This is a genomic window from Vibrio sp. KUL78 (genome assembly GCF_059725505.1).
Window position 1 is genome coordinate 1,785,401 of sequence record NZ_AP045838.1, and the last position, 227,890, is coordinate 2,013,290.

Annotated in this window: 214 protein-coding genes, 1 tRNA gene and 7 pseudogenes (2 of these 222 cut by a window edge); 124 read left to right on the forward strand and 98 right to left on the reverse strand. The window is 46.1% G+C overall.

Annotated features, from left to right (window positions below; translation table 11 throughout):
• A protein-coding gene (locus tag AC6I8Y_RS24335; RefSeq protein WP_498022077.1) for a class I mannose-6-phosphate isomerase crosses the window boundary here: on the reverse strand, positions 1-593 show its start. Its footprint begins 1,168 nt before the window's first position; only the first 593 of its 1,761 coding nucleotides appear in the window; it begins with the start codon at positions 591-593; the stop codon falls past the left edge of the window.
• Between the two features lie 242 nt (positions 594-835).
• On the opposite strand from AC6I8Y_RS24335, the gene AC6I8Y_RS24340 reads away from it, so the two are divergent.
• The gene (locus tag AC6I8Y_RS24340) at positions 836-1,837 is read left to right on the forward strand and encodes a LacI family DNA-binding transcriptional regulator (RefSeq protein ID WP_498022079.1); all 1,002 of its coding nucleotides are present in this window, start codon (positions 836-838) and stop codon (positions 1,835-1,837) included.
• 330 nt (positions 1,838-2,167) lie between these two features.
• Here the strand turns inward: AC6I8Y_RS24340 and recQ are convergent, their stop codons facing one another.
• From recQ to ohr, 3 genes are all read right to left on the reverse strand, one after another.
• Positions 2,168-4,339 carry a DNA helicase RecQ gene (recQ, locus tag AC6I8Y_RS24345; RefSeq protein ID WP_498022081.1) on the reverse strand — a complete coding sequence of 724 codons (2,172 nt, stop codon included), beginning with the start codon at positions 4,337-4,339 and terminating at the stop codon, positions 2,168-2,170.
• A 322-nt stretch (positions 4,340-4,661) separates the two neighbouring features.
• Positions 4,662-5,462, reverse strand: coding sequence for a glucosamine-6-phosphate deaminase (gene nagB, locus AC6I8Y_RS24350; RefSeq protein WP_498022083.1), 801 nt, complete (start codon positions 5,460-5,462; stop codon positions 4,662-4,664).
• A gap of 259 nt (positions 5,463-5,721) precedes the next feature.
• Positions 5,722-6,144, reverse strand: coding sequence for an organic hydroperoxide reductase Ohr (gene ohr / locus AC6I8Y_RS24355; RefSeq protein ID WP_498022085.1), 423 nt, complete (start codon positions 6,142-6,144; stop codon positions 5,722-5,724).
• A 118-nt stretch (positions 6,145-6,262) separates the two neighbouring features.
• Here ohr and ohrR point away from each other — a divergent pair, with 118 nt between their 5' ends.
• The 3 genes from ohrR to AC6I8Y_RS24370 all read left to right on the forward strand — a co-directional run bounded on the left by ohrR (position 6,263) and on the right by AC6I8Y_RS24370 (position 8,742).
• Complete coding sequence (gene ohrR, locus AC6I8Y_RS24360) at positions 6,263-6,703, forward strand: transcriptional regulator OhrR (protein ID WP_252016370.1); 441 nt, start codon at positions 6,263-6,265, stop codon at positions 6,701-6,703.
• A gap of 3 nt (positions 6,704-6,706) precedes the next feature.
• Positions 6,707-7,630 (forward strand): LysR family transcriptional regulator, encoded by a 924-nt coding sequence (locus AC6I8Y_RS24365; RefSeq protein WP_252016372.1) that lies wholly within the window; start codon positions 6,707-6,709, stop codon positions 7,628-7,630.
• A gap of 194 nt (positions 7,631-7,824) precedes the next feature.
• Positions 7,825-8,742, forward strand: coding sequence for a DMT family transporter (locus AC6I8Y_RS24370; protein ID WP_394150066.1), 918 nt, complete (start codon positions 7,825-7,827; stop codon positions 8,740-8,742).
• Between the two features lie 46 nt (positions 8,743-8,788).
• Here AC6I8Y_RS24370 and AC6I8Y_RS24375 read toward each other — a convergent pair whose 3' ends face one another.
• On the reverse strand, positions 8,789-9,928 hold the full coding sequence (locus AC6I8Y_RS24375; protein WP_498022087.1) for a BamA/TamA family outer membrane protein: 1,140 nt from the start codon (positions 9,926-9,928) through the stop codon (positions 8,789-8,791).
• Positions 9,929-10,293: 365 nt separating this feature from the next.
• Here AC6I8Y_RS24375 and rarD point away from each other — a divergent pair, with 365 nt between their 5' ends.
• Positions 10,294-11,217, forward strand: coding sequence for an EamA family transporter RarD (gene rarD, locus AC6I8Y_RS24380; RefSeq protein WP_498022089.1), 924 nt, complete (start codon positions 10,294-10,296; stop codon positions 11,215-11,217).
• A 40-nt stretch (positions 11,218-11,257) separates the two neighbouring features.
• On the forward strand, positions 11,258-11,797 hold the full coding sequence (gene sigZ, locus AC6I8Y_RS24385; protein ID WP_498022091.1) for an RNA polymerase sigma factor SigZ: 540 nt from the start codon (positions 11,258-11,260) through the stop codon (positions 11,795-11,797).
• A gap of 58 nt (positions 11,798-11,855) precedes the next feature.
• Here sigZ and AC6I8Y_RS24390 read toward each other — a convergent pair whose 3' ends face one another.
• The 3 genes from AC6I8Y_RS24390 to AC6I8Y_RS24400 form a co-directional block, all read right to left on the reverse strand.
• Positions 11,856-12,164 (reverse strand): DUF6482 family protein, encoded by a 309-nt coding sequence (locus tag AC6I8Y_RS24390; RefSeq protein ID WP_498022092.1) that lies wholly within the window; start codon positions 12,162-12,164, stop codon positions 11,856-11,858.
• A 153-nt stretch (positions 12,165-12,317) separates the two neighbouring features.
• Positions 12,318-12,656, reverse strand: a complete 339-nt coding sequence (locus AC6I8Y_RS24395; RefSeq protein WP_394150071.1) for a hypothetical protein — start codon at positions 12,654-12,656, stop codon at positions 12,318-12,320.
• A gap of 92 nt (positions 12,657-12,748) precedes the next feature.
• Complete coding sequence (locus AC6I8Y_RS24400) at positions 12,749-13,288, reverse strand: NUDIX domain-containing protein (protein WP_498018584.1); 540 nt, start codon at positions 13,286-13,288, stop codon at positions 12,749-12,751.
• Positions 13,289-13,491: 203 nt separating this feature from the next.
• On the opposite strand from AC6I8Y_RS24400, the gene AC6I8Y_RS24405 reads away from it, so the two are divergent.
• Positions 13,492-14,349, forward strand: a complete 858-nt coding sequence (locus AC6I8Y_RS24405) for an SMP-30/gluconolactonase/LRE family protein (protein ID WP_394150073.1) — start codon at positions 13,492-13,494, stop codon at positions 14,347-14,349.
• 32 nt (positions 14,350-14,381) lie between these two features.
• Here the strand turns inward: AC6I8Y_RS24405 and AC6I8Y_RS24410 are convergent, their stop codons facing one another.
• A complete protein-coding gene (locus AC6I8Y_RS24410; protein ID WP_042470728.1) occupies positions 14,382-14,627 on the reverse strand; it encodes a hypothetical protein in 246 nt (81 codons plus the stop codon).
• A 322-nt stretch (positions 14,628-14,949) separates the two neighbouring features.
• Positions 14,950-15,681, reverse strand: a complete 732-nt coding sequence (locus tag AC6I8Y_RS24415; protein ID WP_394150075.1) for a carbonic anhydrase — start codon at positions 15,679-15,681, stop codon at positions 14,950-14,952.
• A gap of 297 nt (positions 15,682-15,978) precedes the next feature.
• Here AC6I8Y_RS24415 and AC6I8Y_RS24420 point away from each other — a divergent pair.
• The 3 genes and pseudogenes from AC6I8Y_RS24420 to fhuB all read left to right on the forward strand — a co-directional run bounded on the left by AC6I8Y_RS24420 (position 15,979) and on the right by fhuB (position 19,699).
• Positions 15,979-16,747, forward strand: a pseudogene (locus AC6I8Y_RS24420) (ABC transporter ATP-binding protein).
• Positions 16,748-16,767: 20 nt separating this feature from the next.
• The gene (locus AC6I8Y_RS24425) at positions 16,768-17,697 is read left to right on the forward strand and encodes an ABC transporter substrate-binding protein (protein ID WP_498022095.1); all 930 of its coding nucleotides are present in this window, start codon (positions 16,768-16,770) and stop codon (positions 17,695-17,697) included.
• A gap of 7 nt (positions 17,698-17,704) precedes the next feature.
• Positions 17,705-19,699, forward strand: coding sequence for a Fe(3+)-hydroxamate ABC transporter permease FhuB (fhuB, locus tag AC6I8Y_RS24430; protein WP_498022097.1), 1,995 nt, complete (start codon positions 17,705-17,707; stop codon positions 19,697-19,699).
• Positions 19,700-19,750: 51 nt separating this feature from the next.
• Here fhuB and AC6I8Y_RS24435 read toward each other — a convergent pair whose 3' ends face one another.
• The 3 genes from AC6I8Y_RS24435 to AC6I8Y_RS24445 all read right to left on the reverse strand — a co-directional run bounded on the left by AC6I8Y_RS24435 (position 19,751) and on the right by AC6I8Y_RS24445 (position 22,211).
• Positions 19,751-19,996, reverse strand: coding sequence for a hypothetical protein (locus AC6I8Y_RS24435; protein ID WP_234497327.1), 246 nt, complete (start codon positions 19,994-19,996; stop codon positions 19,751-19,753).
• Positions 19,997-20,621: 625 nt separating this feature from the next.
• Entirely contained in the window at positions 20,622-21,119 is a 498-nt protein-coding gene (locus AC6I8Y_RS24440) for a GNAT family N-acetyltransferase (protein WP_128650569.1), read from the reverse strand.
• A gap of 105 nt (positions 21,120-21,224) precedes the next feature.
• Positions 21,225-22,211, reverse strand: coding sequence for an endonuclease/exonuclease/phosphatase family protein (locus AC6I8Y_RS24445; RefSeq protein WP_498022098.1), 987 nt, complete (start codon positions 22,209-22,211; stop codon positions 21,225-21,227).
• A gap of 89 nt (positions 22,212-22,300) precedes the next feature.
• Here AC6I8Y_RS24445 and AC6I8Y_RS24450 point away from each other — a divergent pair, with 89 nt between their 5' ends.
• Complete coding sequence (locus tag AC6I8Y_RS24450; RefSeq protein ID WP_234497324.1) at positions 22,301-23,488, forward strand: MFS transporter; 1,188 nt, start codon at positions 22,301-22,303, stop codon at positions 23,486-23,488.
• Positions 23,489-23,708: 220 nt separating this feature from the next.
• Here AC6I8Y_RS24450 and katG read toward each other — a convergent pair whose 3' ends face one another.
• From katG to AC6I8Y_RS24465, 3 genes are all read right to left on the reverse strand, one after another.
• Positions 23,709-25,898, reverse strand: a complete 2,190-nt coding sequence (katG, locus tag AC6I8Y_RS24455) for a catalase/peroxidase HPI (RefSeq protein ID WP_498022099.1) — start codon at positions 25,896-25,898, stop codon at positions 23,709-23,711.
• Positions 25,899-26,223: 325 nt separating this feature from the next.
• Entirely contained in the window at positions 26,224-27,699 is a 1,476-nt protein-coding gene (locus tag AC6I8Y_RS24460) for a Na+/H+ antiporter NhaC family protein (protein WP_234497322.1), read from the reverse strand.
• 16 nt (positions 27,700-27,715) lie between these two features.
• Positions 27,716-29,062, reverse strand: coding sequence for a glutamine synthetase family protein (locus AC6I8Y_RS24465; protein WP_394150084.1), 1,347 nt, complete (start codon positions 29,060-29,062; stop codon positions 27,716-27,718).
• Between the two features lie 347 nt (positions 29,063-29,409).
• Between AC6I8Y_RS24465 and AC6I8Y_RS24470 the strand changes: the two genes are divergently transcribed.
• The 10 genes from AC6I8Y_RS24470 to AC6I8Y_RS24515 all read left to right on the forward strand — a co-directional run bounded on the left by AC6I8Y_RS24470 (position 29,410) and on the right by AC6I8Y_RS24515 (position 40,602).
• Positions 29,410-30,156, forward strand: a complete 747-nt coding sequence (locus AC6I8Y_RS24470) for a gamma-glutamyl-gamma-aminobutyrate hydrolase family protein (protein WP_498022100.1) — start codon at positions 29,410-29,412, stop codon at positions 30,154-30,156.
• 16 nt (positions 30,157-30,172) lie between these two features.
• Positions 30,173-30,730: an HTH-type transcriptional regulator PuuR gene (gene puuR, locus AC6I8Y_RS24475; protein ID WP_042470741.1), complete on the forward strand. Its 558-nt coding sequence runs from the start codon at positions 30,173-30,175 to the stop codon at positions 30,728-30,730.
• A gap of 26 nt (positions 30,731-30,756) precedes the next feature.
• Positions 30,757-32,241, forward strand: coding sequence for an aldehyde dehydrogenase (locus tag AC6I8Y_RS24480; RefSeq protein ID WP_498022101.1), 1,485 nt, complete (start codon positions 30,757-30,759; stop codon positions 32,239-32,241).
• 31 nt (positions 32,242-32,272) lie between these two features.
• Complete coding sequence (locus AC6I8Y_RS24485; RefSeq protein WP_234497319.1) at positions 32,273-33,550, forward strand: NAD(P)/FAD-dependent oxidoreductase; 1,278 nt, start codon at positions 32,273-32,275, stop codon at positions 33,548-33,550.
• A gap of 97 nt (positions 33,551-33,647) precedes the next feature.
• Positions 33,648-34,514, forward strand: a complete 867-nt coding sequence (gene aguB, locus AC6I8Y_RS24490; protein WP_234497318.1) for an N-carbamoylputrescine amidase — start codon at positions 33,648-33,650, stop codon at positions 34,512-34,514.
• Between the two features lie 11 nt (positions 34,515-34,525).
• The gene (gene aguA, locus AC6I8Y_RS24495; protein WP_498022102.1) at positions 34,526-35,608 is read left to right on the forward strand and encodes an agmatine deiminase; all 1,083 of its coding nucleotides are present in this window, start codon (positions 34,526-34,528) and stop codon (positions 35,606-35,608) included.
• Between the two features lie 81 nt (positions 35,609-35,689).
• On the forward strand, positions 35,690-37,117 hold the full coding sequence (locus tag AC6I8Y_RS24500; RefSeq protein ID WP_498022104.1) for an NAD-dependent succinate-semialdehyde dehydrogenase: 1,428 nt from the start codon (positions 35,690-35,692) through the stop codon (positions 37,115-37,117).
• A 25-nt stretch (positions 37,118-37,142) separates the two neighbouring features.
• The gene (gene gabT / locus AC6I8Y_RS24505) at positions 37,143-38,417 is read left to right on the forward strand and encodes a 4-aminobutyrate--2-oxoglutarate transaminase (protein ID WP_234497315.1); all 1,275 of its coding nucleotides are present in this window, start codon (positions 37,143-37,145) and stop codon (positions 38,415-38,417) included.
• 278 nt (positions 38,418-38,695) lie between these two features.
• Positions 38,696-39,886 carry a mannose-6-phosphate isomerase, class I gene (manA, locus tag AC6I8Y_RS24510; RefSeq protein WP_498023113.1) on the forward strand — a complete coding sequence of 397 codons (1,191 nt, stop codon included), beginning with the start codon at positions 38,696-38,698 and terminating at the stop codon, positions 39,884-39,886.
• 176 nt (positions 39,887-40,062) lie between these two features.
• Entirely contained in the window at positions 40,063-40,602 is a 540-nt protein-coding gene (locus AC6I8Y_RS24515) for a GNAT family N-acetyltransferase (RefSeq protein ID WP_498022106.1), read from the forward strand.
• A 57-nt stretch (positions 40,603-40,659) separates the two neighbouring features.
• Here AC6I8Y_RS24515 and AC6I8Y_RS24520 read toward each other — a convergent pair whose 3' ends face one another.
• Both AC6I8Y_RS24520 and AC6I8Y_RS24525 read right to left on the reverse strand, forming a co-directional pair.
• Positions 40,660-42,456: a choice-of-anchor I family protein gene (locus AC6I8Y_RS24520; RefSeq protein ID WP_498022107.1), complete on the reverse strand. Its 1,797-nt coding sequence runs from the start codon at positions 42,454-42,456 to the stop codon at positions 40,660-40,662.
• Positions 42,457-42,618: 162 nt separating this feature from the next.
• A complete protein-coding gene (locus tag AC6I8Y_RS24525) occupies positions 42,619-44,430 on the reverse strand; it encodes a trans-sulfuration enzyme family protein (protein WP_498022108.1) in 1,812 nt (603 codons plus the stop codon).
• 132 nt (positions 44,431-44,562) lie between these two features.
• Here AC6I8Y_RS24525 and AC6I8Y_RS24530 point away from each other — a divergent pair, with 132 nt between their 5' ends.
• Positions 44,563-45,018 carry an Lrp/AsnC family transcriptional regulator gene (locus AC6I8Y_RS24530; protein ID WP_498022109.1) on the forward strand — a complete coding sequence of 152 codons (456 nt, stop codon included), beginning with the start codon at positions 44,563-44,565 and terminating at the stop codon, positions 45,016-45,018.
• A gap of 133 nt (positions 45,019-45,151) precedes the next feature.
• Positions 45,152-45,676 carry a cytochrome b gene (locus AC6I8Y_RS24535; RefSeq protein ID WP_498022111.1) on the forward strand — a complete coding sequence of 175 codons (525 nt, stop codon included), beginning with the start codon at positions 45,152-45,154 and terminating at the stop codon, positions 45,674-45,676.
• A 186-nt stretch (positions 45,677-45,862) separates the two neighbouring features.
• Here the strand turns inward: AC6I8Y_RS24535 and manA (AC6I8Y_RS24540) are convergent, their stop codons facing one another.
• The 3 genes and pseudogenes from manA (AC6I8Y_RS24540) to AC6I8Y_RS24550 form a co-directional block, all read right to left on the reverse strand.
• The gene (gene manA / locus AC6I8Y_RS24540) at positions 45,863-47,050 is read right to left on the reverse strand and encodes a mannose-6-phosphate isomerase, class I (protein ID WP_498022113.1); all 1,188 of its coding nucleotides are present in this window, start codon (positions 47,048-47,050) and stop codon (positions 45,863-45,865) included.
• A gap of 57 nt (positions 47,051-47,107) precedes the next feature.
• Positions 47,108-49,747, reverse strand: a complete 2,640-nt coding sequence (gene mngB, locus AC6I8Y_RS24545) for a mannosylglycerate hydrolase (protein ID WP_498022114.1) — start codon at positions 49,745-49,747, stop codon at positions 47,108-47,110.
• Between the two features lie 178 nt (positions 49,748-49,925).
• A pseudogene (locus AC6I8Y_RS24550) lies at positions 49,926-50,369 on the reverse strand (fructose PTS transporter subunit IIA); the annotation flags it as partial.
• Positions 50,370-50,756: 387 nt separating this feature from the next.
• Here AC6I8Y_RS24550 and AC6I8Y_RS24555 point away from each other — a divergent pair.
• The 6 genes from AC6I8Y_RS24555 (at position 50,757) to AC6I8Y_RS24580 (ending at position 57,510) form a co-directional block, all read left to right on the forward strand.
• Positions 50,757-52,373, forward strand: coding sequence for a PTS fructose transporter subunit IIC (locus tag AC6I8Y_RS24555; RefSeq protein WP_498022116.1), 1,617 nt, complete (start codon positions 50,757-50,759; stop codon positions 52,371-52,373).
• Positions 52,374-52,646: 273 nt separating this feature from the next.
• Complete coding sequence (locus tag AC6I8Y_RS24560) at positions 52,647-53,360, forward strand: GntR family transcriptional regulator (protein ID WP_234497302.1); 714 nt, start codon at positions 52,647-52,649, stop codon at positions 53,358-53,360.
• A gap of 192 nt (positions 53,361-53,552) precedes the next feature.
• On the forward strand, positions 53,553-54,122 hold the full coding sequence (locus AC6I8Y_RS24565; protein ID WP_394150486.1) for a DUF2959 domain-containing protein: 570 nt from the start codon (positions 53,553-53,555) through the stop codon (positions 54,120-54,122).
• 190 nt (positions 54,123-54,312) lie between these two features.
• Positions 54,313-55,647: an aspartate aminotransferase family protein gene (locus AC6I8Y_RS24570; RefSeq protein WP_498022118.1), complete on the forward strand. Its 1,335-nt coding sequence runs from the start codon at positions 54,313-54,315 to the stop codon at positions 55,645-55,647.
• 2 nt (positions 55,648-55,649) lie between these two features.
• Positions 55,650-56,492, forward strand: coding sequence for a beta-keto acid cleavage family enzyme (locus tag AC6I8Y_RS24575; RefSeq protein ID WP_498022120.1), 843 nt, complete (start codon positions 55,650-55,652; stop codon positions 56,490-56,492).
• Between the two features lie 43 nt (positions 56,493-56,535).
• The gene (locus AC6I8Y_RS24580; protein ID WP_394150106.1) at positions 56,536-57,510 is read left to right on the forward strand and encodes a TAXI family TRAP transporter solute-binding subunit; all 975 of its coding nucleotides are present in this window, start codon (positions 56,536-56,538) and stop codon (positions 57,508-57,510) included.
• A 79-nt stretch (positions 57,511-57,589) separates the two neighbouring features.
• Here the strand turns inward: AC6I8Y_RS24580 and AC6I8Y_RS24585 are convergent, their stop codons facing one another.
• Complete coding sequence (locus AC6I8Y_RS24585; protein WP_394150107.1) at positions 57,590-57,862, reverse strand: hypothetical protein; 273 nt, start codon at positions 57,860-57,862, stop codon at positions 57,590-57,592.
• A gap of 315 nt (positions 57,863-58,177) precedes the next feature.
• Between AC6I8Y_RS24585 and AC6I8Y_RS24590 the strand changes: the two genes are divergently transcribed.
• Positions 58,178-58,576, forward strand: coding sequence for a hypothetical protein (locus AC6I8Y_RS24590; RefSeq protein WP_234497295.1), 399 nt, complete (start codon positions 58,178-58,180; stop codon positions 58,574-58,576).
• A gap of 190 nt (positions 58,577-58,766) precedes the next feature.
• On the opposite strand, the gene AC6I8Y_RS24595 is transcribed toward AC6I8Y_RS24590, so the two are convergent.
• Both AC6I8Y_RS24595 and AC6I8Y_RS24600 read right to left on the reverse strand, forming a co-directional pair.
• Positions 58,767-59,243, reverse strand: coding sequence for a DM13 domain-containing protein (locus tag AC6I8Y_RS24595; protein ID WP_498022122.1), 477 nt, complete (start codon positions 59,241-59,243; stop codon positions 58,767-58,769).
• A gap of 99 nt (positions 59,244-59,342) precedes the next feature.
• Entirely contained in the window at positions 59,343-60,188 is an 846-nt protein-coding gene (locus AC6I8Y_RS24600; RefSeq protein WP_128649843.1) for a LysR family transcriptional regulator, read from the reverse strand.
• Positions 60,189-60,413: 225 nt separating this feature from the next.
• On the opposite strand from AC6I8Y_RS24600, the gene AC6I8Y_RS24605 reads away from it, so the two are divergent.
• The 6 genes from AC6I8Y_RS24605 (at position 60,414) to AC6I8Y_RS24630 (ending at position 65,390) form a co-directional block, all read left to right on the forward strand.
• A complete protein-coding gene (locus AC6I8Y_RS24605; RefSeq protein WP_394150109.1) occupies positions 60,414-60,932 on the forward strand; it encodes an outer membrane beta-barrel protein in 519 nt (172 codons plus the stop codon).
• Between the two features lie 90 nt (positions 60,933-61,022).
• On the forward strand, positions 61,023-62,645 hold the full coding sequence (gene gntH / locus AC6I8Y_RS24610; RefSeq protein WP_498022125.1) for a guanitoxin biosynthesis MBL fold metallo-hydrolase GntH: 1,623 nt from the start codon (positions 61,023-61,025) through the stop codon (positions 62,643-62,645).
• A gap of 65 nt (positions 62,646-62,710) precedes the next feature.
• Positions 62,711-63,088 carry a hypothetical protein gene (locus tag AC6I8Y_RS24615; RefSeq protein WP_394150111.1) on the forward strand — a complete coding sequence of 126 codons (378 nt, stop codon included), beginning with the start codon at positions 62,711-62,713 and terminating at the stop codon, positions 63,086-63,088.
• Entirely contained in the window at positions 63,085-63,534 is a 450-nt protein-coding gene (locus AC6I8Y_RS24620) for a hypothetical protein (protein ID WP_498022127.1), read from the forward strand. The genes AC6I8Y_RS24615 and AC6I8Y_RS24620 overlap by 4 nt, the downstream gene beginning before the upstream one ends.
• 76 nt (positions 63,535-63,610) lie before the next feature.
• On the forward strand, positions 63,611-64,369 hold the full coding sequence (locus AC6I8Y_RS24625) for a hypothetical protein (protein ID WP_498022129.1): 759 nt from the start codon (positions 63,611-63,613) through the stop codon (positions 64,367-64,369).
• A 136-nt stretch (positions 64,370-64,505) separates the two neighbouring features.
• Positions 64,506-65,390, forward strand: coding sequence for a DMT family transporter (locus AC6I8Y_RS24630; RefSeq protein ID WP_252016464.1), 885 nt, complete (start codon positions 64,506-64,508; stop codon positions 65,388-65,390).
• 40 nt (positions 65,391-65,430) lie between these two features.
• Here AC6I8Y_RS24630 and AC6I8Y_RS24635 read toward each other — a convergent pair whose 3' ends face one another.
• The 3 genes from AC6I8Y_RS24635 to AC6I8Y_RS24645 form a co-directional block, all read right to left on the reverse strand.
• Positions 65,431-65,577, reverse strand: a complete 147-nt coding sequence (locus AC6I8Y_RS24635; RefSeq protein WP_234497283.1) for a hypothetical protein — start codon at positions 65,575-65,577, stop codon at positions 65,431-65,433.
• Between the two features lie 10 nt (positions 65,578-65,587).
• Positions 65,588-65,740 carry a hypothetical protein gene (locus AC6I8Y_RS24640; RefSeq protein WP_234497282.1) on the reverse strand — a complete coding sequence of 51 codons (153 nt, stop codon included), beginning with the start codon at positions 65,738-65,740 and terminating at the stop codon, positions 65,588-65,590.
• Positions 65,741-65,897: 157 nt separating this feature from the next.
• Positions 65,898-68,957 carry an efflux RND transporter permease subunit gene (locus AC6I8Y_RS24645; RefSeq protein ID WP_498022131.1) on the reverse strand — a complete coding sequence of 1,020 codons (3,060 nt, stop codon included), beginning with the start codon at positions 68,955-68,957 and terminating at the stop codon, positions 65,898-65,900.
• Positions 68,958-69,233: 276 nt separating this feature from the next.
• On the opposite strand from AC6I8Y_RS24645, the gene AC6I8Y_RS24650 reads away from it, so the two are divergent.
• Entirely contained in the window at positions 69,234-69,608 is a 375-nt protein-coding gene (locus tag AC6I8Y_RS24650; RefSeq protein ID WP_394150121.1) for a YMGG-like glycine zipper-containing protein, read from the forward strand.
• A gap of 335 nt (positions 69,609-69,943) precedes the next feature.
• Positions 69,944-70,759: a hypothetical protein gene (locus AC6I8Y_RS24655; RefSeq protein WP_394150122.1), complete on the forward strand. Its 816-nt coding sequence runs from the start codon at positions 69,944-69,946 to the stop codon at positions 70,757-70,759.
• A gap of 117 nt (positions 70,760-70,876) precedes the next feature.
• Here the strand turns inward: AC6I8Y_RS24655 and AC6I8Y_RS24660 are convergent, their stop codons facing one another.
• Positions 70,877-71,557, reverse strand: coding sequence for a hypothetical protein (locus AC6I8Y_RS24660; protein WP_252016476.1), 681 nt, complete (start codon positions 71,555-71,557; stop codon positions 70,877-70,879).
• A gap of 442 nt (positions 71,558-71,999) precedes the next feature.
• Between AC6I8Y_RS24660 and AC6I8Y_RS24665 the strand changes: the two genes are divergently transcribed.
• Positions 72,000-72,293: a hypothetical protein gene (locus tag AC6I8Y_RS24665; protein WP_394150125.1), complete on the forward strand. Its 294-nt coding sequence runs from the start codon at positions 72,000-72,002 to the stop codon at positions 72,291-72,293.
• A gap of 117 nt (positions 72,294-72,410) precedes the next feature.
• Here AC6I8Y_RS24665 and AC6I8Y_RS24670 read toward each other — a convergent pair whose 3' ends face one another.
• Both AC6I8Y_RS24670 and AC6I8Y_RS24675 read right to left on the reverse strand, forming a co-directional pair.
• Positions 72,411-73,442, reverse strand: coding sequence for an HlyD family secretion protein (locus AC6I8Y_RS24670; RefSeq protein ID WP_042470807.1), 1,032 nt, complete (start codon positions 73,440-73,442; stop codon positions 72,411-72,413).
• Positions 73,442-73,900 (reverse strand): hypothetical protein, encoded by a 459-nt coding sequence (locus AC6I8Y_RS24675; RefSeq protein WP_042470810.1) that lies wholly within the window; start codon positions 73,898-73,900, stop codon positions 73,442-73,444. The genes AC6I8Y_RS24670 and AC6I8Y_RS24675 overlap by 1 nt, the downstream gene beginning before the upstream one ends.
• A gap of 380 nt (positions 73,901-74,280) precedes the next feature.
• On the opposite strand from AC6I8Y_RS24675, the gene AC6I8Y_RS24680 reads away from it, so the two are divergent.
• Positions 74,281-74,364 (forward strand) — tRNA-Leu (locus AC6I8Y_RS24680).
• 63 nt (positions 74,365-74,427) lie between these two features.
• Complete coding sequence (locus AC6I8Y_RS24685; RefSeq protein ID WP_234497272.1) at positions 74,428-75,027, forward strand: DUF2913 family protein; 600 nt, start codon at positions 74,428-74,430, stop codon at positions 75,025-75,027.
• A 53-nt stretch (positions 75,028-75,080) separates the two neighbouring features.
• Here the strand turns inward: AC6I8Y_RS24685 and AC6I8Y_RS24690 are convergent, their stop codons facing one another.
• Positions 75,081-75,506 carry a universal stress protein gene (locus AC6I8Y_RS24690; RefSeq protein ID WP_042470815.1) on the reverse strand — a complete coding sequence of 142 codons (426 nt, stop codon included), beginning with the start codon at positions 75,504-75,506 and terminating at the stop codon, positions 75,081-75,083.
• Positions 75,507-75,817: 311 nt separating this feature from the next.
• Here AC6I8Y_RS24690 and AC6I8Y_RS24695 point away from each other — a divergent pair, with 311 nt between their 5' ends.
• Positions 75,818-76,477 (forward strand): NAD(P)H-dependent oxidoreductase, encoded by a 660-nt coding sequence (locus tag AC6I8Y_RS24695; RefSeq protein WP_234497271.1) that lies wholly within the window; start codon positions 75,818-75,820, stop codon positions 76,475-76,477.
• A gap of 48 nt (positions 76,478-76,525) precedes the next feature.
• Here AC6I8Y_RS24695 and AC6I8Y_RS24700 read toward each other — a convergent pair whose 3' ends face one another.
• From AC6I8Y_RS24700 to yghU, 4 genes are all read right to left on the reverse strand, one after another.
• Positions 76,526-77,116, reverse strand: coding sequence for a LysE family translocator (locus tag AC6I8Y_RS24700; RefSeq protein WP_394150130.1), 591 nt, complete (start codon positions 77,114-77,116; stop codon positions 76,526-76,528).
• Between the two features lies 1 nt (position 77,117).
• Positions 77,118-77,891: a class I SAM-dependent methyltransferase gene (locus tag AC6I8Y_RS24705; protein WP_394150131.1), complete on the reverse strand. Its 774-nt coding sequence runs from the start codon at positions 77,889-77,891 to the stop codon at positions 77,118-77,120.
• Positions 77,892-77,977: 86 nt separating this feature from the next.
• Positions 77,978-78,805 carry an AraC family transcriptional regulator gene (locus AC6I8Y_RS24710; RefSeq protein WP_394150132.1) on the reverse strand — a complete coding sequence of 276 codons (828 nt, stop codon included), beginning with the start codon at positions 78,803-78,805 and terminating at the stop codon, positions 77,978-77,980.
• 150 nt (positions 78,806-78,955) lie between these two features.
• A complete protein-coding gene (yghU, locus tag AC6I8Y_RS24715) occupies positions 78,956-79,816 on the reverse strand; it encodes a glutathione-dependent disulfide-bond oxidoreductase (protein WP_394150134.1) in 861 nt (286 codons plus the stop codon).
• A 594-nt stretch (positions 79,817-80,410) separates the two neighbouring features.
• Between yghU and AC6I8Y_RS24720 the strand changes: the two genes are divergently transcribed.
• Entirely contained in the window at positions 80,411-80,779 is a 369-nt protein-coding gene (locus AC6I8Y_RS24720) for a winged helix DNA-binding protein (RefSeq protein WP_498022132.1), read from the forward strand.
• 65 nt (positions 80,780-80,844) lie between these two features.
• Here the strand turns inward: AC6I8Y_RS24720 and glgC are convergent, their stop codons facing one another.
• Complete coding sequence (glgC, locus tag AC6I8Y_RS24725) at positions 80,845-82,149, reverse strand: glucose-1-phosphate adenylyltransferase (RefSeq protein ID WP_394150137.1); 1,305 nt, start codon at positions 82,147-82,149, stop codon at positions 80,845-80,847.
• 349 nt (positions 82,150-82,498) lie between these two features.
• Between glgC and AC6I8Y_RS24730 the strand changes: the two genes are divergently transcribed.
• The 6 genes and pseudogenes from AC6I8Y_RS24730 (at position 82,499) to AC6I8Y_RS24755 (ending at position 90,920) form a co-directional block, all read left to right on the forward strand.
• A complete protein-coding gene (locus tag AC6I8Y_RS24730; protein WP_498022133.1) occupies positions 82,499-85,252 on the forward strand; it encodes a M16 family metallopeptidase in 2,754 nt (917 codons plus the stop codon).
• A gap of 401 nt (positions 85,253-85,653) precedes the next feature.
• Positions 85,654-86,073, forward strand: a complete 420-nt coding sequence (locus AC6I8Y_RS24735) for an Hsp20 family protein (protein ID WP_498022134.1) — start codon at positions 85,654-85,656, stop codon at positions 86,071-86,073.
• A 209-nt stretch (positions 86,074-86,282) separates the two neighbouring features.
• Positions 86,283-88,177 (forward strand): annotated as a pseudogene (dnaK, locus tag AC6I8Y_RS24740) (molecular chaperone DnaK).
• 143 nt (positions 88,178-88,320) lie between these two features.
• Positions 88,321-89,238 carry a DnaJ C-terminal domain-containing protein gene (locus tag AC6I8Y_RS24745; protein WP_498018630.1) on the forward strand — a complete coding sequence of 306 codons (918 nt, stop codon included), beginning with the start codon at positions 88,321-88,323 and terminating at the stop codon, positions 89,236-89,238.
• A 163-nt stretch (positions 89,239-89,401) separates the two neighbouring features.
• Entirely contained in the window at positions 89,402-89,950 is a 549-nt protein-coding gene (locus AC6I8Y_RS24750) for a glutathione peroxidase (RefSeq protein ID WP_128649026.1), read from the forward strand.
• 76 nt (positions 89,951-90,026) lie between these two features.
• Positions 90,027-90,920, forward strand: coding sequence for a LysR family transcriptional regulator (locus tag AC6I8Y_RS24755; protein ID WP_498022135.1), 894 nt, complete (start codon positions 90,027-90,029; stop codon positions 90,918-90,920).
• 75 nt (positions 90,921-90,995) lie between these two features.
• Here the strand turns inward: AC6I8Y_RS24755 and AC6I8Y_RS24760 are convergent, their stop codons facing one another.
• Together AC6I8Y_RS24760 and AC6I8Y_RS24765 are read right to left on the reverse strand one after the other, a co-directional pair.
• Positions 90,996-92,126 (reverse strand): HlyD family secretion protein, encoded by a 1,131-nt coding sequence (locus AC6I8Y_RS24760; protein ID WP_498022136.1) that lies wholly within the window; start codon positions 92,124-92,126, stop codon positions 90,996-90,998.
• Positions 92,127-92,129: 3 nt separating this feature from the next.
• Positions 92,130-92,522, reverse strand: coding sequence for a DUF3302 domain-containing protein (locus AC6I8Y_RS24765; protein ID WP_498022138.1), 393 nt, complete (start codon positions 92,520-92,522; stop codon positions 92,130-92,132).
• A 113-nt stretch (positions 92,523-92,635) separates the two neighbouring features.
• Here AC6I8Y_RS24765 and AC6I8Y_RS24770 point away from each other — a divergent pair, with 113 nt between their 5' ends.
• Positions 92,636-93,526, forward strand: a complete 891-nt coding sequence (locus AC6I8Y_RS24770; protein WP_498022140.1) for a DMT family transporter — start codon at positions 92,636-92,638, stop codon at positions 93,524-93,526.
• A 13-nt stretch (positions 93,527-93,539) separates the two neighbouring features.
• On the opposite strand, the pseudogene AC6I8Y_RS24775 reads toward AC6I8Y_RS24770, so the two are convergent.
• Together AC6I8Y_RS24775 and deoD are read right to left on the reverse strand one after the other, a co-directional pair.
• Positions 93,540-95,025, reverse strand: a pseudogene (locus AC6I8Y_RS24775) (transposase).
• Positions 95,026-95,149: 124 nt separating this feature from the next.
• Positions 95,150-95,860, reverse strand: a complete 711-nt coding sequence (gene deoD / locus AC6I8Y_RS24780) for a purine-nucleoside phosphorylase (protein ID WP_128649023.1) — start codon at positions 95,858-95,860, stop codon at positions 95,150-95,152.
• 351 nt (positions 95,861-96,211) lie between these two features.
• Between deoD and AC6I8Y_RS24785 the strand changes: the two genes are divergently transcribed.
• Genes AC6I8Y_RS24785 through AC6I8Y_RS24800 form a run of 4 tightly spaced genes read left to right on the forward strand, consistent with a single transcriptional unit; the run spans position 96,212 to position 100,272 of the window.
• Positions 96,212-97,162: a YbgA family protein gene (locus tag AC6I8Y_RS24785; RefSeq protein WP_498022142.1), complete on the forward strand. Its 951-nt coding sequence runs from the start codon at positions 96,212-96,214 to the stop codon at positions 97,160-97,162.
• Entirely contained in the window at positions 97,152-97,958 is an 807-nt protein-coding gene (locus tag AC6I8Y_RS24790) for a MerR family transcriptional regulator (RefSeq protein WP_498022144.1), read from the forward strand. The genes AC6I8Y_RS24785 and AC6I8Y_RS24790 overlap by 11 nt, the downstream gene beginning before the upstream one ends.
• Positions 97,955-99,361 carry a deoxyribodipyrimidine photo-lyase gene (phrB, locus tag AC6I8Y_RS24795; RefSeq protein WP_498022146.1) on the forward strand — a complete coding sequence of 469 codons (1,407 nt, stop codon included), beginning with the start codon at positions 97,955-97,957 and terminating at the stop codon, positions 99,359-99,361. Before AC6I8Y_RS24790 ends, phrB begins: the two co-directional genes overlap by 4 nt.
• Positions 99,361-100,272: a L,D-transpeptidase family protein gene (locus AC6I8Y_RS24800; protein WP_234497247.1), complete on the forward strand. Its 912-nt coding sequence runs from the start codon at positions 99,361-99,363 to the stop codon at positions 100,270-100,272. Before phrB ends, AC6I8Y_RS24800 begins: the two co-directional genes overlap by 1 nt.
• Positions 100,273-100,340: 68 nt before the next feature.
• Here the strand turns inward: AC6I8Y_RS24800 and AC6I8Y_RS24805 are convergent, their stop codons facing one another.
• Positions 100,341-100,589 carry an Lpp/OprI family alanine-zipper lipoprotein gene (locus tag AC6I8Y_RS24805; protein WP_394150154.1) on the reverse strand — a complete coding sequence of 83 codons (249 nt, stop codon included), beginning with the start codon at positions 100,587-100,589 and terminating at the stop codon, positions 100,341-100,343.
• Between the two features lie 412 nt (positions 100,590-101,001).
• Here AC6I8Y_RS24805 and AC6I8Y_RS24810 point away from each other — a divergent pair, with 412 nt between their 5' ends.
• From AC6I8Y_RS24810 to pstB, 5 genes are all read left to right on the forward strand, one after another.
• Positions 101,002-102,330, forward strand: a complete 1,329-nt coding sequence (locus tag AC6I8Y_RS24810; protein ID WP_498022148.1) for a DEAD/DEAH box helicase — start codon at positions 101,002-101,004, stop codon at positions 102,328-102,330.
• A gap of 297 nt (positions 102,331-102,627) precedes the next feature.
• Positions 102,628-103,449 (forward strand): phosphate ABC transporter substrate-binding protein, encoded by an 822-nt coding sequence (locus tag AC6I8Y_RS24815; protein ID WP_394150156.1) that lies wholly within the window; start codon positions 102,628-102,630, stop codon positions 103,447-103,449.
• Between the two features lie 93 nt (positions 103,450-103,542).
• Positions 103,543-104,475 (forward strand): phosphate ABC transporter permease subunit PstC, encoded by a 933-nt coding sequence (pstC, locus tag AC6I8Y_RS24820; protein WP_042470876.1) that lies wholly within the window; start codon positions 103,543-103,545, stop codon positions 104,473-104,475.
• A gap of 5 nt (positions 104,476-104,480) precedes the next feature.
• Positions 104,481-105,344, forward strand: coding sequence for a phosphate ABC transporter permease PstA (gene pstA, locus AC6I8Y_RS24825; RefSeq protein ID WP_042470879.1), 864 nt, complete (start codon positions 104,481-104,483; stop codon positions 105,342-105,344).
• Between the two features lie 98 nt (positions 105,345-105,442).
• Complete coding sequence (pstB, locus tag AC6I8Y_RS24830; protein WP_128649019.1) at positions 105,443-106,192, forward strand: phosphate ABC transporter ATP-binding protein PstB; 750 nt, start codon at positions 105,443-105,445, stop codon at positions 106,190-106,192.
• A gap of 197 nt (positions 106,193-106,389) precedes the next feature.
• Here the strand turns inward: pstB and AC6I8Y_RS24835 are convergent, their stop codons facing one another.
• The 3 genes from AC6I8Y_RS24835 to AC6I8Y_RS24845 form a co-directional block, all read right to left on the reverse strand.
• The gene (locus tag AC6I8Y_RS24835) at positions 106,390-106,695 is read right to left on the reverse strand and encodes a hypothetical protein (RefSeq protein ID WP_394150158.1); all 306 of its coding nucleotides are present in this window, start codon (positions 106,693-106,695) and stop codon (positions 106,390-106,392) included.
• Positions 106,696-106,865: 170 nt separating this feature from the next.
• Positions 106,866-108,074, reverse strand: coding sequence for an MFS transporter (locus AC6I8Y_RS24840; RefSeq protein WP_394150160.1), 1,209 nt, complete (start codon positions 108,072-108,074; stop codon positions 106,866-106,868).
• Positions 108,075-108,086: 12 nt separating this feature from the next.
• Entirely contained in the window at positions 108,087-108,275 is a 189-nt protein-coding gene (locus AC6I8Y_RS24845; protein ID WP_128649017.1) for a hypothetical protein, read from the reverse strand.
• A gap of 184 nt (positions 108,276-108,459) precedes the next feature.
• Between AC6I8Y_RS24845 and yjjG the strand changes: the two genes are divergently transcribed.
• The 6 genes and pseudogenes from yjjG to AC6I8Y_RS24875 all read left to right on the forward strand — a co-directional run bounded on the left by yjjG (position 108,460) and on the right by AC6I8Y_RS24875 (position 116,129).
• Positions 108,460-109,134 (forward strand): pyrimidine 5'-nucleotidase, encoded by a 675-nt coding sequence (gene yjjG / locus AC6I8Y_RS24850; RefSeq protein ID WP_394150161.1) that lies wholly within the window; start codon positions 108,460-108,462, stop codon positions 109,132-109,134.
• Positions 109,135-109,327: 193 nt separating this feature from the next.
• Positions 109,328-111,370, forward strand: coding sequence for a putative bifunctional diguanylate cyclase/phosphodiesterase (locus AC6I8Y_RS24855; RefSeq protein WP_394150162.1), 2,043 nt, complete (start codon positions 109,328-109,330; stop codon positions 111,368-111,370).
• Positions 111,371-111,597: 227 nt separating this feature from the next.
• Complete coding sequence (locus AC6I8Y_RS24860; protein WP_234497238.1) at positions 111,598-111,942, forward strand: c-type cytochrome; 345 nt, start codon at positions 111,598-111,600, stop codon at positions 111,940-111,942.
• 10 nt (positions 111,943-111,952) lie between these two features.
• The gene (gene ccoN / locus AC6I8Y_RS24865; protein ID WP_498022151.1) at positions 111,953-113,362 is read left to right on the forward strand and encodes a cytochrome-c oxidase, cbb3-type subunit I; all 1,410 of its coding nucleotides are present in this window, start codon (positions 111,953-111,955) and stop codon (positions 113,360-113,362) included.
• Position 113,363: 1 nt separating this feature from the next.
• Positions 113,364-113,972 (forward strand): cbb3-type cytochrome c oxidase subunit II, encoded by a 609-nt coding sequence (locus tag AC6I8Y_RS24870; protein WP_042470888.1) that lies wholly within the window; start codon positions 113,364-113,366, stop codon positions 113,970-113,972.
• Positions 113,972-116,129 (forward strand): annotated as a pseudogene (locus tag AC6I8Y_RS24875) (c-type cytochrome). Before AC6I8Y_RS24870 ends, AC6I8Y_RS24875 begins: the two are co-directional and overlap by 1 nt.
• A 63-nt stretch (positions 116,130-116,192) precedes the next feature.
• Here AC6I8Y_RS24875 and AC6I8Y_RS24880 read toward each other — a convergent pair.
• The 5 genes from AC6I8Y_RS24880 to AC6I8Y_RS24900 all read right to left on the reverse strand — a co-directional run bounded on the left by AC6I8Y_RS24880 (position 116,193) and on the right by AC6I8Y_RS24900 (position 123,945).
• Positions 116,193-117,671 (reverse strand): peptide MFS transporter, encoded by a 1,479-nt coding sequence (locus tag AC6I8Y_RS24880; protein ID WP_394150166.1) that lies wholly within the window; start codon positions 117,669-117,671, stop codon positions 116,193-116,195.
• A gap of 324 nt (positions 117,672-117,995) precedes the next feature.
• On the reverse strand, positions 117,996-121,073 hold the full coding sequence (locus AC6I8Y_RS24885) for an efflux RND transporter permease subunit (RefSeq protein WP_498022153.1): 3,078 nt from the start codon (positions 121,071-121,073) through the stop codon (positions 117,996-117,998).
• 9 nt (positions 121,074-121,082) lie between these two features.
• The gene (locus AC6I8Y_RS24890; RefSeq protein ID WP_498023116.1) at positions 121,083-122,159 is read right to left on the reverse strand and encodes an efflux RND transporter periplasmic adaptor subunit; all 1,077 of its coding nucleotides are present in this window, start codon (positions 122,157-122,159) and stop codon (positions 121,083-121,085) included.
• 202 nt (positions 122,160-122,361) lie between these two features.
• Positions 122,362-123,324 carry a LysR family transcriptional regulator gene (locus AC6I8Y_RS24895; RefSeq protein ID WP_394150169.1) on the reverse strand — a complete coding sequence of 321 codons (963 nt, stop codon included), beginning with the start codon at positions 123,322-123,324 and terminating at the stop codon, positions 122,362-122,364.
• A gap of 102 nt (positions 123,325-123,426) precedes the next feature.
• Complete coding sequence (locus tag AC6I8Y_RS24900) at positions 123,427-123,945, reverse strand: porin family protein (protein WP_498022154.1); 519 nt, start codon at positions 123,943-123,945, stop codon at positions 123,427-123,429.
• A 387-nt stretch (positions 123,946-124,332) separates the two neighbouring features.
• Between AC6I8Y_RS24900 and AC6I8Y_RS24905 the strand changes: the two genes are divergently transcribed.
• Positions 124,333-124,503, forward strand: coding sequence for a hypothetical protein (locus AC6I8Y_RS24905; protein ID WP_156110922.1), 171 nt, complete (start codon positions 124,333-124,335; stop codon positions 124,501-124,503).
• Positions 124,504-124,556: 53 nt separating this feature from the next.
• Here the strand turns inward: AC6I8Y_RS24905 and AC6I8Y_RS24910 are convergent, their stop codons facing one another.
• Positions 124,557-125,429, reverse strand: coding sequence for a B12-binding domain-containing radical SAM protein (locus tag AC6I8Y_RS24910; RefSeq protein ID WP_498022155.1), 873 nt, complete (start codon positions 125,427-125,429; stop codon positions 124,557-124,559).
• Positions 125,430-125,829: 400 nt separating this feature from the next.
• Between AC6I8Y_RS24910 and AC6I8Y_RS24915 the strand changes: the two genes are divergently transcribed.
• Both AC6I8Y_RS24915 and AC6I8Y_RS24920 read left to right on the forward strand, forming a co-directional pair.
• Entirely contained in the window at positions 125,830-126,363 is a 534-nt protein-coding gene (locus tag AC6I8Y_RS24915) for a LysR family transcriptional regulator (protein WP_498022156.1), read from the forward strand.
• Positions 126,300-126,767, forward strand: a complete 468-nt coding sequence (locus tag AC6I8Y_RS24920; RefSeq protein ID WP_498022157.1) for a LysR substrate-binding domain-containing protein — start codon at positions 126,300-126,302, stop codon at positions 126,765-126,767. The genes AC6I8Y_RS24915 and AC6I8Y_RS24920 overlap by 64 nt, the downstream gene beginning before the upstream one ends.
• Before the next feature lie 42 nt (positions 126,768-126,809).
• Here the strand turns inward: AC6I8Y_RS24920 and AC6I8Y_RS24925 are convergent, their stop codons facing one another.
• The 3 genes from AC6I8Y_RS24925 to AC6I8Y_RS24935 all read right to left on the reverse strand — a co-directional run bounded on the left by AC6I8Y_RS24925 (position 126,810) and on the right by AC6I8Y_RS24935 (position 128,474).
• Positions 126,810-127,100, reverse strand: coding sequence for a putative quinol monooxygenase (locus AC6I8Y_RS24925; protein ID WP_498022158.1), 291 nt, complete (start codon positions 127,098-127,100; stop codon positions 126,810-126,812).
• A 278-nt stretch (positions 127,101-127,378) separates the two neighbouring features.
• Entirely contained in the window at positions 127,379-127,807 is a 429-nt protein-coding gene (locus AC6I8Y_RS24930; protein WP_498022159.1) for a MarR family winged helix-turn-helix transcriptional regulator, read from the reverse strand.
• A 37-nt stretch (positions 127,808-127,844) separates the two neighbouring features.
• On the reverse strand, positions 127,845-128,474 hold the full coding sequence (locus AC6I8Y_RS24935) for a cytochrome b/b6 domain-containing protein (protein WP_498023118.1): 630 nt from the start codon (positions 128,472-128,474) through the stop codon (positions 127,845-127,847).
• Positions 128,475-128,620: 146 nt separating this feature from the next.
• Between AC6I8Y_RS24935 and AC6I8Y_RS24940 the strand changes: the two genes are divergently transcribed.
• A complete protein-coding gene (locus AC6I8Y_RS24940; RefSeq protein WP_498022161.1) occupies positions 128,621-129,097 on the forward strand; it encodes a c-type cytochrome in 477 nt (158 codons plus the stop codon).
• A 49-nt stretch (positions 129,098-129,146) separates the two neighbouring features.
• Here the strand turns inward: AC6I8Y_RS24940 and AC6I8Y_RS24945 are convergent, their stop codons facing one another.
• From AC6I8Y_RS24945 to AC6I8Y_RS24955, 3 genes are read right to left on the reverse strand one after another with little or no spacing between them, the layout of a single operon-like run.
• On the reverse strand, positions 129,147-129,821 hold the full coding sequence (locus tag AC6I8Y_RS24945; RefSeq protein ID WP_498022162.1) for an endonuclease III domain-containing protein: 675 nt from the start codon (positions 129,819-129,821) through the stop codon (positions 129,147-129,149).
• Positions 129,822-129,830: 9 nt separating this feature from the next.
• Entirely contained in the window at positions 129,831-130,826 is a 996-nt protein-coding gene (locus tag AC6I8Y_RS24950; RefSeq protein WP_498022163.1) for an AraC family transcriptional regulator, read from the reverse strand.
• Between the two features lie 51 nt (positions 130,827-130,877).
• The gene (locus tag AC6I8Y_RS24955; RefSeq protein WP_394150181.1) at positions 130,878-131,660 is read right to left on the reverse strand and encodes an SDR family NAD(P)-dependent oxidoreductase; all 783 of its coding nucleotides are present in this window, start codon (positions 131,658-131,660) and stop codon (positions 130,878-130,880) included.
• Between the two features lie 281 nt (positions 131,661-131,941).
• Between AC6I8Y_RS24955 and AC6I8Y_RS24960 the strand changes: the two genes are divergently transcribed.
• On the forward strand, positions 131,942-133,210 hold the full coding sequence (locus AC6I8Y_RS24960; protein ID WP_498022164.1) for a glycosyltransferase: 1,269 nt from the start codon (positions 131,942-131,944) through the stop codon (positions 133,208-133,210).
• On the opposite strand, the gene AC6I8Y_RS24965 is transcribed toward AC6I8Y_RS24960, so the two are convergent.
• Positions 133,200-134,078, reverse strand: coding sequence for a LysR substrate-binding domain-containing protein (locus AC6I8Y_RS24965; protein WP_498022165.1), 879 nt, complete (start codon positions 134,076-134,078; stop codon positions 133,200-133,202). The genes AC6I8Y_RS24960 and AC6I8Y_RS24965 overlap by 11 nt on opposite strands.
• A 171-nt stretch (positions 134,079-134,249) precedes the next feature.
• Between AC6I8Y_RS24965 and hisC the strand changes: the two genes are divergently transcribed.
• Positions 134,250-135,335, forward strand: a complete 1,086-nt coding sequence (gene hisC / locus AC6I8Y_RS24970) for a histidinol-phosphate transaminase (protein ID WP_498022166.1) — start codon at positions 134,250-134,252, stop codon at positions 135,333-135,335.
• 13 nt (positions 135,336-135,348) lie between these two features.
• A complete protein-coding gene (locus tag AC6I8Y_RS24975) occupies positions 135,349-136,119 on the forward strand; it encodes an ABC transporter substrate-binding protein (protein ID WP_498022167.1) in 771 nt (256 codons plus the stop codon).
• A 69-nt stretch (positions 136,120-136,188) separates the two neighbouring features.
• On the opposite strand, the gene phnX is transcribed toward AC6I8Y_RS24975, so the two are convergent.
• Genes phnX through phnW form a run of 3 tightly spaced genes read right to left on the reverse strand, consistent with a single transcriptional unit; the run spans position 136,189 to position 139,499 of the window.
• Entirely contained in the window at positions 136,189-137,007 is an 819-nt protein-coding gene (gene phnX / locus AC6I8Y_RS24980) for a phosphonoacetaldehyde hydrolase (protein WP_394150188.1), read from the reverse strand.
• A 30-nt stretch (positions 137,008-137,037) separates the two neighbouring features.
• A complete protein-coding gene (locus tag AC6I8Y_RS24985; RefSeq protein ID WP_498022168.1) occupies positions 137,038-138,396 on the reverse strand; it encodes an aspartate aminotransferase family protein in 1,359 nt (452 codons plus the stop codon).
• Positions 138,396-139,499, reverse strand: coding sequence for a 2-aminoethylphosphonate--pyruvate transaminase (gene phnW, locus AC6I8Y_RS24990; RefSeq protein ID WP_498022169.1), 1,104 nt, complete (start codon positions 139,497-139,499; stop codon positions 138,396-138,398). Before phnW ends, AC6I8Y_RS24985 begins: the two co-directional genes overlap by 1 nt.
• Positions 139,500-139,744: 245 nt before the next feature.
• Here phnW and AC6I8Y_RS24995 point away from each other — a divergent pair, with 245 nt between their 5' ends.
• The 6 genes from AC6I8Y_RS24995 (at position 139,745) to AC6I8Y_RS25020 (ending at position 145,971) form a co-directional block, all read left to right on the forward strand.
• The gene (locus AC6I8Y_RS24995; RefSeq protein WP_498022170.1) at positions 139,745-140,752 is read left to right on the forward strand and encodes a putative 2-aminoethylphosphonate ABC transporter substrate-binding protein; all 1,008 of its coding nucleotides are present in this window, start codon (positions 139,745-139,747) and stop codon (positions 140,750-140,752) included.
• Positions 140,753-140,964: 212 nt separating this feature from the next.
• A complete protein-coding gene (locus tag AC6I8Y_RS25000) occupies positions 140,965-142,071 on the forward strand; it encodes a putative 2-aminoethylphosphonate ABC transporter ATP-binding protein (protein WP_498023120.1) in 1,107 nt (368 codons plus the stop codon).
• A 46-nt stretch (positions 142,072-142,117) separates the two neighbouring features.
• On the forward strand, positions 142,118-143,821 hold the full coding sequence (locus AC6I8Y_RS25005) for a putative 2-aminoethylphosphonate ABC transporter permease subunit (protein ID WP_498023121.1): 1,704 nt from the start codon (positions 142,118-142,120) through the stop codon (positions 143,819-143,821).
• A 58-nt stretch (positions 143,822-143,879) separates the two neighbouring features.
• Complete coding sequence (phnR, locus tag AC6I8Y_RS25010; RefSeq protein WP_394150195.1) at positions 143,880-144,587, forward strand: phosphonate utilization transcriptional regulator PhnR; 708 nt, start codon at positions 143,880-143,882, stop codon at positions 144,585-144,587.
• A gap of 80 nt (positions 144,588-144,667) precedes the next feature.
• Positions 144,668-145,570: an EamA family transporter gene (locus AC6I8Y_RS25015; RefSeq protein ID WP_394150197.1), complete on the forward strand. Its 903-nt coding sequence runs from the start codon at positions 144,668-144,670 to the stop codon at positions 145,568-145,570.
• Positions 145,571-145,671: 101 nt separating this feature from the next.
• Complete coding sequence (locus AC6I8Y_RS25020) at positions 145,672-145,971, forward strand: hypothetical protein (RefSeq protein WP_498022171.1); 300 nt, start codon at positions 145,672-145,674, stop codon at positions 145,969-145,971.
• A gap of 66 nt (positions 145,972-146,037) precedes the next feature.
• On the opposite strand, the gene AC6I8Y_RS25025 is transcribed toward AC6I8Y_RS25020, so the two are convergent.
• From AC6I8Y_RS25025 to AC6I8Y_RS25055, 7 genes are all read right to left on the reverse strand, one after another.
• Positions 146,038-146,487, reverse strand: coding sequence for a PTS sugar transporter subunit IIA (locus tag AC6I8Y_RS25025; RefSeq protein ID WP_498022172.1), 450 nt, complete (start codon positions 146,485-146,487; stop codon positions 146,038-146,040).
• Positions 146,484-147,740 (reverse strand): PTS ascorbate transporter subunit IIC, encoded by a 1,257-nt coding sequence (gene ulaA, locus AC6I8Y_RS25030; RefSeq protein WP_128648996.1) that lies wholly within the window; start codon positions 147,738-147,740, stop codon positions 146,484-146,486. The genes AC6I8Y_RS25025 and ulaA overlap by 4 nt, the downstream gene beginning before the upstream one ends.
• Positions 147,741-147,752: 12 nt before the next feature.
• Positions 147,753-148,022 carry a PTS sugar transporter subunit IIB gene (locus AC6I8Y_RS25035; protein WP_128648995.1) on the reverse strand — a complete coding sequence of 90 codons (270 nt, stop codon included), beginning with the start codon at positions 148,020-148,022 and terminating at the stop codon, positions 147,753-147,755.
• A 291-nt stretch (positions 148,023-148,313) separates the two neighbouring features.
• A complete protein-coding gene (locus tag AC6I8Y_RS25040) occupies positions 148,314-148,799 on the reverse strand; it encodes a hypothetical protein (protein WP_498022174.1) in 486 nt (161 codons plus the stop codon).
• Positions 148,800-148,919: 120 nt separating this feature from the next.
• Positions 148,920-149,897, reverse strand: coding sequence for a helix-turn-helix transcriptional regulator (locus AC6I8Y_RS25045; RefSeq protein ID WP_394150202.1), 978 nt, complete (start codon positions 149,895-149,897; stop codon positions 148,920-148,922).
• A gap of 167 nt (positions 149,898-150,064) precedes the next feature.
• Positions 150,065-151,093, reverse strand: coding sequence for a DUF1254 domain-containing protein (locus tag AC6I8Y_RS25050; RefSeq protein WP_394150203.1), 1,029 nt, complete (start codon positions 151,091-151,093; stop codon positions 150,065-150,067).
• Between the two features lie 145 nt (positions 151,094-151,238).
• A complete protein-coding gene (locus AC6I8Y_RS25055; protein ID WP_498022177.1) occupies positions 151,239-152,186 on the reverse strand; it encodes a LysR family transcriptional regulator in 948 nt (315 codons plus the stop codon).
• Positions 152,187-152,355: 169 nt separating this feature from the next.
• On the opposite strand from AC6I8Y_RS25055, the gene AC6I8Y_RS25060 reads away from it, so the two are divergent.
• Positions 152,356-152,988, forward strand: coding sequence for a flavin reductase family protein (locus AC6I8Y_RS25060; protein ID WP_498022178.1), 633 nt, complete (start codon positions 152,356-152,358; stop codon positions 152,986-152,988).
• Here the strand turns inward: AC6I8Y_RS25060 and AC6I8Y_RS25065 are convergent.
• From AC6I8Y_RS25065 to AC6I8Y_RS25075, 3 genes are all read right to left on the reverse strand, one after another.
• Entirely contained in the window at positions 152,985-153,725 is a 741-nt protein-coding gene (locus AC6I8Y_RS25065; protein ID WP_498022179.1) for a DeoR family transcriptional regulator, read from the reverse strand. The two genes, AC6I8Y_RS25060 and AC6I8Y_RS25065, sit on opposite strands and share 4 nt — an antisense overlap.
• Before the next feature lie 278 nt (positions 153,726-154,003).
• On the reverse strand, positions 154,004-156,427 hold the full coding sequence (locus AC6I8Y_RS25070; protein WP_498022180.1) for a formate C-acetyltransferase/glycerol dehydratase family glycyl radical enzyme: 2,424 nt from the start codon (positions 156,425-156,427) through the stop codon (positions 154,004-154,006).
• Positions 156,428-156,432: 5 nt separating this feature from the next.
• Entirely contained in the window at positions 156,433-157,332 is a 900-nt protein-coding gene (locus AC6I8Y_RS25075; protein WP_498022182.1) for a glycyl-radical enzyme activating protein, read from the reverse strand.
• Positions 157,333-157,521: 189 nt separating this feature from the next.
• Here AC6I8Y_RS25075 and AC6I8Y_RS25080 point away from each other — a divergent pair, with 189 nt between their 5' ends.
• The gene (locus AC6I8Y_RS25080; RefSeq protein ID WP_394150214.1) at positions 157,522-158,196 is read left to right on the forward strand and encodes a fructose-6-phosphate aldolase; all 675 of its coding nucleotides are present in this window, start codon (positions 157,522-157,524) and stop codon (positions 158,194-158,196) included.
• 789 nt (positions 158,197-158,985) lie between these two features.
• Here the strand turns inward: AC6I8Y_RS25080 and AC6I8Y_RS25085 are convergent.
• Both AC6I8Y_RS25085 and AC6I8Y_RS25090 read right to left on the reverse strand, forming a co-directional pair.
• Entirely contained in the window at positions 158,986-159,354 is a 369-nt protein-coding gene (locus AC6I8Y_RS25085; RefSeq protein WP_394150216.1) for an endonuclease domain-containing protein, read from the reverse strand.
• A 186-nt stretch (positions 159,355-159,540) separates the two neighbouring features.
• Positions 159,541-160,071 (reverse strand): dihydrofolate reductase family protein, encoded by a 531-nt coding sequence (locus tag AC6I8Y_RS25090; RefSeq protein WP_498022184.1) that lies wholly within the window; start codon positions 160,069-160,071, stop codon positions 159,541-159,543.
• A gap of 100 nt (positions 160,072-160,171) precedes the next feature.
• On the opposite strand from AC6I8Y_RS25090, the gene AC6I8Y_RS25095 reads away from it, so the two are divergent.
• The 8 genes from AC6I8Y_RS25095 (at position 160,172) to AC6I8Y_RS25130 (ending at position 167,193) form a co-directional block, all read left to right on the forward strand.
• A complete protein-coding gene (locus tag AC6I8Y_RS25095; RefSeq protein ID WP_498022186.1) occupies positions 160,172-160,756 on the forward strand; it encodes a TetR/AcrR family transcriptional regulator in 585 nt (194 codons plus the stop codon).
• A gap of 34 nt (positions 160,757-160,790) precedes the next feature.
• Positions 160,791-162,005, forward strand: a complete 1,215-nt coding sequence (gene lhgD, locus AC6I8Y_RS25100; protein ID WP_498022188.1) for an L-2-hydroxyglutarate dehydrogenase — start codon at positions 160,791-160,793, stop codon at positions 162,003-162,005.
• Positions 162,006-162,083: 78 nt separating this feature from the next.
• Positions 162,084-162,554, forward strand: coding sequence for a GNAT family N-acetyltransferase (locus AC6I8Y_RS25105; protein ID WP_394150223.1), 471 nt, complete (start codon positions 162,084-162,086; stop codon positions 162,552-162,554).
• Positions 162,555-162,559: 5 nt separating this feature from the next.
• Positions 162,560-162,979, forward strand: coding sequence for an N-acetyltransferase (locus AC6I8Y_RS25110; protein WP_128648688.1), 420 nt, complete (start codon positions 162,560-162,562; stop codon positions 162,977-162,979).
• A 67-nt stretch (positions 162,980-163,046) separates the two neighbouring features.
• Positions 163,047-164,216 carry a MalY/PatB family protein gene (locus AC6I8Y_RS25115; protein WP_498022189.1) on the forward strand — a complete coding sequence of 390 codons (1,170 nt, stop codon included), beginning with the start codon at positions 163,047-163,049 and terminating at the stop codon, positions 164,214-164,216.
• A gap of 12 nt (positions 164,217-164,228) precedes the next feature.
• A complete protein-coding gene (locus AC6I8Y_RS25120; protein ID WP_498022191.1) occupies positions 164,229-164,912 on the forward strand; it encodes a DNA alkylation repair protein in 684 nt (227 codons plus the stop codon).
• Positions 164,913-164,990: 78 nt separating this feature from the next.
• Positions 164,991-166,031: a metal-dependent hydrolase gene (locus tag AC6I8Y_RS25125; RefSeq protein ID WP_498022193.1), complete on the forward strand. Its 1,041-nt coding sequence runs from the start codon at positions 164,991-164,993 to the stop codon at positions 166,029-166,031.
• A 190-nt stretch (positions 166,032-166,221) separates the two neighbouring features.
• Entirely contained in the window at positions 166,222-167,193 is a 972-nt protein-coding gene (locus AC6I8Y_RS25130) for a calcium/sodium antiporter (RefSeq protein ID WP_252016682.1), read from the forward strand.
• Positions 167,194-167,284: 91 nt separating this feature from the next.
• Here the strand turns inward: AC6I8Y_RS25130 and AC6I8Y_RS25135 are convergent, their stop codons facing one another.
• The 5 genes from AC6I8Y_RS25135 to AC6I8Y_RS25155 all read right to left on the reverse strand — a co-directional run bounded on the left by AC6I8Y_RS25135 (position 167,285) and on the right by AC6I8Y_RS25155 (position 172,409).
• A complete protein-coding gene (locus AC6I8Y_RS25135) occupies positions 167,285-167,548 on the reverse strand; it encodes a hypothetical protein (protein WP_128648690.1) in 264 nt (87 codons plus the stop codon).
• Between the two features lie 114 nt (positions 167,549-167,662).
• The gene (locus AC6I8Y_RS25140; RefSeq protein WP_498022195.1) at positions 167,663-167,833 is read right to left on the reverse strand and encodes a hypothetical protein; all 171 of its coding nucleotides are present in this window, start codon (positions 167,831-167,833) and stop codon (positions 167,663-167,665) included.
• A gap of 238 nt (positions 167,834-168,071) precedes the next feature.
• On the reverse strand, positions 168,072-169,397 hold the full coding sequence (locus tag AC6I8Y_RS25145) for an LssY C-terminal domain-containing protein (protein WP_498022197.1): 1,326 nt from the start codon (positions 169,395-169,397) through the stop codon (positions 168,072-168,074).
• A gap of 44 nt (positions 169,398-169,441) precedes the next feature.
• Positions 169,442-170,170: a glycosyltransferase family 2 protein gene (locus tag AC6I8Y_RS25150; RefSeq protein WP_498023123.1), complete on the reverse strand. Its 729-nt coding sequence runs from the start codon at positions 170,168-170,170 to the stop codon at positions 169,442-169,444.
• A gap of 220 nt (positions 170,171-170,390) precedes the next feature.
• Positions 170,391-172,409, reverse strand: coding sequence for an acetoacetate--CoA ligase (locus AC6I8Y_RS25155; RefSeq protein ID WP_498022199.1), 2,019 nt, complete (start codon positions 172,407-172,409; stop codon positions 170,391-170,393).
• A gap of 222 nt (positions 172,410-172,631) precedes the next feature.
• Between AC6I8Y_RS25155 and phhA the strand changes: the two genes are divergently transcribed.
• From phhA to AC6I8Y_RS25185, 6 genes and pseudogenes are all read left to right on the forward strand, one after another.
• Entirely contained in the window at positions 172,632-173,423 is a 792-nt protein-coding gene (gene phhA, locus AC6I8Y_RS25160; RefSeq protein ID WP_498022201.1) for a phenylalanine 4-monooxygenase, read from the forward strand.
• Positions 173,416-173,752, forward strand: a pseudogene (locus AC6I8Y_RS25165) (4a-hydroxytetrahydrobiopterin dehydratase). The gene phhA and the pseudogene AC6I8Y_RS25165 overlap by 8 nt, the downstream one beginning before the upstream one ends.
• A gap of 233 nt (positions 173,753-173,985) precedes the next feature.
• On the forward strand, positions 173,986-175,155 hold the full coding sequence (locus AC6I8Y_RS25170) for an efflux RND transporter periplasmic adaptor subunit (protein ID WP_498023125.1): 1,170 nt from the start codon (positions 173,986-173,988) through the stop codon (positions 175,153-175,155).
• Positions 175,148-178,282 carry an efflux RND transporter permease subunit gene (locus tag AC6I8Y_RS25175; RefSeq protein ID WP_498022203.1) on the forward strand — a complete coding sequence of 1,045 codons (3,135 nt, stop codon included), beginning with the start codon at positions 175,148-175,150 and terminating at the stop codon, positions 178,280-178,282. The genes AC6I8Y_RS25170 and AC6I8Y_RS25175 overlap by 8 nt, the downstream gene beginning before the upstream one ends.
• A gap of 246 nt (positions 178,283-178,528) precedes the next feature.
• Positions 178,529-179,209: a hypothetical protein gene (locus AC6I8Y_RS25180; protein WP_498022205.1), complete on the forward strand. Its 681-nt coding sequence runs from the start codon at positions 178,529-178,531 to the stop codon at positions 179,207-179,209.
• Between the two features lie 12 nt (positions 179,210-179,221).
• Positions 179,222-179,401 (forward strand): hypothetical protein, encoded by a 180-nt coding sequence (locus AC6I8Y_RS25185; protein ID WP_498022207.1) that lies wholly within the window; start codon positions 179,222-179,224, stop codon positions 179,399-179,401.
• A 31-nt stretch (positions 179,402-179,432) separates the two neighbouring features.
• Here the strand turns inward: AC6I8Y_RS25185 and AC6I8Y_RS25190 are convergent, their stop codons facing one another.
• From AC6I8Y_RS25190 to AC6I8Y_RS25225, 8 genes are all read right to left on the reverse strand, one after another.
• Positions 179,433-180,203 carry a hypothetical protein gene (locus AC6I8Y_RS25190; RefSeq protein WP_498022209.1) on the reverse strand — a complete coding sequence of 257 codons (771 nt, stop codon included), beginning with the start codon at positions 180,201-180,203 and terminating at the stop codon, positions 179,433-179,435.
• A gap of 12 nt (positions 180,204-180,215) precedes the next feature.
• The gene (locus AC6I8Y_RS25195; protein WP_498022211.1) at positions 180,216-184,745 is read right to left on the reverse strand and encodes a phosphodiester glycosidase family protein; all 4,530 of its coding nucleotides are present in this window, start codon (positions 184,743-184,745) and stop codon (positions 180,216-180,218) included.
• Positions 184,746-185,062: 317 nt separating this feature from the next.
• Entirely contained in the window at positions 185,063-185,920 is an 858-nt protein-coding gene (locus AC6I8Y_RS25200; RefSeq protein ID WP_498022213.1) for a helix-turn-helix domain-containing protein, read from the reverse strand.
• A gap of 170 nt (positions 185,921-186,090) precedes the next feature.
• Positions 186,091-187,239: an L-threonine dehydrogenase gene (gene yiaY / locus AC6I8Y_RS25205; RefSeq protein ID WP_394150241.1), complete on the reverse strand. Its 1,149-nt coding sequence runs from the start codon at positions 187,237-187,239 to the stop codon at positions 186,091-186,093.
• A 239-nt stretch (positions 187,240-187,478) separates the two neighbouring features.
• Positions 187,479-188,798: a BamA/TamA family outer membrane protein gene (locus AC6I8Y_RS25210; protein ID WP_498022215.1), complete on the reverse strand. Its 1,320-nt coding sequence runs from the start codon at positions 188,796-188,798 to the stop codon at positions 187,479-187,481.
• Between the two features lie 195 nt (positions 188,799-188,993).
• Positions 188,994-189,914, reverse strand: a complete 921-nt coding sequence (locus AC6I8Y_RS25215) for a M14 family metallopeptidase (protein WP_498023127.1) — start codon at positions 189,912-189,914, stop codon at positions 188,994-188,996.
• Between the two features lie 128 nt (positions 189,915-190,042).
• Positions 190,043-190,477, reverse strand: coding sequence for an acyl-CoA thioesterase (locus AC6I8Y_RS25220; RefSeq protein WP_394150243.1), 435 nt, complete (start codon positions 190,475-190,477; stop codon positions 190,043-190,045).
• Positions 190,478-190,556: 79 nt separating this feature from the next.
• The gene (locus tag AC6I8Y_RS25225) at positions 190,557-190,865 is read right to left on the reverse strand and encodes a DUF1289 domain-containing protein (RefSeq protein ID WP_498023129.1); all 309 of its coding nucleotides are present in this window, start codon (positions 190,863-190,865) and stop codon (positions 190,557-190,559) included.
• Between the two features lie 97 nt (positions 190,866-190,962).
• Between AC6I8Y_RS25225 and AC6I8Y_RS25230 the strand changes: the two genes are divergently transcribed.
• On the forward strand, positions 190,963-191,226 hold the full coding sequence (locus AC6I8Y_RS25230) for a hypothetical protein (protein WP_394150245.1): 264 nt from the start codon (positions 190,963-190,965) through the stop codon (positions 191,224-191,226).
• Positions 191,227-191,313: 87 nt separating this feature from the next.
• On the opposite strand, the pseudogene pyrC reads toward AC6I8Y_RS25230, so the two are convergent.
• Positions 191,314-192,341: pseudogene (pyrC, locus tag AC6I8Y_RS25235) on the reverse strand (dihydroorotase).
• A 197-nt stretch (positions 192,342-192,538) separates the two neighbouring features.
• On the opposite strand from pyrC, the gene AC6I8Y_RS25240 reads away from it, so the two are divergent.
• The gene (locus AC6I8Y_RS25240; RefSeq protein WP_394150247.1) at positions 192,539-194,359 is read left to right on the forward strand and encodes an MOSC N-terminal beta barrel domain-containing protein; all 1,821 of its coding nucleotides are present in this window, start codon (positions 192,539-192,541) and stop codon (positions 194,357-194,359) included.
• Positions 194,360-194,411: 52 nt separating this feature from the next.
• Here the strand turns inward: AC6I8Y_RS25240 and AC6I8Y_RS25245 are convergent, their stop codons facing one another.
• Positions 194,412-194,657, reverse strand: coding sequence for an HP1242/YdcH family protein (locus tag AC6I8Y_RS25245; RefSeq protein ID WP_042471022.1), 246 nt, complete (start codon positions 194,655-194,657; stop codon positions 194,412-194,414).
• Positions 194,658-194,879: 222 nt separating this feature from the next.
• Positions 194,880-195,710 (reverse strand): NAD(+) synthase, encoded by an 831-nt coding sequence (gene nadE / locus AC6I8Y_RS25250; protein WP_498022217.1) that lies wholly within the window; start codon positions 195,708-195,710, stop codon positions 194,880-194,882.
• Positions 195,711-195,827: 117 nt separating this feature from the next.
• Here nadE and AC6I8Y_RS25255 point away from each other — a divergent pair, with 117 nt between their 5' ends.
• Positions 195,828-196,340: a nicotinate-nicotinamide nucleotide adenylyltransferase gene (locus tag AC6I8Y_RS25255; RefSeq protein ID WP_128648701.1), complete on the forward strand. Its 513-nt coding sequence runs from the start codon at positions 195,828-195,830 to the stop codon at positions 196,338-196,340.
• Between the two features lie 32 nt (positions 196,341-196,372).
• A complete protein-coding gene (locus AC6I8Y_RS25260) occupies positions 196,373-196,867 on the forward strand; it encodes a hypothetical protein (RefSeq protein WP_394150250.1) in 495 nt (164 codons plus the stop codon).
• A gap of 81 nt (positions 196,868-196,948) precedes the next feature.
• Here the strand turns inward: AC6I8Y_RS25260 and AC6I8Y_RS25265 are convergent, their stop codons facing one another.
• Both AC6I8Y_RS25265 and AC6I8Y_RS25270 read right to left on the reverse strand, forming a co-directional pair.
• Positions 196,949-197,194: a hypothetical protein gene (locus tag AC6I8Y_RS25265; RefSeq protein WP_498022220.1), complete on the reverse strand. Its 246-nt coding sequence runs from the start codon at positions 197,192-197,194 to the stop codon at positions 196,949-196,951.
• Positions 197,194-197,553, reverse strand: coding sequence for an AraC family ligand binding domain-containing protein (locus tag AC6I8Y_RS25270; RefSeq protein ID WP_498022222.1), 360 nt, complete (start codon positions 197,551-197,553; stop codon positions 197,194-197,196). Before AC6I8Y_RS25270 ends, AC6I8Y_RS25265 begins: the two co-directional genes overlap by 1 nt.
• 200 nt (positions 197,554-197,753) lie before the next feature.
• Between AC6I8Y_RS25270 and AC6I8Y_RS25275 the strand changes: the two genes are divergently transcribed.
• The 5 genes from AC6I8Y_RS25275 (at position 197,754) to AC6I8Y_RS25295 (ending at position 201,693) form a co-directional block, all read left to right on the forward strand.
• Positions 197,754-198,884 carry a lysophospholipid acyltransferase family protein gene (locus AC6I8Y_RS25275; protein WP_498022223.1) on the forward strand — a complete coding sequence of 377 codons (1,131 nt, stop codon included), beginning with the start codon at positions 197,754-197,756 and terminating at the stop codon, positions 198,882-198,884.
• Between the two features lie 167 nt (positions 198,885-199,051).
• Positions 199,052-199,177: a hypothetical protein gene (locus AC6I8Y_RS25280; RefSeq protein WP_498022225.1), complete on the forward strand. Its 126-nt coding sequence runs from the start codon at positions 199,052-199,054 to the stop codon at positions 199,175-199,177.
• Positions 199,167-199,802, forward strand: a complete 636-nt coding sequence (locus tag AC6I8Y_RS25285; protein WP_498022227.1) for an MBL fold metallo-hydrolase — start codon at positions 199,167-199,169, stop codon at positions 199,800-199,802. Before AC6I8Y_RS25280 ends, AC6I8Y_RS25285 begins: the two co-directional genes overlap by 11 nt.
• 97 nt (positions 199,803-199,899) lie before the next feature.
• Positions 199,900-201,363 (forward strand): lipid-binding SYLF domain-containing protein, encoded by a 1,464-nt coding sequence (locus AC6I8Y_RS25290; RefSeq protein ID WP_498022229.1) that lies wholly within the window; start codon positions 199,900-199,902, stop codon positions 201,361-201,363.
• A 156-nt stretch (positions 201,364-201,519) separates the two neighbouring features.
• Entirely contained in the window at positions 201,520-201,693 is a 174-nt protein-coding gene (locus AC6I8Y_RS25295; protein ID WP_498022230.1) for a hypothetical protein, read from the forward strand.
• Between the two features lie 80 nt (positions 201,694-201,773).
• Here AC6I8Y_RS25295 and AC6I8Y_RS25300 read toward each other — a convergent pair whose 3' ends face one another.
• Complete coding sequence (locus AC6I8Y_RS25300; RefSeq protein ID WP_394150259.1) at positions 201,774-202,184, reverse strand: DUF6515 family protein; 411 nt, start codon at positions 202,182-202,184, stop codon at positions 201,774-201,776.
• Between the two features lie 253 nt (positions 202,185-202,437).
• Here AC6I8Y_RS25300 and AC6I8Y_RS25305 point away from each other — a divergent pair, with 253 nt between their 5' ends.
• Positions 202,438-203,283, forward strand: coding sequence for a GNAT family N-acetyltransferase (locus tag AC6I8Y_RS25305; protein ID WP_498022233.1), 846 nt, complete (start codon positions 202,438-202,440; stop codon positions 203,281-203,283).
• 15 nt (positions 203,284-203,298) lie between these two features.
• Here the strand turns inward: AC6I8Y_RS25305 and AC6I8Y_RS25310 are convergent, their stop codons facing one another.
• Positions 203,299-204,675: an MATE family efflux transporter gene (locus AC6I8Y_RS25310; RefSeq protein WP_498022234.1), complete on the reverse strand. Its 1,377-nt coding sequence runs from the start codon at positions 204,673-204,675 to the stop codon at positions 203,299-203,301.
• 387 nt (positions 204,676-205,062) lie between these two features.
• On the opposite strand from AC6I8Y_RS25310, the gene urtA reads away from it, so the two are divergent.
• From urtA to AC6I8Y_RS25380, 14 genes are all read left to right on the forward strand, one after another.
• Positions 205,063-206,352, forward strand: coding sequence for an urea ABC transporter substrate-binding protein (gene urtA / locus AC6I8Y_RS25315; protein WP_128648709.1), 1,290 nt, complete (start codon positions 205,063-205,065; stop codon positions 206,350-206,352).
• Between the two features lie 110 nt (positions 206,353-206,462).
• Positions 206,463-208,088, forward strand: coding sequence for an urea ABC transporter permease subunit UrtB (gene urtB, locus AC6I8Y_RS25320; protein WP_498022236.1), 1,626 nt, complete (start codon positions 206,463-206,465; stop codon positions 208,086-208,088).
• Between the two features lie 9 nt (positions 208,089-208,097).
• The gene (gene urtC, locus AC6I8Y_RS25325; RefSeq protein ID WP_252016741.1) at positions 208,098-209,285 is read left to right on the forward strand and encodes an urea ABC transporter permease subunit UrtC; all 1,188 of its coding nucleotides are present in this window, start codon (positions 208,098-208,100) and stop codon (positions 209,283-209,285) included.
• Entirely contained in the window at positions 209,282-210,130 is an 849-nt protein-coding gene (urtD, locus tag AC6I8Y_RS25330; RefSeq protein ID WP_498022237.1) for an urea ABC transporter ATP-binding protein UrtD, read from the forward strand. Before urtC ends, urtD begins: the two co-directional genes overlap by 4 nt.
• Position 210,131: 1 nt before the next feature.
• On the forward strand, positions 210,132-210,827 hold the full coding sequence (urtE, locus tag AC6I8Y_RS25335; protein WP_128648711.1) for an urea ABC transporter ATP-binding subunit UrtE: 696 nt from the start codon (positions 210,132-210,134) through the stop codon (positions 210,825-210,827).
• A complete protein-coding gene (locus AC6I8Y_RS25340; protein ID WP_252016743.1) occupies positions 210,824-211,723 on the forward strand; it encodes an urease accessory protein UreD in 900 nt (299 codons plus the stop codon). The genes urtE and AC6I8Y_RS25340 overlap by 4 nt, the downstream gene beginning before the upstream one ends.
• Before the next feature lie 33 nt (positions 211,724-211,756).
• Positions 211,757-212,059: an urease subunit gamma gene (ureA, locus tag AC6I8Y_RS25345; protein ID WP_042471054.1), complete on the forward strand. Its 303-nt coding sequence runs from the start codon at positions 211,757-211,759 to the stop codon at positions 212,057-212,059.
• Between the two features lie 44 nt (positions 212,060-212,103).
• Positions 212,104-212,439: an urease subunit beta gene (locus AC6I8Y_RS25350; RefSeq protein ID WP_128648713.1), complete on the forward strand. Its 336-nt coding sequence runs from the start codon at positions 212,104-212,106 to the stop codon at positions 212,437-212,439.
• Between the two features lie 86 nt (positions 212,440-212,525).
• Positions 212,526-214,229, forward strand: coding sequence for an urease subunit alpha (gene ureC, locus AC6I8Y_RS25355; protein WP_252016745.1), 1,704 nt, complete (start codon positions 212,526-212,528; stop codon positions 214,227-214,229).
• A gap of 35 nt (positions 214,230-214,264) precedes the next feature.
• Positions 214,265-214,717: an urease accessory protein UreE gene (gene ureE, locus AC6I8Y_RS25360; protein WP_252016747.1), complete on the forward strand. Its 453-nt coding sequence runs from the start codon at positions 214,265-214,267 to the stop codon at positions 214,715-214,717.
• Between the two features lie 55 nt (positions 214,718-214,772).
• Positions 214,773-215,351: a HupE/UreJ family protein gene (locus tag AC6I8Y_RS25365; RefSeq protein WP_419153466.1), complete on the forward strand. Its 579-nt coding sequence runs from the start codon at positions 214,773-214,775 to the stop codon at positions 215,349-215,351.
• Positions 215,352-215,360: 9 nt separating this feature from the next.
• Positions 215,361-216,095: an urease accessory protein UreF gene (locus tag AC6I8Y_RS25370; RefSeq protein ID WP_498023131.1), complete on the forward strand. Its 735-nt coding sequence runs from the start codon at positions 215,361-215,363 to the stop codon at positions 216,093-216,095.
• A gap of 61 nt (positions 216,096-216,156) precedes the next feature.
• On the forward strand, positions 216,157-216,792 hold the full coding sequence (ureG, locus tag AC6I8Y_RS25375) for an urease accessory protein UreG (RefSeq protein WP_252016749.1): 636 nt from the start codon (positions 216,157-216,159) through the stop codon (positions 216,790-216,792).
• A gap of 97 nt (positions 216,793-216,889) precedes the next feature.
• Positions 216,890-217,291, forward strand: coding sequence for a DUF4345 family protein (locus tag AC6I8Y_RS25380; protein ID WP_042471064.1), 402 nt, complete (start codon positions 216,890-216,892; stop codon positions 217,289-217,291).
• Positions 217,292-217,376: 85 nt separating this feature from the next.
• Here the strand turns inward: AC6I8Y_RS25380 and AC6I8Y_RS25385 are convergent, their stop codons facing one another.
• Both AC6I8Y_RS25385 and AC6I8Y_RS25390 read right to left on the reverse strand, forming a co-directional pair.
• Positions 217,377-218,993: a methyl-accepting chemotaxis protein gene (locus AC6I8Y_RS25385; RefSeq protein WP_498022239.1), complete on the reverse strand. Its 1,617-nt coding sequence runs from the start codon at positions 218,991-218,993 to the stop codon at positions 217,377-217,379.
• Positions 218,994-219,210: 217 nt separating this feature from the next.
• On the reverse strand, positions 219,211-219,339 hold the full coding sequence (locus AC6I8Y_RS25390) for a DUF3012 domain-containing protein (RefSeq protein WP_081935844.1): 129 nt from the start codon (positions 219,337-219,339) through the stop codon (positions 219,211-219,213).
• Between the two features lie 191 nt (positions 219,340-219,530).
• Between AC6I8Y_RS25390 and AC6I8Y_RS25395 the strand changes: the two genes are divergently transcribed.
• The 3 genes from AC6I8Y_RS25395 to AC6I8Y_RS25405 all read left to right on the forward strand — a co-directional run bounded on the left by AC6I8Y_RS25395 (position 219,531) and on the right by AC6I8Y_RS25405 (position 222,180).
• Positions 219,531-220,115 carry a TetR/AcrR family transcriptional regulator gene (locus tag AC6I8Y_RS25395; RefSeq protein ID WP_128648715.1) on the forward strand — a complete coding sequence of 195 codons (585 nt, stop codon included), beginning with the start codon at positions 219,531-219,533 and terminating at the stop codon, positions 220,113-220,115.
• An 87-nt stretch (positions 220,116-220,202) separates the two neighbouring features.
• On the forward strand, positions 220,203-221,231 hold the full coding sequence (gene curA / locus AC6I8Y_RS25400; RefSeq protein ID WP_394150273.1) for an NADPH-dependent curcumin/dihydrocurcumin reductase: 1,029 nt from the start codon (positions 220,203-220,205) through the stop codon (positions 221,229-221,231).
• A gap of 115 nt (positions 221,232-221,346) precedes the next feature.
• On the forward strand, positions 221,347-222,180 hold the full coding sequence (locus tag AC6I8Y_RS25405; protein ID WP_498022241.1) for a MaoC family dehydratase: 834 nt from the start codon (positions 221,347-221,349) through the stop codon (positions 222,178-222,180).
• A gap of 14 nt (positions 222,181-222,194) precedes the next feature.
• Here AC6I8Y_RS25405 and AC6I8Y_RS25410 read toward each other — a convergent pair whose 3' ends face one another.
• Positions 222,195-222,533, reverse strand: coding sequence for a DUF5329 family protein (locus tag AC6I8Y_RS25410; RefSeq protein ID WP_394150280.1), 339 nt, complete (start codon positions 222,531-222,533; stop codon positions 222,195-222,197).
• The gene (locus tag AC6I8Y_RS25415) at positions 222,530-223,585 is read right to left on the reverse strand and encodes an MBL fold metallo-hydrolase (protein WP_498022243.1); all 1,056 of its coding nucleotides are present in this window, start codon (positions 223,583-223,585) and stop codon (positions 222,530-222,532) included. The genes AC6I8Y_RS25410 and AC6I8Y_RS25415 overlap by 4 nt, the downstream gene beginning before the upstream one ends.
• A 141-nt stretch (positions 223,586-223,726) precedes the next feature.
• Between AC6I8Y_RS25415 and AC6I8Y_RS25420 the strand changes: the two genes are divergently transcribed.
• Positions 223,727-224,338 carry a TetR/AcrR family transcriptional regulator gene (locus tag AC6I8Y_RS25420; protein WP_498022245.1) on the forward strand — a complete coding sequence of 204 codons (612 nt, stop codon included), beginning with the start codon at positions 223,727-223,729 and terminating at the stop codon, positions 224,336-224,338.
• A 78-nt stretch (positions 224,339-224,416) separates the two neighbouring features.
• On the opposite strand, the gene AC6I8Y_RS25425 is transcribed toward AC6I8Y_RS25420, so the two are convergent.
• Positions 224,417-225,310, reverse strand: coding sequence for a LysR family transcriptional regulator (locus AC6I8Y_RS25425; RefSeq protein ID WP_498022247.1), 894 nt, complete (start codon positions 225,308-225,310; stop codon positions 224,417-224,419).
• Positions 225,311-225,432: 122 nt separating this feature from the next.
• Between AC6I8Y_RS25425 and AC6I8Y_RS25430 the strand changes: the two genes are divergently transcribed.
• Both AC6I8Y_RS25430 and AC6I8Y_RS25435 read left to right on the forward strand, forming a co-directional pair.
• Positions 225,433-226,575: an arginine deiminase-related protein gene (locus AC6I8Y_RS25430; protein ID WP_498022249.1), complete on the forward strand. Its 1,143-nt coding sequence runs from the start codon at positions 225,433-225,435 to the stop codon at positions 226,573-226,575.
• Positions 226,576-226,742: 167 nt separating this feature from the next.
• The gene (locus AC6I8Y_RS25435; protein WP_498022251.1) at positions 226,743-227,660 is read left to right on the forward strand and encodes a transporter family protein; all 918 of its coding nucleotides are present in this window, start codon (positions 226,743-226,745) and stop codon (positions 227,658-227,660) included.
• A 73-nt stretch (positions 227,661-227,733) separates the two neighbouring features.
• On the opposite strand, the gene AC6I8Y_RS25440 is transcribed toward AC6I8Y_RS25435, so the two are convergent.
• Positions 227,734-227,890, reverse strand: the final stretch of a protein-coding gene (locus AC6I8Y_RS25440) for a type 2 periplasmic-binding domain-containing protein (protein ID WP_498022253.1). It continues 224 nt past the right edge of the window; only the last 157 of its 381 coding nucleotides appear in the window; its start codon lies off the right edge, out of view — the gene reads right to left on this strand; it ends in the stop codon at positions 227,734-227,736.

Sequence of the window (227,890 nt, forward strand, 5' to 3'; positions counted from 1 at the left end):
TAGCGATCGAAGACACGCCATTCAATAAAGAATGAACGCTTGTATTTACGTAGGACGTCTTCGCTGTAGTTTTCTGCGCCCCAGTTGCCAAGCTCGCCACGGCGGAAGCGTTGCTGAATTTCCCAACGAGCTAAATCAGCGTAAACAAAGGTATCGCCATCGGCGACCAGTCGAGCGCCATGGCCAATAACAACGATCAAACCAGAGCTCGCATCGCGAACGGTTTGTTTTAATCCTTCTAGCTTCTCGCTATCAAAAAACTCGTCCAGCTTGTGTGGTGCAATGACGCCAAATACTCGGTCATCTGTAATGTTGCGTTCTAGCATGGCGAAGATGTGTTCTTCGGAGTATTTCGCATCGTCCATTGACACCACAAGAGCGGGGGAGAGCGGTGCGACAAGCTGGTCGAGGATTTCATTGTGATTGACACCATGATAGGTGTCGATCACCAAAATATGTTTATCTTGGCCCTGAATGCGTTGTTCAATTGTGTCAACGATACTGTCCCAACCGCGAACGGCAGCTTGGTCAAAGCCCTTCACTTCTACCTTTGGAAACTTGTCATAATTGGATTGACCAGATAGGTACTTCATACATCACCTTGAGTTAATCATTTGACTACAGTCTAATCACTCAGTTAATCAACTAACAAACTGGTTAACACGTTTAACCACTCATTTAGCAGTCGTTAACCAATAATTAGCAGGGCAATTTTGTAGTTAATCACATAATCATGACGATAAATGGCTATCGATTAGGTTAATCGATTAACCGTGTTTTAATCAGAAAAGAAAGTCGCTATAACTGGTGCTAATTTCATTTACTGGAGCTCAACATGGCCAAAGCAACCATTGCGGACGTAGCTAAGCATTGCGGTGTTTCCACCGCGACTGTGTCCATGGTATTGACTAACAAAGGGCGAATCTCTGCGGCCACGCGTGAGCGGGTATTAGAGGCGGTTAAGGAGCTTGGTTATGTTTACAATCAAGCGGCGGCAAACTTGCGTCATAAACGCAGTAATCTAGTTGGGCTCGTCACACCTGATATTACCAACCCCTTTTTCTCTGAAATGATCGCGGGGCTTAGCCATTATCTTGAAGAGCAGGATTCGCTATTGTTTCTCGCTAATGCTGAAGAGAGCGTTGAGCGTCAAAGCAAGTTCATCGATTCGTTGTTGAGTCAGAACGCTGGTGGTGTAGTTATGTGCCCTGCGATGGAAACAAATTTGGACTTTTTGGAGACAGTACAAAGTCGTGGTTTTCCGATCGTGTTGGCTGTTCGACCTATTGGAGAAGACCAATTTGATTTTGTCGGCACTAATAATTTTATGGGCCTGCAGTTGGCAACCGAGCACCTTATCAAAAAAGGCCACAAGCATATTGCGTTCGTTGGTGGACTGGAGATCTCTAAGACGCGCTCCCATCGTCTTGGGGGGTATATGTCGAAGTTGATGGAACATGGGATCCCGTTCAATGAACGATACATTCGAAGCTGCTCAGCGAGCCGTTCCGAGGGCGCTAAGGTAACAAGGGAATTACTGGATCAGCACCCTGAAATTACCGCTATTATTGGCTACCAAGATATCGTTGCTTTTGGTGTCATGCGGGCCATTAAAGATCTCGGTAAAACCGTAGGCAAAGACATTGCGGTTGTGGGTTTTGATGATGTGGCAGAATCCGCGGATACCAATCCAGCGCTGACTTCCATTTCTGTTTCAGCGCGAGAAATTGGCCGAGCGGCGGGAGAGATTATTTTGTCTCGTATGGAGGGCGACAAACAGCCGTACAAAAGCGTGGTGTTCCCACCCAAACTTGTGGTGAGAAGTTCATGTGGTTGATTTCGAATTTGCGACAGAATTAGTTTTTAGTTGCGCGTGAGGATTTGGCTCACAGTATCTCCGCTTACTCACTTTTGACGGTTGCTATTGAGCGGCCAAGCACCGATACCATTTTTTGGGTAAAAAAACGCCAAGACAATAGGTCTTGGCGTCAAAAAAGATAGTAATAGTAAACTCGGGAGGGCTGAGTCTCCCAACACAAAAATCTTAAGGATCGTTGGCTACACATGTAGGGCAACGAAAGTGATCTTATATTCACACCGCTGATAACAACATTAGACTAAAGGGGTAAAGCGAACGTCATAGATGAAATCTGATTTTGCACTTTTATTAAGCAACTGCATTTGAATTTGCGAGCATCTTTGCTACCACGCATTTCAATGTTCCGTAGTCGTAGCGTTGTTCGAAGTGTTCATAGAGAGGCTTGAGGGCTCCGTCCTCAATAGTGTTCAAATCGATGATTTTTTGATTAATGCCGTCTATTTCTTCGCCAGATAAAGCAACGACATTTGATAGTTCACAAACATTCAGTTCAATCGCACTCGCTAAGTGGGTTTGGACCGTGGTTGTTTTTAGCCCACGAGCATTAGCGATATCTTGAACGGTAAGGCCTTGGTTCAATAGTGATAGCGATTCTAACTCAGTCTCAGAGAGAGTTCTCTCTGCCAATGATTTCGGTTCAATCACTGCAATGAATGCTTCACCATATTTTTCAATCTTTGCTTCACCCAATCCCGGTATGGTTGCCAGTTGGTCCAAGTGGGTAGGACGCTCGGTGGCGAGTGCTTCTAGCGTGACGTCTTGACAGATTACGTAAGCTGGAACCGATTGTTGTTTGGCAAGCTCAGATCGAACTTCACGAAGTCGCTCGAATTGAGGCATATCCGAGGTCAATAGTGAGCCCTTGCTTCTCTTTTTAGCGCCTTTAGTTGTTGACTGCTTCGAAACACGAATCTTTCTTAGTTCAATTGGGTGCTGCCCTTTAAGATAAGGCCGGCAAGTCTCAGTAAGTTGCAGGCTGCCATGTTCGCCGTGCGCTTCAAGCAAGTTCATCGCCAGCAATTGCCTGAATACACCTTGCCATTCTTTGGCGGATAACTCAGTGCCAATACCAAATGTCGATAGGGTATGGTGTTGGTTTTGCGTGATGCGCGCGTCAGTTTTACCTAGCAGTATGTTCACCAAATAACTCACGCCAAATCGTTGTCCCGTTCGATAGACAGTGGATAGGGCTTTTTGTGTTGCTTGTAAGCCATCCCAAGTTTCTGGAGGGTTGAGACAGTTGTCGCAATTGCCGCAAGGCTCTGCAAGCGTCTCTCCAAAATAAGCGAGTAGAGATTGGCGTCTGCAGGTGGCGAGGTCGCAGTAGCCTAAGAGGCGGTTGAGTTTCTGAAGTGATACACGCTTATATTGTTCGGCGGCATCTGAGTTTTGAACCATTTGTCTTTGCAGCACCATGTCTTGCATACCAAAGGTCATCCATGCGTTGGCTGGCATTCCATCACGCCCTGCACGGCCCGTTTCTTGATAATACGCCTCAATGCTTTTAGGTAAACTGAGATGCGCGACAAATCGAACGTCAGGTTTATCTATACCCATACCAAACGCGATAGTGGCAACTACAATGATGCCATCCTCGCTCAAAAAGCGGCGCTGGTGGCTAGCTCTTTGCTCACTTGATAGGCCAGCATGGTAGGGTAGCGCGACTTTACCCATATCAGTAAGCCATTGAGCGGTTTCTTCGACCTTTTTACGAGATAGACAATAGACAATCCCTGCATCATCGGGATGGTGAGTGCTAATAAAGCTCCAAAGCTCTTTTTTTGCGTTACCTGAATCGGACACATGATACTGAATATTTGGTCTGTCGAAGCTATGAACATAAACGTCAGCTTGCTCAAGTGCTAGCTGCGCGATGATCTCTTCTCGAGTCTTAAGATCAGCTGTTGCCGTCAGCGCAATTCTTGGTACGGATGGAAATCGTTGCTTAAGAACGCTGAGCTTTTGATACTCCGGGCGAAAATCATGACCCCATTGGCTCACACAGTGCGCTTCATCAATCGCAAAAAGAGATAAATTGGACTGCTCGAGTAAGCGCAGCGTTCGCTCCAATAAAAGACGCTCTGGAGCCACATACAAGATTTGTACTTCACCGGTGAGTACCTGTTGCTCGACCACTTGCTGATCATAAGAGCTGAGTGTTGAATTTAAGTACGCGGCGTTTACGCCAACTTGATGCAGGGCTTCAACTTGATCTTGCATTAAAGCAATAAGCGGAGACACCACCACACCAACACCCTGACGAAGGATTGCTGGGATCTGGTAACAAATTGACTTACCACCACCTGTTGGCATCAAGGTTAATACATCTTTGCCAGCTATAAGAGAATCGATGATGTCGGATTGCTGGTGTCGAAAATCATCATAGCCAAATAAGGACTTGAGCAGTTCGTTAGGGGTCATAAGTAAATTGAAGTCGGTATCAGGTCGAGAATGAACCATGAGTCTGTCAGGAGGTGCTTTGCTTTTCAAGAGGGTGGTTGAGGTTTGTGCTTGTACTCGCAGTGGAAACGCTTATCTGTGCAAACGGAGTTGTACGACTTGCGAGAGAGGGGTTAGAACAAAAGGGGAAGTCGGGCTTAGCTTGGCATATAAGCCCGACTTATACGGAGCTTTGGATAATTTTGCATTTTCCATCGCCTTTGTTACCACAGTAAAACCAGGTAACAATTTTTTAGACACAAGGCAGTGAAAAAGTTCCACTGCCTTACTCTAAACGTGTACACATCATCAAAAGACTAGTTGATGTGAGAGAGAACAGGGCTTATAGGCCTTTGATGTTCTCAACTTCAAGTTCGTTGAAGTAACGAACCGTTTTAACTTTAAGCTCTTGTTGAGCTGCATCGTCAGCAACAATGATTGCTTTAGGGTGCATTTGTAGCGCTGTTACTGTCCACATATGGTTTACGCAGCCTTCTACGGCCATTTGCAGAGCTTGAGCTTTGTTGTGACCCATAGTAAGGATCATCACTTCTTCAGCGTCTAGAAGAGTTGCAACACCAATAGTCAGGGCATACTTAGGCACTTGGTTGATGTCGTTGTCGAAGAAGCGAGAGTTTGCAATGCGAGTCTCAGTCGTCAGCGTTTTGATACGGGTACGAGAGTTTAGAGATGAACCTGGCTCGTTGAATGCGATGTGACCGTCGATACCAATACCACCCATGAACAGGTTGATTTTGCCGTATGAACGGATTTTTTCTTCGTAAGCTGCACAATGAGCATCGATATCATCTGCTAAACCATCAAGAAGGTTGATGTTCACTTCTTGCACATCAACGTGGTTGAAGAAGTTATCGTACATGAAAGAGCGGTATGATTCTGGGTGCTCAGGGTCAATACCAACGTACTCGTCCATGTTGAACGTAACAACGTGCTTAAAGCTAACTTCACCAGCCTTGTGCATTTCAATCAGCGCTTTGTACGTTGATAGGGGTGTTCCACCAGTAGGCAGACCCAACACAAATGGTTTTTCCGCTGTTGGTTGGAAAGCATTGATACGCTCAACGATATGGCGTGCAGCCCACTTACCTACTTGTTCTGCGTTCTGTAATGGAATAAGTCTCATGTTGATCCCCTAATAAAAGAATTTAGTTTGTTCTGAAACATTAATTCGCATTATAAAAAAAGTTTTTCGACACGGCTATTACTTTTCTGTGAATTTTGCGATTTTTCTTGATCACGATCGCCTTTTAGTGGATTTGCTGCGGAAATGTAAACGAAATAGACTTCTTTAATCGTCAAAATTTTGAAGGTGAATAAAGTGACTTTGTTGATAGAAGCTAGAGAGGACAAGGGCAGGAGAGGTGCTGCCCTTGTAGTATGACTTAGATTGCTTGCCCATTCGCTGTGACTGCGACATCAACATTGCCGCGAAGCGCATTTGAGTATGGGCATACTTGGTGAGCAACACGGACGAGTTCAACTGCTGCGCTGTCTTCTAGATCAAGAGTCACATCCAGTGCTACATCCAATACGAACCCACCTTCTTGATTGGGCTTCAGAGCTACCGTCGCTTTTGTAGGAGCCTGTTTCACGGTAATTTTTTGTTGTTGAGCAACGTGCAAGATCGCATTAGAAAAACACGCTGAATATCCAGCTGCGAATAATTGTTCTGGGTTAGTTGCAGCGCCAGTCCCGCCCAGCTCTTTTGGATAAGAGAGAGCAAGATCAAGTAGACCATCGTCGGTAGAAACCTGACCGTTACGACCCGCAAGAGCGGTGGCAGAAGTAGTATAGAGTGCTGACATGATGTATTCCTTTCTCAAACTTTTAGTTGTGTAAAATTAGGTTGTGCGCAAACTATATTGTCAAAACGAACGGATTGCAAGTATATTGTGCACAACTTAATTGAAAAGATGACTGGTTATGGATCTAGAAAGCCCTGAAGCACTCGATTTGGATAAGCAAGTCTGTTTTGCTCTTTACAGTGCGAGTAATGCGCTGACACGTGCCTACCGCCCAATTCTGGAACGAGTTGATCTTACTTATCTACAATATATGACGATGCTCGTGCTTTGGAAAAAAGCACCGATGAACGTTAAAGACATTGGCGCAGAGTTGAAGTTAGACTCTGGTACGCTAACCCCTTTGCTAAAACGTTTGGAGCAAAAAGGGTTGGTGGAAAGAAAACGTAGCGAAACCGACGAACGCGCTCGAATGATCTTTGTTACCGAAGAGGGCAACGCGGTTCGTGAAAAAGCGATGTCGATTCCTGGAGCCATAGCATGCAAGGCGAAACTATCAGAGGAAGAAGCCACAATGCTAAAGCGTATTTGTGAGCGCTTGACCAATAATTTAATGGATTAAAAAATGGATATCGAAGGACTTACACGGGTTGGGTTTAAGCATCTGCTAGCACTCCACGTGATGTTGGATACATGCAATGTAACTAAAGCAGCCGAACAGTTATCTGTGACTCCCTCAAGTGTGAGTAAAACTATTACTCAGCTTCGTGAAATTCTAGATGATGAGCTATTTTTCCGCGATGGTACGTCATTAACCCCGACACCTTATGCCGTAGAGATAGCGCCGCTTATCCATTCGATGCTGGCCAGCATGAATGGATTACTTAACCAAGCTCGCTTTGAGCCTAGTGCGTTTGAGGGGCGTTTTAGTTTATCAATGCGCGAAAGTACGTTCGAACTATTCGCACACTCGCTCGCGAAACTCTCTACCAATTACATCCCGAAAGCCAAGCTCAACATTATGACCAAGGCAAAGTTTGGCTTTGGTGCCCTGCACAGTGGTCAGGTCGATTTCATTATATTGCCGCATGATGTTAGCCAGCCACCAACCAATACCAAGGAGTTGGTTTGGGAGGTTGTACTGCAGGATGAGCTCGTTTGTCTAATGTCTCCGGAACACCCTTTGGCTGATGTAGAACTGACCGTCGAGCATTACCTTAATAGTCAGCATATCGGTATTGCGGAATCTGAGCTGAGTCGCCCTTATTTTGAGCAGACACTAAGACAGCAACATGGCACACGTGAAGTGAAAATAGTCGTGCCTGATTTTGGTGCCGCGGCGGTAATGTGCCATCAGTCAGAATTGCTTTTTACTTGCTCTAAGCATTGGGCAGATGTTGCTCGTCAAGCGAAAGGACTGACCGTTAAAACGTTACCTTTTGAGTATGGTAAAGTCGCGTATAGCGTTGTTTGGAACCGAGCAAGTATTAATGACCCTGCGGTTCAATGGCTCTGTACATACCTTCGTGAGCTTGAGGTTTCTCCATAGTGGTTGCATATGGGACTAAGTTCTTGTAGCCTGAAATTTCATCACAAAGGATTTTCAATGCACTTTTCACACTCCTACCTCTGGCTCTCTCTTATTATGCCTCTAGCTCGGTAGGATTATTTGCGCCTGGCTACGAGTTGATTGTAGCCACCTCATACATTCATTCTCGTCGCCACTATTAAAAGGGAACAAGAATGAATCAAGCGACATCAGTAGAACCAAAATCCAACAGACAGAAGCAAGTGCAAGGGCTTATCTATGCTCTGATCGGAACGGCGCTTTTTTCGATTAAACCTATTTTCGTCAAGGTTGCTTATCAATATGGTGGTGATGCAACGGCGATCATGTCGCTTCGTGCATTAAGCTCCCTCCCATTTTATGCCCTGATTCTTCTTATGTTGTGCAAAAAGCCGGAACGTCGAACTCAGGTTACGCAGTTTGGTTGGCAAGCGGCTTTGGTAGGAGTGATGGGATACTATGTGGCGAGCTATCTTGATATTGCGGCGCTTGAGTACATAAGCGCTCAGCTAGAGCGTCTATTGATTTTTCTTTTCCCAAGCATTGTTGTGATATTAAGCTGGATGTTTCTAGGGCAGAAGCCAACTGGGAATGTGCTGCGCGCCGTCGGCCTTGGCTATTTGGGTATCGCGGCAATACTGTTTCATGATGTTCAATCTCTGGGTGAGGAAATTTGGAAAGGAAGTGCCTTGGCGGTGGGCTCAGCGTTTGTCTTTGCAGTCTACTTGATGCTGAGCAAAAGTATTATCAGCAAGATGGGTAGTGACCTGTTCACGAGTATTGGAATGGGAAGCGCTGGCATTGCGATTATTACCCACTTGTCCCTTTCTTCGGCTGAGATGAGTCAATGGTCTTTTGAGCTTATTGTACTGGGCGTATTGCTAGGCGTTTTTTGTACCGTTCTTCCTTCTTATTTTGTCGCTGCTGCAATGGCGAGGTTGTCGCCAACAGAATTGAGTATTACGTCAAATATCGGACCTGGTGTGACCGCAGTCATGGCAGTAGCGATACTCTCAGAAGCCTTTACTTTGTACCATTTCATTGGGCTGTGTCTGGTGACTTTTTCTGTGTACAGCATGAAAAAATCGTCATAGCGCCTTCTGAAGATGCCGCTTTTCTGCGGCATTTTTCACTCATCATTTAGCGCCAAGCACTACCAAACTGGATATAGGTCGTCCATTCTTCCGGACCTTTAGCAACATCAACACCGACACGAAGCCCTAACTGCCTCGCGATAAGATAACGGAAACCGCCGCCCCGGGTGTAATGTACCTGACTTTTGGCAATGCTCTCGTCATGATTAAAGGCGGTGCCCGCACCAACAAAACCAAGTACTGTCCATCGGTCATCAATGTCGTAGCTGAGTTCGACTTCGCCAAGGGCAGTATTCTCGGCACGATAACGCATCGCCGCGATGCCTCTCATTTCAATAAAAGGTGTCGCGTAGACCGATGCTCTTGGATCGACGTTCTCAGAGATAGACTTGAAATCAGCACGCAAACCTAGCCCCCACTTATCGGATAAGCGAGAGTAGTTCTGCATGTAGGCGTTATACTTCTGGTAGTTAAACTGACCACCAAATGCTTTGTTGTGATAGTCCACTTTTATACCTGCTTTCGTGCCTTCGCGCGGTGAGAACTGGTTGTTGCGACTGTCGTACATAAAACGCCAACCCAGTTTTCCATCTTTCGGCGCCCAATCTGCGTGACTAAAGCCATCAAGTGTTGGTTTTGATGACATATAGCTGTATGAACCACCAACAAAAAAGTTGGAATCACCGAGTCTTACGTCTAATTCTTGAAAGAAGTATAAGCCCTCTAAACTCAGGTCCATTGGCGCTGATTCTGTCACAGGATAGAACTTGAGATTGAATTTGGCACCGAATAGGCCGCCGAGATAGCGAATGCGATCATTCATCCAGTTTCCTGAATGGAAGCCACCGTATAAATGACTGCCGTTATTGGTGCCTAACGCCATTAAACCAGATGTGCTTGCAGGAATATCTTTAACTTCCTCCCCAGCTAATCGCTTCTGCTTGCGCTCTTCAGATTCGTGGAAAAATAACAATGCCGCGCCGCCACCAACACCAACAGCTGGGTCAGTAACCGTCAATGGAACAGGGAGAAAACCAACGGCGTTGTCGAGAATGAACTGACTACCGTCGAGCCGCCCATCTTGTGGATCGATGAAATTATCCATCATGCCTGCATGAGAAAAGGAGCCGCCGACTAAAGCACTGGTTATTAGAGATAGCCGTATCGATCTATTATTTAAGTTCATAGTTTAATGCGTCGCTTAAGGTGTGTTTATAGGTGCTCCATGCAATTTGTCCAATTATATCGGCATTTTAACGACGTTAATGTCATTTTTCGAGCGGCTAACTGTACTTGTTTTGAAAGTAGCGGCTTCATCCAATTGCCTATCGAATAGGTTCTATTTGATTATTAGGTTTTTTGCTCTAGTGGGGGCGAGAGTTTTTTGACAGCCGTGCTCAATTAAAACGCAATTTCTATGATGAATAGTGGTTAGTTTTATACACTAGAGAAGGGCTAACGTTTTGTTCGATAGATTTGCGAACAAAACAGTATTTTATTGGGATTAAATGCGGTAATGTCCGCACACTCTATTATGGTTGTGTGTTAGCTATGGTTCGCAGATTTCAAGATTTGTCAGAAACGTCGAAAGGTGTCGTTGCTTCTATAATTGCCTCCTGTTTATTTGGTCTATTGCCGTTGTATGTTCAATTTCAACCCGATGTCGGAACCTTCCGTTCAGGCGGCGGTGCTGGTAATTGGATTGCGGCACAGCGAATCATCTGGAGCGTTTTGATTGTGATCGTGTTCTTAACTGTGAGTGGGCGCATTCAGCGCTTGTGGTCAGAGTTGAGAAAAACGCGCCGATGGCATCGATATCTGTTTTCTGCTTTGCTTGTCGGTCCCCAATATTGGATTTTCGTTTGGGCGCCGTTGTATGGCGAGACGCTGTCTGTTGCTCTGGGTTATTTTACGCTTCCCTTGGTACTCGTGGTGGTTGGCAAATTTGTTTACGGTGACAAGTTGTCTCCGCTTCAACTGATCGCGTGTTTAGTTGCTGCCATTGGGGTTATCTACGCTTATGTGATGGCAGAGGGACTGTCTTGGATTGTTTTGCTGATTGCTCTTGGCTATCCAATCTATTTCATTCACCGCAAGACTCTTAATGTGCCGAGTGATGTGGGTTTCGCTTTGGACAACACGTTTTTATTGCCAATCGCGTTTGGTGCTCTGTTTTATCTGCTTCCTTTAGAACAAATTCAGCAAATAGAGCTAACCAGTTGGGTATATTATCTCGGATTAGCTATTGCAGGCTCTGTACCTATGCTGCTGTTCCTCTATGCATCTCAAGCGCTACCTATGTCAATCTTTGGGTTGCTTGGTTATGTTGAACCAGTATTGGTGTTTGGAGTTGGGTTACTGCTTGGTGAGCGAGTTGACGCCGCGGACATGCCTACCTATATAATGGTCATGATCGCTCTGTTAATCTTGGCTTTAGATGGCGTTAAAAGAGCAAAATCACACGGTGCTGTATGAAGCTAATCGTCAATCATCATTCTACTAATAGGAGTCAGCAATGTTAGAAGCGGTATGGTCGGAATATCAAAACGGGCTGCGTCGTTTCTTGCGTAGCAAGATCGCAAACGAAGCCGATGTTGATGATGTGCTTCAAGAGGTGTTGATTAAAACCTATAAGAACATAGACAAGCTCGAGAGTCCCGAGAGCGTCAAGTCTTGGCTGTTCCAAATCGCCAACCGAAGTGTGATAGACCATTACCGCAAAGATAACGCGACGGAGGATGTCGATTTAGACACATTTTGGACGGAGGAAGAGGAGGAACAAGTGAGTCGTGAGCTCGCTGAATGTCTGCTCCCAATGATGGAATCGCTTCCAGAGAGCGCCACTGCCTTAATTAAGTCGATTGATATAGACGGTCGCTCTCAGAAAGAGGTCGCTGAAGAGCTTGGTATAAGCTATTCAACACTTAAATCAAGAGTCCAACAAAGTCGCCACGAGCTACGCGGCGTCTACGAGAAGTGTTGTCAGTTCTCGTTCGATACACAGGGTAACGTGATGGACTATGACCCCAATTCGAAGAAGTGCAATAACTGCTAGTCAGCTACTGGTGTGATATCATGAACAGTGAGTTCGACGTTTCATTTTAGCTTGCCAATCAGATGACAGAATCGAATCTTCCAAGCTGTACCTCGAGCGTATTTTCTCCTGCTCGAATAGGGCTACCAACCATTTCGTCGTAAGCACTATCCTGTCTCAATACAGTTTCCGTCGCGGTTAAATTTTGACACAACCTTCTCATATCGACGACGTTGTGCGTACGAAGCAGAGACCCGTTATCATGAGTGACGTAGTGTTCTTCTCCGTCCAGTATTACCGACGCTTGGTACAGCGACATTTCTAACGAATGAATGACTAGTTTGTCGAATCTCGCGAACTGTTCAAGCGTGCTGAGTTTTGTATTCATGTCGCATTTCCTCCAATGTGTAACCGAGTTGTACGGCGACAAAAGGAAAACAACTTAAATTGTGAGGGAATGGTTCTCGGCCGAGATAAAGATGAATGTATTATTTACAATGTAAAATATAGGCAGCACAGTATCTCAGCTGCCCAAGTGTTATTACAAAGCGTGCATTTCACCCATTGTGAGCTTTGAAAGCTCAGAGTTCACTCGCAAGGATTCGTTGATGATGATTCTTGGGTCATCAATGTCGATGCCTTGCTCGAGAGAATGTTTTGTTTGCGATGACAAGGTATTCAACATCTCAATTGAAGCTGAAATATCGTCAATGGAGCCTTTCAATGAGCTAAGCGATTGCAAACTAAACAGTTGTTCCGTGAGCTTGCTGACCGCGAGCTCTAGGTCATAAGCTTCTTCGCTTAATCGAATGTTGGGTTTGTAGACCTCTAGTTGCCTTATCGTAGAAATTAACGTTTCTTGAAGGGTAAGTTGGTCCATGCTGCCTCCTTGCGCATCGGTTCTGAGCGTATGATGGGACAGCATCTTGTTAAGTCGAGCTAAAAAGAGAAAAATGAGATCAAGATCGCTCGTTACTTGATTAGCCCTTTAAGTTTTGCAAGCCCCCATGCAGCCGTTGTCACCACGTCCGGTATATCTCCAGCAATCAGCATCTGTTCGAATTCAGTAATTGGAAACGATTGAGTGATAAGATCTTCTTCCTCAGTATCAAGGTTGCGATCTTGCAAGGTGAGTTGCGTTGCGAGGTAGATATGACAGGTTTGGTTTAAAAAGCCATAGGCAATGAACTGTTTGCCAACGTACGTCATCTTATCAGCGATAAGACCGGTTTCTTCCTGCAACTCGCCTCGAGCCAGCTCTAGATGATCAGCATCAGGGTTCGATTCCCAGGCTCCTTGTGGCAATTCCCAGTAGCTTTCGGAAACGGTATAACGATACTGATTTACTAAATGAACTCGCTCATCTTCGATCGCGATGATAACCGCACAATCAGGCTTATCGACCACGCCATAAATGCCTTTGGCACCGCTTTCCCGCTGAATATCATCCTCTCGAACGGTCATCCATGGGTTTTGATAAACGACTTTTGAGCTTAGGGTTTTGATCGTCATGACTTCTTTACCTTAACAAAATCAGAAATCTAGCTTATCGAACTTTTTATGTTGGCGCTATTTAGAGATAGATTTTGATAACAAATAACCCTAGCACCGACGCCTCTATTTTGTTAAAACAGGGCACAAACCTGCCTGCTGGAATCATTGACTGAGGGTAGCAGGTAAACAAACAATAGTAATGAATAAAAAAGGACATCAACGTGGCACAGTCTCTACAGTTTGAAAAGTTCGTCGACCTTGATTTTGATTTAGCGGAATGCCCACGTTGGGATTGGCGTACTGACTCATGGATGTGGGTCAACATCAATGACGGTGAGCTTTGGCGTCATAAAGATGGCGTAAATGAGAAGCGTAAGTTTGATGATATGCTCGGCTGTTTTGCTATGCATGGCGACCAAGGCTTTATGCTAGGTATGAAAACGGGTATGTATTATCTCAGCGACTGGAATGCGGAATTAACGTCGCTAGTCCCTCTTGTTTCTGAGTTCCCGCGTATGCGCTACAACGACGGACGTTGTGCTCCAGGAGGACGTTTCGTTGCCGGCACACGTAACGGTGCGAAAGAAGGAGACCAAGGACAATTCTGGCAACTGCACCTAGATGGCACGATTGAGGCGTTACCTATGTTCGCATGGACATGTAATGGTTTAGCATTCTCACCGGATGGTCAGTGGTTATACTGGTCAGATACAGGCTCAAGCAAAGTGTACAAGCACGCATACAATGCTGAGACTGGTGAGTACGGCGAGCAGGAACTTCACTGCGACTTGACTGATTATAACGGTCGTCCTGATGGCGCGAGTGTTGATGTAGATGGCAACTATTGGGTTGCGATGTACGCAGGTCAATCTGTGGTTAAGATCGCGCCAAATGGCGAAGTACTCGCTGTGATTGACGTACCTTCGGAAAACCCAACAATGGTCGGTTTTGGCGGTAAAGATATGCGTGATGTGATTGTCACATCAGCTGCTGGCAGCAACGAAAAAGGCAAGCTTGTCATTGCTAAAGACGTTGTAGAGGGGCTAAAAGAGCCGTTATCCAGCGTTAAGATCGCTTAATGAATGCCTAGCGGAGCCAAAGAGCTCCGCTTTTAACAGGTCATTGAAAAAGGTAGGCTGGTCGCGCGATTCATATCACTAAGGTCATCTTCAGTGATGTATTTTTTGGCGACGACATTACCGGCAACTACCAGATGTGAGATGTAGTCACGGCACGACGTAGTAGGCATATTGCTCCACATGAAGTCGGCTTTGGTTGCGTCTGAAAACTCGATATTCAGAACAATTGCTTGCTCTTCATAGCGCATATCATAAACATTTATTTCATACTGCTGCATACCACTGTCCCCCAAAACTTTCATTAACTGTTATTCAAGGCTAACCACACGTTTGAGTGCAGGGAACGCAGATGAATAGCATGTTATTCAAAATCTCATCATTGCAACATAATCTTGTTTTTGTGTAACAGTTAAATTACACGTTGTTCGTACGGTAAACTTTGAAGCAGTTCAAATAGTCTAATTTGTATGACGTTCAAACCAAATTTATGGAATGTTGATCGCATAAAGCGGAACACAAATGGCGGGTTTTGCTAAGTTTTTTGAAATTATGGATAGATGTGAGCCCATATTCAAGACTGGTGGCATGGGCTCAGTATGATTAGTTCAAGATAAGTCGTGCGTTGAGTTCTTGAGTTGGTCTTGCATTATCACCCATGGTGTTTGATAGGCGCTTTAGCTGATTCTTTGGAATAAACTGAGGCTCTTGGAGTACGATCCATCTTACGCCTTCACTGCAAGGTGGCGTTGTAAGCGAGCCATTGTAGCGATAATAGTCTTTTACTCTTGGGAGTAGTTGCTCAAGCCCGATATCGGATTCCGCATTTATCTTCTCTCCAGCGGCAGGCAAGGTTTTCAGGATACCGGCCAGCTCATCACTTTCACGTTCTCCGTCTTTATACATCACTGCAACAACGGCTAACTGTCCCTTCTGGTTAGCATGAACAAAATGTGCCTCTAGAGGGGCTGATTTGCCATTGATAGTGTTTTCTGATGGTGTGTGGAAGTGGAACTGTTTGAGTTCAAAATCTTGACCGTCGAGATGTAGAGAATTACTACCCGTGACATTTACTTGGACTGTGTGACCATTATTAATAATCTGATCTACACGTCCATTGTAGTCAAAGCTCAGTGGTGCCTTTTTCGCCTGAGTGAGTTGGTTGGTTTGAATATCAATTGGACTCTGGTTTTGTCCTTTGTCGCAAGTGGCGCTTAGCTTCCCCCATGTCGCAGGGCCATCGCCCTCACCATATCCCCATTCCGCTGAATAAGCCGGTGCAGTGATAGAGACTGCTGTGCCGATGACCAATGCAAGCTTCATTGCTGTTTTCATAATTATCCTTAGTTTACTGACGTTTGCGAAAGCGGACGCTTTCGGCGACTAGATTAGGGCAAAACCATTTGAACCAATCAGTTGCATACTTAGTTTGCGATTTTACGCGAGAAGAAAGTTTCGAATTTTCATTGAGGTGACATAGCTGCGGTAGGAGTATCACGCCCTATGAGAGCGTTGGTTCACGTTTTTGAAGCTCGTAATGACATGAGTTAATAAAATCAATACAATGCGTATACAAATATTTCTCATTTGCAGTTAGATTTAGCTGCGTCAACTATAAGATGATGAGTAGTTATGTTTTCACTTAAGCAGGCGAGCTTCCATATTGGCTCGCTTGAGATTCTATCGCCATTTGACTTGGAGTTTGTTCCGGGACAAGTCACCGCTTTGCTTGGGCATAATGGCAGTGGTAAATCGAGCCTAATCAAACTTCTTAGCCGTCAGAATCAAGTCTCTTCTGGGAGTGTTTTGTTGGATGAAAGGCCACTTGATAGTTACGTAGAAAAAGAGTACGCCAAAAAAAGTTGCCTACCTGCCTCAGCATCCGCCTATCACAGATGGGGTTACTGTTCGCGAACTGGTTATGTTCGGTCGTTACCCTTGGAAAGGCGTGTTGGGGCGATATACCCGAGAAGATTACAAACTAGTGGATGAAGCGATCGAAAGGGTTGGGCTAACCGCATTTACACAGCGGTTTGTTAGCACCTTGTCAGGAGGGGAGCGTCAAAGAGCATGGGTAGCAATGCTCTTAGCGCAGCAAAGTGAATGTATCTTGCTAGATGAACCGACGTCAGCCCTAGATGTCGCTCACCAATATGAGCTGCTCAAGTTAATACGAGAGCTTAATCAAAGCCTCAACCTAACGGTAATCATGGTCATCCATGACGTTAATATGGCTGCCAGATTCAGCGACAGGTTGGTTGCTCTTAAAGGCGGGAAAATTATCGCTGACGGCACACCAGAACGTGTGATGAACGAAGCCTCGCTGACCGAAATCTATGGTATGCCGCTGTCCACTTTCACAGACCCTAGCACTCAGCATGTCATCAGCTACGTTAGATAATCGATAAAAGGATCATTATTGTGTTTAACAGATTTAAAACCACGCACTTCACTGTTGTATTAGTCAGTCTATTAGTGTGTTTACCATCATTCGCTGCATCAGCAAAAACGTACCAACACGAGTTAGGAACTGTTGAGATAAACGAAGCGCCGAAGCGTGTGGTTGTGTTGGATTGGGCTCTTGCAGAGTCAGTGCTTGCACTCGGTGTGACTCCTATCGCTTCCGCTGATGTAAAAGGCTATCAGGATTGGGTTGGGTCACCAACAATGCCAAGTGAGGTGACCGATGTCGGATCACGTCGCGAGCCAAACCTAGAGTTGATAGCAAGCTTGAAGCCCGATTTGATTTTGATGAGCGGACACTTGGCTCCGGCATATGAAAAGCTGAATGCAATCGCACCGACATTGGTGATGAGTATATACAATGGCAAGAAACAGCCTTATCAAAATGCAAAAACTCTCGTGATAACCCTCGGAGATGTGTTCGAGCGACCTGAGCAAGCACAGCAGCTTGTCGATGAGACTAATCAGAAGCTGGCTCAAAATGGTGAACAGGTAGCAAAGATGAACAATGGTAAGCCATTTATTATGGTGCGTTTTATTGGAGATAAGCACATCCGTGTTCACAGTACGGGCTCTCTAATGAATGACACTATTTCTGCCATGTCTCTGGAAAACAGCTGGGAAGGACCAACCAACAGCTGGGGATTCTCTTCAGCAAGCGTTGAGCAGCTCGCCCAGTATCAAGACAGTAATGTGCTTATTTTTGGTCCGCTATCGGATGCCGAGCAAGCACAGCTTAATGGCTCGCCTTTATGGGCCGCGATGGCGTTTTCGCGTGAAAACAGAGTCAAGATCGTACCTAAAGTATGGACATTCGGTAGCTTGGTCGCGATGCAGCGTTTGAGTGATGAAGTCGTCACACAGATTTCAACATTGGGTCAGCAGTAGGTTCTTCATGCAGTTAACAGCCCACCGCGGTGCAGCGCCATTTGGTAAAATGGCGCTGTTTGTTTTTGTTAGTGCGCTCGTACTCGTCTGGCTTTTCCAAAATGCGGTGCCCTATCACCTGTCATTCTCTGAATGGCAAACGTACTTTTTAAGTCGAGATGACAGTGATTATCGTCAGCTCATTTTGCACTTTACCTTTTTTCCACGCCTCAGTATGGCGCTGCTTTGTGGTGCTGCGCTGGCGATTGCTGGTTGTATGATGCAGCATTTGCTGCAAAACCCACTTGCCTCACCAACGACGCTCGGCGTTGCAGCCGGTGCCGAACTCGGCATGACAGCCAGTCTGCTTGCAGGTGTCGTTGGGGGAAGCTTGATTCAATATGCTTACGCGTTTGGCGGAGGCATGCTTGCAGCAAGTCTGGTCTTCTTGCTTACTGCTAAACGAGGGTTCGCACCGCTGCAGATGGTTTTAGCGGGTATGGTTGTCACCCTGTTCTTAGGGGCGACCAACATGATGTTAGTCATGCTAAACGAGCAGCAGCTTACAAGTTTGTTTGTATGGGGAGCTGGGGCTCTCGCTCAGCAAGGTTGGGAAAACGCTCATTTGCTTTTTTGGGTGCTGGCTGTTGTGCTCGGCTTGGTCATGGTGATGCTACGACCATTGTCAGCACTGGAGTTAGGTAGCGAGGTCGCAGAGTCGGCTGGTGTCAATGTTGCTAGAGTTCGTGCTGTTGGACTAGGGTTTTCGGTTGTTATTACTTCTGTCGTCGTCGCGACAGTTGGTGTTATAGGTTTTGTCGGTCTCGTTGCACCAACCATTGCTAAAATGTTGGGCGCAAGGAAATTTGTTCAACGTGTATTGCTGAGTGGCGTGGTAGGCGCGCTGCTTCTATTGACCGCTGACTTGATAATTCAGCCATTTTCCGGTGTATCTAGCGAACTGTTACCTACGGGAGCAATGACTGCCTTGTTTGGCGCGCCTTGCTTGCTCTGGTTGTTAACCAAACAAAAGTTTGCCTCTAGCTTTAAAGCGGAAGAAGTCGCTAACAAAGTCTATCACCCTAAATCTTTTGCCTTAGTGTCGCTCATCTTAGCTCTGTTACTCTTCGTCGTAACGGCACTGGCAGTTCTTTTGGGGCGTACACAAGTTGGTTGGGGCTTTAGCGGCGACCTGAGTATTCTAGATCTGCGTATGCCTCGTGTACTCGGTGCGATCTTCGCAGGCTGCGGACTGGCGCTTGCTGGTACCATGGTGCAGCGAATTACTGTTAACCCAATGGCAAGCCCAGAGGTGATGGGTATCAGCTCTGGTGCAGCACTCGCACTTGTATTGTGTGCTTGGTTTGGCTTCACACCAACTCGAACCGAACAGATTGTTTACGGTGGGGTCGGTGCCGCTTTGGTCATGATAGTCATTCTGCAGTTTAGTAAGCGCTCAAACTATGCACCGTCGCAATTATTGCTTACTGGAATTGCGGTAAGTGCTGTGCTCGATGCCATACTTCGAATTGCGTTATCATCAGGGCAAGATAACGTGCAAGCGTTGCTAACTTGGCTGTCTGGCTCTACTTACTTGGCAAGCTACAATGATGTATTCGCTCTAGGGCTAGGTATTGTCGTGTTTGGTGGGGCGACATACGCTGCTAGCCGATGGTTAGATATCTTGAATCTGGGGCAGGTATCCGCTGCTTCAGTTGGCGTGAATACCAAGCAAACGCGTCTTTTCTTACTTGTGATGGCATCTTTGCTGACAGCTCTCTCTACGCTTGTGATTGGACCGCTTAGCTTTGTGGGTCTTTTGGCCCCGCATATTGCAAGAGCGCTCGGGCAATACAAAGCAAAAAACCAGCTGGTCGTTGCCTGCTTGGTTGGTTCCATTTTGATGGTGAGTGCAGACTGGTTAGGAAGGACGATTTGGTTTCCGTGGCAGTTTCCTGCGGGACTAATGGCTTCCGTTATTGGTGGCGCCTATTTCCTTATCCTGCTTAGGAAGGGGAGCTAAAATTAAAACAAGAATGGCGCTGATTAGCGCCATTCTCTATTTCATTGAGATCTAATTGCGTTTAGGTCCATTGCGAACCAGGTCTTTACCATTTTCATAGACGTCTTGAGATACCCAGCGTCCCAGAATAAGTTCATGGTTGTCACTCAGAACGGCAACAAACGGACGACCGTCAGAGTTAGACGTTGCCAACGCAACACCGGCGACCCCTTGTAAACCTAAAGCACCACTTTCCAAAAGAATCAGAAATTGCTCGAGTTCCTCAAGGGTTTCAATTACTTCGTTATCAATGTTCATCGTTATCTATCACTTGAGTGGTATATTTGGTGGCGTACTCTACCTAAGTTAAACAGAGAAACCAACAATAGGTCTAGAAACTCATGAAAAAAGTGCTAGTTACTGATTGTGAAGTTCGATGACATGGCGACTGTTATTAGAATTGCCGCACAGATGAGTTTGGTCCATGCCAACGATATTAAGTATGGGTCAGGTCAGATTTGCTAGGGTTAAGGTCCGGCTGTGTGAACAATACGTTGGTGAGCCATTTGAGAGGCCTGAACTCGGATCCAATGACAATTTGGTGTCCGCAGTTGGCACACACATAGAACTCTTTGACCAACAGCAATCTCATCATTAGCGTGCGTCGTTGGCGTTGAAGTCTTGCTCCGTGTTCACACATTCCTTTTCTCTCCCTTTCCATTTCTCAATTAAAGTGTGATCTTGGTCCAAATACTAGCACGGTATATTGCCGTACCCTATATCGAATTAATGCAACTGCATGCACTTTAATATCACGTTAATGATGTTTTACATTTTTTATGAGCCAAGTTGCTATTCGCATATGGAAGCGACAAGAAGTTCACTAGATAGTGCAGCGTGATGCACTATTTGAGGAGAAATGCGCTAGTAGCGAGAGTAGGAGTTATTGTTGGTCCTTCAATCGCGCCATATAGTAAGTAGAGATGTACTCACCGTCTCTAAAAGCAGAGCACAAAGCTTCACCTTCAATTTCAAATCCATACTTTGAATACAGTGCAATCGCCGCTTTATTGTCGGTGTTCACTTCAATCTGAATCCGCATTAGGTTAAGCCAGTTGTCGGCTAAATCGATAACCGTTTCGATCAGTTGGCTACCAATACCCATATCATGATAGTTATCGTGAACCGCAATCCCAAAGGTTGCTGTATGCATAGTGCGAGGACGCTGAGAGTGAGTCAGTGCTATATTGCCAACGATTTTTCCGTCGAGCTCAGCAACAAAGGTATAGACACCAGTGGGAATATTGCTCAATCGCTCTTGCCACATCTTTAGCGATGAGTGAGGCAGATGCAGAGTTTCCCTCTGAGCCTTAGGTTGTGAAAATAGTTCGCATAAACCTGCGGCATCTTTTTCTTCCGTTGGTCGAATATTGACGTTCATTGAAGTCTCCGTTATGACAAGTTATTGCGTCAAAAAAGTAAATTATCTTGCTATATAACTAATTGAATTAGCGAGTGTTAGCAAGGCTATTCTATTCGTTCCATGCTAGTGTCTTGATTCAAAAGTAATAGAAACGAGCGCGTGGTCTGAGGCGACGTCATCAATACCAAACCTCGGGTCAACAATATGCTTGTCAGTGATGGTATATTCGGTTAGCTCATAGAGCGAATGATCATATTCTGGTGCAAACTCACTGGATACTAGAATGTGGTCAATTCGATTCCCTTTCTCTCCATAATAATGGGTAACGGGCGCTTTGATTTGGTCTTGAGGGCGGATGGGCGCACCATGTCGCACAAGCTTCCAGGTATCATAAAAATGGTAAGGGGAAATAAAGTACCGAGACTCTTTACGTCGTAGTCGATGCCTAGAATGAAAAGGGTCAAACTCACTGGCACTCAATACGTTGTTAAAATCACCCAATAGAATGACGGGATGTTGACTGCTGCGTTTTATCCCTACGATTGCTCTATGAAGAGAGAGTGCTTCCTGTTGTCTCAATTGTTGGGATAGGGCTACACCGTGTAATTCATCTAACCAAAGTGTCACCTCATCATCGTTTTCATCCTGTTCTCCAAGAATGGCTCTTTTAGATTTAAGGTGAACATTGACAAGGTCGATCTCCCCAAGACCTTCCGCCATTAATGTCACGTGGAGTGGCGGACGGCTATAGTCGCCTGAGAATAACTCAGACATAATTAAGTTGGGATGTCTTTTTAACGGGTGTTTAGACGCGAACGCTAACGCCGGATTGGAATAGATGTAATCTGCTTCGATAGTGGGTTGTTGGTTATACTCAAAATATGGGTAACCTAGAGCTAAGGTGAGCGAACGCAGCGCTTCAATAGAAAATACTTCTTGGAACGCGACAACGTCACTGTCGAGCGATGTTAAGGTTTTTGAGAGCCAGCTTGTTTTTTGAGCCCATTGCTTCGCATCATAGATGTTATCCATCTCATAAAACGCAAATGGTGGCTCTGCAAAATTGCACAGGTTGCACGTAGTGACTTTCAATTTATTTATTTGTGTCAAAGTATTAGACTCCATGACAGCTTATGTCTAACCCAAGTCGCTGTGGTTAAGGGTGAGCATATAAAAATAACGCATTCAAAGGAATAACAATGTCTCAACAGCAAACCGAACCTGCTTGGCGAACGCCCAAAAATTTCCTCATCATCATCTCGATTATAGTGCCCATCGCTTTTTCAAGTTGGATGGCACTACTCAATAACTTTGTCATAGAGAAAGCCAATTTCGACGGTTCGGATATTGGTTTATTACAAAGTGTGCGTGAGATACCTGGCTTCTTGGCGTTTACTACGGTGTTTGTGCTTTTGTTCATTCGAGAACAAAAATTTATGATCGTATCTTTGCTTTTGCTTACCGCGGGCACGGCGATTACCGGTTTGTTTCCTTCGGTTGCGGGACTACTGATTACGACGCTTATTATGTCGACCGGTTTTCACTATTTTGAAACCTTGAAACAGTCGTTGTCACTGCAATGGTTGACTAAAGAAGAAGCGCCAGAGGTATTGGGCAAGCTCATATCCGTTGGAGCCTTGGCATCACTGCTGACGTACGCTGGGCTTTGGGTCATGGTCGAAATATTTAAGCTTGATTACGCATGGGTTTACGGTATTTCTGGTGGTATTGGATTTATTCTGGTTCTGTTTATTGCCTTCGCTTTTCCTCAGTTTAAGACAGACACTCCGCAAACTAAAAAGTTGGTGCTTAAGAAGCGTTATTGGCTGTATTACGCGCTGACCTTTATGAGTGGTGCTAGACGTCAGATTTTTACCGTTTTTGCTGGCTTTTTGATGGTAGAAAAGTTTGGGTACAGCGTATCCGATATCACGCTATTATTTTTGATTAACTACCTATTTAACTTCTTGTTTGCGAAGAAGATTGGTCGATTCATTGGCGTCGTGGGTGAGCGTAAAGCTCTGATTGTAGAGTACGTTGGACTGATTTTCGTGTTTGTCGGATACGGTTTGGTGCAAACAGCGGAATGGGCTGCTGCGCTGTATGTCATCGATCATCTTTTCTTTGCACTAGCACTGGCAATCAAAACCTATTTCCAGAAGATTGCTGACCCTGCGGATATGGCTTCAACGGCAGGCGTGTCATTTACGATTAACCATATTGCCGCGGTAGTGATTCCAGTGACGTTTGGCTTTATTTGGTTGATTTCACCTTCTAGCGTGTTTTATATCGGTGCGGCGATGGCGGCAGTGTCATTGTTATTGTCGTTGAATATTCCGAAGAAGCCGGAAGAGGGGAATGAGGTTAGGGTGTTGAAGTGGAGTTGAGGATTTTTTTGCCAATCACTGGTTGATAGTTCAGCGCATCGTACCCCCTCTAGCTCCCCCTATTTTTAGGGGGAGAACTGAAGGCTAGCTGCTAGCGCAGCATCGCCTGTTGTTTGTTGGCGATGCACCGCGAGCACTATGCTCCTCCCCTAGTTAGGGGAGGCTGGGAGGGGTAAATGCGCGAGACTAACAGCAAACGCCCATCTCCCCCAATTACCCTTTAAACATCAAACCTATCCGCATTCATCACCTTGACCCAAGCAGAGACAAAGTCACAAACAAACTTCTCATTGGCATCATCACACGCATACACTTCAGCCAGTGCGCGAAGCTGTGAGTTAGAGCCGAACACAAGGTCAGCACGTTTCGCCTTCCATTTCTGACTGCCCGATGCGCGGTCAAAGCCACCAAACTCAGTCGCGTCCTCGTTGGTCGGACGCCATTCAGTGCCCATATCAGTTAAGTTAACGAAGAAGTCGTTGGTTAGCTGGCCTTTGCGGTCAGTAAGCACACCAAAGTCACTGTCACCATAGTTTGCGCCTAGTACGCGCAGGCCACCGATCAACACGGTCATTTCTGGCGCAGTTAGCGTTAGTAGTTGAGCTTTATCTAGCAGTAGCTCTTCTTCAGACACACTAAATGCTTTCTGACTGTAGTTTCTAAAGCCATCAACAAGTGGCTCAAGTACAGCAAATGATTCAGCGTCAGTCTGAGATTCAAGCGCATCGGTACGGCCTGCTGCAAATGGGACGTCTACGGATACACCTGCGTCTTTCGCTGCTTTTTCGATGGCCGCATTACCACCAAGAACGATAAGGTCAGCAATTGACACTGGCTTATCAAACTCAGTTTGAATGCGTTCATAGACATCGAGTACTCGACCTAGCTGTTCTGGTTGGTTCACTTCCCAGTTGCGTTGAGGGGCGAGACGAATACGCGCACCGTTTGCGCCGCCGCGATAGTCAGAACCGCGGAATGTCGAGGCCGATGACCAAGCCGTGTAGACCAGTTCAGAAACCGTGAGTCCAGAGGCCAAAATGCTTGCTTTCAGTGTCGCTGCATCTTCTGAGCTGATAGGCGCAGATGTAGCGGCTGGAACTGGATCTTGCCAGATCAAATCTTCACTAGGGACTTCTTCACCTAGGTAGCGCGCTTTTGGACCCATGTCGCGGTGAGTGAGCTTGAACCAAGCTCGTGCAAAGGCATCAGCAAACTCATCCGGGTTTTGGTGGAAGCGTTTAGAGATCTCTCCGTAGATCGGATCCATGCGCATCGCCATATCAGCGGTTGTCATGATGGTCGTGACACGTTGAGAAGGATCATGTGCTTTTGGAGCCATATGCTCCTCAGGAACACCGACAGGTACCCATTGCCATGCACCTGCTGGACTCTTCACCAAGTCCCAATCGTAGCCAAATAGCATGTCGAAGTAGCCGTTATCCCATTGGATAGGGTTTGGTGTCCATGCACCTTCGATGCCGCTGGTGGTCGTATCGTCGCCTTTACCGCTACCAAAACCATTGCGCCAACCAAAGCCCATCTCTTCGATAGGAGCCGCTTCCGGCTCTGGACCCATTAGCTCAGGGTCACCCGCACCGTGTGTTTTACCAAAAGTATGACCGCCAGCGACCAGAGCTACGGTTTCTTCGTCATTCATCCCCATACGAGCGAAGGTTTCACGAATGTCGCGACCTGATGCAAGTACGCTTGGATCGCCGTTAGGACCCTCTGGGTTTACATAGATAAGACCCATTTGTACCGCAGCAAGTGGGCTTTCTAGCTCACGGTCACCAGAGTAACGCTTGTCACCCAGCCATTCGCTTTCCATGCCCCAATAGACATCTTCTTCTGGTTCCCAAATATCTTCACGACCGCCGCCGAAACCAAAGGTTTTTAGGCCCATAGATTCGATAGAAACGTTACCAGTAAGAATAAACAAATCTGCCCAAGAGAGGCTTTGACCGTATTTTTTCTTCACTGGCCAAAGTAGGCGGCGGGCTTTGTCTAGGTTGCCGTTATCAGGCCAACTGTTTAGTGGAGCAAAACGTTGGTTACCAGAGTTGCCTCCCCCGCGACCATCGGCAGTACGATAGGTACCAGCTGCGTGCCATGCCATACGAATCATGAATGGACCATAATGACCGTAGTCTGCTGGCCACCAATCTTTAGAATCGGTCAGCACATTCTCAATGTCTTGTTTAACTTGTTTTAGGTCTAGCTGTTTGAACGCTTCCTTGTAGTTGAAGCTCTCATGGTAAGGGTTACCTTTGCGATCGTTTTGGTGAAGGATCTTGATGTTTAGTTGGTTTGGCCACCAATCTAAATTTTGAGTACCACGACCACCAACACGAGTATTACCACCATGCATAACAGGACATTTGCCTTGCGGTGCATTTTTATCACTTTGCATATACGCCTCCGATTTGCGACCAACGCTAAGAATTTCCGTTAAATATAGTCCCAAAGCTGGATTTGGGATCGTCAAATTCACTTCATATTGTATGAATTAACTACTAATTAATATGGTTTTACAGAAGTGGGTATTGATGTGGATCAAAAGTTAAATGAGTACACCTCTCATTTACATTAATTTACAAAGGGTGGCGATTTAGGTGAGAAAAAGACTACAAAACAGTGGGTTAGATTCTGAGTGAAAGTGATGAAAAACAGATATAAAAAGGGATGCCTGCTGAGTGGCATCCCTTTTGGATTCTCATTGAACTTGTTAACGAGTGTTAAGCAACCACAATGAAGAATAGGGTTGTAGCAACAATACCGATAAGCGCGTACGGGAACTGCGTCGTTGCGTGTTGCATTGACGTACAACCAGAGCCCTGAGCGGATAGCACAGTCGAATCACTAAAGAAACATGAGTGGCTACCTGCCGCCGATGCAGAAAGCATTGCTGCAATCGTAAGGTGTAGCGGTACACCAATCTGCTCTGCAAGTGGCAGGATGATTGGCATGGCAACCGCAAACGTACCCCATGAAGATGCTGATGCGAAAACTAGACCACCTGTGACCAAGAAGATCAGAGCAGGGAAGTACTGAGCAGATAGGTACGGGCTGACCGTCTCGATAACGTACTGCGTTAGACCTAGTGAGTCGTTCACGCTTTTCAGCATAAAGCCGCCAATAACTGTTGCGAGTGGAAGCAACATGACCTTGATGCCGTCATAAACCGCATCAAATAGCTCATTCATGGTTACGAGCTTTTGGAAGCCGTAGAAACAGATGGTGAAGATGATTGCAACAAACACACCTGCAAGTAGATCGATACCAAAGTACCAAGATGCACCGACTAGTACGACCATCGGCAGTAGGAAGTTGATAAGCCCCATTGTTGGATTCGAGTGCGCTTTGATGTCTGAACCAAAATCGATGTCTACAGCACCATCTGGCTTCACTTGACCATTACGTGCACGCTCTTCCGCTTTTTTCATCGCACCTAGGTCTGGCATTTTGCCAATTGCGACTAGGAATACAATACCAAGCGTGACCCAGCCGTAAGCCATATAAGGGATAGCTTGGATGTACGCTGCAATACCTTGACCTGGTTCTGCTACTTCATTGGCTTCTAGAAGGGAGCTGAAAAAGATAGCCCAAGTAGAGATAGGAACTAGGATACAAATCGGAGCCGCTGTTGAGTCTACTAGGTACGCGAGCTTTTCACGTGACACCTTATAGCCATCAGTGATCTTCTTCATTGACGATGAGATCGCAATCGCATTGAGGTAATCATCGATAAAGATCAGGATACCCAAGAAGAAGGTCATAAGCAGCGACTGATTACGGCTCTTAACCTTGTTTACCAGCATGTCACTGAAACTTAGGATACTGCCGCCTTTCTCAAGGATTGCGATCAGGCCGCCCATTAGGCCACACACCAAGATGATCCAAGCGATGGTCTCGTTCATCATAACATCCATCGAGATGCCAACGATTTGCTCAACCGCGCTCGTTGGGTCTAGCAACAGCACCCCAGCAATGGTACCGCTGAACAGCGCTTCGACAGTTCGGTGAGTGGTGAGTGCGAACACAAGAACGAGTGATGTTGGCAGCAGTGCGAGCCAACCATAGCTTTCACCTTCGACATGGTTCAATCCAATTGAAGTAAAGGTAATAAACAGGAAGACAATAGTCAGGCTGACCGCCAAATGTTTACTGCTTATTTTGAGCGGCGCCTCCAGCGCCTTTGTCTGCGTAGTCATAAACTAATTCCTTTCGTTATGCAGAGTGAAGCATCCAGTCGATTTCAAGCGGCGTAATAATGCGCTCAAATTCTGCCAGTTCACTTCGTTTGCAAGCGAGATACATATCAATAAAGTCCTGGGAGAAATACGTGCCTAACTCACTGTTATCGAGTTGAGTCAGGGCATCGGACATGCGTGTTGGCAGGTCGATGGCATTTTCACTTAGGGCTGGTGGACACTGTTCTTGGGTATAGTTATCACTCGCTAATACTGCGGATAGTACTACTGCAGCGAGAATGTAAGGGTTAACATCCGCACCAGCGATGCGGTGTTCAATACGACGGTTTTTACCATCGCTAATCGGTACGCGTAGCGCTACTCCTCGGTGGTTCTCACCCCAATCGGCACGTGTTGGTACATAAGCACCTGGTACAAATCGACGGTAAGAGTTCACGTTCGGGCAGAGAAGTGCCATCGCGTCCGGAATTTGGGACAACATCGCTGCCATTGTTTGGAAGAACAATGGACTTGCTGAGTCATCCTCATTATTAGTAAATAGGTTTTCGCCTTGCTCGTTGATGAGGCTGATGTGCATGTGCTGACCGTTTCCTGCTTCTTCGAGGAAAGGTTTCGCCATAAAGGTGGCGTCAAAACCATGCTTGTGAGCGATCTGTTTGATTAGGCGTTTTGAGAAGACGATTTCATCGCAAACACGTAGTACGTCTTTGGAGTGATTGAAGTTGATTTCGAACTGACCTGGCGCGGATTCAGCAAGTGCACCTGCTGTGTTTAAACCTTGGTCGGCGGCTGCGGCGTTCAGTTCTGATAAGAAGTCGGCATAGTCATCGAGGCCATCGACATCATAAACCTCGGTGTCACGTTCTCTTTTATTCTTAGTTGGGTTAATGGCGGTTTGCAGTTCACCATTCTCACCGCGCTCTTTATCGATAAGATAAAATTCAAGCTCGAGCGCCACGACAGGGAACTGATTTCTAGCGTGTAGGGTATCCACCATACGTTCAACAATATTGCGGATAAATAGACGATGTGGCGTTTTGCCGTCATCTTCCATCATAGAAAGCAATACCTGACCCGTACCTGCTTTCGCCGTCGGTAGCAGTGTTCCAGAAACAGGGAAACAGAGGTTATCTGGTTCACCGAGGTCTTCACCCAATCCAGCCGATTCAACAACAGCGCCTTTGGTATCTAGAGTAATAGTAGAGAGAGGGAGGGCGACACCTTTAGCGAGCTTCTCAAGCGCGTCTACTGGGATGCGTTTGCCGCGAGGCGTGGCGTTAAGATCGGTAAATATGACGTCTACATACTTAATCTCTGGCCAGTTTTGTCGAAAATTTTTAACTTCCTGTAAATAGGTATCCATCTTAACTACTCCTAGTTACCCTGTCTGACTGACGCTAACGTTGTTGGTGTTTAACAAATTGAACACAATAACCATTAGCAAATGAGGGTTTTTGGCTGAATTATAAGTTTAAATTATTGTTTTAATTGTATTTTGTTTAATTTGGCGATTATTTCAACCGTGTTAAACGTTAACTAATTTGTAACAGTTGATCGGCTTTTGCTCAATATATCGAGCGAAATAAGTGTTTTTTTTGACCAAAATAGAGATCGAAATCACGATTTGGCATCTATTTTGAACACCAGTGTTGATAATTATGTACGTGGGTTGTACGGTTTTTGTTAAATAAATCGAACGTGAGTGTGACAATGTCTGAGATAAGAAAACCAATAATAGGACTCGTAAGCTGTAAGAAAGAGCTCGCTGGCTATCAAATACAGGCATTGAATGAGTTCTACCTACAAGCGGTGAAAGATTTCGGTGGTACACCAATCATCTTGCCATCGGCTATAGAAACAGATGAGTTAGACAGAGTGCTGGCTGTCTGTAACGGGCTACTGTTTCCAGGAAGCCACTCTAATGTAGCACCACACCGTTATAACGGCAGTCATGAAGAGAAGAAGAAAGATGAAGCGCGTGACGAGCTATCTATTCAATTGATTCGTCGAGCTATAGACATGAATATTCCGTGTTTAGGGATCTGCCGCGGTTTCCAAGAGATGAACGTGGCGCTGGGTGGTAGCTTAGATCCGGCGGTACATGAGTCAGGTTATCAAGATCATCGTGAAAATGAGTCGAAAGACTTTACTGAGAAATACGCACCGGCTCACCCTGTATACGTTGAAGGTGACGGTGTATTTAAAGAGTGGCTGGTGAATGCCAAATGGGAAGATACCAGCAAGTTTGAGGTCAATACCCTTCATAACCAAGGGGTTAAAAAGCTCGGTTCAGTACTAAAAGTGGAAGCAAAAGCACCGGATGGTCTTATTGAAGCATTTAGCTTACCGGGGCAAAAATACTTTGTTGGCGTGCAGTGGCACCCAGAATGGGAAGCAAAAAACAATCATTTCTCACAAATTTTGTTTAAAGAATTTATTATGTCAGCTTCCCAGTAATTTAGAGGCTGAATGCATGGACAATCACCAGATTGGTAAAAATATTGCTCAACTACGAAAAGAGCGCGGACTTTCACAACGAGAACTGGCAGAGCGAGCAGGCATTACACATAGTGCTATCTCATCCATTGAAAATGCCAAAGTGAGTCCTTCGGTGAGTTCTCTGCAAAAAATAGTGAACGTTTTTTCCTTGTCACTTTCTGAGTTTTTTACTCTGGAGCAGCAAGAAAACAAAGAAGTAAAAGTTGTGATTAAGCCGGAAGACTTGATTGAAATCGGCAGTGAAACGGTATCAATGAAACTGGTCAACAACGGCAGCAACAAACAAGAAATTGGATTTTTGATAGAGGAATACGCTCCAAAAAGCACAACAGGAGCGTCCAATATTAAGCATGACGGAGAGGAAGTCGGCACCGTATTGAGCGGTGAAGTCGAACTAGAGTACAACGGTGAAACCTATCTAATCAAAGAAGGCGAATCCTATGTAATCGACACGACCATCCCACACAAATTTACTAATTACTCCGATAAGGCTTGCAGAATGATAAGTGCTCATACACCAAAAGCATTCTAGCGCCTTGAGGTAACCAAGGAGAGCGTATGAAAACGCAACAACAATGGATTGAACAACGAGAGGCGCAGGTAATTGAACAGCGCGCTTTTCTTAACGGCGAATACACTACCGCTGTTGATGAGACGACACTTGAAGTGGTCAACCCTGCCACGGATGAGATCATCGCCAACATCGCTCGCTGTAAATCTGCCGACGTCGATCTTGCCGTTGAATACGCGAAAAGAGCCTTTAAAAAGGGCGAATGGAGCCAAAGCTCTCCAGCACACAGAAAATCTATCCTGATCAAGTTTGCTGATCTTATCGACGAAAACGTTGAAGCGTTGGCATTACTTGAAACCCTTGATACGGGTAAACCTATTTCTCATAGTGTCTCAACAGACATCCCGGGCGCTGCTAAGTCCATCCGGTGGTATGCAGAGGCTATCGATAAAGTTTACGGCGAAGTCGCTCCAACCGAGAAAGACGTGCACGCGTTCGTGTCTCACCAAGCCATAGGTGTGGTTGCGGCTGTGGTTCCTTGGAATTTCCCATTGTGGATCGGCTGTTGGAAGCTAGGTCCGGCATTGGCCGCGGGGAACAGCGTTATCCTTAAACCGTCTGAAAAGTCTTCGTTGACGGCCATTTTCCTCGGCAAACTCGCCAATGAAGCAGGGATCCCTGCTGGCGTATTCCAAGTGATTACGGGCTTTGGCCATGAAGCAGGTGAAGCGCTCGCTCGTCACGAAGGGGTAGACTGTATTGCGTTTACCGGTTCAACACGTGTTGCGGGCCATCTGATGATCGCATCGGGTGAAACTAACCTGAAACGAGTGTGGGCGGAAGCCGGCGGTAAAAATGCCAATATCGTATTTGAAGATTACGCTGACCTAGACAGAGCCGCAGCAGAAACGGCAGCAGGATGCTTCTACAACCAAGGTGAAGTCTGCGTTGCCGCTACCCGATTGCTAGTACACGAAAGCATTAAAGAAGTGTTCATCGATAAAGTCATCAGTGCCGCTCAAGGCTTTATGCCAAAAGACCCGATGGACCCAACGTCTTCCATGGGCGCGTTAATCGACCGCGAGCATAAAGCGAAAGTACTCGACTATGTAAAACTGGGCCAAGAAGCAGGTGCTGTGGTTCGTTGCGGCGGTGATGTCGAAGGTCAGGGCGCATTTGTTGAGCCTGTGATCCTAGACAACGTCGATAACAGCATGCGTGTTGCCCAAGAAGAGATATTCGGACCTGTTCTTTGTGTCATTCCATTTAAAACAGAAGAAGAAGCCATTGCCATTGCCAACGACTCTCCGTACGGGCTAGGTGCGGCTTTATGGAGTGACAACATCAATCGCGTACACCGCGTAGCTAAGCAATTAGAGGCGGGATCGGTGTGGGTGAACAACTACAACGAGGGCGATATGACCGTCCCATTTGGTGGATTCAAAATGAGTGGTAACGGACGTGATAAGTCTATCCATGCCATTGAAAAATTTACCGAAACCAAAACGACGTGGATTCGTCTCCAACCTTAAGCCCGAAGCTGTAACAACAAGGAATAGAACTATGAATAAACATACAGATTCATACTACGCTCACTCGATTCAGAACGTAAGTGAGTACCCACAACTGCAAGATAATATCGAGTGTGATGTTTGCGTGGTTGGTGCAGGTTTCTCGGGACTATCGTCAGCGCTGCATCTTTCTGAAAAGGGCTTTAAAGTCGTGGTGCTTGAGAATGCTAAGGTTGGCTTCGGCGCTACCGGTCGCAATGGCGGCCAGATTGTAAATAGTTACAGCCGCGATGTGGATGTGATTGAAAGCCGCTACGGTGAGAAACAAGCAAAAGCTCTATGTGACATGATTTTCGAAGGTGGCGACATCATTCGCGGTCTTATCGACAAGCACAACATCGACTGTGACTTCAAACAGGGCGGTATGTTCACTGCACTAAACAACAAGCAGATGAAAGGCTTGGAAGAGCATAAGAAACACTGGGAACGCTACGGTAACGATAAGCTAAGCCTACTGGATGCTAGTGAAGTTGAAGCTACGGTCGGTACGACAGCTTATAAAGGCGCGCTACTTGACATGAATGGTGGTCACATTCACCCACTAAAACTTGCGCTTGGAGAAGCTGCAGCTATCACAGCTCTTGGTGGTCAAATCTTTGAGCAATCGGGCGTAACGCGCGTGGAAAAAGGCGTGAACCCTGTCGCTCACACAGAAAAAGGCAGTGTAAAAGCGAAGTACATTGTCCTAGCAGGAAATGCGTACTTGGGCGGTTTGGCACCAAACATCAGTAACAAAGCGATCCCTTGTGGTACTCAAGTTGTGGCTACCGAGCCGCTATCAGAAGCAATGTTGAAAGATATCTTGCCATCAGATTACTGTGTTGAAGACTGTAACTATCTGTTGGACTACTTCCGCTTAAGTGCCGACAAACGCCTGCTGTTTGGTGGTGGCGTAGTATACGGCGCACGTGACCCAGAGAACATTGAAGCCTTGATTCGTCCGAAGATGGAGAAGATCTTCCCGCAGCTTAAAGGCATCGGTATTGATTACAAGTGGACGGGCAACTTCTTACTAACTTACTCCCGTATGCCGCAGTTTGGCTCTTTTGCTGACAACATCTACTACCTGCAAGGCTACAGCGGCCATGGTGTGACTTGTACGCACCTTGCAGGAAAACTGCTTGCTGAAGCGCTATCTGGTCACGCTGAACGCTTTGATGCCTTCGCCGACCTTACGCACGTAACGTTCCCTGGCGGTCGCCATTTCGCGATTCCTTTCACGGCGATGGGTGCGGCGTACTACAACTTGCGCGACAAACTCGCAATCTAATCCCAAGAAAATATAAAGACACCACTAGACAAAAAGAAGTGCCTGCAATGACAGGCACTCAGTCAGCCCTAATTGAGAAGAGATAAAGGAAGATCCTATGAGTAAAGTAATCAAATTTGCTGCCCTTCAGTTGACGAAAACTTGGGACCTAGAAGCAAACCTAGAGAAAATTAAAGGTGCGATCCGTGAAGCAGCATCAAATGGTGCCAATGTCATCGTGCCACAGGAGCTCATGGCTGCCCCTTATTTCTGTAAAAAACAAGAATCTAAGTACTTTGAGCTAGCAGAAGAGACAGATAACTGTCGCCTAATCAAAGAACTCAGCGCCCTTGCAAAAGAGCTCGATGTAGTGATTCCAGTGAGCTACTTTGAGAAAGCAGGCAACACTTTCTTCAACTCCCTTGTGATGATTGATGCAGATGGTTCGGTACTAGAGAACTATCGCAAGTCTCACATTCCAGATGGCCCTGGTTACAGCGAGAAGTACTACTTTAGCCCTGGCGACACCGGCTTTAAGGTGTGGAAGACCAAATACGGTACGTTTGGCGCAGGTATTTGTTGGGATCAATGGTTCCCAGAGTTAGCTCGCAGTCTTGTATTGAATGGGGCAGAAGCGATCTTCTATCCAACGGCAATTGGCTCTGAGCCACAAGACCTGACACTTGATTCTCGCGATCACTGGCAGCGCACAATGCAAGGTCATTCAGCAGCAAACCTAGTCCCTGTGATTGCGTCGAACCGTGTTGGTGTTGAAGTTGATGACGGCATTGAGACAACCTTTTATGGCTCTTCATTTATCACCGATCACACAGGTGGCAAGCTAGCAGAAGCACCACGTGAAGGCGAAGCGATCATCTACGCAGAGATTGATCTTAAAGAGACGACAAAAGCACGTCACGCATGGGGATTGTTCCGTGACCGTCGCCCAGATCTTTATCAAGATGTTCTAAGCCTAGCGAAGTAATGAGGTGACCGATGAAACTCACCACAACACCAAGACAAGATGGGTTCGTATTTCCCGCAGAGTTCGAGCCAATCAGAGAAGTATGGCTAGCTTGGCCTGAGCGCCGCGATAACTGGCGCAACAAAGCCAAGCCTGCTCAGCAAACCTTTGCCGCTGTCGCCAATGCGATTTCTGAGGTCGTGACGGTCTCTATTGCTGTGAGCTCCGCGCAATATGAAACTGCTCGAGCCATGCTGAACAGCTCAGTCAAACTGGTTGAGATGTCGTTTAACGACTCATGGATGCGAGATATCGGTCCAACGGTGGTTGTTAACTCGGCTGGAGAAAGACGCGGTGTGAGCTGGCAGTTCAATGCTTGGGGTGGTGAGTACAACGGTCTTTACGAGGATTGGAGTGATGACGACAAGGTCGCCGAAGCTGTGTGCGATGTCATGGGCATTGACCATTACCGTGCGCCGTTTGTACTAGAGGGCGGAGCGATCCATACCGATGGCGAAGGTACTTTGTATACGACGGAAGAGTGCTTATTGAGTCCGGGTCGAAACCCGAGTCTGTCTAAATCACAAATTGAAGCGCAACTGCGCGAGTATTTGGGTATCGATAAGGTGGTTTGGCTACCAAAAGGCTTATTTAACGATGAGACTGATGGTCACGTAGACAACCTTATCCATGTGGTCGCGCCGGCGAAAGTGGTGCTGAGCTGGACTGATGATCCATTCGATCCTCAATATTCTCTTTCAAGAGAAGCGTTCGCGGCACTAGCCTCACAAACAGACGCAAAAGGTCGCCCGATTCAAGTCATCAAGGTGCCACTACCTGGACCTTTGTTCTACTCTCATGAAGAAGCGAATGGGATTGAATCGAGCGATGGCATGAATCGCCAAGAAGGGGAACGTTTAAGCGCATCGTATGCCAACTTCCTCATGGTGAATGGGCATATTTTCCTGCCATTACTAGATAGCGACTTTGACGACATCGCCAAAGAAATACTCGCAAAAGCATTACCAGATTACCAAATTGTCGGTATTCCGACGCGTGAAGTCCTCCTTGGAGGGGGTAATATTCACTGTATCACGCAGCAGATACCGGCATAGCTTGTCTGCTTATTCAATGAAAACCAGCTAAAAGATTAGCGCCCAGCCCCTCGCTGGGTTGATGAAACATAAGGAATCACCATGCAGCAAATTGATAACAAGAGCCTATTGTCCTTTATGGTGACGGCAGCGGATGACGCTGTTGAAGTAACAAATCCTGCAACGGCAGAGATCGTTGGCTACGCGCCTCGCTCAAGCGAAGCAGAACTGATGGATGCCATTGAGCGCTCACACATGGCTCAAAAAGAGTGGGCAAAAGTGCCAGCTAAAACACGAGCTGGTCTGCTGAACCGTTGGTTCCAACTTATTTTAGAAAACAAAGATGACCTTGCTCGAATCATGACGATGGAGCAGGGAAAGCCGTTGGCAGAAGCAGCGGGTGAAGTGCTTTATGGGGCGAGCTTTATTGAATGGTTCGCAGAGGAAGCTAAGCGCACTTATGGCGATACGATTCCGGGTCCAACAGCGGATAAACGTGTAGTCACCATCAAGCAGCCAATTGGTGTGGCTGTTGCTATTACTCCTTGGAACTTTCCAATTGCGATGATCACACGTAAAGCAGGTCCAGCACTGGCTGCGGGTTGTAGCTTTGTGGTGAAACCATCGGATTCTACACCGCTATCGGCATTTGCCGTGGCTGAGCTTGCGTATCAAGCGGGTATCCCAAGAGACGCATTGCAAGTCGTGTTGGGTGAAAGCTCTCGTAAGATTGGCGCAATCTTTACCTCGCATCCATTGATCAGAAAGCTCTCGTTTACTGGTTCTACTCAGGTAGGCAGCGTATTGATGGCGCAATCGGCGAAAGATGTAAAACGTACTTCTATGGAGCTTGGCGGTAATGCACCGTTCATCGTGTTCGATGATGCTGACATTGATGCCGCGGTACAAGGCGCCATGGCGTCTAAGTTCCGTAACGCTGGACAAACCTGTGTGTGTGCAAACCGCTTTTACGTCCATAGCAATGTCTATGATGAGTTCGTTGCTAAGTTTGATGCTGCGGTACAACAGCTCAAGATTGGTAACGGTCTAGATGAAGGTGTGAACATCGGTCCGGTTATTAACGAAAGTGCAAAAGAAGGTATCCAAGCACTGATCGACCGTGCGGTTGAGCAAGGTGCGACACCGGTAACTCCGCTGAAAACCCTAGACGGTCTTTTCATGCAGCCAGTCGTGCTCAAAGATGTTGAGCACAGCATGGATATCGTTCAAGAAGAGATCTTTGGTCCGGTTGCGCCTGTGATTCGCTTCGAGACAGACGAAGAGCTTATCGAGATGGCCAACGACACTATCTATGGTCTAGCGAGCTATTTTTACAGCCAAAACATCCACCGTGTATGGAAAGTGGCAGAAGCACTGGAATACGGCATGGTTGGAATTAACGAAGGCATTATTTCTACTGAGGTTGCACCATTTGGTGGTGTTAAGCAGTCAGGCATTGGACGTGAAGGCGCGAAGCAAGGTATCGACGAGTATATGGACGTGAAATACCTATGTTTTGGTGGCAACTAAGCGATAACTTATCAAGGATTAAACAATGAAAAATCAACAACTACACGAAAGAAGAAGCAAGGTTATCGCTCAGGGCATGGGCGCACTGTATCCACTGTACGTTGAAAAAGCAGAAAACGCTCATGTCTGGGATGTCGATGGCAACAAATACATCGATTTCGCGGCGGGCATCGCTGTAACCAACACAGGTCACTCTCATCCGCGTATTACAGAAGCGGTGAAAGCGCAGATTGAGAATTTCTCACACACTTGTGCAATGGTTACGCCATACGAGTCATTCGTTGAGCTAGCAGAAAAGCTCACTGAGCTTGCTCCTGGTGATACTGAGAAGAAGGCGATCTTCTTAACCACGGGTGCAGAAGCAGTAGAGAATGCGGTCAAAGTAGCGCGAGCGCACACGGGACGTAGCGGTGTTATCGCATTTAAAGGTGGTTTCCACGGTCGTACCAACATGACCATGGGTTTGACAGGCAAAATCGCCCCTTACAAGGCGGGCTTTGGCCCTTTCCCAAATGAGATCTTCCACGCGCCATACCCAAATGCGTTCCACGGCATTAGCACTCAAGATAGCTTACAAGCGCTAGAGGATCTGTTTGCTTGTGATATCGAACCAAGTCGCGTCGCGGCGATCATCTTTGAACCTGTTCAAGGTGAGGGTGGTTTCTATCAAGCGCCTCAAGATTTTGCCGAAGCGGTACGTGCACTGTGTGACAAGCACGGCATCTTGTTGATTGCTGATGAGATCCAAACGGGTTTTGCTCGCACAGGTAAAATGTTTGCCACTGAGCACGTTGGTATCGAACCCGATTTGATGACCATGGCAAAAGGGATTGCGGGTGGTTTCCCAATCTCAGCGGTTGTGGGTAAAGCACACGTAATGGACTCAGCACTTCCGGGTGGTCTTGGCGGAACGTATGCGGGCTCTCCACTTGGCTGTATTGCTGGCTTAGAAGTTCTGAAGATCATCGAAGAAGAGCAGCTGTGCGCGAAAGCTCAAGGTATTGGTGAAGTCGTCAATGCTCGCATGACAGCGCTGCAAAAAACGGTTCCTGCCATTGGTGAGATTCGAACAATTGGTGCAATGATGGCTATTGAGTTCACCGATCCAGAGACACAAAAGCCTTTGCAAGATGTCACTAAGGCGGTGATCGCTAAAGCCCAAGAAAATGGTCTTATCTTGCTATCGTGTGGTGTGAAAGCAAACGTCATTCGCTTGCTTCCACCATTGACGATTGAATCAGATGTGCTGGCAGAGGGCTTAGACAAGCTAGAAGCCATCATTCTGGATGTAGCGAAGTAACCCCCAAACCTCCACTTTCGCTCCGATAACACAAGCCCCCTCGATTCGAGCCCGAGGGGGCTTTTTTGATCTTCCAACCTTTTTTCTCCTGTGATTTTTTTCAAAGTTTGATCTAGTGCTTATTTATATATTCTTCTACATTTAAAACTATATAGTTATAAATGTAGTTCTGTTAAATTATCTAGACTCCTCACAGGATCCCAGTGACTTATTCGGATCTTGATAGCGATTTGGCGCAGATGGCTATCAAGATCCCTTTGAAATTTGGTTGGAATACAATGACACAGCAGCACTTTTTACCGATGAGTAACGTGATTCAAACGTATGCGTGGGGCAGCGATACGTCGTTCTCGGCACTTCTCGGTATCGACAACCCAGAAAACACACCACAAGCCGAACTCTGGATGGGGGCCCATCCAAACGGTTGCTCTCATGTCACGCTAAACAACGAGCAAGTTCGTCTTGATCAGTTGATAGCGGCGAATCCAGAGGCAGTGTTAAGTGCGTCAATCGAACAAGAGTACGGTGAGCTGCCTTATTTGTTTAAAGTCCTTGCGGCGAAAAGTGCGCTGTCGATTCAAGTTCACCCGAGTAAAAGCCAGGCTGAACAAGGCTTTGCAAAAGAAGACCGTGAAGGGATTCCGAGAAGCAGTGACACTCGTAACTACCGTGACCCAAACCACAAGCCTGAGTTGGTCTACGCTCTAACGCGCTATCAAGCGATGAACGGTTTTCGACCTCATCAAGAGATACTGAGCTACTTTGAAGCGTTAGATATCGCAGAGCTGTCGGAAATGGTAGAAGGCTATCAAGCCAATCAAAACGCTGAGGGGCTTGAACGCTTCTTCGTAGGAATGCTGAATTTAGAGGGGCACAAGAAGGAAGCCGCGTTAGATAAGCTTCTGACTTATGCCCAAAGCCAATCGGGGAATGAAACCTTTGAGCTCATTGTGTGGCTTGAACAGCGATACCCAGGTGATATTGGACTGTTTGCTCCGTTGATGCTTCACGTATTGACACTTGAGCCGGGAGAAGCCATGTTCCTCCATGCTTGTACTCCGCACGCTTATTGTCAGGGCACAGGGCTTGAGATCATGGCCAATTCAGACAATGTGTTAAGAGCGGGGTTAACGCCAAAGCACATAGACGTCGCAGAGCTTGCGTCCTGCACCATCTTTGAGCCAAAGGCTCGCGATGAACTGCTAACCGCACCAAGCTTTGATAATGGCGCAGAGCATTATCCCGTACCTGTTGGTGACTTCAAGTTTAGTGTCTACGTCAATCAAGTTAACCGAGAGGTAACGGTGTCTACTCCTGAAATCCTTCTTGCTTTAGATGCGCCAGTCGAGTTAACCCATACAGATGGTGAGACTCTAACTATTGAGCGTGGGCAATCGGTATTTATCCCTGCATCAGCGAAAGGTTATAAGGTGAGCTGCTCAGGTAAGTTTGCTCGAGCGTATTGCTGATGTAGTCAGCTGTTAAAAACAAGCCGTTATCCAGTCAATTTTAGGGAGATCGCGATAGATCTCCCTTTTTTACGGTCAAATGAACAGAAGATAATCAGCATGGATTGCAATTTAGTTACAGATAACTAGTATGTAATTTAAGGATATGTAAAAACTAAAGCACTAGGTACTGTAAAATGGAATTTAGAGTAGCAGAATATGCTGACTTTCAGGGTGTTGCGCAACTTCATGCAGAAAGTTGGCAAACCGCCTATAAGGGCATCATGCGTCAGTCTTATCTTGATGAAACCGTACTCGAAGATAAACAACTGATTTGGCAAACAAGATTGCTCAATCCACCTTTTAGCCAACACGTATTGGTTGCGGAAGAAGAAGGGAAGCTATTGGGCTTTATCTGTCTTTTTGGTAATCACAATGTGGATTACGGCACTATCATCGATAATCTACACGTTACTCCCGAAGTGCAGCGTCGTGGTATCGCCAAGCAACTGATCATTCAAGCGGTGGAGTGGGCAGAGAAGTTCTATCCCGACAACGGCGTATTTCTTGAAGTATTAGCAGATAACGCTAACGCGATTAAGTTCTATGAATCTTTGGGTGGAAAACGAGAGCTCAAGCAGCGTATGGAATCGCCGTGTGGCAAGTATCTCGACGAGTACCTCTATACTTGGAAGCGACCTGCAGAACTCAGTGAAGGCTGCAGTGTATTAGCATAATCGCTAAATCGGATGGCAATAAAAACGGCGCCTCAAGTGAAGCGCCGTTTTTTATGTTTAGAAATCGATACGGAATACCGATGTCGTGCCACTCACTTCGTTGCCCTCGGCAATAAAGTGCTGACCTTGCCTGGTGAAGTATTTAATAGACTCTGGACCGAGGTCGCCTGCTTTTGGATTGTAGGTGTCGTTGTCACAATCGCCATCATCCACTTTGGTACAAACAGGTTGGATAAAGTCACGGTTATTGACGTAGCTTACGAACAGTGCTTGAGTTGGTGTGGTAATGTCGTAAACCATGATGCCACCATGACGCTCTAACCCAATAAAGGCGTAGTGACGACCATTGATCGATGCAACTTCAATGGCTTCTGGCTCAACGCCTTTATCATCGCTGCGATCATCCGCAGAGTCGTTGTTGTCATTCGTGCTGTTGAAGTTGGCTTTGTCATTCATCAGAACAATGTTGGCAAACTCGTCACCGCTGTCATACACCCTTTCGCCCTTGTCATTCCAAATAGAGAATGAACGAGCACCAAATGCTTGTACTTTCTGATCGGCAGCAAGTTCACCTTCAGGTTTAATCACCTTTAAGCGGGCGAGTTGCTTATTGTCTTTGAGTGCGGCAGCAAGCGGATGGTCGTCAGAAACCTTTAGCTTTTTACCACGGACTTCGTCGATATAGGCGATACAAAAATCTTGTTTCGACTGATAATCCGTTTTCGACTGGTCTTCGTCGCCATCCCACTTGTAACCTAACTCATCGCATTTTTGTTGTGTGGTATCAAAGCCATACTCTCTACCGTCGCCTTCATTTGCGGTGAGGATATAAGTCTGTCCGTCAACCGTGTAGCTGGCGATGCTGTCAGGCATGTATAGCCCTTCTAGCATTGGGTAACTTTGAAGATTGCCAACCATCTTGTCTTTGTTTGACGCATCGAGTTTAGCGTCTTGCCAAGATTTACCACCCAGTCCATAGATGCCTGTGACTCGCTTTGCACTGACATCAATCGAAGCCAGAGCATTGTTTTCTTGCAGTGCAACAAACAACTGACCATTGTCATCAAAGGCTAGATATTCAGGCTCCAGGTCTTGCGCTACGGTTGCGTTTGGATGAGAGATACGAACATCCGCAGACAGTTCGCTATGACGGGCGCTGCCCTCATTGAACTCACGGAAATCAATCTGAGTGACAACCGCATCGAGTGGTCCACTTTTCAGGTCGATTAAGGTAACAGACCCTTCAGGATCGATGGAGTAATCGGCGTTAGGTTCACCCTCGTTAGCTACCGCGATGTATTGACCATCTTTTGAAAAACTGACCATATCTGGCAGTGCACCTGCTGGATAGGTGGTGATCAGCTCAAGAGAGTCTGAGCGGTACAGTGCGATGATGCCTGGTTCTTGCTTGTTTTCGTTTTCAATGGCGACCGCAACCAGACCTTGGTGCGCGGACACGCTGTTTGCTGCGCCGATCGCAACGCCAGACTGAGTCGCTGCTGAGGTTAGATCGATTTGACCTTGCGCACTTGGCTCGCCACTTTCTGAAAGCGATAGAACGTCAACCTTCTTTCCCTGCGCGTTGACGACGTATAGCTTGTCGGTACAGGTGTCATAGCTAACGATCTCGGCTGCTGATGTGCCAAATGGCGCGTCTGCTATTGAAGTGCCGACCAAAGTTAGGCCGCTTACCGACATTTCGCTCGGCTGAGGTTCGATGCGAGTTGTACACTGGATGTTGTATGACTTAACCGCTGAAAAGCTGGTGGCACTGGATGTTGACGAGTTAGAAGAACATCCTATTAAGGCTGATGTTGCTAGAGCTAATGCAGATAGTGCGAGTGTGTGTTTCATGTTTCCTCCTTGAATGTAGACTCGCCGACTGTAGAGAAGTGGTATGACAGTTTTATGTCGATATTATAACCATCTGATTAAATGACATATTTGACAGCAAACAAGGGAATAAAACAAAGCGAGAGCCTGGGCTCTCGCTTCTCTCGTCTCTGATAGTCGGAGCTATCGCCTTAATGTATTGAAACTCGGTTGATTGCGAACGATTTTGTCATGAACCTGCGTGTAGGTTTGCAGGTAGATGTCGTCAATCTGCTCAGCACACGGAAAACTTTGTGAAAACTCCGGATGCTTATTATCAATAGACAGAGTTGCTGCTTCTATGATGTGGGCGATAAACATACGCGGATCTTCAAGACCAATAGAAAGCCTCATCGTGGTGGGCTTTATACCTGCCTCGGACAGCGCTGAATCACTAAGCTCTGAGTGAGTCGTCAGAGCAGGGCACAGCGCGACCGTGTTGGTTTGTCCAAGGCTGACTTGCATGCCAATCGCAGGCTCAAGCATGTCAAAGAACTGCTTGAACACTTCTCGATTGATAGGTGCTCGATTGCCATTTCCCTCCATGTCGATGGTAAACAGCGCTGCTGGTAAACCGAGATACATGTTCTTCTGACAGTGAAGGTAGTTATCGCTATCAGGCAGAGCAGGGCAAGAGACATTAATATCGGGATGCGCATCGAAGATTTTGGCTAGCGTTAGCGTATTAATCGTTTTTTGCACCACACGCATCTCATAGGTTTTCATGCCGTTGAGCACTTCAAACGCCTTGTCCGCATCAAGGAAAGCCCCCTTGATGTAGTAAACGTTCCAAAACAGCGAGTTATTCCACTCTATAGTGATCTCATCACCGTTGGGTTTAGTGAATGGAACACTCTCACCTTTGGGGATAAACATGTTTTCGTTTCGACCTATGACCACGCCCGCAGTCGTCGTCCCTGAGCCAGCGAGCTCTTTAGTGTACGAATGGATGACATAGTCGGGGCGCTCCATAACGTCGTCGCGCTTAAGTACAGGATGTAGCATTGGCGTGCCAACCGTTGAGTCGACAATCACATCCCAACCGCGAGTGTGTGCGGCGTGGCTAATAGCAGCAACATCAAGAACGTATCCGTGAGGGTTGCACGGTGATTCAAGGTAGATATAGATGCGTTTGCCATTTTCTATTCGGTCAGCGTATTTCTCAGCTACTTCATCCAAGCGTTTGGCGAAGTCATCACCGGAATAACCATCTACCCATTCAACCGCGACATTGAGATTTGAAGGTTTAGCGAACCAGTCTTCTAGCAATTGATATGAACCGCCATAGATGTTTCGTGACGCCAGTACGATATCTTCATAGCCCAACAGATGACTCAGTAGACCATCTATTGCTGCCATCCCAGAGTTGAAGTTCCACGCGAGATATTGGTTGGCTCTTTCCCCCGCTTCCAAATCGACCATATGATTCGCGAGAGCGATAGACGTTGGATTAAGAAGCCTTGAGTAGATGTCATGCAACGGCTCTTTGCCGTTAAATGCATCTTCAATCCACTCAGTGCACGCGAAAAGATAGGTTGCTGTGCGAGTGATAACCGGGCTCGCTGAGAAAATAGCCGCCACATTGTCAAAAATAGGGTAGGCCCCCTTGGACGCGAAGTTACCATTGTTGGTTGCAATCGACTGATAGGTAGCGCGCATCGGATTTTGCAGATTGTCGAGGATCTTGGCGATCTGGAACGACAAAAATCGTTTGGCATTAAACCAGGCGATACGATCGCTTTTATCAAGATCCGATAGGCCCTCGACCGTGATTGCCCATAGGTCATGAGTCTTGTTGTTCGCTTTGTATAACGTGGTCGCGAGTTCTACAAGCGACATGCCGTATTCGCTGTTTGGATCGATACCAAAGTGTTTGGCTTGCTCGATAGCCAATGCCTCTGCTTGTTCGTGTTTGGTTGTTTTTCGTAGAGGGCTGAGTTGAGTCGAGGTATTCATATTTCCATCCTTTGTTTTACCTCTTAAAAGTTTAGTGTTATAAAAATGTTAATGATTGCGATGTGCCAACTATTTTAGGGTATTTGAGCAATAAAATTGCGCGTAGATACAAATTATTGAAGGAACCTGCCAATGGATGAGATTGATAAGAGGATATTGAAAGAGCTTCAAAGCAATGCCCGGCTGAGTAATCAGGAGCTTGCTGATCGTATTGCTCTCTCACCTTCCCCATGCCTGCGTAGAGTCCGAGCATTGGAGAAACAAGGTGTTATCCGCGGCTACCACGCGAGCGTCGATCAAGAAGCGTGTGGTCTACCGATCAACGTGTTTGTGCTGGTTAAATTGGACAAACCAACCGAGGATAATATGCGTGACTTTGAGCGTCATATCGACAGCATGGACGAGGTATTGGAGTGCTTTTTGATGACAGGCAATCACGACTACTTGCTGCATGTGGTGAGCGAATCACTAAAAACCTACGAGCAGTTTATTCGTCGTCAGCTCACGCCGCTTACTAACATCGCTTCTATTGAATCCAGCTTTGCATTCGGGCAAGTTAAGCGAAAAACCAAACTTCCGATTAGCTAGATTTGGCTTAATCGACCCGTCGAACCGTCGAACCGTCGAAACACGAATGTTTACACAGCTTTACATTCCTGACTATCGCCTAACAATTGTAAATTCTTGATAATGTCCTTAGCTTTTTTAAGGAAACATAATCATGTCAAAAAAATTATCAAAACCGACAATTGCTCTTCACTGGTTAACAGGATTAACCTTTATCGGGATCTTCCTACTCGGTAAAGTCTTTGAATCGATGGAGCGTAGTCCAGAAAAATTCGAACTGCTTGGTATCCACAAATCACTAGGTGTGATTTTACTTGTGATCGCCACCACTCGCCTGATCTGGCGATTTAAAGAGGGGGCTATCGAAAGCGTTGCACCTATGCCAAGACTGCAAGAAATCGCTGCGAAATCTATTCATCACTTACTTCTGTTGGGCACATTACTCATGCCAACGTCTGGCATCATGATGAGCATCGGCGGAGGAAGAGGCATCGATGTGTTTGGTTGGGTTCTATATGACAAGGGTGACAAGATTGAGTGGCTTGGCTCGCTCGGCAGTAACTTACATGGCATTGGCGCGACGGTATTGATGGTTGCTGTTGCACTACATGTGCTGGGTGCTATCAAACACCAAGTTATAGACAAAGATGGCACGCTAAGCCGAATGTTGGGTCGTTAATGATTCTATTGGTTGTCCAACTTTAGAGCTCAGAGAAACACAAGAAAAGACCCCGCCTAGCAGCGGGGTTGGTCAAAGCGGTTGTTACGATTTACGTAAAAAGACCATAAGTTACCAATAGTGAGCCTGTGAAGTCTCAATTAAACAGGCTCTAGGTGTTTTGAATGCGTTCACGGTAACCGGGGGTTAGTTAAACGCACGAGCAAGAACACCATTCCCTTGATATTGGTAATGAGCAGAATCATTGCTGATGAATACCGATTCGCCAGGTTTTAATACAACTTGGTTGTCTGATGACGATACGGTTACTTCACCTTCTACGCAGAACAGTATCTCTGCACTGCGCAAGTATTGACGTTGGACTTCTTGGTTAGACTGAATAATGTCAAAACCAAAGTCGTCCACTGGAATAGGGTAACTAAGCCTGCCTGACTTGTTTACAGGATTAAGCCTGATATCTTCTGGCTTGATAGGCTGGAACTTAACGTTGTCGATAAGCTCGGATACGTCAATGTACTTTGGTGTTAAACCTGCGCGCAGAACATTGTCTGAACTCGCCATGATCTCTAGACCTGTTCCCTCTACATAAGCATGAGGGGTTTCGGCATGCAAAAACATCGCTTCACCGGGTGCGAGTTCAACGGTGTTTAGCATCAGTGGTGCAAACAGACCAATGTCATCGGCGTAGTGTTGAGAGAAACTCTGGCTATAAGACAAGGCTTCCCTAACCACGACGCTTTTCGCGGGTTTTTGGTAGGCAGCGTAAAGCTCTTGCAATGCTTGCTGCTTAATGTCCCCACTAAGAGACATGATCTCGGTAAAAAAGCGTTTGAGACCATCACTGGTTTGGTTGCTTGCCAAAGCAGTCACCTGAGGCTCAAGTGAGTCAATACTAATGGATTCAAACAAGCGAACGATGTCTTCGATTGGTCGAAAGCCATTCATCGCCTTGTAGAAAGTGAGCGCATAAACTAGTTCAGGCTTGTGGTTCGGATCCTTGTAATTGCGGTTTGCGGCATCAAGTGGGATACCTTGGGCATTCTCTCGCTCAAAGCCGAGCTCGGACTTATGCTTGTTAGGGTGCACCTGAATCGATAATGGCGTTTCTGCAGCAAGCACCTTAAACAAGTACGGAAGCTCTCCAAATCGATTGGTTGTGTAGTCACCAAGGGCTTTTTGCTTGTCACTGGCAATATAGTCTGCGAGTGAAGAGCCAGAGTCTTCAAGGACTGAACTACCATTGGCATGGGCACCCATCCAGATTTCAGCCTGTGGTTCATTCTTTGGGTTTTCAATGCCAAATAGCTCAGTGATGGAGGTTTTGCTTCCCCACGCATAGTGCTTGATATCATTGCTAAGTTTTACTAGAGACATGTGTTTTTCTACCAATCAGCGATGGGTTGCTCCCCCAATTGAGGGAGCTGGTGGATGTTAGAACTTGATTTGGAAGCTTCGAGCTTGGCAAGGCTTCAGCTCACCGAACGATTGCATTGCTACATTTGTCTCGCGCACACGTTCATCTAGGCTAACCTCTCGCCATGACGTCACTGGCTGAGCGAAGTCAATGTGGTCTTCGATACTGCCCGTCTCTGCTGGGTTGTAGACACGTAGAATCAATGCATTGTCATCTTCAGCTTTTTTGAGGACACTCAGAACCGCGCCTTTTTTGCCCTTGTTGAGTAGCGAGTACGTCAGCGGTTTATCTTGTTCACCTACGTTAAGCTTCATGGCGTTGTATGGGATCTTGTTGTAACACTGGATTGGCGTCACATTGTCACGAGCCTCGGCCATTAGGTTGGCGTCGATGTGATTACCGGCAAAGCCAAATAGTGCGAACTCACATACAATCTTGCCGCGTGTTTGTGAGTCTGGTGTTGGGATCTTAATACCAGACGGGCGACCCGGGCGAAGCAGCAGGTTTTCTTTACCAAGCACACCTACGCCGCGGAGTAGAGTGAGTGCGAGGGTGTCGCGTTCTTCATTACCTTTGCTTGAAATCACTTCGAACTCACGCAGACCATTGGTCATCAGTGCCATACCGCCAGTTTGGTTTTCTACCGCTGCAAAATTCATAAGCTGGTACACCGGCACCGGTGCTTCTTTCCAGCCTTCTTGCTCCCACACGTCCATTGCTGGGTCGTTGGTTGGACGAGTAATCAAACCAAATTGGTTGTCCGCTACCACTGTCTCAGAAACAAACGGTGTCGGTACCAGCACGCGAACACGGTGATCATCAGCTTGGTTGTCCATTTCCATGCGAACTTCGATCCGGCGTGAACCTTGTTTGAGCACCACCTGGCAGTTCATATCGACGAAGCCATTTTGCCCCGAACGCGCTTCGCGTTCCGCAAGGTTTGCTGGCACGTTCATGCGTGTTTTGATTATCGCAACAGACTGGAAGCCTTCGTGTTTGATGCTGGTATCAACATCAAACTCATCGGAATACAGCAACCACTCTTTGCGAGATGGTGAGTAGTCGTACTCATCACCATCGTCTGAGCCGTCTTCCACGCGCAGCACTTGGTCGAAAGTCATTTGCGTTTCTTTGTCCAGTACGCTTAGGGTACCGTTGCTGTTTACTGAGATTTGGTAGAACTCATTCTCAAGGTATTCAGACGTCGACTTCACAGCTTTTTGTGCGCCGTCTTGGCTACCTTGGATATGCAGCGTGGTAAAGCCCATCGCAGGCACTGTGTATTTGATCTGGATGTCGTACTCAATGAATGGGTCGTAATTACCGTAGTGAACGATTTGACGGTCAATTTTACCAGGGTCAATCACGCGCTGGTCTTGAATGAAGTATTCAACTGGGTTGCCTTCATCATCAAACAGGTTGAATTTATCAGCGCGGATAGTGATGGTAGTGTTGATCACTTCTTCACGCTCGTATGGCGATAGGTTAAAGAACGCTAGCTTGTCACAACCTTCGCGCGCTGGCATATGGTCAACGATCTTACGCTTGTAGAAAGTGATCAGGTTGGTTGCCATATCGTCGGCAAGTATGTAGCGGTTCAGGATCTCAGCATGAACTTTGTCTGAGCAGCAGCAACCAATAGAATCGTGGGCATGGTTCTTCATGCTCTCTTTCCACATCTTCTCGATAAGACCGTGGTGGTACTCAAAACCCAGTGTCCAAGCGATCGCAGCGAGCGGCTCTAGGATATTAACGATCTTGTTTTCTACCTCTGCGTGGATCAGTTTGATGTCCATGCGAGTCGAAGAAATTGTGCGGTGAACACGCATGTACTTACCGTCGTTAAATTCACCTTTGATGGTGTCTAGGTTGTCACGCTCTTGGCGGATACGGTCGAAGACCTCTTCAAAGCGGCTCATGACGAACTCACGATCTGGGTAGATTTCGCGTAGTTTGTCCATCACCTCAAAGATATCTTTTTGAATTGGCATCTGGTCGTGACCGTTTGGCAGTAGGATGTCTTTGGTCACAGAAGGCTTTTCAAGCACAGGGAAGTATTTATCTAGACGTGCACGCAGACCTTCTTCGTCTTGTGGTAGGTATTTACCAATCGCGTAGCCAAGAGGCAGTACCTGAGCCATGACCTCAGAGCCGTCGTTTGATTGCCACAAGAATTCCGTTTTGTCGGTACCGTGACGTTCAGAGCAGCCACGCCAGAACATAGCAGTGTCGATATCAAAACCGTTGTAGATCATTGGTAGCTGCGAGCTCATTGAGAATGAGTCTGGCAGGTAGCCGATCTTCATTGGTTCACCCAGCGCAAGACAGTCACGCATTCCGTAAAGCATGTTGCGAACAATGGACTCGCCAGAGACTTGCATGGTGTCAGTTTGTGAGTACCAAGGACCAACAATCAGTTTGCCAGCCTCAACCAGTGCTTTCACTCGCTGTTTATTCTCAGGTTTGATGGCAAAGTAATCTTCAAGAACCGCAGTCTGACCGTCGAGTACGTAGTATTTGTACTCAGGGTCATTTTCCAGACGCTGCATGATTTCTTCCATATTGTTCACAAGTAGAATGCGAGATTCTTCTGTTGTGAAATACCATTCACGATCCCAGTGCATGTGAGGAGTGATATGAACGCGAGATGTAGTCATTGTGAGACCCTTTTTAATGCTGTTGAGTTAGGTGCTTTGGTATAGGTAACTCTTAAGAGCGTCCAAACAGTTTCGATACAAATCCAGAGAATCCCGTTGGTTCTTCCTTCTTTTGTGGCTGCGAAGCCGGCTTTGCAGCAGCCGTTGGTTCGACAACTGGCGCAGGTTCTTCGTCACGAAGAAGAGTCATGATCTCATCAACGGTTGTTGCCTTCAGGACGGCTTCGCGCACTTCATCATCGACCAACGTACCGGTAAGTTCAGTTAGTAATTGCATATGAGTCGAACCTGCTTCGGCATTTGGGATGGCGATTAAGAAGATGAGGTTTACGTCTTCCTCTTCATCAATGCCTTGCCACTTGAGATCCTGCTTTAGCGTGGCGACGGCGAATGCGGCTTCTTTTACTGCGTCCGTCTTACCGTGTGGAACCGCAAGCCCCTCTCCGAGAGCGGTGGCTCCATGAGTCTCGCGTTCATAAACCGCTTTCAGATACTCTTCTTTGTCGTGGAGCTTGCCTTGTTGATCAAGTTGAGCTGCTAATGATTGGATCGCTTCATCGCGACTCGCAAATGTGGTCTGTAGGTTAATAAGAGATGGGTTCGTTAATGTCGTTAAGTTCATAATCTTGCTTCCGTAATCCAATGCCTGGGTTATGTCTGATTGGTTAATACAACAATAATACCACTACAATACAAATAAAGGGTGATCAATGTCTCATTAAATGCAAAAACCGCATTTGCCTAGAGAGGGAGTAAAGATCCTGTAACGTAACTAATTGTTTTGTTACTTTAAGTGATTGATTCTTATTGGCTCAAGTTGTTGTTTTTATAATGCCTTTCGTGATCATCTTCAGACAAATACACCTCATAACAATACAACAAAGATACCTATTTAATACATATGTGAAGAGGGTCACAGATGAGAATCTAAAGCTAGGCAATAATTGACGCATTGAGCAAATCCAATATTGCTTCAATAATTGTAGAAGCGTGAAGAAAGGGACTAAAGATGAAAATCTTAGCGATTACAGCATGTACTGCCGGTGTAGCTCACACCTACATGGCAGCAAAGAATTTAGAGAATAAAGCGGCTGCCCGAGGGTGGCAGATTAAGGTCGAGAAGCAAGGTGCTAACGGCCTTGATGGTCGCATCACTGAGCAAGATGTGGCTGAAGCGGACGGCATTATTTTTGCCACAGATGTGGGCGTTGCCGAAGTAGAGCGCTTCGAAGGGCTTCCGTCTGTTCAAGGCAAAGTGAAAGATGGCATAAAAAAAGCGGATGAGATGCTTGATGCTTTAGAGCAAAAAGTGAAAGCGGGTGGTGCGGCTCCCAAAGCCAATGTTGCCTCTTTCTCAGAGTCAGAGGAGCAAAGTAATGACAACATCGTCGTTAAGTTCCTAAAAGATTGGTATAAAGGCGCACTTTCAGGTGTTTCTCACATCATCCCTCTTGTCATAATCGGCGGCCTCTGTGTTGGTTTGTTGAACCTATTCTTCGGCTACGATTATACCCACCTTTATGATGAAGCTATCCTGATTGAATATACCGGTAAAACCTATGCTGATCTTGGGATCGTAAGCGCGGCCGAAGGCCTTGCTAGCAGTGATATCAGTGCGATTAAGAACGAGGTATATGCCGCAATAGCCCAGCCTGAAGCGAAAGCTCAGTTTGAGTCTTCATTGCAAGGCATTGTCCATTTCCTGTATTACAGCACACTGAAAGCATTCAACCCGCTATTGGTTTGTGTTCTCGCTGCCTTTACCGCCTATGGCATGGTTGGTAAGCCAGGTTTAGCACCGGGGTTTGTTGGTGGTTATGTCGCCATGGGTGGTGGATTCGGTAAGATCTCCATCATGACGGGCGGCTTCCTAGGTGGTTTAGTCGCAGGTGCGGCGGCGGCGCTGTTTGTGATGTTGATTCGTCAGATAAAAGTACCCGCGGTGCTTGAGTCCGTTAAGATGATCATTATTACTCCGCTACTGGCCGGTATTTGTACGCTGCTGTTTATGTACGTTGGCCCAGGTAAGTTCTTTGCTCAGTTAAACTCTGGCCTTGTTGAATGGCTGACGTCGATGGGTACAAACAACCTATTGATCCTCGGTTTCATCCTAGGTGCGATGGCGTGCTTTGATATGGGTGGTCCGGTAAACAAAGCGGCTTATATGTTCTGTATCGGTGTCGGTACCAGTGGTGACTTCGCTGGCGACGCTTCGATTTTCTATGCGGCGTTTACGGCTGCAAAATGTATCCCTGGTATGTCTCTTGGCATCATGTCAGTACTATTTAAGCGCTACTTCGACAAAGAGGACAGACTGGCAGGGCCGTCTACAGCTATCTTGGGCTTCTGCGGAATCACTGAAGGTGCAATCCCTTACGCTGTAAAAGATCCAATGCGTATCATTCCGGCACATATGATTGGCGGTGGTGTTGCTGCGGGACTTATTCTCTCGTCGAAGATTACTATCGGTACTGTCGCAGGTGGTGCGGTATTCATGCTACCGGTTATCGGCGACCCAACGGCTTGGCTACTTTATTTCTTAATTGGTATCGCGGTTTCTATCGCATTGACGATTGCCCTGAAAGCTTTTGGCCCAAGTAAAAAAGCGGTAGTCGAAACAGCATAGTGGGTAAGCATTTTGCTCCTTTTTTCAGGCTCTAGGTTTTCCTAGGGCCTGATTTGTATTATTTGGTGAAAAGTCACCATCGAGGTACTCGTCACTACGTGAGTCGGTCTCTTTTAGCTGACAAATTTGAATGCGGTCAGAAGATTACCAGATTGTATTTGTATTATAATTTTATAATTTGTATTATATGCTCTATCTAATTGGTCTATAAGGCAAGTTCACTAACATCGCTCACTCATTTGTTAGTCGATAGGTCTAAGTGTTGAGGTATCTATGGCTAGATTGCCAATGTATCGTAAAATCGCTGATGAAATTCGTAGTAAAATCAGCACTGGAGAGTATCGCGTTGGTCATGCTCTTCCGACAGAAGCTCAACTGCGCGAAGAGTTCTCTGTGAGTCGTGTGACGGTCAGGCAAGCACTGAAATTACTCATAGAAAACGAGGAGCTTGAGAGCGTGCAAGGCAGTGGTACTTATGTGAAAGAGAACAAAGTTAACTACGATATCTACCGCCAAACCAGCTTTGCTGAGAAATGGGCTCACCTTGAAGGCGTCACTCACAGCGATGTACTTGCTTTTGAAATTCAGTCCGCTTCCCTAACGATGGCAGAGCATCTAGAGATCAACCAAGGCGAGCGAATTTTCTACGTGAAACGTGTCCGTTACTTAGACGAAACTCCAATCACGGTAGAGGAAACTTGGATGCCAACCGCAATGTTTCCTGATCTCACTTACCAAGTGATGCAGGGATCGAAATATGAATACATCGAGAAGCAGAAAGGGATGGTCATTGATCGTAGCGAGCAGGAAATTATCCCAATCCTACCGCCTGATGAGATTGCACAGCTACTCGATATGGACCCCGCTCAACCTATCATAGAGAAACGCACTCGCAGTCACTTACAAGATGACACGGTATTTGAGTATAGCCGCAACTACTTTAAGTCGAGCGAGTACAAGTTCACCTTGGTAGCCAAACGTCACTAACTCTACTTGATGCTGTCGCTTTTTTGAGCCTTGTGGTCCAAGTTCAAGCTTTGAACTTGGTATCTTCAAGGCATCCCATTTATAGTTAACCTATCAAGCATACCGAAAGGAATAAAAACAATGCGTTGGATGTTAATTGGAGCCTTGGCAGTAGGTGGTTTAGTAGGCTGCCAATCAACTTATTACTCTGCAATGGAGCAAGTTGGTTACCACAAACGCGACATTATGGTGACTCGGGTTGAAGATGCCAAAGAGTCTCAGCAGGAAGCGCAAGAAGAGTTTACTAGTGCGCTCGAAGCAGTGTCAGCACTGAGTGGTTTTGATGGCGGTGATTTAGAAAAAGTCTACAACGACATCAACGACAAGTATGAAGACAGCGAAAAGGCAGCGGAAGAGGTGCGTGATCGCATTTCGGCAGTAGAGGATGTCTCAGAAGCGTTGTTTGAAGAGTGGCAAACTGAACTTGAGCAATATACCAGCGCCAAGCTGCGTCGTTCGAGTGAGCAGAAGCTAAAGGATACTCGAGCATCCTATCAAACCATGCTTAAGGCGATGAAGCGAGCAGAGCAGAAGATGACACCTGTCCTCAATACGCTGCGCGATAACACGCTGTATCTCAAACACAACCTTAACGCGAGTGCAATTGGCTCATTGCAAGGCGAGTTAATCAGTCTGGAGAAAGACATTCAAGTCGCGATCAACCAGATGAATGCCGCGATAGAGGAGTCGGATAAATTTATTGGTAAGCTTAATAATCAATAGAGAGTTAAACAACAGAGAGTTAAACAACGAAGCTTCATCGATAGCCCCCTGTCTTCAGGGGGCTTTTTTCATTCTGTGCCTAAATTGTATTTTCAAGATTCCCGTCACATCAATTTCTTGTGTTTAAGTTTGTAAAACCCCTTAAAGCAAACAACTATTAACGAATAACTCACCACATCCGAGGGGAACCATGAGTAGTGTATTTCATCGTAGTTGCCGAGGGCAGTTGCCAACCGTGAGTCATGGTAACGGGGTCTATCTTTATGATACCAACGGCAAGGCATATCTAGACGGTTGTGGTGGAGCTGCGGTGTCTAATTTGGGGCACAGTCATCCCAGAGTAAAGCAGGCGATTCGAAATCAGCTTGAGAGCATTCCTTATGCCCACACCGGATTTTTTACCACCGAGAGTAGTGAACGATTAGCGGACCGCTTGGTGGAGCTCGCGCCTAACCCACTAAAGCATGTGTATTTTGTGTGTGGTGGCTCGGAGGCCGTGGAGGCCGCGCTGAAAATGGCTCGTCAGTACTTTGTCGAACAAGGCAAAACACAAAAGACTCAGTTTATTGCTCGTCGGCAAAGTTATCACGGGAATACTCTAGGAGCGCTCGCTGTTGGCGGTAATGAGTGGCGTCGGGAGCCCTTTAGGCCTCTGCTCTCGACCAGCCATCATATCGCCCCTTGCTATGCCTATCGTGACAAACTGGATTCGGAAACTGAGGTGGAATATAGCCTGAGGGTGGCGAATGAGCTTGAGAGTAAAATCCTGGCCCTGGGCGCTGAAAATGTCATGGCATTCGTCGCCGAGCCGGTCGTTGGGGCAACCGCTGGCGCGGTGCCAGCAACAGCGGGTTATTTACAGCGCATTCGAGAGATATGTGACCGATATGATGTACTGCTTATTCTTGATGAAGTGATGTGCGGTATCGGACGAACAGGGTCATTTTTTGCTTTCGAGCAAGACGCTGTGGTGCCTGATCTTGTTACCGTCGCTAAGGGACTAGGCGCGGGGTATCAATCTATTGGGGCAGTGTTGGCTCATGAGAAAATCTACAATCAAATCGCCAATGGCTCAGGCTTCTTTCAACATGGCCACACATTTATGGGCCACCCGATGGCGTGCGCATCAGCGTTAGCAACCATAGACACTATTGTCGATGATAGTTTGATTACACAGGTCTTCAGCAAGGGGCAAGGGCTGCAGTCGAGACTCCAAGATACCATTGGTGAACTGCCATTTGTCGGTGATATTCGAGGGAGGGGGCTATTTGTGGGTATAGAGCTAGTGGCAGATAGAGAAACCAAAGCGCCGTTAGCTATAGAAACACAAGCACATAAATGGGTGAAGTCGATAGCGATGGACAATGGCCTTATGTGTTATCCCATGTCTGGAACGATAGATGGTAGGCTCGGGCACCACGTCTTGCTCGCACCGCCTTTCATCATTTCAGAGTCAGAGCTTGATGAGTTAGTTTCAAAGCTCAGTGTGTCGCTTAGTCTTGCCGCTAATCAATGGGGGCGCTAAATATGTCATTGTTTCAGCCATCCCAAACGGCCATCATTGTCGCTCCCAATGGCGCTCGTAAGACTCAAGAGGACCACCCTAATATACCGATAGCGCAGCAATCAATAATAGATGAGGTGATCGCCTGTCGAGATGCGGGAGCTGCCATGGTGCATCTTCATGCTCGTAAGCGAACTGGCCAGCATTCGCTTGAGATAGAAGACAACCTCCCACTTTATGAAGCGCTAAAAGACAAGGTTGACGACAGTATTCTGGTGCAACTCACCACGGAGGCTGTCGGTCAATACAGTCCTGCGCAGCAGCAGGCGCTGATAAGAGCGGTAAAGCCAGAAGCGGCCTCTTTCGCGTTGAGAGAACTCATTCCTGATGAGAGTGACACTGCTTCAGCGAGTCTTTTTTTTCACTGGGTGGCTGAGCAGGGGATCTTATCGCAATACATACTCTACGATAATCATGATTTACGGCGTTACTTACAGTGGTTATCTCAAGGGGTGTTGCCTAACTATCATCACCATTTGCTATTGGTACTAGGGCGATATAGCGATGGGCAGGTAGCTTATCCGAGCGATCTTATCACTATACTTGGATCGCAATTATTTGAGCTCGATCACCGTTGGGCAGTGTGCGCATTTGGTCAATTTGAACACAAGTGTTTAACCGCTGCTATGCTTATGGGGGCTGATGTTCGTGTTGGGTTTGAAAATAATCATTATGACAATCAAGGTGCTATCGCCCCGAACAACGCTACTTTGGTCTCTCAGTTGGTAGAGACAGCAAGTGCGCTCAACATTGAACGAATGACAGCCGAAAGGTTGAAATACCATCTCACTTCGACCGGTAGTTAAGGAGTCACCGGTTAGGACCCCTACGACAGGAAAAGGAATACTTATGACCAAATTGAAGACCATGTTAACCGTGTCCGCTGTATGTATGGCAATGGGCGGAGCGACCCTCGCGCAAGCTCAAGACCGATTTGTGACAATAGGTACTGGTGGCGTAACGGGCGTGTATTATCCTACTGGAGGTGCGATTTGTCGCCTAGTAAATAAGAACCGCGCCGACCATTCGATTCGTTGTTCGGTAGAAAGTACGGGTGGCTCAATTTACAACATCAACACGATTCGAGCAGGCGAGTTGGATCTGGGTATCGCTCAATCCGATTGGCAATACCACGCCTACAATGGCACAAGTAAGTTTGAAGATGCTGGTGCATACAAAGACTTGCGTGCCGTATTCTCTATTCACCCAGAACCGTTCACGGTTGTGGCCCGCGCTGATTCAGGTATTGAGACATTTGAGGATCTAAAAGGTAAGCGAGTAAACATTGGTAACCCGGGCTCAGGTCAGCGCGGTACCATGGAAGTTCTGATGGATGGCTACGGCTGGGGCATGGATGTCTTTAAATTGACATCAGAGCTCAAAGCATCAGAACAGTCGAAAGCGCTTTGTGATAACAAGATTGACGCGATGATCTACACCGTAGGACACCCAAGCGGCGCAATCAAAGAAGCGACTACATCGTGCGACAGCAAGATTGTGACCGTCGCAGGTCCAGTTGTTGAAAAGCTGGTGGCAGACAACAGCTTCTATCGCGTAGCAACGGTGCCAGGTGGCATGTATAAAGGTAACGATGCGGACGCTATGACCTTTGGTGTTGGTGCGACGTTTGTTTCATCTACTGCTGTGCCAGAGGATGTGGTTTACAACATAGTTAAATCAGTATTTGAAAACTTCGATGACTTTAAACGACTTCACCCTGCTTTCGCGAACCTGAAGAAAGAAGAGATGATCAAAGATGGCCTTTCTGCGCCTCTTCATCCAGGGGCTGAGAAGTACTACAAAGAGGTGGGTTTGTTGAAGTAACTAACTCGTATCTCTAAACCTTACCCTTGAAAACAACAAACCCAACGCTTCCGCGTTGGGTTTTCTCTTTTTGCTAACTCTAAATTTCTGTCTTTATCTGACGTGTCGCGAGATAGCGAATATGAATCAGATCTGCGGGTGTGATATCAGCGAGATGGCAAATCATTGACGGCGCCATGCCATAAGCAACGAGGTTTTCCCAGCTTTGATAAGCACGTTGTATATGTTCTAACTCCAGTTCATTGGCGGCGGCGACTCCCTGTCTTACATTGCGCATCTGTGTTCCGATCCAGAATGGAGATGCGTGAGCATTATCTTGATTTGATTGCTCATAAGGGTTAAGTGTCGTCATCGTTTTCTCTTCTTTGTGGCTTGCTAACTAGATTAACCACCAAGTCATTTTAGATATAGGTAGTTATATAGGTTTGTACCATTAATCATATTTATGTTTCCTAGTAGACGTCGAATGCTTTTCATCATCGTGGCACGAAATGGTAAGTACAAAAATCATTCAGCTCTAAAATACGCTCCATCACTTGGTCGAACACACAAATGAGAAGCTGCTAACGACGGGTAAATAACAACATGCCCAGCAGGAATCGCATTGTGTCCGACTCCCATTATTGAGGACTGAACCGCTTAGGATGGCTTGATTGAGGCAACGACTTTGAAAAAAACATTCATCACAAAACTAGCACTAGCAACTACTGGTATTTTGGCATTGACAACGACAGCACAAGCATTTGAGTTAGGTGCGGATACCAAACGCGGTGTGACCTTCCAGTTCGATAAGGTGATTGTTGGTGTTAAAGACAACTATGTGAATGGTGGTTTTGCTTTCTTAGAAAAACCGATTTCTGCTGAACACAATATCAGCTGGTTTGTCGAGGGTGGTGTCGGTTATAACTGGAACAGCGAACGCGTTGATATTCACGCGCCTGTCGGTCTTCGTTGGGAGCCAGTGAAAAACTTAGATGTGGATCTGTTTGCAACACCAGAGGTGAAGTTTAACGATGGTGCCGATGTCGGAGTTGGTGTGGACTTAGGTGTATCTTGGAAGTTCTAACAGAGATAAAAAAAGAGGCAATACAAAAGGGGGTATTGCCTCGAGTTACACGCATAACACATGCACTAGGTGCTTAAGGCATCGCCATAGTGCATCGACTTGCATTATCCTTTGTCAGGGTGAGGTGAGCGCAATGTTAGTGCTATGGTGAGTTGGAACTGTGTTCACAGTTCCAACTAAGTATTTGTTATTAGGGCATTCCTGCTAGTTTGGCTGAAGTAATAAACTCCCCAAAACTCTCACACCAAATAATCGCGGCCTGATACTGACTCAAATCGGTTTGCTCTGGGATTGGAATCAAGAAGCGATCAAATGTTTTCACATCTCCCACCTGCAACATGGATGCTTTGGCTGCCATAAAGTCAGCTTCGGTCTCAACGTAGGTCGGCGATAGGTAAAGCTTGTAGTCTGGCCCCGGTGCCAGTTCCCCAACGAAAATAGCACTGTCTGCTGAGAAGCTGATGGTTCCTTCCCCCCAATGAAGAAAATCGCTGTCTTGGCGGTTTTTATCAAACTCTCCCTGATAGAGGATGGCGTTAGATTGCGAACGAACCATCTCTTCTGATGGCGATTCTGGCTGAGTCAAGATCGGCAATACATAGATGCCGAGCATGAACCCAAAGAACAGAGCCCCGAGGTGGGTAAATAGTAGAATTACTCGTTTCACAGTCACTCCTTTGACGTTACGACGTTGTCACTTCTAGTGTTAACCATAGTGCAAGCTTGATGCGCTCATCAACTTCGTTAACGTAATAAGTGCTCTTATTTATTGATATTGATTGTTTTGGATGACCGCTTTGAGTGTCTCACGTGTTGCCTTGTGATCGGCATCGTTTATGAATCGGCGATGATAGATCATTCGATGTTGGACGTTGCGTATTTCTAATGGAATAGGGAACACCTTTAGGTTAAGCATTGGCGCCAAATGGTTTGCAAGCGAGAGCGTTGACGCACCAAGAAGGTTGGTTGTTGCTGCCAATGCCAACATGCTAGAAACTGAGCCTGTTTCCGCTTTAACCACTCTGTGCGGGCTAGGTTTTTCCGATAGGAAGTCCATCATGTTGACGTTGTTACGGCGAATTTTTAGTGCGATATGCTGTGCGTTGAAATATTCCTCATAAGACAGAGTGTCACCGATGTCTGGATGATCTTTTCTACATACACACACGGCAGGCTCATCAAAAATATCCTCTACAATATGGGCTTGGCTCATACTCGTCGCAATATCAATCGCAAGGTGAACTTTTTGTGAGTCTATATCCGCCAAAAGCTGCTCTTCACTTAATGGCGCTTCGATGAATGACAGTCCTGGAAGGTCACAAACCAAGTGCATCAATGCCTCGCTGCAGTAGACCTTTGTTATCTCTTGTCGTTTTTCTATCGTTTCTAGAACGGCAAGCGGCATTTCAATTTTATCCGCTAAAGCTACCGCGGCACCAGTCGGTGCAATGCCTCTACCTGAGCGCACGAACAAAGTTTTGCCTACGACGCCTTCCAAACGTTTCAATGCGGCACTAACGGCCGGTTGTGTAAGCTCCAACTCTTCCGCTGCAATGGTGATAGAGCGATGGCGATAAACTGCGCTGAACGTTGAGAGTAGGTTTAAGTCCATAACAAACTGATTTGATGGATGATATCTCTATCCTAGCAGAGGGTTGAGTGCTGTCAATTGGGGGAAACAGCGTGAACATCTAGGACATCGCAGTATTTAAATATAAATTATATTTATATTTAAATGGGTTTAGGCTTTATTTATATCATTTTTATGGATGTTTAAACTTGCTCTCAACGACACAAGGAGGTGATTGGTTATTCAGAGATTAAGAGAACTCAAACAATGAAAAACACTCGTATCATTTCTATTATGGCGTTGTCAGCGCTGGTATTCACTGGCGCAGCGAAAGCTCACTCCCCTGAGTCAGATCTTAAGTTTAGAGGCGGTTTAGGCTATTCATCCCTTGAAGGCAACCATTCAGCAGTCAATGCCACAGTCGGTCTGGAGCTAAATCAATACTTGGGGATCAATTTCGATCTTTATAAAGGTACGGACAGCAGTATTGATTATACCGGTGGCGGTTTTGCTCTTGAGCTTGGCTACAACTTTGCTTTACCAAACAGCTTTGAACTTCGTCCTTTTGTAGAAGGCGGCATGACGACGGGTGTTATGAATAATGAAGATCGCAAAGCTACAGACAAAGGCGGTCATCTAGGATTCAGCTCTAACATCGGTCTTCGAGTGCAGCACCAACAAGTCCCCGTTTATGCTGAGTTTAAAACCGACATTCACACTTCCCATACCGACGCACGTTTCCTACCTGAGAATACATTGCTGGTCGGTTTTCGACTGCCCTTATAGCGTCACCCTAAACCAAATAGCGGGGTAGCCCGCTGCTTAAACCTCAACTTTTAGTCACCAGCCTCACATTGTGGGCGTGGAGAGATCACTATGCGAAAAATTCACCAATTAAGTGTTATGACGGGCGCGATTCTCATGTCGAGCGCGGTATTTGCACAGAACCCTTTCGAGCACTATCAATCTGAAAATTCGGCCAGTTTTTCAGGTTACAAGCACTACAACTACGAACAAAATGTCAGTACGGATGAGCTGATGAAGCAGGGTGGGAAAATATACTCGTCGCCTGAGGAGATTCACGCCATTTTACAAGGCGGTCTCAAAACGGACATTCAAACGGGTGAAGAGCTCTGGAAAGAGGGGCTGATGTTTGATGGTATCGAGCCGATGGATCATATGGTTACCGCAGCAAACTGGTTTCCTCGAACAGAACAGGTTCAGCACAACGAGATGCGCGTGACGTTCATGGGTACGTCGCCAATGATTCGACCTGGTCAGGCGAATACATCTATCTATGTAGAACTGGGTAACGGCGACAATTTTGTGTTCGACTTGGGCGAAGCGTCGATCGCCAACTACATCGGTGCTGGCGTAGCTTTAAATGAACTTGATAAGGTCTTTATCACACACCTACACGTCGACCACTTCGGTTCATTACCGTACCTGTACCAGTTTGGTGGATGGAACGGTCGCTGGGAAAAACCACTAACCATCTATGGCCCGTCAGGTCGAAATCCAGAAGACGGAACACGTCACATGGTTGAGGGCATGCTTCAGATGCTTTCGTGGCACCAAGATGCCTTTGATGTGTTCCCTTCAGGCAACGATATTGAAGTAGTGGAGTACGACTTTAAAGACGATGGCGGCGTTATCTACGACGTTGACGGTGTCAAAGTCTCTCACTGGCGTCGCTCACACGCGAAAGATGGCGCATCTGCTTACAGGCTCGATTGGACGATCAGTGAAGAAGAGTCGTTATGTTTTGTATGGACAGGCGATGGTCGACCGACCGAACTTGACATTGAATATGGCAAAGGCTGCGATCTGTTTGTCACCGAAGTGCAAACCGAGTTGGTTGGGCTTGCGTCTATCGTACAAGGTGTTCCAGCTTTCTTGACGCGCTATACCATCGATACTCATCACACGTCTGGCTACGCGGCGGGTTGGCTTGCAAATCAAGTACAGCCAAGGCTGTTTATGACCACACACATGGAGTTCGACCCTTATTACAACAATGAGACCGTAGCGCAGGTCCGTGAGCACTGGAAGGGACCTTACCACTTTGGCGCGCCAGACATGATCATTGCCAACATTACCCCTGAGAAAGCTTGGGTACGAGAGGGGATCATTCCAGATTTTCCAAACAACCGAGCGCCTCAGTTCAACCTTAATGATGGTGAAGTGTTCCGAGTACCTGTTCCTAAAAACTCGCGAGCAGACATTCAAGAACAAGAGATCAGAGACCTCGAGATTGATGAAGCTTTGTATTACCCAGAAGGTTATCACCCAGAATTGCTAAAAGAGTGGCCGCTGGATCGTGACCTTATTGTGCCGACGGAAGTGTTACCAGAGAGCATGAAACGCGGCATGGGTGAGAAGCAACGAATGGTGGATGAAATGCGTGAAGCGCATGGCTTAGAGCCGCGTTCTATCCACAGAAAAGAGTCTGCAGACCCTTATCGTGATACTCGCAAAGACAATACAAAACAACAATAACCCAGACTGGCGGGTATCGCGCACGATGCCCGTGTTCCAACCGCTTTTTTTATTGAGACCACATTATGTTTAGACGAATGACCACTTTCACATTGATGAGCTTGAGCCTGATTGGTACCGCAGCTCATGCCGCGCAACATGATCACGACACACTCTTTAGCCGAGATAATGCCGTAATGGCCGCGGCGGCTGTAGAGAGGGTAAATGCATACTGTGTAGAGCTAGGCTCGATGAGCAAGGAGTATTCACTTCAAAACGCCATGATGATTAGAGAAACCATTGAAGGGCTGTCAAAAGAAGTACTTCATGAAACTTATACCTTCAGTGAAGAAGATGAAATGTATCTACAGGGCGTCAGCCTTGGGGAAAAACTGATTCAAGAAGCCGAGCAGAAAGGTCATGTCAAACAAATGTGTACTCAACCTGAGGAGAAATCGCTATGAAGAAAGTCGTAACTGGTTTGGTAGCACTGATTCCAACTTTGGCTATTGCTTGTGGCGCTCACGTCCACAACACCTTGCCGCATTATGAGAACTACACCGAATCGCTGGTGGCAATGTCGGTTTGCAAAGTTAACGAACACATATCCGAAGAGCAGTCTGCGGTGTGGTTTAAAAAGCTGGCATGGGTTGCAAATGGCACAGATGAGGAGTTGTTTGAACACTATGCGCATTTTGCAGCAGACCATGTAAAGGACATCGCTAACGATCCAGAAATGCTACCCAAATGGACCAGTGACTATTGCAAAGATCAGTTCTTTGACGTGATGGCGATGGGTCAAGTGGTACTAGAGGACTTATATGACGAGCAAGAACTGGCTGATAGAGAGTTCAATCGCCAAATAAAGCTATCAGGAAGTGAAAAGTCACAAGATAAGCCTGAAGCGTAACCGTTTTAACAACCCAATCTACTAACTATTGAGCGGTATTTAAGGAGTGAGAACCGCTTTCTAAAGAGAAACAACAATGAATTTCAAACGATCATTTCTTTTCCTATCGACGCTGACGCTACCAACCTTCGCTTTTTCTCACGGCAATGTCGATATTTCCAATGGCTCACATATAGAAGTCTACTTTGCCGATGAGCAGCACCATGGTCACAGCGACAACGACACAGAGCGAGTATACGGCATCGAAGGCGTCTGGATGGATGACTCTGGTGTATTTGTCTACGGTGAGGCGGAAACGGGAGCCCATGAGTTTCACCAACTGGGTGGGGGTAAGTATTTTAACCCAACTGACAATATTGGTTGGTTCGCTTATGGCGCGTATGCTCAAGGAGGTTATCTTGATAGCAATGAACTTCGCGCACGTATTGGTCTTGACTATCAAGTGAGTCATGAACTGTCGCTAAAAGGCCGTCTTGGTTACGACTACGGCAACAGCAAGATTAGTTTAGGTGGGGGTCATGATCATGACCATGATCACGGTGTTCATCATGAACATCACCACTCTTCAAAAAGGAGTCAGCTTGGACGAATGGACTTAGTATTTAATTATGAACTGGGACACGTTGCGGAGTTTTCTTTTAACTACGTGGTTCAGAAGCAGTTTGAATCAGACTTAGTTTTAGATAACGATACCAATTTACATTACGAAGCTCGGCTCACCTATACCGACACTAAGCTACAGCCGTATGTTGAGTATAGACAGACAAACAAAGCCTTTGATGACCATCATTTTGAGGAAAAAGCTGTGCAGTTCGGGGTGTCTTTTAAGTATTAGTGTAGGTGGCTGGGTATGTTAGTAGGCTATCCCAGCCATTTTCGGATCTCTAATCCAAATAAGACCTAAGTGGGGGTTGTGATTTAAATATCCATGGCGCAAAGTAGGGGAAAATTACTACTACAAAGACAGACAGATGGACTTAGCGAGTTTTTTAAGGTTGATTCTTCTTGCTTCAATATGGGGCGGTTCCTTTCTATTTATGCGTATAGCGGCCAACGTGATGGGACCAGCGGTTCTGATAGAGGCTAGAGTATTCTTTGCAGCGATTGCTCTGCTCGTTATAAGTCTCTATCTAAAAAAGAAGCTTGAGTTCACCAAGCATACCCGCCACTTTTTCACTATTGGGCTTTTTAATACCGCGCTGCCATTTCTGCTATTTGCCTACGCGGCTCAAACATTAAATGCCTCGACCTTGTCGATCCTTAACTCTACGGCCGCCATTTGGGGGGCTGTGATTGGAGTCTTCTGGACAAAAACGCCACTTACCAAGCGCGGTGCACTAGGGTTATTAGTTGGTGTTATTGGTGTAGCGGTATTAGTTGGTTGGGATGCTGTCCGCATCGGAGAAGAGGCCACACTGCCAATTATTGCCGGTGTCATGGCGGCGTGTTGCTATGGTATCGCGACCAATTATGCGAAAAACGCACCGTCGGTTCCGGCGTTTAATAACGCTCACGGAAGTATGTGGGCGGCGTGCTTGATTGTTTTACCGTTAATCCCTTTTGTCCCGATGCGAGAAGTGCCAACACAAGAAGTTTGGTTGTCTGTTGTCCTGCTCGGTGTGGTGTGCACGGGAGCGGCCTACTTGCTGTACTTTAGATTGATTACTGATATTGGTCCGTCATCGGCACTATCGGTAACCTTCTTGATCCCAATGTTTGGCATCTTGTGGGGAAATCTGTTTCTTGGAGAGCCGATAGGTGTCAACACAGTAGTCGGAACCGTATTGGTTATTAGCGGCACTATGTTAGTGACGGGCTTTTCATTCTCTTCTTTCGCCAAAAAAGCGGAGTCATAAAGCTATTGGGGCAGAGAACTCATTTCCTTGCCCATCATGATTAATGTGTATTGTCTTGCTTTATCGCCTCTTTGATGCGCTTACGTTCATACCAAAGCACGACGAGTAACGCGGAAATCGCGATGACCAGCCAATTGCTGGCATCGTCGGTTAAGCAGTAGTGCATTTGCTGCAATACGATATCCATTAGACCTCCGCTACGATTCTGCAAACAGAGTAACGGCTGACTTGTAGCAAGGAGCTATCGTGACATCGATAACATACCAGCCTTCGCCACAGATCTGTTTAAAGCCGCTAGAATCAACAACAAAGCGGTTGGCACCATTTTGGATTAGGAAATATTTCATCATGACCTCGTTTAATCGGTTTAGGTGATTAGTCCGTTAATCAAGGTTTGTGTGTTTGGATGGGCTTATTGTCTCAGAAAGGCGAGATGGTGCGAGTTAGTATCTATCAGTTACGCTAATAGGAGAGCTGCTAGTGGAGCTCTCCTTAACGTCATAGGTTTTAAATAGCTTGAATGGCAAAGGGCTTGAACCTTTCTCGAATTTGCTGGATAAGCACAAAGAACACGCTCGCCATAATGCAGCCAACAAACGTCGCAGTCACAATTCCGCCAAACGACGCCCAGCCCAGAGCTTGTTGACCACCAGAGCCTACTGCGTTAGCGAGCATCAGTGGAATCAGTCCGACACCGAAAGAGAATGCGGTCATAAACACGGCGCGTGCACGTAAGCGTAGCGCTTGTACCGCTGCCTGCTTGATGGTTAGCTCACCCTCATCTCTAAGTGTCTTGGCAAACTCAACGATAAGTATTGCGTTCCTCACTGTCATGCCGATTAACAAGATGGCAGATAGTTGGGTGAGGATGTTGATGTTACCGTTAATGTGAATCACGCCTTCCACAATACCAATAACCGCAGTAGGTACCGTTAGCATGATGGCTAGCGGAATAAGCCATGATTCGTACTGGGCAACCAATACCAAGAAAGTAATAAGCATCGCCAGTCCCATTACGATAGCGACCGTATTTCCTGCGCTGACTTCTTCTTTTGCCGCTCCAGTGAACTCGACGCGGTAGCCAAACTCTTCAGCTAATTCTTGTATAGCCTCAATCGCTTGACCGGAAGCGACACTCGGGATGACGTCGATAAATACGCCTTGCTCTGCGTTGTAACGAGTGATGAAGTTAGGGACTTTGATCTCTTCTACATCGAAGAATTTATCGTAGGTAATGCGAGTACCGTTAGACTTTGAAAGCCCGGTTTTCTTCAATGCTTCTGGATCGAGTCGGTACTTAGGATCGTTTTGCACCATCACCTTGTAGTTACGACCGCCCATGTTAAAGGTGTTGATGTACATCCCCCCGAAGTGAGTCTGCATTCCTTCTACAACGTCAGCGAAGGTGACACCGTATTTGAGCAGGTCATCGCGCTTGATGTTGAGTTTCATTGATGGCTTGGTGACTTCAAACTGCCCCATAGCAAGTCCGATGCGCTCGTCTTCCATTAGACGTGTGTTAAAGTCCATCGTTAGCTGATATAGCTCGGTCGGGTTGAGTTCAGGCGCAAGTAATACAAAGTTAACGCCATCTACCATGCCAAGCTCTGGGATGACTGGCGGTTTAAATGCAAAGGCCTGAATATCAGTATTGGACGCAAGTACTTCATTGACTTGTTCAGTGATGGCAGCATCGCTTGCGGCTCGGTTTTGCATCTCATCAAGCGATAGCAACATCATGAAGCTGCTCATCTCAGCGGTATTGGTCAGCAGGTTGAAGCCTGAAGCCTCAACGCTGGTGGAGACGCCAGGTAGGGCGTTAAGCTGCTCTGTTAGTGAAGCTAGATACTCGTCTGTTTTAGACAAAGCCGTACCTTGAGGGAAACTGCCAACGACAAAGATTGCGCTAGTGTCTTCCTCTGGAAGTAAGCCTGTTGGCAAACTTGCACCACGCTCAACAGATAGGTAAAGACCACCTGCTAGTAAAGCGATAGTTAGGATAGGTAGGCGAGTGGCGGTCCAAGCCAAACCAGTAAACGCTCTGATCTTTTGAGTGATCACCCATTCCACCGATTTCGCGATGACGTTTTTCTTTGGCGGCTTCATGAACAGTGCGCAGAGCGCAGGCGTAAGGGTGAGCGCAACCAATGTGGACACAACGACAGACGCACACAACACGATGCCAAATTCTGAATAAATCGTGCCCGCCATACCAGGGATAAACAGAGAAGGTGTAAATACGGCAAGCAGAACCAACATAGAGGCAATGATTGGGGAGAAAGTAATATCCAGCGCTTTGGAAACCGCTTCTTTTACCGTCATCTCAGGGTGTTCGTGAAGCTGGTGCTCGGCATTTTCAATAACAATGATCGCTGCGTCAACAACGATGCCGATGGCCATGACCAAGCCAAACATTGAAATGATGTTGATTTGAATACCCAGTCCGCTCATAACCGCAAAGGTACCGATTAGAGAAACAGGAATTGCCGTTACTGTAATCAAGGTCAGTCTAAAGTTTTGCATAAAGAGGAGCGTGACCAAAGATACAATAGCGACCGCGAGCACTAGGGTTTCGAGTACGTTGTATATTGCGCCATCAATAAAGGTAGTGGCGTCATAAACCGTTTTGATTTGGTAGTCGCTTGGCTCGGCGAGCAGTGTTTTAATACCAGAGGCAACGTCCATAGCATTGGCTTCTGGCGTCTTATAGATGAACAATACCGCACCATCCGCATTCTCTCCGTATGCATTGGCGGTATAGATTTCGCTGCCTAGCTCGATACTAGCGACGTCTCTTAGGAAGATGGTTTTGCCGAGTGCATCTGTACGGACAACAATATTTCCAAACTCGCTGGGCGTTGCTAAACCACCCTCAACGGTAATCGGAAACTCCAATTTGTCATCAACTAAACTACCTGCAGAAGCAATCTTGTTCTGAGTAGCAATCGCGTCATTTATTTCGTTAACATTGATAGAGTAGTACTTCATTTTGTCTGGGTTGAGCCAGACACGAATGGAGTACTTCTTCTCGCCAAGCACGTCGATCTTTGACACGCCATTGATACGTTGGATTTTCTCTTTTAGCGGTCCGCCAGCAAACGCACTGATATCAATGGCTGAGGCGTTCCCTGAAGGGTCGGTAATCGAAATGCCAAGCATCAAACCATTGGATAGCTTCTCCACTTTGACGCCGTTTCGCATCACATCGCCAGGCAGTTCTGGCAGAGCAAGATTGACACGATTCTGAACTAAGTTAACCGCTTTGTCTGAGTCAGTACCACTCTCGAAAACGACTTCAAGGGTGTAGGTGCCATCTGCGCCGCTGGTGGATTTCATGTACTCCATACCAGCCACGCCGTTGACTTGCTTTTCAATCTCTGGTGCAACAGATTTTGCCATAACGTCGGCACTAGCACCGTCCATAAAGGTACTAACTTCGACGGTGACAGGAGCAACATCGGGGTATCGCCCGATGGGAGAATTAGCGGCAGAGATTGCCCCTATAAGTGAAATCAAAAGCGCAATGACAATTGCAAACTTTGGCCGTTCTATGAACATTTTAAACATGTCAGCTACCCATTGATGAATAATTGTGCCGAGTGTACGCCTCGGTAATTTCATTCTCAAATGAGCGTAGACTTCATCTATTTGTATTTAGATTGGTTAATATCGAAGATTCGAATAACTAGTTTTTATAGACATCATGTCTCACGAAACTTGCGAAAAATAATCTTGATGTATTCATACACCCAATAGGAACTATTTTCTCAGTTTTGTACCGCCGCATTAAAGTGCAGCTTCATTTCTATCGTGCTCCATGCACATCAACATACTGAGAAAACAATGAAAAAAGTACTAATTGGCTGCGTATTAGCGCTCGGCGCGCATTCTGCTTTCGCGTATCACCCTTGCGAGCCTGGTAATGTGGTAACCGATGCCGTTGAAGGCGCAGTCGTTGGCGGTGTCGTTGGCGCTATTGCTGGTGATGCAAAAACCGGTGCTATGATTGGCGGCGCTGCAGGAGTAGTCGATGGGGCGTATGATGATGCCGAGTGTGATGCTTTGATTGGCGAAGCCGTTGTTGAAGAGGCTATCATCTCCGACTATGAGGATAGAATCGTTGGTGAAGCCATCGTAGAGGATGCGATCATTGCGGATTATGAAGATAGCTTAGTTGAGGATGCGATCGTGGACGCTACCTTGGACGATGTTTGGTAGAGAAAATCGCACGTATTGGCACTGCATTCCATTTGTAGTGTCAATACGAAAGGAGCCCTGGCCGCTGGACTATAAGACGACCAAAACCCATAGTGATCGCGCTTACATTTTCAGAATGCCACAGAGATTATGTCAAATGTAGTAAGTCTCTGTTTTAATTTACTAATAGTTTGGTCAATAATCTCGCCGGAATAAATACTATAACTTTCGGTTAATTGAGCTCACCGTTCACCCCCTTTAGGCTGCACGCACACTTTAGGATTGAAGTGCTGTGGTCGCTAACTTTCGAACCACACTGAATAAGGATGCGTTTTTTAACTTCAGGGTGAGTTTACATGCGTGCGAGCATTTCCATTTTAAGCGCGGCTATCGCTGCGACGATTTCTTTTTCTTCTTTTGCAGACCAAAACTCTGATAATGACGTTCAGGATATGTCTGATCCGTTAGCGGTATATACCCAGGCGGGCGCGGGTGCGTCAGATAAGGGTCTCAACATCAAAGTAGGTCGAACTTATGATACGGGCAACCCTGAAACGATGGCAATGAATATCATCGAGGTGAAGGGTATCGCTGGTGAGTACTTAGGTTGGTCAGGTTCAAGCCATCGCGATAATTCTATTGATAGCGTTCGTTTTCGTAACTTCAGCGTCAACACGACCAATGGCCGTGGCGCTCAAATTGATCTCAATTACAACGTTGAGCAAGAGAGCTTAAATGCGTCGTATAGCTTTATTCAGGCGCTGCCAAAATTGGGCAACTTGAACCTATACCCGTTAGCGGGGCTTGGCGTAAATGTGCGAAATGGAGAGTTTCCTGGTTGTGCTAATGTCGGCGTAGATTGCCAAATCGATCAGCAGAGCATCGGTTACACCATCCCAGGAACCTACGCGGTTGTGGGTGCTTATACTAAGTATGCGATTACCGACAAACTATGGTTGAACTACAATCCTATGTGGCTGACAACGATCTCAGGTTCAAAGTCCTATGTTGAAAATGCTTATGGTCAAGGAATGGGTTCTATTTTCACTAACGAGTTTGCTGTGTCCTATCAGTTCACGCCACGTTTTAATGTGCGCTATTTTGCTAATTGGACTCAAGAGCAAAGCTATTTCGACGGCGACCAAAGAGTGGAATTTAACTATCAGTTCTAGAAGCTGCAGCTTTGACGAGTGGTCAGATTAGATTGTTCATTGAGCAAGGACGCTCTACTATGGAAGAGAAGATATTCATTCCTTCGAATATCTTGGAATAAGAGGAAGTTGAAAAAATTAGAACGGGAAGACGATGCCAACTTTACCGTAGGTATTACGTTTGTCTGTGCCGTGTTTACCTTCGTTACCAATCTCAACATAAGGGATCATGTTGTCGATAGCATTGAACGTCGCGCGTAGCTCAACGTTGTAGATCATGTCTTTGTTTTTATCGCCAGCAATCACTTTTTTCTCATGTTGCTTTTGACCAACTAACTTAGCGTTTAAATACATGCGTTCAGTAAGTTGTCTACCAGCAGCTAGGTCAAAGCGAGTGATGTCGCCGCGAGCATTGCCATTGTTTGAGTTTAGGTCAATATCCTTACGCAAACGAAGTGATGTATCAAACATATCAGCAACGTTTCCGCCTACAGTAACACCAAACTTGTTTTGGTCGTTCACATTGCCTTGAACACTTTTCTTATCGACGAACTCGTACTCACCTTTTAGCCAGAAGCTTTCAAAGTCGTGTTTGTAGTTAACGTTATACTCGTTCTCAAAGTTTGCTTTACGCTTTGCCGAAAGACCAAATCCCTCGTAACCCACGAAAGCTTTGATGCCAGAACCGTTAGTGGTTGTGTATTCTTTTACACCGTCAACGAACTTAGCATCTAGCTCGATACCGCCAGTCACGCCCTCAGCCATTGCGTTTACAGAGAATGCAGATGTCATAGCGAGAAGGATTGCTGTTTTTTTCATTTTCTTATTACCTATTTTATTGTTTTCACTCCTATAATTGGAGCGGCACAAAGGTACCTAGAAAACGCGATAAGTCTAAGTTAGGAACTATTCGGTATTTTGATTGGTCGGGGACTTTTTTGTGTTGCATGAGCATCCCTTCAGACCGCACGTCCACTAGTTAATCAAAGGCGATGCGACGATAGGAGCTAGCCCGGAGTTCTCCCCATTAATAAGGGGGAGTTAGAGGGGGTAGAGCGGCCTTACAACTAGCGCCTTGCTCGAATAGACTTCGCCTCACCCCTTCCAGATACGCACTCCCTTGCAAGGGAGAAGCTACAACTCGGCAAATAGACAGGATTCAGAGATTTATCATATATCCCAAGTATCGCTCCTCAATCCCTCGTCTAAACTTAACAAAGCCCAAACCTATATACGTGTTATCTAAACATGGAGCATAACGATGAAGCCAATCTTGACCATTTCCCCTCTTTTTATTCTGGCTGCATGCAGCGCACCTGTAGACCATGTATCCGGAGTCTCAAGTGATGATCTTTGCTCGGCATTACAAACGGGTAATGTGGCAGAAAATAGCACCATGATTGGTGACGAAGAGGTGACGATGGACAGCGTCTACGGCGAGCTAACACAAAGAAAGATTAACCCGTACGCGAGAGGGTGCTTTGGCAGTCAGGAAAAGGCGGTGGAGTATCGAAAACACCAAGAAAAAATTGTCTCAGAGGCGTTAAATTATTAAATTTTTGGCAAAAAAAAGCACCTCAACTAAGTGAGGTGCGGTAGACCCAAGTTTCCGTTCCAAGTTCCAATCAGAGTTCCAACTATGCGCGGGTCCAAAAAGGGTTAACGGGTTGTATTACAAAGCATTCAAGTATGCCTTCAAGGCTTTTAATCGAACGGTTGCTCCGCCGATAATGTCCATAAATCCGAGCTTTGGCGTAGGTTTAGTGGCTGAAATCCAACCTGAACCTGTGGCACCAAGCGGTACGTTGTAGCCCTCTGGCTCATTAAACTCAATGATGACTGTACGCCCGTGAGTACTGGTGTTGTTGCCAACATGCTGTCTAACGTGTTGAGTTGAACCATGTGCCGACACCGCTGCTTCACCAGTGTTGCTTGTTACACTGTGTACGCGTCCTCTAAATACCTCTCCCGGATGCGAGTTGACAAAGAACTCCGCAAACTGACCTTGTTCGATGTAGCGATACGTTTGATCACTCACTCGCATTTCGACAAATTTTCGACTGGTATCGAACAAGTGCAAGTTACCAGTGCGTGAACCTTCGGCAATATTGATAACACCGACAACGCCGTCAAACGGTGCTCTCACTTGATTACGGTCGTTCAACCATTGCTTTTGGTTGATCTGAGCCTTGATACCGTCCACATCAGATTTTGCCGCCATTAAGTCCGCAGTGCCTTTTTGAATCTGGGTGTATAATTCATCGCGCTCTTGTTCTGAGCTGAACTCATCTAGATTCACTAGGCGTTTGTAGTTCTTTTCATCAATAGAGATTTGCTCGCGAATACTAGTAATGCGGTGCTCTGCAGCAACTAAACTGGATTGTAAGCTTTTAAGCTCTTCATCCGTGTCTTCTGACTCTAGGGTGTACAGTAAGTCACCTTTTTTAACTACTTGGTTATGGGTCACATAGATATCTTTAACCTGTTGACCAAAAAGCGGGCTAAGGACTGCATGCGGTGCTTTTACCGTGGTGCTGTCTGTGAGGTCGGCAGGCGACCAAAATCGGTGTGCGGTAAATAGCATGAATGCTAGAAATGCACCAAAGCCAACACTGATAACCGCATTTCTGAGCGTCCACTTTATGACGCCAAGTTTAACGAGTAACCAAATAATCAATACGTAAGGCAGCATGATCTCTTTCATTACGCTTCCTCCGAATCTTTCTTGCCGTGGATACCCACATTGATGACTTTACTCACTGCACTTGCTACTGCTTCCCAGTTGGTAAAGGCGATAATGACGGCGAGTACCCACCATAGTTTGTCGATAAACAGACCGCAGAGTGACAATGCAAACACCAGGTTTGCTTGCGCACTTTGCATGTATTGACTGCGATGTACCGCCACTTCGTGCAATTGCCAAAGAAGATAAAGTACGTATGTGATGATTGAGAGGGTAATGACAAATATCATTCCCATAAAAAATTCGGAGTTAAGCAGACCTAAGATATTAGGCAGGTCTTGTGAAAAATACTCCGCAGGCAAAGTCTTACCATGAACGGTAGAAAGCTGCGCAAACGCGTAGCTCAGCGACAAAAAGCCGCCGACGATAACGATTGATTTAACACTCAATCGTAATGCTGATTTTAGTAGTCTGACCATGTCAGCTCCTTCATTCAGGCTCTCCGTAGCTATGTGATTGGAAAACATCCCAAGTCGTTTTTGTTTAGTCTCTATTGCCTTGGGTGTGAACATAGTAACTAACGGTTACTTTTGGATACATAGCCTGAACTTGGCTTTAAACATAAATGTGGTTTATGAATCATGCTGCTTTATGGTGAGTAGGGATGGGGGGAGATGGATGAGAGAAAACAACGGTTTGAGCGTCAAATACGCAAAGTGATGAATTATTCACCGAACAAACTGATTTCACTACATTTATCCAACGAAACGCTATACAAGCCTAAAATCGTCAGTTAATATTTCAACATCCACTAATTAAGTGGATGTCAATAAATGCAGCAACACGCCGCATTATCGATGCCGAGATGGTGAAATTGGTAGACACGCTAGCATGAGGTGCTAGTGCCTTTGGTGTGAGGGTTCGAGTCCCTCTCTCGGCACCATTATTCCTTTCCTTATACTACCTACAGACTACAATGCAGAACAAAGGATCCAGTTCAAAGCAAATGAGTACGTCTAACTCGGAATCAATACGTCTATTGACCGAGGTGTCTTTGCACGCCCTTTTATACCTCGAATTTCAAAAGCTTGATCGCAAATCTCCGTTTTTCGACCGTGAAAAGAAGAACGAGTTACTTGTTCGCTGGCTGAAACCCAAGCTAAAGAGCAATAAGTATAAAGCGATTCGCAAGCAGTTGAAGACGATGAGTCTGCAAGCTAAAAAGTCTCAGGTAGATCTAGAGGATGTGCTGCTTACAGCCGTAGAGGCAAAACCTGAAGCACTGCAACCACATCTAGATAGCTACTTGCTGCTGATCCGAGAAATAGAAAAGAAACTGGGTACAACAGCGCTTCTTTCTACACCTGAAGATGTGGATCTTAGCCATGACGAAAATGGCTGTTTACTTTGTGTGTTGTCCAATGATCTTAATGCTCACTTTGGCACGAAGAACCAGCTTGTTGCCGACATCTCCATCCTGTTCCGCGGCACTGTGCGTGAAAAGCACCTGTTCTTAGGAACAATATATGCGAATGAAATCTTCGGTTATCAGATCCAATATGAAGACGAAAACTTCGTTCGTATCTCTTTGACGCTCAATAAGTAATGTCATAAAAAAGCCCAGCGCTAGGCTGAGCTTTTATACTGGTTTGACAGCAATCAATCCTCAATTGGAACCACAAGAACATCCACTGGTGAGCTATTGATAACTTGTCTGGAAGCAGACACAATTTTGCTCCAGAAATCATGGTGGTGACCGCAAATTAATAAATCAAAATCATTTTGCGCAATCGCAACTTTCAATTTGTCACCAAGGTCGCCTGTGCCAATAATAAAGTGATTTAGCTCGCACTCGGCATACTCTGCAAAACCATGTAACTGTTCCATCGCTTCGATGTTTAGCGGCCGTTGCTCAGGGTCATCTTTCAAGTCAACTAGGTCTGAATATATTTCACCGTGTGTGCCATCAATATGGATAAATGAAACATCGGCGTCCAATAGTTTTGCTAGAAAAACAGCCCTATCAATCAACACATTACTTTCAGGAGAAAGCTCAAGTGCCACTAGGATATGTTTGTATTTCATAACCACGCCCTCTTGCCGTATAACCTACCTCAATCATAGTCTTAAATCAGAAAAATTTGTGTCTAACAGATCTCGTATTGGCGATTAAGTGAACGAAAATTGATCTAGAGGTGCATATCGACAGGATTGTGGAAGATTTTACCCATAATGTCTGGGGGATTTGGCTCTTTTTCTTCTAGCGCTTTAGCTCTAATCTACACCTCGCCGACACGAGTTGGCTCTGGGTTAACAAGCGGTTTGCGATGCTGTAAATCACCGAAACATTCGCTGAAGCCCCAATTTTGTAGTGAATATATAGTGGAGAGAGCACAGTGACTCATCAAATCATTAAAGATCTAAACAACCGTTACACAGCTAAAAAATACGATGCGACTAAGCGTATTTCTGCAGAGGATATGGAAGTAATCAAAGAGGCAATTCGCCTGTCAGCTTCTTCTATCAACTCACAGCCGTGGAAGTTTATTGTGATCGAGAGCGATGAAGCGAAGCAGCGTTTCCACGACACTTTTGCAAACATGCACCAGTTCAACCAACCACATGCAAAAGAAGCGTCACATACGATTCTATTCGCACACAACCCGCACTTTACCAAAGATGACTACAAAAAAGTGGTGGACGTGGAAGTAACATCCGGTCACTTGCCAGCAGACATGTACGACCAAATGCTAAACGGTGCGTTTGGCTTTGCAGAGCTAAACACCGATGAAAACGGCTTTAACGGTCAGTGGACGAAAGCGCAAACTTACATCGCGTTGGGTAATGTCCTTCATACTCTTGCGCGCATGGGCATTGCATCTACTCCGATGGAAGGCGTTGACCCAGAAATGATTGGTGAGATCTTTAAAGACGAACTAGGCGGCTACGTGTGTGATTTTGCGCTTGCACTTGGCTACCACAAAGAAGGTGAAGATTATAACTACGGTCTGCCTAAGTCTCGTTTAGCTCAAGAAGATATCATTACGGTTCTTTAAACCTAAACAAATAAATAGAAAACGGCCACTAATCTAGTGGCCGTTTTTTTACGCTTGAAGTAGCAACCCACTAAACCCAAGACCAATAAACAATAATCCCGTCAGTCTGTTAATCGTGACTACATACCGCTTTAAGAACCTAGCGACTTTTTCCGTCGCAAGAGATAGCAAAAGGTGAATAGAAAGGGTAATTACTACCAATTCCAAAGTTAGCAATGCTGCTTGCAGCGCGAAGTACTGTTCACTTTTCACGAAAAGAGGAAACAGAGCGCCAAAAAAAACAATAGTTTTTGGATTCAAAAGCGAGATCAGAACTCCGCTCTTGTAACCGTATGAACGCGCCTCAATCATCGCTTGGCTTCGCGAATAATAAATCGCACGACAACCAAGGTAGATAATATAGCTGCTGCAAAGCCCTGTCATGACTTGGTAGGCGAGGTCATTAGTATGAACTAAGGTCAGCAACCAAGAATTGGACAGTATAGAAGCAAGCAAAAGCCCAGTGGAAATGCCGAGAATGACTGGAATTGTACGTTGCATATTCTGGTTCAAACTGTTGCTCAATACTGCCAACATCCCCGGTCCAGGGGATGCCGCTGAAGCTATGCAAATGGTGATAAAGGCTAGCTGACTTTCCATTTTATTCCTTGATAGCTGTCATCACAGTCATTGGCCAGTTAAGTGCCCACCCTTGCGGTGTGCGTCGTATGCCGAGTAGGCGCTCAGCATCATCTAAACTGTGTTTGTTGGAATACTCAGGCTTGTTTGAATGAAGTAGTGACAGAAAAACACCGATATCTTCTTTTCGCTCAAAATGCCACTGTAGTGCTAAATCTGTGAATTTAGGCTCACTCCACCCTGTCAGTTTGCACAAACTCTTGGCGTATGGTTTGCTCAAAAAGCTCACTTCGTGCCCTGTCGTGCATGAAATCGCCACATGCTCATCAAAGTAGTCCGATAGCTTAGTACCACTGAAGATGTCACAAATCACCAAGCGTGCACCAGGCTTGGCGAACTGTGCTAGATTGCTCAATACCGCTTCTTTACTTTTTACATGGTGAAACGCACCGCGTGACCAAATTGCGTCGAGTGCTACGCCTTCAGACAGAGAGATATCTTCAGCGGGTCTTTGCATTATGGTGATGTTTTCATTAGCTCGATCATAGATGGGTCTCAATTGGTCTGGAGAGGGGTCAACAACAAAAAGTCGTCCTTCTGGACCAATGGCGGTAGAAATGTCGAATGAGAAAAAGCCGCTTCCCGCTCCAATTTCTAGTATTGACTCACCACACTGAGGGGCTAGAAAATCAAACATCATTAAGGTGTCTTCTTTCCAACACTCGGGAAATTGATTCAAAGCCAACTTGTATGAACGAGATCGTTCTGTCGAGAACTCGACTTGATGTAACTCCATTTTATTTATTACTCCAACTAACCTAGCTACTGACGTTGTTATTTTATTTGTTTATGCAGTAGCCACTCTAATGAGCGCAGAGTCAGTTATCTTGTAAAAAATTGCTGTTGGTAGGTCGTTGGGTTGATTCCCATCGCGCTGACGAAGGTTTTGTGGAAATGGCTTTGATCATGAAAACCACAGGCTAGCGCAACGTCGATGGGCTTGTTGCCAGCTTTTAATAAGGATTTGGAATAGCTGATCCGCTGTTGAACTTGAAACTGGTGAGGGGTAACGCCTAAGTGACGTTTAAATTCATGAATTAAATGATATTTACTTACGCCAGTTAATTGCGCTAGTTCATCGAGAGCGACCTTTTTGGTGCAGTTATCAGCGAGGTAGTCACGGGCGATCATGATGTTGGACTTGGCATTGGAACCATCTGTAGTAGCAAGTCTCGATGAACCATATTGTAGGATCATTTTTACCAATAGCAGTTCTAGATGGCTCTCCACCTCTAGTTGTTCGCCGCCGTTGTTGATGGTTGAAAACAGCAGATGCATTTGCCGTTTTAACCGCTCATCAGAGATGGTGCTGTTACGAAACGTTGGCAGTCCATCTTTTGCATAAATCTCTTTGTAGATGTCGCGGACTTGCTGTTCACTTGGATAGATACCGCGATAACGCCATCCTTGTTCACACCCTTTGCTGCCAGTGTGGATTTCGTCTGGGCTAATGATACAAATATCGCCACTAATAGCATTATGAGTTGCACCTTTATGAAAGAATTGCTGAACGCCTGCATCAACCAGCGTAATCACAAATTCTCCATGTGCGTGTTTGCCAAATGTGGTATCGACAAATTGTGCGTTGATGACATCCATTCCATCGAATGCCTCAAAGCTCGCCAGATGACAGAATTCTTCTTTAGACATTAACTCAACGTTCCTTGTATGACTCCTTGTAAAAAATAGCGGTGTGCTCATATGCAACACCGCTATTTCTGTGGAGCCTATCACACAGTATTGGCGCTTTCCCGTAGGTGTCGCGTTTTTTGTGCACCTTGTTGCAATGTCGGTATTACTCTATTTAGGTTGTTTGGCGAGTACTTCGTCAATATCTGCTGCACTATGGCGCTCAGCTAACGTTTCCCACTCTTCCCCCCAGACACGGTTTACAATACGGCCACGCTTCACTGCTGGACGCTCAGCAATCTCTTTTGCCCAGCGGATTAGGTTAGGGTAGCTTTCGACATCTAGGAACTCAGCCGCATCGTACTGGTTGTTGATCACTAGATTTCCATACCATGGCCACGTCGCGATATCAGCGATAGTGTATTCGTCACCCGCAAGGAACTGATTCTCAGCCAATCGAGCATCAAGAAGGTGAAGTTGGCGCTTGGTTTCCATCGTAAAGCGATTGATTGGGTACTCGAACTTTTCCGGCGCATAAGCGTAAAAGTGACCGAAACCACCCCCTAGGTAGGGTGCCGAACCTTGTAGCCAGAATAGCCAGTTCATTGCTTCTACACGAGTTTCTGCTTTCTTAGGTAACAGAGCATCAAACTTTTCAGCGAGATAAAGAAGAATGTTTCCCGATTCAAAGACGCGAACAGGTTCACTACCTGAGCGGTCAAGCAATGCAGGAATCTTTGAGTTTGGGTTTACCGCAACGAAACCAGAGCCAAACTGGTCTCCATCACCGATCTTAATGGTGTAGGCGTCATATTCAGCATCCGCTTTACCAAGAGCAAGAAGCTCTTCAAGCATGATGGTAACCTTTTGACCATTTGGCGTAGCTAACGAATAGAGTTGAAGAGCATGTTCGCCAGCGGGTAGGGTTTGTTCGTGTCTTGCGCCAGAATCAGGGCGATTGATGCTGGCCCATTGACCACCACTTTCGCTATCGTGAGTCCATACTTTTGGTGGGATATATTCAGTACTCATGCTTCTTTCTCTCCATAATTGTTATAGGAAACATTCGTTTGTATCGAGAGAAAATCCTAGCGTGATTAAGGTAAGTCCGCAATAACAGTTAGGGAAGCTTAATCTATATCTTATGCTTTCTTAATCTTTTGCTAATACAAAAAAAAGCGGGCATAAAGCCCGCTAAACGTCATTAAACGTAAGGTCAAATTCCGTATTACAATCCGAAGAGGCATCTCCTCTTCAAGGGTTAATAGCATCTAGGGGTAGTTCAACCTAAGTAGACTGTGACCATCATACTCAAGCATAGGTACCGATGCTTGTATGTCATTATGCAGACCTTGACTGTTTTTCGCTATAACTGAAAAATGCAGTCATTTGCAGTGCTAAAGTCCTTAAAAGCCACAGAATACCAACCAGATCACAGGAACCGTGTAACAAAATATTATGGTTTAAATCTTTACTATGGGGCTGTTATATTTACCCAATAAATACATAAATCCTCTGTGGAGCCGACAGTTATGAATCCGCTACCCAGTGATGGATACATTTGCTATTTGGTGACGGAACACCTAAAAAAAATTAGTCTCAGAAGCCTCAACGACGAAGCTCTCATTGTTCAATTTCTTTGTACTCCAGTACGTAGAGAGGTGCTCTGAACAATGTGAGTGCACGCAGTATCAAATCAGCCAAGCTCTACTGGCTGATACCTCCAAAGTCAACAAAGCGGTTCGTGAGCTAGAATCGAGTGGTTTGATCAATGCGGTAAAGACCAAAGAAAATGGTCGCGTTAAAAAGATGCTCAGTGTTACCGAGCAAGGTCGATCCTTGATTCGATTACATAGAACGAAAACTGATGACATCGCGACGCGATATGTGGCGGAAGTTAGAGATAAAGTCAGTGTGGACGAGCTATTTGATGCCCATGCTAAGACGATGGCGGCGTTTTATGATGCCTTGAAGCTGTACAAAAGCGACAAGTAAAATAAACAAAAAACCAGAGGGGCGCTAGCGCCCCTCTTTCGTTAGGTTTAAACAAGTCGCTAAGTTTAAACAAGCGCCTCAATATCGCTGTTGGTGTCGACTTCTTGTTTAGCCTCAAACATCTCTGCGGAAACGAGTACTACACCATCTTCAGTTACCGTGTAACGTTTTTTGTCTTCCTCAAGATCGTAACCAATGACTGTACCATCAGGTATGATGCACTCTTCACCAACGATGACTTTCTTAAGCTTGCAGCTTCTGCCAACAATTGAGCGCGGTAAAAGGATACTATCTTGTACTTCGGCGAAGTCTTCTACTCGTACATCGGAAGAGACCAGACTGTGGTTGACCTGGCCGCCAGAAATAATCGCACCAGCACACAGCACTGAGTCTACTGCAAACCCTCTGCGGTTTGGATCGTTGAATAAGAATTTCACTCCAGGTCTTTGAACCTGATTGGTCATAATTGGCCAGCTAGTGTCATACAGATCCAACTCTGGCGTCGGAGCCAACAGATCCATAGTCGCGGCGTAATACTCGTCAACATGACCAACATCGCGCCAGTAACCATTGCCACCTGGGTGACCTCGCTCGGTAAACACATAGCCTTTTAGATTGCTACGGCCAATTAGACTTGGAATGATGTTATGACCAAAATCGTGTTTGTAGTCTGGGTTTTCTAACGCCTGACGAAGCTCAGCATCCAAAACATCGACATTGAAAATGTAGATACCCATCGAGATTAACGCCTTGCTGTCATCGTTAGGCATTGGAGTAGGGTTCTTTGGTTTCTCAACGAAATTGATGATATCGCCCTGTTCGTTTAGACCCATCACACCAAATTCTGAGGCTTGTTCGATGGGTTTTTGGATGCAGGCAACTGTCACGTCAGCACCGCTCTCAACGTGGAAGTTGATCATTCGCGAGTAATCCATCTTGTAGATGTGGTCCCCGCCCAAAATCAAAATACGCTCAGTGGCCGTTTGGCGCTTGATCAAATCAAGGTTTTGGTAGATGGCATCTGCCGTACCGCGATACCAGTTTTCACCGATACGCTGTTGAGCAGGAATGATGTGTACGCCTTCGCCCAATGCAGAATAAGACGACTGCCAGCCTGACTGAATGTGGCTGATCAGGTCTTGAGCCATATATTGGGTCAGGACACCGACCTTGCGGATACCTGAGTTGATGCAGTTAGAGAGTGCGAAGTCGATGATTTTAAACTTACCACCAAACGAGACCGCAGGTTTTGCGATCGTCGAGGTAAGCTCTTTAAGCCTAGTGCCTTTCCCTCCCGCTAGAATCATAGCGGTTGTGTTTCTTAGACGAGCGTTACTAGAAATATGGGAATATTGGTTTTCCTTCGGCATTGTATAACTCCTTATATAACAAGCACAAAAGACGTTTTCGGGGGAGTGTGAGTAACGCTACCCTTCTTTGGGGTAGCTTAATTTGTAACTAGAACACTCGATGACGTCGATAAAAAATTCCCCTCTATAAGAGCAGAACTTTCGTATGCAATCCATACCATAAAATGTAAAGTTTTATCAAAAATACATAATTTCAACCTCTTATCACAGTTAGCTTCGCAACGTATGAAACGAAGGAGAAATTTCGTACAGACCCTTACGGTCATATTGATTGATTTTTACTAATATAAGCACGCTATATGTGTTTTGTTACATGATGGTGACAAATAAAACCTCAGGGATATTCGATATGATTTTTTCTCATCGCCTTCACACTCCAACCGTGAAGTTGTTTTTACTCGTCACACTGGCCTTGATTCAAGTTGCTTCGTTTAGTGCACATGCACACATAGAGACACCAGATAATCAGGCAACACTTTGGTTTGAAAAGTCAGATCTGCTGCTTGATGAGAAACTGCATGTCAAAGCTTTGGGCAATGGTATGAGGGTGATTGTTATTGCTAACGATAAGCCTAAAAAGGCCGTGTCGATTCGTATGCGTGTTGCGGCGGGCTCCTTGCAAGAACCGGGGCAAGAAGAACCGGGTTTAGCGCACTTTCTCGAGCATATGGCATTTAACGGTTCGACGAATGTGCCCGAGGGAGAAATGGTTCAAATCCTTGAAAGACATGGCTTGTCATTTGGTAAAGATACCAATGCTGAAACCGACTTTAAGCAAACGGTATACATGCTAGAACTACCGAAAAATGATGTTGAAACGTTAAAAACATCGCTATTTATCATGAGAGAAACCGCGTCGGAACTGACACTTGATAAAGAGGCTATTGAGCGAGAACTGCCAGTTATCTCTTCGGAAGTTCGTGAGAGGACGACGCTCGATCTTAACATGCTTTACGACTGGTCTAGCTTTGTTTTACGAGACGGTAATATCATCGAGCGGATCCCTCTAGGAACACTTAACGGGATGAAAATGGTGGACAAGCAGCGCTTGACAGACTTTTATCGCCATTACTACACGCCAGAAAATACAACGCTAATCATTGCAGGCGATGTCGATGTTCAAAAAACCTTTGCCATGGTTGAAAAGCAGTTCGGAGATTGGCGGGTAAAAGGCAAGCAGCCAGAGGCGTATAGCAAACAAGTCACTCTGCCAAGTCAGCCTGAAGCGAGGGTATTTCTTGATGTTAACGCTAGAACTACGGTGGAATTGAACTTTCTCGAGCCAATAAATCGCGAATCAGACTCAAAGTCAAAACGCTCCCAAGAACTCACTTTGTATATTGCTAATCAAGCACTTCAGTATCGACTTGAAACCCAGTCTTATGCCAGTGAAGGCAAGTTACTGTCGCCTTATGTCGGCTCTTACAATCAGTTCGATGTCATTGCCATTAATCAATTGAGCATGACAACCCCTCTGGGTCTGTGGCGAGAAGGACTTCAGGTACTAGACAAAGGTCTTCGTCAAGCGGCTCAATATGGGTTTACCGAGCAGGAGATAAAGCGACAGCTCGACAAATACCATAATCTGCTCAAATTAGACGCTGAGGCGAAAGACGATACTTACAGTGCCGATTATGCCGAGAGGCTTGTAAGTGACGTCAACAATAGTATGGTCACGACCAGTCGGGCATTTGATTTGTCTCTGTTCGAGCAAGATGTGATGTCACAAGATATTGAGGTATTTAATCGCGCTTTTCAGCAGCACTGGCAAGGAAAAGCACCGCGAATTTACGTAACCGAACGACCTTCTACTGGACAGGCGAAGTCTGCAACGAGTCAGGATGTTCTTGAAACTTATCAAATAGCGAGCGCTAAACAAGTGTCTCCTTACATTCCTCAGAAACAAGCTGAGTTTGTATATCAGAGCTTTGGCAAAGAAGGGACGGCTGCAAAGCTGGAAACAACGAATTTTGGCGGCGTGACTCGTTATAGGTTTGAAAACGGCGTCTACCTTAACGTAAAACCAACCGACTATGAGTCAAATGCGGTTTACATCAGCGTTCGTGCTGGTAAAGGCAAGCTCGGGCTCACCCCAGAGGAGGGCGCATTCGCGACACTTTTTGATGCCGGCTTTGTTGCTGGTGGATTAGAGGCTCACGATATCAATGACCTGAGATCGATATTTTCGGGTCGACAGATTAATGCCAACATTTATCTGACAGACGATGCGATAGAGAGTCAATATCGTGTGCCACCTCAAGATGTGCTTGATCAGTTAAGAGTGACGGCAGCGTTTCTCACCCACCCCGGATATAGAGCAAGTGGTCACGCTTTCGCGATTGAGCACCTAAAGTCAATTTATGATTCTTACCCAACGACGCCAGAGAGAGTTCTAGGCTTCAATAGTGGTGAGCTAATGTATCAGGGTGACCCCCGCTGGGTTTATCCAAGTATTGAATCGGTTGAAGCGCTTCCCTTGACGATGTTGCAACCTTTTGTCGAGCGTTCGATTAATAAGGGGCCAGTGGAGGTTTCGCTGATGGGGAACATCAGTGAGCAGCAGGCTGTCGATTACGTAGCTCAAACTTTTGGAGCATTAGATATAAAGGCACAAACCTTTATAGACAGGCCTGTGACGGAGATTAAGTTACAACCGAATAAGTCGTACACTTATTACCATCACGGAGAGCCTAATACCGCCCTGGCATCGGGCTATTTTACTTTACCTGACGGTTCCAATTATAGAGATGTCGTTGGTTTTGCGATCTTAAGATCTATCCTGCAAATTCGAGTCAACGATGCGATCAGAGAGTCAACCGGTAAAGCTTACTCTCCTTGGGTGGATTCTTCTCAGTCACTTCTCTACAAAGACTATGGTTACCTCAACTTAAACAGTAATACCACGATTGAAAATGTAGATGTTGTGCTCAATATCTACAAACAGCTGGTTAAAGATCTTCAAGAGAAGGGAGTGACTCAGGATGAGCTGGTCCGTGCGGTCACACCCATGACTGACCGCGTAGAGCAAAGTTATGAGAGCAATGGCTTTTTGGTTTGGTCTTATGGCACAAGCATCAAGCTATCCAGAGAACTTAGCCAATGAAGCAAATTTTGAAGCCTATGCTCGTCAGGTGAGCGTGGAAGATATTCAAAAACTAGCAAATCGCATTGATGTCTCATCAATGATTGAAGTGAGAGTACTTCCGAGAACAAAGTAATAAAAAATCTAATGCAAGTGTTGACAGGTTATTTTCGGAAGCATATATTATTTACATGAACTGCCTATTGGAGTTCTTGAGCAGTTAGCTTTGCCTTACTAGGGAAGCAATAACCGCTCGTTATTTGAAGCCGTTTGGCGAGACTAAATGAGCTTCAACCCTGTTAACACTTGGAACATATGTCTAAATGCGGCACCTGAGCGCGCGGAGAGTATGTGTCCAGTCTCGATGTAATCGCATGCTTGTGATCACGTTGAGAACTATTGCTTATTATGAGGATAGTATTATGCGTAATGTAGACTTTTCACCCCTATACCGTCATGCCATTGGTTTCGATCGTCTGTTTAACCTAGCGGAAAACAGTGCGAAGAAGCCGTCATCTAATGGATACCCTCCATACAACATCGAGCAGAAAGACGAAAACAACTATCGCATCACGATGGCTGTTGCTGGCTTCGCTGAAGATGCATTAACCCTGACTCAAAACGAGAACATGCTGATCGTGTCTGGTGAGGTTAAACCTTCGAAACATAAGCCAAACTACGTCTATCAAGGCATCGCCGAGCGCAATTTCGAGCGCAAATTCCAGCTTGCAGATTATGTCACAGTGAAAGCAGCAAGTATGGAAAATGGTTTACTACACGTCGATTTAGTCCGTGAAGTGCCAGAAGCAATGCAGCCACGTAAGATTTCGATCAGCAAATAATAAGTCTGTTGAGAGGCACAGTCGTTAGAGTCGAAAACGGGCAAACCATTTAATTTGCTAGTGATAACCCTCAACGAGATAACAGCGCCTGATTGAATGTGCAATCAACGTAAACTGCGAGCCTAAGCTGCTCCTTTGGTGCGCAGAAATAAACTATAGAATTAAGACTTTGCATTAGAATAAATAATGCGAAGCGGAGAGGTAATATTATGGGAAAAATTATTGGTATTGATTTAGGTACAACAAACTCATGCGTCGCGGTTCTCGATGGCGACAAACCACGTGTGATTGAAAACGCAGAAGGTGAACGTACCACCGCATCCGTTATTGCTTACACCGATGGTGAGACTTTGGTCGGTCAACCGGCGAAACGTCAGGCAGTGACTAATCCAGAGAATACACTGTTCGCTATCAAGCGTTTGATCGGCCGTCGCTTTGAAGACGAAGAAGTTCAACGTGATATCGAAATCATGCCTTACAACATCGTCAAGGCAGACAACGGTGACGCTTGGGTAGAAGCCAAAGGCCAAAAAATGGCCGCGCCACAGGTTTCGGCTGAAGTACTGAAGAAAATAAAGAAAACAGCGGAAGATTTCCTTGGTGAAGAAGTTACCGGGGCAGTCATTACGGTGCCGGCTTACTTCAACGACGCACAGCGACAAGCAACGAAAGACGCAGGTCGCATCGCGGGTTTAGAAGTTAAGCGAATCATTAACGAACCAACGGCTGCGGCCCTTGCTTACGGTTTAGACAAAAAAGGCGGCGACCGCACAATTGCTGTTTACGACTTAGGTGGTGGTACTTTCGATATCTCTATTATCGAGATAGATGAAGTCGAAGGCGAACAGACCTTTGAAGTACTAGCAACCAATGGTGATACACACCTAGGTGGTGAAGACTTCGATAACCGCTTGATTAATTACTTAGTGGAAGAGTTCAAAAAGAGCAAGGCATCGACCTTAAGAAGGATGCTCTAGCGATGCAGCGTGTTAAAGAGGCGGCAGAGAAAGCGAAGATTGAACTTTCTGCTACTTCTCAAACCGATGTTAACTTGCCTTACGTGACAGCCGATGCAACGGGACCTAAGCACCTAAACGTGAAAGTGACCAGAGCTAAACTCGAATCCTTGGTTGAAGATCTTGTACTTCGTTCGATTGAACCGCTTAAGACCGCGCTTAACGATGCTGAACTGTCAGCAAGTGATATCACAGACGTTATCCTAGTTGGTGGTCAAACGCGTATGCCAATGGTGCAAGCGAAAGTTGCAGAGTTCTTTGGTAAAGAAGCACGCCGTGATGTCAACCCAGATGAAGCTGTCGCCATGGGTGCCGCGGTTCAAGGGGGCGTTCTCGCGGGTGACGTGAAAGATGTCCTTCTGCTTGATGTGACCCCGCTATCACTGGGTATTGAAACTATGGGTGGCGTGATGACTAAGCTTGTCGAGAAGAACACCACGATTCCAACTAAAGCGAATCAGGTATTCTCTACTGCAGAGGACAACCAGAGCGCAGTAACGATTCATGTTGTACAAGGTGAGCGTAAGCAAGCGATGTACAACAAGTCACTTGGTCAGTTCAACCTTGAAGGTATTCAACCAGCACCACGCGGAATGCCACAGATTGAAGTGACATTCGATATTGATGCGAACGGTATCCTCAACGTATCTGCGAAAGATAAGTCTACTGGTAAAGAGCAAAAGATCACGATCCAAGCATCAGGCGGTTTGAGTGATGCTGACATCGAAAAAATGGTTCAAGAAGCAGAAGCAAACAAGGAAGCGGATAAAAAGTTTGAAGAGTTAGCGACAGCTAGGAATCAAGCGGATCAGATGATTCACTCCACGCGCAAGCAGGTGGAGGAAGCAGGTGATGAGCTCCCAGCAGACGTGAAAAATGAGATCGAAACGGCCATATCTGAGCTAGAAGATGCACGCAAGGGCGAGGATAAGGTTGCGATTGATGACAAGATTCAGGCTCTGGTAACCGCAGCGCAGAAGCTAATGGAGATTGCTCAGCAAAAAGCGCAAGCCCAAAGCAACAACGCTCAATCTAAATCAGGCGCTGATGACGATGTCGTCGAAGCAGATTTTGAAGAAGTGAAATAACGCCTCTGGTAAGCCGTGAAAACGGTGTAATAAACAGTTGAGTTATGTTCATAAATACATAAACTTATCGGTATTCAGGGCGTAAGAGGGAAACTCATACGCCCTTTTTTCCGTTTGAGTAAGAGATTGAGTGAGGTTTTAGCATGTCAAAAAGAGATTATTACAGCGTGCTAGGTGTCTCCAAGGGAGCCTCAGAAAAGGATATTAAGAAAGCCTACAAAAAGTTGGCGATGAAATATCACCCAGACAAAAACCCAGGTGACACCGCAGCAGAAGCAAACTTTAAGGAAGTTAAAGAGGCCTACGAGGTACTCACTGATACTGAAAAAAGACGTCAGTATGATCAGTTTGGCCATGCTGCATTTGAAGGTGGCGGTTTTGGCGGCCACGGCGGTCATGGTGGCGGTGGATTCGAGGATATCTTTGGCGACGCATTCCGCCAGCGTGGTGGTGGCTTTGGTGGCGGCGGCTTCGGTGGTGGTTTTGGAGGTTTTGAGGATATCTTCTCCCAAGCGCGTGGTGGTCATGGCCGAGCAAGAGCTCAGAAAGGCAGAGATCAAGAGTTTACTCTAACGGTCGACTTTGTTGATGCGATTCAAGGCGCTGAAAAAGTGGTTGAACTGCCGATTAACGGCGAGAGCAAAAAGATCAATGTGAAGATCCCTGCAGGGATTAAAGATGGCGAGAAAATTCGCTTCTCGGGCAAAGGCGGTGCGGGCATTAATGGTGGTCCAGCGGGCGACCTTCTCCTGTCTATCGCGACGCGCAGTCATGCTTTTTTAGAGCGTGATGGTAACGATCTAATCTGCAACACCAAAGTTGATATGGTGACGGCTGCTCTGGGCGGCGAGGCTGAAGTGAATGTGCTCGATAGCCGCTTTAAGCTAAAGATTCCAGCGGGCACACAATCTGGTCGAAAATTTAAAATGACTGGGAAGGGTGTGACAGACCGTAAGGGGCAAACGGGTGATTTGCTTGTTAAGATTCAAGTGGAAACCCCGACTAACCTGACTGACAGACAAAGAGACTTGCTTGAGCAGTTCAAATTGACGATTGGCTAGACACGCCAGCATTACATACTATCAGCAGCCACCTAGTGTGGCTGCTTGTCGTTTTAATCAAGTATCGCTGGTACACTAGTGAAGTTAGGTAATGTGTACATTTTTGCTGATGAACTATTCTTACTTTTACCCGTAAGAACAATCTCACTAAAAGGAGGCAGAAATGAGCATGGTTTTCAAAGCATTGATACTCGGTTTATTGTTTGGTTTATTCGCCAAAGAAGCCCTCGCAAGCAATTGTCCCTCCTTGTTGGATTCTACCCAACGCAAACTCAACTCTAACGATTCCGTAAGTCTGTGCGATGCCTATCAGGGAAAAGTGTTACTTGTCGTCAATACTGCTAGCCAATGTGGATTCACTGGTCAGTTTAAGGAGCTTGAAGCGCTTCACAACGAGTTTAAAGACCAAGGCTTCAGTGTGGTTGGCTTTCCTTCAAACGATTTTAATCAAGACAGGGGAAGCGAAGAAAACACGGCAAAAGTGTGTTACCTAGATTACGGCGTCACCTTTCCTATGATGGCGCGTAGCTCAATCAAGGGAGACAATGCTAACCCAGTTTTTGCTGAGATGGCAAAGCAGAGTGGCGTGACGCCGAAGTGGAATTTTTATAAGTATCTTGTCGGCCGTGACGGTAACGTCGTCGGTGTTTTCTCGACAGGAACCTCGCCAACAGACGCTAAGATTACGTCAATGATCAAAGGTCAGTTATAAGCCAAGGCGACTCGATTGACCCCAGTTCTGGCGTTAGCTAAAGTATTGCTATCACATCATATTTTAACTTCCAGCCATGAATATCGAACACCTTAAACTGTTTGTCCGGCTTGCTGCCACCAACAACATCAGCCTTGCAGGGCAAGAGTTGGGTCTTTCTCCTGCTGTGTCGAGCGCGCATATAAGTAAGCTTGAGCAGGCGCTCGGCGTGCGTTTAGTACATCGAACCACGAGAAAGGTGTCGTTGACCGAAGAGGGCGTAGCTTTCCTACCTCATGCTGAAGAAGTGCTTTCGACGGTGGAAACCGCAAGGGCCTCAGTCGGCGTGGGCAGTACAACGCCTTCCGGCACACTGAGAGTAACGGCGCCAGCGTCATTTGGTCGTTTGCATATTGTTCCTGCTTTGAAGGGCTTCTTAACTCAATACCCCGAGCTAACGATTGATTTTCGTTTTAGCGACAATATCGTTGATTTGGTTGAGGGAGGATTTGACGTAGCGATACGCGATGCAGAGCTTAAAGATTCAACCTTGATCGCTCGAAAACTGGCGACAGATAGACGTATTGTTTGCGCTTCACCAGAGTATTTATCAAAGTTTGGAACACCAGAGACTCCCAGCGAGCTATCAAACCATCAATGTGTGCAATTAGTGGGTTTAGAGAGCTGGACCTTTGTGACCTCTCAGGGAAAAGAGACAATTAAGACCAAGGGTGTACTGCGAACTGACAATGGTGACGCCATGAGGGATGCTTGTATCGATGGATTAGGGCTTGCTATCAACTCGACATGGAGTGTGTATAAACAGCTTAAAGAGGGCACTTTAGTACAGGTACTAGAAGATTACCCCTTGGACTCAGATGTGGCGATTTGGGTGGTTTATCCAAGCTCACGATTACTTGCACCTAAGGTAAGAGCATTTATCGATTACTTTACTGAGTTTTACGGCAGCCCACCGTATTGGGAATGTTAATACGTATTGAGAATGGTAGAAAAAGCAAGGGCAACTCGTTTGAGTTGCCTTTATTGTTAATCATAGTCCCAAATATTAGTGGTCTAGATACAAGTAGTTTTGCCAACTCTTCATTCTGATAAGAACTTTGCGCATGATGGACACGTGCGTGAAGCTATCTGAGTAGACGGCAATTTCGGCATTGGAACCCGTAGGTAGTACGTATTCACTCATATCATCCTCGATAATCAACTTCACCATAGCTCTACCAGAGGTATTGAAGGTTTGCGTAGTACGCAGCGTGCCGCTAGCACTGATTTGCCCTTCTGGAATCGTCGGCAACACTTCAACGACTTTTCCTTTGAATACTTTACCTGGCAGTGCTCGGAACAAGAATTCCGCTTCGAAACCTGACTCTAGGCGCTGTAGTGAGTTTTGTCTAAATGCACCTACATAAAAGTCTTGCTCAGTGTGGATAAAGGTCATGAGTGGTGCAAGTGGAAGAGGCACTGCCATCATACCGGGTCTTAACGCAAGCTGGGTAACGTAGCCATCTGTTGGCGCAACTACAACCGTTTCTCTTAGATTAAACTCAGCTTGAATCAGCTGTGCTTTTAGCTGAGCGACCATCGTATTCTCGCCAAAGATCTCTGACTCGAAAGCGAGTCGCGAGCTTTCTTCTTGCGCTTGTGCTGCCTCTAAAGCGGCTTGATTTGCCTTAAAGGTTTGTAAGCGAGTGTCGACTTGTTGCTCGGTAAAAGCGCCTTTTTTAAAGCCTTGTTGGTAACGATTATACTCACGTTCCGCCTTGTCACGTTCAGCTTGCGCCTTGATGGTTTGTGACTGAGCGGCTTTATAGGCACTTTCTAACTCAAGAACATCCTGCTCTGCATCAGCGAGTGCAGCTTTTGCACGAATAACTTCTGCTTCAAACGGAATAGGATCAATTTTGAATAGGACATCACCTTTGCGCAGTTGCTGGTTTGCCTCTACGTCAACCGACACCACTTTGCCTCGAACACTTGATACGATAGGGGTGGTCGTGTAGAACTGCCCGCCGATTTGGCTAAATGGGTGGTTGTAGTTCATCAGCAGGATTAGAGTGCCGACAAGTACCACGCCACCAAGTACAGCCGTTGGAACGGTCCATTTATTCAGAGGGATCTTAAAGATCTTAAAAATGGCGATACAAAGCGCGGCATAGGTTAAAATAAGTAATAAATCCATGGCTTACTTCTCCTCGGACTGCGGCTGTGATTGAGTTTGTGCAGCGGCTTTTTCTTGTGCTTGCTTGCCTTTGAGGTAGCCCACCTCTTGCTCGAGTGAGCTAACTTGATCAATCAGTTTTTCTAGGCGGTGGTGAAGGTCGTGTTGTTCCTCTTCGAGCTTATGGAAGCCCCAACCTCTTTCATTGCGCCATAACGTGGCCCAAATCCACAGAAACGGCCAGATGGCATGGAGCGTAAATAAGCTTACCCAACCTGCGACATGTATGGCATCCTGATGAGGGTGGTCGCGCTCTTTGGCGATCTCATAGGGAATATCGTGGATAACGATAATTCCATAAAACAGTACCAGGGCAACAAACACGAGTAGCCCTAAAGCAAAATAGTCCAGAAACATAATGCATCCTTGCTCAACAACATTTACAAAAAGCGCAACGAATCGACGCTAGTTAAGTATTTGTTATAATTATGTATTGTGCAATAGCAATCTGATAAATATTCGAGGTTTTAGTGACATTTCTTGGGGAGCTCGCCGCGATAGGCGCTGCGGTCGTATGGGCCGTCGCGACATGGATCTACAGTCAATTTAGCCATCAGTTCTCTGCAATGCAGCTTAATATTATTAAAGGCGTATTAGCATCGACCATGATGCTGTTAGTGATGCCCTTTATACCAATGCCAGCGGTAGAGTTGAAATCAAGTTACGTTTTGATTCTCGGTATATCTGGCGTGATCGGGATTGCCATCGGGGACAGTGCCTACTTTGCGTCTCTAAAACGCATCGGTGCAGGGAAAACATTGCTACTAGAATCCCTTGCTCCGCCACTGTCTGGTGTCCTGGCATTGATGTTTTTAGGTACTGCTCTTGGGTTTCAAAGTTGGTTAGGTGTCGTTATTACAACCGTCGCGGTTACCGCGGTTGTGTTCCAGCCAAATGGTGATGGAAACGAAAAAACCAGCCTTTCTGGGATCGGGTTTGGATTGGTGGCGAGCGTTTGCCAAGCGACGGGGGTGGTTATCTCTCACTTTGCGCTAGTCCACGGGGATTTGCCACCGCTTCTCGGGGCCTTTATCCGTCTGACTATTGGTGTGGCCGTTGTTGCTTGTCTTGTTCCATTGCTCGAGAAAAAGCCTTACCGCTCGATGATTCAGCAAGGGCGCACTATGAAAGCGGTGAGTTGGTATTGGCTAATCGCCGCTATCTTTGTTGGAACTTTCCTTGCGTTGTGGCTGCAACAAATTGCGCTCAAGCATGCGAATCCGGCCGTGGCGCAGACCCTTATTGCAACCAGTCCATTGTTCATTTTGATTATCTACGCAGTGCGAGGAGAGCAAATCTCTCGACGTAGTGTTGTCGGTACTCTGTGTGCGTTATTGGGAATTTCTTTGTTCTTTTTGTAAAGCGACAAACTAGCTACTCAAGTAGACAGCGAAGCGTCATCGGAGCGTCGGTGACGCCAAGCCTCTGAGCAGCCGTCAATCCTTGCTTATCTTGATAACATAAGTTGTGCCAAGCTCGGAAGATATCCAGAAGGGGATGTATTCCAGCAGGTCTTAGCTTTCTTCTGGGCTCATTAACGAAGCTCTCAAACAATAGCTGGAATCTATCCTGATAGAAACTGACTTGCAGGGTGTTTGCAGTTTGTAGCCAGTATGAGACATTAGGGTTGCTACCAGCTAGGTAGCAAACGCCTTTGCTTGCTCCCGTGCTCTGATGAGTGACTGCCCAGCGATCTCTCCACCACCCCATTAACACCACATCCACAAGCTCGGAAGTTTCACCATCTTGCCATTGGTCGTCTTGCTCTACATACATGAGTTCGACATGATTACTTTGAATCTGCTTTAAGAAAACGCTGAGCGCAGCAGAACGAAGTACAGGATCTTGGGGCATGTAGAGAGTAATACGTTTATTGCCGTCTGAGTTTTCCTCGAACAGTGACTCTAGAATCAGCAAATAGTGTGCATAGGAAGTATAAGGTGCGCGAATGAGCGACCCCACCGCAGGGTAGGAAAAACGCGCGTAATTCCCCAAAGGATCCTCAACATTGCTTCTTGCCAGAATGTTTTGATAGGTGAGGTCAATGCGTGCCTTTAAATCGGACGCTGATGCTGAAATCTCATGGTTGGTTTCTGCGCTATAGCTTTTCGGAACAATCTGAGCATTTACAGCGTATGCGTCATGATCTTCTAACGCGTCTGTGGCATTACTTGCAGAATAGTTCGTGTGCTGGCAAAGCACATACCCCGATTTAGCATCACAGGTAGCAAACCAAAAAACACCATTGTTACTTTGTGGTTGCAGTGCACGGTAATGCGATGCAAGTTCAAAAGTATCGGCATGTTTTATCCAGCGACCGTCAATATCCGCGAGTTTACGCCGGCAACGACTCGCGATTTGATCAATGTGATCGTAGAAAGTCTTTGGATTAATATCTAACTTACGACAAATCTCACGAACGGAATATCCGGTGAAAAGCAGCCCTAAAAGCGACTCTTGAAAGCTCAGTTTCTTGTTACTTCCAGACCATTTATCAACAAAGGTACCTGACAAGCTTTGCAGCGGTAGCGTTGACGATCACCACTAAAACCAAACGAGTGGTAACGATCTTTGTGGGTATGAACAGAGAGCCCAAAATGTTCGCATTGAGGGTCTTTGCATGAAGGAGTCCTTCATGATGATGAAGTTTCAACCGCTTAAGCTCATTGAGAACTTCTTGGTTGTTAAGTAGGGGGGGAAACGCGCCACACTCGCGGCATACCATCGCTGGCCGTTTAGGGTTACTGTGCTGCAGGATATAGAGGTTTGCATCACTTAGTCCAAAATTGTCACACGCCAATGTTTTACAAAAATTGAGCTGTAACCCTTCTGCGGCCATCGGCAGTCTGCCTTCTGACACGTTCACCCCCTATGGTTTGTTTCGTACCGCGGATTCAACTCAGTGATTATCTCGCAGTACGCTTTATCGTTATCCAGTTAGAAAAAAGCCAGCTCATTTCAGGCTAAGAGCTGGCATTTTCTGATTACAGGTTAATCGCTGTTTCTAGCGCGACGACCATCATATCGTTGAATGATTTTTGACGATCTTCAGAGCTTAGTTTTTCACCACGAATGATGTGGTCAGAAACAGTAAGTACGGTCAGTGCTTTTGCACCTAGGTCAGCAGCAACGCCGTAGATGCCTGCGGCTTCCATATCAACACCAAGAATACCTAGATGCTTCATTTTGTCGAAGATATCAGCTTCTGGAGTGTAGAACAGGTCTGCAGAGAAAATGTTACCCACTTTTACTGGTACTTCTTGAAGGCGAGCTTGCTTAACCGCTTCTTCTAGTAAGCCAAAGTCTGCGATGGCTGCGAAATCGTGATCGTTGAAGCGAATGCGGTTCACTTTAGAATCAGTAGAAGCACCCATACCGATTACAACGTCCATTAGGTTTACATCGTCACGCACAGCGCCACAACTACCCACGCGAATAACGTTTTTTACACCGTAGTCTTTGATCAACTCATGAACGTAAATGCAGCATGACGGGATACCCATACCGTGACCCATAACGGACACGCGTTGACCTTTATAAGTACCGGTGTAACCGAACATGTTACGAACATCGCACACCTTCTCAACGTCTTCTAGGAAGGTTTCAGCGATGTATTGAGCACGAAGTGGGTCGCCTGGCATTAGGACAGTTTCTGCGAAATCACCTGGTTTTGCATTGATATGTGGGGTTGCCATGGAGTCACTCCTAAAGTTTTAACTAATATTGTTGAACGTGTCGTTCGTTGTTGTGGGTGATTCTAGCGCTTGGTGTAAGGGTTCTATGAGAGTTTAGTCACAGTTTTATCTGTAAGGAGAAGATAATGACATGATGATAACTAAATGTGTTGAAAGCGGTAGGGCAATCGATTTTTCTGCAACTAACAGCGATGGCGAGTTATTTCTCATCTCGATGTGAACCAATCGCTTCCCCTCTCCATATAATTGTACAAAACAATTTTTTGTATCACATTCCAAAGTAGTCTAATAATTATACATAGATATTTTTTGTACAACGTTAGCAAGAGCGATAAGAATAGGGAGATGGCAATGGGTGACAAAATTAAAGTGGGTATCAGTTCCTGTCTTTTAGGTGAAAAGGTTCGATTTGATTCAGGTCATAAGCAAAGCACGTACGTAAACAAAGAACTTCGTGACTATTTTGACTTTGTATCCGTGTGCCCGGAGGTGGGAATGGGACTGTCTGTTCCACGTCCTACGATTCGATTAATGAGTGAGGAAGAGCGCATTATTCTAGTTGAAACAAAAGACGCTTCGAAAGACTACACCGATGGCATGATGCAATTCACCCGAGGTAAGGTCGATGAACTCAAAGACACCGAGATGTGCGGCTACATCGTGTGCGCGAAATCGCCAAGTTGCGGTATGGAGCGTGTGAAGGTCTATTCAAATGGTCACGCATCAACCGATGGCGTTGGCTTGTATACAAAACACTTGATGGAGACTATGCCTTGGCTGCCAGTAGAAGAAGATGGCAGGCTAAATGACCCTATATTGAAAGAAAACTTTATATCGCGCGTATACGGCCTGAATGACTTCTACAAATCAATGGAGGGGGAACCAACTGCAGGTAAAATCGTTGCGTTTCACTCACGATACAAGCTGACACTTATGGCGCATGACCCTGCCTCTTACAAGGAGTTAGGTAGATTGGTGGCGAATCAAGCCGATTATAGCCCTGAAGAGTTTTATCAAGCTTACCGCCTCGGATTGATGGAGGGTCTTAAGAATCGTGCAAGCCGTAAAAACGTAACCAACGTTCTTATGCACATCCAAGGCTACTTCAAACGCTCGCTCACCAAAGCTGAAAAAGCAGAGCTTGCGACGGTAATAGACGACTATCGTACGGGCATACTTCCTGTTCTTGCTCCACTTACGCTGCTGAAACACTACCTCAATGCGTATCCAGATGAATACTTGGCGCAGCAGCAGTTTTTGCAACCACACCCAGAGGAGATGCGTCTAAGGTATGGCTTGTAATGAAACTTTATATGCGATCCGAGAAGTCGCCGATTTAACGGGTGTAAAGCCCGTCACCTTGCGAGCGTGGCAGCGCAGATATAACTTGATTCAGCCTCAGCGTACCGAAAAAGGTCATAGGCTCTACACGCCGGAGGACGTTGAGCGTATCAATACCATACAAGGTTGGCTCAGCAAGGGCGTTTCTATAGGCAAGGTCAAATCGTTGCTCGACTCTGACACACTCTTTCGAGCCAATATTGAGACTGAGCAGTTAGAAGAAGTGTCTGAGATGTTGGATGCGTTAAGCCACTTGAATGGAAACAAGGTAGACAAGATTTTGACTGTCGTATTGAAAGAGTACCCTCTTGAAATAGTTGAGAGCAAATTCGTGGTCCCAGTGCTTAACGCTGCAGAGTTTTTGAAAGTGGGGCCAAAAGCCATACAGCTATCTCTGTTCCGCACGTCTCTTGTTCAGAAACTTGCAGTGATGTCGACGTTAGATTCCAAGCGCAAAAAGCCCGAGTCTGTTCTGTTTGTCAGTATGGACGTAGCAGGAAACCCCTTTGCTTGGCTCAATTACGCCAAGCTTGCAGAACAGGGGGGCAGTGTTACCTTTCTGGATGGTGTCGAAGATTTATCGGTACTTCAGTCCGATCCTGCGAGCTTTGGTTCGGTTCAGTTGTTCGCAGAAAAGTCTTTGTCTGAAAAGCAGCTTGAATCGATTCGCATTCAAAGAGAAAAAGGTGGCGTCGTGTGGAAGCTGTCACCTGTAATAGAACATCTATTAGAAGATAAAGAGAGTATTGAAACATGAGATTGGTGTTGTTTAACCGTGACCTAAGGGCGATTGATAACACTGCCCTCATTGAAGCGATAGATGGAACCACGCCTGTTATTGGCTGTTATATGGTTACTCCTAAACAATGGGAGCAACATGATCTGTCTCCAATACAAGCTGATCTCATCTACCGACGACTCGGCGAATTAGAGTCCGAGCTCAGCGATATTAATGTCCCACTTATTTACGGGTGCAGTGATAACTTCAGTTCTGCGAATGATTGGTTGATTAGCTACTGTCTCAAACAAAGCGTTACCGATATCTATTTGAACAGCGATTATGAGTTTAATGAAGTTCAGCGTGCAACCTCTTTATCCCAGGTAGCATCGACTCACAATATTTCAGTTCACACCTTTTCAGACAAATGTATGCTGGCGCCTGGAACAGTTCTGAATAAGCAAGGTGGCTACTTCAAAGTCTTTACGCCTTTTCGAAAAGCTTGGCAGAACCAATTCTCTTATGCCGAGGTGAGAAAGCCGAAGGTGTCCGCCGAGGTGTCATTGCCTCAAGAGGGGCGTGCCTCATTAGATGACGTGTTTGATTACCCGCGACAAGACAGCAGCCAATGGTTGGTATCGACCAAGGACATATTGGCACGATTAAGGCAGTTTTCTGATGAATCGGCTCGTTACTACAATACCGAGCATGACATTCCCTCGATAGACGGTACAAGTCAACTCAGTCCTTATTTGGCTATCGGGGCGTTATCTGTCAGACAATGTATCGCGCGGCTTTACTACGATGCGGGTAACGAACCGTTATCCGAAGGTGCTCAAGTGTGGTTGAGCGAACTCATTTGGCGTGAGTTTTACCAACACCTAACCCATTTTGAACCTAAGTTAAGCAAACATCATGGATACTTAGATTGGGAAAGGGCATTGAGGTGGCCTGGTGAGGATTCGTGGTTTGAGCGTTGGTGCGAAGGAAAGACGGGATACCCTATCGTTGATGCCGCCATGCAGCAACTGAACCAAACTGGTTGGATGCACAATAGGTTAAGAATGATTGTGGCGAGCTTTTTGACCAAAGACCTCAACATCGACTGGCGCCGCGGAGAAAGATATTTTATGAGTAAGCTTGTCGATGGCGACTTTGCGGCTAACAACGGCGGGTGGCAGTGGTGCGCATCAACTGGGTGCGATGGTCAGCCTTATTTTCGAATCTTCAACCCGATTACTCAGGGAGAGCGTTTTGACTCCCAAGGTGAGTTTATTCGCACCTGGCTCCCAGAGCTTCGTGGCGTTCCTAACAAATTTATCCACAAGCCGTGGACTTGGTCAGAGTTTGCTTCTTTAGCCTATCCAGAGCCAATAGTTGATCATAAGACGCAAAGAGAGATAACCTTAGCACTATACAAAGAAGCGAAGGACCAATTTTGATGTTACGTAAGACCTTGTTAGCAGCATGCTTAGGACTCTCTCAATGGGTGAGCGCCGCGACATTTGAGCTACCTACTGATGGAAGTAACATGGTGGGCACTCTCCAGTACCACAGTGTTGAAGCAGGCGAAACAATGTCAGACATTGCCAAGCAATACGATGTTGGCTTTTTGTCTTTGATGGCAGCAAATAAAGGCGTAGACCCGTTCTTACCAAAAGAAGGGTATGTCTTGACCATCCCGAGCCAAGCAATTCTGCCAGAGGTTGAGTACAAGGGGATCGTTATTAACCTTGCTGAGCTTCGTTTGTATTACTTTGAGCCAGAGAAAAACCTGGTACACATTTTTCCTGTGGGCATCGGTCGTATTGGACAAGATACGCCAGAGATGACCACGAAAATAAGTCAGTTAAGGGAAAATCCGACTTGGACGCCTCCCGCGTCAATTCGCAAGGATTACTTAGCAAAAGGGGTTGAACTGCCCGATGTTGTCCCTGCTGGACCTGACAACCCTCTAGGCGATTACGCCATGCGATTGGCTTATGGTACGGGCTCTTATCTTATCCATGGAACAAACAAAGACTTTGGTATTGGTCTGAGGGTGAGTGCGGGTTGTATTCGAATGGACCCTAAAGATATTGACTGGCTGTTCCATCAGGCAAATATCGGAATGCAAGTGCGCATTATCGATGAACCGATCAAAGTAGCTCTAGAACCTGATCGCAGTGTATTTATCGAGGCACACGAGCCGCTTACGCGAAGCGATGGCAGCAAAAAAGACATGGAGATCCCTCAGGAGCTGACTTGGTGGTTGGAAGAGTATGGCATCCGTGATCAAATCGCACGTGCTGCTGTGCTCGCTCAAAATGGGGTGCCAGTAGAGGTGGTTCCGGCGATGGATGACCTTGAATAGAGTGTTTTAACAGATATAAAAAAACGCCCACGTTATCGTGGGCGTTTTTCGTAGTGTCTAATTAATGCTTACTTAGTGTAAGACTGAGCGATGTTGTCGATACGCTCGTTAGCACGCTCAGCTTCTTCTTGAGCAGCCATCGCGTTTTTGTTGCTCATTTGTACTTCATTCTTAAGTGCTTGTACGTCTGCACTTAGTTGGCTAACTTGGTTGCTCAGGTCATCCATTTTTGCTGTCGTTGCTTCATCTGGACCAGATGCACAACCTGCTAGTAGTAGAACTGACGATGCTGCAGCTGCAATTAAAACTTTCTTCATTATAAGCTCCTTCAGGATTAGTATTTAAAACAGCCCTGCAACTTAATTGTTAGCAATAAGGCTATTTTTGAGTTTAGTGCCTAATTTTAAGAACGCAAATTATTTAAAAGTCAGAAAAACCAAAAAATTACGCGATTTTGAGGTTAAACTTCCTTTGTCTTAATTATGAGATTAACACTGGCGAGGTTAATGTGATCTAAATCACATTGAGTTCATGTTGCCGTGATAAGTCTCTGTATAGACTGATTTTATTTCATTTTGATGAAAAAACAACCGAATTGTGTTCAGAGTTATCCTACATAGGCGGTATATACGCGAGTTAGATACTATATTTATCGGCTGGTGGCATGAGGAATTATCGGGTATCATGCGCGCTCATTTTTAGCCTGCAACCGTCTGAGGAGAACTTGCATTGCAATTTAAAGAACTTGGCCTAGATAACCGACTATTGAAGAACTTAAGTCACTATGACTTTAAAAAAGCGACCGATATCCAGAAGCAGGCTATTCCAGTAGCCATCGCTGGTAAGGACTTGCTGGCGTCTTCAAAAACGGGTTCGGGCAAGACTTTGGCATTTGTATTGCCGATGCTGCATAAATCTCTTAAGAACAAAGCATTCTCTGCAAAAGATCCACGTGGTGTGATTTTGGCGCCAACACGTGAATTGGCAAAGCAGGTATATGGTGAACTGAAATCTATGTTGGGTGGCTTGTCTTACGAGGCAACACTTATCTTAGGTGGTGAGAACTTCAACGACCAAGTAAAAGCACTGCGCCGCTTTCCAAAGTTCATTGTTGCGACGCCAGGACGCCTAGCTGACCACTTAGAGCACCGTTCACTGTTTTTAGACGGCCTAGAAACCTTGGTTCTTGATGAAGCCGACCGTATGTTGGATCTAGGTTTTGCTCCAGAGCTTCGTCGTATCCACAACGCAGCGAAACACCGCCGCCGTCAAACATTGATGTTTTCTGCGACGCTTGATCACGCCGAAGTGAACGACATCGCAGCAGAGATGCTGGATGCGCCAAAGCGTATCTCGATTGGTGTCTCAAACGAAGAACACAAAGACATTACTCAGAAGTTTTACCTATGTGATCATCTAGATCATAAAGAAGCTTTGCTAGAGCGCATTCTAGAAGAAGCTGAGTACAAACAGGTAATCATCTTTACCGCAACTCGTGTTGATACCGATCGTTTGACTAAATGGCTGAATGAAAAACAGCTTAAGGCTATCGCGCTTAGCGGTAATCTAAACCAAACTCAACGAAACACCATCATGAGTCAGTTCGAGCGTCACGTGTTTAAGATCCTGGTGACTACTGATGTTGCCTCTCGTGGTCTGGACATCGCTACTGTCACTCACGTAATTAACTTTGATATGCCAAAGCATACCGAAGAATACGTTCACCGTGTTGGTCGTACTGGACGTGCTGGCAACAAAGGTGATGCGATTTCATTAGTTGGTCCTAAAGACTGGGATAGCTTTAAACGCGTTGAGGCGTTCCTTCAACAAGATATTCGCTTCTCTGAACTAGAAGGGCTTAAAGGCAAGTTCAAAGGATTCCGTCCTAAGAAGCCGGCTTTCAAGAAGAAAGCACAAGCAGCTAAAGGCAAAGCTCAGCAGAAGAAAGCGACCCCTAAGAAGCCAGCCAAGCGCGACAAAACGTTTTTCAACAATGTTGCTGTGGGGGATTCGGTATTCATTCCGAAGAAAAAACCTAAGCCAACAGACAGTGAATAAGTAAAAAGGGCCTCATCGAGGCCCTTTTTGCATCTTTAAAGAGGCGAAAAACTCATCAAACGAGTTCGATTATGACAGTCATAATCGTACGATTTTTCGCTGTCATATTTGAGTTTAGGCTCAAATAAGCCTGGTAAACCTCTGAATTATAGTGATCTTCTCCCATTACCCCTCATTTTTAAAATTCTCATTTGTCATAGACCTTTCAAGGAACTGAAACACAACTGTCATATTTCCCCACTAATCTTGTCAGCGTTCAAACGAAACAAGGCAATCAAGCCATTAAAGGAAATTGTGATGAAAAAGACAGTTATCGGTGCAATCGCTCTACTAGGCGCACTAACAGTGACATCAGCTTCAGCAAAAGAAACTATCTCTGTAGTAGGTTCTAATAGTGCTTCTCCACTGGTTGAGGTTTTTGCAGAAACTTACATGAACAAAGGCGAACCAGTGTTTATCGAAATCCAAGCACCAGGTTCTTCAGCAGGTATTCGTGCAGCGAAGGATGGCAGCGCAGACCTAGGTATCTCTTCTCGTGACCTTAAAGCAGAAGAAAAATCAGCAGACCTTAAAGAGCTAGTTATCGCTCGTGACGGTATCGCAGTTGTAGTTAACCCAAATAACAGCGTTAAAGAGCTAACAACTGAGCAAGTTACTCGTATCTACAAAGGCGAAATCTCAAACTGGAGTGAAGTTGGTGGTGAGAACAAGCCAATCGTAGCTATCACTCGTGACACAGCTTCTGGTACTCGTGGTGCTTTCGAAGACATCATGAGCCTAAAAATGGAAATCAGCGGTAAAAAAGTATCTGCGATTTCTCAACGTGCTCAAGTTGCTAACGGTAACGGTGCACTTAAAGTATCTGTAGCGAACAACCCATACGCTATCGGCTACATCTCTCTTGGTACAGTTGACGAAACTGTTCAGCCTCTAGCTATCGATGGCGCTGCTGCAACTGTAGACAACGTTAAGAACGGTTCTTACAAAGTAGCTCGTCCATTCCTTGTTCTTTACAAAGATGGCGCACCTTCAACTGAAACTCAACAGTTCCTAGATTGGATGGTTGGCGACGAAGCTCAAGCACTATCAGCTGACAAAGGTTACATCACTGTAAACTAAGTCACCCAGTAAATTATTTAAGTTGCTCGGCCCACCTTTTCGGGCTGAGCCTTTTGCGCGTCTATCGAAGTATTTAAAAATAGAAGCAGTATTATGACCATCGCAACAAATAGTGAGAAGCTTATGAACAACGAAGCGACTCAGTCCGAACCTCGCAGCCTTAAGGCACAAAAGCGAGTGGATTGGAGAGAAAGAATTTTCCACGGACTTTTCCTAACCAGTGCAATTATCGGTATCGTTTCTCTTGCCGTTATTGCTTACTTCATCGTTAAAGAAAGTATCCCAGCATTCCAAGAAGTGGGTGTTAGTGGCATCGTACTAGGTCAGCACTGGCTACCGCCGGCACTTTACGGTGTTGCAACCATGATTGTGGCGTCGATTGTCTCTACGCTTGGTGCTGTCGTCGTTGGTGTTCCAATTGGTGTTCTAACGGCTATCTTTATCGCTGAAATTGCACCAAAGCGTCTAGCGGACATTATCCGTCCTGCGGTTGAACTACTTGCGGGTATCCCTTCGGTGGTTTACGGCTTCTTTGGTCTGATTATCATCGTACCGCTTATCCAGCAGGTGTTTAATGTACCAGCGGGTAACACAATTCTTGCGGGTATCATCGTACTTGGCATCATGATTCTACCAACGGTAATTACCGTGTCAGAGACGTCGATTCGCGCAGTACCACGCACCTACAAAGAGGGCTCGTTGGCTCTTGGTGCATCAAAGATTTACACCATTTTTAAACTTCTCGTTCCTGCGGCTCGTTCAGGCATCATGACTGGCGTGATTCTGGGTATCGGTCGTGCTCTAGGTGAAACCATGGCAATTATCATGGTAATGGGTAACGCACCAGCGATGCCTGGCAGCATTTTAGAGTCTGCTCGTACACTGACTGCAAACATCGCAATCGAAATGTCTTACGCAAGTGGCGTGCATGCAAACGCACTTTACGCGACAGGTGTTGTGCTTCTGGTGTTTATCATGATGCTCAACTCGATTCTTCTGTACTTGAACCGTGAGAAAGCGAAGTAATTATTATGGATACAGTAAAACTAAAGAAAGCGCGTGTTCAAAAAGACGCGATTCTCAATGCCTTCGTATGGGCAGCAGCGGCAATGACCGTTGGCTTCTTGTTCTGGATTATTTGGTACATCCTATCCAATGGTCTCCAGCACGTAGATTGGAACTTTATTACTGACAACTACACAGCAACGGGTAAAGAGAAGGGCATCTTCCCGATGATCGTTTCGACCATTTACATGGTTATCGCATCGATTGCTGTTGCAGCGCCTTTGGGCATCATGACGGCTATCTACCTAACCGAATACGCGAAGGTAGGCAGTAAGCTGGTTAAGGTTATCCGTTTCTGTACTGAATCGTTAGCGGGTATTCCGTCAATCATCTTCGGTCTGTTTGGTATGACGTTCTTTGTCGTCATCATGGGCTTTGGCTTCTCGATTCTATCGGGTGCACTTACGCTAAGTATTCTGATTCTACCGGTTATTATCCGTACGACAGAAGAAGCGCTAATGGCGGTACCACAAACTTACCGTGAAGGTTCTTACGGTTTGGGTGCGTCGAAAATCTACACCATTTGGCGTCTTATTCTGCCAAGTGCAACCCCAGGTATTCTTACTTCGGTCATTCTAAGTATTGGTCGTGTTATCGGTGAATCTGCACCGGTATTCTTGACAGCAGGTATGGTGGCACGTGTGCCAGATTCACTGCTAGATTCGGGTCGTACCCTAACGGTTCACCTGTACAAACTCACAACGGAACTGTTTACCATGGATGAGTGGAACCAAGCATACGGTACAGCGACTGTACTGATTGTGGTTGTCCTACTTATCAATATGCTAACGAAGTTTATCGCTAGCCGCTTTAATACAGCAACGTACTAATTGAGAACAATTCGACTGATGGTGAGGCCAGACCATAAAGAGCCAAGCCATCAAATTAAACACGAATTAACACGACAAAGAATTTAGAGAATAAAGACATGAACAAGTTTAACATTGAAAATCTAGACCTTTTCTACGGCGAAAACCAAGCACTTAAAGCGATCAACCTACCGATCCCTACTCGCCAAGTAACAGCGCTAATTGGCCCTTCAGGCTGTGGTAAGTCAACACTGCTTCGCTGTTTGAACCGCATGAACGACCTTATCGAAGGCGTTAAAATTACCGGTTTGCTAGAAATGGATGGTACGGATATCTACGGCAACATCGACGTTGCAGACCTACGTATCAAAGTAGGTATGGTATTCCAGAAGCCAAACCCATTCCCAATGAGCATCTACGAGAACGTTGCTTACGGTCTTCGTGCACAAGGCATTAAAGACAAGAAGCACATTGATGAAGTGGTAGAGAGCTCGCTTCGCGGCGCAGCGCTTTGGGACGAAGTTAAAGATCGTTTGAAGTCACACGCATTTGGTTTGTCTGGTGGTCAGCAGCAGCGTCTGTGTATCGCTCGTACGATTGCAATGCAGCCTGACGTTATCCTAATGGATGAACCAACGTCTGCACTTGACCCAATTGCGACACACAAAATCGAAGAGTTGATGGAAGAGCTTAAGAAAGACTACACCATCGTTATCGTAACGCACTCAATGCAGCAAGCTCGTCGTATTTCAGACCGCACTGCATTCTTCCTAATGGGAGAGCTAGTAGAGCATAACGACACTCAGGTTATCTTCTCAAATCCAAGCGATGACCGTACCCAAGGTTATGTAAACGGTGACTTCGGTTAATGTCGGTTTTGCCAGCAAGCGTTTGAACACAATTTCCAATTATCGCACGATTCATTTTGAATCAGAGAGTTAGCGAGTGACAGAATTTACTGGCATATCACTATAATTATAAGCGATGGTACTATTGCCCCTCCTAGTGAGGGGCTTTTTTTATCTGTGGGATCGGAAACTATTGGCAGGGCTAACCAGTGGTTAGGCTAGTTCTGAAATAGAAAAACGCAGCTCACCAAGTACTCCAGCATGTCTTGTCGAGATAGTGACTGGTCGGCCTTGTAGCCGGTAATTAAGCCATAAACGATGGAATAGTTTTTCTCATTGTGAGCAATGTTTTCTTGCGAGAAGTAGTCCGAGATTAGAGAGCTAAGCTGAAAAACATCGCTACGACTCAACGTATCGGCGTCTTCGCTTTGCGTGAGTTCTTCCTCAGAAAGGTGACTGAGTTTAGTTGTTAGCCATTTGACAAGTTGCGAGTCTTCTACGGTACTCTGATATTCAATTTCCACAGCGTTAATCCGAAAATGAGTGAATGCTCTAATGCTAGGAAACTTTTGTCATACTTGCTATAGGAGAAAAGTCGCATCTATTGAACTTAGCGATTGAAGTCACATTGATGTAACGACAAAAACAAAAAAAGCCAACGAACTCGTTGGCCTTTTGGAAAGAAGGAGTGGTGTTAAGAAGCTGTCGCGACTCGAAGCGGTTTGTCATTAATAGGTAAGTGAATCAAGGCTGCTATAAATGCGAGTACCACCGTTGACCACCAAATAGGTTCATAAGAGCCGTAGTAATCATAAATACGACCGCCAGCCCAAGCGCCCAAGAAACTGCCGACCTGATGCGTAAAGAAGACCAAGCCATACAGAGTCGATAGATAGCGCGCACCGAAGATCTGGCGAACAAGGCCAGAAGTTAATGGCACTGTGCCCAACCAGCAAAAGCCAATGGCTCCACCAAAAAGAGCGGCGGTATGCTCGGTAACTGGCATGGTCACAAATGCGGCGATCACTACCGTTCTAAATAGATACAACATCGACATTACATGGCGTTTGCTGAACTTGTCACCCATCAAACCCCAGAAATAAGAGCCAAAGATATTAAAGATACCCACATAAGCCAGTGCCAGTGCGGCGCTGCTCGATGGAAGGTTCTTATCCGCTAGATAACTCGGTAAGTGCGTAGCGATAAACATGACATGGAAACCACACACGAAAAAGCCGGCATGGATAAGCCAGTAGCCTTTGTGATTAAACGCTTCTTTTAATGCTTCTTTCAGCGTTAACTCGTTTGCTTCGACTTGAGCAGAGGCTGCTTTTCCTTGGCGTGACGACTTCATGAATAGCGAAAAGGCGATCATCAAGGTACAAAGCACAGCGAAGCCCTGTAGGGCACCCTGCCAGCCCATATCTTCTAGCATTAGCTGCGCACCAGGAATCATCGCGAACATACCAAAAGACCCAGCTGCAGTTGTTAAGCCGAATGCTTTCGCTGCGTGCTCTGCTGGTACTACTTTGGCGACGGCGCCAAGCACAATAACGTAGCTAGTTGCACTGAGACCTAAGCCGACTAATGCGCCTAGTGAGAAGTACAGAACTGAGGCTTCTGTTGTAATAGACGTCAGATAGAGACCGACTGCATAGGCAATAGCGCCGAGCAGAATAATACGTTTTGAGCCCCATTTGTCTGCAGCCATACCCACGAACGGCTGGAAGAGACCGAACAGTAAGTTTTGCAGCGCAATCGCAAAACTGAAGAACTCACGTCCCGTTTGAAAGTGATCAGAGATTGGCATCATGAAAATACCAAAAGACTGACGAATACCCAGACTAACGATCAGGATACCAATGCCCAGCCAGACAAGGGCTGGAAAGCGGAAAATACTCATTGTAATGACGCTCTAATGATGGTGGTGTTGATGATGAGAATGATCCATGGGATCAGATGGGTTCTGTTGGTGACACCCACTGTTAATCGCTTGCTGTGCCAGCAAGTCTAATAACTTTGGTGAGTGATGTACCGCCAACAGAGTCACTGCCAGTAGAAGCGACATCCTCATTAGCTGAGCAAAAATGGATTGTGAAAACATAACGCCCAAAAGTGAAATAAAAAGAGCGCGCAGTGTAATGATCAACAGTGTATGACTCAAATGACATTTTGTGAATCCATCTATGCATTTTATGCATGTTTTGGATAGCACCAAATTATGTGGGTACAGTTTGTTTTTTAGAGCGTATATAATCGCCCCGATAGTTAATAAAGGTATAACAATAATGAAGTATGACTGGATCTTATTTGATGCCGACGAGACGTTATTCCACTTCGATTCATTTGGTGGAATGAGACTGATGTTCGAGCGTTTTGGCGTTGATTTTTCACGTGAAGACTACGACGCCTATCAGTTGGTCAACAAGCCACTTTGGGTCGATTACCAAGACGGCAAAATTACTGCAGATCAACTAAAACAGATTCGTTTTGAAGGGTGGGCAGCTAAGCTCGGTATCACCCCTTTAGAGATGAACTCTGCGTTTTTGGAAGCCATGGCGGATATTTGTACTTTGCTGCCGGGTGCCAAAGAGCTGCTTGATGCCATCTCAGGTCGAGCCAAACTTGGTATTATCACCAATGGTTTCACCGAGCTACAGGCTATTCGTCTTGAGCGTACTGGCTTAACAAATTATTTTGAGCATGTGGTTATCTCAGAGCAGGTCGGCATAGCAAAGCCAGACTTGGGGATCTTCGATCACGCGCACCAACTTATGGGGTTGCCTTGTAAGTCGAAAGTGCTGATGGTGGGGGACAACCCGCATTCAGATGTATTGGGTGGGATTAACTTTGGTGTTGAAACTTGTTGGCTTAACACACAAGGTGCTGCAGCCCCTGAGGGAATTACGCCTAATTATGAAGTTAACTCTCTGACACAGTTGAAAAATGTATTGATCGCTTAAAGTCGAAATGCTCTTATGTTAGTAACGGTTTGTTTGATTTTGTAAACTCTGATGTGCACTTTCCCCCATATTAGGTACTTATAAATTGCAGATTCAAACAGTTGTTCTGTATAAATTTGTACTTTCATTTAGTACGATATACTGAAACTTCGGCCTGGCCGAGTAGTAACCGACAGTCCCGAGTTTCAGTACCATGTCCAGCAAGAACCTCCCTACCTTACAGCAATTTATCGATGCACTTGATGACCATATCTGGGTCAAGGATGCAAACGGTGAATATATTGCGGTCAATGAAGCCAGTGAAATCGCTTGGCAGCGCCATCGAAACGATATCTACGGCAAAACCGATGACGATCTGTTTGATGCTGAGAGGGCAAGGCACTTCAAACAAGTTGATGATCAAATCATTTCTCATGGTTCTCAGCATACCGTTGAGGAGTGTGCCGCGCTTGATAAGCGCGGAAATGAAGTTTGGCTAGAAACGGTTAAATCGCCTATTCATAATGAGAGTGGGGATTTCGTGGGCATTATAGGCATGACCCGAAATGCGACTCGTCGTAAGCAGGTAGAAGCCAGACTATCGATCACCAGCGAGATCTTTAATAACTTCCAAGAAGGCATGATGATCACAGATCACAATGCCAGAATCATGGACGTGAATCGCGCTTTTACGGTATTGACTGGGTATCAAGAATCGGAAGTTATTGGTGAGAACCCACGTTTCTTGCAGTCAGGTCACCATAGTCGGACATTCTATACCAGTATGTGGGATCAACTTAAAGAACAAGGACAATGGAAAGGGGAGTTCATTAACCGCAAGAAGGATGGGACAGTGTATCCTCAAATGGCGACGATAAGCGCTATTACAGGTGATCACGGAGATCTACTTCATTATATTTGCGTATTTGAAGATATCTCTCTACGTAAAACCAATGAAGAAAAGTTGCGCCGCATGGCTTTTTTCGACCCACTGACCAATCTCCCGAATCGAGCTCACCTAACCCGACTATTGGAGCAGCACATCGAGGTGGGTAAACAAGAGCGTCAACCCTTCGCGACCCTGTTTCTCGACCTCGATCATTTCAAGCACATCAATGATAGCAAAGGGCACCATTATGGCGATAGGCTGCTGGCCAGTGTCGCGAAGCGCCTCTCTTCGCACCAAAAGGGTAACGGAGCTGTGGGTCGAATTGGTGGTGATGAGTTTGTGATGATTTTGACGGGGTACCGCTCTGAGGCGGAGCTTCTCGATATTGTCGATCAGACCTTAAGTGTTTTTAATGCGCCATTTGAAATAGAGCAAGACGACCACATTTGTGTGTCTGGAAGCATTGGTATTGCGCTATATCCTGATGACGGAAGTGACAGCGAAACCTTACTGAAAAACGCCGACACGGCAATGTATCTTGCCAAGAAGAATGGACGCAATGGCTATGCATTCTATTCCCCGGATCTGACGGATAGGTCGGTACAACATGTGCGTATTCAGTCCGCTTTACACGAAGCGGTAGACCGCCAACAGTTATCCCTAGCGTATCAACCTCAGTACCGTTTTTCAGACCGTTCTCTAATTGGGGTTGAGGCATTACTGCGTTGGGAGCATCCCGATCTCGGCTGTATACCGCCAAGTGTGTTTATCCCTATCGCTGAGAAAACGGGTCTGATTCAAAATATCGGTGCTTGGGTGCTCCGTGCGGCTTGTGAGCAAGGCAAGCGATGGCTGGATTCTGGCGTGAATTTTGGAAAAATCGCCGTTAATGCTTCGGCATTACAGTTGCAGCGCTCCGACTTCGTGAGTCAACTGGTGGAGATTACACAGCAAACGGGCTTTCCGACATCGCAACTAGAAATAGAAATTACCGAAAGCTTCTTACTTAGAAACCAGCAACACGCATTCGCAACCCTAGGTCAATTGCGGGAACTGGGGATAGATATCTCGCTCGATGATTTTGGGACCGGGTATTCATCACTCTCTTACTTGAAAGGACTACCGATCAACAAACTCAAAATTGATCGCTCTTTCATCAATGACGTTCCTGTTCAGGCTGACAGCAATGCGATAGTTCAAGCAATTATTGCGATGGCGAAAGCGTTAGATCTAGTTGTGGTTGCGGAAGGGGTTGAAGATCACCAGCAGGTCGAATTTTTGACGGAACATGGCTGTCAGTTTGGACAAGGATATGTGTTTTCGAAGCCACTCGATCCGATAGAGTTTGTAAGGCTCATTTCCAATTAGAAATAGTTCTTATTTCTTCTCTTTTCTCAAGTAAATAGCTCAATATTTGCACTGTTTGACGTGCAGGCGCGTAAGCAACTTGTGCGCCTCTTGAAGTATTGAACACAGAGCTAACAAGCTATCAAGTGTTAAATCAATGAACGCGCACGCTTTGACTGATCGGGTCTCCACTACCTATGCTTTGACAACTATGCAGTCATAATCCTGACCAAACAAGGACGCGTATTATGATCAAACCCGTCACACTCCTATCTCTTCAACTAGCGTTGGGTTCGCTAGTGTTATCACCATTGGTCGCTGCAGATGAGCGATTTAAGATTGGTGAACAAAAATCCAAAACCTGCATGACCTGCCATGGTGACAATGGAATCTCTAGCATAGAGTCTTACCCGAATCTTCGTGGGCAAAAGATGGCTTACCTCATTACATCGTTAAAGGCTTACCAAACTAGAGAGCGAAGCGGAGGCTTGGCGGTATTAATGCAGCAACAAGCTGACGCGCTCAGTGATCAAGACATAAGCGATATTGCTTATTACTACTCAAAACTTGGCACAGAAGCCGATAAGCAGTGAAGGAGTCACTATGGACATCACGGCGACTCAATACGACACGAAAGTAGTTCGTTATTTCATTCTAGCCTCGTTCATCTGGGCTATTGCCGGCATGGTTATAGGCGTCATTCTAGCGGCGCAGTTGTATTGGCCAGTCTTAAACTTCGACTCTCAGTATTTTCAGTTTGGGCGTCTTAGACCTCTGCACACTTCTGGTGTTATATACGGCTTTGTCGTTAATATACTAATGGGGACATCCCTCTACATCGTTCAGCGAACCTGTCAGTGCGTCCTGTTTAACAAAAGCTTATCTTGGATGGTGTTTTGGGGTTGGCAACTCGTTCTGCTTCTTGCATTGATATCCTTGCCTCTCGGCTATACCACGTCTAAAGAGTATGCCGAACTAGAATGGCCGATTGATGTTTTGATCGTGTTGGTTTGGGTGCTGTACGGTGTTTTGTTTTTCGGTACGATCGCCAAACGTAAAGTCCAGCACATCTTCGTTGCCAACTGGTTCTTTGCCGCTTTCATAATCGTCATCGCGATGATCTTTATCGTGAACAACCTTGCGATGCCAGCGTCATTGATGAAGTCCTATTCTGTGTTTGCGGGGGCGCAAGATGCCATTGTTCAATGGTGGTGGGGTCACAATGCAGTAGGCTTTCTCCTTACCGCAGGTGTCATTGGGATGAATTACTACTTCATTCCTAAGGTCGCAGACAGACCCATCTACTCATATAGACTGTCCATCATTCACTTCTGGGGTTTGGTCGGCTTCTACACTTGGGCGGGCACGCATCATCTAATCTATTCTTCGGTACCGGTCTGGGTACAAAATATAGGTATCGTGATGTCGCTGATCCTATGGCTTCCCTCATGGGCAGGGGCGTTCAACAGTGCGATGACCTTGCTACAAAATAAGCAGAAGCTCAAAACAGATTACATCATGCTGTTTTTCTTCTCTGCGATTCTCTATTACTGCTTAGCGACCTTTGAAGGGCCACTTCTCGCCATACGTTGGTTCAATATGATTGCTCACAACAGTGAATGGGTGATTGGGCATGTTCATTCCGGCGCCTTAGGTTGGGTGGGCATGTCGGGGATAGCGGTTTTTTACTACTTCATACCACGTTTGTGGGGCAAGACAGAGCTATGGTCACCACGACTCATTAAGTGGCATTTTTGGTTAGCGCATGCTGGCGTTGCCTTGTACGCCATCGCGCTTTGGGTTGCAGGTATCGGTGAAGGCGTTATGTGGCTTGCGCAAGGTGAGAATGGTGAATTGCAATATAGTTTCGTTGAAGCAATGAACTTTAAAGCGCCTTGGCTATTCCTGCGCTTCTTTGGCGGGGCGTTATTCGTGCTTGGCTTGTTCTTGATGGCGCTAAATCTTTACAAAACAGTGCGAGCACCTGCTGCTCTCGTAACCAAGGAGGCGTGATATGAATGCGGATTTTACTAAATCACTCGTCATATTGATTGTATCGACAGCGGTCGTTGCCTCTTTCTCTATTTTGGTTTGGGTGTTACCTAACTTGCTAAGAACGCCTGAGTTAGTCGCTGAGAGCCAAGCTAAACCACTGACCGCAATCGAAGTGGCAGGGCGAGATATTTACATCAGTGAAGGGTGCCATGTGTGCCACACTCAGATGGTGCGCCCTTTGGAGCCGGAGACCAAGCGCAACGGCAGAGCAAACCAGGAGTCTGACGACATTTATGAATTTCCAAACCTGTGGGGCTCAAAACGAACTGGTCCTGATCTCACGAACTTAGGTCGCAAATATTCCGACCAATGGCACGAAATTCACCTTATCGACCCACGTAGAGTTATCCCAACCTCGATAATGCCAGCGTACCCGTGGCTGTTTCAGCAAGTGCTTTCAGGCGATGACATTACTGGCAAAATGGAAACGCTGCGTGCACTAGGTGTGCCTTACACCGAAGATGAAATCGCGAATGCCCGACTGCAAGTAAGAGGCAAGACCAAAGGCGAGGCATTGATCCGTTATCTTCAAAGTCTTGGTGTTGATACCGCAGAGGAGGGACTGTAATGAGTAGCTTCTGGAGCTGGTGGGCAGCTATCTGCACCATTATTTTCTTTATTCTGATGGTCGGCGTCATTGTTAAGTATTGGCGCAGCAATCATTTGGCAGACAAAGATAAGGTGTTAGATACCTTTGATGGTATCGATGAGAACGACGCTCCGCCACCTAAGATTTTGTTTGTCTCTTATTTTGCTGCGTTTGCGATATCGTTTGGTTATCTCATTCTCTACCCAGGAATTGGCAGTTGGTCTGGTCTAATGAATTATGATCAGTCCGAAGATAAACTCAGTCGTCCATCGACTTCGCTTGATGAGCAATTTGAAAGTGTACAAGACACCTCGTTAGTATCGCTCGCCAACAACACCGAGATTGTGTCGTCTGGACGTATGTTGTTTCAAACTCACTGTGCCGCTTGCCATAGAGACAATGCTCAGGGTGCTAAGCATTTCCCTAACCTTATTGATAATGAATGGATGTACGGTGGATCAGATGAGGCGATTATTCACTCCATTGAGTTAGGCCGAAACGGTGCGATGCCCGGTTGGATAGATGTACTTCGACCTGATGAAATATCAAAGATCTCTTATTACTTAGCATCTTTGAACCAACGCCATACTGATGTCCCTGAGGTGAAAGTCGAGTTGGGTAAAGAGCTGTTCATAAAAACCTGCTCATCTTGTCACGGTGACGGAAGACTGGTAAACACCGAAACAGGAGTACCTGACCTCTCTGACAACATCTGGCTGCACGGGGGCAGTATTGAGGAGATCCAACATACGATCAGAGCAGGACTCAATAACGTGATGCCAGCCTTTGGTGGGCAGCTTTCACAAAACGAAATTTTAGCGCTCGGCGCTTACATCACCTACGCACGGCTTCAAAGTGACCAACGACTTGCCTCTCTAGATGCAGAAGCGGTTACGAGAGGGGAGTATCTCGCCCACGCCGGTGACTGCGTAGCCTGTCACAGCGCAGAGGGAGGAGAGCCATTCGCTGGAGGCCTACCTTTTGTCACGCCATTTGGCACCATCTACTCGACCAACATTACCCCGCATGTGACTGAAGGGATAGGCAGTTACGATTATGAGGATTTTCGCGCAGCGTTGGTTGATGGGAAGGGCAAACATGGATACCTATATCCAGCAATGCCGTTTACCTCATATCAATACGTAACGGAACAAGATATGAGGGATATGTGGGAGTACATGCAATCTATCGCAGCAGTTGCTCGCCGTAACGATGCCAATGAAATGATGTTCCCAGCCAACATACGTCTGGGCTTGCTCGCTTGGGATATTGTGTTTGCTGATAGAACGCCAATGAACTACGACCTGCCGACAGAACTTCAAGGCAAGGTGGAGGATGTTGATAAGTGGCAAAGGGGCAAATATTGGGTCGCAGGGCTTGGGCATTGTTCAGAATGTCACACGCCGCGCAACATTGCGCAAGCGCTAGATAATGATCGCATCTTTCAGGGTAATCTCATCGACGGATGGAATGCGCCCGACATTACGGCAGAGGAACTCTATGTTGATGGCTGGGATCTCAAGTCATTAACTGACTTCCTGCATACCGGACATTCAGATAAAGGAACGGCCTTTGCGGGCATGGCGGATGTCATTAAAAATAGCCTGAGTTTGATGACCCGGGAAGACATTGAGTCTATGTCGTATTATTTGCTGGCTGGCGATACCAACAACATGATTAGCGACACGGCTGTTGTCTTGCAGCCAAAAAGGGTTTGATGACGCCGCGTATGCAGAGGAAATATACGCTACGTACAACCAAACCTGTGGTGCTTGCCACGGTGCGGATGGCAAAGGGCGAGACACGATTGCTCCGACATTGCTAAACAACGGGATAATCATGCACAGTGATCCGTTCAATACAATAGCGGTGACAATTCGAGGGCTTCAGCCAACCTATCTCGATAAGGATCGTAACTTCATGCCAATGGCGAGCTTCGAAGATGTGCTCTCAGATAAAAAGTTGGCAGATCTCATTACCTTCGTGCGACTGCACTTAGGGGCAAGAGAAGAGCCGGTCACTGAAAGCGATGTAAGAGAGGTTCGAGAAATGCTAGAAAAAGCGGGTTATTCGGGAGGCTTGCACGTCACACCTGAGATGTATGACCAGAGAGATACACGCATCAATGTGAATTGATAGTGACTGCTTGTTCAAATCAAAAAGGCTCGCTGACTCATGTGTAGCGAGCCTTTTTGTTATCTAGCTTTCTGCTTCTGTAAGCTCCACTTCCGGCTGATGCTTGTCTGCGGCGGCGAGCATCTTACGAATAGCAATGGAAGAGACCAAGGCTACCAGAACCATCACAACAGCGAGCATTGTGAGCATTCCGAAATAGTCACCATAGACGGTTTGTACAAACTCCTGGGTGATCTCTTGTCCTTTCTCTGCCGCGATCGATGTCGAGAACACGGCGCCAACAATACCTGATAGTGCAATCGCCACCGAGAACAGACTAACAGAGAAGTTCTCAATATGCTTAGGCGCAACAGACAGGATAAAGGCAACGACTAGAGAGCCCACAATCACTTCAGCAAATGCTTGGAAGAAGTGGATTACTAGGAAGATTTCTGGACGAATAATTACGTCTTCACCGACGTTTTTAACTGCAAACGCAAGGATACCAAACGCAATTGCCGTCAGAATGAATGAGAAGCCGATCTTGGTCGCGGTGGTAAAGTGAATATTACGCTTTTCAAGACCTGAAAAAGTCGCTGCGATCACTGGACCAGCGACAATACACCATAGTGGGTTCATCGACATCGAGGCTTCTGGTGCAATAGGGATAATACCGAATAGATCACCGCGCATTGTGTTGATGGTGACCATGGTCATAGAGGTCATCATCTGACCGTAGTAGACAAAGAAGGCTGTGGTTAGCACGGTCACGATGATAATGGTGCCCATGCGCAAAGCGTCTGCTCTCTCAGCTTTGAACATCAATGAAATAAAGTAACCGATAGCGGCCAAGCCGATGGCGTAAACGATGTTCTTACCAATATCCATGTTTGAGAACATGAAAAACACCATGCCAATCATTGCCACGGAAGTAATACCAAATTTGATCCAGTTAGCGGTCGAGACAGGCGCTTTATCGATGTCGGCCCCTACGCCTTGCAGCTGCTTCCTAAAGGTAAATAGCATAAATAGAGCGGCAAAGGCTAAAATGCCCGACAGTGCAAAGCTTCCATAGAATCCGATCACAAGCACAAACATAGGGAACAGATATTGACCCAGCAGTGCGCCGACATTGTTCACGGAGTAGTTTACTGGATAGCCATTCTCAAAGTCTTCTTGGCTTTTAAACGTGCGCTTGTAAAGGCTTGGGTAAGAAGGAGACATCAAGCCACGTCCATAACTGGCTAATGCGATACCGGCAAGACTCAATGGAATGTTCACAGTCGAAGCACCGAGTACCAGCAGTACATAGCCGCATGTAAAGCCCAAATAAGCGATAGTGAGAGAGCGGTAAGCGCCTAAGAATTTATCCGCAATAAAGCCGCCAGCAATAGCAAACAGTGGCCCGATTGAGGAGAAGGCACCGACAACCATCATTGTATCGGCTTCGCTGTAATCTAGATTTTCTAGGAAGAAGCGAGTAAGAATGACCATAACGCCATAGAACGACAGACCAAACATCATCTGACAGAACATCATGGATTTGTTGAGTTTATTCCACATGATTTTATCCTTAATAATTTCTATTAAGTGGTTTATACATCCATTATTATTTTACCAGACAAGATTTGTTACATGTTTTCTCGTTATATGAGAATGTGGGCTACGAGCACGAGATTTTCTAATCGGAAAGGTGAGCAGAACTAATAATGAAGAAATACTGGGCGGTATGTTTTGTTTATGTTGGAAGAACTCGTGCTATGTGAATAATTCTTCTCTTTTTTTGTTTGCTTATCTGACGTGCCCTCAGGTTGATATATGATTCCGGAGTATAAAAAACGCCTCGAATGAGGCGTTTTTCTATGAAGCAATTGCCTATTGCTGGCTTTAGGTGCTAGCGACGATTTGAGGCTTGCGCTTGTTTACCATCAATCGATACATGACGGGTACAAAGTAGAACGACAGTAAGGTGGTTAACACCGTACCACCTGCGATCGCCACTGCAAATGGAGGCCAGAAACCACCGCCTGCAATGATTAATGGCATAAATCCGCCCACGGTCGTAATGGTTGTTGAGGTAATGTGTCTAGTGCAAGACATGACCGCATCGACCGATGCATCAATATCACCCTCGGACGCGTCTTTATCTAATCTTAGCTCTGCCAATATGACGATCGCGGCATTGATCGCTAGACCCATGATACCGAGCATGGCAATAATGACGGTGAAGCCAAATGGATAGCCAAACAGCCAAACAGAGAGCAGACCTAAACCGCCCGCTAAACCGGCAACCATAAAGATGATCGAGCTTAGCCTGAATGAGTTAAACGACATCACAACCACTAAGATCATCAAGACCACGACCACTGAGATGTTTGAGATCAGTAAGGCGACGGAGCGATCACGCTCTGCGGACTCACCACCAAAATCGATGCGATAGCCAGCGGGTAGGTCATAAGACTCGAGTCGACTCTGAAACTCATTAAGTACAGTTTGTGGAAGCACACCTGCCTGAATATAACCTTCAATTGTATTAACGCGTTCGCCATTTCGTCTCGTGATAGCGCCACGGCTGGTGGTTAACTCAAGGTCAGCGAGCGTCGACACACTGACGCCGGTCGTGTATACCTCTGAAGAGATAGGTAAACGCAGATTACCAAGGTGAGAGAGATTTTCACGCTCTTCATTTGCGACTCGTACCCTGATTGGAATCGACTCAGAGCCCTCAGTGACTGAGCCCGTTTCTCTGCCCACAAGAGTGGCTTGTAGCATGTTGGCGAATTGATTAAGCGAAATACCATTGAGTTTGGCGGTATCCTCGTCAACTTTTAGCCAAACCTTAGGTGTTCCAGGCTGCAGTGTTTCCCTTGTGTGAGTGACATGAGGAGTATTAGCGAGTATGAGGCGAACATCTTCACCAATGGATTTAAGTACATCCAGGTTTTCGCCATACACACGCAGCTCAATAGGTGCTCTAAACGGAGGTCCTTGCTCTAGCTTACGAACCAGAATTTGTGCCGCAGGCAACTCTCTATTGAGTCTTGTCTGCAGCTCAGGAATCAGTTCATTGGCGAGTTGGAAGTTATCCATTTTTACCATCGCCTGCGAGAAGTAGGGCGCGTTGTTTTGCGTTGCTTGCAGGTTATAGTAGAAGGATGGAAAGTTAGCGCCTACCAACCAATCGACACGTTCAACGCCATTATAAGAACGGATAACGGCATCAACCTCCTCGGTTATGGCCTGCGTGGCATACAAACTTGCTTGAGGTGGCAAATACACCTGAACTTCAAACATGTCTCTATCCGATGGCGGGAAGAACTGTTCGGTAAGTTGAGATATGCTCCAATAGCCTGTAATAGGAACCGTTAACACTAATAGCAATGATATCGCAGGGTGCTTAATCGCCAGTCGAACGGACTCGCTAAACCACTTAGTCATAGCCGGTATACGCAATCCAGTGTTATACCAATGGTCACCGGATGCATGACTAGGTAATAACAGTGTCGCAAATCCCGCTATTACCGTGTGAGATAAAATATAGGAACCCACGAGTGAGAATGACACCGTAATCGCAATGGCACCAACAAACTCACCTGTCGCGCCGGGCATCAGGAAGATTGGTGCAAAGGCGAGAATGGTGGTGAGTGTTGAGCCTAACAGCGGAACCCATAAATGCGAGATAGCATTCATTGTCGCCTCTAGCCTCGCCTGTCCCTTGAGTCGATAGCTTTGGATGGTATCGACCATAACCACTGCATTGTCGACCATAATACCCAACGCAACGATCAAGCCTGTCACTGACATCTGATTGATTGGGATCGCGGTCATTTTCATCAATGACAGCGTAAGCATACAGGTGAGGGGGAGAGCGATGGCGACAAGTATTGCGGCTCGAACACCAAGAGTGATAAAGAGCACGATGAGGATCAGCGTAAAGCCGATAAGCAGGCTTTCACCCAAGTCGACGAGGCGAGTCGTGGTGTAGCCTTGCTGGTCAAATAAGATGGTGACGTTTACGTTGCTTGGTAGGTCTCGTTCAAAACTCTCAATGGTGGCTTTAGCACGAGCTGTCCATTGATCAACTCGAAGTGTTGGCTCCATTCTCGCAGCAACGATCACACCAGGCTCACCATCGATAATGGCAACTTCACTTTCTGGTGTTTTCTGGCTTCGAGTGACCGTTGCAATGTCCTCAACTCGAATGATATGACCGTTTTTAGCGACAACCAATGGCACCTGCTTGATACGCTCTATAGAGTCAAGTTCAGACTCTATCTCTAGTCCAAATCGAGAAAAGTGACTGACGAGCTGTCCCGCGGAGTTTTTCGCATCTGCGCCACTTAAGCTATCACCTATTTGGATACTTGAAGATCCAAATGCAGCGGTGTCTGCGGTCCTTAAGTTAACCTGAATCTCTTCTTCAGGCATCGCGTACTCATCAACGAACTCCGTTCCTGAGAGGGTTCGAAGTCTCTTAGCCAACTCTTTGGTGTAGCGCCCCAAAGTTAAAACATCGACGTCACCTGGGCCTGCCCACGTTAATGCAGTGATAACGGTGAAGGCATAGGTGTGGTCACTATCAAGATCGGGAGGGGCCGTTCCTGAAGGCAGGAAAGGTTCGACATCCGAGAGCTTGTCTCTGGCCTTTGACCACACAGGCTCTGGCTCTGTGATTTCATCCTTGAGCTCGATGGTGACAATAGAGACACCAGGTCTGGAGGTAGAGGTGAGCAGTTTAACTTCGCTCAGTTCACGTAGCTTGTTCTCAACGACTTCAGTAACGAGTGTTTCTACTCGCTCTGCACTGGCGCCGGGAAAGCTGGTGGTGACATTGGCAAATCGGTTACTGATGATGGGGTCTTCGGCACGCGGCAAAGAGGAGAAAGCCGCAAAGCCACTCACAATGAGCAGTGCAGTGATGAGAATCAGAAGCCGAGTATTCGTTATGGCGTGAATAACCTTCATTGTGACAGTTTACTCCGCTACCTTAACTGGCTGACCGGGTACGACCCGGTGCAGACCGCTTGCAATGATCGCTTCTCCATCTGCGACAGCGCCTGAAATAAAGGCCTGCTCGCTGTTAGCGTAAAGTACGTTGACGGTCCTGCGTTCTACCTGACTATTTTCACCGACCACATAGACGTTCCAGACTCCGCGTAATCCGTCAATGAGCGCCGTCAATGGCACCCAATAGCCGTGGTCTTGAATAGTCTCATCAAATGCTAGGTAAGCAAGCTGACCTTCAAGTACGTCAGCCCCTTCAGGTAACTGATAACGAAGCCCTACACTTCTTGACTGGGTATCGACCCTTGCTCCGGGATTCAGAAGTTCTACGTCATATTCTTGAGTATCTACACGAATAGTGGGAGAGGAGAGGTCAGAGACTCGTGATAACTGAGCGGCTGGGATCCCTATGAAAGCTTCCTTGCCTTCCGTGGCCAATAACACCAATGTTGGTGTTCCAACATTGACCACATCGCCAAGAGAGACATGACGCTGAGCGATCGTACCGTTATAAGGTGCGAGGATAGTTGATTTTTCGATTCTGAGCTTCGTCGCGCTGATGGCGGCTTTTAATCGAACTAGGTTGGCTTGCAATACGCCTTTTTCACTGGTCAATGCATCGATTTCAGCATCCGCGCTGAAGCCTTTCGTTTTTAGAGATTGCTGCCGTTTCAGGTTAGCATTGACTAGATTGAGCTGCGCTCGTACCTCTTTATCTTGTGCATTAAGCTGCCCAAGCTCGGTATGTAAAAGGTCGGTATTAAGTTGGATCAGTGGTGTATCTTTGGTGACAGTGTCACCGACATCAACTTGGATCGTCTCAACTTTTCCTGCAAGCTCAAAGCCTAAATTTGCTTGCTGACCAGCTCTAACCGTACCTGCATATTCTCGTCTTACTTGGTAAGAAGGGCTAAGAGCAACATTTGTTGTTGAAACGGTTAAAGCTTCAACTTCGGCGACGCTTGATTCTTCTTCAGTACCACAACCTGCTAATAGGGTTATGGTACTCAAAATTGATGCTTTTATTAATAAACTTTGAGAGCGCATCATTATTATCCTATACAACCAACTGCAATTTATAGGGTAATCAATCTAAAACGACACTGTCTAGCTCGGTCATGTTAATGAAAGGTTATTCATCGATTTGATGGTCGGGGTGTGAAGTTGATCGTGAAATGAGGGTCGCAAACAACAGATAGTAACGCCTGTTTTTTCAGTTAGCGTATGACTGACGGTACCTAAAGAACGATTATTTGCTTGTTATCGTGTTGTGTTGCTTGCTGTTTTCAAAAACTCCAGAGATCGATGAGGTAAACCAGTTCATCATTTCGCTGTTGGCATGACGAGTATGGAAATAGGCGTTCGCTGGATATTGAGCTTCTGGTACATCCATATCGGGTCTCAGCATGATGAGATCTGGAAAGTCCTGGATTGGGAAACAGTTGGTAATACCCATGAACATATCTGAGTGGCGAAGTACGTCTATTAACACTACCGGGAACTCAGAGGCAAAACCCACCTCTAGCTCGAAGCCAAGTCTGTTAAATACCTCAACAGTCGGACTGTTGAGTTTACTGTAATCACTAACCAGCGAACGTGCCAAAGGGTACTTCACCAAGTTTTCAGGAATTATAGCTTGCCCCACTATTGGGTGGTCTCTTCTAACCATGATGCTTGCTTCAAGCATTGAAAGCTCGACTTCAGTTAAAAAAGGAGGGTTATCGATAATGGGTGCATTGATACCGATGAGAACCTTACCTTTCTCAATGTCATCCATCGTATGCTCATTCCACGAGATAATGTGAACCTTAAGCTTGGGGGCATGGATTTTGAAATAGCGATATATCTCGCCTGACACCGAGAATACAAACTGAGGCGACAGCGCAATAGTAATCTCACCATCTAACTCTTCAGGCTTAAATTCACTACTTGCGTTAATAATGCTTTCGATTTGATGAAGTAGGGGCAAGAGCTCTTGGCAAAGTGTCTCTGCAAATGGGGTAGGGGCCAAACCTGTTTTGACTTTAACAAACAGTTTGTCATCAAAGCTGTGTCGCAGCTTTTGTAGTGATTGGCTCACGGCAGGTTGCGAAACAAATAAGCGCTCTGCTGCTTTACGCATGTTGCGTTCTTCGAATAGCACCTTAAATACTCGTAATAAGTTTAAATCAAGGTTGGTGAATCGATTCTTTGCCAAGGTACTAACTCTCATAACTGCTTCTCCAGTAATGCTAGCATGCCGAGTGGAGTGAATGTCAAAGAGCCAACAAGAAATCGCTGGCTCTAACAATAGTTGGTAACAAAATGCGACGAATTAGAAGCGATAGCCAACAGTGAACGAGAGTGAGTCTGCATCGAAACCATCGTAGCTGCTCATGTCATAACGTAAGTCAGCATAAACACCCATTTTGCTTTGTGCTCTTACACCCATGCCCAAGAACAGGCTAGAGTCGCTTGCAGACAGACTTCCGGAACGGTCAGAAATTTTTTCATTGCCGTATGCGAGACCAATAGCACCGTATGGCTTTAGCCATAAATCACCAAGATCAAAGGTATAGCCAATATCGGTATCAATTTTGAAAGTGTTAAAATCATAATCTACGCCATACGCACCTTTGCTGTTCATGGCATAAGAGGTATTTACACCGAAGATGTTGTTGATGTCGTAACCGTATTCAAGTTTGAATCCTGTATCCATCTTCAAGTCGAAGCCGCTTTCACTCAGTGTCAGACCAGATAGACCCGCACCAATACGGTGTCCAGTGTAATTACTGTTAGCAATAGCGCCGAAAGAGAGAGAAGAAATAGCGACGGCTAGAATAACTTTTTTCATTTGATTTGCTCTTTTAATGGAGAGAATGACGGAGTCCATTCTTCTATGCCCAGCTCCTTGCGGGATGTGCGGCATTCTAAAGAGCGAGGCTTGTTGCGACTAATCACCTTTAATTAGCAAGCTCATAAGAATTACTTATCAAGCTAAGCTAAGCTAAGCCAAGCAGCGAAAGTTCCCTTCTCAGCGCAGATTCATATCGCAATTGCGAATAGGTTAGCTTGTCACTATAAGCGCTTTAATTTGCTGATTTTTATAGATTAAATTGATCTATCAAACATGCTACTAGAAGGTATGGATAACTATTTGAGATTGATATACAAATGGGTTTGCTTGATAAAGGCCAGAACTCTAACTCAGGCCAGGTAATTGATATGTTGGAGCGGAATAATGACTGACAAAAAAGAGCCAATCAGTGATGTAGAAAAGCAGCGCCAGGAGTTGATGGCGAGACTAAAAGGGGCGCAGTCGCAAATGAAATCATCAAGTTCAGACAAAGCCAGTTCATCGGGTTTTCTTGATGTCATGATCAAAAGCACGGGCACTTTTGAAAAGCAGTAGTCTAGACACGAAAACACCCAAGCATTGAGAATGCTTGGGTGTTGTTCATTTTCTTACCAAGAGTAGGTTTGAATAATGTTGTCTTTCGCCATTGGGTTATTGCGAATAGCGTCATTGACATGACCGAGAAAGAACTCTTTAGACTGCGGGAACACGCCACGCATCTGGATCATGTTATTACCGTGGTCACCCCAGTAGACGGTCTCAAAGGTCATATTCTCAAGTAAGTATTTCTCTTCTTCGAGCAACTGAAGTTGGGTTGGCATTTTGAAAGTACCATCTTTCACTTCTTGCTCTAGCTCCGTACCAGGTTGAATAGCGAGTGCCATAGGTGCGATTTGCTCTGGCTGCAGCAAGTTAAGCAGGCGAGTGGTTTCTTCGATGTGCTCACGAGAGCGATCTCGTCCGCCCAGTCCAAAGATAAACGACAGCAGAACTTCGATACCCGCTTCTTTAGCCATAGCCATACCCTCTAATGCTTGCTCTGGCGTCATGTTCTTTTTGACGCGCTCAAGCACCACAGCGTCACCAGACTCTAGACCCACATAAGCCATATCGAGCCCCGCTGCTTTGAGTGCCTTTAGGTCTTCAACAGATTTACGTCGGAAATCATTGAGAGCACTATAAAGTGATAGCTTTTTGCACTCAGGGAAGGTTTCGCGAACCTTCTTGATGACTTTTAGTAAGTAATCAGTACGCGCTGCCATTACGTTACCATCGCACAGAAAAACGGATTCAACATGTGGATAGTAACGACGGGTTTCCTCGATATCAGCGAACACATCGTCGATATCACGAACCTTAAAACGTTTATCGCGAAACATGTTACAGAAGGTGCAGTGGTTCATGCTGCAACCCAATGTGACTTGAATCAAGACACTGTTGGCTTCAATCCATGGACGATAGACTTTACCTTCAAAATTCATTCTATTTCTCTCCAGTCTTGCGACTTTCCAGTAGTAAAGGAACTCAGGTGTAGGTTCCTAATGGTGGGCAGTCTATCAGTAGGTTCTAATGTTGATAATTGAGAGAAATGAATAATCAGTTTTAAGATTTTGTTGATAATCGTGAATGGAGCATCATGACTAGCATTAATCTAGCGAGATATCAGGTGAGAATCTTTCACTTTTATTCTCAGCTCAGCTTGATAGTTTTGTTAGTACCTAAGGATAAGGTACTAACATATGGAATTTTGGATAAAAATCGAATACTTGGCGCTGCAAATCTGGGCAGTATTGGTGATCAAAGCCTTGTTGTTTAAGTAACTTCGGTTTTGTCACTCTGGGTTTATAATCACAGGATGACTATCAAAACTGGATTGATAATATGCTCCTTGAAGATTTGCAAGTGATACTAAAAGTTGCAGAGTTTCGAAGTATTACTGCAGCAGCAACCAATCTCGACATGCGAACTGCGACGGCAAGTGCGGCGGTTAAACGAGTGGAGAGCTTTCTTGGTGTTGAGTTGTTTGTGCGTACCACACGTCATCTGCGCCTCTCAGCGGCGGGCGAACGTTACCTTCCGCAATGTGAGCAAGCTTTAGCGATGCTGGCACAGGCGAAAATGAATATCAAAGATGACCTAGATGTGATTGATGGTGAAGTGAGGATTGCGCTTTCATCGGATCTTGGTCGAAACATGGTCATTAACTGGCTCGATGAGTTTATGGAAGAGTACCCAAATATTACTCTGCGCAGCAATATATCTGACAGTAATGTTGATTTCTATCGAGACTCTGTAGACATGGCGCTTCGCTATGGCGAGCCGACCGATTCGTCTATGTATGGGTTTAAGATATGCAGCGTACCTCGAGTCATGTGTGCCAGCCCAGGATATCTCAAGCAAAAAGGGTACCCCTAAAACGCTCTCGGACCTTACGAAACACAATGGCCTTTTTTTATCAACTGCACGATGTACTGCAGGATAATTGGGTGTTCAATGAAGGACAAGAAGACCATAAGTTGCGACTAAAAGGGAATCGAGCCTCTAACGACGGAGATATTGTGCGTCGTTGGTGCGTTGCGGGGCAAGGGTTGGCAATCAAGTCATGCCTAGATATGTCAGAGGATTTGTTGGCGGGAAATGTGGTTAATGTGTTGCCACAATACAAGCCTATGCCAACAGAGCTGTGGTTGATCTGCCCAAGTCGCCAGTCGATCACTCCGACCGTTAGATTACTTCGAGATCTATTCAGAGGTAAGACGCGTGCTATTTTAGAGAGTTTGGTCGATCGAGGGGTTGTTGATAAGGCCAATTTAAATTAGAAAAGGGGCGATGTGCCCCTTTTCAAAAATAGTTAGGTGTTGTTAGCCAATGTGAGTCATTTCGCTAACAGTAAAGGTGTCAACAGCACCTTCTGTCGCTGCGAGATAATCGGCAAGGTGTTGATTACCCATGTGAGCTTGCCATAGCTCGCGTGATTCCCAGTTCTCATAAAACACAAAGTGAGCTTGGTTCTCGTTGTCTTGGTGAAGGTCGTAGTTAATGCAGCCTTCTTCTGCTCTGGTGATATCAATCAGCTTGAGTAATTCTTGTTTTACCAATTCTACTTTGTCTTGTTTAGCGATGATATTTGCAACGATAGTTAGCTTAGCCATGGGGTTTTCCTCTCGATATTGCGCTTAACTGCGCTCTGTACTGTGTTGATGTGTGTATCTTAGGACAAGTTTTTATCACCAAAAACAGCATACTAATTGAAATATTATCAAAAAATATTTGATAGTAATTGATTCGGTTGAATGCAGTTCGTGTATGCCTTTACTAACCATAGAGGTGAATGAGGTTTACTGCTTGGCTTGCATTTGGATTCTGTCTCAAAAATTATTTGAGAATGTGAGCAACCTGCGTTTAGAGGTTGCTCACATGAAAGGGGGGGTTATATTTTGTCGACTAGTTTTTGTAGGAGACTAATAAGCGTTGCTTGCTCTGCGGAATCTAAGTCTTCAAGCAGTTCACGATTTACCTCAACTGGAAGATGGATCACTCTGTCTTTTAGTGCCTTACCTTCATCTGTGAGATAAATACGAAATGAACGACGACTTTCTGGGTCGGGTTTGCGCTCAACCAAACCAAGCGTTTCAAGTTTATCGAGCGTACGAGTTGTCGTTGAGCTTTCCACTTTAGACATTTGCGCGATCTCTCGCTGTGTCACCCCTTCTTTTTCCCACAAACACATTAATGTAGGCCACAAAGCTAAGGTAAGACCATTGTCTTTAAGGCGTTTGTCGAACTCTTTAGATGCGTGGTTTGCTACCACATTCAAAAGCCAGCCAAAACTTGTTTGACGATTAAACTCGCTTTCCATTTTTACTTCCATTTTCGTCGTTTGACTATCAATACAGTTACATATTTGATGTAGCAACTATTGTCATCGTAACCAAAATTGCAAAGATTAGCACTACTAGCGCTTTGATTTGACTCGATAGTACGGGTACGGATTGGTTGAAGTCCAGTGATTGATAACCTGTGATCATGGCTTTTAATAAACCTTTACCGAAGATCTTGTAGATCACAATTGCTCCTACGTGAGTCGCAATTATGATGGGGAGCAGGTCGGCAAGTAGGATATGTACTTCGTCAGAGATCTCATAGAGAGCATCTGGAATGATAAGCCCGTATGCCTCCAGTCCATCAAATAGCCCTGCTAACATCATTCCGGTCAAACACTGCACTAATAGCGTGGTTAGCATAGTGATGACCATAAGTGCGCCAAGGGGATTATGACCAATATAGGATGTGCTTTTACCCAGCGTATATCTGACGATGTTTAACGGATTACGGACAAACTGCGAAAAGCGACTCGTCTCACTACCAACCAATCCCCACAGTATTCGCCAAACAATTAATGTGAATAGCGCCAATCCAAGTTGAACATGTGGACCATTCGAAGTTATCCCTGTTGCCATTAATCCGAAGAAAATCAGTGCTTGAGCCCAGTGGTAAAGTCTTGTTGATAGGTCCCAGATCTTAATTTTTCTCATTGTGTTTTTCTCATTGTGTTTGGAAAGTGAAATTAATTTACACAACAATAGTTGCGTACGCAACTGTTGTTGTGTAAATTAAATGGCGTGAGCAATCGCACTAATCAAAAACAGAGAATCAAACGCTAGGAGGATTTATGTCGAAATCGATAACTGAACGTACAGTTGGGAACAAAGCAATGAAAACAATGATCACCTTGTTAGCCGTGTTTGGGATTACACACACGAGTCTGGCTCAAGCTCATGAAGAGATGATAGCGGCTAGGCAAAATGCTTTCTCTAACATCGAAAACCAAACGAAAGTCGTGAGTAAGCAAGTTAAAAAGTCAGACATTGATTGGCAGGCCATGCTGGCAGCAAGCGAACAGTTGACGGTTGATAGCACCATGTTATCAAACGCATTCGAGACGGGCTCCCAAGAGGGAAGTAAAGCGAAAGCGTCGGTGTGGAGTAAGCCGGAAAAATTCAATCGACTCCTAGCCGAAATGCAACAAGGCTATAAGCAAGTCGCTGAAGGTGTGGACAAACAGTCGATAGACGAAGTGAAGCGTGGTCTGAAAGTCGCAGAATCAACCTGTAAAAGCTGCCACCGAAGCTACCGTTCTCGCTGGTAATCCAAAACTTATAACAAAAAGAAAGAGAGTAAAGTCATACTCGCTCTAGCTAGTCGACGCCCACTCTGCGGCAAGTCGCTACCAACGGACAGAATTCACACTTGGGTTTGGTCAGACAAAACTGCTGGCCATGCTCAACCATGAGTCCATGATAATAAGCGTAGGTCTTAGTTTCTGGCTGTATCGCTTGTTGCATCTGATTGCGAAAGGTCTCATAGCTTTTTGGTACTTGGTGACCAAAGCGAGAAAATATCCTGCGAGCATAGGCATCAATAACAAACGAAGGCTTGCCAATCGCATAGGTAAGTATGACATCCGCAGTTTCGCCGCCGACACCGTTGATACTCAGTAACTCAGGTCTAAGCTGCTCAACAGAACATTGTCGGACTTTTTCAATTTGATACTCATAGTTTGCAAACCACTGCGTCACTGCTTTGATTTTTTTCGCCTTTTGATTGTAGTAGCCGCTAGAGCGAATTTTTTGAGCGAGCAGGGTAAGCTCCATCTCTTCGATAGCTAGTGGGGACAAGTCTTCTTGTAAATTATCCAATGCTTTTTGTGCGTTTTGCCAATTAGTGTTTTGTACCAGAATCGATCCCAGCATCACCTCATAATGGTCATCGCTTGGCCACCAATCAAACCGTCCATAATGGCTCTCCAGTGTTGAAAATAGCGCTACAATTAGACTCCGTTCATCAATTGTTAGCGTTTGAGAGCTTCTCATAGTCATGACCTAGATTAAGCGTTCGCGCAGCTGGTTTGGTGATTGACCATTCCAAGTCGTATAGGCGCGAATAAAAGAGTTACTCTCTTGGAATCCAAGCAAAAACGAAATCTCACTTACGGGTAGGTCAGACTTGGTGAGGTAGTCTTGAGCAAGGCTTTGACGCACTTCTTGCAATACATCTTGATAGCTCTGCGCTTCTGTTGACAGCTTACGTTGCAGCGTACGTTTGCTCATCGCCAGCTCGCGTGCGACAAAGTCGATGCTGCTCTGTCCTTGAGGCAAGGCGTCAAGCAAGACCGATTTCACTCGATCAGTGAGTTGTTTTTCTCCAACTATCTCATTTAACTGCTTCTGAAGTTCATTCTCAAAGCAGTTAAGCATGACTTGATTGCTCGTGAGAAAAGGGGTGTTCGCATCTTTAGCCGAGAATCGAATCCGCGTCGAGTCACCTTTGGTAATTGAGCAGCCGAAATAGGACTCATAGGCAGCGATGTCGCTAGGTAGCGCAGGCAACTCCACCTCTAGCGGCTTTACGTGCTGACGAGTGGCAAGACGTGTTAGCTGGGTAAAGAAGATAAGCTCTGACAGGTTTAAGCAGAGCGGTAGCGGCTCTTCGTATCCGTAACAGCTGATCTCTAAATCGGTAAAATCTGTGGTGCTCTTGATATCGAGTAGCATTGGGCCGATCAATGGCTTGTATTCCTGTAAGCGCTTGGCAGCAGCGTTGAGGTTTGGTGTACAGATAGCCGCGTATATTGGCACATCAAAGAACTCTAAGCTCATTACTTTTGCAAACTCTAGAGGCATCTCTTTACCGTGTGCTGCGAGATCGACGCCGCGCCACAACTGAAAGTATTGAGAAGGAGAGAGCTGGATTTTTTCTTGCGAGAACAATCCTTTGGGAAGTCCTGCGTAAGCGAGTACTTCCTCAATGTTAAGTCCAAGATCACTGAACAACAGTTTCCAGTTTGGTGGGATAACAAATTTGTTAGCTCTTCTCATCTCAATGCTTCTACCTTGTCGAATAACAGAAGTTTACCTAATAGTGAAAGGTTACTTGGCGGTTTTTTCCATCGCTTGGCGAGAGATCTTAAGTACCATCTTACGAGGAAGGAATGGAACAATCCAATTCAACATGAACTTCAATCCAGACTCATTAAAAGCAACCAGTTCGCCTTTCTCCATTGCTTGATAGCCGCACTCAGCAACCGACTTTGGCGTTTTAGCCTTATCGAAGATCTCAACACCCTGAAGGTCAGCAGCAGCCACAAAGCCGGTCGCCACGGCACCCGGACACAGAGCCGTAACCGTGATGTTGTGATTCTTCACTTCTTCCGCGACAGCTTGACTGAACGACGTCACATAAGCCTTGGTTGCGTAATAGACCGCTTGTAGGGGACCAGGCATAAATGAGGCAGTAGATGACACGTTAAGAATTTTACCTCTGTTTCGCTCGACCATCCCGGTTAGGTAAAGATGCGTCAAGTTCGTCAATGTCACCATGTTGACCTGCATCATTGCTTGTTCATCCTCAAGAGAGCGCTCGTGGAAGTTACCATGTCCACCGAAGCCCGCGTTGTTGATGAGTGTATCGATTTGTAGCCCTGCAGCCTCAGTTTGCTCGAAGAGTTGCTGCGCTGACTCAGGCTTTGAGAGATCCGAAGGAAGCACGGTTACAGTAACGTTGAACTCGTTTTCGAGTTCTTGCTTGAGCTCTTCAAGTTTAGCTTGTGAGCGCGCCACAAGAACCAAATTACCACCTTTTTGAGCATGAATTTTCGCCAGTTCTAGTCCAATGCCACTTGATGCGCCGGTAATAAGTGCTGTATTTGCCATGATGATACTCTCCGAGTGAGGTTGTAGGTACGTGTTGTTATTTGATGAGGAGAGTATAGATAATCAAATAGCGCCAAGAGACATCCGATCGTGCCAAGATGAATTCCGATCGCGCCAACTTATCAGAAAACGAACGCTTGGATACTGTTGAATGGTTAAGTGGCTAATATTACTTGATATTACTACTATGGATTTGCAATATGGTTGGAGAATCTGGTAACTGAACTCATCGGATAGCGCCATCTATCGTGCAGCAAAGTGGTGAATAGGGACGAACAGGTTTGAAAATACTCTTAATGACAATAGGCTCTCGCGGTGATGTTGAGCCATACATCGCGCTTGGCAAGGCGCTAACGCAAAGAGGCCACTATATTGATCTTTGCGCGGCGCAGCGTTTTAAAGGCTTAGTTGAGGCGCACGGGCTTTCTCATAAACCACTTTCCGATGACTTATTCAAGCTGGTGGAAGGAGGGACGTTTGAGAAGATGGGGAGTCTTGTGAGTGGTGTTAAAACTGCGCTGCGTTTGATGAAATTAGCAAAACCTATCAATCGCCAATTGATAGTCGATAGTATTCAAGCCGGTCTTGAATCAGAGCCAGAACTTGTCATCTATCACCCCAAGTGCCTAGCTGCGGTCTCGATTGCCGAGAAGTTTGGCGTACCGGCTGTCGTGTTAGCGCTTCAACCTATGATAGTGAAGACGCGCTCGTTTCCTCCAGCAGGCATACCAAACCTAGGGCCAATAATAAATCGCCTTAGCTACCACTTAATTAATCTTGGTTATCGTCAATATCTTTCAGACCTAAATGCCCAAAGAGAGGCGTTATTGGACCTACCGCCATTAGAAAAAGACAAAGGGATACTCAGCCACAGTGATGGTCGACCTGTCTCTGTCTTGCATGCGTTTAGCGAGCACCTTGTACCTCGTCCCCTTGATTGGCCCAATCACAGTGCGATAACAGGCTACTGCCAACTCACCGCTGATAATGAAACATACCAACCACCTCAATCCCTGACTGATTTTTTGGCCATTGACAAGCCGACTGTTTATATTGGTTTTGGAAGTATGTCTGGGAAGGATCCTGAACGGACGACCCAGATTATCATTGAAGCGGTGCAAAAAGCGGGTGTACGAGCGATAATCGCGACAGGTTGGGGAGGGCTAAAAGCTGGCAGTTTGCCAAGCAACATTCTCAATGTGGACTCGGTAGCCCATAGTTGGTTATTCCCACAAGTCACAGCTGTGGTACACCATGGTGGGGCGGGAACCACCGCTGCTGGTCTAATGGCTGGTAAACCGACGCTTATTTGCCCATTCTTTGCTGATCAACCTTTTTGGGGGGCTGAAGTGGCTCGTAAAGAGCTTGGCCCCACGCCAATCAAACAAAGTGCACTCACCGCCGATAAACTTGCCTGCGCACTCCGTCAATTAGTTGAAGATGAGCGCTTTAAAGAGAATGCACAACTGCTATCGATTGCATTGCGCAGTGAAAATGGTGCGGACAACGCAATCGAATGGATGAAACAAGAGGGCGTCATTAGCGTTTAGCGATGAGCCACTCCTCCAGGCATCTCTTTGCCTCTGATTGTCGTGTCTTCGGGTGCAATAGGTAATACCCGTTGCCAGACTTGACGGTATTTGGACTGAGTTGGGCTAATCGACCGATTGCAAGGTCCTGTTGTGCGAGGGTCGTATCACCAATTGCAATACCAAAACCCTGTAAAGCCGCGTTCATGGCTTGATCAAGCGTAGCGAAGTGTTGGTTGTTGTGGCTGCTCAGCCCACGGTGACCCGTTTGTTCAAGCCATAGTTTCCAGTCACTCTGCTGAGGGTTGGCATGAAGCCAAGTGTAGTCTTTGAGTGCTTCGACTGGTTGTTGATTTAGCTCTATCGCCGGAATTTTGTCGGGGCGACAGATTGGCGCGAGTGTTTCTTCAAACAAACATTGGCTATGAAGCCGATGATTCGTATTTTCCTTTCCATAAACGATGACCATATCAAACGAATCAAAGTTAGGCTCTAGGGCGTGCTTGATCGTTGATGTCAGCTCTACATCAATATCAGGATACTGTTGCTGAAAGTCCATCAATCTTGGTAGTAGCCATGATGTGATGCAACTTGGGGCATTTAGCCTGATCTTCGACCCTCCTCCAGAGACCTTTTCTAGTGCTGAATGAAGTTGATTGAGCGACTCTTCAATAAGAGGTGAAAGTTGCTCACCTTTTGGCGTAAGCGATAGTCCTCTTGCATGGCGATAGAAGAGTTCTGTACCTAAATGCTGTTCCAACGATTGAATCTGTCGACTAATCGCCCCTTGTGTCAGGTTGAGCTCACTTGCTGCATGGGTGAAGTTGAGATGAGAGGCGGTAGCAAGAAACGCCTGCATTGATTTGATGGAGGGCAACGTTTTTTTCATTTAATTAAGCCATGCAATAAATTCATGGCTAGTATGTGTATATTTCGTTTCTTAAATCAAGCGTCATTTGATTAAATAGCCCAATAAAGTGAATTGAAAGTCAAATATTGCAGTTAATAGTGCAATTGTAAGCTGATTTGACTTATAACTATAAAACGGAAAAGCAGTACTTTGAGTGAGTTTATCGCAGGGCTTGTGCCTCAAGCCGTAAAAAAATTAATACCTTACCAGTCAGCAAGGCGTATCGGAGGAAGTGGTCGTGTTTGGCTAAATGCCAATGAACTTGAACACCCAGTGCAAAACGATAGTGCTGATATGGAGTTGAATCGCTATCCAGACTTTCTACCTCAGGATATAGCGAAAGCGTACCAGCGCTATGCACGCACCTCTGCCGATGTCGTCGCTGTACGCGGTGCCGATGAAGCGATAGATCTGTTGATCAGAACCTTTTGTCAGCCAGGAAAGGACAGTATTGTCATCTGTTCTCCAACTTATGCTATGTACGAGTTTTGTGCTGAGTCTCTTGCAATTGAAGTGCGGGATGTACCTCTTAAGCCATGCTTTAACTTGGATGTAGACAAGGTGGTCGAGGAAGCGAAGCATGCCAACATGGTCTTTTTGTGCTCACCGAACAATCCGACCGGCAATGTGATTCCACGTGGAGATATCATCTCAGTACTTGAAGGGACAAAACAGTCTTCACTAGTTGTGGTTGATGAGGCGTACATAGAATTTGAGTTGGGGGCTTCAACAGCGGATCTGATAGAGCAGTTCCCACATTTGGTCGTCATTCGTACATTGTCGAAAGCGTTCGGATTAGCGGCGGTTCGCTGTGGCTTTATTGTCGCAAGTGGTGCGGTGATGGAGTATGTAAACAAGCTCATTCCACCTTATCCAATGCCGGATTGTTCTTCCAAGATTGTCCTCAAATCGCTTTCTGCGTGGGGACTTGAACAGGTCAAACAGGTCACTGAGGAGCTTATCGCAACGCGTGATTGGTTCAGTCTAGAACTGGCGAAACTCGATATTGTGTCTGAAGTGTATCCGTCATCAACCAATTTTGTTCTGGTGAAGGCGCGCGCGGGCGTTGATTTGTTTGATGTGATGAAAAATAAAGGCATCGTCACTCGAAACCAGACTCACGAACCTGCTTTGCAGCAGTGTGTAAGAATTACCATTGGCTCTAAAGCAAGCATGCTTGAAGTCATTGACGTATTAACAACCTATTCAGAAGAGCAGTGTGTAGAGCTGTCATAAAAGGGATTTACCAATGAAGAAAATTATTACTAGCATCGTTTGCATATCAGCACTATTCATGGGCTCGGTACAGGCTAAAGAGGTCAGGCTGGCTTCAGATTTTACCTATCCACCTTTTAACTATAAAGACAGCCAAGGAACGCCAGTAGGGTTCGATATTGAGATCGCCGACGCCTTGTGTGCTCAAGCTGAGCTTGATTGTGTTTGGGTCACGCAGAGCTGGGACTCTTTGATCCCGAGTCTGCTATCTCGTAAGTCTGACGTGATTATGGCATCCATGCGAATCACAGAAGAGCGTAAGAAGAGAGTGTTATTTACCAACAAGTACTATCAAACACCTGCTCGCTTTGTCGCCGCAAAAAGCGCGACTTTTGAAATGGATAAAGAAGGTCTGAAAGGGAAGACGATTGGTGTCCAACAAGGCACTATCCATGATACTTATGTGACCGACCACTTTGGCTCTATCGCGACAATCAAACGTTATAACGGTCAGGATGAGGTTTACCTTGATCTTCAGAATGGTCGCTTAGATGTAACATTCGGGAACTCTGATCAATTGGCTCTGGCACTATTAGATAAGCCTGAAGGTGCTAATTTCGAATTTAAAGGTAAGGCAGTGACTGATAAAGCTTACATTGGTGAAGGAACGGCGCTGGCGTTAAGACTGCAAGACAAGAAACTCGCCGCTCAATTCAACCGAGCCATTAAAGATATCCGTAGTAACGGAACCTATGACAAGATTGCGGCAAAGTACTTCAATTTTGATATTTATGGTGCGGAATAAGCGCGCACTAAAAAGGAGAGCGATAAGCTCTCCTTTTTCATATATGAAGTAACCTTAACCGCAGCTTGATTAAGGGCGTTCGCCTGCGACTAAACGCTCTTCAATATCAGCAATCACTTCGGGCAGATCGGCAATAGTATCAATCAAGTAGTGCGGGGCTGCTTTACCCAGTTTAACACGAGCACGTTCGCGTGCTGCGTCGAGAGTTTCTGCATCAGCGGCTTGATATTCTTCAAACGTTAGTCCGGCCTCGTTACCCGATAGCAATAGACCCACAGTCCACATTCCTGCGTTGTGACCCTCTTCGATACCAGGAGCCGCATCATCAACTTTGACGCACGCGCCGACGCTTGTAACACTCAGTTCAATGGCATTTTTCAGTGCCATGAATGGTGCCGGGCGACCGCCTTGTGGCAGATCGTCTGTCGCTACTACGTAATCAGGTTGGTAGCCGTAATCGGCCGCAACAGGAACAAGAACGTCCATGACTTCACGCGGATAACCTGAACATGAGCCGATTTTAATGCCTTTCTGTTTTAGGTTATTCACGACCTCGACAGCATTTAGAATTGGCGCTGCGTGATCTGCGACTTTCGCTTTCTGCAGAGGCATAAATGCCGCGTAAATGGCATCAATGTCCGCATCGTCCATCTCTTTGCCAAACTGAGCTACCCAACGTGCTTTCACGGCTGGGATCTGACCAACGGCTTTGATGTGGTCCCATTTACCGATACCCATTGGTTCACGGGCTTCTTCTAATGAAATGTCGAAGTCGAAGCCTTGCTTAAACGCAGAGACAAAGATGCTCGTCGGTGCGAATGAACCAAAGTCAACAATGGTGCCAGCCCAGTCAAAAACAACAGCTTGGATAGGGGATGGTTGAGTCATAGTGGTATTCCTTATTTTCTAACTTATTGTTTAGTGACAAACATGAGCAATGGCGTGCTCAAAGATATCGAGAGCTTTGGTGAGCTCTTCTCGGGTGATAATTAAAGGTGGACTTAGCTGAATGACGTTTCCTTGGGAAACCTTAAAGCTCAGTCCTTGATTCAAGCACTGGTATAACACCTGCTCCGCTTCATCGTAAGCACGCTCTTTGGTGATATGGTTTGTCACCAACTCAACACCCCACAACAAGCCAATACCGCGCACATCACCAATGATTGAGTATTTGTCTTTCATCTGTTGCAGACGCGCTCTCACAAACTCGCTGTCTTCACGTGTTTTTTCGAGTAGCTTTTCTTGTTCGATGGTTTCCATCGTTGCCAGCGCAGCTGCGCACCCTAGAGCGCTTTTTTCGTGGGTATAGTGACCGAGCGAGATCTCGGCAGCAGTGTTGTACTTGTCTTTAGTAACCATGGCAGCGATAGGGACTAAGCCACCACCGAAACCTTTACCGATACATAAAATATCTGGCTCAATGTCGAATGCTTGATAGGTGAACCATTCGCCGCTTCGCCCCATGCCATTGGGAATGTCATCGATGATCAGCATGACGTTGTGTTTGTCGCAGATTTCACGAATGCGCTGCCAGTAGGCTTTACTTGGTACCTGGACATCGGTATTGCGAACGCCTTCTGCGATAAATGCGCCGATACCGCCCTCTTTTTCAATGACATACTCTAGGTAGTCGGCGTAGTGGACGTCGCTACCGTCTTGAGAAGGGAACGCGCCTCGGTATGAAACTGCTGGTGGTATGCGTTCGACACCTGCCATTAGAGGTCCCATACCTTCGCGGAAGCACGCTTCGCCCCCGACAGAAATCGCGTCAAGAGAAGCGCCGTGGAATGAATCCCAGAGTGAAACAACCTTGTAATTGCCAGTGATGTAGCGAGCAAGCTTAAGCGCCATTCCTACGACGGATGTACCGCCTGGCGCAAACAAAACTCGGTTTAAATCACCACCGCAGATTTCAGTCAGTTTTTCAGCGCATTGCACTGCTGTTTCATTGGTAAAACGGCGTGGCGAAAATGGTAATGAGTGCATCTGCTCAGTGATTCGTTTGATCACATGAGGGTGCGCATAGCCCAGTTGATGCACGTTATTACCATGAAAATCCATATAACGCTTGCCACGCGTGTCCTGAATGTAGATGCCTTCGGCGGCTTCCAGAGAATCAAGACATGGCGTAGACATAGATTGATGTAAAAATACGTCAGCATCGCGTTTAAGTAGCGTTTGTGTCGCCTCGTCTTGAATCTTGTTGTTCCATTCTTGGCGAGCAGGGGTGTTGTTCACATCCCCTTCGCTGCGAAGGTGAGTCGCTGTGCTCGACATTATGAAAGCTCCCAATACATAGCGTTTTTAATGGCACCGATTAGGCGTTCAATGTCTGCTGGGTGAACATCACCAATGTTACCTATGCGGAAACAGTCAGCATTTGAGACTTTACCTGGGTAGATAACAAAGCCTTGAGCCTTCAATCGGTCATAGAACTCTTTGAATTGATAGTCGCTATGCTCTGGTGAGTAGAACGATGTGATGATAGGTGAGTGCAGATCATCATTTAGCAAGGTACGGAAACCCAAAGAGCGCATTCCTTGTACTAAGGTTGTTTGATTGGTTTTATAGCGCTGGTGACGAGCACTAATGCCGCCTTCTAGCTCTAGTTCAATCAAGGCTTGATAGAACGCTCGTACTGTATGAGTAGGAGACGTGAAACGCCACTTACCATGGTTAGCTTGCATGCAGTGCCATTGGTCATATAGGTCAAGACTTAGTGAACGTGCGCGGCCTTTGCATTTTTCTAACTCAGACTGTTTAGCAACCACAAAACCAAAGCCTGGGACACCTTGAATACATTTGTTGGCAGAGCTGATCATAAAGTCGATGCCCAGATCGCCAATATCCATAGGAATACCACCGAAGCTCGACATCGCATCGAGAATCACGGTTTTGTCATATTCTTTTGCTAGCGTGGCGACTGCTTCAATTGGATTGAGCATGCCTGTCGTCGTTTCGCAGTGAACAATCGCGACGTGAGTGATAGAGGCATCTTGCTCTAGTGCGGTTTTTACCTGATCTAGGCTTGGTTGGCTTACCTCACCAGGGGCAACAACATGAGTAGCAATGTTTAAGTAGTCGGCAATTTGTGCGATACGCGCACCGTAGGCGCCATTATCGACCACGAGTAGTTTGTCATTCGGACCAATAGAGCTGCCAATCGTTGCTTCAACAGAAGCAGTACCGCTACCTTGCATGAGCACACTTGTATAGCCTTCGTGCTCAGTTGCTAGCTTTGTTAATTTGGCACGAATCACTTCGACGATCTCTTTGTTGTAATCGTCATCCCAAGTACACCAGTCTTTCAACATTGCCTGACGTACGGTTTCGGAAGTCGATAATGGACCGGGCGTAAGCAACAAGTATTCGTTTTTCATTTTGCGTCTCGTTTGTTTTGGACTATACCAATTGTTGTAATCACTCTAGCAACCAAATTTTGTAAACGCAAAGGGCGGAATCCAACTTTCACAAAAGTTTCATAACTGCACTTTGAGCGTTAAACTAGTCGGTAAAGTCGATTTTATTTAGTAAAACTGCCATTTTTTGTTCATTTAATCGTCATATAACAAAACTAAGGTGGGCTCTATCAACTGGTACAGACCAAATTTAACTGGAGACGAAGATGAAAAACCGTTTGATGAAGGGAACACTGGCGACACTGGTTTCTCTACTAGCCACTAATGCACTAGCAGCGACAGAAGTAACCGTGTATACCGCTTTCGAGACTGACATTCTTGCTAAATACAAGAACGCGTTTGAGAAAGAAAACCCAGACATCAAGATCAAATGGGTTCGTGATTCGACAGGTATCATGACGGCGAAACTTCTCGCGGAGAAAAACAATCCTCACGCGGAAGTTGTATGGGGTTTGGCAGGCTCATCGATGGCTCTGCTTAAGGAAGAAGGCATTCTTAAGCCATATACACCAACAGGCTTAGAAAACTTGAATGAGAGCCTTAACGATCCTCAGACGAATCAAGCTTGGTTTGGTAACGACGCGTTCTTCAATGCTATCTGTTTCAACGAAGCAGTGGCGAAACAGCTTAACCTGCCGAAACCACAGTCATGGGAAGATTTGACTAAGCCGGTTTATCAAGGTCATATCGCTATGCCAAACCCAGCGTCTTCGGGCACGGGTTACATGCAAGTATCGGCGTGGCTGCAGAACATGGGTGAAGATCAAGCTTGGAACTATATGAAAAAGCTAGATAACAACATTGCACATTACACGCACTCTGGCTCGAAGCCATGTGTTCAGGCGGGTATGGGAGAAGTCGCTATCGGCATCTCAATGGCTGTGCGCGGTGCTAAGCTCATCAACCAAGGTGCGCCACTCGCGGTTATCACGCCAAAAGGCATCGGTTGGGAGTCTGAAGCAGTCGGTTTGGTTAAAGAGTCTGATGCCGCTAAGCGAGTGGTTGACTGGTCAATCTCCAAGGCAGCAAACGAGCTCTATGTTGAGTCTTATCCAGTGGTTGCTCATAAGGCGGTAACGGGCAATGTGTCAAACTACCCAGAGGTAGAAGGTGCTATGGCTGACATGGACTTTAGCAAAATGGGTGCAGATCGCGCTGAAGTGCTAAAAACATGGTCTCAAAAATTTGACGGTAAGTCGGAGCCACGATCGTAGTCAATGATGGCTGACTGCTGCATACATCAGTTACGCATTAACTGATGATGTATTAAAGAAGGGAAGTTCTTAGGATCTTCCCTTCGTTGTTTTTAGAAAACAGAGATACCATCATCGCGAAAATTGTCGATTGCAATCTACCTGCTACAAAACTGTCATCCCGATGAAACAAACCAGATTTACATTTGGTATATACCATTGGAGAGACGATGATGACAGTATCCAACCCTTATCTAGATATTAAAAATGTGGTGAAACAGTTCGGTCAGTTCACGGCATTAAAACAGATTTCCCTCGCCATCAACAAGGGCGAGTTCGTTTGCTTTCTTGGACCATCTGGTTGTGGCAAAACCACATTACTTCGCGCCATTGCGGGCTTGGATTTACCAACTACGGGTGAAATCCATCAAGCAGACAAAGACATTACTTTTCTTCCACCAGAAAAACGCGACTTTGGCATTGTATTTCAATCTTATGCACTATTTCCTAACTTAACGGTTCAAGAGAACATCGCCATAGGTTTAAAGAACCAAGGTATGTCGAATAAAGAGGCGTTAGAGAAAGTAGAGCACTGGCTAGAAATGATTGGTCTACCAACGTCTGGCAATAAGTACCCTAACCAGCTTTCTGGCGGTCAGCAGCAGCGTGTTGCGCTAGCACGCGCGTTGGCGCTGTCTCCGGGTCTGCTTCTGCTCGATGAACCTTTGTCAGCCCTTGATGCGAAAGTACGTACTCACCTGCGTGAAGAGATCTGCCAAATGCAGCGAAAGCTTGGCATCACTACCATCATGGTAACGCATGATCAGGAAGAGGCTTTATCCATGGCTGACCGTATTGTGGTGATGAACCATGGCGTGATTGAGCAAGTAGGCACGCCGCAAGAAGTGTATGAGAAGCCGGCAACGCGTTTCGTTGCTGATTTTGTTGGCAGCATGAACTTTATCGAAGCTTCAGTAGCGTCAACGACGAGTCTGCGCATCGCGGAAAGTATGCTGTCATTACCGACTTTGGAAAACATGACGTTAGAGCAAGGAGATATCTTTGACCTTGCTGTCCGTCCTGAGAGCCTGAAGTTTGTCGAGCATGCTGCCAATGCGATTCCAGTAAAAGTACTGGCAAAAGAGTTTCAAGGCGCGTTCTATCGCGTCGAGGTGATGATGCAGCACGCGCCAACTGCCGCACCTATTTACATTGACGTACCCGTCAAACATGCCAACGAGCTTCAACTTCGTCGAAACGATATTCGTTACGTCGAGTTTTCTGAGTGCGGATTGCTTGGCTATCGCCGAGAAAAAAGTCAGCTAAAAGCCGCGGCGTAGGGAAGGGTCAATGCAAGTTACTTCAACTCTAAATTCTGGTGGCACAATGAAACAACGTCTGGCGTTACTCACCACTCAAAAAGTCAGTGCTAAGTTTAGTAAAGACAATATGGTACTTTTTGGACTGCTAACGTTTCTATTTGTCGCGATGACACTGTTTATCTTGATGCCCTTGTGGGCAATGATGAAAAAGAGTGTGCAGAACAGTGCCGGTGAGTTCGTTGGTCTTGAGAATTTCGCTACCTATTTTGCCACCGACAGTCTGTGGTATTCACTAAGTAATACGATGACGCTCGGGCTTATTGTCACTGTGGTGGTTGGCTTTTTAGCATTCGGTTACGCTTATGCGTTGACTCGCTCGTGTATGCCATTGAAAGGTCTGTTTAACTTGATGGGGACGGCACCAATCTTAGCGCCGTCGCTACTCCCAGCGATTAGTTTGATCTTCTTGTTTGGTAATCAAGGTGTGGCGAAAGAACTACTGCAAGGACACTCTGTTTATGGCTTGATTGGTGTTTCACTGGGTCTAATATTTTGGACCTTTCCCCATGCCTTGATGATTTTAACTACGTCACTGCGCACCTCAGATGCTCGCCTATACGAAGCGGCACGTGCACTAAAAACATCGCCGGCTAAAACTTTCTTCACCGTTACTTTACCTGCGGCTAAGTATGGATTGATCAGCACACTCATCGTCGTGTTTACTCTGGTGGTTTGTGATTTTGGTGTACCTAAAGTGATTGGTGGCAGCTACAACGTGTTAGCGACCGATATATTCAAGCAAGTCGTTGGTCAGCAGAATTTTTCTATGGGGGCGGTAACCAGTATCTTGTTGCTTCTTCCGGCTGTTCTGGCGTTTACTGTTGACCGCTGGGTACAGAAAAAACAGAAGAGCATGCTAGATAGTCGCTCCGTGCCCTATCAGCCATCTCCCAATAAACTGCGTGACTCCCTTTGCTTTGCCTATTGTCTGTTGGTTTCTCTGGCGGTGTTAGCTGTGCTTGGCATGGCAGTGTATGGCTCACTGGTTACTTTCTGGCCTTGGAACAAAGCCCTCACGCTCAATAACTATAACTTCGCCGAGATGAGTACCTATGGCTGGAGCCCGTACTTTAATTCGCTGAAACTGGCGACATGGACAGCCATCATAGGCTCAGTGGTTATCTTTATCGGTGCTTACTGTATTGAGAAAGGGCGTGCGTTTGGTCCGGTTCGTCAAGCGATGCAGATGATGAGCGTGATTCCAATGGCCGTTCCTGGGTTGGTACTGGGTTTGGGTTACATCTTCTACTTTAATGACGCTAACAACCCCCTCGGTGTGTTGTATGGCACCATGGCATTCTTGGTTATTAATACCGTTGTGCATTATTACACGGTGGGACATATGACGGCGTTGACGGCACTCAAGCAGCTACCTTCAGAAATTGAGGCGACGGCTGCGTCGGTTAAGCTGCCGCAATATAAGCTGTTTTTTAAAGTTTCTTTGCCATGCTGTTTGCCGGCTGTGTTAGATATCGCGATATATCTATTTATCAATGCTTTAACAACCACGTCTGCGGTAGTATTCTTGTATTCAACAAACACGATCCCAGCGTCTGTCGCGGTGCTTAACATGGATGATGCCGGTCAGACGGGCAGTGCAGCGGCAATGGCGGTAATGATCATGCTCTCGGCAGCCGTTGCCAAACTGGTTCACATGGTTGTTGGAAAGCTATTTGAAGGCAAAACTCAAGCTTGGCGTAAACGCTAATAGACGAGATATTTCGATTAATAATCGTGTTGGATAACGATTGAATTAAGGATGCCAAGTGCAATACGTAAAAATAAAAGACGCCATTGTTGAGCAAATTGAATCGGGCATGCTTGCTCCGAGGCAAAAATTGCCAGCAGAACGCAAGCTTGCTGAGTCGTTTGATACCACTCGTGTCACGCTTCGTGAGGCACTGTCACTGCTTGAAGCAGAAGGACGCATTTATCGAGAAGATCGTCGTGGCTGGTTTATTTCTCCAGAACCGCTGCGTTATGACCCAACGCAGACCCTTAACTTTACTAATATGGCGATTTCTCAGAATCGACAGCCACGTACTGAGCTCATTGCAGCAAAAGGGATACTGACAACGAAACAGGCGGCCCAGCTTTTGGAATTACCACCGTTTTCAGATATTTATCGAGTAGATCGCGTGCGTTACCTTGAAGAGCGCCCAGTCGTTTATGTGACCAACTTCATTCGAACTGAAAAGTTTCCAGACCTCCTAGATGTAGATATGGCTGGTGCTTCATTGACGGATATCTATCGGGAGAAATACGGAGTTGTCTACGATAGGGTGAAGTACCGAGTCACCACAACCTCACTGCTGGGCGAGGTGGCACAAGCACTACGTGCAACTTCAGGTACTCCGGCAATGATGGTCGAGCGTATTAATTACAATCAGCATGGCGAGCTTATTGATTGTGATATTGAATATTGGCGCCACGATGCTATCAGTATCGAGTCCATCGCTCAGCTTGAAAGATAGGTTTTCATACACTTCTTTTGATTTATCTTCTTACCAGCCGACACCCAAGTGGTGTCGGTTGTTTTTTATCGGATCTTGTTGTGACACTCTACGCTGCTCTTCTTGTTATCTTTTCGGCGCTACTTCATGCGGGTTGGAACATTCTTGGTAAGTCTAATAATGGCTCAGGCTACTCGTTCACTTTAGGCGCTTCTCTTTCACAGTTCTTGCTGCTCTCTCCGTTTATTGTCTGGTGTTTCATTCAGGTTGGAATCAGCAATATCTCTGCACATTTTTGGTGGTTGCTTGGGATCAGCGCTGTTGGTCAGGTTATCTACTTGGTTGGGCTGCTCAGAGCTTATAAGAATGGGGACATAGGCGTTATTTACCCAATCGCTCGCGCTTTGCCTGTGTTAATGGTTGGGTTGGGGGCTTGGGCACTAGGGCAATCGTTAGACCTCACCGCTTGGTTTGGTTTCGCTATTTTGACGCTAGGTTGTTTGCTAGTGCCATTGAAAACACTTAAAGGCTTGAGCGTGAGTGCCTATGCCAATCGCGGAGTCTTTTGGGCGTTCATCGCGGCTATTGGCACTACGATTTACTCAATTGTCGATAAAGAGGGGATCAATTGGTTGGTGTCTGAGACGACAGCGCTGACGTCGCTCCATATCGCCGTGTTGTATCTGGGATTGCAAACTGCCGGCATCACTTTGATGTTGATCTTGTGGCTAGTCTTTACCAAACAGACTCATGAGATCGCACTCGCTTGGAAGTATCGCTATCATTCGACGGCGGCAGGGCTGATGATGGGGCTAACGTATGGCATCGTATTGTATGCGATGACAATGGTCGAGAATGTGAGTTATGTGGTTGCCCTTCGCCAAGTGAGTATTATTTTTGGCGTTTTTATGGGGATGTGGTTTCTTAAAGAGCCTTGGCTGAATAGTCGCATCCTTGGGGTACTTTTGGTCTGTTCGGGCCTCATTATCGCTTTGGCGTTATAGCAAAGTGGTAAGAGTGACATTGATCCAACCCGTGTTATACCGATGGAAACTAGTGTACACTCTCGCAATAAGTACATGATTAAAATGGAATTGAGTAATAGATGCGATTGGAACACGTGATAGAAATCATCGAACATACTGATTCAGATCTCTTTGAAGATGCGATAGAGCGGTTTAATGCGCATGGCATTGTGACCGACGCTCAACTGCCGTTTTTGGATATCGTGTATCAATCCGCACCAGATGCTTTGTGTCAGAGATTGATGGGGGTAGGGTGTAAAGGTCGCCCTCAAGTCGCCAAAGGGGTGTTGTCGAATGGCTATATTGTATTCAACGCTGAGCTGTTTGATGAAGCTGAAGCGGTTGATAAGCATAAGGCGAGTGCTTTCTCTAATTCATGATGTAATTCATACCGAACTAAAAAAGCCCTTGTATTTTCATACAAGGGCTTTGTTTTTGTTTCGAGATTAGTATTTCTTCAGAATCTCGATGATTGCAGCTTCACTCTCAGCAGCGATAATGGCTTCAACGTCATCATCGTTTTGGAACAGTTCAGCTAACGCCATAATGGTTTGAATGTGGCTGTCTGAATCCATTGCAGCTAGTGTGATTGAGAAGTAAACGTCACCGTTATCTTCTGATTCTAAATCGACACCGTTTTTGAATACTGTTACCTGAAGCGCTGCTTCGTTAACCCCGTCTTCTGGACGAGCGTGTGGCATTGCAATTTTAGGAGCCAGTACGTAGTACGCACCGATTTCTTTATGCTTCTCCTTGATTGCTTCAAGGTAGCTTGCTTCTACTTTACCTTGCTCTAATAGCTTTGAGCAGGTGATGTCGAGTGCAGCGTCGACAGACAAGTTTTCTTCGTTACAGATAACAATGCCGTTATCGCCAATTAGATTAAAAATACTCATTGAACAATCCAACCTAGAATCAGACCAACTACACCGAAGTCGAAGTCAGCAAATGTTGTTGCTTCAAGACCAAGACCACCTAGAACTGGTAGTAGTAGCATCGGTAGGAACGAGATACATAGACCTTGAACAAATGCACCAAGGATTGCACCGCGTAGACCACCCATCGCGTTACCATAAACACCTGCAGCACCACCTACGAAGAAGTGAGGTACAACACCTGCTACGATGATTGTCCAGTCAAAAGCACCTTGGATACCCATAGACACTAGGCCTGCAGCGAATGAAGATAGGAAACCAATCAATACCGCGTTAGGCGCTACTGGGAACACCATAGGACAATCTAGAGCTGGCTTCGCACCTGGTACAAGCTTGTCAGAGATGCCTTTAAATGCTGGAACGATTTCCGCAATCAACATTTTCACACCTTGAAGAACGATGTAAACACCGCCTGCGAATACCAGAGATTGCATGAAGGTAAATACTACCCAGTTCTGACCGCCAGATACGCTTTCTACAAACTCACCGCCAGCGAAGATAGATGCAATCATAAAGAAGATTGCCATTGTTGTTGCAACAGCCACTGGAGTATCACGCAAGAACATTAGGCTCTTAGGTACGTTGATCTCTTCTGTTGACTTTGATGGGTCACCAAATTTGCTGCCCACATAGCCCGCGATTAAGTATGAAAACGTTGAGAAGTGACCCATAGCAAGCTGGTCAGTACCCATTACTTTCACGGTATATTTTTGTGCAAGAGCAGGCATGATTACCATTAGTGAACCAACGATAATAGAACCCATTGCAACTAGTGCTGCACCTTGGATCTCCGCAGTAGACAGGATTACCGCCACCAACATTGACATGAACATGGTGTGGTGACCTGTAAGGAAAATAAACTTCAATGGCGTGAATCGAGCCAAAAGAATATTAACCAAGAATGCGAAAAACATAATTAATGCCATTTCATAACCGAACGCTTCTTGTGCTAAAGCAACAATTGCTTCGTTATTTGGAATAACACCACTTACGCCAAATGCTTCTGTAAATACAGTTGAGAAATTATTTAGTGCGCCAACAAGAGCGCCAGCACCAAAACCTAAAATTAGGAAACCCATTACGGTTTTAATTGTGCCTTTAAGAATAGTCGATACGTCAGCTTTCTGGGCAATTAAGCCCACGAAAGCTATAAGACCTACCATGATTGCGGGCTCTTTTAATAAGCCCAGCATAAACTCGAAGAAATTTTGCATTACATCTTTTCCTTACATGAATTTTTTCAATTGTTCTTCGATAGAAGCTTTATCAAAAATATTCGCAAGGCTAACAATGTTTTCTTTACCAGCGTCAGCTAATTGGTTAGCAACGTCAGTCGCAGCAACCCAAATATCAGCAGTACTTGACGCTGCAGATGATAGATCTTCATGATCAACTTCGGCATCCAGACCAATTTTACCTACTACTTCCTTAACGGCCATTTCCATCATTAGTGAAGTACCAAGACCATTTCCGCATACAACCATAATCTTTTTCATATCATCATTCTCATGTGAGTTTATAGGGGAGGAAGGGTTTTCCTCGCTATTGGATGGTACAAATCATATCCAAACTGACCAAAACAACAATAGACCCACGTCACAAAACCAAATTGACCTTGTGACGTGGATCGCATTAATTTGAGTTAAAGTCCCAAATTAGGGGGCTTTAACTCTTTAGTGTTATGGCCCATTGAGAAGTATAGGAAAGGGGAGAGGTATTTGTAGTTTAAATGGAAGGCTTGTAATTAATATTTTGTGCTATGAATATAATGGCAGTGCAGTAAATGATTATTTACCATAGTCAGTAAGCATCTTTTTGAGCAGCTTGTTAACATCTTTGGTTTTCTTATTTCTCTTAGTAAGTGCACTTAAAGAAGTCGGTAGTTTAGGTTGGTCGTTGTCGGTCTCTTCATCATTGATTTTTTCACGAAGTTTTTGCACGGCAGGACGAAGCATACGAATTTCTTCACCGTCTTCAGTTTCTAATAGAATAACATTTTCAGATTCGACTTGAGTAATGGTTAGCATTCCATATTTTGGAGATAATACTGTCTCTCCAACCATGGAAGATTGAATGGGTGCGGCACGATCGCTGATTTGCCCACCACGTAATTTTGACGCGGTAGTAGAGCGAATATTACCGGTGTTCTCAAATGCGACAATGACGGTATGCGTATTGTAATACTCTACAACGGTAACATAACCATGAGATTTTGTTTCGAACCTAGCGCCTATTTGCATATCGTGTGGCGCATCCATTTTCTTTATTTGCATTTACAATCCAGAGTACAACTTCGCAAGTTCATCCTATTAAGTATACACACTCAAGAATTTTAAAGAAATATTCTAGGTACATGTTGACGCTAAACAGTGTTACTTTTGGTAAAGCCAGCTCTAGATATGGCGAAGTGCAATGCGTGATGGTGCCAGTCCTGTAATGCGCTTAAAGGACCTTGAGAACTGAGATACGCTGGCAAATCCAACATTGACCGCTACCCTCGAAACCGCTTCACCCTTTTGTAACTGCTCCAGTGCAATGTCAGCAATGAGGTTATCTCTTAGCTGTCGAAAAGTGATGCCATGCTGACTCAAGCGTCTTTGCAGTGTGCGCTTACTCACTTCGACAATCTGAGCCGCTCGCTCTAAGTCAAACTTAAGCTCAAGGACATAAGGTCGAAGGGCGCTGTAGGTTTGACTGATGACGTTGTAGTGCATACCGTAGTCTTCTTCATCCTCATCCCTTCGCGCATTTGAGAAGGACGCAGGTTGCGATAGCAGTGCTGATTCAATGATCACACCAGACATCTCACGTGCCTGAATAAACTGAATTTGGCGTGGGAAACACCCAATCACATCACTGCAAGATTGCGATTGAATGTGCACTTGTTTGGGAAGCCACTTTGATTGAGTGATAGCCTGAATGAGTTCGACCATAGTCCATAATGAGAAAACTTCTGACCAAATAAACGCTGAGTCCTCACCTGTGTTTGCTTTGTAGCGCGTGAAGATGAAATTTTCTCCATACGGGCTCAATGATATCTGTGACTGTGGTATTTGAGCTTGAATTAACAGAATAAGATTGCGTACTGCCTGCTCAACAGTTTCGCAATCATTTAGCTCAGCAAGGAGTGCCGGGACAATTTGAGTGCGTAGTACCTGTCGAATGATTGAGGTTCCTTTCTCTTCTCCTAGTTCTTGATAGGTCAATTCTAGCAACCTAAATAGTGCACGTAGTGGCAAGAATGTAGATTCTGTCTGCTGATAATCACTAGGAAGACCAGAAGCCGCGACTATATCACTAACATCAATACCTTGCTGTTTTAAGTGTGACAGAATACTGGTGGCATAATCACTATAAACGACTGGGAACATGAGAGTCTCCTCGAGGTGGTGTGTTAGGTTGTGTGGGTAATATAATTAACCGAGATGTACTTTAGAAATGATAGGTTTGGATAAAGGATATGTGCGAAGTGTATATCTGTGGTTTATCAGAGAGTTATTAGGTGAGAATGGCAATCGCATTCTCACCTGTTTGTCGCCTATGATTTGATAACGGATTTCTCTGGAGCAATTTCACCGTTCATTACCTTCTGGCTCACGCCGTAGTAGCGCACCGTAAATGAGAAATCTTGTCCGTTGGTATCTATGTTGTTGATGGCATTCGAGCCACAGTTAAAAGACACAGTGACCGTGCCGTCGCCATTCGTTACCCAATCGTTTGATGAGATATGGTTAGCCCCAGCAATAAGGTAACGAGACTCATCGTACGGTGTTAATGAGGTAAAGTATTTTGACTCGGGTTCCTCAAAGGTTGTGGTTTGGCACTGCTCCGCGTCAAGCATGACAGAGTTGGTGTAAAGGTTCGCGACATTAACCTCTGGCGATGAACCGCCCCAGCCATTGGCGTTCTCCAAGTTCCACTGATGCAAATCCGTCACCTCTTTAGAGGTGCGAGGGAAGGTATAAGCAAATACTTGTCCCTGTGTTTCGGCTGTGAGGGTAGACGTCCACGCTTCGACTTCTTGATAGTCGTAGTCTTGAACTTCATAAGTACCAAACTTGAGTGTATCTGTTTCGATCTTATCTTGAGCTGTGCGTGCTGCTTCTAGCCCTTTTTCTGTACCTGTACGATAGATGAGAAATGCATAATCTGTTTCAATCGCCGCGGTATATGAACCTTCGCCAACCACGTAGTGTTCACCGTGACCGCCTTCGTTCACAACCTGCACCGCCATATAAACGTCAGATTCTGGAATCTCAAATGTCACCATTCCGTCCACTGCCTCAACAACTGCAACAGAGTACAAGGTGTCGTCATTCATCTGGACTGTTGGTGCGTCTTTACCTCTCGGAGGCAGGTTACGCATGTGCGTGATATGTTGGTTTGCACCAAGCGCTACCCAGTTGCGATAGTTGCGAGCGGTCTCCGCATGAGCGTAATTTTGCTCTGTGATCTCTATAGTACTAGAGGCTTGATTTGTGGTTTCGGTGGATGTTGTGCTGCAAGCGGTGAGCGCAAAACCAAGGCCAAGGATTGAACAAGTAATGAGTGATTTCTTGAAAGTCATAGCTATCTCCGAAGTGGATTCATCGTCACTATTAACTCGCCCTGTATTTAATAGCGTTGCTTGTTGATGAATAGCTTACGAAGATAGCCCTATCTATTCCAATGATATGCACTTATAGCTGATATGCTTGAGGTGCATATCATGTTTAAGTAGTTGAGATTCGCTCGGACAATGAATCGACGACAAGCTGCTTAAACCAACGATGAGCTGGGCTACTTTCCGTTTTTCGGTGTTCAATCAGATACAAGCCGACATAGTAGTCGTCACGATTAAATGCCTTAATCACTTGCAGATCTTCGTGGTTGAGTAGGTCGTCCGCTAACGCATGACTTGAAATCATTAATCGGTCCGTCCCTGCAAGAGAATCCAAAAGCGTGGAAAGCTGCCCGGACTTCAGAGCTATGGTGCGACTCTGACCTTGTTTAGCCAACTCTAAATCGATTGGGTTTAGGTAATTATGATTAGAGCGAACATCCAGTGATAGGTCGACAAATTGATAGTTGAGGCAGTCTTTTATAGTGATATCGGCTTGTTGCGTCAACGGATGAGTTCGAGAACCATAGATGACAGGGTAGGTACTGCCGATCTTTTGGAAATGATATTCATCACTTTGAGGTGGTTCTTCAACATGAATCGAAAAGTCGACCTGTCCATCTTTCAGCAATTTAATCGGTTCGCGTGATGAGGGGTACTCTTCTAACGTTACCTTAGGTGCAACGTCTTTAAGCGCCCTAGCTAAAGGCGCAGTTAGAAATCGACTCATCAACGGAGGAACGGACAAACGAAAAGCACGTTCACATTCGAGAGGGGAGAAACTAAGTCCATTCAATAAGGTGTCTATAGAGAGCAGAATACTATCCAGCGATGCTTCAAGCTCAAGTGTCTTCGCTGTGGGCTGCAATCCATTGGACTCACGGTAGAAGAGTGGATCGTCAAACAGATCTCTGAGTCTGGCAAGCGTTCGGCTCATTGCTGGTTGAGACAAATAAAGCTTCTCAGCAGCACGAGAGACGTTGCGCTCTTTAATTAGCACACTGAGGGAGACGAGTAAGTTTAAGTCAATTCGAGACAGTTCTTGTTCAAGGGTTTTCATCCGCTCACTCCATAAACACACTTATTACCACAAAGCATATCACTATATTGGCAAAGTGCATGGCATTAATAATTAATCCAGTGTTGGCTTGAGATGGGCATCACGGTGATCGAAAACCACTGAGTTTGAGTAACTTATATCAATATTCCGCTAATCCAGGTATCGACACATGCATGTTACTCATCAAGATATACTTAATTTAGAAGACAGCTATAGAGCTAACTTCGTCAATAGCTTATCAGGCTTTAAAAGTGCCAATCTCATAGGCACTGCAGATCATGAAGGGAACACCAATTTAGCCATTGTGAGTTCGGTATTTCATTTGGGTGCTAACCCTCCATTAATCGGAATGATTTCAAGACCCCACTCAGTCGCTAGAGATACGCTAGAGAACATTCAGTCTGTCGGCGAGTACACCATTAATCATGTCAACAATGATATTTGGAAACGAGCGCACCAGACGTCGGCACGCTATCCAAGAGAAGTTTCTGAATTTGAGGCGGTCGGATTAACACCTGAATGGCAAGAGGGTGTGCGTGCCCCTTTTGTTGCCGAGAGTCGGTTAAAGTATTCGCTTGCGCTAAAGAGCAGTCAAACTATCGATCTAAACGGTGTCGTATTGCTGATTGGAGAGGTCACTAACCTGCATGTAGAACGAGAGGCAATCGCTGAAGGCGGTTATATCGATATTGAATCACTAGGCAGTGTCGCTGTATCAGGTCTGGACAACTACCATGTGACAGACAGTTTGGGGAGGCTCACTTATGCCAAACCACACACCAAACCAGAAATCTTTGGCTAGCCGACAAAGACTTCAACACCTTTAGATTTCAAGTGTTCGAGCATATTTTGAGGCGCAGCCTCATCTGTAATGAGCACAGAAATTTCGTTGGTGCTGCCGATTGAGGAGGGGAATATTTGACCAAACTTACTTGAATCGGTAAGGACAACATTACGACGCTTTTTGGCAAGTATGGTACTAGCGATATCGGCGCGCATCATATCTCGACTGGTAAAGCCGGTATCGACATCAAAGCCGTCAATTCCTAAGAATGCGGTACTGAAGTGGATATTCTCAATGCAAAGCTTGGTGAGCGGTCCCACCAAGCTCTCCCCTTGATGCTGATATACCCCACCCAACAAAATGATGTTGGCAGACGTGTGGCGGATTAAATGGGCGATATAAGCTGATGGCGTGATGATGGTGACATCACCACGCTCCGCGAGTGTTCTCGCTAACAGAGCATTAGCGCTGCCACCTTCAATTAGCACGGTTTCATTTGGCGTTACAAGATCCGCCGCTTTATTCGCGAGTTGCTGCTTGATATCGAAGTGCACCTCAAGACGAGATTCAATATCATCACTTTGTAGTGCGACTGCGGCGCCATGAACCCGTTTGAGGTAACCGTTTTTCTCCAAGAAATTAAGGTCTTGACGAATAGTGACGCCAGACACACCTGTCAGTTCAGAAAGCTCGCTGACTTGCACTCTGGTTCTGTCGTTGACGAGGTTAAGGATTTCAGATTGTCTGGAGTTCATAGTTAGTCCTTGAGGCGCAGGGGGTTGAGTTTTATGGTGTGGATTGGTGATGATTCGAGTTATGGATGGTGTTTACTTCAGCAAGATTCCTGCCTGCGCAGGAATGACGAAAGCAATGACCAATCATCCCAAATAATGGCGTCATCCCTGCGTAGGCAGGGATCTACTCAAAGCGATCAGCAAACCAAAAGAGAGCCATTATAGCTCTCTTTCATTTATGTTTCATTTGAAAGCTAAACTCTTCACAAAAAACTGCGAAGTGTAGCTGTTAGCCTCTATCAGAGTTCGTGCTCAGTACGCGCAATAATATCGTCTTGAGCGTCCGGTGAAAGCGCCGTGAAGAAGGCTGAGTACCCCGCTACACGTACCACCAAGTCACGGTATTGCTCAGGGTTACGTTTCGCTGCGAGCAAGGTATCCCTCGACACAATGTTGTATTGCACGTGCCAACCTTTATGGTGGTTGAAGAATGTACGAATCAACATGGATAGCTTGAGTTTATCGCTTTCAGACGCCACGGCTGCTGGTGATAACTTCTGATTCAGCAGCACACCCCCTAAGATTTTATCAGCTTGGATCTTACCGACAGAGTTGTATACCGCAGTCGGACCTAAGCGGTCAGAGCCCGAAGATGGACTTGCGCCTTCAGCTAGAGGTGTTGCTGCCTTTCGCCCGTCCGGCGTTGCCATAGTTGAAGCCCCAAACGGAACGTTTGCCGAGATACTAGACGTGCCCGCGTAGTACCCACCGCCGATTGGACCGCGACCGTGACGCGTATTGACGAAGTTGTTCAACTCATCGATATACACGCTGTATGCCTCAGCGAGTAGAAGGTCAACGGAGTCATCATCGTTGCCGTATTTTGGAGCGAAGTTAAGGATACGTTGACGAAGCTGTTCTTGCTCAGAGCCCTCGAAGTTTTCTTCTAGTGCTTTTGCTAGCTCAGGTTGGCTGATCTGTTTGTCTTCAAATACCAAGTGCTTGATAGCCGCAAGGCTGTTCCCTAGGTTGGCGATACCGACTTGCAGGCCAGATACCCAGTCATACTTGGCACCGCCTTCTTTCACCGTTTTTCCGCTCGGCAGACAGTTGTCTACTAACGATGAGCAGAAAATATCTTGCGCTTGATGCTCTAGGACGCTATCCACTACCGTGTCGATCTCAATCGATTTTCTTGCATAGTAGCGAACTTGGTCTGCCCACGATGCCATGACTTCATCCATACTAGCAAAGTTACCCTTCGCCAGAGATTTGTCGTGTGGTAAGAAGCACTCGCCGGTTGTCGCGTCTTTGCCTTCATTTAGAGCGGCTAACAAGATTCGAGCAAAGTTGATAAAGCTCATACCTGTGCAGCGATAGCCCCATTTACCAGGTACAGCTGTCTCGATACAGCCAATCGAGGCATAGTTGTAGGCGTCTTCACGCTCGACACCAAGCTTGATGAACTCCGGAATGACTATCTCATCATTATTGAAGGCTGGCATACCAAAACCACACTTGATGACTTCGATACAGCCCATCAAAAACTCTTGGTCTAGCCCTTCGTGGTATCTAACACTTAGGTTTGGTTGAGTGGAACGAAGCTGCCCACAAGACTCCAGTATTGCCCAAGATAGCGGGTTTACCGCATCTACCGGGTTACCTTGGTTATCAAGCCTTTGGCCACCAATACAGACGTTTTGATAAAGCGGAGAGCCTGCTGACGCTTTTGAGTGAGCACCAGAGCGGATTTTGTTGACCTCGAGAAGCTTGAGCCAACAGCTTTGCAGTAGCTCAAGCGCAAACCCAAGTTCCAAAGTGCCGTTGTAGATATCATTTACGTAGTAGTCGTTTAGGTATTGGTCCATACGCCCAAACGACACCGAGTGACCGTTCGACTCAATTTGCAGCATAAGCTGAACAAAATAACTGAGCTGAAGGGCCTGCCAGAAGCTCGTTGGCGCGTGATAAGCAATATGTTCACAGTTTGCAGAGATGATTTCTAACTCGGCTTTGCGTTTCGTATTTTGCTCATTCTTTGCCATCTCAGAGGCTAACTCAGCAAAGCGCAGGATATGCTGTTGAATAGCACGAAGAACGATGTCGACCGACTTATAAAATTGCTCTTTTTTAAGCCCTTCGTAGGTTGAAATATCATTGCTTTGACGGAAGTCGTCAACTTCTGTAATGAGTCCATCAAGACCGAGCGCAAGGATCTTTTCATTGTCGACCGCTAAGTGTGCATCACCGGAGGTCATGTTGCCTTCCGCCTTGATAATCGTGGTCGCAAGAATGGCTTGCTGCTCTTCTGTGAACATACCGTAACAGCGATCTTGCACTGTCTTACCACGCCAGTATGGAGTGAGCGAGTGAATAACTTCTTTGTCTTCTTCTGTTACCGCAAAGCCGGCACCTGGGCGATCCGCTAAATCATCAATCTCAGCTTCAATCCAACGCACAGTGTACTCTGGGAAGATAGGAGCAGCGCGAAGCTTACTTGCCTGGTTACCGACAATTAGCTCGTCATTATCAATCCAGATGGTACGCGTTCTAAGGTGTTCTTCGAGCGCAAGAGCGCGCTGAACGATTATCGGCTTATCTTCGTTTTCACGATAAGCTTTTGTGTAAGCAACGGCACGCTCAGTACAGATTGGTGGCGTGACAATGTTCACTAGTGCTTTCTTATGGTCTTGAATACGCTTTGGTAAATAGTTGAGTTCCATAGTAATTAACCTCGTACGATCACGTTCATATGCGAATACTGCTTAGCGTGCTGTTGCGCGTATTCAAGCAGTTCAGGGTTGTTCAGTGGTTTGTCTGCACATAAGTAAGGCATATCAAGCAGACGGTATTTGTTGATGCCCAAGGTGTGGTAGGGCAACAGGTGAATTTCGTTGCAGCTTTCAAGTGAAGCGGCAAAGTCGATAATGTCAGCAAGCTCAGCTTCGGTATCGTTAAATCCCGGTACTACAGGGACACGAATGACAATGCGTCTAGCGATTGGAGCGAGCTTTTGAAAGTTGGCTTTGATTCGTTTTAAAGAGCCTTGTGCCCACTCGAGAAACTTCTGTTCATTAGTGTGTTTAAGATCTGCTAGCCAGCAATCAATGTGAGGCGCAGCTTGTTCAACATTTTTCCATGGCACATGCATGCAGGTTTCGATAGCAGTATTGACACCTTGTTGCTGCAATTCGGTTGCGATTGACGTCACCAGATCCGATTGCATTAAAGGCTCACCACCTGAAAACGTTACGCCGCCACCACTTTGATCGTAGAACGGCTTGTCTTTCATCAGCGTGTCAATGAGTACGCCTTCTTTAGCTTCTTCGCCGCATACGCTTAGCGCCTGCGTCGGACAGACATTTTGTAGTGTGATGATCTGTGCTTCATCCAGTGTCTGTCTGTTGATAGTGATGGTGTCTTTCGTTCTTTCAATTGAAGGGCAAACATCGACGCAGGCTGTACATTGCTCGAGGCAACTGCGCTCATCGAATAGTAACGAGTGCTTTGGGCTACGACTTTCAGGGTTCTGACACCATGGACACGCCAAGCTGCAGCCCTTTAAAAAAAGGATGCTGCGAATGCCATCGCCATCGTGAGTTGAAAATCTTTGTATGTTGAAGTACATGCTAGCCTCTCTCTAATTCGAATCTCACATTCTTCATAGGTTTCGTTTTTGAAAGTCCTCTGCTTTCGTTAAATGAATCTAAAGGTTTCATTTGAAGTTTGTTTTGATCAAGGTCAAGATCTGAAACATTCGCTGGATCTATATTGTTCACAACTTGAGATTGTTCAAAGAAAGGTCCGAGAGATAACTATGATTGAACTCTATTTAGATACAGCCGATGTAAATGAAACCGCTCGCTTTAACCAGTGTTTCCCACTAAAAGGCATTACAACCAACCCGACTATCGTTGCGAAATCAGGTACTGGTCTTACCGAGACGCTAAAGGCAATGTCTGACGTTTTAGGTAAAGACGCTCGCTTTCACGCACAGGTCGTCAGTAAAGATGTCGCTGGCATGGTAGCAGAGGCTAAGATGCTTAATGAACTTCCTTACGATATGGTGGTGAAGGTACCGGCGACGGAGAAGGGTCTCGCTGCGATTAAGCTTATGAAACAAGAAGGTATTCAGGTTCTTGCTACCGCGATTTACACCGTTCAACAAGGAATTATGGCCGCGCTATGTGGCGCTGATTATTTGGCACCTTATGTGAATCGTATCGATGCGATGAATGGCGACGGTGTGGCGGTTGTTCGTGATATCCAAACACTGATCGAGAAAAACGGCTTACCCGCAAAAATTTTGGCAGCAAGTTTTAAGAATGTTCAACAAGCGATGGATGTTATGAAGCTAGGGATTGGTGCTATTACCTTGCCAGTAGATGTGGCCGCACAGATGTTCTCTCATCCTGCAATTGAGCCAGCGGTTGAACAGTTTGATAAGGATTGGAGTGGGGCGTTTGGGGGTAAGCTTTCATTTGAAAGTTAAGATCGAGCATTTTACCCCTCCCAGCCTCCCTTATCAGGGGAGGAGCAAAGAGCATGCTGCGCATCGCTGTTTAAAAATAGGCGATGCGACGATAGGAGCTAGCCCGAGGTTCTCCCCCTTGATAAGGGGGAGCTAGAGGGGGTCAAACGGAGTTTAAGCTTGAATCGGAGTTAACACGTAACTCCGGCGCTTTACCCTTCTTAGCTCCTCCCCTTATCAGGGGAGGAGCAAAACGCTCGCAGGGCGTCGCTGTCTAAAAATAGGCGATGCGACGACAGGAGCTAGCCCGAAGTTCTCCCCCTTGCTAAGGGGGAGCTAGAGGGGGTAAAACGGAGTTCAAGTTGGAGTCGGAGTTAACATGTAACTCCGACGCTTTACCCCTCCCAGCCTCCCCTTATCAGGGGAGGAGCAAAGAGCTTGCTGAGCATCGCTGTTTAAGAATAGGCGATGCAACGATAGGAGCTAGCCCGAGGCTCTCCCCCTTGATAAGAGGGAGCTAGAGGGGGTAACGCAGAGTTCAAGTTGGAGTCGGAGTTAGCATGTGAGTCCGGTGTTTTACCCCTCCCAGCCTCCCCTTATCAGGGGAGGAGCAAAGGGCTTGCTGCGCATCGCTGTTTAAAAAATAGGCGATGCGACGATAGGAGCTAGCTAGAGGTTTTCCCCCCTTGCTAAGGGGGAGTTAGAGGGGTAAAGCGGAGTTCAAGTTGGTGTCGGAGTTAGCATGTAGCTTCGGCGCTTTACCCCTCCCAGCCTCCTCTTATCAGGGGAGGAGTAAACGCTGCGCTCCGCCTATTTCTTTAACTTCGCTATAATCCCTTTAATCATCTCAACAACCGTAGTGGTTTCCTCCAAAACCTCTTGATTCGTAAACCTCACCACACGTATCCGAACGCTTTCTAAAAACTCACTCCGCCTCATGTCTGAAGCCAACCCACGTTCGGAGTAGTGACTATCCCCATCGACTTCAATAGCAAGCCTCACTTCAGTTGAATAGAAGTCTAAAACATACTGACCAACACCATATTGTCTCCGAAATTTGGCACCAAGTTGCCCCCTCCGGAGGTAATACCAAAGCCTTGCTTCGGCAAGCGTTGGATTACTTCTAAGCTGTTTTCGAAATCCAGTCTGTTGGGAGTCATTATACAAGTGTCTCTTCATAGCCTTTGCCACGTTGATAAGTGATACTCGACATTGGAGGAAACAACGGGATCATTGCCATCGCAACTTGGAAGCTATGTGCACTTTGTAGGAGAAAGATGTAATTGAGAAGTTTGAAAGGCTTGAGTACCTCTTGCTCACTTGCAGTCTGAGCAAGAGGTGATAGTTAGGCTGGGATAAGTCGACTTAAACCCTCACAAACCGATTCTTAACGATACAATCGGCATACCTTTCCGCAGACTCATGTTTAAACTTCAGCGGCTTGTCTAGCTCACCGAATAGAGATATGCCGCCACCAAGTAACACTGGAATTGTGCTAATAATCAGCTCATCAATCAGGTCTTCGTTTAAAAAGCTCTGAATGGTTTTACCGCCATCGATATAGAGATCTTGGTAGCCCTTTTGAGCAAGGTCTTCAACGATATCTTTGAGCTCACCGTTGACCAAAAAGACTTTGCCCTCTAACCCTTTCGGTACTTCAGTCATTGTGTTGCTCAGTACAAAGACTGGCTTTGAGTAGGGCCAATCGCAGTCAAAACTCAATACGATTTCTAGTGTGTTTCTACCCATTACGAGTGCGTCAACTTTGTCCATGAACTCCGCGAAACCAAAATCCGAGCCCTCTGGATTTGGAATGTCATGCAACCATTCAACGCCGTTGTCTTTGTCGGCGATGTAACCATCGAGGCTGGTAGCAATGTAAACGATGTTAGCCATGGTGAGCTCCTAGTTCATATCAGGAAATGTGTTCAATCTAGTCTATCTTTGCTAAAATTCTACAGTGTAGAAATTAACGGAAGTTTAGCTAGGAATTCTTATGACTGTCAAGCCGAAGAAACGAGGACGTCCCGAGAAAGGGAAAGACGGACTTAGTAAAGAGCGTATCGTAGAGACAGCGAAAGCTATGATGAAGGCGGACGGAAAGATCCCAAGCATCAGAGCGTTAGCGAAAGAACTTAATATCGATGCCATGGCGATTTATCACTATTTCAACAATAAAGATAGCGTTCTAGAGGCGGTTGCAATTTCTCTCGTTGAGGGCATTTACGAGCCAACTGGCACTACTCGATGGCAAGAGGAGGTGTCAGAGCTGGGCTGGAGTTATCTTAAATTGCTTGGTGAGTATCCGGGACTTCTGGAAACCTTGTTTAAGATGAAAAGCAGCGGTCCTGCAGACGTATTCATGTCAAGATTCAATGATATTGTAGACGCTATCAATTTGACGAAAAGTGAGCGCCAAAATGCTGTCAATCTACTCGCGGATTACTTACATGGCTTTGCCTTTTCAATGCAATTCTCTTCTGCCAGCGAAGAAGATAAACGCGCTATCTACCAAGGTTCGATATCTCTTTATTTGAAAGCAGTGACGCCGACACTTTCTTGTGCGAAAAACAGAGAGTAAGGTATTAGAAACAGGACATTTCACAGGGGATGTGATGACAGAGCTTTATGACTATATCGTTATTGGTGGTGGTATTCTTGGGGTATCGACGGCTTGGCAACTACAGCAGAGGCATCCTCGCGCTCAAATAGCCATTGTAGAAAAAGAGTCGACGCTGGCGGCGCATCAGACAGGTCATAATAGCGGAGTGATTCATGCCGGAGTCTATTATCAGCCGGGAAGCCTTAAAGCAGAGTTTTGCCGCAGAGGTGCTGAGGCAACGAAACGATTTTGCGACGAGTACGGTATCGCGGTCGAAAACTGTGGAAAGCTGCTGGTGGCGACCAATGAGATCGAAAAGCAACGAATGGAGGCTTTGTACCAGCGCTGCCACGATAACCATATCGATGTTCAGTTGATTGATGAAAATGAGCTCCGAGATATGGAACCGGCGATCAGCGGCTTGGGTGCAATAAAGGTTCATTCGACCAGTATTGTTGACTATCGGCTAGTCACTGAAAGGATGGCGCAGGCGTTTACCAAATTGGGTGGCAAACTTTACCTATCAAGTCGTGTTACCAATCTCACCGAGCATAAAGAGCGTGTGGAGGTCGAATGTGTATCGAGTTCATCTAAATCGATATTGAAGTGCAAACAGCTAATTGTGTGTGGCGGGCTAATGGCTGACCGCCTCGCGACGATGATCGGTATAACACCAGACTTTCAAATTATTCCCTATCGCGGTGAATATTACCGCCTAGCGGCGCGTCACAATCAAATCGTCAAGCATTTGATATATCCGATTCCAGACCCCGAATTGCCGTTTCTGGGGGTTCATTTAACCAGAATGATTGACGGCTCTGTGACGGTTGGACCCAATGCCGTTCAAGGCTTTAAACGAGAAGGCTACGGTGACTTCAATGTCAGTCTCGAAGACACGTTACAAATGCTTCGTTTTAAAGGTTTTTGGAAAGTAACGGCCGCTCATTTCAAAACAGGATTAACAGAGTTTAAAAACTCACTCTGGCGCCCTGGCTATTTGCAGTTAGTGCGCAAATACTGCCCATCAATAGAAATGCATGACCTAGAGCCTTATCCTGCGGGTATCAGAGCGCAAGCGGTGATGTCTGATGGACGGCTAGTGCATGACTTTCTCTTCGCTGAAACACCACGCAGTCTTCATGTTTGTAATGCACCATCCCCAGCAGCAACCTCGGCAATTCCTATTGGTCAGTATATTTGCGAGAAAGTAGAAGCGAAGACTTGTTGAGCTGTGGTTGTCAATCTATGGTAATGAAACTATTACATACTGCTTGGTTGAAGACAGTTTACAGATAAGCCAAACACAATGATGACCAACAATCCAACCTTAAACATCCGTCTAGCAAATCAGCAAGATCTCCCTTCCATTTTACCGCTTTTCTGGGATGACAAACCCGAGTTGAAGCAAGCATGTCATGGCGAGATAACCGATGGCATGCATGCTATTTTCGAGCTGTTCGAGCACTCAAGCGATCATTTTCTTTACGTTGCGACGTTAGACAATGTGGTAGTTGGCACATTACAGCTGAGTTTTATTCCTCAATTTACTTACAACGGTGAAATACGAGCTAATATTGAAGGCGTGTTTATCGCTAATAACGCGCAAGGACAAGGAGTCGGCGCGGCGCTAGTGAAGTTTGCCATCGAACAATCGAGACACAAAGGCTGTAAGATCGTTCAGCTGGTAAGCAATCAAGTCAGAGAGAGGGCGCATCGCTTTTATGAGCGACTTGGGTTTGAAAAGAGCCATTTTGGATTCAAATACTACATGGAATAGGACCGATGATCAGAGAGTACACCGACGCAGATACCGAGAGCATACTTAAGGTTTGGCTGGCCGCTTCTGTAGAGGCCCATGACTTTGTTGAGCCTATGTTTTGGCATCAGAAGCTTGATGATATGCGCGAGCAATATCTCCCTAACTCAGAGACTTATGTGTTTGAACAAGCTGGCAGGGTGGTCGGGTTTTACTCCCTCGTCGATAAACAACTTGCCGCATTGTTTGTTGAACCTCAGCTACAAGGTGGCGGCATAGGTATGAGCTTGTTATTAGATGCGAGGCGTAAACGCGATGCCTTGTCACTTTGTGTCTACAAAGATAACTGCCGTGCCATAGGCTTCTACCATCGCTGTGGCTTCACTATCGTTGATGAATCAACCGACCCTCATACTGGGCACTTGCAATTAACTATGTCGAGCTAAGCCTCTAGCTCTTTTTAAATCAGGCGTTTAAACTGGTTTGCATTGTTGGCTAGAGCGAAGACAGACCATGTTTGATTTTGATGAGATTGTAGAGCGTAGAGGAACCCACTCGGCAAAGTGGGATGAAATGGAAGCGAGCTTTGGAGTGTCTGCGGACGATGGTCTACCCATGTGGGTCGCGGATATGGACTTCAAAGCGCCGTCTGAAGTTAACCAAGCCCTTTGCGATGCGGCAGCGAATGGTGTGAATGGTTATTACGGTGACGACTCACGCTATAAGGCATCTGTGGTTAATTGGATGCAAAAAAGACACAACTGGGAAGTATCACCTGAGTGGATCCTAACCTGTGCTGGTCTTGTTCAAGGCACGGCTCTGTGCGTTCAAGCTTATACTGAACCGGATGACGGCGTTATACTCTTTACGCCTGTTTATCATGCGTTTTCGCGGGTAATCAAAGCCAATCAGCGTGTCGTTGTTGAAAGTCCGTTGGTTGAGAACCAAGGCCGCTACGAAATGGATATAGCGGGGCTTGAAGCAAACTTAAAAGGCCATGAAAAGCTCGTTATCTTATGTTCTCCTCATAACCCTGGCGGACGTGTGTGGAGTAAGGAAGAGATCCGAGAAGTCGCGGACTTCTGCCATCGCCAAAAACTGGTACTGGTTGTCGATGAAATCCACCATGACCTCGTTTTCCCTCCTCACCAGCATACCGTTGCTACTCTGGCCGCTCCTAAACATGAGCAAAACATGGTCATTCTGGCTGCGACAACTAAGACATTCAATATCGCCTCGGCGCTAACAGGCGCTGCGATTATTCCGAATACAGAGCTTCGCGAAAAGTTTCAATTTGTACTCAACGCTGCCGGTATCGGACCTAACCGAATTGGCATGTTGATGGCAACAGCGGCTTATGAACATGGTGAAGCGTGGTTGGAAGCATTGGTCGATTATCTTGATGAGAATCGCCGTCTATTTGACGAAGGCGTCAATAAGATTAAAGGTTTAAAATCAATGCCTTTGGAAGCAACTTATCTCTCTTGGGTCGATTTTTCTGAAACTGGGCTGACGTCCGCTGAAGTGATTGGCAAAGTGCAGAGTGAAGCTAAGATAGCGGCGAACCATGGCTCGAGTTTCGGTTTAGGTGGTGAGCAGTTCCTTCGCTTTAATCTGGCGACACCGCGTTCAAGAGTGATTGAAGCTGTTGCAAGATTACAACGAACCTTTGCTAGCGATTGATAGGAAACAGCGATGCACGTTTGGACTAGTGAGGTGAAAGAGGCGCTCGTCCCTCTCAGAAATAGTGAAAACGCTGCCTTTATGAAGGCATACATGAGAGATCAGTATGAGTTTTTTGGAATCCAAGCGGGGCCTCGACGAGAGGCTCTAAAGCCGTTGTTTTTGAAAGGTAAGATGCCCAACCTTGGTGAGCTTTCACAGGTAGTTGATGAGCTTTGGATACTGCCTGAGCGAGAGTATCAACTTGTGGCAATTGATCTCCTTATTAAACAAAAGAAAATCTTACCGAGCTCGTTTTTGGAGCATGCAGAGCGTTGGATCACGACAAAAGCTTGGTGGGACACGGTTGATATGCTAGCGACTCACATTGTCGCGAGCTTGTTTCAGCGCTTTCCTGTTGAGGCCGCGAGCTTTATCCAAAAGTGGCGCGAAAGTGACAATATTTGGCTAAGACGAACGGCAATTCTCTATCAGCTTAAGTTCAAGCAAAACACTGACGAAGCACTGCTGTTTGATATCATCGGCGAGAACCTCGATGACAAAGAGTTCTTCATTCAAAAAGCAATTGGGTGGAGTTTACGTGAGTATTCGAAAACTAAGCCAGCAGCAGTAGTTCAATTCATTGAGTCACAAAAAATCGAAGGGTTAGCGAAGCGTGAGGGGCTTAAGTGGCTCAAAGCCAAAGGAAAATTATAAGACGTTTATGGTCGTTTTGTTGGCACTTACGTAAACAAAAGCAATCAGTTTAATTCACCAAGGACACAAATAAACCCAATGGATTCAGTAACCCAAGCCGCATTAGGGGCAACCGTAGCGGGAGCGATAGCGGGCAAGCGATGCAATGCCAAAGTTTTATTAACTGGCGCGGCACTTGGTACGCTGCCCGATTTAGATGTCGTCATTGACTATGGTGATGCGGTGAGTAATACCATTAAGCATCGTGGCTTTACCCACTCTTTGTTGCTTATTCCCGTTTTTTCACTTTTTGTATCTTGGCTCTATTGCCGTCTTAGAGCTGATGCGTTTTGGTCGTTTAAACGAGTCTTTGCTTTAGTTCTCAGTGTGCTGGTTACACATGTCGCAATAGATGCGATGACCACGTATGGCACTCAGTTGCTGTGGCCACTGCCCGGTTACTTTGAAGTGGGTAATGTGTTTATTATCGACCCGCTTTACACCATACCTCTGCTTATTGGTATTGTCGTTGCGTTGTTTTCCAAGCGCGTGGGTGGGCGTTGGTGCCAGGGCGTTGTTTTAGTATCGAGCTTGTATCTCTTGTGGGGCTTTGCAGCCCAGCAGGTCATCGCCGACCGGGTCGAGGAAAACCTCGCGGTACAAAACATTAGCAATGACCAAGTATTGATCACTCCATCACCATTTAATACTTTGCTTTGGCGCGTTGTTGTCGTTGAAGGTGATCAGTATTTCGAAGGGCTAGCATCTCTGCTTGATTCTGATCGTCAAATTGACTTCATTCAGCGTTCGCGTGGCGAGTGGCCTCTCGAGAGTATGCCGCAGACTCTCATTGGCTTAGAAGCCTTTTCACATGGGTTTTTGGGATATCGCCAAGATGGAGAAAAGCTGATTGTGTCTGATCTTCGGTTAGGCATGGCGGATAGCTTGGCGTTTGAGTTCGTTTTCGCTAAAGTCACGGCCGACTCAAAATGGCAGTTATTGGAGGCTCCGACTCGCTATCCTAGTGAGCGTAGCCTTGACCAAATTTCCGTGCTTTGGGAGCGAATGTTGGGTGACCAAGGGATTGATGCCAACTTACAGAGAATGGCTTACAACAAGGCACGCGAGCATCAAGAATAATCGACAAGGTCCTACCTTGTTTGGTAACCAAAAGAACGAGTCTTTAAGGGCTCGTTTTTTGTCGCCACGATAAAAATCATTATTTGACGAAGCGAATCATGTAAGTTCACTATTCCCGTCCTAAAATTGTCACTGGAGACAGTGACTTGCTTGTCAAACATACACATCTTTCCCTACTGAGGACACAGATATGACACTTGCCGCATTGGCGATTCTGGTTGGTTTTATCTTATTGGTTTGGAGTGCAGATCGATTTGTCGACGGTGCTGCGGCAACGGCGAGTCACGCTGGGATGCCTCCACTACTGATTGGTATGGTCATTGTTGGTTTTGGTACCTCTGCACCAGAGATGGTGGTGTCAGCGATGGCGGCGGCAGAGGGGAACCCAGAGCTTGCTTTGGGTAATGCGTTAGGCTCAAACATTGTTAACACTGGCCTTATCTTAGGTGTTACTGCAGTGATCGCACCGATTATGGTGCAATCCGTGATTGTTAAGAAAGAGCTACCATTACTGTTCGCTATCAGTCTATTGCTTGGTGCATTACTTTGGAATGGCGCATTAGGACGCGGTGAAGCGGCGATTCTACTTATTGGCTTTTTCAGCTTAATAAGCTGGAGCATTTATTCTGGAATCAAGGGTAAAGGCGACCCACTAGAAACTGATACCGAGCAAGAGCTACAAGAGAAGACGATGTCGTTAGGGAAGGCGATATTCTGGTTGGTACTGGGACTTGTACTGCTGGTAGTCAGTTCACGCATTCTTGTATGGGGTGCGGTGACGATAGCTCAATCCCTTGGCATCAGTGACCTAATTATTGGTCTAACCATAGTGGCGCTTGGTACATCGCTACCAGAGTTAGCGGCTTCCATCGCGGCAGCACGTAAAGGGGAGCATGACATTGCGATCGGTAACGTCGTTGGATCCAATATGTTTAATATTCTAGCTGTCGTTGGTATTGCAGGTATGATCTCACCAATCGCGAGCGTGCCTGAAGCTGTATTATCTCGTGACTGGCTGGTGATGATGGCGATGACAGTGGCGCTGTTCTTTATGGCTTATGGATTTGGTCGCCAAGGCCGAATTAATCGAGTTGAGGGGGCGCTGCTGTTAGCCGGTTACAGTGCATACAACATTTGGCTTGTTCTGTCCGTAACGGCGTAGACGTTCGAACATAGATTGAGAGGTACGTGACTCAACGTTAGTCTTGAGTCACGTACTTGATTAGCGACACAGGAAAGCTCGCCTATCGAAATTAATCGTCTTCTTTTCTTCTACTCTGCTGGCGAATGTAATCGCCAAACTCGTACTTTCTTTCTTGATGTCCAATCTGGTATAGCTCTGTCTCTGTTCGCTGCTGTGAGTAGCTAGACGCTTTCATTGAGCCTTTACCGACGCGAAGCATGTTTTCTACTACACGTTTGAAGAAACGGTCGATACGACGACCATACATTTGTAGAACACCGAGCATACTGCAAAAACTCATAGCTAGGGCGACCGTCCAGTGAATTTCTATCATGCCAATCCTCCACAATGGGAAGAGAGAGCAGAAAAAGAGTGTTTGAAACAGGATTGGGAAGATAGTTGTCTTGCTACTATGTCATTATGTTGAGCGAATTTAGAATGATATGACTTAGTATGAAGAACGGTTCGCGTACTGCGTGGAGAGGGATGGAACAAGCGCATTAAATTGGAAGAAAGAAAGGATCGCATGCTGTGCCGGTGGCGCTGCAGGTTGTGGGCGCGTTGAGCTGCGCAGTTGGTTTGGATCGCTTGTTGATGCGAAACGGGCCAAAGTGATCATGGATTTTTATACCTTTATTATTTGAGCTGACTTTACAAAAACTTGGAAGGTCTTTGCTGAACGTGAATATAAGGTATGCGGCTTTGTAACATCAATGTGTCTGAAATTAGTTGATACAATCAGTCACAGAGCTAAATGCTAATTAACGAACCGTCGATGTTTGACACGGCTAATTAATATATTTCGCGCTTCTAAACAAATCGACGGATGACATCTAAATATCAGTGACTTAGCTCATTCATGATTGTGTATTCATGGTAATAAACGCAATACTTTCAGATGGTTGTAGATTATTCACATAAGAGGCTTGTTCAGAAACCACAAGCACATGGCCATCTGTAAAGTAGTCGTGTTGACTGTTGTTCTTCGTTACAGAAGCAAGCTGAATATTTTCCGCGTTCCATCGGTCATTTAATCGGAACACGTCGGTTTTTAACTGCTCTCGTTCAACGTCGACATCGGGTGAGATAGAGTGCAGTACGGTAACAATTCCTCCATAGGGTGTTAACTTAAGCCCGTCATCGTAGCTTAATGCGCCAACCCAAGCGGGTTGTTTGGTTTGCGCATCAATACCCGCATACCACCATCGAATGTGTGAGCGATGAGTCAGTGTCCCTGGTAGTTGAAAAGCGAAATGCTGAGGCTGACCATTCCAAAGCAAGTCAGAGACGGGTGGCGTGCGCTGCTGTAATAGAGAAACATAATCTGCTAGCTCAATATCACTGCGAGAGAAGGTTTTATTTTGAATCCAACCTAACTCGTCCATTAGCTTGACTGGTGATTCTCCTAAATAAACTACGTTAAGAGCCTGTGCAGCGTACAGTGTCGACTGCCCTGCGTAGACTTTGTAATCAAGCTCAGTAAGGTTTACTTCAACGTTTTGTGTTTGTGTAAGCGGCACAACGGCGTCATCACTCCACCAGAAAAAATGCGAGTAGTTGAGTGCTAATGCACCCGCGAGAAATAGACTTGACGCTTTTAGCCAGGAGTAGCGCCACTGCTTCTTAATGCCAAAGTAGAGCAGAGCAAGTGAAACCAACGTCAGCCCTAGCGTATACTTATGCTCAGACACAAACGTCGCGGCTTCACCCAGTATCGGCACATTGTCTACACCCACTGCCAATAGAAAGCCCCAAGTAACAAACTGACCAACACCTAAGACAAGCCCAATAAGCGCATAGGCAGAGAACTTACTCCATCGGATATGATTAGCACCTGCCATAAAGGGCACTACCCACGCGATAGGTCCCAGTAGGCGCGCAAAAGCGATCACCCAAAAGGCGTTACGATTAATCAGTAAGCGGCAGCGGGCTAATGGGCGACGGATTTTAGGTTGCCAGCGCAGTAAAGATTTTTGGGCGCGGAATCCATAGCGACGTCCAATTAGAAAACTGAGTTGATCGCCAATTAGACCTCCTAACAGAACCGCAAACACGGCTAAGTAGGCACCAGAATAGAGCTGATAGCCTGCCGCAATCATGAAAGGCTCACCAGGCACGACGAGGTTTGGTCCTATAAGTGCGTCTAACAGCGATCCAAAAAACAGTCCTAATGTTTCAAACATATCCAATCCTTACCTAGCTTACTTGTTACAAATTTGCGCTAGCATTACTGCTGCTGATAATGTCCAAACTTGTATTCCATTTCGTTGTTGCGCATTTCACCAAACATGAAACGGCGAACGTTCGCTTTTAGGTAGGTAAAGCCCATTTTAAAGAAGCCATCTTGCTCAAGACGACGAGGATCGAACTGGAAGCTCATTGGTAAGAATCGAAAACGCCATGTTTGTGCAGCCTTCTTAACATAGTGGCAATCCTCACAGAGTACGATCTCTTCGTCGAAACCACCGATCTCTTGGTGCACTCGTTTGGTTGAGAAAATGCACGCGCCAACCGCAGTAGGGAAGAAGAACTGAGTAGCAAATAGTCCAGCGTTGAAAAGACCGTAGCCAGCTTTGTAAGCGGGCGCGAGTTTGCGTGAGCCCATATAAACACCAGCGACTTCGAGCTTTTCTTCTTCAAGTTTGTCGATAGCTTTTTGAAGAAAACCCTTATCTAAACGAACGTCAGCATCCAAGAACAGTAGGCGCTCATTTTTAGCCAGGTTTGCTCCTGTGTTTCGACCTAGGCTTACGCCACGATCAGACATTTGGTGTACCGTTAAACTAGGCAGTGCGGCGTGGTATTTTTCAGCAACTTCGCGGGTACGGTCATCACTGTTTGAGTCGACAACAATGACTTCAAAATCTTGATAGGTTTGACAGCTCAAATCGCTAAGAAGACGAGCAATACGTTTTTCTTCATTTAAGGTGATAACAACTACGCTTAGTGATTTCATCATTCTTTCCCTCTTGTCCGTGGGGTCCATCAGTTGATACAGATAGCCGCGTGATTCTTGAGTTGCGGCTGATTCGATGGAGCCAGTATGCGAGGGGCGCACTGAATGAAGAATTAGTGGGGAGTTCAGAATCAGTTCATCTAGATGAACGAAGCGCTTTTCTATCGAAAAGCGCTTATGAAGCAAGAGCCTAGGCGTTATGCGCAATGTGTACTAAGTGCTATACGCTATGTGCAAACTCGGCAACTTCGTCAAGAACGTGAGGGTTTGCAATTGCGCCTTTGTTGTTAACTTCTTTACCATGCAGCACTTGTTTCACCGCAAGTTCCACCAACTTTCCAGACTTTGTTTTCGGTATTTCACTGATGGCATAGATTTCTGCAGGCACATGGCGAGGAGAGCAATGTGTTTTAAGCTGCTGCTTGATTGAATGGCGCAAAGATTCGTTGAGTACAGCAGACGGTGAAAGCTGAACAAACAGAACGATTCTTTCGTCGCCAAGATGGGTTCGACTAACGGCGATGGAGTCTACGATATCATCAAGCTGGTTTACCTGCTGATAGATCTCGGCGGTTCCAATACGTACACCGCCAGGGTTAAGGGTGGCGTCACTGCGTCCAAAGAAACGCATCCCACCATTTACTGTTTTTAATACATCGTCACCATGACTCCAACACTGCTCAAAGTTAGCCCAATAAGCATTATGGTAGCGTTCACCGTCATCATTCCAAAAGCCAATCGGTTGATTTGGAAAGCTATTAAGACAAACGAGTTCGCCACGCTCTTCTGAAACAGACCTTCCGTTGGCGTTGAACACGTTAACATCAAGACCAAGCCCTGGAGCTTGGCATTCTCCTCGATAGACGGGAGAGATAGGGTTACCAAGGACGAAGCAGCCACAAATGTCGGTACCGCCAGAAATAGATGCAAGATGGAGGTCAGATTTAATTGCCTGGTAGACATAATCAAACTGCTCTGGGTACAAAACAGACCCTGTTGAACAAAGGGTTTTGAGGTGGGTAAGTGCAAACTTTTTATTCGGAATAAAACCGTTTTTCTCGATAGCTTCTAGATACTTAGCAGCAGTACCAAATAAGGTCACTGATGAACGCTCGGCCAAATCCCAAAGTACTTCTTCAGAGGGGTAAACGGGATTTCCATCATAAATAACAAGCGTTGCCCCACTCGCGAGTGCAGACACATGCCAGTTCCACATCATCCAACCACAGGTAGTGTAATAGAAAACTCGGTCATCAGAGCGAATATCACAATGTAGCTTGTGCTCTTTGAGGTGATTCAATGTGATACCACCAACGGAATGGACGATGCATTTTGGCTTACCTGTGGTACCAGACGAGTAAAGAATAAACAGAGGTGAGTTGAATGCGACCCTATTAAAGCGAAGAGGCTGTTTTTTGTAGTGAGTAAAGATAGAGTTCCAATCGACATGGTTAGCCTTGTCGCTTTTAACGATCTCAGCGCTTTCCTTCAAAGGTTCCTGTTGACCCAAATGCTGATAGCCAATCGTGCAAGTATGGGTGATCGAGTCGATCGCGTGACAGATGGCTTGATTCTTTTCATTCATTGAAAAGGACTTACCGCCAAACTGATACCCGTCGACGCCAAATAACACCTTAGGTTTTACCTGACCGAAGCGCTCGATAACGCTCTCAGCACCAAAGTCGGGTGAAGTTGAGGTCCAAATTGCCCCAAGGCTTGTTGCCGCTAACATGGCAATGACGGCGTGAGGGGAGTGCGGCAAGTACCCCGCTACAACGTCACCTTCACCGACATTTACCTCGATTAGCCACTGCTGCATTTGTGACACTTGGTCTTGCAGTTCCCGCCATGAAAGTTGGGCGGTGTAGCCTTGCTCGTTTTGAAATATGATCGCAAGGCTCTCACCATTTTTGTCACCATAAGCGAGCAAGTTCTCAGCATAATTGAGCCGAGACTTCAAAAACCAGATGGTATCTCTCGCCGGTACCAATGCTCCCCATGTCGCGTCACCTAATGTCGCTATTGGACCTTGTTTTGAACCAATGACGCCACAGAAGTCCCAAACCCGCTCCCAGAACTGCTCAGCGTTGTCGAGGCTCCATTGGTGTAGCTTTTGATAATCGATAGGAGTAGAGCCTTCAAGATCGAGCTGGTTGATAAATTGTTGTAACAGGCTCTTGGATGCTTTATTAGCATCAGGTATCCACATTGGCGGGTTTAGATTTGGATGCGTTAACATTTTGCTTACACTCTTTGGGGTGTTGTTTTGATTTTAAGTTTTGGTTGTTTGGCTCGCGAAGTCAAACTTAATGGTGAATTTCAATTGATTGAATTTTCAGCTAAAAAATTACAAATGTAAATTTTATGTTACACCGAGTGCGTACTGCAGGATCTACTGGGTTATTGTCAGCGAATACTCGAACACATAGGCTTATGTAAAGGGCTTGTTAAAGGAAATGGCATGACTCAGTATGTATCTAAACCTGTGAATGAACAGGGATTAATTAATTGGAGTGAGGATGAGGATCGTATTTGGCACGACTTAGTAGCACGCCAATTGGATCTTGTTAAGGACAGGGCGTGTAAAGAGTACTTGCGCGGTCTTGAACTGCTCAATTTGCCAATAGATTGCGCTCCGCAGTTAACAGAGATAAATGATGTGCTAAAGCGAGAGACTGGTTGGCAAGTAGAGCCTGTCCCTGCGTTGATTGACTTCGATCGATTCTTCGCGCTTTTGGCGGCGCGTAAGTTTCCTGTCGCAACGTTTCTGCGCTCCAGAGAAGAGTTTGATTACCTCCAAGAGCCTGATTTCTTCCATGAGATTTTTGGTCACTGTGCAATGCTCACCGACCCAGACTTTGCTCAGTTTACGCAGCACTATGGACAGCTTGGTTACCAAGCGGACAGTAAAGAGCGCGTATATTTAGCGCGGCTATATTGGTTTACGGTTGAATTTGGTCTAGTTGAGCAGAATGGTGATCTTAAGATATACGGCGGCGGTATTCTCTCATCCCCTGGCGAAACACTGTATGCCCTCGATGATGAGAGACCGCTTCGCCAAGCGTTTAATGTTGATAATGTGCTTCGAACGCCCTATCGGATCGACATTATGCAGCCCACCTATTTTGTGCTCGACGACATACGACAACTTTATGAATTGAAACAACAGAACTTATCCCAAGACGTTGCTCGCGCAATGGAATCTGGGCTACTTCCTCCACTTTTTGAACCAAAGGACATAACACATGCTTAATGAGTTACGCTGTGAAGCCTGCAGCAGTGATGCAATTGCGCTTGGCAAAGACGAGCAACAACAGTTGCTGACGGAGGTAAATGACTGGCAAATTGTGGACCGTGATGGCATTCCGCAGCTAGAGAAGGTTTACAAGTTTAAGAACTTCAAGTTGGCTTGGGCATTTTCAAACCAAGTGGCGGAGCTCGCAGAAGATGAGTTTCACCACCCCCTCTATACTGTTGGAATGGGGTAAGGTGACCGTAACCTGGTGGAGTCACTCCATCAAGGGTTTGCATCAGAATGATTTTATCTGTGCGGCGAAATGTGATGCGATGATGGTTGATTAGAATCTATTTTTTCGACCAGTTGCTACAGTCTACTAATCAACATCCCTGCCTTAGCGGGGATTTTTGCGTTTTAGGTGTACAAATAATTTGATAGGTAACCTTGTAAGAGGATAGCGTAACAAGAAAGCGATATTGGTCAAAAAAGATGATGAATCCTTACAGTTAATGTTAGTGAGTTTGCGTACAATACTTTGAGGCTAGAGAACAATAACTAGAGATCTACAAAAAGGGAAATTATGTTCAAGCGCAGTATTAAATGGATACTTCCTTTCGCCATCCTCGGTGTCGCTGGTGGGGGCTACATGTTGGTTCAAGAAACCGCTCCGGAGGTTGAAGAGCAAAAAGAACTCGATACCACCCCGCGTGTTAAGACGCAGATCATGCAGGCAGAAGCTCACCAGGTTCAGATCTCAAGCTTTGGTGAAGTGGTGCCTTTGGAGCGCACAGCGCTTTCAACACAGGTGTCTGGTGAAGTGACGAGTTGGCACCCTAACTTTGTTTCTGGCGGTGTTGTAAAACGTGGCGAGGTGCTATTTACCATCGAAAAGGATGACTACCAAGCGGCTGTACTTCAAGCTGAGGCTGAGTTAGCGCAGGCACAGGCCACTTTGATTGAAGAGCGCGCCAAAGCGAACGTGGCAGAGCGTCAGGCGAAGAAAATCAAAGATACTCAGGTCTCTGATCTTTATCTACGAATTCCACAAGTTCTTAGCGCAGAAGCCAGAGTCAAATCTGCGCAGGCAGGGCTGAGACGAGCAAAGCGTGATTTGGAAAATACCGAGGTTGTCGCCCCGTATGACGCGCTAGTGGTCTCTCGCAATATAGGTGTGGGTCAATATATTACGGCGGGTTCGCAAGTCGCTGACATCAATAACATTGAGTATGCAGAGGTCATGGTGCCCATTGCTGGCTTTGATGCGCCTTTCTTACCGCGCGACATTGTTGGTGTTAAGGCAGAGATCATTTCTAAAGGTCGGGTTGAAACGGTACGAGATGGGCAGATTGTTCGTGATTTGGGCGTAGTAGATAGTGCGACACGCATGGCGAATATGGTGATTCGTATTGCGGATCCTTATGGGCTGAAAACGAGCGTTACTCCACTTCCATTTGGTTCCTATGTAGAGGTTCGCTTCAATGGTAAAGAGGTTGCGAATCTATTCAAAGTTCCCCAAGAGTTGGTGGTCGACGAGCGTGTCTGGGTGGTTGATCAAGAAGACAAACTCGTTCCAAAAGCCGTTCATGTACTGCGCGAAGAGCAAGCCAATTTCTTCATTGATTCAGGCATCGAAAATGGTGATGAGGTGGTGCTAACTGTGCCTGAGTTCCCACAAATTGGTATGACAGTGATTCGTTCTAACGATGAAGTAGAGGCAATCGCGCAGCAAGGAGAAGCCAGTGAGTAACAAAGCTCAACGCGGCATTATCGCCTTATTTGCCAATAACTCAGTCGCCGCCAACTTGCTGATGGCGTTTGTGCTGATCATGGGTACGGTGAGTTACTTCTTGATCCAAAGACAGATGTTCCCAAATTTTGAAATTAACTACATCAGTGTGACGGCATCCTACCCAGGAGTATCAGCGCAAGAGATTGAAGAAACCATACTGATTAAAGTGGAAGAGTCGTTAAAAGACGTCACCGAAATCAAAAAAGCCGTCACCGACGCGTATCGTGGCGGTGGGCAGGTAACGCTCGAAATAGATACGAAAGCCAACCTGATGGAAGTGTTGGATAAAGTAAAACAGCGGGTCGATGCGATCGCGAGTTTTCCTAAGGCGATGGAGCCTATCAAGGTTACCCAGATAGAGTTCAAGCAAGACGTTATTGGTATGGTGCTATCTGGGAATACGTCCTTGATGGAGCTCAAGACCATATCAAAGCAGATAGAAAAAGAGCTGTTGCAGCTCAATGATGTGTCTCTGGTAGAAGTAAGCTCACCACCCGATGAGATCGGCATCGAGATTCATCCCGATGAGCTTCGAACCTATGATTTAACCCTTGATGATGTCGTCGCTGCGATTCAAAAATATTCCGCTAACTTCTCTGCAGGTCAGGTGCGAACCAGTACGGGCTTGGTCTCTATTCGCATCGAGAATCAGTACTATGATGGTTACGAGTTCAGGCAGATTCCCGTTAAGTTAGGGGCGAATGGCTCCAAGGTACTTCTTGGCGATATTGCGACCATCAAAGATGCGTTTACAGAGGGGCAGCACTACTTCAAGTTCTCAGGCGAAAATGGCATTTACCTCACGGTAAAGGCGACCAAAACGCAGAACATGGTCCCAGTAGCCGAAACAGTGCAACGCTATATTGAAGCGAGAAACCAAACGCTTCCACATGGCGTGCAAATCCATACGCTGATGGACATGACGTATTACCTGAATGCCCGTCTCGATATGATGCTAAAGAATCTGTTGCAAGGTGCAGTGCTTGTAGCTGTGTTGCTGACTATCTTCTTGCGCTTCCGCCTAGCCATGTGGGTAATGGTGGGGCTGCCAGTGTGTTTTCTCGGCGCGGTAATGTTGATGCCGTTGTTCGATGTCAGTATTAACATCATCACTCTGTTTGCTTTCATTATGGTGCTCGGGATCGTGGTCGACGACGCCATAGTGATAGGAGAAAGTGTCTATACCGAAGTCGAGAAGAGTGGTGGGGGCGTAACGAATGTCGTGCGTGGCGCGCAAAGAGTAGCGACACCTGCGACCTTTGGTGTATTAACCACAATAGCGGTGTTCGTGCCATTCTTGTTTTCCACTGGACCCGAAAAAGCCTTCTTCTATGGGCTGTCTATCGTAGTGATCTTCTGTTTGATATTCAGTCTTATTGAATCCAAGCTGATTTTGCCCGCTCACCTTGCGCACACCAAGTTTACTCCGGTCAAAGAGAACAGTTATCGGGCACGTTTCAACCGCGCTTTCTTCCGACTGATTAATGGACCATACAAACGCTTGGTGAGCCGTTGCGTTGAATGGCGTTGGTCAGTGATGGCGGGGTTTGTCGGTATATTGCTGGTAAGTGTTGCCATGATGACCTCGGGGCATGTTCGTATGATTCCGAGCCCGAAGGTTCCTTCTGATTTTCCAATCATCAAAATAGAGATGAACAGTAACGTCTCCGATGAGCAGACGATTGATGCGCTTTTAACTCTAGAAAAAGTAGTCAGCTCTGTTGATAAAGAGGTTGAAGAAGAATACGGCATGCCGGTCATCAGAGATATGATGACGATTAATACAAGCCGCACAGAAGGTATGTTGATCTTACCTCTAGTGGATGAAGAAGTTCGCCCTGTCGATGCGTTTGAGCTGTCGCGGCGTTGGCGTGAAGAACTGCCTACTATTGTTGGCCTTAAGTCGATCGTTATCAATGACAATGTGACCGGAGGTGATGGGGGCGATGAATTTGGTTATCTGCTGTATGGTCCAGACATGGATGTGCTCAACGCGGCAGGCAGGGAGTTGGTTTCACAGCTTCGTTTACAAACGGGTCTATTTGATGTCAGCTCATCTATGGACACTGGCAGTCGTGAGGTGCAACTTTCTCTCAAACCTGTTGCTTACGACCTCGGGCTAGATTTAGCTAGTGTGGCCGCGCAAGTCGGGGGAAGCTTCTACGGCGGTGAGGCGCAACGTGTATTGAGAAATACCGAAGAAGTGAGAGTCATGGTGCGTTATCCAAAGCTCACTCGTGAGGCATTCTCATCACTGCGTTATGCACTAATTAATACACCATCTGGCAAGAAGGTGATGCTGGGAGATGTCGTCGATATCAAGAGTAAGCCAGGTATTAACCAGATCCGACGTGAGAATGGTTTCCGGACAGTTTATATCTATGGTTCTATTGATGAGTCGGTGATAGAGCCGGACCAAGCGGTCAAAAACATTGAAGACAATGTGCTGCCAGAGATCAAAGCGCTGTTCCCAGGCGTAACGACAGAGCTTGGTGGTACCATTGAAGAGCAGCAAAAGCAGAAGGCGGAGCAAATTGTTTTCTTTATTGCTGGCATGATAACGGTCTACATTCTGCTTGCAGTGCCGCTTAAGAGCTACGCTCAGCCGTTCATTATTATGTCTGTGATTCCGTTCAGTTTAACGGGCGCTATTTGGGGCCATTATTTCTATGGCTTGGATATGTCGATGATGTCGACGTTTGGTTTAATCGCGGCGGCAGGGGTTGTTATCAATGATTCCCTAGTAATGACCGATTATGTAAACCAAATCAAAGCGCGTTGCGATTGCGCTAAAACTGCTGTGGTTGAAGCAGGATGCGCGCGTTTCCGGGCGATTACTCTCACTTCAATCACCACGTTCTTCGGCGTGTTGCCAATTATGTTCGAGACCAGCTTACAAGCCGCATTCGTTAAACCAATGGCTGTCGCTCTTGGATTTGCGGTGATGTACGCCACGGTGGTTACCCTTATCGCCGTGCCTTGTTTGTATGTGATGCTAGAGGATATCGGCAAGGTATTTACCAAACTTAAGCACCTATACTTCCCAGCTAAAAGTGGTCTACCTGAAAACTCTCCATCTAGCTGATTGCCCGCAATAAACCCCACCGAGCACAAAAATTGTCGCTCGGTGAGGACTTTCCTCCACGCCTTTATTATCAACGCATGCAGCGCCAACTATTCGAAAGTTGAATATTACCCGCTTTGAGTCATTTCTAGTAACCCCCTAAAGTCAGCGCAAGAAAACAACGTCAATACACATGGCAACTTGACCATAGGCTTTAATGACCACGGATGACCTAATTAAACGGACTTTTCTTGATTAGGTAATATCATGAAAAAAACGATACTTGGTATGGCGCTTTGTGCGCTGACTGCAGGCGCCTTCGCGTCAAACTCAACTCAAGCTGACGCAGAGGATATCAACTACGGCGATCCTACTGCTTCATTCTCTACGCTTGGTGTATCTCGCTCTGGTGACGCGACTCAGCTTAATGGCATGCTGGGTATGGGTAACAACATCTTCCAATTGGATCTTGGTGTTGCGGACAAGAAAACAGCCGACGGCAAAATTGACTATAACTACCGTGGCCGCTATTTCCATGTTACTGATGGGCTGGGCTTTAGCGTAGATGTGCTAGGAAATCGCAATAGTACAACAGCATTAGCTGGGATGATCTATAAGTTCCAGATTACTGATAACGTAATGCTTTTCCCTATGCTTTCCGTAGGTCGAACGTCTGCGGATGAAGCGGGTAAAGAGACGTTTAAGTCAACGGTATATCAAGCTGGTCTGTACGGAATGTATGCTTTTGATGCTGGTCACTGGCTCTATGCCAACCCTAAGTCTACGTACGTCCAACAGGCGAAAGAGTGGGTACCTCAAGTAGAAGTTGGTGGTGGCTATATGCTTACAGACGTGGTCTCAGTGGGTTTTAAAGTCGAACATACAGCTGAAACTAAGTACATGAAGAAAGACACTACAGGTTGGCTGCAAGCTAACTACTACTTCTAATGAGGTGAGATCTTGGAAGACACACTAGAAATCGTCTCGATGTGTGTCATGGATGATCGCAGTTTTATTATGGCTTATGTGATTGGCGCTGCCTCGATGTGGTTGTGGTTCGAGTTTCGCAGACTAGGACCTAAAGCGAGGCGCAATGCTCACGAGGCTGAGCAAGAATCAAGTAAAACAACGGCTCCCTAGGGAGCCGTTTTTAGTAGATAAAAGTTTCTGATTAGCAGAATACGTTGGATTCAAAGCGATCCGAGATTCGAATCATATCGATAGCTCCAATGTACTGACTTGCATCCGTGTAACCGCCGCGCATCTCATAGGCTGTTAGCTTTAAAGGTGCACTGCTTAGGATGGGCTGACCCGGCGTTCGAGTAAACTCAGCAACTTGCTCACAAGCATGAGTCAAGGTTACTGTCGTTCCATCAGAGCGAAGCATGAGTTCATGAAAATCAGCATCTTTTATGTTGGTGAACAGTTTACGTTGGTGCCGTTCAAAGGTTGCCATAAAGACATCATCAATGATTTCCAGGTGCAAGCCCAAACCGTCATCATTCCATAGTGAAAGAATGGATCCTTCCTCTCCAGTGGCTCTAATCTGGATCGTGAACTCGTCTCCTAAAGGACGTGATTCAAAATCGCTATACTGATCGGTTTGCAAGCGGGGTTGGCCTTCCATCTGACCTTGGTCGTCCATAAAAGGCACCAACTTGATCGCATTCTCAAGGCGTCCTGACACAGATACCTCTGCATTTTTAGCCTCGAGAGCAGTCAGCATTCTGTCACCGCTGTCTATTGGATACAGCTTGCTGTTGTATTCGCTGTAATCAACGTAGCAGTAGTCTGATAGCTCGCAATCTTCAGTGGAAGACAGTGTCCAAAAGCCTCGCGTGTTGGCGTCGACCGGAATCGGGTTGTCCCTATACTCGGTTTCGTTACATCCAGCGAGAAGCATTATAGACAGTACACTTAGTGCAATAGTGTTCTTTTTCATCGTATGTGCTCCTTAAAAACCGCGACTTTCACGTGTGGTTAATGTCACTCGATCGATGAGCTGACCATTCATATTGCGCGTTTGCACTTCCATTTGCTCGCCTTGGATATGCAGCGTTGTGTAGGTATGAACATTCTCGTCGTAAAGCACATCAGCAAAAGGCACAATGCCTCCAAAGTCGGCATCGTAGAACTTCATCGAAGCCGAGCCTGCGATGAGATAGGTTGCACCTGATGGGTTTGGTCTGTCGCCTGCCATAGTGACACTGCGCGAGTACATGTGGTCGTGCCCGGCAACAACTAGGTCGATGCCCGCTCTGTCGACAGCAGATGGCACATAGCGTTTCGACCATTCGTTGCCTGAATCTTTGTTGCCCTCGTAAGGTGGACGGTGCAACATCAGAACTTTCCAAGTTTGATCTGAAGAGGCCATATCGTCTTCAAGCCAGTTCATCATGTTCTGCCACTCTTCATCGGTGAACAGTTCTGTGTTGACGACAGCGATGCGCGCATTACCGTAATCAAAGCTGTACACAGATTGTTTGTTCGGAGCTTCGAATGGACCATTAGCTGGCGATTTGAAGATAGACTCGTACTTGTATCGACCTTCGTTGTAGACTTCATGGTTACCCATGGTCGGAACAAACATCACCGAGCTAAATCGGCCTTGTCCTTCCAGTGCCTCTAAGAATTGACGTACCAACTGGTAATCACTCATATCCTCGGTAAGGTCGCCGACGTGCATGATGAGATCAGGGTTTGGAAGCTGAGCGCTCATCTTGTCAAAGATTTCGCTGACCAACGGCGAACCGTGGTTCTCGTTGTAATCATTGGTTGTTTGAGTGTCACCAAACAGATGAATACGAACCTCATCATCCTGACGGTCGGTGCGGAACGTGAAGGTTTCACTGCGAGCAAAGTCATTGGCAACGTAATAGCTGTATTCCGTGTTCGGCTCCAATCCAGTAAAGGTAGCGTGATGCACGCGAACAACGCCGGATTCTGGACCATAGAAGAACGGCAGTATCTCCGATTCGGTCATCGACGCGTGCTGATTAGGGTTACCATTCTTGCCGTAGTAAGCATAAGTTGCATCCATCGCTGTATCGGTAAACCATGTCACCTGTACTTCACTCGAATCAACGCCTGGTGTAAAGAACACATGGCGAGGCGCTGTACTAAGCTGTTCCGTCAGAGACATAACCGTCGACATCAACGATGCGCCGTCGTGATCATAAGCGCGAAGAATGAGCTCAACACTAGAGTCGTCTTCATCTCTTGGTAGATAGCGAACCAAGCCATAGTCATCGGTTGTGCCGATAGCTTCGGTGCCGATCACTTCATCGTTCGCAACGTCATAGTAGACTCGCTCAACATCGACGCCCGGTGCGGCTTCACCATTGGCATCGGCAATGAAGATGCGCGTTTGTTGATTGGCAATGACATGATCTTGCATGACAACGAATTTGCCGCCGATGTCTTTCTTCAATACTGGATAGTTGAAGTCTTTGCCATCTAGCTCACCACTGACAACCAGTGATGCCGCACTATTTTGCACGTATCCATCAACAGTAAGCTCTATCTGCGCTAAGGTATGTACGTTCTCAGAGAAGCCGCTGAATGTGCCTTGCCAGAAACCTGGATACTCAGTGACATTGTCGAACTCCATATCTTCCGCGAGTACGTTAAGTGACGTTTTAGTTGTGTCGTAGTTCAGCGTTAATGTGAAGTTTCGGAATGTCTCTGGCTTCACCACTTCCACTGGTAGGTTAAAGGTACCGCCTGCAAAAATAACGTCATGCTCGCCACCAATAAAGATGCGAGAATCACCGGTGTCTACGTTGAATAGCGTGTCGCCTGCCGAAGCATTGCCAAGTTTATCGAACACTCGATAGTCAATGCGTTGCCAGCCATCATCAAGGTTATTTAGCTCGACCCAGAAAGCGTCTTCACCGTTGTTTTGGATCTCCGCATCACTTATTGGTTCGCCATTCAGTGAAAGTTCAATATGGTCGAAGTCTACACCTGATGGGTCAAAGACTTGCAGACGAAGCGTGGTGTTTTTGCTGTTGATGGTTTCGTTTTCAGCCGGAGTCACGATGACTGATGGACCCGCTAGGTCAGTATCGAGATCGTAAATGGCAGTAAAGTTGTCCAATACAACGCTTGTGTCAATTCGCTCAGCCGTCTGAAGCACTAGGAATCGGAATGGTTGATCGAACGTCAATGGCTCAGGTAAACCTTGTGGGATATCTGCGGTCATAAAGTGCCAACCGCGGTTTGGCAGTGCTTCACCCTCGTTGTTGTAGTTGATGCCGACAGCAGCGCCCTCACCGTCACGAAGTTGACCGCGTACCCACCAGACTTTCCCTGCTAACTCTTCGGGAATATAAACATTCACACCAAGTTGACGAGGGTAGCCTGGCAGTTCAGTAATTTTATGCTCATCGACAAGGTAGGCACCAAAGGTTCCTGGCTGCGCTGGATCAGCTTCCCATGATAGTTCTAGAGAATAGTCACCATCAAACACAGGCGAATCTACTTGATCAATCTCAACCAATCGAGCGCGAGCACCTGTTGCGGTGAAATGAGAAATATCGCCCTCAAAGTCCTCAATCACTATCGGAGGTAGACCTATGTTAATGTCAATGCTCGCAGATAGCGTTTCGTCACCATTTTGGTAGATAACGTCTACGGAGACTTCGCCACCTTGAACATTGGCTGCGTAGAAGATTCCCGTTTCAGGATCGATTCGACCACTGTGAGTATTGCTAAGCTCATAATGAAGGGACGCTGGCTCATAAGTCACGACCTTGTCACCAGAAATGAGTGTTGGAAGTATTGGTGTTGATTCACCACGACCTAGCGTTAGTTTGTCGCTACCAAAATACATTTCATCAATGTGAGTGACGACGCTAACTTTCGCTACGCCTTTAACGTGATCTTGGTTTTGAGGATTCTCACCTAGGTTTGCAACGATAAAGCCTTCAGCTTCGCTTGACGCCGCTTTAAATGCACCGGAGCGGACATCAATCAGACCAATAGCAGAATCGTTGATACCGAACTCAACAGACTCACCAGACTCATGAAGTGAGTCACCGTCATAGCCTACGGCTTTGAAGCGGCGGTAAGTTGTGCCCGCTAGAATTGTCATCTCTTTCGGGAAAACGGCGATACCGTCGTTATAAGAGGCTTTTAAAGGGTCGAGCTTTAAGCCCCACTTAGAGGCAACTACACGCTCCAAACCATCTGATGGTACGTTGATAACGTGATTGTATCGTTCTCCAGGCATACGCATGGTCATGGTGGTGGAACCACCGCCATCGAGGTTTACCGCATCGACAGCGCCGTACGCTTGCATAATCTGACCAAGCTTTTTCAGCGTGATGCCATCACTAAATGTACCAATTGGTTTGTCAGCGACTAAGAAAAAACCCGTACCATCTGCTTTGATACCAAAGGCGGTACGCCCACTGATGGCTTCTTCGTTGTTATCGGTGTGCAATTGGCCATCTTTAACCAACATGACATTTCTAAAGCCAGCTCCGAGTGCATGTTTTACGTCTGTCCAACGCGGATCTTCGGTGTTGAATGCAGTAGAGATGTGGTCGCCAACAAACAGCTGTTCTTCTTCTGTTGTTACCAAGACATGACCTGAAGGCACGGTATAGTTACGCTCACCACTGACTACTTCAATAATCTCGCCTTCGAACGGTGCGAACTGCGCGATAGCTGAACCATCATCTTTAGCAGTAATCGATACATCGTTGATTTGGGGCTTAACCAAAGCTCCATAGCTTTGCGTTAGGTCGACGGTGCCACGATAACGATCACCCGGATAAACGTTTAAGCTACCGTTATCCTGACTATAACTGTGGTTGGTATAGCCTTCTTTATCGAAATAGAAGACGTTGGAGACAAGACCTTGATATTGCTTATTGATACCCCATGTCAGTTCAAACTCGGGAGTGTTTTCCCAAATTTCCAGTGAATCATCGTGATTAACAATAATCACCGCCTCACTGGATACATTCCAACCGGTAAAGTTTTGGCCATCCATCGTGACAACGCCTAGGTTCCAACCGTTGACCATGTTGTATGGGTCTGCGTTGATGGCGCCAATGATATTGTCGCCTTGGTCAATTCGGTAGTTCACGGAATCTGTGGTCGTTTCCATGCTGAACTGACCGGTAGAGCGTTCGATGGGCACCAGTTCGATTCCTGAGCCATTTCGAAAATCCATCGTCATGATGGCAGAGTCACGTGTGTGATTTAGCAGTCCGCGAGTCAGTGTTAGGTCGTCGTTAACGTGATACTCGTGGTAGTCGGTAATTTCTGTTGGCTCTTGCTCATTAGGATGGGCGGTAACGTCCATGACACGGGGAGGAATGGCTGGTTTGATTCTATCGACTAAGTCACTCGGTACCTCAATAATGTTAGGTACGAAGTCTTCTCGACCTGGTGTGCCATCGACATAATCACGGTCTTCGGTATTGGTGTTACAACCCACCAAAAGCGCCGAGACCAAACTGATCGAAAGCATACTCCTCATTGGAGGAGTATGTGGTAATAACGACATTAAGTTACTCTCTACATTGAAAAAATTGCGTTGGAGAGTAATGTCCATTAATGACAGTTTTTTAGAGCTTATGTGTCGGTTTTATTTCACAGCAACAGGCCCAGTGTTTCTCAGCTTTCTACTTGCCACGTTGTAACCCACTGTAAAGTAAAACAATAACAAGTTACTTAGGTATAGACCAGATGGGTGTGTGGTGAAATATAGCCTTACATTCAATAACTATTGCTTTCAGATGATTCTAGTGAACAAACGACTCTTGAGTGAATCGTTTGTAATTGAGATCAGTTGAGATGTGTTAAAGATCGCTGAAATTGTTTGGGTGTCTGCCCAAACTCACTTTTGAACAAACGAATAAAGTGCGAGATGTTGTCGTAGCCCGTTTCATAGGCAGCGTCGGTCACGGACATCGAGGTTAAGTGTCGCTTTGCCGCCTTTAAGCGCAGCTGCGTTAAGTACGGTTTTGGATTCTGTTCCGTCATCAATTTGAACTTCTGTGAGAAACTGGAAAGCGACAACCCCACCTCTTCTGCGACTTGAGACAAGGATAGCTGCATGCCTTCTTGTGAACTCATAAGACGAATTGCACGCTTAATAGGGTGTGATTGATTGCCGTTGATGATGCTGTGACAGGCGTTTTTTCGAAGTAGCTCAAACACTAACTCTTGCCCCGTGAGTTCAATCAGAAAGTCCATTCCAGCTTCTTGCTCACGCAGAATTTCTTGCATTCTCTCATGCAGGGCGTCAACCCGCTTCTCAATGGGATTAACGACAAAGCTCTGTGGATCTAACGATTGTGCGGTGTCGAACTCTAGGCAGTCAGAAACTCGCTGTGCGACCTTCTCGATGAGCGGTTCATTGAACTCGTACACCAAGGCTTTGGTGTATTCCGGCATCTTCATGTGAATGTTTGAATTCGGTGGCAATAAGACGAACTCATCACTTTGATAATCAAATGCCTCAGATTGGTTAACTCTGACCGATTTGGTGCCCTCTAGGATGGTGCACAGGCGAGGGGCTTCATAGGAGCGATATTCGTCGTGAAAGTCTTTCGGTAGATCGTAATAGAGTAAATTGATCTGACCTGCGTTCAACGCATACTCTCGCTCTGCGATGCGACTAAAGTTGCTTAACGTGTGCATGAGTGGCGTTTTACTCCTATTACGGTGATGAATCCCATAATAGACAGGAGAAAATAGCACGACATTGATCTGTGCTAGTTAAACCCTCGCCATTTATAAAACAAAACTGCAGGCAAACGTTTGACCTGCAGTTTTGGGATTTTACTCGAAAATAGAGTTTTCTAAATGCTTTATAGAGCCGCGGCTAGAATGCCAACAATCTCGTCATGGGTTGCTTGTTTCGGGTTAGTGAAACCACACGCATCTTTCAGTGCGTTTTCTGCAAGTACGTCGAAATCGTCGCGCTTAACACCAAGCTCTTCTAGACCAGCTGGAATGTTTACGTCTTTAGATAGCTGGCGGATAGCATCTAAACCTGCGTTTGCAGCTTGCTCATCGCTCATGCCAGTTGTGTCGACGCCCATCGCGCGAGCCACGTCAGCTAGGCGTGCTGGTGCAACTTGTGCGTTGTACTGTTGAACGTGTGGAAGCAGTACTGCATTACAAACACCGTGTGGCAGGTCGTAGAAACCACCCAACTGGTGAGCGATAGCGTGAACATAACCAAGTGAGGCATTGTTAAACGCCATACCCGCCATAAACTGCGCGTACGCCATGTTGTCACGTGCTTCAAGGTTGTCGCCGTTTGCTACCGCTTCACGCAGGTTAGCTTGAATCATTTCAATAGCTTTGATTGCGGATGCATCGGTAACAGGTGTTGCTGCGATAGACACGTACGCTTCGATAGCGTGAGTCAGTGCGTCCATACCGGTTGCTGCTGTGAGTGAAGCTGGTTTCGCTAGCATTAGCTCTGGGTCATTCACTGAGATAATTGGCGTGACGTTTTTGTCCACGATAGCCATCTTAATGTGACGAGCTTCGTCAGTGATGATGCAGAAGCGAGTCATCTCAGATGCTGTACCCGCCGTGGTATTGATAGCAATAAGAGGAAGTTGAGGCTTTTTGGAAACATCCACGCCTTCGTAATCTTTGATTTCGCCGCCGTTTGTTGCAAGAAGCGCAATGCCTTTTGCACAGTCGTGTGGTGAACCGCCGCCGAATGAGATAACGCAATCACAACCATGCTCTTTCAGTAGAGCAAGACCGTCGTTCACGTTCTCGATGGTTGGGTTTGGTTTCGTTTCGTCATAAACCACAGCAGCAACCTGTGCTTCATCCAATAGCGTTGTTAGCTTGTTGACTGCACCAATTTTGTTTAGAACGCCGTCTGTCACAATCAGGGCTTTTTGGAAACCGTGGCTTTCAATCGTTTTCACAGCGTCAGCTAGACAACCAGCACCCATAAGGTTCAAAGATGGAATATAGAATGCGTTAGACATGTTCTACCTCGTTTAACTTTTAAAAATTATCAATTTGGGACCTTTGCGTAGGTCTTACTTTATCTTCTGAAATCAGGTTAACAGTGGTCGCAATGCTCAAACTAGCGCTGGTTTTATAGAAATAGTCGATTTTTTAAATCGCTAGGACAATGTGATGTAGGTCGTTAATATTTATTTCCGTGGGGGACAAAAAAGGTCTCGATGATTGAGACCTTATTCTGATTTATATGCTTGAGTCGCTAGAACGGATGATCGACCATGATCCAAAAGTTGGTACTCTCAGGTGATTTCGCCAAATCTGCACGCACCACCAAGCCTGCCATTAGTGCTCGAACTGAGCCCCCGGCATCATATTTAAGATCAGTAAGCAGTTCATTCGCGGTATAAGACGACCCAACTCGACCGACTTCTACAAAGCCTACGAGTTGTATCCAGTCTACACGCAGGAAGTTTAGCCATGACACATTCTTAAGTGGGTTATAGGCAAGGGTGTAACGATATTCTGCTGCGCCATAGAGCACGGCCTTATCGTGGAAACGGTTGTTGTCGTAGCCTCTCAAGCGGGTGAAGCCGCCAAGTGTAGCGCCTTCGTTATAAGGTGGATTGCCTTCCACACGACGGTTGCCTTGAGCGTCAGTGTTCACTTCCCAAGTCGGCGACACACCTGTCCATAAGTTTAACGCAATAACGCGCTGGGAAGCCCAGTCAGACTTACCAAGAGAGAAGTACTTGCTCATGTCTAACTCATGGAAAGACCATTGCTTTTTAGACTCAAACCAGCCCCAGTCGTGAGAGGTGGCGACATACTGTCGACTACCATACGAGGGGTTGGGTGCGAAATCGGTATTATCGTAAAGCAGGCCGAACTCCATGGCGTGAATGGTGCCATCAAGCTTACCTTCGTTAAACTCGAACGACTGATATCGGTTGAACTGACGCGCTACGAATATCGTTGAACCACTTTCCAGCGGGTTCCATTCTTTACCGCCAGAAGGCTCAGAAACGAGCAAGCCGTTACGAATTTTATAGTCTACACGACCGTCATTTCTAGTCGTACCAATTGGTAGCACATACTCCATTTTTATGTCGAACCAGTTAGAGGCGCCATCGGCTTGGAAAAACTGGGTGTTGGATGATTCATTACTGCCTGGTAAGGGTGAGCCAGGGGGGTAAGTCTCTGGGCCCGTTGTGTAGGCGCGTTGCTGAGGGTAGTAACCAAACATACCATAAGCACTTAAAAATACCCGCTCGGTTCCCGGAATCATGTAGTTCCATACACCGCCAGCGATAGCATGACTGGTTTCACCACCAAACACGGTTCCGCCTATGGTCATCTGATCTTGGTGGATACCTTTGATCATACCGCCCACACCGACGTTTAACCCCATGGTCTCCGTGCTAAACAAGTAAGGGAGAACCATAGATTCACGGATCTGGTCGGGTGTTTCTTGACGGTCAATGCGTGATTTGACATTAGTAGGGGTCGCTGCCTCAACCACGGATGTGGCTATAGAACAAGTCAAAGCAGTAACAACCGCTAAACCTCTGCGAAAGCTCATAAGAAGACGACTTCCTTGTACTTATGATTGTAATTATCTCTATAGCCTAGCGTTATTCTTGTCGCGAGAAAATAATTAATAGTGACTTTGTTGGTTTTTTGGTGAGAGATTTACAAAAGATGGTGTTTTGTTCGTCAGATACAGAAAACCCAAGCGGGAGGCTTGGGTTTTACGACTTAGATTTTGCAATTTAGCCTAAAGTACTTTTTTCAAATACTCGAGTGCACCAACAACCGCTGCTACTTGAGCATCATTACACTCTTTGTCCGTGACTTTAGGGCTGTCTGGGTAGACTTCAGTCGTGGTTGAGTATTCACAGTCAGTCATACCCGTGCATAAACTAAGCTTTTTGAGAGGGTAATTGATCACACCATGCTGTACCACATCAGAGCCGATGATCTTGCCCTTGCTGTCGGCCGGGGCGATGTGCGTAACCTTCTCGACATAACCAATGATGGTTTTTTGGAAAGCTTCAGCAGGCTTTTCAGTATTACCCACTAGATAGAAGCCGTCGGGCACATTGTCTTCGATGTAATCAAGACCATCACGGGCTGCAAGGGCTGGGCGGAACTCGCTCTCATCAGTGTCTGTGGTTTCATGAAGATCGACGTGAGCCCAAACCTCAGTGTCTAACGACTCAACGAATGCCATCACATTGGCAGACTCTTCCGCGGGTGAATCTCTATAGAACGAGCGGTTTGGGTCGACTGCGTTAGGGTTCCAGCGGTTGATGGTCTCGTAACCCCAAGGGCTCACACAAGGTGCAACGACGATGTTGAAAATATCTTCATAGCTGTGGATGTTCTCTTTGGCGAACTGAAGCGCACCGTGAACGCCCGACGTCTCGTAGCCATGAACACCACCAGTAACCAATATGGTAGGCTTTTTCGGATCCCAAGTCTTAGTCTTCAACGCGAACAACGGAAAACGCTGTTCGTCGTATGACAGTGCACCGTACTGAACGACCTCAAGCGTATCGCGAAGTGCATCGATCTTTGGCAGTACGTCTTCACTGTAGAGTCGTTTTACCGAAGTCGATTCGAGCCATTGTTGTACTTCTTTGTCTGCCCATTTTTGACCGGGTGTGCCAATTGGGTATTGAAAGCTATTTTGCATGGTTTCCATTCTCAACATCTAATGTGCGAGAAAGCATAGCTTTGAAGAGAGTGAGTAGCAATCGAAGACAGGTGAAGATTGTGACAAAATTTTGGAGGAGCAGAGAAGTCCTCCAAAATAGTGATTATTTAAGCGACAGCTTCACGAGTATTCGCAATTGCTTGGAGCAGGGTTTCGGAAAGATTGGCTTTTTTGTTGGTGCCAAAATTGAACATGACGATAGTTGCATGACCAATTGTCGTCACTTTCTGCAGTTTCTTACTGACGATCTGATATTCCATTGTGAAACGATCATCTTTCACATCCGTAATTCGTGAGCCAACCAAAAGAGTGTCGGGGTAGGTGACCGGAAGTTTATAGCGACAATACGTATCACCAAGGACGGGACCAATATTGGTGACAGCCATATCTTCCATTAGATGGATGTGGCTGAAATAGTCGAGTCGAGCGGTTTCAAAGTATCGAAAGTAAACCGCGTTGTTCACGTGATTGAGGGCATCCATCTCTCCCCAAGCCACCGGTATTTCGGTGACGACTGGGAAGCCTTCTAAGAACTGTTCCATATTGTAGTTAATCCTTCTTAAGTGGGGTTTTTACTCTATTTGAGAATTAACAATGTTGCAACAACCTAGAAGGGTGACATTATTTGAGCGGTAACTTGCTTAAACACTTTCGGCATAAACAGGTTGCCGACTTTTCAAGCGTAGATGTATCACGCTTCTCTAGCTCGAAACACCAACAAGTTGATTTACCTGCAGAGATATCACAATAGGCGGGTTCGCCACATTGTCGGCACTGGTGGGTCGACTGCTCACCCGAAAGTTGGTCAACTTTGTCTTGGCGCTGCTCATTGTCTAGAAAGCGCCATTCAGAGAGTTCTTCCATTGTTCTGTAGCAGCCGCTACAGATACCACCATCATTTTTACAGGCCGCACGGCACGGCGTAACGATTACGACTTCTTCGGACATAGTTATTGATTCAATAGGTTGCGCATCGACTAACTGAGAGTTAGAATCAATTGCAAATAATTATCATTAACAAGAATCAATGAATACACTCTTTCTGTTGGTCGGCATCATCTTTATTCTTGCTTTGGCCAGTAAGCTTGCATTTTCCAACGCAGAGCTCACGCTGTTAGGCAGCTATTTAGCGCTTTGGTTGTATTTTGATTGTCGAACCTTAACGCTCATCTGCCTATCAATCTTCGTTTTATCACCATTCTTGGTGCGAATGCAAAATCAAAACACGAAACTTATCGTCTTTCTACAAGCCTTGCTGTTGCCCATAGCTTCGCACTTTTGGGTGTTCTAATAAAACAAAGGCTCCCATCATTACTTAGGGAGCCTTATTAATCTGCCTTTTAATAACAGTAGCGTTACTAAACAGAGCTTAGTAAGGTTACTTAACCTTCCAGTTTACTGTCTCACCGCCTCGAATTGGCACAACAATGTCGCTACCAAATGGCATAGTTTCTGGTACGTTCCACTCTGCTTTCTCTAGAGTAACGGTATCAGTGTTGCGAGGCAGACCATAGAAATCAGGACCATTGTGGCTAGCAAAGCCCTCTAGGTTTTCTAGTTTGCCTTCTTGCTCAAATACTTCAGCATAGAGTTCAACGGCAGCGTGAGCTGTGTAAGAGCCCGCACAACCACATGCTGCTTCTTTTTGCCTTTTGCATGAGGCGCTGAGTCAGTACCAAGGAAGAACTTCTTGCTACCACTTGTCGCCGCTTCAATCAGCGCTTGCTGGTGGGTTCCGCGCTTAAGAATTGGAAGGCAATAGAAGTGCGGTTTGATACCGCCAACTAACATATGGTTGCGGTTGTAAAGAAGGTGATGCGCGGTAATTGTCGCTGCAACGTTCTCATTCGCGTTCTTAACAAAGTTCGCCGCATCCGCCGTTGTGATGTGCTCTAAAACAATCTTAAGGTTAGGGAAGTCATTGACGATAGGTGCAAGCACTGTGTCTAGGAACTCTTTCTCGCGGTCGAAGATATCAACTTCGTGAGTGGTTACTTCACCGTGGACCAGCAGTAGCATGCCCACTTCTTCCATCGCCTCTAGAACGTGGTAGATGTTCTTCGCTGACGTTACGCCAGAATCAGAGTTTGTTGTTGCGCCCGCAGGATAGAGTTTTGCAGCCACCACTGCACCAGATGCTTTCGCTTTGCGAATTTCGTCTGGAGTGGTGTTGTCAGTCAGGTAAAGGGCCATCAAAGGCTCAAACTGCTCAGAAGGCTTCTCAGCCATGATGCGCTCTTTATACGCTAGCGCCATTTCGGTATCGATGACAGGTGGGATAGTGTTTGGCATGATCAGTGCGCGACCATTGTAGCGGCTGATATCGCGAACAGTATCTTTAAGAACGTCGCCGTCACGAAGGTGTACGTGCCAGTCGTCAGGACGAGTAATAGTCAATGTAGTCATTTGGGCTCCCACCAAGTTAGATTCTTCTTGAAACGGAGCCTAAACAGCAGCGAAAAATGTGAATGCAATCGCTTACGTTTAGGCGACAGGATGATAGAGGAAAACGAGTAAGATTTCACTATGTTTCTGGGACATTGAGAAAAAAGACGTTACCATTGAGCACAAAACTAGGAAGACAAAAATAAAAGGGCTCAGTCGTGTCAAAATCTCCTCTGCTTTCCCAAATCAATATTTATCCTGTTAAATCCGTTGGCGGAATTTCTCTCTCTTCTTCTTGGGTAGAAAAACAAGGCTTGTGTTTTGATCGCCGATTCATGGTAGCGCTCTCAGATGGTTCTATGGTGACTGCGCGTAAATACCCAAATATGGTTAAGGTGGCTTCGAGTCTGCTGCCGACCGGTATCATCTTTACCTACCCAGGTATGGCGCCGTTGAAGCTGGAATACAGCAGCTTCAAGTTACAAGAAACGCCAGCGACGGTGTGGAACGATAACTTCGCGGCTTATACCACGACCGATGAAGCAGACGACTGGTTTAGCCAAGTCCTTGAGCAGCGTGTCGAGCTGCTTTTCACTGGTGAGCAATCTAATCGTGTTCGCGAGAAGCTAGGTCATAACGTTAGCTTTGCCGATGGCTATCCACTACTGATCATCAGCCAAGGATCATTAGATGAGCTTAATCGTCGCAGTAGTGAAACGCATTCTATGGAGCAGTTTCGAACCAACTTAGTGGTGGGCTCGGATGAGCCATTTATTGAGGACTCTTGGAAGCGCATTAAAATTGGTGAGGTAGAGTTTGAAGCAGTAAAACCGTGTGAGCGTTGTATTTTGACAACGGTTGATGTGGATAAAGGCGAGTTCCGCGAAAGCAAAGAGCCGTTAAAAACTTTTTCTCGTTTCCGCGCTAATGAACGGGGTGGCGTATTCTTCGGTCAGAACTTAGTGGCTAAAAACGAAGGTATGATACGCGCGGGCGATGAAATTGAGGTGCTTGAGCATAAAGATAAAGAGTTCTACGAGGATCTCGATGCTCAGAAACAGGAGTTTGTTTGCGTAGAACGTGAACATGTCGCGCGTAACTTTGAGACTTTCTGGCTTGAGCCACAAAAAGGAGCGATGCCAACCTATAAAGCCGGTCAGCATCTTCCGATTGAACTTGATATCGATGGCCAGACAATTAAGCGCTTGTATACCCTATCATCGAGTCCCTCCCGTCCGGGACGTCTGTCTATTTCGGTCAAACGAATCGATGGCGGCAGTGTCTCAAATTGGTTGTTCGACAATTTTCAAGCGGGCGACACTCTAATCGCCGATCTACCAAACGGTAGCTTCCATATGGCGAATAAGGATCACGAACCGTTACTACTGCTTTCTGCGGGTAGCGGTGTCACGCCAATGATGTCAATGCTACGTGATCTTTCAGATAGGGACGCAGTGAACAACGTGGTGTTTTTCCATCAATGTTCGACTATTGATGATATCCCATTTGCTGATGAACTTAAGTTGCTCGAGAATAAACACGACCAACTGACAGTGATGATTTCACTGACTCAGCCGAGTGAAGATTGGGAAGGCCTGAAAGGGCGCTTTAGTCTCTCTCATCTAAAGCTCATCTCAGATTTGAATCAACGACAAGTGTTCGTTTGTGGGCCTGATGGCTTCATGCAGAAGGCGAAAAACTTGATGATGAAAAAAGGTCTGGCTGAAGATCATTATCATCAAGAGGCATTTGGTGTTGCGACAGCAACCGAAGAGCAAGTCAAAGCGGTGCAAATCAGCGTTGATGGAAATGTTTTTGAAGGCAACAATCAGAAAACGCTGTTAGAGCAGGCAGAAGACGCTGGACTTTCGATTGCACACAGTTGTCGAGCGGGTTTTTGTGGAGCATGTAAAGTGACAGTGGAGTCAGGATTGGTGCATCAGCCAGATGTTCCTGCAATACAAGAGTCGGAGATAGCGGAAGGTAAGGTATTGGCGTGTTGCTCAGTGCCGAAAACGGATGTGGAACTCGTCAGTTAATTAAACTTTGTGGGTGCCAGTGTCCAACTGGCACCAGCTTTGTTTTACATGCTTATTTTGAAGCACTCACGATACGTTGATGCAATGAGTCTTTTAAAGCCGCTCTGTCGTGCTTAAGTTGATGCATTTCGGTATCTTCGATGGGTGAACCATTCAGTTCCAACACACGAATTTCTTTATCCAGAGCATTGTAGTTTTTAGTGTCTGCAGCAAAGCTTTGATCGCTTTTCGTGAGCGCTAAAATCGTTTCTTGATGTTCTGGAAATTCCTTAAGAAGAGAGTGATCTTCGCCTAACATAGCAACCCCTTTTATCGGTGAACAATAGTTTTAGCTTGGGCATGAGCTCAAGTGACTTGAAGCGTTTGCACGCGAGTTATCACTTGTGCCTCTATAACAATGGCACAAGTTTTAGCCGATTAAAAGTTGACCGATGGCAAGATCTGATTTCAGAGAAGTAAATCACAAGGTATAAAAAAGCCAGCAAATTTTTGCTGGCTTTAAGAGCTTGATCAAGCTGAATTAATCGTAGATTGTTGGAATCGCTTCGCGCTTGTGCTGCGTCGCTTTGTAGATAGCCACCAGCTTGTCAGACACCTCTTGAGATACTGGTTTGCCCTCTAGGAAGTCGTCAATCTGCTCGTAAGTCAGATTCAGTGCATCTTCATCCGCTTTTTGTGGATCAAGTTCTTCTAAGTCAGCGGTAGGCGTTTTCTTCACAAGTAGCTCAGGAGCCCCAAGTGTCGCCGCTACTTCGCGTACCTGACGCTTGCTTAGGCCAAACAAAGGTGCCAAGTCACAAGCACCATCACCAAACTTGGTGTAAAAACCTGTGATGTTTTCAGCAGAATGGTCAGTACCAAGCACTAGGCCACCCACGTAGCCGGCGATTTCATACTGTGCGACCATGCGAGCGCGAGCTTTAACGTTGCCTTTTACAAAGTCTAACTTTGCTGCTTCTTTTGGTAGTAGACCCGTTCCTTCTAGGGCAACGTGTGACGCAGCATGCAGACCATCAACACCAGCCTTGATGTTTACAGATACCGAGTGAGTTGGTTCGATAAAAGAGAGTGCTAGCTGAGCTTCGTCTTCATCTTTTTGTTCACCGTATGGCAGACGCACCGCGATAAACTGGTAGTCGTTTGTACCACTTTCTTCATTGAGTTGATTAACAGCGAGTTGCGCGAGACGGCCACAGGTTGTTGAGTCCACACCACCACTGATTCCTAGAACGACGGACTTACATCCAGACTGCTGCAATTTGTTTTTGATAAAAGCAACACGGCGTTCGATTTCAAAATGTGGGTCGATAGACGGAAGCACGCGCATCTCGTCTCGAATAAGTTGTTCCATGTGGGATCCCTTTTCCTGCAAGCAAAAATGTTTTCTTGTATGATACCTACGAAAATCACTGAAAAAAAGTTACAGTGACGCTCAATCTATGCATAGATACGATTTATTGAGATACATATGACAAAAATAGCGATATTTGGTAGTGCCTTTAACCCACCTAGCTTAGGGCACAAGAGTGTTATTAACTCCCTTAGCCATTTCGACAAAGTATTGCTAGTACCAAGTATCTCCCATGCATGGGGCAAAAGTATGCTGGATTACAATGTTCGCTGCCAACTTGTTGATATGTTTATTGATGACCTAGAGCAGAGCAATGTAGAGCGCTCAGATATCGAAGAAGCGCTGTACCAGCCTAATACTTCAGTCACAACATTTGCTGTTTTAGAAGCACTAGAGAAACGTTATCCAGACGCCGAGCTTACCTTTGTTCTGGGGCCAGATAATTTGTTCAGTTTCGAAAAGTTCTATAATGCACAGAAAATAGTCGAACGTTGGTCGCTATTAGCATGCCCAGAGAAAGTCAAAGTCAGGTCAACAACAATTCGTTACAGTTTGTCCCAAGGTTTGAATGTAGATCACCTAACGACAGTAAGTGTCGCTAAACATTTGGTCGCCAATAAGCTATATTGACCATAGAATCAAAACGGATAATTTATAAATAAATGAAAGCAACAGGGATTTGTATTGCTTTAGCAGTGGCCGTCAGTAGCCCCATCGCTTACGCATTATGCGAAAGTGACTCGAGCAAATCTGTCGTTTTAAAGACGACGGAAGACGAGTCGTTTTGCTCACTCATTACTAAACCATTCAGTTATATCGGCAATCAGGTGATTACCTTAGGTGGGTTAATTGAATCAGAGAAACCGACCAATTCGCTGCAAGACTCTTATTGGGACCAATGGCTTCTTACCCAGGAGTCTGAGCCCGTATTGACAGGCAACTATGAAAACAACTTTGTTGGCATTGGGCTGTGGGCACCAGAAGAAATTGCTCGCCGTAAAGATGAAATGTCGATGCAAGAGTGGTTGATGGCTCAGGGACTTCACATTGGTGTAGGCTTTGGTGAAAAGGGCAAAGAGCCAAGGCTGCGCTTGGACTATCGCTGGCATCAAGATTACCAAGGCGACATGATGATGCAGGTTGAAGTGCCATTCTAACGAAGCTGGATGTACGAGATTAAAAAATAGCGAGCCTAGAGCTCGCTATTTTTGTGTCAGCTTTACTAATTTAGTTCTTTATTAAAGTGCTTCACCCAGCAAGGTCGTGGTGAGCTGTTTAAAATGCTCTTGGTTGCCCGAGAATAGCGACTGACAAATCGCCTCGCTCTTTTTACCAGACAATTTTTGCTTGCGTGCTTCTCTGACAAGCAATACCAATGCTAGCTCACCCGCAATCGAGGTAGAGTTTGGTGTCCACGCGGTGATCTCCGCGCTTTCCTTATCTTGCTTTAATACCGGCTTGCACGTTTTAACTTCGTGACGCATTACCTGCAAAAAGATCTTTTTTTAATCTCAGCGTCATCGGTTTTACTGAGTGAGTTTAATAGCGCAGACATCAGTGTTGAAGGCATTACTTGACCTGCCTGAGTCGGAAATTTGTCCGCCAATCTTACAGAAAACTTCACCGTATTAAACACGCTACCTGGCAGCAAAGTCAGGCTTGATAGGCAGTCAAATGGCAGCCAAAAAGTGTCACCTGCACTATAAGCGTACTCATTCTTGCCTAGTTTTAGCAGAACTTTTCCTTCCTCTACATGCACCAACTGATTATGTAGCGTCTTCTTACGAGGCGTAATAGTGAGTAATGATGAATGAGTCGTATGAAAGTCGATGGCGTGATTCATGATAGTCTTCGCTGGTTAATCTGCGCGTAGAGTACCTTGAGTCGCGTATGATGCCAACCACAGATCAGACATTTCCATTGGTAATTGCAATAAGAGTAGAAGAAACTGTGGTCTGACCTTAACAAAAATAGACCTAAGGTAGCTGCGGTCTTTTTGGACTAAGCGTAGAATAGTGCAGCTTTTAATTTGATGTAACAGACATGACAACACACAACGACCCATATATTGATATTCGTCCATACAATGACGAAGAGATCCCTGCCGCTATCGACCGTCTGATTAACGACGCCGAATTTATCGACGCGATTCTTCAGCACCGCTTCTCTAACCATGCTCCTTGGTTTAAAGCGGTGATGAGCCCAATTGTAAAAGTGTACTTGAAATTTAAGTGGGCCAAGCTTGATAGCGTTGAAACCATTCAGCTAGAGGTGAAAAAGTACCTAGAGCAAACTTTGGACGCAACAACAAAAGGCGTGACCTACAAAGGTCTCGATAAACTCGATAAAAATACGTCGTACCTATTCGTGTCTAACCATCGTGATATCGCGATGGATCCTGCATTGGTTAACTACGGCTTGCACGAGAACAATCACAGAACTGTGCGTATCGCCATCGGTGATAACCTACTTAAGAAGCCCTGTGCAACAGAGCTAATGCGTCTTAACAAAAGTTTCATTGTTAAGCGCTCTCTAAAGGGGCCGCGTGAAATGATGAAGGCACTTGGTACCTTGTCTTCGTATATCAAGCATTCATTAGATACAGGTAACTCAATCTGGATTGCTCAAAAAGAAGGGCGTGCTAAAGACGGTAATGATTTTACCGATCCCGCGATTTTGAAGATGTTCCATGTAGAAGGTCGCAAACAGAAGGTTCCGTTTGCAGAGTATATTCGTTCACTGAAAATCGTACCTGTCTCTATCTCATACGAAAACGACCCGTGTGATATTGCAAAAGCAAAAGAGCTTTTTGAAAAAGCGACTCACGGCAACTATGAGAAAGGCGAGTTTGAAGATATTGAAAGTATCGTTCAAGGCATTGTCGGCCGAAAAGATCGCGTACAAGTCGTATTTGGTGATGTCATTGACCAAGATTTTGAAACTCCAGAAGCACTGGCTGAAGAAATCGACCGTCAGATCCATGAGCATTACACCTTGTTCCCGATTAACAAGCTAGCTGCTGGCCTTGAAGATGACACTATCTCAGAAGCGACTCGCGTCATGCTGAAAGAGAAACTGGATTTGCTGCCAGAGGGCGCTCATCAATATTTGATAGATAGTTATGCGAACCCTGTGAAGAATATTCTTCTTGAGCAAGAAAAACTGTCTGCGTAAAAGCAAACAAGCTATCGCACAGCCGCCTTTATTGGCGGCTTTTTTGTGTTTGGCGCACTGCTTTGGGAGTAAGTGAGAAAATTCGCTGAGTTGACGAGGAGCAACTAGACTCTAAATAAGTATAAGGATTCGATAAAAATCAAACACTTCACCGAGTAGGAGCAAGGATGACATACCCAGAGCCGCTACCGCATGGAGAACTGACTCAGGTTCTCGATAATATTTATCTTGTGACAGGATCCGTTGCGATGAAAGTCCCACCCCAGGTGGGGGCCGCTAACGATGACATTTAGCCGCAATATGCTTGTTATCAAGCAGGGCGGCGACCTAATCTTGATTAATTCCGTTCGGTTAAATGAAAAAGGTATTGCTCAGCTCGACGAACTTGGCGATGTCAAACATGTGATAAGGCTTGCCGCATTCCATGGCTTTGATGACCCTTATTACAAGGAAACCTTTGGTGCTACGTTATGGTCGGTCGATTCACCTTATGTAAGAGGCTTTGATAAATCGTCTTCGAGTCATCAATACTATAAAGCCGACAGACTCCTCAAAGAGGGTTCAACGCTTCCAATTGATGGTGCTACTTATTTTGAGTTTTCTTCATGCACACCAAAAGAGGGGCTCATTCTGCTCGAGCGAAACGATGGGGTGCTTATCTCTGGGGATAGCATGCAAAACTGGCCAAAAACCGACAAGTACTTTAACTGGGCCGCTAAGATGATGATGCCACGTATGGGATTCATTGGTCCGTGTCGATTTGGAGTAGGTTGGCTAGACCTAGCAAACCCTGACAAAAACGAGCTTATTGAGAAGGCATCACTAAACTATTCCACACTGCTACCTGCCCACGGCAACCCGGTATTTGCTAAAGCACGAGAACGCTTTATTGAGTCCGCCCATAAAATCCAAGAATAGTATTGTCGATTGATGTGTTTCAAAAAGTTAATAACGCGATAGCGTATAGTGTGCGCCTGTGACTCACCTACTTACTTACACAATAAAAGGATCTTTGATGCGAAATGGCGTTGGCTTTGTACTAGGACTTACCGCTTTGATTTCTGGCTGCAGTAGTTCTATTCCGGTTGAAGAACGTCAGCCTATGAGAGAGGAAATAGATGCCTCTACCGTACAAATTGTGAATCGCTTAAGTGAACTCTACCCAGAGCTGGCTGAGCAGCTCGCCTATGCGCAAGGGTATGCCGCTATCTCTATGTCTAACATCAAAGTGCCCATTCTTGGCGCCGGAATGGGTGTTGGCGCTATTTATAATCAAGCGGATGGCTCGGTGACTTATATCGATGTCAACCGTTATGAGGTTGGTGCTGGGTTGTCGTTAGGTAGCTATCAGGCACTGGCCATTTTTGATAGTTTGTCAACACTGAACGAATATCGAGAAGGGGTCTGGGAGCCATCATTGGGCGCAGAGTGGAACTTGGGCGAGGACGGTGCTTACAGTTCGATGAGCCTTGCGGGTCGAGATGAGGACGTCCCTATTTACCTATTGTCGCATTCTGGTGGAGGAGCAGTGGGCAGTGCTCGTTTGGTGTCAGTTTCGGTTAACTACGACCTAACAGAAACTGGCTTAGGCGAAGTTCGTGTCGCCAGTAAAGATACAAAGGAAGCGAATAATCAAACGCCTAGGAAGTGGGACAGGCCCTTGCCATTTTTTGCTCAAGAGGTGATTGATAAAGGTTACAGCCTGCCAAAGCCATTTGGAGTCAGCGTAATCTATGCAAATACCTATCAGCAGATGGATATCCGCAATCTCAATGTAGGTCTTAACGGGTCAAGGAAGGTCCCTATTGATTTCGTGACCTTTGATAATAACTCCAGCCATACTCAAACTCCTCAATTAAAGCTTGATGCCTGGGTGTTTCCTTTCATGAATGTCTTCGGCACGGTCGGCAAAATTTCTGGTGATGCACACATTGAGTTTAAGGTGGATCCTGAACAAATGATCGATGAACTGCAGCTAGATTGTAGTGTGGTTGGTGGACAACCCCTGGTATGTGAGGGGCTACGTAGGCTATTTGCCAATCCTTATGGTGTCGATGTAGATATAACAGGTACAAACTACACGTTAGGGACGATATTAGCGACAGGATGGGATGACTATTTCGTTACTGTGCCGATTTCTTTTTCATATGCGGATATGAGAAAAAGTGATGCAGAAGGCTTTATTCTCAACGTGTCTCCGAGAGTTGGCAAACAGTTCATGCTGAAGGGGACACAGTCGATCGCCGTCTATGTTGGTGCTGCTTACTTGGACAGCAAACTGACCATTACTGGGAAGCAAGCAATTCCGGGGACGAGTAGTCAACTGGACTATAAAATTGAGCAGGAAAATATCGATAAATGGGCAGGACTGCTTGGCGCTAACTATAACTTTAACAGGGATTGGTCCATTTCTATGGAGTATGGTCAAAACGGAAGCAAGAAAAGGCAGTTTGTCTCCAGTTTAACTCGCCGCTTCTAATAGCTCGCTCCGCGCATTGTTGGGAAGCTCATAACAAAACTTATCTGAGTCATGAGAAAATCTCGTAATTAACTTACTGAAAATATTTGACCTTGCTCACAAGTTGAGTAGAATTTGCTCTGTCTTTTGAAATGTAATTACATAGGGTAGAGAAGAATGAACTCAGCACTTCTATCAACATTGGACACTGAAAAATCAAACGCAGAAGAGAACAACGAAAAAGCGTCAGTATCATCGACCTCGACTGCCGTTGAGATTGCTACCATCCTAGCGATGTTTTTAGCGACTTCAGCAGTGATTTTGTTACTAAGCCTAACTTGGGTAATGTAACCAGCCTTTCATGGATTTGAAGCAAGCGATACTCCCTAAAGCAGCATGTGTGAGTATCGCCTATACCTTCCCTTCACTTTTTATGGTTCGACGACAACGTATTTCCCATTGTCGATAGCTAAGAACCAATTCCCTCTTGCTACGAAATATTGTTGACCGCGTTTGTTAACTGCAGTGGCACCTTCAGGTAGTCTCTTTACGATTTTCCCCGGTCGATAGCGACGTTTGGGCGGCTTTTCTACAAAAACATACTTTTCCTTCTCTTGTTTATAGTAGTGTCCGTCGATCAAGGCATACGTAACCCCGGCGATTGCCAGCAGAACCGCATCGTCTGGAAGCCGGTGTTTGGGATAGTGATGTATCACGTGCACTTCTTTCTTTTTGTGTTCTTTCCATGGCTTTCCGATGATTTTATGCCAAGGATCTGCAAGGCTAGATGTAGAAAGCAGGCTACAGGCCAATAGTATTGTTAGGGGAGTTTTGATTGTCATGGCTGTCTAGGTTCAATGACTCAATTAGGACTATTGAGCCATTGTTTATTGAAAGGTGCCTGCTTTCGTTAGCCAGAAGTCATTAGCCCGTGTGATTTTGATGGGGGCTAAATGAATGAGCGAAAGGTATTCGTGATTTGGATGGCTTCTCACAAAAACTTGCACGGCAACGTCCGATACCCAAATCAATTCTTGTCTATCTTCGTCAAGGTCACTAGTTTAATAGATATAGTGTTAGCAAAAAAGGAAGCTCATGACCGAATTTAATATAAGAACCATGACGTTAGATGAAGTGGGCATGGCTGTTGAATGGGCAGCGCAAGAAGGGTGGAATCCGGGTCTTAACGATGCTTACCATTATTACAAAGCAGACCCAAATGGATTTTTAGTGGGTGAGCTTAACGGTGAACCAATCGGTTGTATCTCTGTTGTGAAGTATGATGCCAGCTTCGGTTTTCTGGGGTTTTATATTGTTAAACCTGAATATCGACACCAAGGGTTTGGTATTCAAATTTGGGACCGCGGAATGGCGTATCTGGATGGTTGCAACGTTGCGCTTGATGGTGTTGTTGATCAACAAGAGAACTACAAACGTTCTGGCTTTGCTTTATCGCACAGAAATGTTCGATACGAAGGTCAAACAAAGAGTCTGCCTTTTGAAAGAGACAGCATCACTAAAACAGAAGAGCTAAGCTTTGACTCTATTGAAGACTATCTCGATGCATTCTTTCCTGCCTGTAGAAAGGTATTCGATAAAGCCTGGTTGAATCAGTCGGATAGTAGCTCGCTAGCTTATGTCAAAAACGGTGAGTTATTAGGGATAGGTGTGATAAGGGCGTGTCGAAGCGGTTTTAAGATAGGTCCTTTGTTTGCTGATAACAAAGACGTAGCCCATGATTTGTATGCTGGTTTAGTTTCAAGCGTGTCTAGCGACCAACCGGTTTTTCTCGATGTTCCTGAGGTCAATGAGTTAGCGATTGACCTCGCTAAGACTTACCATATGGCACCTTGTTTTGAAACAGCGAGAATGTATACCAAGCAGCCCCCAAGTATCTCTTTAGACCGCACCTATGGCGTCACTTCCTTTGAGATAGGTTAGCTTTATAAAGCTCGGCTATGCAGCCGAGCTCTCTCTATTCTCTGTTAGATTATTAACCCAGCGATCGCTGTATACGCGCCAGACCGCTGGAACAACCTTGACGATTTCTTCCGAGGTCATGAGAAGCAGTACGATAGGGAAGGAGAGGTCAAACACCATGGCTCCCATCGCCGTGATTGGCACTGCCCACATCCATTGACAGACAAAATCCATGTTCATACAGAATTTACTGTCACCACCACTTCGTAGGACGCCAATGATCAGGGTAATGTTGATGGTACGCAGCATGATACTCAACGCGACAATAGGAAAGCTGAGCACCATCAGCTCAGTTACATCCGTGGTTAGCCCTCCGTAGAGCGATAAGATCGCGCCTTGGGCGAGTAATAGTACGCCGCCCAACAATGCACCCAGTGCAATGGAAGACTTAAGTGCCCACCTTGAATACAAGGTACTTTGCTTAAACTGATTAGCGCCTAGACTGTTACCTATCAAGATGGCGGTGGCACTTGATAGACCATGAGCGACAGACAGCCCAATCGATTCGAGTGGTGTGATGACTGCCATTGTGGCTAACTCGGTTTGTCCCATACGACCTAAAATGATGTTGAATGCGAAAATCCCCGCACACCAAATCACGGTGCCACCCATAATGGGGTAGGTGATAGTGACGAACTTTCTAATCATTTTAGGCTCGAGGGCATCAATGACGTTTTGCCAACGCAGAGCCAATACTGGAAAGTATCTATAAATAATGACCAGTACCACTACCAAGCGTATTGAACGTGCGATAACACTGCCAATCCCCGCGCCAATGAGTCCCATCGCAGGAAGTCCGAAATGACCGAATATCAGTATGTAGTTGAGCGCAACATTCAGACCGACTTCAAGTATTGAAACGTAAAGGTTGATGCGGGTTTGACCAATAGACCGCAGCGCAGTGTCGGCTGCGATACCAAGGCCTGATAAGCACATAGCAATGCCAAGTAGTTGGACATAGTCACTGGCAAGCGCTAGAACCGTTTCGCTAGGATCAAATAAGCTAGGTAATAGTTGTGGTGTGAAAAAGCACAAAGTGAAACAGAACAAAGCTAGCCCTTGAGTAACGCCAGTCCCAAGCGCGAGGTAGCGCTTTAACCCCTGCTCATCATTCGCGCCCCAATACTGAGCCAACAGAATCCCCATGCCGGATCCTAGCCCCCACACTAATACGATTGAGAGCCAAAATATACGAGCTCCAATTCCCGCCGCTGCGACTTCTTCCGTCCCCAACTGACTGATCATGAGGCTATCGACAAAGCCAAGGCTACTCATAAGCAGGCTTTGCAGTGCAATGGGTATACCTAGAGAAAGGACTTTTCGAATAAAGCTGCTTATTGGCGGTTGTTCCATAGAGTTCTCCCTGCATGTTTATTTTTTAAGCTACTGATTTACCATGGTATATGCAACGAATTACTGTCACGTTAACCGTGATGTGTGTCGCAGAGTGGTCTGGGCGTTATGTCTTGACATCTCGAGCTTAACCTTATGATTTTGCAAAAGACGCATGCTTCAAAACGGTGCTTATGCGAGACATATCTCCAAATTAGTGAAAACAGCGCGTCCTTTGCACCAAGATGCAGCGCACCAAATTGAACTTAGAGCATTTTAATGGTGCGCGAAAAAATAAAACCTTATAAATATCATTGATTTAATCGCTTTCTACTTATGCTTTCTAAATTGGCACTCTTCTTGAAATAACACTGTTGAATAACTATTCACAATAAGGAGATATCCAACATGAACATGACGTTCAAACTCAAGCTTGCAGCTATGGGCGCGTCACTTGCTTTTGCATCAGGTTTTGCGATGGCGGAAGAAGAGACGATCAAGGTCGGCGTACTACATTCACTGTCAGGCACGATGGCGATCAGTGAAACAACACTGAAAGACACGATTTTGATGTTGGTTGAAGAGCAAAATAAGAAAGGCGGTCTATTAGGCAAAAAGCTTGAAGCTGTTGTTGTAGACCCTGCCTCTAACTGGCCTCTGTTTGCTGAGAAAGCGCGTGAACTGATCGAAAAAGAGAAGGTGGACGTGGTATTTGGTGGTTGGACGTCTGTGTCTCGTAAATCGATGCTTCCAGTATTTGAAGAGCTAAACAGCATCCTTTTCTACCCAGTTCAGTATGAAGGCGAAGAGTCTTCGAAAAACGTCTTTTACACAGGTGCTGCGCCAAACCAGCAGGCGGTTCCGGCTGTTGACTACCTAATGAATGAGTTGGAAGTTGAGCGTTGGGTACTAGCAGGTACGGATTATGTTTATCCGCGTACGACCAACAAGATCCTAGAGTCTTACCTGAAGTCGAAAGGGGTGAGCGAGTCAGACATCATGATTAGCTACACGCCGTTTGGACACTCTGACTGGCAGTCTATTGTTTCTGATATCAAGAAGTTTGGTTCAGAAGGCAAGAAAACAGCGGTTGTATCGACCATCAATGGTGACGCAAATGTTCCATTTTACAAAGAGCTAGGCGCACAAGGCGTCTCATCTGAAGACATCCCTGTTGTGGCGTTCTCGGTTGGTGAAGAAGAGCTATCGGGTATGGATACGTCCGCGTTGGTTGGTCATCTAGCGGCATGGAACTACTTCATGAGTGTTGATACTGAAGCGAACGAAGAGTTTGTTGAAACTTGGCAGAAGTTTATTGCGAGTGAAAAACGCGTAACAAACGACCCAATGGAAGCACACTACATTGGCTTTAACATGTGGACACAGGCTGTTACCAATGCTGGCACTACGGACGCTGAAGAAGTTCAAGATGCGTTGATTGGTGTTTCTGTGCCGAACCTTTCTGGTGGCTACTCTACGATGCTGCCAAACCACCATATCACTAAACCAGTACTTATCGGTGAAATCCAAGATGACGGTCAGTTTGATGTAGTTTGGGAAACAACCGGTCTTGTGGCTGGTGATGCTTGGTCTAACTACCTTCCTGAGTCATCGAAGCTGTATTCAAGCTGGTCTAAGCCATTCTCATGTGGTGCATTTAACGTTGAAACAGGTAAGTGTTCAGGTAGCGCACAATAATCTCTCACTATTTGGTGCCTCTCCCATTTCCATCTAAATAAGGGCAGAGGCGCCTTTTTATTTCTGCCTAAGTTGACGTCAGACTTAAGGCAGCCGAAAGGACGCATTTCATGAAAACCATAATTCACATATTGAAAGTCGTGGTGTTCTTTGTTTTGAGTACTCACTTCGCGTTGGCTAGCGTTAGTGACCGAGGCACATTTGCCCAAGCACTCATCGGAAAAAACAACCCTCTAAAAGAAGAAGCAATGGCTTGGATCGTTGAAAACGAGTCCGAGCTTGTTGCCAAATCAGTATTAACCGCATGGCTTGAAGGTGATCTCTACTACGTCAAAGACAAGAAGAGCGAGCAGTATCAAGCTTTGTACATTTCAGACAACATCAAAAATTCACCCACTGCGAAAAGCGCTTGGGATGATACTACGATGGCCGTTGAGTCCTCACGCCAATTTAGCAAGGTGCGAGTAAACAACAGATTACGCGGTAAGATTCGCCTAGAAATCGCGTCGCTTGGGTTATCGAACCCTGAAGCATCCATTCGTTTGAGCGCTGTCACAGCTTTCTTGGGAGCCACTGACGATACGGTCATGGAAAGACTTCAGCAGCGAAAAACGGTTGAGCAAGACGAGGATGTTCTTAACATCCTTAACTTAGCATTGGCGATAGACCAATCACTTACTGGTGACACGAGTTCAGACAAGGTTGCTGCGATTGAAACCTTGTCCGGCTACAAGCAGTCTGTCGTTTTGCAGACCCTAAACCAAATTATCAGCAAAGATAAAGACGAGTTAGTTGTAGCCGCGGCTGAGCGAGCGCTTGATAGTTATCAGCAGAGTCAGAAATTTTACTCGGGTGTAGAAACCGTCTTTTTTGGTTTGAGCTTAGGCTCAGTATTAGTGCTGGCGGGTATTGGTCTTGCGATTACCTTCGGTGTTATGGGCGTTATCAACATGGCTCACGGTGAGCTTATCATGATTGGTGCTTACACCACTTATGTGATGCAACAGCTCATGCCAAACAATATCGGTATGGCACTTATCTTATCCATTCCGATGGCGTTTATTGTCTCTGGTTTGGTAGGCATCGCGATTGAACGCAGCGTGATACGTCACCTTTACGGTCGTCCTCTGGAAACCCTACTGGCGACCTTTGGTATCAGTCTTATTTTACAACAAGCGGTTCGCTCTATTTTCTCTCCTCTTAACCGCTCAGTCAGCACGCCAGACTGGATGTCAGGTGCATTGAACATCAACCCAATGTTGTCGCTTACCTATAACCGTTTATACATCATTCTGTTTTGCATCATGGTTTTTGTTGGCTTGGTGATGGTGTTAAAGAAAACCCCACTCGGTCTTCAAGTTCGCGCCGTCTCTCAAAACAGGGCGATGGCGAGAGCCATGGGTATTCGTTCTGAGCGTGTTGATGCGATGACGTTTGGGCTAGGTTCGGGCGTAGCGGGTGTTGCTGGTGTGGCGCTATCACAGCTAACCAACGTGGGGCCTAACATGGGACAAGCCTACATTATCGACTCCTTTATGGTTGTCGTATTTGGTGGAGTAGGAAACCTATGGGGAACCTTGGTTGCTGGGCTGAGCTTGGGACTATTTAACAAGATCCTCGAGCCATGGGCGGGTGCCGTTCTTGCCAAGATCTTGGTATTGGTGTTCATCATTTTGTTTATTCAAAAACGCCCTCGTGGACTCTTCCCACAACGTGGCCGTGCGGCAGAAGGTTAAGGAAAACGTATGCAATCAACAATTCAATCTTCTGGACATCCGGCGGGCACACAGTCTAAGTCGTTTGTTCTATCGGCTATGCGTGGAGATAAGGGCGGACAGCTTACGATTTTGGCTATCTTAGCTGCTGTTGTCTTGATACCGCTAGCGAACACACTATTGCCAGCAGGCCACCCACTTCACGTTGAGACGTTTACTATCTCGCTGATGGGTAAGTATCTAAGCTATGCGATGCTCGCTCTGGCGGTGGATTTGGTATGGGGTTACCTAGGGATCCTGAGTTTAGGGCATGGCGCTTTCTTTGCGCTTGGTGGCTACGCCATGGGTATGTACCTGATGCGTCAAATTGGTGATAGAGGCGTTTATGGCAACCCAATATTGCCGGACTTTATGGTGTTCCTAAATTGGCAAGAGCTTCCTTGGTTCTGGCATGGTTTTGATCAGTTTTGGTTTGCTTGCCTGATGGTCGTTCTGGTACCGGGCGCACTTGCTTATGTATTTGGTTATTTGGCATTCCGTTCGAGAGTGTCAGGGGTGTATCTGTCAATAATGACCCAGGCATTAACTTACGCCTTAATGCTGGCTTTCTTCCGCAATGAAATGGGTTTTGGCGGTAACAATGGCCTTACCGACTTTAAAGACATTCTCGGCTATAGCCTGCAACAAGATTCAACCAAAATCGCGCTGTTTATGGTGACTGGGATTGCTCTTGTCATCAGCTACATCGTTTGTAGAACGGTTATCAGTAGCCGACTTGGGCGCGTATCTATGGCAATTCGTGATACGGAGTCGAGAACACGCTTCATGGGCTATGACGTTGATGGTATCAAGCTATGGATATTTGTACTGTCCGCCGTGATCGCTGGTATTGCTGGTGCGTTGTATGTCCCGCAGGTCGGCATTATTAACCCTGGAGAATTTGCACCGCTGAACTCTATTGAGATCGTGGTTTGGGTTGCACTAGGCGGACGAGCCACCTTGTTTGGCGCAATTGTTGGCGCCTTGGTCATTAACTATGCCAAGAGCTGGTTTACGGTTGAGTTCCCTGAGGTATGGCTGTTTGCGCTGGGCGGTTTGTTTGTACTGTCTACTATGTACTTCCCTAAAGGCTTGATTGGGTTTGTTTCCGAAAAAATCGAGTTACTCAAGAAACGCTCAAAGCCCACGCAGGAGTCTGACAAGGAGGCAACCGCATGACGTTAAATAGAGCTCAGCAGCTAAAAAGCTCGGTGCAAGAGATCACCAAGCGTGATGAGGTGTTCTCGTTTCTCAAACCTGATCAACATCCTCTTGTCGATACACGTCATAACATTCTGCTGTATGTGGAAGGCGTGAACAAAAGCTTTGACGGCTTTAAAGCGATCAATGATCTCAACCTGTATATCAAGGAAGGGGAGTTACGCTGCATCATTGGACCAAATGGGGCGGGCAAAACCACCATGATGGACATCATCACGGGTAAAACGAAGCCAGATACCGGACAAGTTTGGCTTGGCTCCAACATTAACCTTCTCAAGATGAATGAGTCGGAGATTGCCAACGCAGGTATTGGTCGTAAATTTCAAAAACCAACCGTGATTGAGTGCCTGACCGTTTGGCAAAACTTAGAGTTGGCGATGTCAGGTGTGCGCGGAGTGTGGGGAACCTACACCGCGACATTATCAGGTGAGCAACAAGATAAGCTTGAGTCAGTGCTTGAGTTGATTCATTTGAAAGATAACGCTGCGCTGACGGCAGGTAACCTTTCTCACGGCCAAAAGCAGTGGTTGGAAATCGGTATGTTACTGATGCAAAACCCTAAGCTACTGCTCGTCGATGAACCCGTTGCAGGCATGACCCATCAAGAGATGGACAGAACGTCAGAGCTGCTTAACTCGCTTGCGGGTAAGCACTCGGTCGTCGTGGTTGAGCATGATATGGATTTTGTCCGCTCAATCGCAAGCCACGTCACTGTACTTCATCAAGGTCATGTGCTCGCAGAGGGCACCATGGATCAGGTTCAGTCTCATCCTGAAGTCAAACAGGTTTATCTAGGGGAATAGCATGCTACAGATTCAATCACTCAATCAGTTTTATGGTGAAAGCCACACCTTGTGGGATCTCGATATGTCGATTCCCGAGGGTAAATGTACCGTGCTTATGGGACGTAATGGCGTAGGAAAAACGACGCTGCTGCAGTGCATTATGGGCTTGGTCAAGGTTAAGAGCGGCGATATTCAGCTCAATGGAGAGTCGCTACTAAAACACGACGCAGAGTCACGCCCTAGAATGGGTATTGGTTATGTGCCTCAAGGCCGACAGATCTTTCCGATGCTCACGGTTCAAGAAAACCTTGAAGTAGGGCTACCGATTCGAGACAAAGGCGATCGCAAGATCCCTGAGTTTATTTTCGATCTCTTCCCTGTGCTAAAGGAGATGCTTCATCGTCGAGGGGGCGATTTGTCGGGTGGTCAACAGCAGCAACTCGCGATTGGTCGTGCATTAGTGGTGAATCCAAAACTACTGATCCTCGATGAGCCGACAGAGGGTATCCAACCCAATATCGTTCAAGAGATTGGCGATATCATCCGCATGCTCAATGAGAAACTGGGTCTGACGGTGTTATTGGTCGAGCAGAAACTGCCGTTTGCAAGAAAAGTCGGTGATCAGTTTTGCATTCTTGACCGAGGTCGCCAAGTGGCTGAGGGTGAGATGGCAGCTCTAAATGACGGCTTGATTAAGGAGTATTTGACAGTATGACCACGCTCCTTGAAGTACCCCAAGACCCGAAGGCGGGTCTTGGTCAAATCATTGACGCACAGACTGAGTTTGGCTGGAAAGCCAGACTCAGTCTGGGTTTTGTTAATCGAGGTGATAAAACTGTCCTAAAGCACCGTTCGCAGCAAGGACCACTCGCGATACAACGTCCTCTCTACCCCGAGGGTAATCCCTGTCACACTTACCTGCTTCACCCTCCGGGTGGTGTAGTAGGCGGTGATACGTTGCAAATTAAAGCGAAGGCAGAACGGGGCGCTAATGTGTTGATTACCACACCAGGTGCCACCAAGTTTTACCGCTCTGAAAATAAGTATGCTAAGCAGAGCCAGATTTTATCGGTAGAAAAAGGAGCACGCCTTGAGTGGCTACCTCAAGAGAACATCTTTTTTCCCGATGCGCACGTGCGAATGGATACACAAGTGCACCTCGAAAAGGATGCACAGTTTTTGGGATGGGAGATGCACTGTTTTGGTCGCCCTGCACTAAATGAGGGATTTAGCTCAGGACATTTAGTAGGTAAAACAGAGGTTTACCTTGATGGGCAACGTTTACTTACAGAAGGTTTGAATGTTAGGGGTGAAGATAAGCTATTGAAAGATAAAGGCCTTCTTGGCTATCAAATGATGGGGACGCTTTACATTTCAATTGATGATGAAGATTTTTACCAGTTGGTACAGAGCTTGCTCACTACCATGCAGCAAGAAAACAAAAAAGGTGCAGTACTTATTGCTGCGAGTCAGTTGGAAAATTTGCTTGTAATTCGTGCGCTTGGGAACTGGAGTGAGGTGATATTGGATTGCTTCCAACAAGTTTGGCAGGTTGCGAGAGAGCATTGGACTGGCGAATGTCCATATCCACCGAGGATCTGGGCGACCTAAACCAACAATTAGAATCGACGATAAGGCTTATCAATGGAATTGACTCCAAGAGAGAAGGACAAACTTCTCATCTTTTGCGCTGGTATGTTAGCCCAGCAGCGCAAAGACAAAGGCTTGAAACTCAATTATCCAGAATCCGTCGCTCTTATCTCTAGTGCCATTTTAGAAGGCGCTAGAGAAGGGAAAACAGTTTCCGAACTGATGGATTTTGGGCGCACACTACTTACCACCGAAGATGTGATGGAAGGCGTTCCGTCTATGATCCCCGACGTTCAAGTTGAAGCGACATTTCCAGATGGCACCAAATTGGTGACCGTCCATGAACCCATTGTTTAACTCATCGGTTTAACAAACTCGCTTAACTAAATTTAGGAGGTGACATGGCAGGTTCATCTAAACACTACACGGGCTTTGTCCCAGGGCAGGTCGAGACCGCCAAAGGTGATATCGAACTTAACGTGGGCCGAGAGACGGTTACGGTAAAGGTCGAGAATCTAGGCGATAGACCGGTGCAAATTGGCTCTCATTACCACTTCTTCGAGGTCAATGAAGCACTAAGCTTCGACCGAGACCTGACTAAAGGTTTTCGCCTAAACATTCCCGCTGGCACAGCAACGCGTTTTGAACCAGGGCAGTCGCGAACTGTTGAGTTGGTTTCGTTTGCAGGCAAGCGCGAAGTTTATGGTTTTCAAGGCAAAGTAATGGGCGCGCTTTAGCGCGCGGTAGCCCAAGTTGTACTTCAAAATAAGAAAACTATTTGGGCTAATCATCAGTACGCCAAACAAAACAACAAGGAAGAATAATGGCGAAGATATCCAGACAGGCATACGCCGAGATGTTTGGTCCCACAGTCGGGGACCGAGTTCGCTTAGCGGATACAGAGCTTTGGCTAGAGGTAGAACAAGACCTCACTGTATACGGTGACGAAGTTAAATTTGGTGGTGGTAAAGTAATTCGCGACGGTATGGGCCAGAGCCAGCGTCCAAGCTCTGAAACGCCTGACCTCGTCATTACCAACGCATTGGTGTTGGATTACTGGGGCATCATTAAAGCGGATGTCGCGGTGAAAAATGGGCGCATTCAAGCGCTCGGCAAAGCGGGCAACCCAGATATACAGCCAGGTGTTGATATCATCGTTGGTCCCGGTACCGAAGTATTAGCCGGAGAAGGTTCAATATTGACGGCGGGAGGAATTGACTCTCACATCCACTTCATCTGTCCGCAACAGATTGAAGAAGCCTTAGCTTCTGGTGTAACCACTATGATTGGCGGCGGTACCGGTCCTAATACTGGCACCAATGCAACGACCTGTACTCCTGGTCCGTGGAACATGCATCGCATGCTTGAGTCGCTAGACCAATTTCCAATGAACTTTGGCTTGCTTGGTAAAGGTAATGCCAGTCAACCAGAAGCACTGCGTGAACAAATCGCTGCCGGAGCGGTTGGCTTGAAGCTTCACGAAGACTGGGGTACGACACCAGCATCCATCGATACGTGTTTGACCGTTGCCGATGAAATGGATGTTCAGGTTGCCATTCATACCGATACTCTGAATGAGTCAGGTTTTGTAGAGTCTACGCTTGGCGCTATTGGCGATCGCGTTATTCATACGTATCACACTGAAGGGGCTGGCGGTGGTCACGCGCCAGATATCATTAAAGCCGCTGGCGAATCAAACGTACTGCCGTCTTCAACCAACCCAACGCGACCATATACGGTCAATACCGTGGATGAGCACCTAGATATGTTGATGGTGTGTCACCACTTGTCGCCTTCTATTGCAGAAGATGTGGCATTCGCAGAGTCTCGCATTCGCCGCGAAACCATTGCAGCAGAAGATATTCTGCATGACCTAGGCGCATTTTCTATGATTGCTTCTGATTCACAGGCGATGGGACGTGTGGGTGAAGTGATCACTCGAACTTGGCAAACCGCCCACAAGATGAAAGTACAGCGTGGCAGCCTTAAAGAAGACTCTAGTTACAGTGATAACTTCCGTTTGAAGCGATATGTTGCCAAGTACACCATCAACCCAGCTATTACACATGGTATGGCGCATGAAATCGGCTCCATTGAGGTTGGCAAACTTGCTGACTTGGTCCTGTGGAAGCCAGCCTTCTTTGGAGTAAAACCGAGCGTTGTGCTTAAAGGTGGCATGATTGCAATGGCACCGATGGGTGATCCTAATGCATCGATTCCGACTCCGCAGCCTGTTCACTACCGCTCTATGTTTGGTAGCTACGGTAAAGCATCACAAAACACCTCAATGCTGTTTGTCTCACAAGCGGCGGCTGATGCTGACATTGCCGCTCAGCTTGGACTGGGCAGCTTAATTGGTGTCGCTAAACAGTGCCGAACGATCAGTAAAGCGGACATGAAGCTGAATGATTGGCAGCCGAATATCGAAGTGGATTCCCAGACATATCAAGTGCGTGCCGACGGAGAGTTGCTTGTTTGTGAGCCTGCCGAGGTATTACCAATGGCGCAGCGTTATTTCTTATTTTAACCGATGGGTATTGAGAGTTTTTTGAGGACAGCACAGTGATTGAATTAATAGAAATTACCAAAGAGTTAACACCACAACCTCACGCATTTTTAAGTCTGCCTATCGACAGCCGTATTAAGAGCCGTCTAAAGGTCATTCTTGATGATGGACGTGATGCAGGTTTGTTTTTGCCAAGAGGCCATATTCTTCGTGGTGGACAACAGCTTAAGAGTAAGTGTGGGCTCGTGATTGAAGTAAAAGCTGCGCCTGAGCAAGTCTCGTCAGTGTATTGCAGTGACCTACATCTGCTTACTCGCGTTGCCTATCACCTCGGCAACCGTCACGTGCCACTACAAGTGGAGTTTGGCTGGGTTCGATATCAACACGATCATGTATTAGATGAAATGGTGGAAGGACTTGGCGCAGAAGTGACTTCAGAGCTTGCGCCGTTTGAGCCAGAGGGGGGCGCATACGGTGGCAAAAGTGGTGGACATCACCACCATCATTAATCCGAATACAAACCGAACCACAACGATTTACTACTAAAAATATAATGAAAAGGAAATTTCAATGAAAACACCATTCCTCAAATTAACAACGTTCAGCTCTCTTTTGTTGGCTCCGACTTTTGCATTAGCGCACCCTGGTCATGAATCAACGGCATTCTCAAGCGGTCTTACGCACCCAGTGACAGGTATCGATCACCTGATCATGTTACTTGCTTTTGGTCTTCTTGTCGGTTGTTTAAGCGCGACCAAAGCTCAAAAAATTGGTCTAGTTGCCGGCGCGCTAGCGATGCTTATGGTGGGACTATTAATTGGCAGCACCTTTGGTCTAGCGACCGGTGTGGAAACAGCGATCGTGGCTTCTCTTTTTGTGGTCAGTGCGGCGATTTGGCATGCGTTCAGTGCATCGCAAAAGATGGTTAAGCTAGCGGTTGGTCTGTGTATTGGCATGATGTTTTTCCACGGCTATGCACATGGTGTTGAAGCTGAAGGCACACTTGGTCAGTTCTCACTGGGAATGGCTTTGGGCGCGACAGCACTGATGACACTGGGCACTCAAATTGGTAGTCGCGTTGCATCACGTTGGATGTCGGTTGGCGTTGCTGCGGCAAGCTCACTGTTCTTGATGGCAGCCTAATTTATGGCAATGAATGCCAATCAGACTCTGGGGAGCGACAGCGATATTGCGTCGACGTCAGAGCCTAAAATCAACAACGATGTGTCTAGCTATCGATTGTTCCAGTTGATCAGCCCATCACTTCCCATCGGCGGGTTTACTTACTCGCAAGGTCTTGAGTGGGCGGTGGAGGCTGGCTGGGTGAAAAACCGCGCTTCGATGGAAGAGTGGTTGGCAAATATGCTGTTTAGCAGCGTTGCAACCCTTGAACTGCCAATCATCGACAGGCTTTATCAGGCGATTCAAGCTTTAGATACTAACGCGATTTCAGACCTGTCAGACAGATTGGTGAGCAGTCGTGAGACGAAAGAGTTGCGAGCTGAAGAGAAGCAACGAGGGATAGCACTCAATACTTTGCTTGGCAGATTAGAAATAGCGATTGACGGCGTCGCGCTCGACGATTATCAGCCAAACCAACTGCTCGGCTTATGTGTTGCTGCGGTGTATTGGAAGATTGATTTGAACGAGCTTAAGAAAGGCTACTTGTGGAGCTGGGCTGAGAACTTAGTCATGGCAGGCGTAAAGCTGGTTCCTTTAGGTCAAACCGACGGTCAGCTTGCACTTATCAATCTATCTGATCAGTTTGCTAAAGCGCTCGAAATCGAACAGCAGACGGAAGACTGGATGATTGGAAGTTTTACACCTTCGGTATCCATAGCCAGCAGTCTTCATGAGACACAATATACAAGATTATTTCGCTCATAGTGGTTAGCGGCACAAACTGCCTTGACAACAAACGAGTGACGAAAAAGGAAGAGATAACATCATGACAAGTACAACAGACAGCTATAAACAGCCACTACGAATCGGAATCGGTGGCCCAGTAGGCTCAGGCAAAACGGCATTGCTTGAGGTCTTGTGTAAAGCGATCAGGGATAAACTCCATATTGCTGTTGTGACCAATGATATCTATACGCAGGAAGATGCGAAGATCCTAACTCGAGCAGAGGCTCTTGAACCAGATCGTATCATCGGTGTAGAAACGGGAGGCTGTCCTCATACCGCGATTCGCGAAGACGCTTCCATGAACCTAGCAGCGGTAGAAGAGCTCGCTAAACTTCATAAAAATCTCGATGTGGTATTTGTTGAGAGTGGTGGTGATAACCTAAGTGCGACGTTCAGTCCTGAGCTTGCTGACTTAACTATCTATGTTATTGACGTAGCGGAAGGGGAGAAGATCCCACGTAAAGGTGGTCCGGGCATTACGCGCTCTGATCTGCTTGTCATCAACAAGATAGACCTCGCCCCTTATGTTGGTGCATCACTAGAGGTGATGGAGCAAGACACACAACGTATGCGCCCAACCAAGCCGTATGTCTTTACCAACTTAAAAGAGAGTAAAGGTTTGGACACCATCATCGATTTCATTTTGACTGAAGGCATGCTCGAGTTTCATAGTTAAGATTTTAAGACTTCGCTTGGATTTACAGACTCAAAGTTACACATAAGTGACGGTTGTGACTTACACTTTTGCTAAAGACGAGATAGGCGGAACGTGTATGTTTCAAGCAAAGCTGATGGTATGGATAACAACACTGGTCTTTTTTGGTTACGGGCTGTTGTTTTCTCTGTCCCCAAATATGCTGTTCGAACGAGTAACAGACAGTGCATTGTTTTCTTACTCGGCAGCCATTGATATACGAGCGACCTATGGTGGCATGATGATGGCGATAGGCATCATATTGGCACTACTGGTACTCAGAGCTGAGACATTGAAATTGTCGGTTATTGCTGCCACCTTGCTTGCAGGCTTAATGGCAGTGACAAGATTGATGGGTATCGTTGTGGAATCCCAACCCAATGATACTATGCAAATCTATCTGGCAACGGAAGTCTTCTTCACTGTTTGGGGATTGTTCATTCTCTGGAAACTGCCCAAACGGCGATTTTATTTCAAGTAGCAAATAGCAAATACAAAACGCCCCTCTGGATAGGCTCTTCAGAGGGGCGTTTTTTATTCTGGATTTTGCAAGCTTTTTATCAATATCAAGCGAGTTTAAAGTAGGTGAGTTGCTGCTTTAACTCCTCAGCCGCTACCGCCATCTCTTGAGTCTTTGAGGCTAATTGATTACTTGCCTCGTTTATCTCCCGAGCAGATAAATGAATCGTGGTGACATTCTCACTCATCTCATTGGATACCATGCTTTGTTGCTCTGCTGCCGCTGCAATCTGAGCGACCATATCATTCGCACCGCTCAGGTCACCAAGCATCGACTCTAGGGTCACTTTGGTCTCCTGTGCTCCTGAAACACTCGCGGCAATGCTGGTATTGTTCTGCTCCATGACATCCAGTACTTCACCCGTCTTGGACAGCAATTCATTGATTGTGGTTTGCACTTCGTTGGTTGATTGCTGTGTTCGGCTTGCAAGGTTACGTACTTCATCCGCTACTACGGCAAAACCACGACCTTGTTCACCAGCACGTGCGGCTTCGATGGCAGCGTTTAGTGCCAATAGATTCGTCTGCTCTGAAACCTCTTGAATGACCTCAACAACCTTACCGATATTGTCGACACCGAGTTTCAGCGCCGCCATGAGATGAGTCGTCTCGTCGATTGAAATGGAGATAGCAGACACTTCCTCGAGGGTTGAGTCCATGCTGACGCTACTCGTTTTGGCATGCTCTGCGGCGCCGCTAGTGCGCTCTGCGCTCTGCTCAGCATTGGTTGCTACGTCGTTGATGGTCGCAGACATCTCGTTCATCGCTGTCGCAAGCTGTTCCAGCTGCGAGTTTTGGGAATCAAGGCTTTGTGCTGTCTCTTCACTGGTCGATGCGATGCTTTCAGAGAGTCGACTCGCTGTATCAGCGGTAATGGTCGCAGCCGTGATGGTGTCACGTATCGTTGATTGCATTTGACCCAAGCCATTACTCAGTTGGCCAATTTCGTCTTTACGCTTTTTCGTTAGTTGATTGGTAAGGTCGCCATTTGCCATGCGCTTTAGGTTCTCGACTAGCTGCTCAATTGGTTTAACGATGTTATTTCCAACCACAAAGCTTGTCATAAACAGGATCGCCACACAGCCTACAGTGAAAGCGATCTGCTTCGTCACTTGAGCGATAAAATCCTCTTTAATATCGGAGACAAATAACCCTGAGCCGATGATCCAATCCCATTGAGGTACATAAGCGACGTATGAGATCTTGTCTTTTAATTCTCCCTCTGGAGAGAGCCAGGTGTAATCTAAGAAACCTGCGCCATCTGATTTTGCGATGCGCGACATTTCACGCCAATGGTAATTTCCTGCGCCGTCGGCGATATCGCTCATGTTGTTACCGATCGCTTGCGGTCTAAGTGGATGCAGGACCAAGGTGTTCTTACTATCGGTCACCCAGAAGTAGTTGCTTTTGTCGTATCGAAGGGCGCCAAGCGCTTGTCTCGCTGCCTGCTCTGCTTGTTGTGAAGATAGGGAAGGTTGGGTGCGATAATAGTTAACCAGCGAAACCGCCGCCTCAACTTGAGCACGGAGTTTCCCCTCTCGCTCTGCGAGTTGCTGTTGCTGTTGCAGGAACACATTGAATATTCCCATCGATAGCATTAACACCGCAGATAATACAACGATGATCTGGATTTTTGCCTTAATGCTTATGTTGTTGAGCTTCATGCCTAGCCTCTATCACTTTGTTTTTATGATTGTTTATATGCTAACGGATAGACAAAAGCTGTATAGAGATAGGTATGTAAAAATTGTGGATATTAGTGGCTAATTATCGAAAATGTGCAGTAGGTTGGTTTGTTTTGTTAAATGGCGCGAGAGGTGTAACATTTTGTAATGTAATAAAGGGTGATCACGCGCAGTAAGAGCCCACCCTTTGATGAAATTATTTGAAGATACAGTGCTTTGCGTAATCGCTTGCTTCGTTAGCCGTCCAATCGCCTTTTGGCTTTTCTTGCATGTCTTGGCACCAAGCTTCACTACCAACTTCGGTACATGCACTTAGTGCCAACATTGCTAGGGCGGCTAGTGCTAATGTTTTTAGCGTCGAGTTCATTACTACTTCCTGTGTTATATATCCGTTGTTACTAATTGTTACCAGTATAGCGTCAGCGGTTATGCGAGGGAAGCGCGTACTTAACTAAACAAGAATGTGCAGCATAGAATCACTAGACGACTGGTCTAATTCTATGTCATCATGGGTGCATGAATACGAAAACCAATGAAACTCGGCAGCATATTCTCGATGTTGGGTACGAACTTATTTTATCGAAGGGCTTTACTGCGGTTGGGCTCTCGGAGTTATTGAAAACTGCAGAAGTGCCGAAAGGCTCTTTCTATCATTACTTTAAATCTAAAGAACACTTTGGTGAGGTGCTGATAGCGAGTTATTTCGAAGGCTACTTGGCGCGGCTAGACACCTTGCTTAATGAAGCTGAAGGAACAGGTTATGAGCGCTTGATGGGGTATTTTCGTCGTTGGTTAGAGGTTGACGCGGGTCGATGCAATGCACACAAGTGTCTTGTGGTTAAGCTCGGTGCTGAGGTTTCTGATTTGTCAGAGCCGATGAGAGATGCGCTTCATCAAGGCGCCATTCAGATTACGGCTACGATAGCTCGCTGTATCGATGCTGGTATTGAAGATGGCTCTATCACGGAGCAAGACAGCACAACGACAGCCAACGTGGTTTACCAACAATGGTTAGGTGCCAGTTTGCTCAGCAAGCTTAGCCAAAACACCCAGCAATTAGAATTTGCTCTAGCAGCGACTCAATCACTGCTAAAGCGTTAAATGAACTAAAATTAACCTGCTTTTGCGATGCAGGTTTTTTTAGAAATGAACACTAGACGACTGGTCTAATATTGAAAAGGAATCACCATGTCACAACAGAACAGAAGAATTGTTTTAGCCTCTCGCCCAGTTGGAGCACCAACACAAGACAACTTCCGAATCGAACAAGTCGACATTCCTCAGCCAAATGATGGTGAGGTGCTACTGAAAGCCATTTACCTTTCTCTTGATCCTTATATGCGTGGTCGTATGAATGATGCGGAATCTTACGCTGAACCAGTTGCTCTTAATGAGGTGATGGTAGGGGCGACCGTATGCCGCGTTGAGGCTTCTAAAAACGATCAGTTTGAAGAGGGCGAATGGGTACTTGCTTACACTGGTTGGCAGGACTTCGGCATTTCTAACGGTGAGGGCTTAGTTAAGTTAGGTAAGGCGCCAACACATCCATCATATGCGCTAGGCATTATGGGTATGCCAGGTTTCACTGCATATATGGGACTGCTTGATATTGGTCAGCCTAAAGCGGGTGACACAGTTGTTGTAGCTGCGGCGACAGGTCCTGTTGGCGCAACGGTCGGTCAAATCGCTAAACTAAACGGCTGCAAAGTGGTGGGTGTCGCTGGTGGTGAAGAGAAATGTCGCCACGCAGTCGAGGTACTGGGTTTTGATGTTTGTTTGGACCACAAAGCAGATGATTTTGCGCAGCAACTAGCACAAGCTTGTGATAACGGAATTGACGTCTATTTCGAAAACGTGGGTGGTAAGGTATTTGACGCAGTGATGCCACTACTGAACACCGGCGCGCGTATCCCCGTCTGTGGTTTGATTTCTCAATATAACGCAACGTCATTGCCAGAAGGGCCAGACCGAATGTCTGCGCTAGTTGCAACGCTTCTTATCAAGCGTATTAAGATGCAAGGCTTTATCATTTTTGATGACTATGCACACCGTTACGACGAGTTCGCGACTCAAATGGGTCAGTGGCTAGCCCAAGGTAAGATGCAGTATAAAGAGCATTTGGTACAGGGTATGGATAACACAGTGGATGCGTTTATCGGTTTATTGGAAGGTAAGAACTTCGGTAAACTGGTAATTCAGCTCAATGACCTAGATTAATCTGCGAAGTAACGAGAAACAGCGCCTATTTTTAAGGCGCTGTTTTTGTTTGTCTTGAGCCGTTCACACTGGAAAGAGTACACTGTTTGCTTTGTTTGATGATGGACTTAAGACTATGCACATAACGGCTTCTAGCAGTGTTCAATACCGCTCTCTTCTGCTTAAAGCGTTGTTTAAAAGGCCCAAGATTAAAGGTTCTATTCAAACGGTATCATCGGCGACACTGACAAATCCTTCCTTTTCTATTGATGGTAGAGCATTAAACCGTTACTGCCAGCACTTCGGTTTTGATGCGTCACACATCCCTGAAACCTACTTGTTTGTCGCTACGCAGGGTGAACTGCTCCAATTATTTGTTCATCCAGAGACCGCCGTCCGCCCGCTTGGATTAGTGCACACGTTTGTTGAATTTGAGATGTTTCAGCAACTCGAGGCCGAGCAGAACTACCATTTTACCGTCGCTCTGGAGATGGTAGAGAAAACAGAAAAAGGGCAGAGGTTTGAAACGGTCGGTGAATTCTCACAGGAAGGTCTAGTCATCGCACGCTACCGATCTGGTTACCTGATGCCAAATAGGGGAGTGAAGTCGAAAAAACGTCAATCAGCGCTGGTAGAAGACCTCAGTGCTTATCATATCAGCACGACTCTTGATACATCTAAGAAGCACACCAAAGCGTATGCTAAGGTATCGGGTGATTACAATCCTATCCACCTGAATGGTCTTATGGCTAGGCTGTTTGGGTTTAAAGCCCCCATTGTGCACGGAATGGACATGGCAGCGAGATTGCTGAATGTTGCCAGCAACGAGATAAATACAGAATCGATTAAAAAGTGCCGCTTTGACTTCAAGCGCCCCGTGTTCGTTGATCAGACACTGAAGGTGTGCAGCAACAAAACGCAGCTTCTGCTTGTGAACGAGGATAGCAAAAGCTGCGTGGTAATGAGTTAGTTGGACTAGGGAGCTTAGTTCGCTTTGGCTTTAAGCTGTTGCGTTAGCCAGTCAGCACTGCTAGACGAGCTACCTGCGCAAACGACTTGATAGGCTTTGCCAGTAAACCAGCTTTTAGACGCCACTTCATCAATGAACACCTGTGTAGAGGTGACATCATCCTTGGCATAGTCCCATTTCCTTCGAAGGTGATCTGCCGCTTCTTGCCCTGTGTGTTCTTTACTATTTCGGATAAAGGTGCATGAGGAGGTCTGCATCTGATCGATCAGATACAGCACATCACTTTCGGTATCAGCCAGCACGTTTGTGCTGGCTAGTGTAACAAGTAATAGAGCTAGCGCTTGAGGCTTCACTGTTTCCACCATTGTTTGACTGGTGTCGGATTTAGGATTTCTAATCGTTCACCAATTTCTGGAGAGACCATAGTAACACCGCGCTCTTCGCTGATCTCTAACGCTTTGTTCATCGGTTCATGCCAGTCATGCATTGACAGGTCAAATGTACTGTTGTGAATTGGCATCATCACTTTACCTTTGACTTCAATATGCGCTTGAACACTTTGCTCCGGGAACATGTGAATCTGTGACCACAACTTGTTGTACGCACCTGTCTCAATCATAGTAAAGTCGAATGGACCGTACTTTTCACCGATTTCAGCAAACCCGCCGAAGTAACCAGAGTCACCGCTAAAGAACACCTTGGCTTCTTTACTGTCGATTACCCAGCTTCCCCACAAGGTTGAATCTCGGTCAGTTAAACCACGACCAGAGAAGTGCTGTGTTGGCGTCAGCGTATACTCGATACCATTGACCTCATGCGACTCCCACCAAGCTAGCTCGGTGATTTTATCTTCAGGTACGCCCCATTTAGTCAGGTAGTTGCCCACTTTAAGCGGCACAATAAAGTGCGACGTTTTGTTTGCTAGCGCTTTCACTGACGCTTTGTCTAGATGGTCATAGTGGTCGTGGCTTATCACGATCACGTCGATTTCAGGCAACACCTCTAGTGAGATAGGCGGCTGGTGGAAACGCTTTGGACCCGCCCATTGCACTGGTGACGCGCGATCACTAAACACCGGGTCAGCCATAACGATTTGACCGTCGAGCTTCATAATCACACTAGAGTGTCCTATACGATAGACCACGTTCTCTGTTTCCTCGATCAACTGTTGCGCTGTGATCGTGTTCACCGGCAAGTCAAACGTCGGGGTTGGTTCAGCGCGATCTGTGGTGAAGTAGGATTTCATGATCTCAACCATGTCACCAAAGCTAGACTTGTACTCCATTTCGCTATTGACGTATTTGTCTGGGTAACGTTCAGGATCTTTTTCAGTATTTGTACAAGCTGTTAGTGCAGTAGTGCTCATTGATAGAACTCCTAATGTGGCTAGTAGAGACTTTCTCATAGTGCTGACTCTTCTGTCATGTGAGCTTTTGCTCATCTCTTCTTTAAGTAAACTGACCAGTGTAGTTTACTTTTATGTAGTGAAAAGTAAACTACTTAGTGTAAAATATTTAGAGAAATTTCCACCGTGTCGGTTAACGTTATGATTGAAAAGAAGAAAACAAGAAGCGAGTTGAAGAGAGAAGCGATCATCAACGCTGCAAAAGACGCATTCAACGAGTTTGGCGTGCAAAATACCAGCATGGATAAGCTGGCTTCATTAGCAGGCGTGTCGAAACGCACTGTATACAATCACTTCGAATCGAAAGAAGAGTTAGTGATGTTATTGCTGTCTGAACTTTGGCACCAATCCATGGCGGACGTTGACCTCACGCCCTTGGAAACGAAAAGTGTCGAAGAGCAGCTTCACTATTTGTTAGCGCATGAGATCCGAATCCTCAATAAGCCTTCCTATATCGACTTAGCTAAAGTTGCCTTCGGTCATTACTTCTATCGACCAGACGAGCTCAAAGAGCAAGCCGCCAAAATGACCAAACAAGAGACCGCACTTTATAAGTGGCTTGAACAGCAAAACGAGAAGGGCGTGCTTAAGATAGAAGATATAGACACCGCAAGCATCCAGCTTCACAGCTTGATAAAAGGAAGCTGCTTTTGGCCACAGTTGATGGGTATGAGTGATGTTATGAGTGAAGAGGCGGTTATGCAATTGGCTGAATCGACCGCAGACTTGTTCTTGGCGCGTTATTTGGTGTAGTTAAAAACGTATTAGCTGACTATTTGTGCGTTGGTCAGTTTTCAATATTCCAGCGTACCTTCAGCCAACTTCCCCCACCTAACTTATCCTTACTTTCGCCCTCAATAGTTCTGTGAGTCGGAATAGCGCCGGACCAGTTCGTTTTCCAGGAGCAGTGAGTAAGTCAACCTCACAGCGGGCGGGTATATTGTCTGGATTGTAATCGGTCACAAACGTTGAAAGTGTTCCAATTGCAGTCCTCTCACTTGAGATTTCTCTAGGTAAGTAAGCCCAGCCTAGGTCTTGCTCCACCATTCTAGCTACGTCTTGCATATCCACTGCGGTCCAAATCTCATTAGAAAACTTAGCTTTAACGCCGGTTAAAGGGTTTTCAAGCATATCGCGACTACAGATTTGCCGGGTCATCATTAGCGTCTCACTATCCACTACTTCCATGTCTGCTAATTCAGAGTCGGGGGAGCATACACAGTCAAAGATCAATGGTTGTAAATCCACAAAGTCCACGCTCTCAGTGACGGCTCCTCGATTTGCTTGAATGGCGACATCGAGTTCCCCGGCTACCAACTGTTGCTGAAGTGAATCCCCATTTGAACGAGACACATGAATTTCTGTATGAGGAAACTCAGTCGAGAGTTTTTCAAGCTCTTCCTCGACATAAGCAAATGGCAGAATGGTATCCAAACCAATCTCCAAAGACTCTTCTTCAAATTTCGCCTTACTCGCCGAAAAGGCCATCATTCGTTCATTTTGCCTGAGTATCAACTTGGCTTGTGCGTAAATCTGTTCCCCAATCGGTGTTAAGACTGGGTACTTTTGGCTGCGATCGAATAATTGCACATCCAACGTGAGTTCAAAGTTATTGATAGATGTGCTGATTGTGCTGTGCCCCTTACCGAGTTTCCTACCCGCTGCTGAAAACGATCCTGCTTCGACAGCCGTGACTAAAGCGATTAACTGATCTAAGTGATACATCAACCTTCCCAAATTTTCGAAACGTCCTGATTTAATCTTAGGTTAATTTGAGAGCATTATCTATCTCGAGACAAACAACCCCCTTACTCAACTTTAGTCATCAATAGATTAACGAGGTATATATGAAATCATTAGACCGTCGCAACTTCTTCAAACTTGCTGGCAGTGCAGCGGCAGTGGCAGGTGTAGCATCAACCGGTGCTTTGGCGCTATCTGGCGTAGCAAATGCTGCAACGGCTAAAACGGACTTTAGCGGAAACAACGTGGCTTATCAGGGCCCACTTAAAAACATCAACGTGTTCTCAGAAGATGGTGAGCTTAAAGAAGTTATGTTTGGCCGAGTAGATAACTTCCGCCTACCTGAGTATGACCCAATCTTTGATTTTGCAGGCGAAGACACGGTAAAAATGCTAAAAGAGCACGGTGGTAAATTAATGTCGGAAGCTGACCCGGAGTGGTACGCGAAAGCATACAACCAAATGGAAACCGTAGTTAACTTCTTAGAAAGAAAGGGTATTTTAGTACACCGCCCAGCGGACCTTAGCGAAGACATGGTGAATAACTACAACAACAAAAGTAAGCTAAACATTGATACATACTGCCGTGACGGCGTGGTATCGGTTGGTAACACGCTATTTGAAACGGCATTCATGACACCAGAACGCGGTCGAAACAAGCACGCTGTTCGTCACTTAACAATGGAACTAATGCGCAACGGCACCGACATTAAATCAATGCCTCAGCCACTAGATACATACGACCATGATCATGACCTAGAGCCACTAATCGAGGGTGGCGATGTAATGATTGATCACGGTAACATCTATGTAGGTAACTCTGGCCTCGCGTCAAACAAGCTTGGTGCACAATGGATCCGCAATGCATATCCCGAGTTCAATGTTCACGAAATTGAGATCAGCACTGAGCATTTCCCTCACCAACACCTTGACTGCGTAATGAACGCATTTGGCGATTGGGGAGTAATTCTAGAGCGCGATATTGTAGGTGGTATCGCAGGACTACCTGAGCCCCTACGTAAGAAAGATTGGATTCAAATCACCGAGTATGAAGCAGCGAAGAAACTTGCTAACTTCATCATGATTAGCCCTACTGAAATCGTCATGGCTACAGAAGCGGAGCGTCTACGTAAAGAGATCCAGAAACTGCGCCCTGAAATCAAAATCCACCACTTCCCATACTACGAAGTAGGCAAAATCGGCGGCTCTCTACGCTGTAACACTCAGCCAATCTACCGTAAAGGTTAATTTGTAGCCAACAAATCATCAGCCCTGTCATTGGCAGGGCACTGCTATGGTCATCAGTATTATCACTTGCTCCTGCGACCTGTCAGAAGAATTGAAATCACCTGATTTCGAGATGTGTGACTGCTGAATGACAATCCTCTCTTCATTTCTTTCAGGATCAGGTACAAATGTTACGTTCAACGATTACCCGCCAACTCGCTACTCCAGCACTCGGACTATTGGTTACAAGCTCAGTATTAGCAAGCAGTTTTGTTGCACCAGAAATGACAGCCAACCAGCCCGGATTCAACGCAGCAGCTAATGCCGCTGTCTATGCTGGGAAAGGCTTAATTGGTGCAATTACGTATGGACACTACAAAATCAAAGGAATTGACGCTAATGGTCAAAATCTACCAACTGACGTCAGCCTAGAGGTGCTTTTAGGCACTCTACATTACAATACTGATTTGCAGCTACTTGGCGGTAAATACAGCTTTGGCGCCACGCTGGTATCCGGAGGCTTATACCCTGGAGGTTCAGACCGAGATTTAAACGGCAAATTACTGGATGTCAGTCGTAGCCCTTGGATGACACCTATCAAACTCAATTGGACCATTGGTGAGGACTGGCATCTAGCGGCTAACTATACGTTTCGCTTAGGTTTAAAGTCTGGGAACACCAACACAGACAAAACCTACGATATTCACCAAATTGGCGGTCAAGCAACATGGAACATCAATGACAGCTGGCAAGCGAACTTTGCCTCAAACATAGAGTACCGGACAAAGGATTTACGCAGAGGTCGAGATATGAAGCCGGGTACTGTCGGCTATATCGAAGGGTCTCTTCAGTATCGATTTGAAAATGGTATGAACTTAGGCGGTTACGCATACCATGTTGGTCATTTAACGAAAGATGCGGGTCACAACGATGATAATCAGCGCCTGGGACAATATCATTCTAATCTAACAGGAGTTGGGGTAGAGTTTGGTACACCAATCAAGGCTATCGACTCAAGCTTGAGTATCAGAGTATTTACAGAGCCATCACGTTCCAACCATATGCACGGTGTGAGAGCGTTTATTAGCATAGCCCGCAAGTTCTAACATGATGCTTGCTGACACCTCATTGTAAAACCAACAGCCTGCTTTGGTGCAGGCATTTTTGGCTTACCACCTACTAGTTGGCCAAAGATTGAAGCTCTTTCATCAAAAACTGTTGAACAGGTCCTCGTTCTCGAGAAGAGGAAACTAGCATATCAATAAGGATGGTTTGCTTAGTGTGGCTAAACTCAGGTCTGAAAATCTTTAATGTTCCTATCGCTATACGCTCTTCT

What these genes read in the sequence shown, in the direction of transcription:
- AC6I8Y_RS24625 (WP_498022129.1), top strand. Translation starts at nt 63,611, where the DNA reads ATGAATTTCAAACGATCATTTCTTTTCCTATCGACGCTGACGCTACCA.
- AC6I8Y_RS24395 (WP_394150071.1), bottom strand. Translation starts at nt 12,656, where the DNA reads ATGGACCAACTTACCCTTCAAGAAACGTTAATTTCTACGATAAGGCAA.
- AC6I8Y_RS24340 (WP_498022079.1), top strand. Translation starts at nt 836, where the DNA reads ATGGCCAAAGCAACCATTGCGGACGTAGCTAAGCATTGCGGTGTTTCC.
- fhuB (WP_498022097.1), top strand. Translation starts at nt 17,705, where the DNA reads ATGCAGTTAACAGCCCACCGCGGTGCAGCGCCATTTGGTAAAATGGCG.
- AC6I8Y_RS24500 (WP_498022104.1), top strand. Translation starts at nt 35,690, where the DNA reads ATGCAGCAAATTGATAACAAGAGCCTATTGTCCTTTATGGTGACGGCA.
- AC6I8Y_RS25430 (WP_498022249.1), top strand. Translation starts at nt 225,433, where the DNA reads ATGAAATCATTAGACCGTCGCAACTTCTTCAAACTTGCTGGCAGTGCA.
- AC6I8Y_RS24525 (WP_498022108.1), bottom strand. Translation starts at nt 44,430, where the DNA reads ATGAATACCTCGACTCAACTCAGCCCTCTACGAAAAACAACCAAACAC.
- AC6I8Y_RS25080 (WP_394150214.1), top strand. Translation starts at nt 157,522, where the DNA reads ATGATTGAACTCTATTTAGATACAGCCGATGTAAATGAAACCGCTCGC.
- AC6I8Y_RS25070 (WP_498022180.1), bottom strand. Translation starts at nt 156,427, where the DNA reads ATGGAACTCAACTATTTACCAAAGCGTATTCAAGACCATAAGAAAGCA.
- AC6I8Y_RS25260 (WP_394150250.1), top strand. Translation starts at nt 196,373, where the DNA reads ATGAAAGCAACAGGGATTTGTATTGCTTTAGCAGTGGCCGTCAGTAGC.
- AC6I8Y_RS24700 (WP_394150130.1), bottom strand. Translation starts at nt 77,116, where the DNA reads ATGGAAAGTCAGCTAGCCTTTATCACCATTTGCATAGCTTCAGCGGCA.
- AC6I8Y_RS24895 (WP_394150169.1), bottom strand. Translation starts at nt 123,324, where the DNA reads ATGAGAGTTAGTACCTTGGCAAAGAATCGATTCACCAACCTTGATTTA.
- AC6I8Y_RS24730 (WP_498022133.1), top strand. Translation starts at nt 82,499, where the DNA reads ATGATTTTTTCTCATCGCCTTCACACTCCAACCGTGAAGTTGTTTTTA.
- katG (WP_498022099.1), bottom strand. Translation starts at nt 25,898, where the DNA reads ATGCAAAGTGATAAAAATGCACCGCAAGGCAAATGTCCTGTTATGCAT.
- urtC (WP_252016741.1), top strand. Translation starts at nt 208,098, where the DNA reads ATGCAATCAACAATTCAATCTTCTGGACATCCGGCGGGCACACAGTCT.
- glgC (WP_394150137.1), bottom strand. Translation starts at nt 82,149, where the DNA reads ATGCCGAAGGAAAACCAATATTCCCATATTTCTAGTAACGCTCGTCTA.
- AC6I8Y_RS24910 (WP_498022155.1), bottom strand. Translation starts at nt 125,429, where the DNA reads ATGAATTTTGAAGGTAAAGTCTATCGTCCATGGATTGAAGCCAACAGT.
- ohr (WP_498022085.1), bottom strand. Translation starts at nt 6,144, where the DNA reads ATGTCAGCACTCTATACTACTTCTGCCACCGCTCTTGCGGGTCGTAAC.
- curA (WP_394150273.1), top strand. Translation starts at nt 220,203, where the DNA reads ATGTCACAACAGAACAGAAGAATTGTTTTAGCCTCTCGCCCAGTTGGA.
- AC6I8Y_RS25000 (WP_498023120.1), top strand. Translation starts at nt 140,965, where the DNA reads ATGACAGTATCCAACCCTTATCTAGATATTAAAAATGTGGTGAAACAG.
- AC6I8Y_RS25180 (WP_498022205.1), top strand. Translation starts at nt 178,529, where the DNA reads ATGAAAAAAACGATACTTGGTATGGCGCTTTGTGCGCTGACTGCAGGC.
- AC6I8Y_RS24480 (WP_498022101.1), top strand. Translation starts at nt 30,757, where the DNA reads ATGAAAACGCAACAACAATGGATTGAACAACGAGAGGCGCAGGTAATT.
- AC6I8Y_RS24645 (WP_498022131.1), bottom strand. Translation starts at nt 68,957, where the DNA reads ATGTTTAAAATGTTCATAGAACGGCCAAAGTTTGCAATTGTCATTGCG.
- urtD (WP_498022237.1), top strand. Translation starts at nt 209,282, where the DNA reads ATGACGTTAAATAGAGCTCAGCAGCTAAAAAGCTCGGTGCAAGAGATC.
- AC6I8Y_RS24570 (WP_498022118.1), top strand. Translation starts at nt 54,313, where the DNA reads ATGAGTAGTGTATTTCATCGTAGTTGCCGAGGGCAGTTGCCAACCGTG.
- AC6I8Y_RS25050 (WP_394150203.1), bottom strand. Translation starts at nt 151,093, where the DNA reads ATGACTTTCAAGAAATCACTCATTACTTGTTCAATCCTTGGCCTTGGT.
- AC6I8Y_RS24765 (WP_498022138.1), bottom strand. Translation starts at nt 92,522, where the DNA reads ATGTTTCTGGACTATTTTGCTTTAGGGCTACTCGTGTTTGTTGCCCTG.
- yjjG (WP_394150161.1), top strand. Translation starts at nt 108,460, where the DNA reads ATGAAGTATGACTGGATCTTATTTGATGCCGACGAGACGTTATTCCAC.
- AC6I8Y_RS25115 (WP_498022189.1), top strand. Translation starts at nt 163,047, where the DNA reads ATGTTTGATTTTGATGAGATTGTAGAGCGTAGAGGAACCCACTCGGCA.
- AC6I8Y_RS25060 (WP_498022178.1), top strand. Translation starts at nt 152,356, where the DNA reads ATGCATGTTACTCATCAAGATATACTTAATTTAGAAGACAGCTATAGA.
- AC6I8Y_RS24440 (WP_128650569.1), bottom strand. Translation starts at nt 21,119, where the DNA reads ATGAACGTCAATATTCGACCAACGGAAGAAAAAGATGCCGCAGGTTTA.
- AC6I8Y_RS24890 (WP_498023116.1), bottom strand. Translation starts at nt 122,159, where the DNA reads ATGCGCTCTCAAAGTTTATTAATAAAAGCATCAATTTTGAGTACCATA.
- AC6I8Y_RS25340 (WP_252016743.1), top strand. Translation starts at nt 210,824, where the DNA reads ATGACCACGCTCCTTGAAGTACCCCAAGACCCGAAGGCGGGTCTTGGT.
- AC6I8Y_RS24755 (WP_498022135.1), top strand. Translation starts at nt 90,027, where the DNA reads ATGAATATCGAACACCTTAAACTGTTTGTCCGGCTTGCTGCCACCAAC.
- AC6I8Y_RS25295 (WP_498022230.1), top strand. Translation starts at nt 201,520, where the DNA reads ATGAACTCAGCACTTCTATCAACATTGGACACTGAAAAATCAAACGCA.
- AC6I8Y_RS24900 (WP_498022154.1), bottom strand. Translation starts at nt 123,945, where the DNA reads ATGAAAAAAGTTATTCTAGCCGTCGCTATTTCTTCTCTCTCTTTCGGC.
- AC6I8Y_RS24985 (WP_498022168.1), bottom strand. Translation starts at nt 138,396, where the DNA reads ATGTCGAGCACAGCGACTCACCTTCGCAGCGAAGGGGATGTGAACAAC.
- manA (WP_498023113.1), top strand. Translation starts at nt 38,696, where the DNA reads ATGACACAGCAGCACTTTTTACCGATGAGTAACGTGATTCAAACGTAT.
- AC6I8Y_RS24785 (WP_498022142.1), top strand. Translation starts at nt 96,212, where the DNA reads ATGGGTGACAAAATTAAAGTGGGTATCAGTTCCTGTCTTTTAGGTGAA.
- AC6I8Y_RS24410 (WP_042470728.1), bottom strand. Translation starts at nt 14,627, where the DNA reads ATGCAGCAGTATGAAATAAATGTTTATGATATGCGCTATGAAGAGCAA.
- AC6I8Y_RS25085 (WP_394150216.1), bottom strand. Translation starts at nt 159,354, where the DNA reads ATGAAGAGACACTTGTATAATGACTCCCAACAGACTGGATTTCGAAAA.
- AC6I8Y_RS25125 (WP_498022193.1), top strand. Translation starts at nt 164,991, where the DNA reads ATGGATTCAGTAACCCAAGCCGCATTAGGGGCAACCGTAGCGGGAGCG.
- AC6I8Y_RS25130 (WP_252016682.1), top strand. Translation starts at nt 166,222, where the DNA reads ATGACACTTGCCGCATTGGCGATTCTGGTTGGTTTTATCTTATTGGTT.
- AC6I8Y_RS25265 (WP_498022220.1), bottom strand. Translation starts at nt 197,194, where the DNA reads ATGCGTCACGAAGTTAAAACGTGCAAGCCGGTATTAAAGCAAGATAAG.
- gabT (WP_234497315.1), top strand. Translation starts at nt 37,143, where the DNA reads ATGAAAAATCAACAACTACACGAAAGAAGAAGCAAGGTTATCGCTCAG.
- urtA (WP_128648709.1), top strand. Translation starts at nt 205,063, where the DNA reads ATGAACATGACGTTCAAACTCAAGCTTGCAGCTATGGGCGCGTCACTT.
- pstC (WP_042470876.1), top strand. Translation starts at nt 103,543, where the DNA reads ATGACCATCGCAACAAATAGTGAGAAGCTTATGAACAACGAAGCGACT.
- AC6I8Y_RS25415 (WP_498022243.1), bottom strand. Translation starts at nt 223,585, where the DNA reads ATGAGAAAGTCTCTACTAGCCACATTAGGAGTTCTATCAATGAGCACT.
- AC6I8Y_RS24690 (WP_042470815.1), bottom strand. Translation starts at nt 75,506, where the DNA reads ATGAAATACAAACATATCCTAGTGGCACTTGAGCTTTCTCCTGAAAGT.
- AC6I8Y_RS24760 (WP_498022136.1), bottom strand. Translation starts at nt 92,126, where the DNA reads ATGGATTTATTACTTATTTTAACCTATGCCGCGCTTTGTATCGCCATT.
- AC6I8Y_RS24555 (WP_498022116.1), top strand. Translation starts at nt 50,757, where the DNA reads ATGAAAATCTTAGCGATTACAGCATGTACTGCCGGTGTAGCTCACACC.
- phrB (WP_498022146.1), top strand. Translation starts at nt 97,955, where the DNA reads ATGAGATTGGTGTTGTTTAACCGTGACCTAAGGGCGATTGATAACACT.
- AC6I8Y_RS24815 (WP_394150156.1), top strand. Translation starts at nt 102,628, where the DNA reads ATGAAAAAGACAGTTATCGGTGCAATCGCTCTACTAGGCGCACTAACA.
- AC6I8Y_RS25370 (WP_498023131.1), top strand. Translation starts at nt 215,361, where the DNA reads ATGAATGCCAATCAGACTCTGGGGAGCGACAGCGATATTGCGTCGACG.
- phnW (WP_498022169.1), bottom strand. Translation starts at nt 139,499, where the DNA reads ATGAAAAACGAATACTTGTTGCTTACGCCCGGTCCATTATCGACTTCC.
- AC6I8Y_RS25420 (WP_498022245.1), top strand. Translation starts at nt 223,727, where the DNA reads ATGATTGAAAAGAAGAAAACAAGAAGCGAGTTGAAGAGAGAAGCGATC.
- AC6I8Y_RS24805 (WP_394150154.1), bottom strand. Translation starts at nt 100,589, where the DNA reads ATGAAGAAAGTTTTAATTGCAGCTGCAGCATCGTCAGTTCTACTACTA.
- AC6I8Y_RS24575 (WP_498022120.1), top strand. Translation starts at nt 55,650, where the DNA reads ATGTCATTGTTTCAGCCATCCCAAACGGCCATCATTGTCGCTCCCAAT.
- AC6I8Y_RS25275 (WP_498022223.1), top strand. Translation starts at nt 197,754, where the DNA reads ATGACAACACACAACGACCCATATATTGATATTCGTCCATACAATGAC.
- AC6I8Y_RS24885 (WP_498022153.1), bottom strand. Translation starts at nt 121,073, where the DNA reads ATGAAGGTTATTCACGCCATAACGAATACTCGGCTTCTGATTCTCATC.
- urtB (WP_498022236.1), top strand. Translation starts at nt 206,463, where the DNA reads ATGAAAACCATAATTCACATATTGAAAGTCGTGGTGTTCTTTGTTTTG.
- AC6I8Y_RS25270 (WP_498022222.1), bottom strand. Translation starts at nt 197,553, where the DNA reads ATGAATCACGCCATCGACTTTCATACGACTCATTCATCATTACTCACT.
- yghU (WP_394150134.1), bottom strand. Translation starts at nt 79,816, where the DNA reads ATGAGTACTGAATATATCCCACCAAAAGTATGGACTCACGATAGCGAA.
- AC6I8Y_RS24870 (WP_042470888.1), top strand. Translation starts at nt 113,364, where the DNA reads ATGAATGCGGATTTTACTAAATCACTCGTCATATTGATTGTATCGACA.
- pstA (WP_042470879.1), top strand. Translation starts at nt 104,481, where the DNA reads ATGGATACAGTAAAACTAAAGAAAGCGCGTGTTCAAAAAGACGCGATT.
- AC6I8Y_RS24635 (WP_234497283.1), bottom strand. Translation starts at nt 65,577, where the DNA reads ATGGATATCGTATTGCAGCAAATGCACTACTGCTTAACCGACGATGCC.
- AC6I8Y_RS25005 (WP_498023121.1), top strand. Translation starts at nt 142,118, where the DNA reads ATGAAACAACGTCTGGCGTTACTCACCACTCAAAAAGTCAGTGCTAAG.
- AC6I8Y_RS25190 (WP_498022209.1), bottom strand. Translation starts at nt 180,203, where the DNA reads ATGAAAAAGAACACTATTGCACTAAGTGTACTGTCTATAATGCTTCTC.
- AC6I8Y_RS24840 (WP_394150160.1), bottom strand. Translation starts at nt 108,074, where the DNA reads ATGAGTATTTTCCGCTTTCCAGCCCTTGTCTGGCTGGGCATTGGTATC.
- AC6I8Y_RS24450 (WP_234497324.1), top strand. Translation starts at nt 22,301, where the DNA reads ATGTCTCAACAGCAAACCGAACCTGCTTGGCGAACGCCCAAAAATTTC.
- AC6I8Y_RS25435 (WP_498022251.1), top strand. Translation starts at nt 226,743, where the DNA reads ATGTTACGTTCAACGATTACCCGCCAACTCGCTACTCCAGCACTCGGA.
- AC6I8Y_RS25425 (WP_498022247.1), bottom strand. Translation starts at nt 225,310, where the DNA reads ATGTATCACTTAGATCAGTTAATCGCTTTAGTCACGGCTGTCGAAGCA.
- AC6I8Y_RS24995 (WP_498022170.1), top strand. Translation starts at nt 139,745, where the DNA reads ATGAAAAACCGTTTGATGAAGGGAACACTGGCGACACTGGTTTCTCTA.
- AC6I8Y_RS24530 (WP_498022109.1), top strand. Translation starts at nt 44,563, where the DNA reads ATGGATGAGATTGATAAGAGGATATTGAAAGAGCTTCAAAGCAATGCC.
- AC6I8Y_RS24965 (WP_498022165.1), bottom strand. Translation starts at nt 134,078, where the DNA reads ATGAAAAAAACGTTGCCCTCCATCAAATCAATGCAGGCGTTTCTTGCT.
- AC6I8Y_RS24705 (WP_394150131.1), bottom strand. Translation starts at nt 77,891, where the DNA reads ATGGAGTTACATCAAGTCGAGTTCTCGACAGAACGATCTCGTTCATAC.
- phnX (WP_394150188.1), bottom strand. Translation starts at nt 137,007, where the DNA reads ATGACTCAACCATCCCCTATCCAAGCTGTTGTTTTTGACTGGGCTGGC.
- urtE (WP_128648711.1), top strand. Translation starts at nt 210,132, where the DNA reads ATGCTACAGATTCAATCACTCAATCAGTTTTATGGTGAAAGCCACACC.
- AC6I8Y_RS24460 (WP_234497322.1), bottom strand. Translation starts at nt 27,699, where the DNA reads ATGACTACGCAGACAAAGGCGCTGGAGGCGCCGCTCAAAATAAGCAGT.
- AC6I8Y_RS24845 (WP_128649017.1), bottom strand. Translation starts at nt 108,275, where the DNA reads ATGTTTTCACAATCCATTTTTGCTCAGCTAATGAGGATGTCGCTTCTA.
- AC6I8Y_RS24655 (WP_394150122.1), top strand. Translation starts at nt 69,944, where the DNA reads ATGCGTGCGAGCATTTCCATTTTAAGCGCGGCTATCGCTGCGACGATT.
- AC6I8Y_RS25380 (WP_042471064.1), top strand. Translation starts at nt 216,890, where the DNA reads ATGTTTCAAGCAAAGCTGATGGTATGGATAACAACACTGGTCTTTTTT.
- AC6I8Y_RS24790 (WP_498022144.1), top strand. Translation starts at nt 97,152, where the DNA reads ATGGCTTGTAATGAAACTTTATATGCGATCCGAGAAGTCGCCGATTTA.
- AC6I8Y_RS25075 (WP_498022182.1), bottom strand. Translation starts at nt 157,332, where the DNA reads ATGTACTTCAACATACAAAGATTTTCAACTCACGATGGCGATGGCATT.
- AC6I8Y_RS24745 (WP_498018630.1), top strand. Translation starts at nt 88,321, where the DNA reads ATGTCAAAAAGAGATTATTACAGCGTGCTAGGTGTCTCCAAGGGAGCC.
- AC6I8Y_RS25385 (WP_498022239.1), bottom strand. Translation starts at nt 218,993, where the DNA reads ATGAAGCTCAACAACATAAGCATTAAGGCAAAAATCCAGATCATCGTT.
- AC6I8Y_RS24915 (WP_498022156.1), top strand. Translation starts at nt 125,830, where the DNA reads ATGCTCCTTGAAGATTTGCAAGTGATACTAAAAGTTGCAGAGTTTCGA.
- AC6I8Y_RS24470 (WP_498022100.1), top strand. Translation starts at nt 29,410, where the DNA reads ATGTCTGAGATAAGAAAACCAATAATAGGACTCGTAAGCTGTAAGAAA.
- AC6I8Y_RS25255 (WP_128648701.1), top strand. Translation starts at nt 195,828, where the DNA reads ATGACAAAAATAGCGATATTTGGTAGTGCCTTTAACCCACCTAGCTTA.
- AC6I8Y_RS25155 (WP_498022199.1), bottom strand. Translation starts at nt 172,409, where the DNA reads ATGTTAACGCATCCAAATCTAAACCCGCCAATGTGGATACCTGATGCT.
- AC6I8Y_RS24560 (WP_234497302.1), top strand. Translation starts at nt 52,647, where the DNA reads ATGGCTAGATTGCCAATGTATCGTAAAATCGCTGATGAAATTCGTAGT.
- AC6I8Y_RS24670 (WP_042470807.1), bottom strand. Translation starts at nt 73,442, where the DNA reads ATGAAAGAGATCATGCTGCCTTACGTATTGATTATTTGGTTACTCGTT.
- AC6I8Y_RS25395 (WP_128648715.1), top strand. Translation starts at nt 219,531, where the DNA reads ATGAATACGAAAACCAATGAAACTCGGCAGCATATTCTCGATGTTGGG.
- AC6I8Y_RS25280 (WP_498022225.1), top strand. Translation starts at nt 199,052, where the DNA reads ATGACATACCCAGAGCCGCTACCGCATGGAGAACTGACTCAGGTTCTC.
- AC6I8Y_RS25020 (WP_498022171.1), top strand. Translation starts at nt 145,672, where the DNA reads ATGCGATTGGAACACGTGATAGAAATCATCGAACATACTGATTCAGAT.
- nagB (WP_498022083.1), bottom strand. Translation starts at nt 5,462, where the DNA reads ATGAGACTTATTCCATTACAGAACGCAGAACAAGTAGGTAAGTGGGCT.
- AC6I8Y_RS25045 (WP_394150202.1), bottom strand. Translation starts at nt 149,897, where the DNA reads ATGTTCCCAGTCGTTTATAGTGATTATGCCACCAGTATTCTGTCACAC.
- AC6I8Y_RS25215 (WP_498023127.1), bottom strand. Translation starts at nt 189,914, where the DNA reads ATGCAAAATAGCTTTCAATACCCAATTGGCACACCCGGTCAAAAATGG.
- AC6I8Y_RS24600 (WP_128649843.1), bottom strand. Translation starts at nt 60,188, where the DNA reads ATGGACTTAAACCTACTCTCAACGTTCAGCGCAGTTTATCGCCATCGC.
- AC6I8Y_RS25230 (WP_394150245.1), top strand. Translation starts at nt 190,963, where the DNA reads ATGAATACACTCTTTCTGTTGGTCGGCATCATCTTTATTCTTGCTTTG.
- AC6I8Y_RS24640 (WP_234497282.1), bottom strand. Translation starts at nt 65,740, where the DNA reads ATGATGAAATATTTCCTAATCCAAAATGGTGCCAACCGCTTTGTTGTT.
- AC6I8Y_RS24520 (WP_498022107.1), bottom strand. Translation starts at nt 42,456, where the DNA reads ATGAAACACACACTCGCACTATCTGCATTAGCTCTAGCAACATCAGCC.
- AC6I8Y_RS24945 (WP_498022162.1), bottom strand. Translation starts at nt 129,821, where the DNA reads ATGAGAAGCTCTCAAACGCTAACAATTGATGAACGGAGTCTAATTGTA.
- AC6I8Y_RS25035 (WP_128648995.1), bottom strand. Translation starts at nt 148,022, where the DNA reads ATGAAAAAGATTATGGTTGTATGCGGAAATGGTCTTGGTACTTCACTA.
- AC6I8Y_RS24925 (WP_498022158.1), bottom strand. Translation starts at nt 127,100, where the DNA reads ATGGCTAAGCTAACTATCGTTGCAAATATCATCGCTAAACAAGACAAA.
- AC6I8Y_RS24685 (WP_234497272.1), top strand. Translation starts at nt 74,428, where the DNA reads ATGAGTACGTCTAACTCGGAATCAATACGTCTATTGACCGAGGTGTCT.
- ohrR (WP_252016370.1), top strand. Translation starts at nt 6,263, where the DNA reads ATGGATCTAGAAAGCCCTGAAGCACTCGATTTGGATAAGCAAGTCTGT.
- AC6I8Y_RS24400 (WP_498018584.1), bottom strand. Translation starts at nt 13,288, where the DNA reads ATGACGATCAAAACCCTAAGCTCAAAAGTCGTTTATCAAAACCCATGG.
- AC6I8Y_RS25150 (WP_498023123.1), bottom strand. Translation starts at nt 170,170, where the DNA reads ATGAAATCACTAAGCGTAGTTGTTATCACCTTAAATGAAGAAAAACGT.
- ccoN (WP_498022151.1), top strand. Translation starts at nt 111,953, where the DNA reads ATGGACATCACGGCGACTCAATACGACACGAAAGTAGTTCGTTATTTC.
- AC6I8Y_RS25310 (WP_498022234.1), bottom strand. Translation starts at nt 204,675, where the DNA reads ATGGAACAACCGCCAATAAGCAGCTTTATTCGAAAAGTCCTTTCTCTA.
- AC6I8Y_RS25140 (WP_498022195.1), bottom strand. Translation starts at nt 167,833, where the DNA reads ATGATCACTTTGGCCCGTTTCGCATCAACAAGCGATCCAAACCAACTG.
- AC6I8Y_RS25055 (WP_498022177.1), bottom strand. Translation starts at nt 152,186, where the DNA reads ATGAAAACCCTTGAACAAGAACTGTCTCGAATTGACTTAAACTTACTC.
- puuR (WP_042470741.1), top strand. Translation starts at nt 30,173, where the DNA reads ATGGACAATCACCAGATTGGTAAAAATATTGCTCAACTACGAAAAGAG.
- AC6I8Y_RS24375 (WP_498022087.1), bottom strand. Translation starts at nt 9,928, where the DNA reads ATGAACTTAAATAATAGATCGATACGGCTATCTCTAATAACCAGTGCT.
- ureG (WP_252016749.1), top strand. Translation starts at nt 216,157, where the DNA reads ATGACAAGTACAACAGACAGCTATAAACAGCCACTACGAATCGGAATC.
- AC6I8Y_RS25135 (WP_128648690.1), bottom strand. Translation starts at nt 167,548, where the DNA reads ATGATAGAAATTCACTGGACGGTCGCCCTAGCTATGAGTTTTTGCAGT.
- AC6I8Y_RS24485 (WP_234497319.1), top strand. Translation starts at nt 32,273, where the DNA reads ATGAATAAACATACAGATTCATACTACGCTCACTCGATTCAGAACGTA.
- manA (WP_498022113.1), bottom strand. Translation starts at nt 47,050, where the DNA reads ATGTCTCTAGTAAAACTTAGCAATGATATCAAGCACTATGCGTGGGGA.
- AC6I8Y_RS24630 (WP_252016464.1), top strand. Translation starts at nt 64,506, where the DNA reads ATGGACTTAGCGAGTTTTTTAAGGTTGATTCTTCTTGCTTCAATATGG.
- AC6I8Y_RS24955 (WP_394150181.1), bottom strand. Translation starts at nt 131,660, where the DNA reads ATGGCAAATACAGCACTTATTACCGGCGCATCAAGTGGCATTGGACTA.
- AC6I8Y_RS25105 (WP_394150223.1), top strand. Translation starts at nt 162,084, where the DNA reads ATGATGACCAACAATCCAACCTTAAACATCCGTCTAGCAAATCAGCAA.
- rarD (WP_498022089.1), top strand. Translation starts at nt 10,294, where the DNA reads ATGGTTCGCAGATTTCAAGATTTGTCAGAAACGTCGAAAGGTGTCGTT.
- AC6I8Y_RS24905 (WP_156110922.1), top strand. Translation starts at nt 124,333, where the DNA reads ATGACTGACAAAAAAGAGCCAATCAGTGATGTAGAAAAGCAGCGCCAG.
- AC6I8Y_RS24580 (WP_394150106.1), top strand. Translation starts at nt 56,536, where the DNA reads ATGACCAAATTGAAGACCATGTTAACCGTGTCCGCTGTATGTATGGCA.
- AC6I8Y_RS25195 (WP_498022211.1), bottom strand. Translation starts at nt 184,745, where the DNA reads ATGCTTTCGATCAGTTTGGTCTCGGCGCTTTTGGTGGGTTGTAACACC.
- AC6I8Y_RS25220 (WP_394150243.1), bottom strand. Translation starts at nt 190,477, where the DNA reads ATGGAACAGTTCTTAGAAGGCTTCCCAGTCGTCACCGAAATACCGGTG.
- AC6I8Y_RS24920 (WP_498022157.1), top strand. Translation starts at nt 126,300, where the DNA reads ATGCAGCGTACCTCGAGTCATGTGTGCCAGCCCAGGATATCTCAAGCA.
- AC6I8Y_RS24750 (WP_128649026.1), top strand. Translation starts at nt 89,402, where the DNA reads ATGAGCATGGTTTTCAAAGCATTGATACTCGGTTTATTGTTTGGTTTA.
- AC6I8Y_RS25300 (WP_394150259.1), bottom strand. Translation starts at nt 202,184, where the DNA reads ATGACAATCAAAACTCCCCTAACAATACTATTGGCCTGTAGCCTGCTT.
- AC6I8Y_RS24940 (WP_498022161.1), top strand. Translation starts at nt 128,621, where the DNA reads ATGTCGAAATCGATAACTGAACGTACAGTTGGGAACAAAGCAATGAAA.
- AC6I8Y_RS24950 (WP_498022163.1), bottom strand. Translation starts at nt 130,826, where the DNA reads ATGAGAAGAGCTAACAAATTTGTTATCCCACCAAACTGGAAACTGTTG.
- AC6I8Y_RS24465 (WP_394150084.1), bottom strand. Translation starts at nt 29,062, where the DNA reads ATGGATACCTATTTACAGGAAGTTAAAAATTTTCGACAAAACTGGCCA.
- AC6I8Y_RS24365 (WP_252016372.1), top strand. Translation starts at nt 6,707, where the DNA reads ATGGATATCGAAGGACTTACACGGGTTGGGTTTAAGCATCTGCTAGCA.
- AC6I8Y_RS24565 (WP_394150486.1), top strand. Translation starts at nt 53,553, where the DNA reads ATGGAGCAAGTTGGTTACCACAAACGCGACATTATGGTGACTCGGGTT.
- AC6I8Y_RS25290 (WP_498022229.1), top strand. Translation starts at nt 199,900, where the DNA reads ATGCGAAATGGCGTTGGCTTTGTACTAGGACTTACCGCTTTGATTTCT.
- AC6I8Y_RS24860 (WP_234497238.1), top strand. Translation starts at nt 111,598, where the DNA reads ATGATCAAACCCGTCACACTCCTATCTCTTCAACTAGCGTTGGGTTCG.
- ureC (WP_252016745.1), top strand. Translation starts at nt 212,526, where the DNA reads ATGGCGAAGATATCCAGACAGGCATACGCCGAGATGTTTGGTCCCACA.
- gntH (WP_498022125.1), top strand. Translation starts at nt 61,023, where the DNA reads ATGCGAAAAATTCACCAATTAAGTGTTATGACGGGCGCGATTCTCATG.
- aguB (WP_234497318.1), top strand. Translation starts at nt 33,648, where the DNA reads ATGAGTAAAGTAATCAAATTTGCTGCCCTTCAGTTGACGAAAACTTGG.
- AC6I8Y_RS25245 (WP_042471022.1), bottom strand. Translation starts at nt 194,657, where the DNA reads ATGTTAGGCGAAGATCACTCTCTTCTTAAGGAATTTCCAGAACATCAA.
- recQ (WP_498022081.1), bottom strand. Translation starts at nt 4,339, where the DNA reads ATGGTTCATTCTCGACCTGATACCGACTTCAATTTACTTATGACCCCT.
- ureA (WP_042471054.1), top strand. Translation starts at nt 211,757, where the DNA reads ATGGAATTGACTCCAAGAGAGAAGGACAAACTTCTCATCTTTTGCGCT.
- AC6I8Y_RS24415 (WP_394150075.1), bottom strand. Translation starts at nt 15,681, where the DNA reads ATGAAAACAGCAATGAAGCTTGCATTGGTCATCGGCACAGCAGTCTCT.
- AC6I8Y_RS24930 (WP_498022159.1), bottom strand. Translation starts at nt 127,807, where the DNA reads ATGGAAAGCGAGTTTAATCGTCAAACAAGTTTTGGCTGGCTTTTGAAT.
- AC6I8Y_RS24650 (WP_394150121.1), top strand. Translation starts at nt 69,234, where the DNA reads ATGAAAAAAGTACTAATTGGCTGCGTATTAGCGCTCGGCGCGCATTCT.
- AC6I8Y_RS25390 (WP_081935844.1), bottom strand. Translation starts at nt 219,339, where the DNA reads ATGTTGGCACTAAGTGCATGTACCGAAGTTGGTAGTGAAGCTTGGTGC.
- AC6I8Y_RS24370 (WP_394150066.1), top strand. Translation starts at nt 7,825, where the DNA reads ATGAATCAAGCGACATCAGTAGAACCAAAATCCAACAGACAGAAGCAA.
- deoD (WP_128649023.1), bottom strand. Translation starts at nt 95,860, where the DNA reads ATGGCAACCCCACATATCAATGCAAAACCAGGTGATTTCGCAGAAACT.
- AC6I8Y_RS24605 (WP_394150109.1), top strand. Translation starts at nt 60,414, where the DNA reads ATGAAAAACACTCGTATCATTTCTATTATGGCGTTGTCAGCGCTGGTA.
- AC6I8Y_RS24880 (WP_394150166.1), bottom strand. Translation starts at nt 117,671, where the DNA reads ATGTGGAATAAACTCAACAAATCCATGATGTTCTGTCAGATGATGTTT.
- mngB (WP_498022114.1), bottom strand. Translation starts at nt 49,747, where the DNA reads ATGACTACATCTCGCGTTCATATCACTCCTCACATGCACTGGGATCGT.
- AC6I8Y_RS25210 (WP_498022215.1), bottom strand. Translation starts at nt 188,798, where the DNA reads ATGAGCTTTCGCAGAGGTTTAGCGGTTGTTACTGCTTTGACTTGTTCT.
- AC6I8Y_RS25305 (WP_498022233.1), top strand. Translation starts at nt 202,438, where the DNA reads ATGACCGAATTTAATATAAGAACCATGACGTTAGATGAAGTGGGCATG.
- nadE (WP_498022217.1), bottom strand. Translation starts at nt 195,710, where the DNA reads ATGGAACAACTTATTCGAGACGAGATGCGCGTGCTTCCGTCTATCGAC.
- AC6I8Y_RS24675 (WP_042470810.1), bottom strand. Translation starts at nt 73,900, where the DNA reads ATGGTCAGACTACTAAAATCAGCATTACGATTGAGTGTTAAATCAATC.
- AC6I8Y_RS25065 (WP_498022179.1), bottom strand. Translation starts at nt 153,725, where the DNA reads ATGAACTCCAGACAATCTGAAATCCTTAACCTCGTCAACGACAGAACC.
- AC6I8Y_RS25090 (WP_498022184.1), bottom strand. Translation starts at nt 160,071, where the DNA reads ATGGCTAACATCGTTTACATTGCTACCAGCCTCGATGGTTACATCGCC.
- AC6I8Y_RS25145 (WP_498022197.1), bottom strand. Translation starts at nt 169,397, where the DNA reads ATGTTTGAAACATTAGGACTGTTTTTTGGATCGCTGTTAGACGCACTT.
- AC6I8Y_RS25040 (WP_498022174.1), bottom strand. Translation starts at nt 148,799, where the DNA reads ATGCAAATAAAGAAAATGGATGCGCCACACGATATGCAAATAGGCGCT.
- AC6I8Y_RS25285 (WP_498022227.1), top strand. Translation starts at nt 199,167, where the DNA reads ATGACATTTAGCCGCAATATGCTTGTTATCAAGCAGGGCGGCGACCTA.
- AC6I8Y_RS24855 (WP_394150162.1), top strand. Translation starts at nt 109,328, where the DNA reads ATGTCCAGCAAGAACCTCCCTACCTTACAGCAATTTATCGATGCACTT.
- ulaA (WP_128648996.1), bottom strand. Translation starts at nt 147,740, where the DNA reads ATGCAAAATTTCTTCGAGTTTATGCTGGGCTTATTAAAAGAGCCCGCA.
- yiaY (WP_394150241.1), bottom strand. Translation starts at nt 187,239, where the DNA reads ATGTCTAACGCATTCTATATTCCATCTTTGAACCTTATGGGTGCTGGT.
- sigZ (WP_498022091.1), top strand. Translation starts at nt 11,258, where the DNA reads ATGTTAGAAGCGGTATGGTCGGAATATCAAAACGGGCTGCGTCGTTTC.
- AC6I8Y_RS25405 (WP_498022241.1), top strand. Translation starts at nt 221,347, where the DNA reads ATGCACATAACGGCTTCTAGCAGTGTTCAATACCGCTCTCTTCTGCTT.
- phhA (WP_498022201.1), top strand. Translation starts at nt 172,632, where the DNA reads ATGACTCAGTATGTATCTAAACCTGTGAATGAACAGGGATTAATTAAT.
- AC6I8Y_RS25095 (WP_498022186.1), top strand. Translation starts at nt 160,172, where the DNA reads ATGACTGTCAAGCCGAAGAAACGAGGACGTCCCGAGAAAGGGAAAGAC.
- AC6I8Y_RS24615 (WP_394150111.1), top strand. Translation starts at nt 62,711, where the DNA reads ATGTTTAGACGAATGACCACTTTCACATTGATGAGCTTGAGCCTGATT.
- pstB (WP_128649019.1), top strand. Translation starts at nt 105,443, where the DNA reads ATGAACAAGTTTAACATTGAAAATCTAGACCTTTTCTACGGCGAAAAC.
- AC6I8Y_RS24800 (WP_234497247.1), top strand. Translation starts at nt 99,361, where the DNA reads ATGTTACGTAAGACCTTGTTAGCAGCATGCTTAGGACTCTCTCAATGG.
- AC6I8Y_RS25110 (WP_128648688.1), top strand. Translation starts at nt 162,560, where the DNA reads ATGATCAGAGAGTACACCGACGCAGATACCGAGAGCATACTTAAGGTT.
- AC6I8Y_RS24975 (WP_498022167.1), top strand. Translation starts at nt 135,349, where the DNA reads ATGAAGAAAATTATTACTAGCATCGTTTGCATATCAGCACTATTCATG.
- AC6I8Y_RS25025 (WP_498022172.1), bottom strand. Translation starts at nt 146,487, where the DNA reads ATGAGTATTTTTAATCTAATTGGCGATAACGGCATTGTTATCTGTAAC.
- AC6I8Y_RS24665 (WP_394150125.1), top strand. Translation starts at nt 72,000, where the DNA reads ATGAAGCCAATCTTGACCATTTCCCCTCTTTTTATTCTGGCTGCATGC.
- lhgD (WP_498022188.1), top strand. Translation starts at nt 160,791, where the DNA reads ATGACAGAGCTTTATGACTATATCGTTATTGGTGGTGGTATTCTTGGG.
- AC6I8Y_RS24535 (WP_498022111.1), top strand. Translation starts at nt 45,152, where the DNA reads ATGTCAAAAAAATTATCAAAACCGACAATTGCTCTTCACTGGTTAACA.
- AC6I8Y_RS24735 (WP_498022134.1), top strand. Translation starts at nt 85,654, where the DNA reads ATGCGTAATGTAGACTTTTCACCCCTATACCGTCATGCCATTGGTTTC.
- AC6I8Y_RS24710 (WP_394150132.1), bottom strand. Translation starts at nt 78,805, where the DNA reads ATGTCTAAAGAAGAATTCTGTCATCTGGCGAGCTTTGAGGCATTCGAT.
- AC6I8Y_RS24390 (WP_498022092.1), bottom strand. Translation starts at nt 12,164, where the DNA reads ATGAATACAAAACTCAGCACGCTTGAACAGTTCGCGAGATTCGACAAA.
- AC6I8Y_RS25120 (WP_498022191.1), top strand. Translation starts at nt 164,229, where the DNA reads ATGCACGTTTGGACTAGTGAGGTGAAAGAGGCGCTCGTCCCTCTCAGA.
- AC6I8Y_RS24620 (WP_498022127.1), top strand. Translation starts at nt 63,085, where the DNA reads ATGAAGAAAGTCGTAACTGGTTTGGTAGCACTGATTCCAACTTTGGCT.
- AC6I8Y_RS24585 (WP_394150107.1), bottom strand. Translation starts at nt 57,862, where the DNA reads ATGACGACACTTAACCCTTATGAGCAATCAAATCAAGATAATGCTCAC.
- AC6I8Y_RS24660 (WP_252016476.1), bottom strand. Translation starts at nt 71,557, where the DNA reads ATGAAAAAAACAGCAATCCTTCTCGCTATGACATCTGCATTCTCTGTA.
- AC6I8Y_RS25200 (WP_498022213.1), bottom strand. Translation starts at nt 185,920, where the DNA reads ATGCACACGTTAAGCAACTTTAGTCGCATCGCAGAGCGAGAGTATGCG.
- AC6I8Y_RS25350 (WP_128648713.1), top strand. Translation starts at nt 212,104, where the DNA reads ATGGCAGGTTCATCTAAACACTACACGGGCTTTGTCCCAGGGCAGGTC.
- AC6I8Y_RS24435 (WP_234497327.1), bottom strand. Translation starts at nt 19,996, where the DNA reads ATGAACATTGATAACGAAGTAATTGAAACCCTTGAGGAACTCGAGCAA.
- aguA (WP_498022102.1), top strand. Translation starts at nt 34,526, where the DNA reads ATGAAACTCACCACAACACCAAGACAAGATGGGTTCGTATTTCCCGCA.
- AC6I8Y_RS24515 (WP_498022106.1), top strand. Translation starts at nt 40,063, where the DNA reads ATGGAATTTAGAGTAGCAGAATATGCTGACTTTCAGGGTGTTGCGCAA.